This window comes from Achromobacter sp. Root565 (assembly GCF_001427425.1).
Taxonomy (GTDB): Bacteria; Pseudomonadota; Gammaproteobacteria; order Burkholderiales; family Burkholderiaceae_B; genus Achromobacter; species Achromobacter spanius_D.
The window spans coordinates 1,090,206-1,318,047 of record NZ_LMGO01000001.1; the positions used below are offsets into that span (position 1 = coordinate 1,090,206).

Sequence of the window (227,842 nt, forward strand, 5' to 3'; positions counted from 1 at the left end):
TCGCTGCCATTGGCCAGCGCAAGCCAAAAGGGGCTTTCGTCGACGGGCAAATTGATTAGGTGGTTCAGTACCTGTATTCCATCTTTGGAGTGCACCAGTCCGCCAATGCACTGAAGTACAGCTTCCTCATAGTCGTGTGCGTTGTGGATCACGCTGCGGTCAAAGMACCGTAGTGCCTTGCCCAAGAGTTGCGATAAGTCGATCAGGCGGACCCACGCCAGGGAATCCTGTACCGCTTTGGCAATTGTGTTTTCGAACGCTTCTATTTCTTTGGCATAAATGCGGGGAAACGAAAKCGCGCCTGCGTAGTTCACCAGGTTTTGCTGCCTTACGAGCGTCTTGSCCAGGTTTKGATTAGTCGCAGCCTGTTTCTTCATCCCCTCGAAATAATTGCTGATGAACGTTCCACTCTGCAGTTTGTGTGCGTTCCGTCCGGCGTATTCCGTCTTGAGCTTTACGGAATAAGTAATCAGGTAATGAAGCTCGCTGGCGATCCCGATCGGATCCTGCAATGCAACCACCAGGGGCGTGAAGTCCTTGCGCGGCAACAACGCGATATACATGTTGCCCAATACGTTGTGGTGGTTTGGCGCTTCTTCTGGGAACTGGATCTCGCTCCATGCGAARGGCTTGGGCGCGCCGTGTCCGGATGGCGAGACGAGTTCRGGCGCCGCCTGTCCCAGCAGCGTCGCGTCGAAGATGTGTTCCTGATAGGCATTGCCGGCAGGTCTGCATTGCGTGCTCAACGCATCTCGAAGSCCTCCATCGTTGGTCTCGATAGCCCAKAGGRTGCGGTGGGASAGCAGCGTGTCGCTCACCAGAATGTGGACGGTTTCGGCCGYCTCTGTGTCAGGAGCGAAAAGATATGTCGTGGCGCCCACGGTATTGGGCGGGCTTAGCCTGCCCGGCGTTGCGTCTTGTTCGTCGGCCTCACTCCACCAGATGCGAGCGAACTTGACGTCTTCAGTAACTTGGTAGTGTTGCGTCCACATACGCCCATTCTCGAAGTAGCAGAGATAGACGTAGGTGCCCGGGCGCAACGTGCGCAAACCGTACGCTTTGCCCGCGGTGAGSGTGGGGTAGCCCGCCGTGTTCAGACGGGGAAACACTTCCGCATCCCACACATAATCGGCAATGCCATAGCGCAGCGGATATAGAGGCACACCGCGTTCACAGGGCGGTGGGGAGATGGCTTTGCCGAGGCGTTTCTCGTTCGGGCGAATAGAGCCTAGTGCCTTTTTGAAGTTCACGGGATGGGTTTCCTTTACCGCGTCGCGAGCGCCGAGAGTCGTGCTTCGGCGTCCACCAAGCGCTGCTTTCCCGGAATGTGCCGTTCGATCAGAATTTTGCGAAGCACGCCATCCTTCGCGAAAAAATCTTGCGGGTACCGAAACCGCAGATCGACGTAATGCCGAACGTCGCGTTCCAAGGTGAGCGCAAGCTGATCCGCGGCCTCGCGAACGAACAGGTCGGTGCGCCGCCACAAGGCCTTTTCATTCTTGGGGTCGTCGTACGCCGGCGTTTGTSGGCGAATACTGCGCACGCAGTSGCGCACGAACCACGCGAGGCTGGCCTGATCGAGTGAAATCTCGTCGGCTTTCGTCAGGGCGATGGGCTCGTCCAGCGCAGGCGCGGCTTGTCCCTGTACGGAAGAGCCGGCACCCAACCACTCGCCCTGACGCTCGTCGCCCGCATACCAGATGAAGCGTTGGATGGGGCCGAACAGCCTGGACAGGGACTGCGCCGTCAAGCCTTCGCAGAACTCTTCGAGCGCCCGCGCGCCATTAAGGCTGAACCTGAGCGGAAATCCGTCTGTACCCGTCAATTGGTGCAACTGTTGGAGGTGGGCGACGAGGAGGTSGATATCGTCGGGAGCCACCAAGATGATTCCTGCTTGCTGGCGGAGCCAATGTTYGACGGCGTGGGTGAATAATGCCTCGTCGAGCGGAACTAGCAGGGGGCCATGGCGATAGCCTGGATTTCGATATTCCCGAGGCGTATCGCGCCAGACCCAGYGATACTCGAATCCACGCCTGATTTGCAGAAGGTCGTTCTCGAGCGTGTCGCTGTGCGCGCCGTCCAGAAGAATCCAGGGGCGGGTTTCCTGTTCAAGCGTCGCCCAGTCGGGGCATGGCAACGCTTTTACTACGCGACGTGAGCGTGTCGCTGTGCGCGCCGTCCAGAAGAATCCAGGGGCGGGTTTCCTGTTCAAGCGTCGCCCAGTCGGGGCATGGCAACGCTTTTACTACGCGACGCGTCCATCGGGACGCGTCGGCCATCAAATCAGTCGGTGCACTCGCCATGTCCGTGTCACTCGTCAATAGAACGAAAAGCCGTTCAATCTAAGGCGGGACCGTCCCCCTGGATATATGAATAGTTCGAAAGCTCAGAGGAGCTCGTCTGATTTGTCAGGAAGTTGGATCAGGAGCCCTTACTCCACACGCGCCCCGGAAGCCGCCACCACCTTCCCGGCCGCTTCATAGTCCGCCTTCAGCAGCTCCTGAAATTGCGCCGCCGACTTCGCTTCGGCTTCGACGCCCAGCGAAGCCAAACGCGACTGCACCTTGGGATCGGCCAGCACCTTATTGACCGCCGCGTTGATCTGGTCACGGTCCGCAGCGGAGATGCCGGCCGGAGCCAGCAGGCCTAGCCAGGAATCGAAGGCGTAGCCGGGCAGGCCGCTTTCGGCGACGGTGGGCAGGTCGGGGGCGAAGCGTGAACGCGCCTTGCCGGTGTAGGCAAGGAACGTGACGCGGGGATCGTTGCGGTACGCGGTCACCCCGATGGTGGCAGCCGTGACGGCCTGGACGCGGCCGGCCAGCAGTTCGGTCACGGCGTCGCCGGTGGACTTCATGGGGATGTGCTGCATCTGCGCGCCGGCGGCGGTCAAGAACGATGCCATGCCCAGGTGCGAGGCACTGCCGTTGCCGGCGGACGCGTAGTCGTAGGCGCCGGGCTTGGCCTTGACGGCCTGGATGAATTCGGCCGTGTTCTTGGCGTTCAGCGAGGCCGACGCGAGGATGATGTAGCCGGTGTTGCCAATGTAGGCGACGCCCGTGAAGTCCTTGTAGGGGTCGTAGCTGAGCGTCTTATAGAGATACCCGGCGATGTTGTGGCTGGCGGCGGCCAGCACCAGGGTGTTGCCGTCGGGCTTGGCGCGGGCGACCTGGGCGGTGCCCACGGTGCCGCCGGCGCCGGCGCGGTTTTCGATCACGATGGAGGCGTCCAGGGCCTTGCCCAGTTCGTCGCCGATCGCGCGCGCGATGGTGTCCTGGACCGCGCCGGTGCCGTAGGGCACGACGATGCGGATGACGCGTTGGTCGGCCTGCGCGGCGCCCATGCCGGCGACGGCCAGAGCAAGGGCGAGCAGGGTGGTGCGGCGTGCAGCTTGGAATCGGGTGGTCATGAAGCGGACTCGTGGTTGGGCGCGCGCCTGTCGGAATGCGGCGCGGGCATGGCGGCGTTGGACTCTAATCACTTAAGCGGTCGGGACCAACGAATTAATCGCCGCTTGTTTATTGCTTCCAGCGATAAGGCCCGGCCGCCGCTAAAGGGGACAGACCATGGGCTTTATCATGTGGCCATCGCCCAAGCCGCGCCCCCAAGTTGCCGGCTCCTTTTTTTATCCGGCGTCCCTGCCCTGATCGCACAGGAGATTTATTAGTGGTTCGATCCGCAACGACAGCATCCCGATCCCTTCCATCCCGCCACCATGCCGCCGTTTCCTGGCGGCGCAGACGGGAAAGGCCCTGGCTGGCGGCCTGGCTGCTGGCGGCGATGCTGAGTTGTTTATCGTTCCTGTGGCATGCACCGGCCATGGCGGCGTTTCCGCTCTTGACCCCGGCGGCGGCGGCCGAACCTGCCGCCGCACCGTCGGCGCTGACGCCCGCCGCGCTGGCCGATTTGCTGGACAATCCCCAAGCACGCCAAGCCCTGATCGATCAGCTTCGTGCGCAGGCGGCAGGAGACAAACCGGCCGCCGCAGGCGCCCCGCCATCCAAAACCACAGCGGCGAAGCCGACGCCCGCCACGCCGGCCGAGCCGACGTTGCAGGAGCGCATGGCCAACGGCGTTCAGCGGTTCCTGACCGGGGTTGCGGCCGATATGGGGCAGGGCGTTGACGACATGCGCGCGCTGGCCTCGGGCCAGAACCTGCGCATGGACAGCGGCGAGGCGCGCAGCGCGCTGCTGCCACTGGCCCTGGCCGCCGCAGCGACCATCATCGCTTTCATCCTGCTTCGCATGATCGCCATGCGCATCTACACGCGGATCGACCATTGGGTGGCCGAGCACGGTTGCGAAACCGGCACGGCGCCCGTGCGTGACAAGCCGGCGTCCATGAAGGTGCTGACTCGCCGCGCGGGCGCCATCGTGGGTGCGCTGGCGATCGACGTTGCCGTCGTATTGCTGGCCGCCATGGCGGGCGGCGCGGCGGCGTTGTGGAGCACGCCGGGGCGCGGCACCCTGGACGGACTGGCCTCGCTGTTCCTGCAGGCCTTCGTGGCGGTGGAGATCGTGAAGGTGCTGATCCGCACGGTGTTCGCCGTGCGCCATCCGCATCTGCGCCTGTTGCCGATGTCGGACGAGCTGGCCAAATACTGGAACGCGTGGCTGGTGCGCATCGTGGCGGCGGCGGGGTACGGCACGCTGGTGGTCGGTCCCGTGATGGCGGCGGCGTTGTCGCCCGCATTGGGCCGGTTGACCACGATGCTCATCATGCTCGCGGTGTACGTCTACGCCGTGCGCGTCATCTGGCATAACCGGCAGGCCGTGCGCGAACGCCTGGACCGCCGGGCCGCGGGCGCGGCCACGTTCATGGGATCGCGGCTGCGGCTGCTGTCGCGCATCTGGCACGTGCTGGGCATCGTCTACTTCACGATCCTGCTGGTGGTCAGCCAGGTCGACCCGACCGATGCGTTGCCGTTCATGGCCCGCGCCACGGCGCAGACGCTGCTGGTCATCGGCGTGGGCAGCCTGCTGATCCTGTTGCTGAACGCGGTGCTGGCCAAGCCGATCCGCCTGTCGGACGACCTGCGGCGGCGCCTGCCGCTGCTGGAGGCGCGCGTCAACGCCTACGTGCCGGCCGCGCTGAAGGTGGTGGGCTGGATCATCCGCATCGTCATCGTGCTGCTGATCCTGGACGCGTGGCGGGCGTTTGACCTGTCGCGCTGGCTAGCGTCGGACGCCGGCGCGGCCGCGATCAAGGTGGTGCTGAATATCGTCATCGTGCTGATGATCGCGATGCTGGCCTGGACCGTGATCGCCAGCATCATCGAACACCGGCTGAGCCAGAGCGAAGAACGGGGCATGCCCAGCGCGCGCGAGCGCACGTTGCTGGCGCTGTTCCGCAACGCCGCGCTGATCGTCATCGTGACCATGACGCTGATGGTGCTGCTGTCGCAGATTGGCATCGACGTCGGTCCGCTGATCGCGGGCGCCGGCGTCGTGGGTCTGGCCATCGGCTTTGGCGCGCAGAAGCTGGTGCAGGACATCATCACGGGCGTCTTCATCCAGCTTGAGAACGGGATGAACGAAAACGATGTGGTGCAGGTGGCGGGCGTTTTCGGGACGGTCGAGAAGATGACCATCCGCTCGGTCGGCATCCGCACGCTGGACGGCGGCTACCATCTGGTGCCGTTCTCGTCGGTGGACGTGGTGGCCAACCACATGCGTGACTTTTCGTATCACCTGGGCGAGTACACGATCGCGCATCGCGAAAGCGTGGACGATGCCATCGAGCATCTGCGTGCGGCGTTTGCCGAGCTGATGACCGATTCGGTGCTCGGACCGGAGATCCTGGAAGACATGACGGTGGCGGGTGTCACGGCGGTCAACGACAAGGGCGTGACCATCCGCATCCTCATCAAGACCACGCCGGGCATGCAGTGGGCGGTGCAGCGCGGCTACAACCGCCTGCTCAAAAAGCACTTCGACGCCGCGGGCATCGAGCTGCCGTACCCGCACACGGTGGTCTACTTCGGGCAGGACAAGCGCGGCTTTGCGCCGCCGGCCAACGTGCACGTGCAGGCCGAGCGTGTGGACGAGGGCGACAGCGCGCGCGCCGCGGGCCATACGCGCCGCCGCCTGAAGCCGGAAGCCAGCAACGAGGATTCGGCCGAGGTGCTGGGCAATGAGCTGGAGGCACGGGCCGAGGCGGAAGCGGAGGCCGAAGCAGGGGCCGACGCAGCGGCCGAAGCCAACCCGGCGCGTACGGAACCCCGCCGCACCTAGGCTAATCAGAATAAAAATATTTGCATGGGCAGTGATACCTTTTTCTTTCTCGGCTGGCATGGGAAATAGAACCCACCAGATCGAGGTCGCTGCACCATGCAAATTCCCGCTTTTCCCAAACGTCCCAGTCACGGATTGACGCTGGGCGCCGCCTGCGTGGCGGCCGCGCTTGCGTCCGGCATGCCCATGCTGGCCGTGGCCCAGCCGGCGCCCGCGCCGCAGCAACAGCTTGATGCCCGCCACACGTTCGACATTCCCGCGGGGCCATTGGGCAGCAGCCTGGCCCGGTTTGCGATGCAGGCGGATATTGCGCTGGCGTTCGAGCCGGCGCTGACCGATGGGCGTAGCAGCGCCGGTTTGTCGGGTGCGTATACGGCTGCCGAGGGCGCGCGCCGGCTGTTGGCTGGCAGTGGCCTGGAAATGGCCGCGCGTGCTGACGGTTCGTACACCTTGCGCCGGCGACCCGTGGGCGACGAAGCCGCGATGCTGCCCACCGTTACGGTGACCGGCAAGGGTGCCTACGACGGCGCCAACCCCTATTTGGTAAGCAGCGCATCAACGGCCACGAAGACCGACACGCCGCTGATGGAGACGCCGCAGTCGATCTCGGTGGTGACGCGCGAGCGCATGGTGATTCAGGGCGCGCAGACCGTCAGCGACGGCTTGAGCTACACCGCCGGCGTGCACAGCAATGTTTCGGGCGACAACCCGACCGACAACACGTTGATGGTGCGCGGCTTCCAGCAGATCAATTCCAATGCCTACACGGACGGCTTGCGCAACAACCAGACCGGGTATTTCTCGCCGGAGCCATTTGGCATGGACCGTATCGAGGTGTTGAAGGGGCCGTCGTCGGTCCTGTATGGCCAGGGTTCGCCGGGCGGCACGATCAACTTCGTGTCCAAGCGCCCGCTGTTCGAATCGCACCGCGAGGTCACGGCGTCGGTAGGCAACCACGACCTGGTGCAGGGCGCGATGGATATCGGCGATGTCCTGGATGCCGATGGCACGCTGGCCTATCGGCTGGTTGCGCTGGGCCGCGACGCCGACAGCGCCATCGACGGCATTCCCGATGACCGCATCTACGTCGCCCCGAGCCTGACGTGGGCGCCGTCGGCGCGCACTTCGTTCACGCTGTTGACGTCGTATCAGCGCAACCGCAACCTTTTCACCAGCAACCTGCCGTATTCGGTGCTGGATGGCTCCAATCCCAATGGACGCGTGCCGCGCCACCGCTCGCTCAATGAGCCGGGGTTTGACCGCGAGCAAAGCGAGCAGACCAGCATCGGCTACGAGTTCAGCCACGCGTTTTCGGATGCCTGGACGTTTCAGCAGAATGCCCGCTATACGCACTTCACGGGCTACGTAGACCAGCTCTTTCGCAATAGCGGCGTCATCGATGGCACCACAATCGCGCGCTATTATCAGCTGCGCGACCAAGATAGCGACAGCTACGCCATCGACAACCGGCTGGTCGGAAAATTCTCGACGGGGCCGCTGGATCACACGGTGCTTTTCGGCGTGGACTACCAGTACAGCGACCGCAGCGCCGACTCGCAGACGGGCAACGCGCCATCGATCAACATCTTTCGTCCGGACCGCAGCGTGCGCATCGACACGTCGCGCTACACGTCGCGGCTGAGCACGGCCGACACGACGCGTCAGATCGGCGCCTACGTGCAGGACCAGATCAAGCTGGACAATTGGGTGGCCACGCTGGGCGGGCGCTACGACTGGGCCAACCAGCGCGCGCGCAATCGCCTGCTCGATACGCGCACCGACACGTCGGCGCAGGACTTCTCGGGCCGTGTGGCCTTGGGCTACACGTTCGGCAGCGGCTTTTTCCCGTACGCCAGCTATGCGGAGTCGTTCACGCCGCTGACGGGCAGCGACATCAACGGCGCGCAATTCAAGCCCGAATCGGCGCGCCAATATGAAGTGGGCGTGAAGTATCAGGCGCCGGGCTCGGACAGCTATGTGACCCTGGCCGCGTTTGATCTGCGCCGGCAGAACGTGCTGACGCCCAATCCGCAGAACACGTCGTTCAACGTCCAGGAAGGCGAGGTGACCTCGCGCGGCATCGAGCTTGAGGGCGTGCTGCGTCCCATCGAGGGGCTGAACGTCATCACCTCGTACACCTTCAACGCCGTCGAGGTGACCAAGGACAACCCCAACTTTGCCGGTCTCAGCAACCAGGGCAAGGTGCCGGTGCGCGTGCCGCGTCACCTGGCATCGCTGTGGACGGACTACACGCTGCAGTCGGGCGCCCTGCGCGGTCTGACGATGGGAGCGGGGGTGCGCTATACGGGCACGACGTTTGGCGATGCGCAGAACACCTTCAAGGTGCCTGCCTACACCTTGGTCGATGCGATGGTCGGTTACGACTTCGGACGCGCCAACTCGTCGTTGCGCGGCCTGAGCGCCGCGATCAACGTGCGCAACCTGACCGACAAATACTACGTGGCGGGCTGCTTCCTGAACACGGCATGCCTTTTGGGTGCCGGCCGCAGCGTGATGGCGAACGTGTCGTACAAGTGGTGACGGCCGCGACTAGCCGCGCGCCTCAGTGGGGCCGCGGCAGCACCGTCGTCCAGTATCCCCCGAAGCGCGAGGCGATCTGCACTGGATAGGTCGCCTCCAGCATGGCGAGCGCCTGCTGGGGGTTGCCGACGGGGAAGGTGCCCGACACGCGCAATCCGGCGATCTCGGAGGAACAGCGCAAGATGCCGCTGCGGTAGCGCGCCAGTTCGTCGATGACGTCGGCGAGGCGCATGTCGTCCGCCAGCAGCATGCCGTGCGTCCAGGCCGTGATGGCGGGGTCCAGCGCGCGGGCCGGCTCTACGACGCCGGCCTGCAACACGGTCTGCTCGCCGGCCTGGATGACGCGCGCATCGGCCCCGTCCCGGCGCGGCGTGGCGCGCACGGCGCCTTCCAGCACGGCGAGCTGTGTCTCGCCCGATTGTTGGCGGACGTTGAAGCGGGTGCCCAAGGCCTCGAAGATGCCCTCTGCCGTCTGCACGCGGAACGGCCGGCGTGCGCCCGCGGGGTCGGCTGCGGTCTCGATGAAGATCTCGCCGCTGCGCAAGACGACCAGGCGCTGGCTGGCGTCGAAGCGCAGGTCGATGGCGCTGTGCGTGTTCAGCCGGACTCGGCTGCCGTCGGCCAGCGTGATCTGCCGAAGTTCGCCCGCGGCGCTGCGGTAGTCGGCGGTCCAACCTTCGGACTGGGCCAGCCGCCAAGCCGCCAAGCCGCCGGGAGCGGCAATGCACAACGCCGCCAGCTTGGCGAGCGCGGCGCGGCGGGATTTCGTCGGTCGGTCAAGCGCGGGCATGGCCAGCGCCGCAGGCGCTTCGCCCAGCTGCGCCAGCAGTCGCTCTGCGCGCTGCCACGCGCCTTCATGCTCGGGGCTACGGGCGCGCCATGCCAGCCAGGCGCGGCGGTCATTGTCGGATACCGGCTCGTCGTTCATCACGACGAGCCACTGCGCGGCCTCGTCGAGGATATCGCCGCTGATGACGGCCACCGGATGCCTGGCGTTCATTCCATGCACGCCAGGCATTGCCGAAAGGCGCGCGCCATGTAGCGTTTGACGGTGATGAGTGAGACGTCCAGCCGAACGGCGATGTCTTCGTATTTCATGCCTTCCACCTGCGACAGCAGGAACGCGCGCCGCACCGGGGCGGGCAGCGCGGACAGCATCGCATCGATTTCCAGCAGGGTCTGCAGGATGATGAGCTGGTGTTCGGGGGAGGGCGCCAGATCCTCGGGCAATGCTGCCAGCGCTTCCTGGTAGGCGCGTTCAAGATCGCGGCGCTGGTACCAGTTGACCAGGATGCCGTGCGCCACGGTTGTCACGTAGGCGCGCGGCTCGTTCAGCAGCGCGGGCAGGCGCGAGGCGAGGATGCGGGTGAACGTGTCGTGCGCCAGATCGGCGGCGTCGCTGCCGTTGCCAAGCCGGCGCCGCAGCCACTGCTGCAGCCAGCCATGATGATCGCGATACAGCGCGTGGACTTGTTGTTGGTGTTCTGAGGTGTTCGCCGTCATGGCCCGAATCGCGCTCATGCGGGACATGATCGCACAAATGCAAATAAGAGTATTTCGCATTGTATTGGGGCGCACGAGGCGGCGCAAGAATGGCGCGTGGTGTAGGCCGGGCCGGTTGCGCGTTCGATGGGGCGCGGATCACACCGGCCTGGCCGAAGGCTTACCGCTCCGTCTGCACGCCCGCCGCGTTCAGGCGTTCCGTTACGGCCGCGTAGCCGGCGCGCGTCATGTTGGTCTTGCGGATCGCCTGGTCGCAGGCCTTGCGGTCGTCGGGGCAGCCGGCCTTGGCGGGCATGTCGTTCGCCACAACGAAGTAGTCGATCACGAACTTGGCCACATACTTCTTCGCGGGCTTACCTTGCAGGAATGCGGCGATGTCGGCGCGAAAGTCCGCAACGGTCTTCTCGGCGACGGGCGTCCAGTTCTGACACTGCGAGAACGTGGCGACGCCATCTGCGAAGGCCAGCTTGGCGCAGGTCAGCATCAGATCATCGGCGGGCTTGGCGCCTGCGGGCAGCGTGGCGCGGACCGTGGCCCCGCGCGTGCCCGCGAACGTGACCGCGCCCGCCTTCACCGCCGCCGCGTCGATCGTTGCCTTGAACACGAAGGGCTCTTCGACCACGGCCGGCAGCTTGTCCGTCGGACCCTTGGCGTACATATCCGAGACGTCCGCGGGGTCCACACGCGATATGTCCATCATCCGGCCCAGCAGGCGCCAATCGGCCGCGAGCAGCGCGTCATGCTCTTCGCGTATGCCGTATTCGAGCACGGCCCGCTCGATCTCGGTGGGCGTGTACGCGGCGTGGGCCAGCGTGGGCAGCAGCGCGGTGGCAAAGGCAGCAAATGCGACGGGAAGCGACTTCATGAAGACTCGGTAGAAAGAAAAGGTCCGCAAGGGTAACCGAGATACGCGACATGGGATCGGGTGAATAAGCGGCTTGCGGTATAAACGAGCACCATCATTTCTGAGCAAGGGAGTCTCGTGTCCAGCAAACCCGGAGCAGGTCGTTTCATTGCCGCGACCGTCGGCGCGATCAGGCAGCACGGCCGCGCCATGCTGGCCGCCGCGCCCTGGTCGTTGGCGGTGTTCACGCTGACGTTGCCATTCGCGTTGACGACGTCCCGGCTGTACGGGTTTCTGGATTGGCTGATCCTCGCGTTGGCGCTTGTCTGCCTGATCGCTTTCGCGCGCACCACATACGCCTGGCATCGGGTCATTCTGCTTGGCCCGACCGCGCATGCGGCCACGGCACGCGGCGGCAACTCGGAAGCCCGGCATTTGGTGTTGCTGGGCGGGCTGACCATTGCAGTCATGGCCCTTGCCCGCGCCACCGGCGATCTGCCTTATGTGCTGTACATGCTGATGGGCGGCGCCAACGAACCGCTGTTCTACGGCGTGCTGATTGCGTTATTGACGGTGGTGTGGGTGCCGGTGTTGTACGGATTGGCTGTTTACGGACTCTGCCTGCCTCGCGCCGTGGTCAAGGGCGCGTACGGCTTTGGCCTGGTGCGCGCCGCGACGTGTTATCCGCGCTGGCCGTTGATGTTGGGGTTTGTTGTGTTGCTGATCCTGGCCGCGCATGCCGCCAATGATCTGCTTCCGTTGATGTATGACTACGTGGGCGTGCAGGCGCTGCAGGGCGTGCTGGGCGCCCTGGCGTGCGTTGCCATGACGTTCCTGCTGACGGCGATGATTGCCGTGGCGTATCGGGATTCTGGGCTCGCTTCCGAGTTGACCTGATAGCGTTTCTATTGGCCGGTGTCAGACACCCCGGGGGCGGCAGCCACATCATGGCGGCTGGCTCGTAGGGGTGTCTGACACCTAGGGCAGGGCCGCATGTGCAATGCAGCGGCCGCATTGGTGCGCATCGCACAACATCGTGCTTCCCGCGCCGTGTCTACCGCGCTCGCGGGCGCAGTCCTACGATGCCCTCACTGTCTCTACCGACCTTGAGGATCCCCATGAACGACTCGTACAACGCCGCCCGGCGCACGCTGCTTGCCGGCAGCGCGCTTCTGGCGAGCAGCGCCTTTGCCATCGGCGCGCAGGCAGCCCCGCAGCGCAATTCCCAACCCCAACGGAGCACTTCCATGGACAGCAACACCTTCGTCACCAAAGACGGCACGACGCTGTACTACAAGGACTGGGGCGCCGGCCCGGTCGTCACGTTCTCGCATGGCTGGCCGCTCAATGCCGATGCGTGGGATGGACAACTGCACTTCCTGGCGCGCAACGGCTTTCGCGTGATTGCGCATGACCGGCGCGGTCATGGGCGTTCGTCGCAGCCGTCGGGCGGCAACGACATGGACACCTACGCCGACGATCTGGCGCAGTTGATCGAGGCGCTGGACGTGAAGAACATCGCGATGGTGGGCCACTCCACCGGCGGCGGCGAAGTGGCGCGTTACATCGGCCGCCATGGAACGAAGCGCGTGTCGCGCGCCGTGCTGATCGGGGCGGTGCCGCCGGTGATGCTGAAGTCGGCCGCCAATCCCGAAGGCCTGCCGATGTCGGTGTTCGACGGCATCCGTGACGGCGTGGCGGGCGATCGCTCGCAGTTCTACAAGGATCTGGCCGTGCCGTTCTACGGCGCCAATCGCCCGGGTTCGAAGGTGTCGCAGGGCCAACTGGACCAATTCTGGCTGTGGAGCATGCAGAGCGGCCAGAAGAACGCCTACGAGTGCGTCAAGGCGTTCTCGGAAACCGACTTCACCGAAGACCTGAAGAAGATCGACGTGCCCACGCTGTTCATGCATGGCGAAGACGACCAGATCGTGCCGATCCATGACTCGGCCAAGAAGGCGGTGCGCCTGGTGAAAAACGCGCAGGCGATCTACTACCCGGGCGCGCCGCACGGCCTGACGGCCACCCTGCAGGACCGCATCAACGCCGATCTGCTGGCTTTTCTGCGCGGCTGACGCGCGCGCCGCCACGCATCTACCCGGCGCGAGGGCGCCGGTTTCCGGCCGGCCGAACCGGCCGCCTTCAAGGAGATCCCGTCATGTTTACCGCAGACACTTTGGACCCCATTACACACCAGGCCATCGATCTGGTCCCGTCCCGCTACGCCGTGCAGGTGGGCGATATCGATGCGCTGGTTGTCAGCGACGGCGTGCTGCCGCTGCCCACCTCGACGATGGCCACCAACGCCGATCCGGCAGATCTGGCCAACTGGCTCGACCACATGTTCATGCCGCCGGACGCCTTCGACTGGCCGCTGAACGTGATGGTCGCGCGCAGCGGCGACCAGACCATCCTCATCGACGCGGGGCTGGGCGGCCAGTTCTCGGGCTTTCCGCGGGCAGGCCAGTTTCCGCAACGGCTGCAATCGGCGGGCATCCCGCTGGAGGCCGTGACCGACGTCATCATCACGCACATGCACATGGACCACGTAGGCGGCCTGCTGGTCCCCGGCGTGAAGGAGCGCCTGCGCAAGGATGTGCGCATCCACGTCAATGCGACCGAAGTCGCGTTCTGGACCTCGCCGGACTTTTCGCAGACGGTCATGCCCAAGCCGGTACCCGCCGTGCTGCGCTCGACCGCGACGAGCTTCTACGAAACGTACCGCGACCAGATCCAGGTCTTCGAGGATCGCAAGGAAGTGGCGCCCGGCGTGATCGTGCGCCTGACGGGCGGGCACACGCCAGGCCACTGTGTCGTGGACCTGATCTCCGGCGGCGAGCGCCTGATGTTCGCGGGCGATGCCATCTTCCCCGTGGGCTTTGACCACCCGGAATGGCACAACGGCTTCGAGCACGACCCCGAGGAGTCGGCCCGGGTGCGCGTCGGACTGTTCCGCGAGCTGGCGGAAAACAAGGGCCTGCTCGTGGCGGCGCACCTGCCGTTCCCGTCGGTGGGCCGGGTGGCGGTTGACGGCGACGCGTTCCGCTGGGTGCCGGTCATCTGGGACTTCTGATCTCCGGCGTGCCCCCTGCGCCCAAATCCCAATACAGCCCGGTCATCAACCCGAGCGCCTGCCGCAGCAGTGCCGGCGGCAGGTGCTCGTTGGGCGCGTGCTGCGAGCAGCCGGGGTACGAGTGCGGCACCCAGATCGTGCGCAGGCCCAGCACGTCGGTGAAGATGTCGTTGGGCAGCGAGCCGCCCAGGTTGGGCAGCAGGGCGGTCTTTTCGCCGGAGGTGCGTTCCAGCGAGTCCACGGCCCAGCGCACCCAGGCGTCGTCGGGGTCGATGCGGGTCGCGCGGAACATGGATTCGCGGGTGAGCGAGATCTGCACCATCGGAAAACCGTGGCTGTCCAGATGGCGGCGCAGGGCCGGAATCAGGTCGTCCGGGTCCACGCCCACCACGAAGCGCAACTGGCAGCGCGCCCACGCGCGCGGCGGGATGGCGTTGACGGGCGTGTCGGGGTTGCCGGTCTTGTAGGCCAGCACCTCGAACGAACACCAGCCGAACACGCGTTCGGCGGGCGACAGGCCGGGCTCGCCCCAATCGGGTTCGATCTCGGGGCCGTCCGTGCCGCCGTCCACCTGGCAGTCGGCCAGCGCGCGCCGCACGGCCGGGGGCAGTTCCTTTGGCACCCATTCCGGGATGCGGATCTGGCCAACGGGTGAGGCGATGCTGGCAATCGCGTGGGCCAGCTGCAGCCCCGGGTTGGAGATCAATCCGCCCCAGTTGCCGGAATGATGGCCGCCGGCGCGTGCCTCGATCGTGAGGTCGAAGTTCAGGCTGCCGCGCGCGCCCAGGAAGATGGTGGGACGGTTGGCGCTCAGGCGCGGGCCGTCCGAGGCGATCAGCAGGTCGGCGGCCAGCAGGTCGCGATGTTCGGTGCACAGTTCGCGCAGGCCCATCGAACCGGTTTCCTCGCCCATCTCGATCAGATACTTGGCGTTGAAGCCCAGCTTGCCGCGCGTCTCCAGCACCAGCCGCAGCGCCTCCATGTTGATGGTGTGCTGGCCCTTGTTGTCGGCGATGCCGCGGCCGTACCAGCGGCCCTCGGCCTCGGTCAGCGCCCACGGCGACAGGCCTTCCTTCCATTCCCGTTCCAGGCCCCGGATGACGTCGCCGTGGCCGTAGCCCAGCACCGTGGGCAGGGCCGGATCCTCGATCCGCTCGGCGTACAGAAACGGCGCCAGCGCTTTCGGATGCGTGAGTGTGCGGCAGGTGAAGCCCAGCGCCTCGAACGCCGGGCGGATCTCGGCCTCAAGGTAATCCGCCAGCACGGCGGCGCGTTCGGGGTTCTGGCTCTCGGTGGGCAGCGCCAGGCGGCGCGCCAACAGTGCGCGGAAGGCGCCGGAATCAAAGCAGTGTTCCGCCTGGGCGATGGCTTGTGCGCGGGTCATGGCTGGGTGGCTCCGAGGGGAAGGGGGGACGTGGTCGGGTAGAGGTGGCAGGCGACGATGGCCTGTTCGCGCAGGGCTAGCGCGGGCCGTTCGGTCTTGCATTGCGCCATCGCGTGCTGGCAGCGCGGATGGAACGGGCAGCCGGACGGCGGATGCAGCGGGTCGGGAAACGACAGCCCCAGCCCCATGTCTGGGATGCCCAACCCGGGTTCCGGGGTCAGCACCGACGCCAGCAGTGCCTGCGTGTAGGGATGGCGCGGGTCGTGAAAGAGCCGGGCGGTGGGCGCGGATTCCACCACGCGGCCCAGGTACATCACGGCCACGTGCGTGGCGATGTGCTCGACCACCGCCAGGTTGTGGCTGATGAACACATACGTCAGATTGAAATCGCGCCGCAGGTCCATCAGCAGGTTCATGATCTGCGCCTGCACCGACACGTCCAGCGCGGAGGTGGGTTCGTCGCAGATGACGATCTCGGGCTGCATCACCAGCGCGCGGGCAATGGCGACGCGCTGGCGCTGGCCGCCGGACAGCTGGCCGGGCGTGTTGTGGGCCAGCCGCGGCGGCAGGCCCACGCGTTCCAGCATGTCGATGGCCTTGTGCATCTTGGGGTTGGGAATGCCGTGCACCTCCAGCGGCAGCGACACGATCGAGGCAATGGAGCGGCGCGGATTCAGCGATGAGTACGGGTCCTGGAAGATGGGCTGCACGCGCCGGGCGAGGGCGCGCCGATCCATCTGCCGGATGTCCTGGCCATCGAGGCGGATGGCGCCTTCGGTCGGCGGCGTCAGCCCCAGCAGCATGCGCGCCAGCGTGGACTTGCCGCAGCCGGACTCGCCCACGATACCCAGCACCGCGCCCCGGTCAACCGCCAGGTCCACGCCATTGACCGCGTGCAACGTGGAACGCGGGCGGAACATCCCGGCGCGCACCGTGAATTGGCGGCTGACGCCATCGGCTTGCAGCAGCGCGCTCATGCCGGCACTCCTTCGGCGCTGAGGATGCAGCGCCATTGCTGGCCATCGGCCTGGCCGTGGATGGGAACGGCCTGCCGGCATTGCGCCTGTGCGTAGCGGCAGCGGTCGGCGAAGGCGCAGCCGCGCAAGTCGCCGACCAGCGACGGCACGACACCGGGTATGGTGCCCAGCGCCTCGCCTGGCGCCGTGCGGCCGGGCACGGGGATACAGCCCAGCAGCCCTTGCGTATACGGGTGATGCGGCGTCGCAAAAATGTCGGCGACGGGGCCTTCCTCGACGATCTGTCCCGCATACATCACCGCCACCTGCCGCGCGATGCGCGCAACCACGCCCAGATCGTGCGTGATCAACACCATCGCGATGCCCAGTTCGGCCTGCAAGTCGGCCAGCAGCCGCAGGATCTGCGCCTGGATCGTGACGTCCAGCGCGGTGCTGGGCTCGTCGGCGATCAGCAGTTCGGGGCCGCACATGAGCGCCATCGCGATCATCACGCGCTGGCGCAGTCCGCCGGACAACTGATGCGGATACTGCCCCAGCCGCTGGCCGGCCGAGGCGATGCCGACCTTTTCCAGCAGCTCCACCGCCCGGTCCCGCGCTTGCTGGCTGCTCGCCTTGCAGTGGTGGATGTAGTGTTCGGTGAGCTGTTCGCCGATGGCGTAGGCGGGGTTGAGCGCCGTCATGGGCTCTTGAAAGATCATCGCCATCTTGCTGCCGCGCAGCGCATTGACGCGCCGCCCGCGCGCCTTGGACAGGTCTTCGCCCAACACCGCCAGCCGGCGCGTGCTGCGCCGGGCGGCCTTGGGCAAGAGGCCCATGATGGCAAGCGAGGTCATGGACTTGCCGCAGCCCGATTCCCCCACGAGGCACAGCGTTTCGCCGCGCTTGACCTGGAAGGACACGTCGCGCACCGCGTGCAGCGGTCCGCGTGGCGTGGCGATGTCGACGGTCAGGCCCTGGACGTCCAGGACGATATCGGTGCCGTTCATGCTCAGGCCCTCTCTTCAGGCGTCAGGAGTTGATGCAGTCCGTCGCCGGCCAGGTTGATCGCGAAGATCAGCAGCGCCAGCGCCGACCCGGGTATGGCGATCAGCCAGAACGAGAAGAACATGTAGGCCTTGGCCTCGGAGATCATCAATCCCCACGACGGCAGCGGCGGCTGCACGCCCAGGCCCAGGAAGGACAGCGAGGCTTCCAGCAGGATCGCGCTGGCGGCTTCCAGTGTGGCAATCACGATGAGTTGCGGCACGACGTTGGGCAGGACCTCGCCCCAGACGATGCGCCACGTGCTGGCGCCGGCGGCCTGCGCGGCGGCCACGTACTCCAGCGACCGCACCTGCTGGGTGGCGCTGCGCATCACGACGGCGTAGCGGTCCCACTTGAGCAGGCCCAGCACCAGAATCACCACCCACAGCGAGCCGCCGACGATGGCCACGGTGGCCAGCGCCACCAGGATCACGGGCATGGACAGCCGCGTGGTGATGAGGAACGACACGGCCATGTCGACCTTGCCGCCGAAGTAGCCGGCCGCCATGCCCATCGCCGTGCCGATGAGGCCCGAGATGAGCGCAACGCTGATGCCGATCAGCAGCGAGATGCGCGCCCCGTAGAACAGACGGGACAGGTAGTCGCGTCCCAGCTGGTCGGTGCCCAGCGGATGCAGCCAGGTGCCTTTCTCGTACCAGACAGGCGGGACGGTGCGGTTGGCAAGGTCCTGGAAATAGGGATCGTGCGGCGAGATCCACGGCGCCAGCAGCGCGATCAGCACGATGATGAAGAGGATGCCGCCGCCGGCCAGCAGCGCTTTGTTGCGCCGCAGGCGGCGCCAGCGCAGCGTGGACGCGGACAGTTCCAGGGGACCCGCGGCGGGGGTGGCGGGCGTGAGCGTAGGCGTGTTCATGTCAGGACACCCGGATGCGCGGATCGAGCCACGCGTTGGCCACGTCGGCGGCAAGCGTCAGCAGCACATACAGCACCGACAGCAGCAGCACGATCAGCTGCATGACCGGATAGTCCTTGTATGTGATGCTCTGATAAGCCAGGTACCCAAGGCCGTCGAGCGCGAAGATGGTCTCGATGACCACCGAGCCGCCCAGCAGGTAGCCCAGCTGCACGGCGGCCAGCGCCACCACCGGCACGATGGCGTTGCGCAAGGCGTGCTTGAAGATGACCTTGCGCGCCGGCAGGCCCTTGGCCCGCGCGGTGCGGATGTAGTCGGCGCCCAGCACCTCGATCATGCCGGCGCGGATCAGGCGCATGAATGCCGGCGCGACGTAGTAGCCCAGCGCGATGGCGGGCATGACGAAGTGCTGCCACGTGCCGCTGCCCGACACCGGCAGGATGCGCAGCGAAATCGAGAACAGCATGATCAGGATCAGCGCGAAAAAGAAGTTCGGCAGCGCCTGGCCCAGCACGGCGATTGCCAGACAGACGCGGTCGATCAGGCTGCCCTTGTACAGCGCGGCCAGCACGCCCAGCGGGATCGAGATGAAGAGCGCAAAGGCGAGTGCCGCCATGCCCAGCTTCAACGTGGTCGCCAGCTTGGACAGGATCAGTGGCCCGGCCTCGGTCTTGAAGTACACCGACGTGCCGAAGTCGCCCTGCAGGATATGCCAGAGCCAGTCGGCGTACTGGACGATGATCGGGCGGTCCAGCCCGTAGGTCTTGCGGATCATGTCGATGTCGGCCTGCCGCGCGCCTTCGCCGGCCAGCGCCAGCGCCGGGTCGCCCGACAGGTGCAGCAGCAGGAACGCCAGGATCGACACGGTCAGCGCCACCAGCGCCGCCAGGCCCAGGCGCCTCAGCGTGAAATAAAGCATAGGACTTCCTCTCTGTTCAGCAGCGCCGGGCGTTTGCTAAGCCCGCCCGGCGCGGACCGCGCCTTACTTCCAGCTCATGTCCCAGAAGCGCACCAGCTCGTCCGAGTAGGGCTTGAAGTTCACGTCCTTGGTGGCGACGTAGTAGGCGGGCAGCGTCCACAGGGGAACGGCGTAGGCCTTTTCCGCGATGATGTCCAGCGCCTCTTTGTAGGCCGCGTTGCGCGGCCCGCTTTCGATGGTGTTGTCGCCCTTTTTCAAGAGGTCGCGCACCTTCGGGTCGCGGGTGATGTCGTCGCTGCCGAATGCGAAGTACACCGGCGTGGACGCCGACACGTCATTCACCAGGTTCGAGCCCCACGTCTGGTGCGTCAGCGACGCCTTGTTCGCGCGGATCATGTCGCGCATCGCGGCGTACTGCAGGAAGTTCAGCTTGGCGCGGATGCCAACCGCCTGCAGGTAGTTGATGATGGCTTCGGTCTGGTTGCGTTCGCGGTACGCGACGATGTCGATGTCAAAGCCGTTGGGATAGCCCGCTTCGGCCAGCAGCTTCTTGGCCTGCGCGGGATCGTACTTGTAAGTGGGCGCGCCTTCCTGCGTGCAGCCCACCTGCGACGGCGTGCAAATGGTGTTGATGAGCCCGCCGCCTTCGCCCACGATGTTCTTGAGCATCGCGTTGCGGTCGATGGCGTGAATGATCGCGCGGCGTACGCGCTCGTCCTTCAGTTGCGGCGCGGGCGTGCCTTCCAGGATGTTCATCTGCATGAACACGATGCGCATGGTGTTGCCGGTGACCATCTGCAGGTTCGGCATGCCGCCGAGCTGTTCGGCCTGGTCCTTGGGCACGCTCATGATCAGGTCTTCGCCGCCCGAGATGACCTCGGCCATCTGGGTCTGGCGGTCGGGGATGAAGCGGATGACGACCTTGCCGATCTTGGGCTGCGCCTTGGGCGAGTCCTTGAAGTAGTCGGCGTTGCGTTCCAGCGTGATGGACTTGCCCGGCTGGTAATCGACGACCTTGTACGGGCCCGAGCCCACGGGCTTGGCGTTCATGCCCTTGGGGCCGACTTCCTGGTAATACTTCGCCGGGTGGATGGCGACGGTGGTGGAGAGGTATTCCTTGGCGCTGGGGAAGGGCTCCTTGGTCGTCAGGCGCACCTTGTACTTGTCGATCTTTTCGACCTTGTCGATCCACGACACGTTCTGCTGCGTGACCGCCTTGTTCTTCGGATCGGCCACGAAGTTCAGCGTGTAGACGACCGAGTCGGCGTCGAACTCCTCGCCGTTGTGGAATTTGACGCCTTCGCGCAGCTCGAATTCCATGGTCTTGTCGTCGACCTGTTTCCAGCTCTTGGCGAGCTGGCCCTTGTACTCGTTGGTGACGGGGTCGCGGTACAGCAAGGTGTCCCACACGTTGGCGGCAATGATGACGCCGATGCGGACGTTGTTGAAGTACGGGTCGACGCTTTCCGGCGCCTGGTCGTAGGCCATGCGCAGGGTGTCGTCTTTCTTGCCGGCAAGCGCCGGCTGGGTGGCCAGCGCGGCGCAGGCAAGCAGCGTGGCAGCCAGCGCCTTGAGCGGCGTGGAACGGCGGGAGGACTGCGCGGGTGCAGCGCGGGTGAAGCAGCAAGGGGTGAAGCGACAAGGTGTGAAGCGACTTTCAGCCATGGTGAAGGCTCCTCTTGATGACACTACATGTGTTGCGTATCTATCGTCTCGCTCCGGCTCTTGAGCGCCGCATCGCATTTGCGCTGCAGGTGCTGCCGCATGATGGCTGCCAGCCGGTCCGCGTCGCGCGCGGCAAGGGCCTCCGCCATTTCTATGTGTTCGCGCATCGCCAGATCCCATTTCTGGCGATTCTCGTTCGAGACGAAGCGCAGATTCTGGATCCGCGCGTTCTGCGCGTCGTAAAGCTGTTTGAGCAAACTGTTGTGCGCCGCCAGGCTGATGCGTTCGTGGATCTCGCGGTTGACGCGGAAGTACGTCGGCAGATCGTGGCGCGCATGGCTGGCCATCATTTCGTAGGTCAGCGCGCGGATCTCGGCAATCTCGACATCCGTCGCGCGCTCACACGCAAAGCGGCACGACATGGCCTCCAGGCCGCCGATCACTTCGAAGGCCTCGCGGATGTTGGCTTCCGACAGCGCGACCACCTGCGCGCCGCGGTTGGGTTCGATCTGCACCAGGCCTTCGGCGGCCAGCACGCGGAACGCCTCGCGCAGCGGGGTGCGCGACACGCCAAGCAGGTCGCACAGCGCGCGTTCGTTCAGCCGGGTGCCGGGCGGGAACTCGCCCTGGATGATGCGTTCGCGTAGCGATCCGGCCGCCGATCCCGCCAGCGTGCGTCCGTCGCCGGCGGCGCGGACGGCCGGCGGAGCGGAGTCGGTGGCGAGATCGGACGAGGCAACAGCCTCGGCGTGATCCGGCGAGAAGCTAGGATCGCTGCGCATTGGTATACAAAAATTCCCCTTGTTTTCGCAGACTATAAACCTGTCTTCCCTGCGGTTTTGATGGGTGTATACCCTAGGTTATCGACGTAAAAACAATGAGATAGAGTGACGCATGCCGCAAGTCCGCCAGGCCGCCGAGCGCTGCCTGACCGCCGCGCAAAGTGCCTTGGTATACAAACCGTCCACATTGGGGCCACGCATGCTCTCGCTGAACACCCACCCGTCCGGCCGGCATTTCCTGCAGATTCCCGGACCCACCAACGTGCCCGACCGGGTCCTGCGCGCCATCGACCTGCCTACCATCGACCACCGCGGACCCGAGTTCGGTGAGCTCGGCAAGGCGGTGCTGTCCGGTCTTAAACATGTTTTCCAGACCGAGTCGCCCGTTGTGATCTTCCCGGCGTCGGGCACTGGCGCGTGGGAGGCGGCGCTGGTCAATACGCTGTCGCCGGGCGACCGCGTGCTGATGGTCGAAACCGGCCACTTCGCCAGCCTGTGGCGCAAGCTGGCCGGGCGGCTGGGGCTCGAAGTGGACTACATCGAAGGCGACTGGCGTCATCCGGTCGACGCCGGCGTGATTGGCGAGCGGCTTTCGGAAGATGCGCAGCACCGCATCAAGGCGGTGTGCGTGGTGCACAACGAGACCTCCACCGGCGTCACCAGCGACGTCGCCGCGGTGCGCGCCGCGATCGACCAGGCCGGTCATCCGGCGCTGCTGATGGTCGACACGATTTCTTCGCTGGGCTCCATCGACTACCGCCACGACGAATGGGGCGTGGACGTGACGGTGGCGGGTTCGCAGAAAGGGCTGATGCTGCCGCCGGGCCTGTCGTTCAACGCGGTGGGGCCGCGCGCGCTGGCGGCGGCCGAGACCGCGCGCCTGCCGCGGTCGTACTGGGATTGGCGCGAGATGCTCGGGCCCAATGCGAAGGGCTATTTTCCGTACACGCCGTCGACCAATCTGCTGTACGGCCTGCATGAAGCGCTGGCCATGCTGGCGGCCGAAGGCCTGCCGCAGGTGTTCGCGCGGCATGAGCGCCATGCCCGTGCCACGCGGCTGGCGGTGGCGGGCTGGGGGCTGGAACTGCTGAGCGCGGATCCGGCCGCGCATAGTCCGGCCTTAACCGCCGTGCTGATGCCCGAGGGCCACAGCGCCGACGCGCTGCGCAAGGTCATCCTGGACCGCTTCGATATGTCGCTGGGGCAGGGGCTGGGCAAGCTGTCCGACCGCATCTTCCGCATTGGCCATCTGGGCCACTTCAACGATCTGACGCTATGCGGCACGCTGGCGGGCGTGGAGATGGGGCTGGCCGCGGCCGGCGTCCCGCACCGCCCGGGCGGGCTGCAGGCGGCCATGGAATACCTGACCCGCGCGCCGGAACGTGCGGGGCAATGAACACACAACAACGAGGGAACCGATGAATACGCTCATGCAGCAGGCGATCCAGTTCGCCAACGACCACGAATCGACCTGGGACCGCAGCGTCAAAGGCAATTTCGGCGTGCACCTGAACGATCCGCCGCCCTGGAACCGCCTGCTCGGCCCCATCCATGACCGCGGGCCGGTGTCCGGCGTGGTGGTGGTCGACGGAAAGACCGTGGCCGAGTGGGGAGAGCCGGACCGCGCCGACCTGACTTTCAGTGTCGCCAAGCTGTATCTGGCCATCCTGGCCGGCGTGGCGCATGACCGCGGCTTGCTGCCGGATGTGGACGAGCCCGTCGGCAAGCGCGTGCCGGGCATCGGCTTTGACGAAGGCCGCAACGCGTCCATCACGTGGCGCCATCTTCTGCAGCAGACCAGCGACTGGGAAGGCGAGCGCTTCGGCGTGTCGGACCAGGCGGACCGCTACCGCGCCGTCACCTTCGGCGTGCCGCCGGACGGCAAGAAGGGCGATGCGCGCCCGTTGCAGGAACCCGGGACCTATTGGGAATACAACGACGTCCGCATCAATCAGCTGTCGTACGCGCTGCTCCATCTGTTCCGCAAACCGCTGCCGGAGGTGTTCCGCGAGGCCGTCACGCGGCCTATTGGATGCAGCGAAGACTGGCAATGGGTCGGCTACGACAACGCCTGGGTCGAGATCGACGGCCAACGCATGCCGTCGGTGCCAGGCGGCTCGCACTGGGGCGGCGGCATGTCCATCAGCGCCAAGGATCAGGCGCTGATTGGGCAGATGCTGCTGAACGACGGTCAGGCCAATGGTCAGCAGATTCTGTCGCGCGAATGGCTGCAGGCCATGCGCACGCCCTGCGACATCGCGCCGTACTACGGATACCTGATCTGGCTGAATCACGAGGGCAAGGTGTTTCCCAGCGTGCCTTCGTCCAGCTTCTTCGGGGTTGGCGCGGGCAGCTCGTTCACGTGGGTGGAACCCGAACGCAAGATGGTCGTGATCGTGCGCTGGCTGAATTCGGCCCATGCGGATGCGCTGTTCGGGAAGATCCTGGCGGCGGTGGATGCGGGTGTCTGACACCAGCGTTACGAGGCCGGTGTCTGACACCTCTGCTGCAGGTGTCTGACACCCTTACGCGTTGACCGTCAAGGTGGGACGGCGCTGCTCGGGTGTCTGACACCGACATCAACACCCGCTGCAGGTGTCTGACACCCTTACGCGTTGACCGTCAAGGTGGGACGGCGCTGCTTGGGTGTCTGACACCGACATCAACACCCGGGTTTTGCGGCATGTCAGGTTTTTTCGGGCAAGATGTGGCGTTCGCGTTCGGCCGCGCAGTGCCGCGCGGCCACGCCTCACACCCTTATCCGATCAAGGAACCACGCCATGAATTACCGCCGACTGGGAACCAGCAATCTCCGGGTCTCGCCGCTTTGCCTGGGCACCATGATGTTCGGGGAGCAGACGCCCGACGACGAGGCCGCGCGCATTGTCGCATCGGCGCGTGATCATGGCTTGAATTTCATCGACACCGCCGACGTCTACAACGAAGGCCGGTCGGAAGAGGTCGTGGGCAAGCTGCTCAAAGGCCAACGCCACGACTGGGTGCTGGCCAGCAAGATCGGCAATCCCGTCGGCAAGGGACCGAACCTGGCGCACTACTCGCGCCAGTGGCTGACCCGCGGCGTGGAGCAGAGCCTGTCGCGCATGGGCACGGATTTCATGGACATCCTGTACCTGCACCGCGACTACCACGAAGAAAACCTGGAAGAAGCGCTGTGGGCGCTGGGCGACTTGATCCGCGCGGGCAAGCTGCGCAGCTTCGGGCTGTCGAACTTCCGCGGCTGGCGGATCGCCGAAGTGATGCGCCTGTGCGAAAAGCTGGGTGTGCCACAGCCGGTGGTGTGCCAGCCGTACTACAACATGCTGAACCGCGGGCCGGAAGTCGAGATCCTGCCGGCGTGCAAGCATTACGGGCTGGGCGTGGTGCCGTATAGCCCGATCGCGCGTGGCGTGCTGACGGGCAAGTACCTGCCGGGCCAAGCGCCCGCGGCGGATACGCGCGCCGGACGCGGCGACCGCCGCATCCTGGCCACGGAATTCCGCGAGGAATCGCTGCAGATCGCGCAGAAGCTGGTGCAGCACAGCGCCGCGCGCGGCGTGCTGCCGGGCCACTTCGCCACCGCCTGGGTGCTGGCCAATCCGGTCATCACCGCCGTCATCGCCGGCCCGCGCACGCTGGCGCAGATGGACGACTACTACGCGGCGCTGGACGTGACGATCACGCCCGAGGACGAATCCGTGGTGAACGAGTGGGTGACCCCGGGCCACGCATCGGCCCATGGCTACAACGATCCGAGCTATCCGTTTTACGGGCGCCCGGTGACGGCGGCATAAATAGGCGCGGGGCCACGCCCCGCGTCACTTGCACAACCGCAGGCTAGGCCGAGATGCCATGCAGCATCATCTGTTCGGCCACCTGCGCGATGCCCATGCGCGCAATCCGGCCGCGCCGCTCGGCATCCACCATGCTGGTGATGATCCCGATCAAGAGTTCGCTGAGCGCGGCGGCGGTCATGTCCACGCGGAATGCGCCCTCGCGCTGACCGCGTAGAAAGAACGCATCCAAGGTTTCCTGATAGCCGGACCAGCTGTTCATGATGTCCGGCTCCAGCTCGGTGTCGGGCTTCCAGTTGTAGATCAGGAACGCCGTCAATTCCTTGTGCGCCAGGTGCTGTTCGATCAGGCTGCGCAGCGCCGTGCGGGGCGGGGCGGTTTCCAGGTGCGAGTCCGCCAGCGCCTGCTTCATGACCTGCGCGCAATGCGTCATCAGGCGCAGCACCAGTTGATCCCGCGTCTTGCAGAACCGGTACAAGGTCGCCTTGCTGACGCCAACGGCCTTGGCCAGCTCCTGCAGGGTCGCCCGCGGCTGATCCACCATCGCCAGCGCCAGCGCGACGAGCAGCCGTTCGTGGCCGGTCTCTTCAGACATTGCCTCCTCCCCATTTGTGGTTATCCCTGGGCCGGTATTGGATCATGGGCGATTCACTTTGTACAAACTTCCGCGGATTTATCAAGTAAAGACTTGTTAGCCGTCAAATTTAAGCCTAAAAGCAGCAAATGAATCAATATTGATTCAAATCGTTCTTTCAGGTAGCATCAGCGTCTCTTTGAATTCAGAACGCGCAGCGCGGGGGTGGTAAATGATGGTGAACAAAGCATGGCGGCTGCCCCTGGCGGTGTTGACGACCGCAATCCTCCTGGCCGGTTGCGGCGGGTCCGATAGTGGCGAACCGCAGGCTGCGGAACCGCGTCCGGTGCAGGCGCTTGCCGTGCAGCCGCAGCGCTACACGTTGACGAGCGAACTGCCCGGCCGGGTTGAGCCCATGCGCGTGGCCGAGGTCCGGGCCCGCGTGGCCGGCATCGTGCTGAGCCGGGACTTCGTCGAAGGCGCCGACGTCAAGGCAGGCGATGTGCTGTTCCGCATTGATCCGGCGCCGTTCAAGGCGGCCTTGTCGCGTGCGCAGGGCGAGCTGGCCAAGGCGCAGGCCGCCGTGTCCGACGCGCAGGCCGTGGTCAAGCGCTATACGCCCCTGGTCAAGATCGAAGCCGTCAGCCAGCAGGACTTCGACACGGCCAACACCACACTCAAGAGCGCGTTGGCCGCGCGCCGTTCGGCGCAGGCCGACGTCGAGACCGCTCAGCTCAACCTGGACTACGCCACCGTCAAGGCGCCCATCTCGGGCCGCATCGGACGCGCGCAGGTGACCGAAGGCGCGCTGGTGGGCCAGAACGAAGCCACGCCGATGGCGACGATCCAGCAACTGGACCCGGTGTACGTGGACTTCAACCAGCCCGTCGGCGACATGCTGCGCATGCGCGCCGCCATGCAGGACGGCAGCCTGGGCGAAGGCGAGGGCGCCCGCATCGCCATCACGATCGACGGCACCGATCAGCAGCGCGAAGGGCGCCTGCTGTTCTCGGACATTGCCGTGGATCGCAGCACCGGCCAGGTGGCCCTGCGCGGCGAGTTCGCCAACCCCGACGTGCTGCTGCTGCCCGGCATGTATGTCCGGGTGCGCACGCATCAGGGCGTGGATCCGGAAGCGATCCTGGTCCCGCAGCGTGCGGTCACGCGCAGCACCGATGGCAAGCCGCAGGTGATGGTGGTCGGGGCGGATGACGTCGTGGAATCCCGCGCGGTGCAGACCGGCACGATGCGTGGCGGCGATTGGCACATCACCGAGGGCTTGGCCGCCGGCGACCGGGTGATCGTGGGCGGCGTCAGCGCCGCGGTGCCCGGCCAGAAAGTCAGCGTGACGCCCGTGAACGAGTCCAAGGTGGCCGCCGCCGGCGATGCCGCCGCGTCCGCCAAGCCATAAGCGGCCCTCATGAATCGCGCGCAAATCCGAGGTTAGACCATGTCCAAGTTTTTCATTGGCCGCCCCAATTTCGCCTGGGTGGTGGCCATCTTCATCTCGCTGGCGGGGCTGCTGGCGATTCCGTCGCTGCCCGTGTCGCAGTTCCCGGTGGTCGCGCCGCCGCAGGTGACGATTGCCGCCACCTATCCCGGCGCCTCCGCGACGGTGCTCGTCGATTCGGTGACCAGCGTCATCGAGGAAGAGCTGAACGGCGCCAAGAACATGCTGTACTACGAGTCGTCCAGCAGCTCAAGCGGCAGCGCCGAAATCACCGTCACGTTCCAACCCGGCACGGACCCGGACCTGGCGCAGGTGGACGTGCAGAACCGCATCAAGAAGGCCGAGGCGCGCCTGCCCACGGCCGTGACGCAGCAAGGTCTGCAGGTTGAGCAGGCCAGCTCGAACTTCCTGATGATCTACGCCCTGACCTACAAGGGCGAGGACGCGCACAAGGACGTGGTCGGGCTGTCCGACTACGCCGCGCGCCACATCAACAACGAGATCCGCCGCGTGAACGGCGTGGGCAAAGTGCAGTTCTTCGGCGCCGAAGCCGCCATGCGCGCGTGGATCGACCCGCAGAAGCTGCTGGGCCTGGGCTTGTCGGTGGCCGATGTCAACGCGGCCATCGCCGCGCAGAACGTGCAGGTGCCGGCCGGCAGCTTCGGCAGCCGTCCCGGCGCGCCGGAGCAGGAGCTGACCGCGACGCTGGCCGTGAAGGGCACGCTGGACAATCCCGAGGAATTCGGGCGCATCGTCCTGCGCGCCAACCCGGACGGCTCGTCCGTGCGCCTGGCCGACGTGGCGCGTCTGGAAGTGGGACGCCAGAGCTATGACTTCGAAACGCGCCTGAACGGCAAGAAGTCGGTGGGTGCAGCGGTGCAGCTTGCGCCGGGCGCCAACGCCATCGACACCGTCAAGGCCGTGAACGCGCGCCTGGAAGAATTGTCGGCCTCGTTCCCCGAAGACGTTGAATATTCGGTGCCGTTCGACACGTCCAAGTTCGTCAGCGTGGCCATCACCAAGGTGGTGCACACGCTGCTGGAAGCGATGGTGCTGGTCTTCCTGGTGATGTTCCTGTTCTTGCAGAACTTCCGCTACACGCTGATCCCGACCATCGTGGTGCCGGTGTGTCTGCTGGGCACCTTCGCGGTGATGTCCGTGCTGGGCTTCTCGGTCAACATGATGACGATGTTCGGCATGGTGCTGGCCATCGGGATTCTGGTGGACGACGCCATCGTCGTGGTCGAGAACGTGGAACGCATCATGGCCGAGGAAGGTCTGTCGCCGCGCGAGGCCACGGTCAAGGCCATGGAGCAGGTGTCCGGCGCCATTGTCGGCATCACGCTGGTGCTGTCGGCCGTGTTCCTGCCGCTGGCCTTCATGAGCGGCTCGGTCGGCGTGATCTACCAGCAGTTTTCGCTGTCGCTGGCGGTGTCGATCCTGTTCTCGGGGTTCCTGGCCCTGACGTTCACGCCGGCGCTGTGCGCCACGTTTCTCAAGCCCATTCCGAAGGGCCATCACGACGAAAAGAAGGGCTTCTTCGGCTGGTTCAACCGCGTCTTCAACCGCCTGACGGGCCGCTTCGAGGCGCTGAACACGCGCCTGGTGCGCCGCACGGGCCGCTACATGGTCATCTACGCGGCCATCGTCGCCGTGCTGGCCGTGCTGTACGTGCGCGTGCCCGAATCCTTCGTTCCGCCGGAAGACCAGGGCTACGTCATCGTCGACGTGCAATTGCCGCCGGGGGCGACGCACATGCGCACCGACAAGGTGGTGGCCGACGTCGAACAGCACCTGCTGTCGCTGGACGCCATGGGCGATGCCTTCACCGTCATGGGCTTCAGCTTTTCGGGCACCGGCCAGAACGCGGGCATCGCGTTCCCCACGCTCAAGGACTGGTCCGAGCGCGGCAGGGGCCAATCGGCCACCGACGTGGCCGACAGCGTGAACGCGAAATTTGCGGTGATCGACGACGGCGCGGTGATGGCCGTCAACCCGCCGCCCATCGAAGGGCTGGGCAACTCGGGCGGCTTCGCGCTGCGGCTGCAGGACCGCGGCGGCCTGGGCCGCGCGGCGTTGACCGACGCGCGAAACCAGCTGCTGGCGCAGGCCAACAGTTCGCCCGTTATCGCCTACGCCATGATGGAAGGCCTGGCCGACGCGCCGCAGTTGCGCCTGGACATCGACCGCGAGAAGGCCGAGGCGCTGGGCGTGGGCTTTGACGTCATCAGCACGGCGATCTCGGCGGCCTACGGCTCGGCCACGGTCAATGACTTTGCCAACGCGGGACGCCTGCAACGTGTGGTGGTGCAGGCCGACGTGCGCGACCGCATGACGCCGGAAAGCATCCTGCAATTGAACGTGCCGAACAAGACGGGCGGCATGGTTCCGCTTAGCGCGTTCGTCAAGACGGACTGGGAGAACGGCCCCGTGCAGATCTCCCGCTACAACGGCTATCCGGCCTTCAAGATCGCCGGCGACGCGATGCCCGGCAGCAGCACCGGCCAGGCGATGGCCGAGATCGAGCGCATCGTGGCGGGTCTGCCGGATGGCATCGGCTACGAGTGGACGGGCTTGTCGTACCAGGAGAAGTTCGCCGGCTCGCAGGCGCCCATGCTGTTCGCGCTGGCCTTTCTGGTGGTCTTCCTGCTGATGGTCGCGCTGTATGAAAGCTGGTCGATTCCGGCGTCCGTCATGCTGATCGTGCCGATCGGCGCGCTGGGTTCGGTGCTGGCGGTGACGGTGCTGGGCATGCCGAACGACGTGTACTTCAAGGTGGGGCTCATCACCATCATCGGCTTGGCGGCCAAGAACGCCATCCTGATCGTGGAATTTGCCAAGAGCCTGCGCGAGCAAGGGCATTCCCTGGCAGACGCCGCCATCCAGGCCGCCAAGCTGCGCTTCCGTCCCATCGTCATGACGTCGCTGGCGTTCATCCTGGGGGTGGTGCCGCTGGCGCTGGCCACCGGCGCGGGCGCGGCCAGCCAGCGCGCGCTGGGCGTGGGTGTGATCGGCGGCATGCTGACCGCCACGCTGCTGGGCGTGATCTTCGTCCCCATCTTCTTCGTGTGGGTGCTGTCGCTGGTGCAACGCAAGCGGGGCAAGGCCTCGCCCACGGCGACGCCCACCCCCGACGCCACGCCGCGCACGGCGCAGGAGTAATTCATGTTGCAGACCTTCTTTCCCTTGCGGATGTCCGCGCTGCTGCTGACCGCGGCGCTCGCAGGCTGCTCGCTGGCGCCGGTCTATGAACGGCCGGCGTCCCCGGTGGGCGATCACTGGAGCCTGGCGTCAACTGGCCCCGGCGAATCCGCCGCGGCGACGCTGGACTGGCAGTCCTTCGTCACCGACGACGCCTTGCGCAAGCTGGTGGAACTGGCGCTGGCCAACAACCGCGACCTGCGCCAGTCGCTGCTCAACATCGAGGCGGCCCGGGCGCAATACCAGATCACGCGCGCGGACCGGCTGCCCGGCATCAAAGCGCAGGGCACGGGCACGCGCCAACGTGTTCCCGGCGACCTGAACGCCACCGGCGAGTCGGCGGTGCAAAGCAGCTACCAGGCTGGCCTGGGCCTCACGGCATTTGAACTGGACCTGTTCGGGCGCGTGCGCAGCCTGTCGGACGCCGCCCTGCAGGAATACCTGTCGACCGAGGCCACGGCGCGCAGCGCGCAGATCAGCCTGGTGGCCGAGGTGATCCAGGCCTATGTGGCCCGCGACAGCGCGCAGCGCCGCCTGGATGTCACCCGCCAGACGCTGGCCAGCCGCGAGTCGTCGCTGGCGCTGATCGTCAAGCGCCGCCAGGCGGGCACGGCCACGGCGCTGGACTATCAGGAAGCCCTGGGCCTGACCGAACAGTCGCGCGCGGAAATGGAACGCATGGACCGCGAAGTCCGCCAGGCCGGCAATGCGCTCGGCCTGCTGGTGGGGATCAGCGACCTGTCGCCGTACCTGCCGGTGCGCACGGCCGATGCCCCGATGCTGGTGCAGGAGATCGCGGCGGGCGCGCCGTCGGCGCTGTTGGAAAACCGGCCCGACATCCTGGCCGCCGAGCATCAGTTGCAGGCGCGCAATGCCAGCATCGGCGCGGCGCGGGCGGCGTTCTTTCCCAGCATTTCGCTGACCGGGCTGTTCGGCAGTTCCAGCGCGGACCTGTCGGGCCTGTTCGAATCCGGCCAGCGGGCCTGGTCGTTCACGCCGCAGATCACGCTGCCGATTTTTTCCGGCGGACGCAATGTGGCCAATCTGGACCTGGCCAGCGTGCGCAAGGACATCGCCGTGGCGCAGTATGAAAGAACCATCCAGACGGCGTTTCGCGAGGTGTCCGACGCGCTGGTGGCCACCGAGACGCTGCGCCGCGAAGAAGCGTCGCGCCTCGCGCTGGCGCAGTCCAGCCAGATCGCCATGCAGTTGTCCGAGGCGCGCTATCGCGGCGGGGTCGACAGCCACCTGCGCTATCTGGACGCGCAGCGCAGCGCCTACACGGACCAGATCACCTACATCGACGTCAGCGCGCAGCGCCAGGCGGCGCTGGCGACCCTGTTCAAGGCGCTGGGGGGTGGCTGGCCGGCCCTGCAGCCGCCGCAGGCGGCGCTGGACTGAGCGGGGCGGGCAGCGCGGGTCTGTTGCACGCTGAACCGTCCCGCGGCCCGCCGTCCGCCTACGCCTTGCGCAGCCCGGCCCGCTGCATGGACGGCTGGCCCGCGCCGTCCAGCTCCACCGGCTGCTTGCCGCGCCCGATCAGCCAGGCGCAGAACGCCGACACCACGCCCGCGAACAGCACGTACAGGCAGATCAGCCATGGCTGCCCGCCGCCGGTCTTGAGGAGAGCCGTCGCGATGATGGGTGTGATGCCCGACGCGAAGATTCCCGAGAACTGGTAGACAAAAGAAATGCCGGTGTAGCGGACCTTGGCGTCGAAGAGCTCGCAGAACAGCGCGGCCTCCGGTCCGTAGATGGCGGCATACAGGATCCCGAACGGAATGATGATGGCCAGCCAGATCAGCATCACATTGCCGCCGCTGTTGATCATCATCCAGAAGCCGGGGAAGGACGCGGCGGCGGTGATGAGCGATCCCCAGAAGTACACGCGCGTGCGGCCGATGCGGTCGGACAAGCGGCCGAAGAACGGGATGAAAAAGCACATCACCAGCGCCGCCGCCATCACCCCGATCAGCGCCTCGGTCCGCGTAATCTTCACCGACTGCGTCAGGAACGAGATCGAGAACACGCCAAAGACGTTGAAGAACACGCCGTCGATATAGCGCGCGCCCATGCCCTTGACGACGTTGCCGGGATAGCGCCGCATCATGTCCATGAACGGGATGCGGCTTTCGGCGTTCTGCGCCTTGACCGCCGTGAACTCCGGCGTTTCCTTGATGTTGAGCCGGATGTACATGCCCACGGCCACCATGGCTGCGGACGCCAGGAAGGCGACGCGCCATCCCCACGCCATGAATTGCTCGTCGGTCAGCAGGACGGACAGCAGCGCGACCGTGCCGGAGGCCAGGCACAGCCCGATCGCCAGTCCGATCTGCGGCAGCGACGCATAAAAGCCTTTTTTCTCCGGCGGCGCGTACTCATAGGCCATGAGCACCGCGCCGCCCCATTCGCCGCCCAGCCCGATTCCCTGAAACACGCGCAGCAGAAGCAGCAGGATCGGCGCCCAGATGCCGATCATCTCGTACGTGGGCACCAGACCGATCAGGAAGGTGGCGATGCCCATGATCATCAGCGTCATCACCAGCATGCTCTTTCTGCCGATGCGGTCGCCGAAGTGGCCGAAGATCAGCCCGCCCAGCGGCCGCGTGACGAAGCCGACGGCGAAGGTCGTGTACGCCAGCATGGTCGAGACCAGCGGGTCGCCGGTCGGAAAGTACAGCTTGTTGAATACGATGCCGGCGACGACGCCATACAGGAAAAAGTCGTACCACTCGATGGTGGCGCCGATCAGCGAGGCGGTGACGACTTTGCGCACCGCCGCTTCGTTTTGCTTGGCCATGTCCAGTCTCCTTTGGTGGGTCGGCCAGGCAATCTGCGCTGCCGCGGCCGGGTCTGTCTGCGATATGGATTTCCTAACCGGGGTCCGTCATTTCCATCCGGGCGGGCGTGCGCACCGTCTGCGTGCGCGCCTGCCGCACGTCTTGCAGCATGAAATCCGCCGCGCGCTCGGCCAGCATCACGACCGGCGCGTTGGTGTTGCCCGAGACCAGCGTGGGCATGATCGAGCAATCCACCACGCGCAGCGCCGACACGCCGTGCACGCGCAGGCGTTCGTCGACCACGGCCAGCGGATCGCTGCGCGGCCCCATCTTCGCGGTGCCTGACGGATGGAAGATGGTCGCGCCATATTCGCGGCAGAAGTGCAGGATCTCGTCGTCCGTTTGCACGTCCGCGCCGGGGCGGAATTCCCGTTTCATCAGGCCGGCCAGCGGCTCGGTCGCGGCGACCTGGCGCGCATACCGGACGGCGGCGACCGCCATGCGGCGGTCCAGGTCCGTCGACAGGTAGTTAGGCAGCATGGACGGCGCGTCGAACGGGTCCGTGCTGCGCAGGCGCACCCGGCCGCGCGAGGTCGGCCGCAACTGGCACACCGAATACGTGCAACCCGAAAACGGATGCACCGTGCCGCCCGCCATGTCGGCCGACAGGGTCGCGAAATGGAACTGGGTGTCGGGCGTGCGGCTGGCCGGATCCACGCGGCAGAACAGGCCGCCCTGATTGATGCCCACGGCCAGCGGACCGCTGCGCAACAGCAGCCATTGCAGTCCCATGCGCAACCGGCCGGTCAGGCTGCGCAATTGGTCGTTGGTGGTGATGGGCCGGGTGGTCTCGTAGATCAGGCGGACCTGCAGATGGTCCTGCAGGTTTTCGCCCACGCCCGGCAGGTCGCGCACGACGCCGATGCCGAACTCGCGCAGCACGCTGGCCGGGCCGACGCCGGATAGCTGAAGCAGTTGCGGCGATTGCAGGGCGCCCGCGCACAGCACGACTTCGCGCCGGGCGCGCAGTGTGCGGACCTGGCCGCCTTGCCGGTAGCGCACGCCGCAGGCGCGGCTGCCTTCGAACAGCACGGCCATCGCGTGCGCGTCGGTCTCGATGCGCAGGTTGGGGCGGTCCTGCGCGGGGCGCAGGTAGGCCACGGCGGTGGAGCAGCGGCGGCCATTGCGCGTGGTGAGCTGGTAATAGCCCACCCCCTCCTGGTCGCCGCTATTGAAGTCGCGCACGTGCGGCACGCCCAGCTTGCCTGCGGCTGCGATCAGCGCTTCCACCAGCGGGTGCGGCGTTTTGATCGATGTGGCGTTCAGCGGACCCTGCGTGCCGCGGGTGGGGCCGGGGCCCAGATCGTTGTTTTCCAGCTTGCGGAACCAGGGCAGGCAGTCGTCCCAACTCCAGCCCGTGTTGCCGGCAGCGGCCCAGGCGTCGTAGTCCTGGCGCTGCCCGCGGATGTAGATGAGGCCGTTGATGGCGCTGGAACCGCCCAGCGTGCGGCCGCGCGGCCAGTAGATGCGCCGGTCCAGCATGTTGGGATCCGGATCGGTGTAGAAGCCCCAGTTCACCACCTTGTGAAACATCGTCTTGCCGTAGCCGATGGGGATGTGGATCCAGGGATAGGTGTCTTTCGGTCCGGCCTCCAGCAGGCACACCGTGTGCGCGCCGTCCGCACTCAACCGGTTCGCCATCACGCATCCGGCCGAGCCGGCGCCCACCACGATGTAATCGACGGTATCGGACATATCCGCGCGGTCTCCCTTATATTGTTCGGCAGGTCCGACCGGCTCGCGCTCCGCAATGCGGACCAGGCCGGCATCTGAGGCGATTCTAGGAAGCGCGCGCACAGAACAAAGCACAACACGCGCTGGGGCAGACAAATGGAACAGAACATGCAGCTTCGGTTTCAAAATCGCAGTGCAGCATCGGAACCGGCGGCCGACGGCCGGTCCGATGACCCGGGCGCGCAGCAGGAGGCCGCCCGTTCGCTGCGGGCGTTGCTGGTGCTGGATCACCTGGCCCGGGCACAGCATCCGCCTACGCTGGCGCAGCTTGCGCAGCGGCTCGACATGCCCAAGACCACGCTGATGCGCCTGCTGGCGGCCATGCAGCGCGCGGGCTTTGTTGCCGCCACACCCACTGAAAACGGTTTCGTGCCGGGTCCGCAGGCCACATCACTGGCGCTGGCCACGCTGCGCGCCAGCGCCTTTACCCGGGCGTGCCGCGCGGTGCTGACCAAGCTGGTCGGCACCCTGGGCGAAACGTGCAACCTGACCGCGCCCGACGGCGACCAGGTCGTCTACATGGAGCGCGTCGAGACGTCCGAGCCCCTGCGCCTGTTCTTTGCCGTGGGCAGCCACGTGCCGATGCACTGCACGGCCAGCGGCAAGCTGTTTCTGGCCTCGATGAATCGCCTGGAGCGCACCCGCGTGCTGGCGCGCCTGCCGCTTACGCGCAATACGCCGCGCACGCTGACCGACCCGGCCAAGCTGGAAGCCGAACTGGAGCGGCTGGCCGTGCGCGGCATCGGCATCGATAACGAGGAGTTCGTGCGCGGCATGAGCGCGGTGGCGGTGCCGGTGCGCGATGGCGAGGACCGCGTGGTGGCGGCGGTGGCCTGCCACGCGCCGACTGCGCGAGTGATGCTGGACGATCTGCTGCGCGCGGTGCCGGTGTTGCAAGGCGCGGCGCAATCGCTGCACGACGTGCTGGCGGCGCACCGGCCGGGCGGTTAGGAAGGGTGCGGGGCGCTCAATGGCTCATGCGGCCGCCGCTTACCATCCAGCGCGTGCCATACCGGTCGACCAGCGCGCCGTAGGCTTCTGCCCAGAACGTCTTTTTCAGCGGCATCGTGACGCTGCCGCCCTCGGCTAGGTGGTCGAATACGCGGTGCGCGTCCGAGACGGTGGGATACACGAGCGCCAGCGCCACGCCCCGATTGCCCGGGTAGGGGTGGCCGGCGGTGGCGTCGCTGCCCAGCAGGGTCTGTTCGTCCAGCGTCAGGCGGGCGTACATGATGCGCCCGGCGTCCTCGTCCGATAGCGCCGGCATGGCGGCATCGGGCGGCGCATCGGCGTAGCGGATCAGCGCATCCAGGCGGCCGCCCAGCACGCGTTCGTAGAAGCGCATGGCCTCGGCGCAATTGCCGTCAAAACTGAGATACGCGGATAACTGGGGCATTATGGCTCCGTGCGAGGTGGGGGGCGGCGGGTCCGCATGGCCAAGGCGGGCGGCGCGAGCCTATGATGGGAGTCTGATCCGTTAACGGCCGGGAGACAATCAATGCAACTAGGAAGCTGCCACTGCGGACAGATCGCCTATGAAGTCGATGGCGATGTGTCCCAGGTGCTGGAATGCAATTGCTCGCACTGCAGCCGAAAGGGCTACCTGCTGTGGTTCGTGCCGCGCGCGGCCTTGCGCATCACGTCGTCCACCCAGGCCATGTCCACGTACACCTTCAACAAGCACGTGATTTCGCACCATTTCTGTGCCAACTGCGGCTGTGCGCCATTTGGCTTTGGCGTGGGTGCCGAAGGCAAGGAGACCGCGGCCGTCAACGTGCGCTGCTTGCAAGACGTGGACCTGACCTCGCTGACCCGCATTCCGTACGACGGCCGCAACACCTGACCGGTCGGCTGCGGTCCATGATAGGTCAAAGCGGGTCCGCCGCGGCGCCGCGGGGCCGTAACGCGTTTATTCACAATGGAGAGGGACAATGAGCACGGTAAGGCTGCTGAGCGATGACGAGATCCGCAGAAATCCCGAGGCATGGGCGGTGTTCGAGGACATCCGCGCCACGCGCAAATCGGACTTCGTGAACAATTTCTGGCGGGCGCTGGCCAACGATCCGCCGCGGATGCGCAGCGTCTGGGAGCAGCTCAAGACAGTGATGATGGCCGAGGGCGAGCTGTCGCCGCTGGTGCGCGAAATGATCTACATCGCCGTGTCCACCGCCAATGGCTGCGCGTATTGCGTCCATTCCCATACGGCCTCGGCCCGGGCCAAGGGCATGACCGATGGCCAACACGCCGAACTGCTCGCGGTGATGGCGATGGCGTCGCAGACCAACGCGCTGGCGACGGCGCTGCAGGTGCCGGTGGACGATGCCTTCCACGTGAAATGACCAGGAGGCGGCCATGTCGCTGATTCCCTTGTTTCCGCTTTCCAACGCGCTGTTTCCCGCGGGCGTGGTGCATTTGCGCATCTTCGAGGTCCGCTACCTGGACATGATCCGCCGCAGCATCGCCGACGATACGGAGTTCGGCATCGTGGGCCTCCTGGCCGGCGGCGAGGTCCGCTCGCCCGAAGGCGTCGAGACGCTGTCACCCGTGGGCACCATGGCGCGGGTCGAATCCTGGGAGGCGCCCATGCCGGCCTTGCTGGAAATCCGGTGTCGGGGAACCTCGCGCTTTCGGCTGCGGTCCAGCGAGGTGGCAAAATACGGCCTTTGGATGGGCGAGGCCGAGCCCATCCCCGACGACCCGCCCACGCCCGTGCCGGCGGCCATGCAAGCCAGCGCCGATGCGCTGGGCCGGCTGGTGGCGCAGTGGCAGCAGGACGGCGTGCCCGCCGAAAGAATGCCGCTGGCCCCGCCGTTCCGCCTGGACGATTGCGGCTGGGTGGCAAACCGCTGGTGCGAACTGCTACCGCTGCCCCCGGACGACAAGGCAACGCTGCTGGGCCTGACGGACCCCGCGGCGCGCCTGGGGGCAATCCAGGACGTGCTGCGCGGACAGGGGCTGGCGTAGGGCGCGGCCCGACTTTATTTGGACACCATGGAAATCAGAGTAGACGAAGGCCTGCGTGCCTATATAGACCCGCTGACCGAGGACGAACACGCCGCGCTGGAGCGCAGCCTGCTGGCCGAAGGCTGCCGCGACGCCCTCGTGCTGTGGGGCGACCTGCTGGTCGACGGCCACAACCGCTACGCGCTTTGCCGCAAGCACAACATCCCGTTCCAGACCATCCAGAACCCGCACTTCAAGTCTATTGAGGACGTGCATCTGTGGATGATCGAAAACCACCTGGGCCGTCGCAGCGTGTCGGACTTCCAGCGGGGCGTACTGGCGCTGCGCAAGAAGGAAATCCTGCTCGCGCGCACCGGTCCGGAAGAGGGCGCGGCCGCGGGTGACGGGGCGTCAGAAGGACCGCCGCCCGACGGCTCGGCCGCCGATGACTCGCCGCCCTGGGACGAGGACGCGCCCGGGGCCAGCGCCGCGCCGATGCGCGGCCATGCCAATCCGGACTGGAAACCGGCTGTCCCCAGCCGACAGGCGCTAGCGCGCGCCGCCCGCATCAGCAGCAATACGCTCGGGCAGATCGAAAAGATCCAGAAGTCCGCGGCGCCGGAATTGGTGCGCGCGGTGAAGGAAGGCGCCATCTCCATCAACGCCGCGGCGGCCGTGGCGTCGCTGCCGGCCGAACGGCAGGCCGCCGCCGTCGCCGGCGGGCGCAAGGAACTGCAGCAGGCCGCCCGCGAAGTCCGGCAGGCCAAGGCGCCGCCGCCGCGCGAGGCGCCGCCGGAAGAACCCATTGAAGACATCGCGGACATGCCTGCTGAGATCGCGCGGCTGCGCCAATTGCTGGCCAAGCTGACCGATGAGCGCGATCAGCTCAAGAAGAAGGTCATGCACCTGACGGTCGCGCTGTCCGAAGCGCGCGGTGCGTCGGGCGGGGATGATTGACGCGCGATGCAGGAATAAGGGATAACCCTTAAACCGCATAATCCACGAAAAAAATTCGTGGATCGATGGGAATTTATATCGTTTTGAGGAAAGGCTTGCGCGGCTTTGTAATGCAGGTTCGCTTCAACGCTTCCTGCATTCACACCTGACTTTCCTTATGAATCCCATCGGTTATCGCATTCTTTCCCGGCCCGCGCCGGCCGTCGCCGCTGACGTGCTGGCCGGTTTCGCCAGCATCGGCTCGGCCCAGATCAGCGACTGCATGAATCGCCTGTACGGCGTGTCGGGCCTGCGTCCGCTGCATAACGGCGCGCGCCGCACGGTAGGCGTGGCGCTCACCGTCAAGACACGTCCGGGCGACAACCTGATGATCCACAAGGCGATTTCGCTGGGCGGATCGGGTGACGTGATCGTTGTGGACGGCTCGGGCGACACCAGCAACGCGCTGGTGGGCGAACTGATGATGATGGACGCGCAGTCGCGCGGCATCGAAGGCTTCGTGATCGATGGCGCGGTGCGCGATGCGGACGTGTTCGCCCAGGGCGAATTCGGCTGCTTTGCCCGCGACGTGTCGCACAAGGGTCCCTACAAGGACGGCCCGGGCGAGATCAACGTGCCCGTGTCGGTCGGCGGCCAGGTGGTCAACCCCGGTGACGTGGTCGTGGGCGATGCCGACGGCGTGGTGGTGATTCCCGCCGAACACGCCAGCGCCGTGCTGGCATTGGCCCTGAAGAAAGAAGCCGACGAAGCCGTGGCGAAAGAAAAGCTGCGCGCCGGGACGTACACCAAGCCATGGCTGGAAAAGACGCTGGCGGAAAAGACGGGGGCGGCCAAATGAGCATCGTTGCCGACCGCATCAAGCGCATCAAGCTGTCGCCCAGCGTCGCCGCGCGCGCCATCATTGCCGAACTGCGCGAGCAGGGCCGCCGCATCATCGACCTGACGATTGGCGAACCGGATTTCTCGACGCCCGAACACATCCGCCAGGCCGCCACTGCCGCCATGAACCGCGGCGAAACCAAATACCCGCCGGCGCAGGGCACGGTTGCCCTGCGCAAGGCCGCAGCCGCCCATCTGCTGGAAGCGACCGGCGTGGAATACCCGGCGTCTCGCGTCATCGTCAGCACCGGCGCCAAGCAGGTGATCTTCAACGGCCTGGCCGCGACGCTGAACGATGGCGACGAAGTGCTGATTCCCGCGCCGTTCTGGGTGTCGTATCCGGACATGGTCCTGGTCAACGGCGGCGTGCCGGTGGCCGTGGAAACGTCGCCCGCCACCGATTACAAGGTGACGCCCGACGCCCTGGAACGCGCCATCACGCCGCGCACCAAGTGGCTGATGATGAATGCCCCCAGCAACCCGACGGGATCGGTCTACACCGCCGACGAACTGCGCGGCCTGACCGAGGTCCTTGCGCGTCATCCGCACGTCTGGCTGATGACCGACGACATCTACGCGCGCCTGAACTTCACCGGCGAGCCGACGGTGCATCCGCTGCAAGTGGCGCCGGAACTGGCCGCGCGCACGCTGGTTGTCAATGGCGTGTCCAAGGCCTATGCCATGACGGGCTGGCGTATCGGTTACGGCGCCGGTCCCGACGAACTGATCAAGGCGATGGCGATCCTGCAGTCGCAAAGCACGTCGGGCGCCTCGTCGGTCAGCCAGGCGGCCGCGCTGGAAGCCCTGACGGGGCCGCAGGACTGCGTTGTTGAATTCGCCAAGGTGTTCCGCGAACGCCGCGACCTGGCGATCGCTGAATTGTCCGGCGCGCCGGGCCTGGACATCGTCGTGCCGCAGGGCGCGTTCTATGTCTTTCCGGATTGCTCGGGCCTCTTGGGCAAGAAGACGCCGGCCGGCGACGTGATCGCCAGCGACACGGACCTCACGCATTACCTGCTGCGCGAAGCCGGCGTGGCGGTCATCGACGGCCATGCCTACGGCGCGCCCGGCACCTTCCGGTTGTCGTTTGCGGCATCGCTGGACGACATCCGGCAGGGATGCGCCGCCATCCGCGAGGCCTGCGCCAAGCTGGCCTGACGGCCACGCTTTCGCACCGATACGGCGTCATCGCCAGTCTGTACACCTAACAACCATTCAAGGGGAATGAACCATGAAGCGTCACACTCTCTTCGCCGCCTGCCTGGGCCTGGCTTCGCTGGCCGCGGGCGGACTTGCCCACGCCGACCAGCTTGACGACATCAAGGCGCGCGGCGAGCTGGTTTGCGGCACGCTGGGCACGTCGCAGCCGTTCAGCTTTCAGGACGGCGCGACGCGCCAACTGGTGGGCTATGACGTGGACGTGTGCAAGCTCGTCGCCGACAAGCTGGGCGTCAAGGTCAACTACAAGCTGCTGTCGGTGGCGGCGCGCGTACCGGAACTGAACGAAGGGCGCGTGGACATTCTGGCGGCCAACCTGGGCTATTCGCCCGACCGCGCGCAGCAGATTTCCTTCAGCCACGCCTATTACGTCAGCCCGCAAAAGCTGATGGTGCGCAAGGATTCTGGCCTGGACTCGATCGAAGCCCTGAACGGCCGCCGCATTGGCGCCACCAAGGGTTCCAGCTCCGAGCGCGAGATCAAGCGCATCCTCGACAAGTCGCAGGTCATCGGCTATGGCGACAGCTCGGCCACGTACCTCGCGCTGCAGCAGAAGAAGGTGGACGCGCAGTTCGCCTCCGAGCTGGTGCTGGCGCGCCTGGTGCTGCAAAGCCCGCCCACCGCGCCGGTCAGCGTCATTGCCAAGGCGGTGTTTGATGAGCCGTGGGGCCTGGGCGTGCGCAAGTCCGAGCCGCGTTTCCTGGAAACGGTGAACCAGGCGCTGGACGAGGCCGAAACCTCGGGCGCGGCGGCCAAACTGTTCGATAAGTGGTTTGGCCCCGACACCCCCTACAAGCTGGAGCGCGGCTTCAAGATCGGCCCGATCGCCGGCTAAGGGGTCGACCCGAGCGCTGCCGTTCGCCAGTTCCCATCACGGCTTCCCGCGTCTTGCAAGGCGATGCGCGGGAAGCCGTGATGCTTGGCGTTGCGCGCCCGAACGCAGGAGATTGACAGGTTTATGAGCTTTCTAGACGCTTCCCAATACCAACTGCTGCTCAGCGGCATGGCGGTCACCGTGCAATTGTTCCTGGTTGCATGGGTCATGGCGTTTTCCATCGCGGTGACGCTGGTGGTGGTGCGCGCCACCAATCTGGCGCCGTGCCGCTGGCTGGTCGACGCCTATGTGGAATATCACCGCAACGTGCCGCTGCTGGTGCAGGTGCTGTTCTGGTACTTCGGCATGCCCGAGCTGCTGCCCGAAGGATTCCGGATGTGGCTGTACGCGCACAACGCCGAAATGTCGCTGGCCGCGATCGCGCTGGCGCTGGGGTCGGCTGCCTACATTGCCGAAGACATCCGCAGCGGTCTGCGCGCCATTCCCGGCACCCAGTTCGAGGCCGCCCGCGCGCTGGGCGCCAGCTATCTGCAATGCATGCGCTTCGTGATCGTGCCGCAGGCGCTGCGCATTTCCATTCCGCCGCTGGTCGGCCGCGCGCTGCTGCTCTTCAAGAACACCAGCGTGGCCATGGCGATCGGCGTGATGGAGCTGACCTACCAGGCGCGGGAAATCGAAAACGAGACCTACCGCACCTTCGCCACCTTCGGCGCGGCGACGATCATGTACCTGCTGGGATCGTTCCTGATCATGGCGCTCGGATCGCGCATCTACGCCCGTTATCGTCTGAACCGCGGAGGCCATGGTGCTTGATCTCCTGATGCAATACTGGCCCACGCTGCTCGTGGGCCAATACCCCAACGGCCCGCTGGGCGGACTGGCGCTGACGCTGATCCTGGCCGCGCTGGGTCTGGCGATGTCCCTGCCGCTGGCGCTCCTGATCGCGCTGGCCCGGGTAAGCCCCTACGGATGGCTGCGCACGGCCAGCAAGGTGCTGGTCAATGTGGTGCGCGGCATGCCGCTGCTGATGCTGATCTTCTGGGCCTACTTCGTGGTGCCCAAGATCACGGGCCAGGTGGTCAGCGGCTTCTGGACGCTGATCTTTGCCCTGGTTGTCTATGAAAGCGCCTACCTGTCCGAGGTGATCCGTTCCGGCATCGAGGCGGTGCCGCGCGGCCAGATCGAAGCCTCGCGCTCGCTGGGCGTGGGCTACTGGACGACGATGCGCAAGGTGGTGCTGCCGCAAGCGCTGTTCAACGTGCTGCCCAGCATGACCAGCCAGTTCGTGTCCACCGTCAAGGAAACCTCGCTGGGCTACGTCATCAGCGTCAACGAACTGACTTTCGCCGCCAACCAGGTCAACAACCTGGTGCTGACCCAGCCGCTGCAGGTGTTCGGCATTCTGGCCATCATCTACTTCATCGTGTGCTTCAGTCTGAGCCGCGGTTTGAGCTGGCTGGACCTGCGTATCCGCCGCACGCGGGCAATGGCTTAAAGGAACAAAACATGATCAATCTCGAGAAAGTGAACAAGTGGTACGGCGAGCATCATGTGCTCAAGGACGTGGACCTGTCGGTCGCGCGCGGCGAGGTGCTGGTGGTGTGCGGACCATCGGGGTCCGGCAAGTCCACGATGATCCGCACGATCAACCGGCTGGAACCCATCGAAAAGGGCCGCATCCTGATCGATGGCGCGGATATCTACGGCAAGGGCGCCAACCTGAACGCGCTGCGCCAGAAGATCGGCTTCGTGTTCCAGCAGTTCAACCTGTTCCCGCACATGAGCGTGCTGGAAAACGTGATCTTCGCGCCCGTGAGCATCCGCAAGCAGCCGCGCAAGGAAGCCGTTGAGCTGGCGCGCAGCCTGCTCGATCGCGTGGGGCTGGCGCACAAGATCGACGCCTATCCGGGATCGCTGTCCGGCGGGCAGCAGCAGCGCGTGGCGATCGCGCGCGCGTTGGCCCTGCAGCCGCCGGTCATGCTGTTCGACGAGCCGACCAGCGCACTCGATCCGGAAATGGTGGGCGAGGTGCTTCAGGTGATGAAGGGCCTGGCCAAGGACGGCATGACGATGGTGTGCGTGACGCACGAAATGGGCTTTGCGCGAGACGTGTGCGATCGCGTGGTGTTCATGGATGCGGGCGAAATCCTGGAAATGGATACGCCCGAGCGCTTCTTCAGCGCCCCGGCGCATCCGCGCGCCCAGCGCTTCTTGGCGGACATCCTGCATCCGCGGGGTTGATCCGGGCCGATCGGCCGCGGTGGTAATGTTGGGGGTTTCATGCGCTTTTCTTCGACCGCGGCGATGTACACCCTCAAGCAACTGGAGGCCTTCTACTGGAGTTCCGAACTGGGCAGCTTCAGCGCGTCGTCGCGCAAGCTGCACACCACCCAATCGGCCGTGGCCAAACGGGTGGGGGAACTCGAGGCCTTTGCCGGCGCGCCCCTGTTCGAGCGGCGCGCCAAGAAACTCCTGATGACCCCGCAGGGCCGCAAGCTGTTCGAACTAGCTAGCCAGATGCTGGAGCTGAACAGCCGGATCGTCCAGAACATGGCCGATCCGGCCAGCTTCGAAGGCGTGGTGCGCCTGGGCGTGACCGAACTGGTTGGCATGACCTGGCTGGCGGGGCTGATCAACCAGATCAGCCAGCGCTACCCGCGTGTGCAACTGATGCCCGAGATCGATGGCGGCATCACCCTTTACGAGCGGCTGGAGCAGGACGAACTGGATCTGGCGATCATGCCCGGCCCGTTCTGGGGTTACCAGTACGATTGCACGCACCTGGGCGCGGTCACTAATGTCTGGATGGCCAGTCCGGCGCTGGGCATCGATGTGGCCGCCGCGCTGACGCCGCAGGATCTGGCGCCCTATCCGGTGATTTCCCAGCCCACCAACTCGGCGCTATCGCATCTGTATGACGCGTGGTTCGCGGAGCAGGGAATGCCGGTCAAGCGGGTGTTGACGTGCAACAGCCTGGGCATGATGGCCCAGCTGACCATGCTGGGATTGGGCATCAGCTATCTGCCGGGCGCGTATTTCGCGCCGCTGGTGGCGCGCGGGGCGTTGTGCCAGCTGAATGTGCAGCCGGACCTGCCGATGATCAATTACTACGCGGTGCACAAGAAGAACATCGTCAATCCGGTGGTGTCCCGGGTGATCGACATTGCGCGCGAGGAATGCGCGTTCGAGGTGGCCGGTGCCTTCCTGCCCCATGTGCCGCCGGCAGCGCGGCCCATCGAGGCAGAAGGCGATGGGCCGGATCGGGACCCGGCCGAGGGGCAGATTTAACCGCAGCGGATCGCCGTCATCACATCCTTGTCGTCGACGATGAGGTTCAGGCGGGTGTTGTTGTATTCCATGGTGACAAGCTGGCCCGGGCGCAGCATGCGCGCAGTGGCGCTGCCGCTGCGCGTGCGCAGGTCTTCCATGAGGGAGGGCGTGGCTTTCTGGCCGATCTGCGATTGCAGGGCGCCAGCGTCGCAGCTCTTGCCGGTGCTGCTGCCCGGAATGGCCGAAGACGAACCGTAGGAAGCGCCGGCGCCGGTGCTCGATGAAGAGGACGCGCTCGAAGCGCTGGAAGCCGTCGCGCTGGACGTGCGCGAACCACCGGTATTGGCGCACGCAGCCAGGCTGGCAACCAGCAGGAAGGGGATCAGCTTGCGGATCATGTAGGACTCCTTACAACGAGCGGACAAAAAGCCATGATAGACCAGCGGCGAGGCGCTGTGCTCAAGGCGCGGCGGGCATGTGCAACCGGGCAACAGCGGCAGACGGCTGGCCGCGCATCAGGTCGCATCAGGTGTCTGACACCCGTATGGACGGTCTTCAGGCTTGAAGGGTGTTTCAAGGGTGTCAGACACCTTCAAGTTGCACCTGTGCTTCTTGGCCAGGTGTCTGACACCCGTATGGATGGTCTTCAGGYTTGAAGGGTGTTTCAAGGGTGTCAGACACCTTCAAGTTGCAYCTGTGCTTCTTGGCCAGGTGTCTGACACCCGTATGGATGGTCTTCAGGTATGAAGGGTGTTTCAAGGGTGTCAGACACCTTCGAATTGCACCTGTACTTTTTGGCCAGGTGTCTGACACCCGTATGGATGGTCTTAGGCTTGAAGGGTGTTTCAAGGGTGTCAGACACCTTCAAGTTGCAGTTGTGCTTCTTGGCCAGGTGTCTGACACCCGGGCTTGAAGGGTGTTTCGAGGGTGTCAGACACCTTCAAGTTGCACCCGCATCTTCAATGGAAGTCGCGGCTCTGCGACGACAGCCCGCCCAGCAGGTCGGACATGTCGACCAGCCTTTGCGCGATCAGGTGGCGCACGCCGTCCACGCTTTGCCAAGACCCGAATACTCCCAGCAGGGTGGCGCCCAGGAGTTCGCGGCGCTGGCGTTCGATCAGGTCGGGCCGGACCACCACGTTGACCGGGCCGGTCTCGTCTTCGAGGGTCACGAAGATGACGCCCTTGGAGGTCTGGGGGCGCTGGCGCACGGTGACGATGCCGCAGGCGCGCGCGATGCGCTTGTTGGGATAGCCGTTCAGCACCGAGGCGGGCTGGAAGTTGCGTGCGGCCAGTTGGGGGCGCAGCAGCGACACGGGATGGCTGTGGAGGGTCAGGCCGACGCTGCGGTAGTCGGCGGCCACGGTCTGGCTTTCGGAGGGGGCGGACAGTTGCGGGGCCTGGGCGTCCACGATTTCGGCGTCCCACAGCAGGTCGCGGCTTTGCACGCTGGCCGCGGCCTCCCAGCTGGCCTGGCGCCGATGGCCAGCCAGCGTGCGCAATGCATCGCCCGCGGCCAGCGCGTTCAGGTCGTGGCGGTTCAGGCCAGCGCGGCGGGCGAGGTCGGCGGTGTTGGCAAAGGGCGCGTCGGCCCGGGCGGCCTCGATGCGGCGGGCGGTGTCCTCGCGCATGCCCTGCAGCAGGCTGAGTCCCAGCCGCACGGCGGGGCGGGGCGTAACGTCCGGCGTACCGACGTCCGGCGTACCGACGCCCGGCGTATCGACGCCCGGAGCGTGTTCATGCGCGCGCCGCCGGGCGCCGGGATGGCCGTCGGGCAGCGTTTCCAGCACGGAATCCCAGCCGCTCACCGTCACGTCGGCGGGCAGCACGCAGACGCCGTGACGGCGCGCGTCCTGCACCAGTTGCGCGGGCGCGTAGAACCCCATGGGCTGGGAATTGAGCAGGGCGGCCAGAAAGGCTTCCGGTTCGTGGCGCTTGAGCCAGGAACTGGCATACGCCAGCAGGGCGAAGCTGGCGGCATGGCTTTCCGGAAAGCCGTACTCGCCAAACCCTTCCACCTGACGGAACAGGGCTTCGGCAAAATCCAGCGTGTAACCGTGCGCCAGCAGCCCGCCCACCAGCTTGACGCGGAACTTGTCCACGCCACCCTTGCGCCGCCAAGCCGCCATCGACCGGCGCAACTGGTCTGCCTCGCCCGGCGAGAAACCGGCGGCCACGACGGCGATCTGCATGACCTGTTCCTGGAAGATGGGCACGCCCATGGTGCGGCTGAGCACGCCGCGCACTTTTTCGCTGGGGTAGGTTTCGTCTTCCTTGCCCTGGCGCCGCCGCAGGTAGGGGTGGACCATGCCGCCCTGGATCGGTCCCGGGCGCACGATCGCCACCTGCACCACCAGGTCGTAGTATTCGCGTGGCCTCAGGCGCGGCAGCATCGTCATCTGGGCGCGCGATTCGATCTGGAAGACGCCGATGGTGTCGGCGTCGCAGATCATGTCGTAGGTCGGGGTGTCGCCTTCCGGGATGTCCTGCAGGGCCAGCGGCTGGCCGCGGCGCTGGCTGGCCAGTTCGAGCGTGCGGCGCAGGGCCGACAGCATGCCCAGCGCCAGGACGTCGACCTTCAGCAGCTTCAGCGCGTCCAGGTCGTCCTTGTCCCATTGCACGACGCTGCGGTCTTCCATGGCGGCGTTCTCGATGGGCACCAGGCGCGAGAGCTTGCCGCGTGAAATCACGAAGCCGCCCGGATGCTGCGACAGATGGCGCGGAAAGCCCATCATGGTCTGCGCCAGCGACGCCCACTGGCGCGCCACCTGGGATTCCGGGTCCAGGCCGCAGGCGCCCAGCGTGCGCAGCATTTCCTTCTTGCCGTCCCACCATTGGTGCGCGCGGGCCACGGCGTCGATGACGCCCGGGTCCACGCCCAGCGCGCGCCCCGTGTCGCGCAGCACGCTGCGCGGTCGGTACGAGATGACCACTGCGGTCAGGGCGGCGCGGTCACGGCCGTATTTGCCGTAGATGTACTGGATGACTTCTTCGCGGCGTTGGTGTTCGAAGTCGACGTCGATGTCGGGCGGTTCGTTGCGTTCCTTGCTGATGAAACGTTCGAACAGGTTGTTGCCGCGCTGCGGGTCCACCGCGGTGATGCCCAGGCAATAGCACACGGCGGAGTTGGCGGCCGAGCCCCGGCCCTGGCACAGGATGCCGGCGTTGCGGGCGAACTGCACGATGTCGTAGACGGTCAGGAAGTAGGCCTCGTAGTTGAGGTCCGCGATGAGCTCCAGTTCCTTGTCGATCTGCGCCGTGACGCTGTCGGGCACACCCTGGGGAAAGCGCCGGGCGGCCCCGGCCAGTGCTTCCTGGCGCAGGTAGCTGGCCGGCGTGTGGCCGGGCGGCACGATCTCGTCGGGGTATTCGTAATGCAGCTCGTCCAGCGAAAACGTGCAGCGGCGCGCAACCGCCAGGGTCTGCGCCAGCGCGTCGGGCGGATACAGGCTGGCCAGCCGCATGCGGCTGCGCAGGTGTTGTTCGGCATTGCCCGAGAGTTCGTAGCCGCATTGCGACACCTGCTGGCGGGTGCGGATGCCGGTCAGTGTGTCGTGCAGCGGCTTGCGCGAGCGGACATGCATCTGCACCTGGCCGACCGCCACGATCGGCAGTTGCGAGGCCTGGGCCGCGTGCTCGACGGCGGCGCGGTGCAGGTCGTCGCGCGACTGATGCAGCAGATTCAGCCCCACCCACGCGCGGCCCGGAAAGACGCGCGCCAGCCAGCGGGCCTGGTCGGCCATGCGGTCGGCGTCGGTGCCGTAGGCGGGCGTCAGGATGGCCAGGCATTCCGGCAGACTGCGCAGATGCGCGTGGCCGGCTGGCGGATCGGCAAGGTCTTGCGGGGAAAGGCGGTACTCGCCCTTGGGCGCCCGGGTGCGGCCCAGCGTGATGAATTCCGACAGGTTGCCGTAGCCTTCGCGGGTCTGTGCCAGCAGGGTCAGGCCGAGCGGTGCGGCGTCGGGCGCGGCGCGCAGCTGGAACGTGGCGCCGACGATGAACGGCAGCTTGAGGGTTTTGGCTTCGGTGTGGGCCCGCACCACGCCCGCCAGTGAGCACTCGTCGGTCAGGGCCAGCGCGGCGTAGCCGAGCTCGGCCGCCCGCGCGGCCAGTTCCTCGGGGTGCGAGGCGCCTTGCAGGAAAGAAAAATTGGACTGGCATTGCAGCTCGGCATAGCCGGGCAACTGGGCCAGGACCTCAGCGGGGTCCAGCGGATCGGGGGCGTCGTCGTCCATGCGCATGTCAGGCGTACAGTCCGTGCAGGAACCAGCGCGCGTCCTCGGCGTCGCGCTCGCGGTAAATCCAGTAGCGCGCGCCCGCCGCGTCTTCGGCGACGAAGTAATCGCGCACGGTCAGGGCGGGGTCCCACCAGCCGCTTTCGATGCGTTCCGGGCCGCGCATCAGCCGCAGCGCCTGGCCGGCGTAGTGGGGGCGATGGCCCGACAGCTTGAGGGGCTGCGGGGTTTCCAGCAGCCAGAACGGGCGGTCGAGCAGCGGCGGAAGAGGGACGGGGCGTTCGGGCGCGGCAAGCGCGTCGCCCCAAGCGTTGGCGGCTTCGGGGCGGTGGTCGGCGGTGGGCTGGGCATGGCGCACCCGGTCGCGGCCCAGCCGCGCCACCAGCAGGTCCAGGAGCCGCGCGTGGTCGGCGGCGGTGCCGCCCGGCTCGGGGAACAGCGTGGTGCTGGCGGCGGGCTGCTCGACGGTGTCGGGCGCGTGCAGCGTCACGGCGATGACGGGGGCTTCCAGCGTGAAGTGGTTGAGCTTTTCGCGCAGCAGATGCAGCAGCTGGGGCGCCTGCCAGATGGGCTGGGCCAGGGCCACTTCAAGTTCGGTGGGCGGGCGGGCGTGGCGGCCGCGTTCGTGGTCCATGCTGAGCACCACGCGCCGCACGGCCAGTTGGCGGGCGGTCAGCCAGCCGCCCAGCTGCTCGGCCAGCCGGCCCGCCACGGCCAGCACGGCGCTGGTGTTCTCCATGTAGTCCATGAGCTCGATCCGCCGCGAAAACTGGTTGGGCGGTTCGAGCCAGCGGTAGAGTTCGGGTACCTGGCCGTAAGCGGCGTCCAGCGCCTGCAGCAGATCGGGCGCGCTGCGCCGCTGCAGGCCCGCGCGGGGCAGGGCGCGCAGGTGCGCCAGCGTGTGGCAACCGATGTCGTCCAGCCAGTTGCGGCGGTCTTGCGCCTGGGGCAGCAGCGACAGCGGCAGGGCATCGAGCCGCCGCGCCAGGGTGGACAGCTTCAGTGTGCGGCGGGGAACGCGCCGGCCGGCGCGCCGCGCTAGCAGCCAAGCGCCCTTGGCCGTGGGCGCCATGCCCAGCGACACCCGCAGATCCAGCGCGCGCAGCGTGGCGGCGACCCGTCGGCTCAGCGCCCGCGGCCCCCGAAAGAACATCAGGCTGGCGCCCACGTTCAGCAGCACGGTGTCGCCGTCGGCCAGGGCGATTTCGGGGGTGTACTGCAAGAGGGCCAGCGCCGCGCCGTGCAGGGCGTCGGCCTCGGCCAGCGCATTGCGGGGCAGCAGTTCCACGCCAGGGGCGATGGCCACCGCGCCCGCGCGGCGCATGCCGGGCGTCACGCCGGCCTGGCGGGCGGCGGGCGTCAGGGCGGCGACCCGTTCCTGATCCAGAACGGCGAACGCCTCCTGTTCATGCGGCCAGTGCGGGCGTAGGGCGTCCAGCGGCAGGCAGCGCAGGTAGGCGGCGATCCAGAGGCGCATGGCGGGGAGAAGAGGGAGTAAGCGCGCCGGGCTCCAGGCCCACGTAGAGTGGGGTGTCGCAGACAGGCCCCCGGCGCTTCAGGATGTGGACGGACAGGCCGCCGGGCGCGGGCGCCAGCGCCAGCCGCAAGGCGGCGGGCGTGGCGGTCTGCGCGGCGCGGGACGGTCGCACGGCGATGAACAGCAGGTCGCTGGCCTGGGCGGCCAGGTGCAGGCGGCGCAGGGATTCGGGGCGCACGTGGGGCAGCCAGCAGATCAGCGCGCCGCAACTGGCGTTTTTCAGGATCTGTTCGCTGGCCCACAGCGCATCGACCGGTTTTTCGGGCGCCACCCAGAGCAGTTGCCGGGGATCCAGCCGCCAGCTCATCCAGCTGGCGATGTGCGGCACGTGCGGCGGCTGCACCAGGGCAATGGGACGCCGCGTTTCCAATTGGGCCAGCGCCGGACGCAGCAGGCGGATTTCTCCGATGCCGGGATGGGGGGTGAGCAGTTCGACGAGCGATCCGAGCGGCCAGCCGTTATCCGGCAGTTCGGCCGACAGCGCCGCGTGCCCGGTTGGCAGGGTGCGTGCGGCGCCTTTGGCCAACTGCGTGGCGCGCCACAACGCGGGATGGATATGTTCGGGGGGCTGCATGGCAAAGCGCCTGGTGCTCAATACCTGTATGAATATACAGTATTGTACCGGGCTTTGCGCCGGCCGGACGTATCGAAAAGTGCCCCGAAAAGTGCCCCGAAAAGTGCTAGAACCGCATGTCCTGGTACTTCACCCAGCGCGAGCCGCGCAGCAGCCGGTGGCCGATCCACAGTCCCAGGAACAGCGGAATGGCCAGGTACGTCGACACCACGCCGATCCAGTCGATGCGTTCTTCCAGGAACGCCTGATAGTTCTGTCCCAGCGTGACCACCAGACACAGCACGAAGGCCAGCAGCGGCCCGAACGGAAAAAGTCCCGCCTTGTACGGCAGGTTGGCGGTGTCGTAACCGTGCTTCACGTAGCCCTGACGGAAGCGGTAATGGCTGACCGCGATGCTCAGCCACACGATGAATTCCGTCATCCCCGCGAAATTGAGCAGCCAGATGTAGACGGCCTTCGGGCTGTACACCACGCTGAACAGGCACAGACACGCCAGCAGCGTCGTGGCCAGCAGCGCATACAGCGGCACGCCGCGCGGGGTGAGCCGCTTGAAGAGCGCGGGCGCCTGGCCCTCGGCCGCCATGTTGAACAGCATCCGCGTCGCCGCATACATGCCCGAATTGCCGGCCGACAGCACCGAGGTCAGGATCACCGCGTTCATCACCGTGGCCGCCGACAGCAGGCCCGCGTGCTCGAACACCAGCGTGAAGGGGCTGACCGCGATGTCCTCGACCTCGTTGCGCAGCAGTTGCGGATCGGTGTAGGGCACCAGCAGGCCGATGATCAGGATGGCCAGCACATAGAACAGCAGGATGCGCCAGAACACGCTGTTGATTGCGCGCGGCACGTTGCGCAGGGGGTTTTCGGATTCGCCGGCCGCCACGCCCACCAGTTCGGTGCCCTGAAAGGAATAGGCCACCACCATCGCCACGCCCACCCACGTCGCCGCGTTGCCGACGAAGGGCGCGTCGCCCACCTTCCAGTTGTCCATGCCCACCGGCCCGCCGCCGTGGATGATGCCGGCCAGCATCGCCACGCCCACCACGATGAAGCACAGCACCGCCACCACCTTGATGATGGCGAACCAGTATTCCGCCTCGCCGAAGCTGCGTGCCGAGAAGGCGTTCAGCCCAAAGGTCAGCGCCAGGAAGGCCACGCTCCATATCCATCCTGGGGTGTCCGGCAGCCAGTACGCCATGACGAGCTGCGCCGCCACCACGTCCACCGCCACCACTGTGGCCCAGCTCACCCAGAAATTCCAGCCCAGCGCAAAGCCGAAGCCCGGATCGACGTAGCGCGACGCATAAGTGCAGAACGACCCGGACACCGGCATGAACGTGGCAAGCTCGCCCAGGCTGGTCATGATGAAGTACACCATCAGGCCGATCACCAGATAGACCATCAGCGCGCCGCCCGGACCCGCTTGCGCGATGGCCGCGCCGGAAGCGACGAACAGGCCGGTGCCGATGGCCCCGCCCAGCGCTATCATCGTGAGGTGGCGCGCCTTGAGCACGCGGTGCAGCTGATTGTTGTCGGCAGTATTGCTGGCAGGCGCGGCGGCGCCCGAGTCGATGTTCGGTGTGTGCATTACGAAGGTGTAGGGTGGCCCGCGTCATCGGTACGATGCCGGGCGCGGCGCATTTTACAATGCGGCAATCGGGGCGCAGTCCCACCGTCTCAGGCCAGCACGGAGCAGTTTCATGGCGTCTTCCAGTTCTATCGAATTTCTTCCCGATCCGGGCGTCGACGTGCGCCAGCTCTTCATCCTGCTGCACGGCGTGGGCGGGTCGCCCGCCAGCCTGGAGCCCCTGGCCCAGGCGGTGCGCGCGGCCTTTCCGACCGCGGCCGTGCTGATCCCCGAAGGTTTCGAGGCCTTTGACGGCGGCGGCGCGGGCCGGCAGTGGTTCTCCGTGCGCGGCGTCACCGAAGACAACCGCGCCGAGCGCGTGGCCCAGGCCATGCCGCAGTTGGAAACCTACGTGCGCGAAGCCCAGGCGCGCTTCGGCCTGCTGCAGTCCGACACCGCGGTGGCCGGCTTTTCGCAGGGCGCCATCATGGCGCTGGAGCTGGTGCAGGCGCACGACGGCATGGCCGGCCGCGTCATCGCGTTCTCGGGCCGCTACGCGCAACTGCCCAAGAACGCCCCGCTATACACCACGATTCATCTGCTGCACGGCGCCGACGACGCGGTCATGAGCGTTTCGCAGGCGCAGGCGGCGCAGGCCCGCCTGGCCGAACTGCACGGCGACTCCACCATCGACATCGCCACCCACGTGGGCCACGAACTGCATCCCGCCCTGATCCAGCGAGCCATCGTCCGCCTGCAGACCTGCGTGCCGCTGCGCAGCTGGGAGGCCGCGCTGGGCCTGAACCAGACGCCGCCGGACGGCACGACGGTGCATTGATGGGAGGTTTGCCCCAACGCGCGGCCGACGCCGTCGGCGGCGCGCAAAGCATTTTCCGCGTGCTGCGCATTCTTAAATACGTCGGGGCGGCGCCGGCGCGCGGCGTGGGCCTGACCGACGTCGTGCGCGATGTGGGCCTGACGCCGCCCACCGCGCACCGCATGCTGTCGGCCTTGCTGCAGGAAGGCTTTCTGTCGCTCAATCCCCGGCTCAAGACCTACAGCCTTGGCCGCGAATCCTACATCCTGGGGCTGGCGGCCGAGAGCCGGCACGGCATCAAGGCCATCGCCGAATCCGCCGTGCTCCGGCTTGCGCAATCCACGGGCGACACCAGCTTCCTGTCCGTGCGCTCGGGACACGAAGCGGTCTGCGTGGACCGCAAGACCGGCGACTTTCCCATCAAGATCCTGACGCTGGAAGTCGGCCACCGCCGCCCGCTGGGCGTGGGGGCGGGCAGCCTGGCGTTGCTGGCGTTCCTGCCCAACGACGATATCGATCGTGTGCTGGCGCGCTATGACGCCAGCGCGGCGCCCGATCTGCCGTCCACCGACATGCTGCGCGAGGACATCGCCGCCGCGCGCAAGAATGGCTATGCGCTCAACCCGGGCCGCATCATTCCCGACATGCTGGGCGTGGGCGTGCCGGTGTTCGACCGCGAACAGCACGTGGTGGCGGCGTTGAGCGTGGCGGCGATTCGCTCACGTCTTTCCGGCGCGCGCCTGACCGATGTGGTGGCCGCATTGCAGCGTGCGGCCTCGGAATTGTCGGCGGACCTGGCGCCGCGCGTCTGACCGCCGCGCGGCGGGCGCAAGGCCGAGCGCGTCAGCGCCCCGCGCAGGCCTTGCCGCCATCCACCGGCAGGCAGACGCCGGTGATGTACTTGGCCTCGTCGCTCGCCAGAAACAGCGCGGCATGGGCAACATCCCACGCATCCCCCATCCGCCCCATCGGGCTGGCGCCATTGCGCCGCCGCCGCATCTCCTCGACGTCGTCGAATTGCCCCGCGATCTGCTTGTAGATCAACGGGGTGTCGATGACGCCGGGCAGGACGGCGTTCACGCGGATGTTGTCCGGCGCGTAGCGCACCGCCAGCGACCGCGTCAGATGGTTCAATCCCGCCTTGGCCGCGTAGTACGAGGTGTACGGATACGAATTGACCTGGATCGAGGCCAGCGACGAAATGTTGACGATGCTGCCCGAGCCCTGCGCCAGCATGGCGGGCAGCACATGCTTGCAGGTCAGGAACACGCCCGTCAGGTTGGTGTCCAGCACGCGATGCCAGCTTTCCTCGCTGGCCTCGATGGGATCGCCCATTTCGGTGATGCCCACGTTGTTGTGCAGCACGTCGATGCGCCCGGCGGCCGCCAGCACGGCGGCAACCGCGGCCTGGATCTGCGCGGAGTCCGTCACGTCGGCGGTCAACGCCTGGCAACGGCCGCCTTCGGCCTCGATGAGGGCGCACGTCTCGCGCGCGGCCTCGGACCTGACGTCCACCGCGAAGACCCGCGCGCCTTCACGCGCATACAGCGCCGCCGCGGCCTTGCCGTTGCCCCAGCCCGGGCCGGACGACCCCGCGCCAAACACCAGCGCCACCTTGTCTTTCAGCCGCTCGCCCATGTCATTCCGCCGAGATGTGGGCGAAGTCGGCCACCTTCTTCCACTTGGTCACGTCGTCCTGGATCATCGCGGCAAAGGCCTCGGGCTTGTCGGCGACAACATACGCGCCAACACCGGCGTACTTGGCCTGCACGTCCTTGTCCGCCAGCGCCTTGCGCGACGCGTCGTTGAGCTTGGCCAGCACGTCCTTGGGCAGGCCGGCAGGCGCCAGCAGCCCGTTCCACATTTCCGCGTCATAGTCGGGCAAACCCACTTCCGCGAAGGTGGGTACGTCGGGCAATTGCGGCAGGCGCGACTTGGCGGCCACCACGATCGGGCGCAGGCTGCCCGACTGGATGTGCGCCATCGACGACGCGGCCGTATCCCACAGGATGGGCACCTGACCGGCGATCACGTCGTTCAGCGCGGGACCGGTGCCACGGTAAGGCACGTGCATCATGTCCAGGCCGGACAGCGACTTGTAGTACTCCATCGCCATGTGCGTGGCGCCGCCGTTGCCGGACGACGCGTAGGAATACTTGCCCGGCGCGCCCTTGATCAAGGCGGTGAACGACGCATAGTCCTTGGCGGGAAAGTTCTTGTTCACCACAATCACGCCCGGCACCCGGATGATCTGCGTGACCGGCGTGAAGTCTTTTACCGCGTCGTAGGGCAGGTTCTTGTACACGGCGGGATTGGTGCCGTTGGTGCTGGACGTGCCCAGCAGAAGCGTATAACCGTCCGGCGCAGCCGAGGCCACGGCGCGGCTACCCACGGTGCCACCCGCGCCGCCCCGGTTTTCCACCACGACGGGCTGGCCGATCTGCTTGGCCAGCGCCTCGGCAAAGATGCGGCCGACCACGTCGGACGTGCCGCCGGGCGGGAAGGGCACGATCAGGCGGATGGGGCGGTCGGGGTAGGTGGCCTGCGCCGCGGCGGCGCCCGCCAGCGACAGCGTTGCAGCGGCGGCCGCCAGCTTGATCCAGGTTCTGCGCTTCATGATGGGTTGTCTCCTTGCTTGATTTTGTTGTGTGTCGAACCAGGCGTTGCGCGCCACCGTCAGGCGATGCGGTCGCCCGGCTTGATCTTGGCCGCCCGGCTGTCCACGCCCGGCAACATGTGCGCGGGGTCGCGCGTGACCACCACGTCCAGGATGGTGGGGCGGTCCTTGCAGGCATACGCCTCTGCCAGCGCGGCCGGCAGCTCCGCGGGGTCCTCGACGCGGATGCCGTTGCAGCCCAGCGCGCGCGCCACGTTGGCGTAGTTGGTGTCGACCAGATCCGAAGACTGGTAGCTGCCCGGGCCGTACATCAGGTGCTGCAGCGCCTTGATATAACCCGACGCCGCGTTGTTGACCACGACCAGCGTGAAGGCCAGCTTCATGCGCACCGCGGTCTCCAGTTCGCCGAGCGACATGTTGCAGCCGCCGTCGCCGGTCAGGCTGACCACCTGGCGTCCGGGGGCCGCCGCGGCCGCCCCGATTGCGCCGGGGATGCCGTAGCCAATGGAAGCAAAGCCCCGGTCCGGCACGAAGCCGCGGCCCGCGCGCTTGGTGTCGAACAGCAGTCCGCCCCAGTGCGCCGCGAAGCCGCCGTCGGCAACCAGGATGCCGTCTTCCGGCAGCGAGGCATTGATCTCTTGCATCAGCCGCGCCATGCCCACGGGCCGGTCGGCCGACGTCAGCTTGGCGTTCACCGATTCGCGCCAGGTGTGCATGGCCTGGCCGACCTCGTCCACGTAGCGTTGGCGGGCGTGCTCGCCGTGGGCGGCCAGGCGCGTGTCCAGGTCTTCCAGCGTGGCGCGCACATCGCCCCACAGCCGCAGGGCGGGCGTGGTGGTGCGGTCGAATTCCTCGGCCACGATGTCCAGATGGATGATCGGCGCGCCCGCGGCCAGCAGGTCGTAGCGGCGCGTCGCCACCTCGCCCAGCTTGCAGCCGACGACGAACAGGCAGTCCGACTTGGCGATCAGGTCGTTGGCAATGCGGCTGTAGCGGCCGAACAGCCCCGCGTTCAGCGGATCGTTGCAGGCGATCGCGCCCTTGCCGCTCATGGTGTGGGCGACGGGGATGCCGAACTTGCGCGCGAAGGCCTGGACGGTCTCGGCGGCATCGCTGATGTGCACGCCGCCGCCGCACAGCATCAGCGGGCGGGCGGCGCCGGCCAGCATGCTGGCGGCTTGCGCCAAGTCCTCGGCCGAGGGCCGGCAGCGCAGCGCGGGCGAGCGCCGGTAGTTGGGGCTGGAATAAAACTCATCGGCGTCAAAGACATGGACCGCGTGCGCGATGTCTTCGGGCACGTCCAGCACCACGGGGCCGGGACGTCCGCTGGTCGCCACGGCGAAGGCGCGCCGCACCAGCTCGGGAATGCGCTCGACCATCTCCACGCGCAGCACGTCTTTCACGACCGGACGCAGCACTTCCAGCTGCCGGGCTTCCTGCGTCATGTTCTTCCACGAGTGCATCCGGTGCGAGTCGCCGACCAGCGCCACCAGCGCCGTGCCGGCGTTGTAGGCTTCGGCCAGGCCGGTCACCAGATTGGTCGCGCCCGGACCCAGCGTCGCGTCGCACACGCCGGGACGGCCGCTGACCTTGGTGTAGGCGTCGGCGGCGAACACTGCGCAGCGCTCGTCGTTGATCAGGTTGTGATTCAGCTTCAGGCGGCGCGCCGCGTCATAGAACGGCAGCAGCTGAAAGCCGCCCATGCCGAACATCAGGCCGACGTCGTGCGCCGCGAACATGCGGGCGATGGCCTCGCCGCCGGTGATTTCCAGTTTCTCGGACATGCGGGTGATGCTCCTAGTAGGTGTCGCGCCCGCTCAGCAGGGCGTCGATAAAGGTTTTGAGCGGTGCGCCGACGCGGCAGCCCAGGTCTCGGGCGCGGGCGTTTGCAGAGGAAATGGTTCCTTCCTCGTAGCAGGAACGGGCGTTGCCGATGCGGGCGGTGTGCGCGGACACGGTCAAGGCGGCAATGCCGCGTTGGTCAAGCAAAGGCAGGCGGCCGATCCCGGCGCTGTCCTTGCCAATGCCCGCATCGTTGAAGGTGACCAGGCGCGGCGACGCCTGGACGCCGTCCGATTGCAGGCCGGCCAGCCGTTCGCCGTGCGAGGCCGTGATGGCGATCAGGCCGTCGTCACGCGAATCGACCAGCGAGACGGAGTCGGCGCCGACGACCAGCGGGGCGCCGTCCGGACCTGTCTTGAATACAGTGCGGGATTCCTTGACGTCGGCGAGCGGACGGGCGCTCTGCGACGCGCGCGCCAGCCGCGAGGCGGCCTCGGAGACGGGCATGCCCGGTTTGCCGCCCAGGTCTTGCGCCAGCGCGTTCACAAAGCTGATGACGCCGTTCCGGGCCATGTCCGCGCCGTCGCCGATGCGGCAGCTTTGATAACTTGCGGTGGCGGCGGGCACGCCCCAACGTTGCAGATCGTCCAGGCCCGCAATGCCGGCTTGCATCCAGCCAACGCCGGCGTCGTTCAGGACGACCGCCAGCACGCCGCCGCGCGCCGCGCAGTAGGCGGCATAGCTGCCGCCATGAGACCCGGCGATCACGACGCGTCCAGCATCTTGCGGCGTGAGCTTGGTGATGCTGTCGAGCACGCGCGCATCCCGGGCGCTTGCTGGTTGTTCCATATTATGAATTGTCCCCATCCTAGAGCGTCGCGGCCGGTGTGCCCGGAACGGCGTCTTCGAATCGTCTGATGTAGTTATTGGCTTGGGACGATTCTAGGAGCGCGGGTTTGGGAAGAGCAATGTCATCCCCATAATATGGAAATCAATTTTTGCGGGCTACTTCTCCCAGCCGCCGCCGAGCGCCAGGAACAACGCGATCTGGTCGCTGCTCAAATCCGCCTGCGATGCGGCCAGCGCGCTTTCATTGCTGGCCAGCGTGCGCTCGGCGTCCAGCACGGTCAGGTAGTCCGTCTTGCCGTACTGGAACAGGCGGCGCGCTTGCGAGGCCGCTTCCGCGCTTTGGTCGCGGGCCGCGCGCAGGGCGGTATCTCGGTCCAGTTGGCGGGCGTAGACGACCAGCGCGCTTTCGGTTTCGCGCAAGGCGTTCAGCACGGCCGCGTCGAAACGGGCGGCGGCAGCTTTGGTGGTGGCTTCGGCTTCGGCGATGCGGGCCTGCGCGGCGCCCGTGTTGGGAACCGTCCACGAGATCAGCGGGCCCACGCTCCAGCTGAAGGTGCCGCGGTCGCCGAACATGGCGGCCGGGCCGCCGGATGCGGCGGACAGGCCCAGCGTGATCTTCGGGTAGAGGTCGGCCGTGGCCACGCCGATGCGGGCGGTGGAGGCGGCCAGCGTCCGTTCGGCCTGGCGGATGTCGGGACGGCGGCGCAGCAATTCCGCGCCGTCCCCGACCGGGATCGTTTCGGTCAGCTTGGGCGCGGCGGCGCATTGCAGCAGGGCGGGCGGGATCTCGCCAGGCGTCTGGCCGGTCAACGCAGCCAGGCGGTAAAGCGCGGTGCGCTGCTGCGCCTGGAACGGCGGCAGGTTGGCCTGCAATTGTTCGAGCTGGCTGCGCGCCCGCGTGACGTCCAGCGCGGTGCCGCGGCCGGCGCGCTGCAGCCGGCTGACGGCGTCGACCGATTCCTTCTGCACCTGCACGGAATGCTGCGCCGAGGCAAGCTGCATGCCTGCCGCGCACATGTTGGCGTAGGCGCGCGCCGTCTCGGCCGCGACGGTGACGCGGGTGGCGTCGTACGCGGCCTGCGCGGCCTGCGCGTCATCGGTGGAGGCTTCCACGGCGCGGCGGATCTGGCCGAAGAGGTCCAGCTGATACGACACGCTGGCGCCGGTGGAATACGACCATCGGTTCGGCGGATCGATGCCGGGCTGAAGTTCCTGCAAGCCGGAAACGTGGCCGAACGTGGGCGAGGCATTGACGCCGATCGTGGGCTGCTGCTGGGCTTTCGTTTCCTGTACGGCAGCCTGGGCGCGTTCGAGATTGGCGCTGGCCACGCGCAGGTCGGTGTTCGCGGCCAGGGCCTTTTCCACCAGGCCGTCCAGCACCGGGTCGTTGTACAGGCGCCACCAGTGGCCGGGGACTGCCTCTTGCCGGTACACGCCGGCCTGCGCCTCCACAAAGGAGGATTGCGCGCTCGGCCGCTGGGAGACGGCCTCCGGCGGCACCTGGTAGTCGGGGCCGACGGCGGCGCATCCGGCCAGCGCGAGGGCCAGCGTCAGCGGGAGGAGGAGTCTGGTGTTCATGGCAGGTACGGCTTGGCGTCGATAAACGTTTGAGGATTTCCGCAAAAGTGGGTCGGTGCGCGCTGGCGTCAGGAAGAGTGGGGCGCGGCGGCTGCGGCTTGCGCGGGGCGGTCGTCCACCGAGACGGTGGCGGTCTGGCCGGCGACCAGGCGCACGCCTTCGGGCACCTCGTCGATCTTCACGCGCACCGGAATGCGCTGCGCCAGGCGGACCCAGTTGAAGGTCGGGTTCACGTTGGGAAGCAGATTGGCGCCAGTGCTGCGGTCGCGGTCCGCGATGCCCAGGGCAATGCTTTCGACGTGGCCGCGGATGTGGCGCGGTTCGCCCATCAGCGTCACGGTGACGGGGTCGCCTTCGTGGATGCCGGGCAGCTTGGTTTCCTCGAAGTAGCCTTCGACGTAGAACGAACCGGCATCCACCAGCGCCATCACGCCGTGGCCGGCGGTGGCGTAGGAGCCCGCGCGCAGATCCAGGTTGGTGATGCGGCCATCGCTGGCGGCCACGACGCGGCTGCGTTCCAGATTCAGGCGGGCGGTGTTCAGTTGCACCTGCGCCTGCGCAAGCGCGGCTTCGGTCTGCTGCACCTTGGTCTGGCTCTGTTCCACGGCTTCGGCCGCGACAAGCTGACCCAGCGAGCGGTTGCGCTTGGCATCGCGCAGCGCTTGGTCGTGCGCCACCTGCTGCGAACGGACCGAGGCCTGGGCCTGGTCGTACGCCAGCTGGAAGCGGGCGCGGTCGATCTCGAACAAGAGGTCGCCGGCCTTCACGTCCTGGTTGTCGTGCACGGGCACGCTGGTCACCAGGCCAGAGACGTCGGGCGCCACCTGCACGACATAGGCCTTGACGCGGCCATCGCGCGTCCAGGGTTCGACTTCATAGTGATCCCAAAGCTGCCAGCCGGCGTAAGCGGCGGCGGCGACGACGACGGCCGTCACTGCGAACTTGCCGATAGCAGCAGGGCGAAGGGCATTGGGGAGTTTCATACCTATCTCTGAAGAAAATGCGGGGAAATGAGGGAGACGCCGTACAGCAGCACCACGAAGAGCGCCAAATCAAAAAGCGCGGGGTGCCACACCAGGCGATACAGCCCGGCGCGTGCCAGCACGCGGCGCACGCCCCAGGCCACGGCCAGGGTGACGACGCCCAGCACGAGCAGCCAGGGGAAATAAATGCCGTAGAGATTGAATTCGCCAATCATGATGCTTGGCCCTCCAGGGTCGGATGGGCGGGTTGATAGTCGGGCGCGTCGGGAAAGAAGGCGCGGCGGATGCCGACCAGCGCCACCACGGCGCGGTCGCGCGCATGGGGGCCTTGCGGGGTGGCGGCAACACTGCACAGTGCGCGGTCGATCTGCGCCAGGAATTCCGGCGTCTTGTCCTGCACGCGGCCCGACGAACGGATCTTGAAGAACTGCGCCAGGCTGTTCAGCACCGGCTGGATCGTGGGTTCCGCCATTGGCAGATGGCGGCGCGCCCGCTGCAGCTCGGTGATGTCGCGGCCTACGCGCAGGTCCTTCAGCGCGTCGGCGGCCACCAGATCGTCGGGCCGCTTGGCCAGCGCCAGTCGCGGCTGCAACAGGCCGATGCGGTCCAGCATGCGGGCCGTATACGTGTGGCGCGAGGGCGCGCGCGGCGAACTGGCCAGCGTCGCCAGTTCTTTCCAGTTGGCGGCCTGGATGCGGCGTGCGCTCCAGTCGACACTGACGGTGCGGAAAATGGCCGCAATGATCGCGGCCGTGGCCACGCCCATGCACTGCGCGACCTGCGTGTCGATGAACGACACGACGTCGGCGGTGTTGGTGTCCTGCAGCGCCATGGTGCCCAGGAACCCGAACAGCATCGCCATGGCCTTGCCGGTGCTGGCCGGGCGGGCGATGAACACGCCCAGCACGAAGGCGGTCGGCAGCATGGACAGCGCCAGCATCTCGAACGAATGAATGGCCGGCATGATGCCCAGCAGATACAGCGCCGACAGCGGGATGGAATACACCGTGTAGGTCAGGAACTGCATGATGCCGGGCACGGGATTGTCCTGCGAGGCGAAAAAGCAGCTGAAGATCGCGGCCATCAGCGCGGCGGTGGCGCCGTTGCTCCAGGCCGTGCCGATCCAGAAGGCGCAGCACACCGAAATGGCCAGGCCCGCGGCCAGCGCCGACAGCAGCGCCATGCCGTGGTCGCGGTGCAGCGCGGAGTTCGGATCGCGGGTCGTGCGCGGGGCGCGCACCGGCGCGCCCTGCAGCCCGGCGCGGATGTCGCGGCGCAGCGCCAGGCATTCGTCATAGGTGTCGATCAGTTCGCGCAGACGCGCCATCAGGCTGGCCAGCAGCGCGTCGCGCCAGGTGGAACGGCTGTCGATGCCGGGTGTCAGCCGCGTCACGGCGGCGCGCAACTGCACGGCGGTCTCGTGCGAGGCCTGCGGGCCGGCGTTGATCCATTCCGAGATATCGGAGAGCAGCGACTGCACGGGTTCGGGCAGCGTCTGGCCGTTGGCCTGCAAGGCGCGCATGCGGTCTTCGACGGCGGACACGGCCGGCGTCAGCGCCGCGATCTGGTCCTGCATGGCGCGCACGGCGCCCGCGGTCCAGCGCAGGTTGCTGGTGTCGAAAGGAACGTGGGTGGACAAGAGGCGCAGTTGCGTGATGTCGTTGGCCAGTTCGCGGCGGTCCTTGTCGCGCTGTTCGGCGGCCTTGCCGCTGAGCGTGTCGTGCATCCAGTTGCGCGCATCGCGCACGGCCTTGTCCAGTTGCAGCGTCAACGCGGGCGCCAGGCCGCGCGGCAGCACGATGCTGTGGATCAGCGTGGCGCACACGATGCCCAGGCTGATTTCCTCGACGCGGGCCAGTGCCGTGTCGAACACGAGCGAAGGGTCGGTGACGCTGGGAAAGCCGATCATCGCCGCGGTGTAGCCGGCCAGCATGAACAGATAGGACCGCGGCGTGCGGTCCAGCACCGACATGTACAGGCAGGCGCCCACCCACAGCACCATCGCGCCGGTCATGACGACGGGCGAGTTCGACAGCCGCGGCACCATGTACACGGTGGCCGCCGACCCGAAGAAGGTGCCGACCAGGCGGTACAGCGCCTTGGAACGCACGGCGCCGGACCACGGCTGCGCCACGACGTAAGCGGTGGTCATGGCCCAGAACGGACGCGGCAAACCAATGCTGTAAGCCAGGTAGAGCGCCATGATGGCGCTCAGGTAGCTCTTGAGCGAGAAGACGGTTTCGCGGACGTTGGGCAGCTTCATGGCCGCGCGTCCTCTTGCGCGCCAGCGCCGCTGCGGCCCAGCGACACCTTCAGGGCGTCGAAGACGCGCAGGCAGGCTTGCAGATCGGATTCGCTGACGTCGTGAAAGATGCGGCGGCGCAGTTCAACCAGCACATCTTCGACCTGCGCGCGCAGCGCGTGGCCGGCGTCGGTCAGGTGCAGGGTGCGTGCGCGGCGATCGTGGGGGTCTTCGCGCCGTTCCATCAGGCCGGCGGCCACCAGTTGATCCAGCACGCGCACAAGCGAGGGGCCTTCGACGCCCAAAGCTTCGGCCAGCGCGCCTTGGCGAACCCCGTCGCCAAGACGGCCGGCCAGAATGACGGGCCACGCAGTCGCTTGAGAAAGGCCATAGTCGGCAAGCGCTTTATCGGCAGCGCCGCGGTAGGCGCGCGACAGCACCATCAGGTTGGCGGTGGTGGCCATGAGCTGGGAGTCGGAAGGAGTAAGCATGAATTCGATTGTATCCTATCTATTAGCTTACTAATAATTGAAAATGGCGACTATCCCGATAGATTTTTCCAATTGGGGAAATAGCAGGGCGGTTTTCCATGGGTGGAAAACAGGGCCGAAGACGGGAATGCGACTGCCCGTGTGAGCCGATTCGGGTGTCAGACACCCATGCAATGCCAGCCGATGCCGGCGTCAAACACTCAGGTCGAGGTGTCTGACACCCTGGCGGCACCGGTTCGATGGGAAGACGTTCTCAACGGGTGTCAGACACCGGGCAAACAACCCGCAATCGGGTGTCCGACGCCCACCGCCCGGCCGGGATCAGCCGTTGCAGTCGGCCCAGCAGTTCGGCGTTTCATACAGACGCACGCGCGTCAGTCGCAGTTCCGCGCCGTAATGGCCGTGGTATTGCGGCGCCAGCGTTTCGAAGACGATGGTCGCCAGGTTTTCCGCGGTAGGAATCCGGTCAAGCACGACCGTCTTGTGCCCGGGCAGGGTGTCCAGAAAGCCGCGCACGGCGTCGTCGCCTTCGTAGACCAGGAACGCATGGTCCCAGACGTCCACGATGTGCGTCTTGGCGATGTGCTTGATCTCGGAGAAGTCCATCACCATGCCGTTGTCGGACTCGCCGGGCGCCTGCACGATGTCACCCGTCAGGGTGATTTCCAGCACGTAGCGGTGGCCGTGCAGATTGCGGCACTGGCTGCGGTGATCGGGGATGCGGTGGCCGGCGTCGAACTCGAGCCTGCGGGTCACGGAAATCATCGCGTGCTCCGCAAGGCGTGGGGGTAAATCATGGAATGCCTATGTATTTGTGGGTTTGCAGGCTGAGCCGCCATTGCGGATGCTGCATGCAGTATTGGACGGCCTGCTCGGTGTTGGCCGCGCGCGCCGGTCCGTCCATGGGTTGCAGGAAGAAGTGTTCGAAATCCAGATGCGCGAAGGCGTCGGGCAGGGCGTTGAGCTGCGGGTAGACCAGCTTGAGCTCATTGCCGCGTTCGATCACGACCGGAGCTGTGCCCTTGGGGCTGACGCAGATCCAGTCGATGCCGGCAGGCGGCTTGATCGTGCCGTTGGTTTCGATGGCGACGGTAAAGCCGCGGGCGTGGATTGCGTCGAGCAGCGGCGCGTCCAGTTGCAGCAGCGGCTCGCCACCCGTGAAGACCACGTAGCGGTTGCCGGCGTCGGGGCCCCAGGCCGCGGCAATGGCATCGGCCAGCCGTTCGGCCGAGGCGAACTTGCCGCCGCCGTCTCCGTCGGTGCCGATGAAATCGGTGTCGCAGAAGGTGCAGGCGGCGCTGGCACGGTCGCTTTCGCGGCCGGTCCAGAGATTACAGCCCGAAAACCGGCAGAATACCGCCGCGCGGCCTGCGTGGGCGCCTTCGCCTTGCAGGGTCTTGAAGATTTCTTTGGCGGAGTAAGTCATAGGAGATGCGGGCGGTAGGGCGCCACGGAATTCGAGCAAAAGCGCACTATTTTACTTGGCGCGGCCAATATCCGCCGAAAGACCCTGCAAGACGTGGCCCGCCCCTGTAGACTTCCCGCCTATGTTTCACGTCCAAGACTCGCTTTTCATTGACGAGCGCGACCTGACCTTCACCATGATCCGTGCGCAGGGCGCCGGCGGGCAGAACGTCAACAAGGTGTCCAGCGCCGTCCACCTGCGCTTCGATGTGCGCGCTTCCCGCCTGCCGCCCGAGGTGCAGGATGCGTTGTGCGCCATCAGCGACCATCGCATCTCGAAAGAGGGCGTGATCGTCATCAAGTCGCAGTCCTTCCGCAGCCAGGAAAAGAACCGCGCCGAGGCCATCGAGCGCCTGGTGGGCATGGTGCGGTCGGCCATCCAGGTCGACAAGCCCCGCCGCGCCACCAAGCCGACGCGCTCGTCGCAACGCCGCCGCGTGCAGCGCAAGGTGCTGCACGGCGAGGTCAAGCGGCTGCGCGGCCGGGTGCAGGGCGACTAGGGCGCACCATGGCCGACGCGCGCCGCCGCTATCTGGTCACGCTGGCCTGCGTGTTCGCCGTCATCTGGGTGGCGCTGGCCATCAGTCCGCACGACCGCTCCGCCTGGGCGCTGGAAAACGCGCTGGTGCTGGGCCTGGGCGCCGTGCTGTTTGCGACGCGGCGCGCGTTCGTGTTTTCGCGCGTGTCGTACACGCTGATCTTTCTGTTCCTGTGCCTGCACACGGTGGGCGCGCACTATACGTATTCGCTCGTGCCGTACGACGACTGGTGGCGCGCGTTGACCGGCCGCAGCTTGAACAGCCTGCTGGGTTGGGAACGCAACAATTTCGACCGCGTCGTGCACTTTTCGTACGGGTTGCTGCTGGCTTATCCGATCCGCGAGATCTTCCTGCGCGTGGCCGAGGTGCGCGGCTTCTGGGCGTACTTCCTGCCGATGGACGTGACGCTGTCGACGTCGGCGCTCTACGAACTGATCGAGTGGGGCGCCGCGGAGTTCTTTGGCGGCGACCTGGGCGCGGCCTACCTGGGCACGCAAGGCGATATCTGGGATGCGCAGAAGGACATGGCGCTGGCGGCGCTGGGCGCGGTGATCGCCATGGCCATCACCGCACTGGTCAACTGGAAGGCGCAGCGCGACCTTGCCCGCGACTGGGCCGACAGCCTCAAGCCGGAGCGCCAGCGGCCGGCGGACCGCCAGACCGGAGCCGAAAATCCTTGATGGCAGCAGGGGCATGACGATATATCGGATAAATCCGATATATGATTCGGTAAATTGCGATATACCAATATGACCGCAACTTCCTCACCTTCCGACCAGAACGCCGCGCAACCCGCGATCGACGCCGACGCCATCCTCAAGGCGCTGGCCAATCCGGTTCGCCGCGACATCCTGGCCTGGCTGAAGACGCCGCATGCGTATTTCGAGGAGCGCCCGGGCCACACCTTCGAACACGGGGTGTGCGCGGGCCACATCGATGATCGCTGCGGTCTGTCCCAGTCGACGGTGTCGTCGCATCTGGCCGTGCTGCAGCGCGCCGGCCTGATCTCGGCCACCAAGGTGGGGCAGTGGGTTTTTTTTCGTCGCAATGAACCCGTGATTGCCGCGTTTCTGCGGCAGTTGAATCTGGATATGTAGCCCGTCTGCCATACCCGCAAGCGCCCCATTGCCGGGACGAAAGGATTTTGCATGAACCCCCTGTTTGAACCGCTGAAAGTCGGCGACCTGACCCTGCGCAACCGTGTCGTGATGGCGCCGCTGACGCGTCAACGCGCCAGCGCCGGCCGCGTGCCGAACGATCTGATGGTCGAGTACTACACCCAGCGCTCGGGCGCCGGCCTGATCCTGACGGAAGCCACGTCGGTCACGCCGCAGGGCGTGGGCTACGCCGACACGCCGGGGCTGTGGTCGCCGGAACAGGTCAAGGGGTGGCGCAAGGTGGTCGATGCCGTGCACGGCAAGGGCAGCCTGATCGTCGCGCAGCTCTGGCACGTGGGCCGCATTTCCGACCCGATGTTCCTGGACGGCGAACTGCCGGTCGCGCCTAGCGCCATCGCTGCCAAGGGCCACGTCAGCCACGTGCGCCCCAAGCGCGAATACGTGACGCCGCGCGCGCTGGAGACCGCCGAGATCCCCGGCGTGGTCGAGGCCTATCGCCACGGCGCGAAGCTGGCGATGGAAGCCGGTTTTGATGGTGTGGAGGTGCATGCCGCCAACGGCTATCTGCTGGATCAGTTCCTGCAGGACAGCACCAACCACCGCACGGATCAGTACGGCGGTTCCATCGAAAACCGCGCGCGCCTGCTGCTGGAAGTGGTCGACGCCTGCGTGGCGGTGTGGGGCGCGGGCCGCGTCGGCGTGCATCTGTCGCCGCGCGCCGATGCTCACGATATGGGCGATTCGGATCTGCCGGGCCTGTTCGGCTACGTGGCGCGTGAACTGGGCAAGCGTGGCATCGCGTTCATTTGCGCCCGCGAGCACGAAGCGCCGGACAGCCTGGCGCCGATGATCAAGGCCGAGTTCGGCGGCGTATTTATCGCCAACGAAGGCTACACGCGCGACACCGCCGAAGCCGCCATCGCTGCCGGCAAGGCCGACGCCGTCGCGTTTGGCGTGCCGTACATCGCCACGCCCGATCTGGCCGAGCGACTGGAACGCAAGGCCCCGCTGAATACGCCGAACCCGGCTACCTTCTACGCCTCGGGTCCGGAAGGGTATACGGACTATCCGGCGCTGGCGGCCTGAACCGCCGGCCGTTCATAGCGCGGCGCGCATTGGATACGTGAACAATCCGAAGTGCGCCGCGTTCAGGCCCAGATGCGCCAGCACGGCGGCGCCCAAGCCGCCGTAATGGTAGGCGGCGCCATACGCCGCGCCTGCCAGCCCGGCCAACAGCATCCATTGCCAACCGCCCGCGTAATGGGCCAGTCCGAACAGCACGGCCGCCACGGCCACCGCCGCCCACGCGCCCCATGCGCGACGGCGCCACCAGTGCGCCAGCTGCTGCTGCACATATCCGCGGAACAGCGCCTCTTCCGCCAGCGTCACCAGCAAGGCATTGTTGATTAGCCAGATCCAGCCTGACGCCGGCCATTTCGGCGCCCACGCCACCACGCCCAGCGCCAGCGCCAGTCCCAGGCAGGCCGCCACCGCGGCGGCGCATGCGAGGATCGCCGCCTGCACGGTCAGGCGCGTGTGGGCCGCGGCCATGGGCGGCGCCAGCACCAGCACCACCCAGAACCCCACGAGCGGTTTGTCCAGGTTCAGGTACATGCCGAAAGGGATCGCGTCCGGACTGAGCGGCGCGGGATCGATCGCGCGCAGGTTGTGAAAGCCGGGCAGCAGATGTGCAAAGAGCAGCACGGCCACGATCACGAAGAGCCCATGCCCGGCCACGCGCGCGGCCGACCTTGCGTGGGAGCGCACCAGCGCCGCGGCAACCAGCAGCAGCGCGGGCCATGTGAGCGCAACGAGATCGGCCGTCCCGTCGGCTAAAGCCCAGGTCCATGCCACCGCCAGCGGGACAAGCGCCCAACGGTGTGTGCAGGGCGGCCAGAGCAGGGCGGCGGCCAGGAACAGGGCAAACCAGGGCATGACGTGCGGCATGGGCGGGCGGGAAGCAATTGCAAAGGGCCGAGTGTAAGCGCGGCCTTCGCCAACCGCGGGGCTTACGCCGCCGGCGTGTTCGATGCTGCCTGCGCCACCCTTGATACCCGAGCCACCGTCGGCGGCTTTGCCTTGCCCGGCTTTTCAGGCGACCATGCGGCAGCGGCGGCACACGCCCCGCGCATCCGGCGGCCCCTACGCCGCCAGCAATGGAGTCAGGAATGAAGACAATCGCGTGGTTGATGTTGGCGGCGGCGCTGCTGCCGTTCGTGTCCACGATCATCGCCAAGGCCGGCGGCAAGAAATTCGACAACAACGATCCGCGGGCCTGGCTGGCGCGGCAGGAGGGTTGGCGCGCGCGCGCCAACGCCGCGCAGGTCAACACGTTCGAAGCGTTGCCGTTCTTTTATGCCGCCGTGTTGTTCGCGCTATACAACCAGGCGTCTCCCGCGCACGTCGCCACGCTGATGGCGTGCTGGCTGGGCACGCGGCTGGGCTATCTGGCGATGTACCTGGCGAACTGGGGCGCGCTGCGCTCGCTGGTCTGGACCGCGGGCGTGGGCTTTGTCATAGCGATTCTGTTTGCGGGCGTCTGACGCGACCAGCGCCGTTGAACAGGATCTGGGCCGCGGCCTTACCAGCCGCGCCCCAACGCCATCACTTCCATTCGAACATCGCGCGCGCGGTGCCCGAGCCTTGCACAGTGACCTCGCGCTCCTGCGCCTTGCCATCGAATGTGGCCGAGATCCGGTAGTTGCCCGCCGGCAGCTTCACCAGCATGTAAGGGCCCTGCGCGGTCGTCTGAAGCACAGCCTTGCCCTGCGCATCCCGGATCGCGACGGTCACGTCGGCCACGTAATCGGCCTTGCCGCCGCGTTGCGCGGCAAAGGTCAACGCCAGCGGATAGCTGCTGGATGCGGCCTTCATGGCTTCGGATTCGTCGATGCCGATGCCGCCGCTGACGTATTCGACCGAGCCCTGGTGCTGCACGGGCGGCATGGCCGCCTGGGCGGTGGACAGGACACCGGCTAGCGCAATGCTGCCCAGGGCCATGGCGGCGGCCATCGTGCAGCGTTCAAAACGTTTGTTCATGGAGTTCTCCTGCAGAAAAACCGGCGCGGCAGCGCGTTGCGGCTGCCCACGCCAGTAGCTTGCAACCATTCGACGTGACCGCGCAAGGCGAGTTCGCGTCCGTCCGCCTCGGAAATCAACCGTTTGTATCAGGCGCCCCGCGTCACGCGCCGCTGCCGGCCGCATGCCAGGAAAACGTCAGTTGGCTGACGCCGCTGACCGAGCCGTCCGGGGCGAACCGCCGTTCCTCCAGTGCACCCGTGCCGTTGCCGTGCAGCGCCATGACGCTGGAGCTGCGCGTGCCATAGTCGGGGCTGACGATGAACGGGCTGCTCAACAGGCGTTCGCGCGCCAAAGGCAGGCCGGTGGCCGGCAGATCGGCTTCGTCCGCCGGGCTGCGGTCGCCAAGCGCCGTGAACAGCGCGGGCAGGTCGGGCTGCGGCTGGTGGTGCAGCACGGCTGAGAACGCAGCCTTGGTGCGCGCCAGCTTGGGCCACGGCGTGTCCAGCAGGTGATTGGACAGGGCGTAGACGCCGGGTGCCAGCGCGCGGGGTCCGCCGTTGCGGTTGCTCAAGTACCAGGCTTGCCGCGCGTCGCCCACGATCAGGTTGAAGCCGTTGTACGCCTGGTCCATGGCGTGCACGGTCTCAAGGTAGGCCTGCGGCGTCATGGCGCCGCGCAGAAAGTCCTCGACCAGCGCGCCGCGCGACGGGGCGTTGTCCAGGTGCCGGCCGGGCTCGCGGAAATTGGTGACCAGCGCATAGCGACCCTGCGCAGTCGCGCCCATCCAGGTGCCGCCCGCCTGGCCATCGCGCCCGGCATAGATGGCCGGCGCGTCGGGCCATCGCGCCGCGGGGAGGGTGGGGCGCGCGTGGAATTCGTCGCGGTTCGCGGCGATCAGCACAGGGATGCCGGGCAGCGTGTGCAGGGCCAGGACGGCAAGACACATGATTCAGACCTGATGAAGGGTGGATGGGGCGGCAGGCCTGCCGGGCGCCGCGGTGAAGTCGGGACCGGCCAGCGTGACGCGCAAGGCTTCGATCTGCGCGGCCACGTCCCGCAGCACGGGTGACGGCGCCACGACGGCATCGGGGGGGACCGGCAGGCCTTGTTCGACGGCCGCGGCAATGCTGTCCAGGGTGGCGGCCAACTGAGCGACCTGAGCGGCGGCCGGCGCATCCTGACCGGCGGGCAGCGACCAGGCCGTGTCCGAGATGGCATTGGCCACGCGTTCCAGGGCCACTTCCACCGGCCACCAGGCTAGCGCGCGGCGGCTGACCAGGCGGGGTTCGGACAGACCGCGCTGCAGGGCGATGCGCAGGTCCGACAGGCGCGCGTAGGCGCGGGCGCGGAGATCGTGCCGGCTGCCGGGATCGGTCTGAAAGACGGTGTTCAGGTAGGCCGCCAGCGTGGACGTGGCAGCGGACACGGCATGGTCCAGGTTGCTGCGTTCGATGCGGATCCACGGCAGGTAGCCCACCAGCAGCACGATGGCCGCCGCGACGCCCACGTCGACCAGCCGCGCCAGCGCAATGGCCCAGCTTCCCGGTTGCAGCGCCCCGATCAGCAGCATGAGGATGGGCACCAGAATCGCCGAGAACAGCCCGTAGTTGCGCCGTATCGACCACGGCAGCAGCGCGGCCAGCGCGGCAACGGTGAGCAGGCTGGCCAAGCCGCCGCGATCCAGCGCAAGCACGGTGGCGCTGATCGCCACGCCGACCGCGCTGCCCGCGCAGCTTTGCAGCGCGCGCGCGAACACCGAGCCGAAGTTGGGCTTGAACACCACTACGACGATCAGCGGCACCCAATAGGACCGCGGCAGCGCGGCCGCCAGGGCGACGGCCTCGGCGGCGACGAGGCACAGACCCAGCCGGACCAGGTAGCGCAGGGTCGTCGGCCCGGGCCGGTAAGTGCGGATCAGCACGCGCCACGGCGTGCGCGCCGGTGCGGGCTGCAGGTCGGCAAAGGCGTCGGCCTCGATGGCCCCAGTGGCCTGGTTGGTCTGATTGGCGCGGGCGCCGTGCAGCAGCGGCTGCACCTGCTCCAGTGCCTCGGCCAGCTGCGGCATGCCCGCGCGGTGCAGCGCGGCGATGTCGTCGCGCGCGTCCGGCTGGGCATCGTTCTCGACCCGGTCGGCCAGGTGATTCATGACGCGGGCACATTCGTCCGGCAACACGCGGCCGGCGCGCGCCAGCGCCAGCGCGGCGTTGGTGAGCGGAGTGCACGCCTGCAATTGCGCAGCCAGCCGCGCCAGCCGGGGCGACGGGCCCGCCGATCGGCCTCGCGCGGCCAGGACGGTGTCGTAGGCCGTCGCCATGGCGGCTTCCATGTCGCGGCGCGCCGCCATCACCCGAGACGTGCCGATGGCCGCGAACATGGCGGCCAGCTTGCGGTAGGCCTGCGCCACGGCGGCCCGCTCCGGCGCGATGGGATTGACGACCCAGCCGGACAGCGTAAGCGCCAGCCCGAACAGCCCGCCCACGCCCACCAGCACCGGCGGCAGCCAGGGCGGCAGCGTGGGCGTCAAGCTGGACCCGACGATGACATACGTGGCAAATTGCAGCGTGGCGACGGCGGCGATGTTGTTGAAGGTGCCGATCAGGCTGGCCGCCAGCACCAGCAGCGTCATTGCCGCGGAGGTCCACAGGCCGTGGCCCGACATCAGATTGCCCAGCAGATAGCCGAACGCGCCGCCAAACACCGTGGAACCGATGGATAGCGCGCGGTTGCGGTAGGGGCCCCCGTTGTCGCCCGTGATGGCGGGCAGCGCGCCCAGCGCCACCAGCGCGGCCGCGGCGCCTTGGTCCAGCGCCATGCCCACCGCGGACGGCAGGCCGATGGCCAGGGCGGCCCGCAGCATCACCCAGGGGTTTACCGGGGACGGTTCCATGTGCGCCAGGCTCATCAGCCAGCGCATGTTGGAGGCGCGCGCGCCGTGGCTCGTCAATGGGCGGGGCAAGGTGGCCTCATGGGCGGCGCGGGTCAGGCCTTGATCAGCGGCGCCTCTTCGGGCGCGGCCAGGCGGAAGTAGTCGTCGGTGTTCAACAGGATGGACGCGTCCAGGCGTCCGGCATTGAACACGATTTCGTCATGGCGCTCGCGCAGGCTGGGATCCACCAGCAGCGCGAGGTCGGGATTGAAGCTGAAGGGCGGAATGGCGCCGATCTCGCAGCCCGTGAGCTCGCGCGCCAGGTCCTGCGATGCCAGCGAAGCCTTCTTGCCGCCCGCCGCGCGCGCGATGGCGTCCAGGTCGGCCTGTTTGTCCGCCGGAAAGACGGCAAGCACGTTCTTGCGCTGGTTGGACGAAATCTTCACGCGGCAGACCAGCGCCTTGGCGCCCTGGCTGACCTCGGTGCCGCGGATGGCGGCCACTTCGACGGACTTGCCGGCGGCAGCGTGTTCGAGCAGGCGGTAGCGCGCCTGATGCTGGATGAGCAGGGCTTGCAGGCGTTCAAAGACTTCCATGGGACAAAGGGGGCAGTGGCGGGCCGGGAGTCGGCCTTGTACGCGGAATCATACGCCCGCGGCGCGTCAGATTTCCCCGGTGAACGCGTAGCCCCAGCCCCAGACGGTGCGGATGGGCAATTCCACGTCCACGTCCTGCGCCTTGCGTCGCAGGCGGCTGACGACGACGTCCGTGCGGCGCACGGATTCGCGGCCCGAGTGCGGGTCGATACCCGGCGGATCGCCGCGCGGCATGCGCTTGTCCGGCGCGCCGGTCAGCTTGAGCAGGAACTCGCGCTCGGCCTGGGTCAGCGCCAATCGCGTGCCCTGGGGGCTGACCAGTGTCCAGGCGGCATCCAGGAATTGCCACTTGCCGGTCGGTTCGGCGGGCGCCACGGGCGGCGGCGCGGTCCGCGCATCGGCCTCCGCCGCGCGGCGGCTGGCGGTGGTGGGGACGCGGCGCACCAGCGCCTGCAGGGCTGCGGCGATTTCGCCAGTGACGACTTCGGGAGAAAAACAGGCGTCGGCGCCGCAGTGCAGGCCGAGAATGCGGTTCTCAGGGGTATCGAAGGCGGAAATGGCAACGATGCCGGCGGTGGTGTCCATGGCGCGCAGACCTGCGACGGCCATGCAGAGATCGGTAAATTCGGCTTGCATCACGAGCAGCGGGGTGCGGCGGGCTTGAAACAGGCGGAACAGTCCGTTGGAGTCTTCGCAAGGGCGCGGCGAGAACCCCATTTCGGCCAGTTCGTCGCTACGGCGCACGCGCTGGCCAGCGTCGGGAGCGAAGACGATCAGGTCTAATAGGTCATTCATGAATCGTTGTAAACATCATGCAGCTTGAGCTCTTGCATGATGAACGGACACAACGGTTTCCCAAGCCGCGCACAACGACACTTTCCTACCCGAATTCTCGGCCATGGACCCGCAGAGTGCCTTTTGCGGGCTTACGGAGCGGCGGGAGCCGCCTCGTTCCACCAGCCGCCGCCCAACGCTTGTAACAGCGCGGCGGTGTCGGTGTAGCGCGCGGCGTCCGCCTCGATGCGCGAAATCCTTGTCTGCAACACCTGCCGCTGGCTGTCCAGGAGGCTCAGGTGACTGATGCCGCCGGCCTGGTAGCGGCCCGCCGCGATGCGGCCGGCCTCGTCCGCGCGGCGCCACGCGTCGTCGTAAGCAGCAAAGGCCTCGCCGTCCGTCTGCAGCGCGCGCAACGCATCGGCCACCTGGCGAAAGCCATCAAGCACCGTCTGGCGGAATGAAGCGGCGGCGGCGTCATACGCGGCCTCGGCGGACCGCTTGCGCGCCCGCAGCTCGCCACCATGAAAAAGGGGCTGGACCAGCCCGAGTCCCAGGTTCCACACGTTGACGCCATCGGACAGCTCGTTCACGCCCGTGCGCTGCGAACCGAAACTCGCGGTCAGCGTGAATTGCGGATACAGGTTGGCCGTTGCCACGCCCACGTCGGCCGACGCCTTGTGCCACAGGGCTTCGGCCGCCAGGATGTCGGGCCGCTGGCGCGTCAGCGCCGAGGGCACGCCGGTGGGAACGTCGGGCGGCAGTGTCAGGTCTGCCAGACGCAGCGGCGGCGATTGCAGGGCGGCGGGCAGCACGCCCAGGTAGGTGGCAAGCTGATGGGTCACCTGCGCAAGCTGGTATTCCAGCGGCGGCACGGTGGCGCGGGTCTGCGCGACCAGCAGCTCCTGGTTGCGCAGGTCGGCCAGGGCAATGCCGCCTGCATCCAGGCGCTTGCGCATGATGTCCTGCTGGCTGACCTGCGCCGCCAACAGGTCGCGCGTGGCGGCCAGCCGCTCGGCCAGATCCGCCTGCCGGATGGCGGCAGTAACGACATTGGCCGCCAGCGACATGCGTGCCGCCTGCAGCTCGTGCGCCTGGTAATCCATTTGCGCGGCCAGGCTTTCCAGCGCGCGGCGGTTGGCGCCGAACACGTCCAGCGTGTAAGACACGTCGATCGAGGCGTTGTAGAGCGTGAAGGGCGGGGGCGGCTCGGCCACCGGCACGCCATAGGCGGCGGGATCGACCTTTTTGCGGGCCGCCGACAGATTGGCGTCCACGGCGGGCAGCATGCGGCCGCCGGTGTCAGCGGCCAGGTCTTCCTGCGCCTGGCGCAAGCGGGCGCGCGCTTCCTCCAGCGTGGGGCTGGCGTCCAGCGCCTGCCGCACCATGCGGTCCAACTCGTCCGACCGGAACAATTGCCACCACTGCGCGGGAATGTCGGCGCCCGCTTGCAGCCGCTGCTGGCCCGCGGACAGCGCATCCTGCCCGTTTGCCGTGTAGGCAGCCACGTCTGGCGCGGCGGGCGTATCGAAGTCGGGGCCCACCGCGCAGGCCGACAGCAGCGCGCACAGCGCCATCGAGGCCAGGGGGCGGGAAGCGGGCATGAGGATGGGGCGGGACATGGGCTTCAATCCAGGGTGCGGCGGTAGAACTTCACGGCGGCAGTCATGACGATGACGGTGAACAGCATCAGGGGCCAGATGTTGGGCCACAGGTCCCACCAGCCGTTGCCCTTGAGCAGGATGCCGCGGATCAGCCGGTTGAAATACGTCAGCGGCAGCAGGTTGCCCAGGTGCTGCGCCCACATCGGCATGCCCTGGAACGGAAACATGAAGCCGGACAGCAGCATGTTCGGCAGGAAATAGAACATGGTCAGCTGCATGGCCTGAAGCTGGTTCTGCGCCAGCGACGACAGCGTGATGCCGACGGTGAGATTCGCGGCGACGAACAGCAGCGCGGCCAGGTAGACGGACAGCAGGCTGCCCATGATGGGCACGTGGAAGACGAAATGCGCCGCCGCGAGAATGATGCTGGCCTGGATCAACCCGATGGCGATGTAGGGCACGATCTTGCCGGTCATCACTTCGATCGGCCGCACCGGCATCGCCAGCAGGTTTTCCATGGTGCCGCGTTCGCGCTCGCGGGTCATCGCCAGCCCGGTCATCATCACCAGCGTCATTGTCAGGATCACGCCCATCAGCCCCGGCACCGTGTTGTATTGCGAGATCTGCTCTTCGTTGTAGAGCTGGTGGATGCGCACGTCGAAAGGTGGTTGGCCGCCCGCCAGACTGGTAAGCGGTCCGGTCAAATCCTTTTGCGCGACGGCTTGCGTAAGCTGCGTGGCTGCGCCCAGCGCCATGCCCGTCGCCATGGGATCGGTGGCGTCGGCCTCGATCAGCAGCGCCGGGCGCTCGCCGCGCAGCAGGCTGCGGGTGAAATCGGGTGGAATGGTCACGACGAACAGCACGCGGCCCTGCGCCAGCGCGGCGCGGCCGGCTTCTTCGGTGTCCAGCTCCTCGACGATGTGAAAGTAGTCCGACGAGCGCATCGCCGCGATGAAGCTGCGCGTGAACGGGCTATGGTCCGCCGCGATGATGGCGGTGGGCATCTGGCGCGGATCGGTATTGATGGCATAGCCGAAAAGCGCGAGCTGCATGATCGGCAGGCCCACGATCATGCCGAAGGTGATGCGGTCGCGGCGCAGCTGCAGGAACTCCTTGAGCACCATGCTCCACCAGCGCGACCACGAAAAGCCGTTCGGGCGCGCGGTCATGGCTTGCTCGCGAAGTTGTCGGTGGACTGGTTCATCAGGTAGATGAAGACGTCCTCCAGGCTGGTGTCGATGCGTTCCAGGCGCAGGTCTTGGCCCGCCACGGCCGCGCGCAGCGTGCGTTCCAGCGTGGCCGCATCCCGGCCGCTGACGTGCAGCGCGGACCCGAACGCGACCGTCTGGTCGACTCCGGGCGCGCTGCGCAACTGCTGGCCCAGCGGCACCAGGTTGACGCCGTGGATCGCCCAGGTGGTCAGCCGCTGCTCGGCGATGACCTCGTCGGCGGTGCCTTGCGTCAGCAGCTTGCCGTACGAGATGTACGCCAGCTTGTGGCAGCGTTCGGCTTCGTCCATGTAATGCGTGCTGACCAGCACGGATATGCCGCGCGCCGCCAGTTCATGCAGTTGCTCCCAGAAGTCGCGCCGCGCCGTCGGGTCCACGCCGGCCGTGGGCTCGTCCAGCAGCAGCAGCCGTGGCTGGTGCAGCAGGCAGGCGGCCAGCGCCAGGCGCTGCTTCCATCCGCCGGACAAGGATCCCGTCAGTTGCCCGGCGCGCGTTTGCAGCCCGAGGTCCTGCAGGGCCCGGTCCACGGCTTCCTTGCGCTGGGGCATGCCGTACATGCGGGCGACGAAATCCAGATTCTCGCGGATGGTCAGGTCTTCCCAGTACGAGAACTTCTGCGTCATGTAGCCGACGTTGCGCTTGATCTCGGCGCTGTCGCGCAGGATGTCGTAGCCCAGGCAGGTGCCGCTGCCGGAATCCGGCGTGAGCAGGCCGCACATGAGGCGGATGCAGGTCGTCTTGCCGCTGCCATTGGGCCCCAGGAAGCCGAAGATCTCGCCTTCGCGGACCTGTAGCGACACGTCGTTCACAACGTGCTTGTTGCCGAAGTGCTTGTTCAGGCCGTGCACGTCGATGACGTTGCCGCCGGCGCCGGGCGCGTTCATGGTAGGGTCGCCTCCACCGGCTGTCCCGGATGCAGCCGCGCCGCCGCGTCGGGGGCGGGTCGCGCTTCCACCATGTAGACCAGCTTGCTGCGGCTTTCGCGGCTGTAGATAACGGGCGGCGTGTACTCGGCCTGGTCCGATACGTAATCGATGTGCACGGGTATCGGATCGCCGCAGCCGTCGCAGCGCAGCGTGGCTTGCTGGCCGATCTTCAGCGACCCGACCACCGTCTCCGGCACGAAGAACCGCACCTTGATGTTGCCGGGCGGCAGCAGGCTCACGACCGGACTGCCGGCCGGCACCCATTCGCCCACCCGGTACATGGTGTCGAAGATCCGCCCGGCGGCTGGCGAGGCCAGCCGTTTCTGGTTCAGCGTCCATTCGGCCTGCGCCAGCGCGGCGTCGGCGGCCTCCACTTGTGACGCCTGCGCGCGCCGGGCTTCGTCGCGGCCGGGCAGCCGGTTCACCTCGACCTGGGCCTGCAGTTCGCGCACGCGCGCCGCGTCCGACTGCGCCTGTTCGCGGCTGTCGTCCAGTTGCGAGCGTGCGATGCCGCCGATGCGGAACTGGGCATTGTCGCGGGCCAGCTGCGCGGCGGACCGGCGGCTGGCGGCCTGCGCCTGCGCCAGTTGCGCCAGGCTGACATCGACCTCCGGCGCCCGCTTGCCGGTGGCAATGTCCTCCAGTTGCGCGCGGGCCGCGGCCACCTCCGCCAGCGCCTGATCGCGTGCCGCGGCCTCGCGCGTGGCGTCCAGCGCGTACAGCGGCTGGTTGGCGTCGACCTGCTGGCCGCGCCGCACCGCAAGCGTGTCCAGGCGGCCCGGTTCGGACGAGGCGACATACACGTAATTGCCCTCGACATAGCCCTGGTAGAACGGCTGGTCGTTGTTGCCGCAGGCGAACAGCGGCAGCAAGGCGAGGGGGGCGGACAGGAGGCGTAAGGTGCGCATGGTCAGCGTCCTGGAGTCGGGGCAGAGGGGGAGGAGGGCGGAGAGGGCTGTGTGAACAGGCCGCCGGTCAGCATGGCAATGGCGTGGGCGGCGATCGCCTCGTTGCCGATGGACTGCGCCACCGGGTCGTCCTGCCAGATGCGGCGCCACAGGTTGGACGTGGCGAGCGGCAGCAGCGTCAGGCCGAGGATGGACAGAAATACCAGGCGCGGTTCGACACCCGGCGTGATGGCGCCCCGGCGCTGGCATTCGGCGATCAGACCGGCAAATGCGTGCAGCCGGTCCGACGGCAGATGGCGCAGCACGCGATCGCGCAACTGGCCGCCTTCATTGACGACTTCGTGCATCCACAGCGACGGCAGCCAGGGCTTTTCCGTGGCGCTTTGGACCACGCGGCCGACCACTTCGGTGATGAAACCGCGGGCCGCGGCAGCCGGGTCGGGCAGGGTGCCGGGCCCGTTGGCAGGGGCACCATCGATGACGGCACCACCGCCTTCCAGCGGCACGGGCGCCCAGACAAAGCCGATGACCGGCACGATCCGTTCCAGCACCACCGCGTCGATCAACTGATCCCGGCTTTTGAAGTAGTAGTGCAGCATCGCGGGCGTCACGCCCGCGCGCTGCGCAATGTTGGCAATGGTGGTCGCGGCGACGCCCTGGGCGGCGAACAGTTGCGTGGCCAGATCAAGCAAATTGGCGCGGGCGGTGGCGTTGTCCGGACGCGGCGGGCGGCCGGGGCGTCGGGCGGGAGGGTGAGCGGCGGCAGACATGCGGCAGATTCTAATTAAAGACTTAATTAATTAAAAGAGGGTTCGATCAACAGGGTTACGGCCCGGCCTCGCAGCCGTCGATGGTGTAATGGGCCGGTTCCCCACCCTGCCGCCCGGGGGTAGTCCGCGAGGCCCGGCCGGCGTTACGAAGGAGACCGAACCTCATGCCGCAATCCGCATCAACCAACCGCCGCATTGTGCTGGCGGCCCGCCCGCACGGCGAGCCCACCGACGCCGACTTCCGCCTGGAAACCGGCGACATTCCCCAACCCGGGCAGGGCGAGGTGCTGCTGCGCACCGTATACCTGTCGCTCGACCCCTACATGCGCGGCCGCATGAGCGACGCGCCGTCCTATGCCGACCCCGTGCAGATCGGCGAGCCGATGGTGGGCGGCACGGTGACGCGCGTCCATGCCTCCAACAATCCGCAATTCCAGGTGGGCGAGTGGGTGCTGGCGCAGACCGGCTGGCAGGATTTCGCGGTGTCCGACGGCGCCGGCCTGCTGCGCCTGGGCGCCAAGCCCGAAAACCCGTCCTGGTCGCTGGGCGTGCTGGGCATGCCAGGCTTTACCGGCTACATGGGGCTCCTGGACATCGGCCAGCCCAAGGCCGGCGAAACGGTCGTCGTCGCGGCGGCCAGCGGCGCGGTCGGCGCCGTGGTCGGCCAGATCGCCAAGATCCATGGCTGCAGGGTCGTCGGCATTGCGGGCGGGCCGGACAAATGCCGCTACGTGGTCGAGGAACTGGGCTTTGACGAATGCGTGGACCACCGTCAGCCGGATCTGCCCACGCGTCTGGCGAACGCGGTGCCGCAAGGCATCGACGTGTACTTCGAAAACGTGGGCGGCGCCGTCTTCGATGCCGTGCTGCCCCTGCTGAATGCGCGCGCGCGCATCCCGGTGTGCGGGCTGATCTCGGCCTACAACGCCACCAGCCAGGCCGAGGGCCCGGACCGCCTGGGGCTGCTGATGCGCACCATCCTGACGAAACGACTGCGGATGCAGGGCTTCATCATCTTCAACGAATACGCGCATCGCTACGGCGAATTCCGTGAGGCCATGCAGGACCTCATCAAGCAAGGACGCATCAAATACCGTGAAGATGTGGTTGACGGCCTGGAGAACGCCCCGCGCGGGCTGATCGGGCTGCTCAAGGGCGAAAATGCCGGCAAACGCATTGTGCGTGTCGGCCCTGATGAATGGAGCGCTACATGAACATCCTGATCGTGCTGACTTCCCACGACACGCTGGGCAATACGGGCCGCAAGACGGGTTTCTGGCTGGAAGAGTTTGCGGCGCCGTACTACGCGTTCCTGGACGCGGGCGCCAAGGTCACGCTGGCTTCGCCGCTGGGCGGCCAGCCGCCGCTGGATCCCAAGAGCGACGATCCGGACGCGCAGACCGACGACACCCGCCGCTTCCAGAAGGACAGCGAGGCGCAGCGCGTGCTGGCATCGACGCGCCGGTTGGCCGAGGTGCAGGCGTCGGATTTCGACGCGGTTTTCTACCCGGGCGGCCATGGCCCGCTTTGGGACCTGGCCGAAGACGCCAGATCGGTGGCGCTGATCGAGACCATGCTGGCCGCGGGCAAGCCGGTGTCGGCCGTGTGCCATGCGCCCGGCGTGCTGCGCCACGCCAAAACGGCGGACGGCAAGCCGCTGGTGCAGGGCAGGCAGGTCACCGGCTTTTCCAATGCGGAAGAAGCCGCCGTGCAACTGACCGATGTGGTGCCGTTCCTGGTCGAGGACGAGCTGAAAAAACTGGGCGGCCTGTACAGCAGCGGCCCGGACTGGCAGTCGCACGTGGTCAGCGATGGCCTGCTCATCACGGGCCAGAATCCCGGCTCGTCGGTGGGCGTGGCCAAGGCGCTTCTGGAACGCCTGAAAGCCTGATCGCCGTCACGGCAACATGGCGGAAAAGCGTGGCCCGGCCGCGCGCCCAGCGTGCGGCGGCCGGAGATCGTTGCGGATTGTGTCAGAATCCCGGCTTTCCGATATGCGCGTGCCGCGATGCCGTTGCGGCGCGCAGATTTTCCAATGCCCCCCGACGTACCCGAAATTCCCGCAGGATCCTACGAAGCGGCGCTGTTTGCCGCGATACAGGCGCGTGACCCGGCCACTGGCCGGCATTGCAATAGAGTGGCTGCGCTAAGCGTGGCGCTGGCCCGGGCGTGCGCACTGCCCGAGCACGAGGTGGATGTCATTACCGTCGCCGCGCGGCTTCACGACGTGGGCAAGATCGGCACGCCCGATCGCGTGCTGCACAGCCCGCACCGGCTGGTATGGGAAGACTGGGAAATCATGAAGGCGCACGCCGCCGCAGGCGCCGCCCTCATCATGCAGACCGCGATGCCCCAGCGCGAGACCATTGCGCTGGCGGTGCGGCACCATCACGAGCATTTCGACGGCTCCGGTTATCCGGACGGCCTTGCCGGCCACGTCATCGCGCTGCACGCGCGGATCATCTCGGTGGCCGATTCCTACGATGCGCTGGGCGATGCGCGGCCCTACCATCCGGCGCGCTCGCACACGCAGATCATGGACATCCTGCACCAGGAGGCGGGATCGAAGTTCGATCCCGACCTGCTGCGCGTGTTCGAATCGTTGATCCGGGAAAGCCGCCTGCGCGTGCCGTAGCGGATTACTTCAGACGGTAGGTGGCCGCGACGGTGGCCAGGTCCTGCAGCGTGCGCTGCTGCCAGGCCGCGTCGTGGCCCAGTTCCTCGGCCAGGATGCGCGCGACTTCCGGGGCGGCCAGCATCGCCGCCTCGGCATCCAGGAACAGCGCGCGGTTGCGGCGCGCCAGCACGTCCTCGGCGCTGCGCGCCAGTTCAAAGCGCGCCGCGAAACGCACATGCGCTTCGGACAGGCCGCTGGCCTTGACCAGCATGCGCTGCGCGCCGGGCAAAGCCTGCAACGTCGGCAGATCGCTGCCGTAATAGCTGTCCGGCGTGCCTGCGTGTTCCTGCGACGGCGCAAGACCATTGGCGCCGTGCAGCGGCAGCGATTCGGTGCGGCACGAGGCCTGGGTCAGCAACTGATGCTGGATGGCGGTGTCGACCACGTCCTGCGCCATGCGGCGGTACGTCGTCCACTTGCCGCCAGTGACCGTCACGAGGCCGGCCTTGGACACCAGAATCGTGTGCTCGCGCGACAGCTTCTTGGTGGAGGCTTCGCCGGTCGCCTTGACCAGCGGACGCAGGCCGGCCCAGACGCTGGTCACGTCGTCGCGCGTCGGCTTGCGGCTGAGATAGCGCGCGGCGGTGCTCAGGATGAAATCCACGTCCTGCGCGCCCGCGTCGGGGTCCAGCGGCAGATCCTGGCGCGGCGTGTCGGTGGTGCCGACGATGGTGTGGCCGTTCCACGGCACCACGAACAGCACGCGGCCGTCGTCGGTCTTCGGAATCAGCACGGCGCGCTTGCCCGGCAGGAAATCCTGCGGCAGCGTCAGGTGCACGCCCTGGCTGGGCGCGACCATCGTCTGCGCGTTCTTGTCTTCCATGCGGCGCACGGCGTCTACCCACACGCCGGTGGCGTTGACCACGCAGCGCGCCCGCAGCGTGAACGTTGCGCCGCCGATCACATCCTGCACGGTCACGCCGTCGACCTTGCCATGGGTGGTGGTCAGGCCCGTGGCGCGCACGTAGTTGACCGCCGTGCCGCCCAGGTCAAACAGCGTGCGCATCAGGCTCATGGCCAGGCGCGCGTCGTCGAACTGGCCGTCGTAGTACAGCACGCCGCCCTTCAGGTTGCGCCCGCTCACGTTTTCGGCAAGGGTGGGGGCGTTGGCCAGCGTTTCGCGGCGCGACAGCCACCGGCTGGGCGCCAGGTTCAGCTTGCCGGCCAGCATGTCGTACATCTTCAGGCCGATGCCGTAGAACGGCTGGTCCAGCATGGTGTAGGCCGGCACCACAAAGCCCAGCGGCCACACCAGATGCGGGGCGTTGCGGTTGAGCAGGCCGCGTTCGTGCAGGGCCTCGCGCACCAGACTGACATTGCCTTGCGCCAGGTAGCGCACGCCGCCGTGCACCAGCTTGGTGGCCTTGCTGGACGTGCCCTTGGCGAAGTCGGCGCCTTCGATCAGCAGGGTCCGATAGCCGCGCGCGGCGGCATCGACCGCCGTGCCCAGGCCGGTTGCGCCGCCGCCGATGACGATGACGTCCCAGGAATGCGTGTTGTCCAGCGTGTTCAGAAGACGGCTGCGGTCGGGCGGGGTGACGGAGGCGAGGGGTTGGTTCATGTTCTTTGGGGGCGGCGGGGCCGCGAGGTAAATGCGTCGAGATGCTTGCCGGCAGGGCTGGGCGGACGATGCGGCCGCAGCGGGGCGCGGGTCGGGGTCAGGGTGTGGGTTTGGGGGGGTGCGGCGCGGCGGCGACATCGCAACGCACGCCGGAATCCAGCAACACTTGGGCCAGCGGCTCCTGCGGATGCGCATCGGTAAAGAAGCGGTCGATCTGCGAGATATGCGCCAGTTCCACCATGGCCTGGCGCTTGAACTTGCTGCTGTCGGCGGCCAGCCAGACCTCGCGCGATTGCTCGATGATCGTGCGCGCTACGCGCACTTCGCGGAAGTCGTAATCGCGCAGGGTGCCGTCGGCCTCGATGCCCGAAATGCCGATCAGGCCGATGTCGACCTTGAACTGGCGGATGAAATCCATCGTGGCTTCGCCGACGATGCCGCGATCGCGCGAGCGCACCACGCCGCCCGCGACGATGACTTCGCAATCCGGGTTGTCGGACAGGATGTCGGCCACGTGCAGGTTGTTGGTGATGACGCGCAGCCCGCGATGGCGCAGCAGCGCGCGCGCGATGGCCTCGGTGGTGGTGCCGATGTTCAGGATCAGCGAACAGCCGTCCGGCACGGCGCGCGCCACCGCTTCGGCAATACGTTGCTTGCCCGCGGCGTGCAGGCCCTGGCGCTTGCGGTACGCAATGTTCTCGATGGTGGACGCCTCGATGCGCACCCCGCCATGAAAGCGCGACAGCAGGCCGGCTTCGGAAAGGATGTTGACGTCCCGCCGCACGGTCTGCAGCGTGACGTCGAAGCGTTTGGCGAGCTCTTCGATAGAGGCCGAGCCCTGGGCCCGCACCATTTCGATCAGCGCGCTCTGTCGTGGATTCAGTGTCATGAGCGAATGATAAAACAACAAAAGCGAAAAATAATGACGCACCGCAAGATTGTTTTTTGTTCGCTTCTTCGGTAAAACGCACAAAAAACGAAAGCCATCTGAAAGAGTATGCTCATCATGTTGCGTCCGCGCGGGAATGCGGGGGGCGTGCAAGCTGGGACGCTGTGCCGAATACCGAAGTCCGTAAAACAGGGACGTATAAGTAGGTTGAGGAGACTAGATGCAGCTGACCTTGGACGGGATAGCTTTGCGGGCCGGCTCGCAGATGCACCTGTATCCCATGAGCCTGGCCCCGGTTCCGGGCGCCATGACCGTCCTGCTGGGGGCCACCCTGGCCGGCAAGACCTCATTGATGCGCATCATGGCCGGGCTGGACCGGCCCTCCGAAGGCCGCGTGCTGGCCGATGGCGCCGACGTCACCGGCGTGCCGGTCCGCCAGCGCAACGTGGCGATGGTCTACCAGCAGTTCATCAACTATCCGTCCATGTCGGTCTACGACAACATCGCCTCGCCGCTCAAGCTGCGCGGCGAGCGCGACACGCGTGAAAAGGTCCACGCCATGGCGGCGCGGCTGCACATCGACCATCTGCTGGAGCGCTATCCGTCCGAGCTGTCGGGCGGGCAGCAGCAGCGGGTGGCGCTGGCGCGGGCGCTGGTCAAGGATGCCCCCCTGATCCTCCTGGACGAGCCGCTGGTCAATCTGGACTACAAGCTGCGCGAGGAGTTGCGCGACGAACTGTCGGAATTGTTCGCGCTGGGGCGCTCGACCGTGGTCTACGCCACCACCGAACCGGGCGAGGCGCTGTTGTTGGGCGGCCACACCGCCGTGCTCGACGCAGGCGAACTGCTGCAATACGGTCCCACGGCCGAGGTCTTTCACCGCCCCAATTCGATCCGCGTGGCGCGCGCCTTCAGCGACCCGCCCATGAACCTGTTCGCCGCCCGGCGTCACAACGGCGGTTTTGTGCTGCAAGGCGATGTGGCGGTGGATCGCGCGCTGCCGGCGGGCGGGGATGCCGAGATCACGGCCGGCCTGCGCGCCGGCGCGCTGGATGTGGAATCGCGGCCCGGCCATGTCGAGCTGCCCGGCCGGGTCAAGCTGGCCGAGATCTCCGGATCCGACACCTTCGTGCACGCCGAGACGGCCGCAGGCGACGTGGTCGCCCAATTGCCCGGCGTGCACCGCTACACGCTGGACGAGCACGTGCGGCTGTATTTCGACCCCGCGCAGACCTACGCCTTTGGCCCGGACGGCGCGCTGCTCGCGGCGCCCCGGCAGCCGGCGGGGGCGGGGGAGGTGGCCTGATGGCGCAGATCGAGCTGGACCTGTCCCATTCGTACGTCGCCCACCCCAAGTCCGACGACGACTACGCGCTTTTGCCGTTGCAGTTCACCTTCCGCGACGGCGGGGCCTATGCCCTGCTCGGGCCTTCGGGCTGCGGCAAGACCACGCTGCTCAATTGTGTGTCGGGCCTCTTGCGGCCGTCGCATGGACGCATCCTGTTCGACGGGCAGGACGTCACCGACAAGACCCCGCAGGCGCGCAACATCGCCCAGGTGTTCCAGTTTCCGGTGGTGTACGACACCATGACGGTCGCCGAGAATCTGGCGTTTCCGCTGCGCAACCGGGGCGTGCCGCCCGAGCGCATCCGCGAGCGCGTGGGCCGCATCGCCGAAATGCTGGAGATGTCCGGTGTACTCGATCGCCGGGCCAGCGGGCTGACGGCCGATGCCAAGCAGAAGATCTCGCTGGGCCGCGGCCTGGTGCGCAGCGACGTGTCCGCGATTCTCTTTGACGAGCCGCTTACCGTGATCGACCCGCAGCTCAAGTGGGAGCTGCGCCGCAAGCTCAAGGAAATCCATCACGAGTTCAAGCTCACGCTGATCTACGTAACCCATGACCAGACCGAGGCGCTGACCTTTGCCGACCAGGTCATGGTCATGGCGCGCGGCCGTGCCGTGCAGGTGGGCAGCGCCGACGACCTGTTCGAGCGGCCCGCGCATACCTTCGTGGGCCATTTCATCGGGTCGCCGGGCATGAACTTTCTGCCGGCCCAATGGCGCGATGGCGCGCTGAGGGTGGGCCAGCACCGGCTGGACGGCGTACCGGTCGAGCTGGCCGCCAAGCTGGAAGGCGCCGGTCCCGTCAAAGTGGGCGTGCGTCCCGAATACCTGCGGGTTGCCGATGCCGGCGCAGCCGGCGCCGTGCCCATGCGCGTGGAACGCGTGCAGGATGTGGGCACCTACACGCTGCTGGTGGCTGATTTTGAAGGCACGCCGGTGCGCGCCCGCCTGGGCAGCAACGTCGTGGCCGGGGGCAAGGACGCCACGGTGTGGCTGACCGTGCTCAATCCCCACACCTGCTTCTACCGCGACGAGGAGCTGATCCGATGAAACCCACCGATCACCGGGCCTGGTTCCTGGTCATGCCTGTCGTGCTGTGCGTGGCGTTCTCGGCCATCCTGCCGCTGATGACCATCGTCAATTATTCGGTGCAGGACATCATCTCGCCCGAGCGCCGCGTCTTTGTCGGCACGGAGTGGTTTGCCGCCGCGCTGCAGGACGATGAGCTGCACGGCGCGCTGTTCCGGCAGATCGGGTTTTCGTTTGCGGTGCTGCTTATCCAGATCCCGCTGGGCATCCTGCTCGCGCTGTCGATGCCGGCCAGCGGCTGGCGCGCGTCGGCCGTGCTGGTCATCATCGCGCTGTCGCTGCTGATTCCGTGGAACGTCGTGGGCACCATCTGGCAGGTGTTCGGCCGCACCGACATCGGCCTGCTCGGCGCCACGCTGTCCTGGCTGGGCGTGGACTACAACTACACGGGCAACGACTTCGATGCCTGGGTCACCGTACTGGTCATGGACGTGTGGCATTGGACGCCGCTGGTCGCGCTGCTTTGCTACGCGGGGCTGCGCGCCATCCCGGATGCGTACTACCAGGCCGCGCGGATCGACGGCGCTTCGCGCTTTGCCGTGTTCCGGTACATCCAGCTGCCCAAGATGCGCGGCGTGCTGATGATCGCGGTGCTGCTGCGGTTCATGGACAGCTTCATGATCTACACCGAGCCGTTCGTGCTGACTGGCGGCGGCCCCGGCAACGCCACCACCTTCCTGTCGCAGTACCTGACGCAGAAGGCGGTCGGGCAGTTCGACCTGGGGCCGGCCGCGGCGTTTTCGATCATCTACTTCCTGATCATCCTGCTCTTGTGCTTCATTCTCTACAACTGGATGCTGCGCGCGGGCACCACGGGCGGTTTCGACGAGGAGCGGGGCAATGCGTGAGAAAACCACCTGGTGGCGCGCCGCCTTCCTGACGTTGTACCTGGTGTTCGCCATCCTGCCGCTGTACTGGATGCTGAACATGTCATTCAAGTCGAACACCGAGATCGTCAGCACGCTGACGCTCTGGCCGCGCGACTTCACGTTCGAGCACTACCGCACCATCTTCACCGATCCGGCCTGGTATTCCGGCTACATCAATTCGCTGATCTACGTCGTCATCAACACGGTCGTGTCGCTGGCCGTGGCGCTGCCCGCCGCCTACGCGTTCTCGCGCTACCGCTTCATCGGCGACAAGCACGTGTTCTTCTGGCTGCTCACCAACCGCATGACGCCACCCGCCGTGTTCCTGCTGCCGTTCTTCCAGCTCTACAGCTCGTTCGGCCTGATGGACACGCACCTGGCGGTGGCGCTGGCCCACCTGGTGTTCAACGTGCCGCTGGCGGTGTGGATCCTGGAAGGCTTCATGTCCGGCGTGCCGCGCGAGATCGACGAGACCGCCTATGTGGATGGTTACTCGTTCCCGCGCTTCTTCCTGACGATCTTCCTGCCGCTCATCAAGTCGGGCGTGGGCGTGGCGGCGTTCTTCTGCTTCATGTTCAGCTGGGTCGAGCTGCTGCTGGCGCGCACGCTGACGTCGGTGAACGCCAAGCCCATCGTCGCGACCATGACGCGGACGGTGTCGGCCTCGGGCATGGATTGGGGCGTGCTGGCGGCCGCGGGTGTGCTGACCATCGTGCCGGGCGGCATCGTCATCTGGTTCGTGCGGCACTACATCGCGAAGGGCTTCGCGATGGGCCGCGTGTAGGGATCGGGATAAGGGAGGGCGTGCCCATGTTCAGCTGGATGGTGTGGACCACTCCGGTCGCCGTGTTCTTCAGCTGCATCGTGCTGATGCTGGCGGGCATGACGATCTGGGAACTGAAGTCGCCCACGCAGGAGCGCAAGGGGTTTCTGCCCCTGCGCACCACGCGCGGCGACCGGCTGTTCATCGGTCTCATGGCCGCGGCGTGGCTCAACCTGGCGTTTCTGGGGTTTGGCCAGAAGGCGGTCGAGTGGTTTTCGCTGGATCAGCCGCCATCGGTTTGGATCAGCTTCGTGCTGTCCATGCTGCTGCTGGCGTTCATCATGAAAAAAGGGTGAGAGAAGGGCGCCAGACCCTTCGTTGGTTTCGGGCAGTCAGGAAAAGGACTATCGGCCAGCGTCTTCCCCGGCCAGCGGTCCGCAGCACGATAGGGGAAGACTTATCGAGGAGACAGGTCATGAAATTGCGCATGCACGCCATGGCGGCCGCTATCGCCCTGATCGGAACGTCAGGGGCTTGGGCCGGCGAGCCGGAGGCAAAGAAGTGGGTCGATTCGGAGTTCCAGCCTTCGTCGCTGTCCAAGGAACAGCAGATGGCCGAAATGAAATGGTTCATCGACGCCGCGGCCAAGCTCAAGGCCAAGGGCGTCAATGAAGTCAGCGTAGTGTCCGAGACCATCACCACGCACGAGTACGAGTCCAAGGTGCTGGCCAAGGCCTTTGCCGAAATCACCGGCATCAAGGTCAATCACGACCTCATCCAGGAAGGCGACGTCGTCGAGAAGCTGCAGACGTCCATGCAGTCCGGCAAGTCCATCTACGACGGCTGGATCTCCGATTCCGACCTGATCGGCACCCACTACCGTTACGGCGCCATCCTGCCGTTGTCCGACTACATGGCAGGCGCCGGCAAGGATTGGACCAATCCCAACCTGGATCTGAAGGACTTCATCGGCACCAAGTTCACCACGGCGCCCGACGGCAAGCTCTATCAGCTGCCTGACCAGCAGTTCGCCAACGTGTACTGGTTCCGCGCAGACTGGTTTGCGCGGCCGGACCTGAAGGAAAAATTCAAGGCCAAGTACGGCTATGACCTGGGCGTGCCCACCAACTGGTCGGCGTACGAAGACATCGCCACGTTCTTCTCGAACGACGTCAAGGAGATCGATGGCAAGCGCGTCTACGGCCACATGGACTACGGCAAGAAGGACCCGTCGCTCGGCTGGCGTTTCACCGATGCGTGGCTGTCGATGGCGGGCGCGGCCGACAAGGGACTGCCCAACGGCATGCCGGTCGACGAATGGGGGATCCGCGTGGCCGACGACAAGTGCACGCCGGTCGGCGCGTCGGTGTCGCGTGGCGGCGCCACGAACAGCCCGGCCGCCGTGTACGCGCTGACCAAGTACATCGACTGGATGAAGAAGTTTGCGCCGCAGCAGGCCATGGGCATGACCTTCTCGGAAGCGGGACCCGTGCCCGCGCAGGGCCAGATCGCCCAGCAGATCTTCTGGTACACGGCCTTCACCGCCGACATGACCAAGAAGGGGCTGCCGGTCGTGAACGACGACGGCACGCCGAAGTGGCGCATGGCGCCGTCGCCTTACGGCCCGTACTGGAAGGACGGCATGCAGAACGGCTACCAGGACGTAGGCTCGTGGACCTTCTTCAAGTCCACCAACCCCGACAAGATGGCGGCGGCTTGGCTGTATGCGCAGTTCGTCACGTCCAAGTCGGTGTCGCTCAAGAAATCCATCACCGGCCTGACCTTCATCCGGGACAGCGACATCAACAGTGAGTTCTTCACCAAGAACGCGGCCAACTACGGCGGTCTGATCGAGTTCTACCGCAGTCCGGCACGCGTCGCGTGGACGCCCACCGGCACCAACGTGCCGGACTATCCGAAGCTGGCGCAATTGTGGTGGAAGAACGTCGCCACTGCCGTCACCGGCGAAAAGACCCCGCAGGCGGCCATGGACAACCTGGCCAACGAAATGGATCAGGTGATGGCGCGGCTTGAACGGGCGGGCATGGCGCAGTGCGCGCCCAAGCTCAACCCCAAGAGCGATCCGAGCAAGTGGCTGTCGGACCAGCACGCGCCGTGGAAGAAGCTGGCCAATGAAAAGCCCAAGGGAGAGACGATTCCCTATGATCAGCTGCTGTCGGCGTGGAAGGCGGGGAAGGTGCGGTAAGCGCTTTCCGTCCGGTCCGTGCATGAACGCCACAGGCTGCCTGTGGCGTTCTTTTTTGGCTTGCGTGCCCAGGCAAACCGGATGGCCGGGCGTGTCACAATCTCGCCAGCCGCGCGGCGCGCGCCCTTGAATCTTCCGCATTCCGTCCTGCATGCCCCTTGCCAAGCTTGTCCCATCCCTGGTGTGCGCCGTGCTGGCGCTCTCCGCCGGTGCGGCGCACGCCGCCGGCTTCCAGCGCCTGAACCTGCCCATGGACCAGAACGGCCCCGGCCTGCAAGGCGCGGTCTGGACGCCGTGCGCCGAGCCCGCGGGCGAGATCAAGGTGGGCCGCATCGCCATTCAAGGGGTGCAGGGCTGCAAGTTGCCGGACGGGCGCTACCCGCTCATCGTCATGTCGCATGGCTCGGCGGGCTCGTATCTCAGCCACCACGACACCGCCGCCGCGCTGGCCGACGCAGGCTTCGTGGTTGCCGCGATCAACCACGTGGGCGACAACGCGCAGGACAAATCGCGGCAGGGCTATCTGTCGATTTTTTCGACCCGGCCCCGCGAAATGCGCCGGCTGATCGACTACATGACGGGCGTGTGGCCGAACAAGGCCAGCCTTGATGCCGAAAAGATCGGCTTCTTCGGTTTTTCGCGCGGGGGGTATACGGGCCTGGTGCTGGCTGGCGCGGCACCGGATCTGGCTGCGGGGCTGGCGATCTGTGCCGACCAGCCGTCGCTGCCGATGTGCCGCGACATCGCAGCCGGGAAGGTGCCGCAGCAACCATATCCGGCGGACGCGCGCATCAAGGCGGCGGTCATTGCCGATCCGCTCAATGTCTTTTCGGGAGACGCGCTCAAGCGCGTCACGCTGCCCATTCAGCTGTGGGCGTCGGAGCGGGGCGGTGAGGGCGTCAGCCCGGCCAGCGTCGAGGCGGTGCGCCAAGGGTTGGGCGCCGCGCCGGATTACCAGATGGCCGCTGGCGCTGGCCATTACGTGTTTCTGGCGCCGTGCTCGGCCGAGCAGGCCGAGGCGCTACCCGGCATCTGCCGCGACGAGGCGGGCGTTGACCGCAGCGCACTCCATCAAGCGTTGAACGCTCGCGTGACGGCGTTCTTCAAGGCGCGGCTGCAATAGCCGCGCGCCCGATCAGTGAATGACGCGTGCAGCCCGGCGCGCATGCTTGATTTCATACATGCGCGCATCGGCCAGCCGCACGGCGGCCTCCGCGTCCAGGCCGGCGGGATCCAGCGCCACCACGCCCGTGCTGGCCCCTTCATAGGCAATGGTGGTGTCGCCCAGCTTGTATCGCCCCATCGTGGCGGCCAGGATGCGCGCTTCCATCGCGCGCGCGGCTTCTTCGGCCTCGGCCTGCGGCGTCACGCCGCCCCCGTCCGACCGCTTGCGGGTCAGCTCGGGGCCGGGCCCGATCAGGACAAATTCGTCGCCGCCCACGCGTCCCACCATGTCCGACCCCCGCAGCGCTGCCGCGATGCGCCGCGACGTTTCCTGCAGGAAGGTGTCGCCCGCCTGGTGGCCGTACGTGTCGTTGATGCTCTTGAATCCATCCAGGTCGATGACACCGACCAGCACGGTGGCCTGTTCGCGCACGGCCCGCGCCAGCAGACGGTCCAGCGCCTCGAAAAGCGCGCGGCGGTTGGGCAGGCCCGTCAGCATGTCGGTCAGCGCATAGGACATCAGTCTGACGTTGGCGGCGTGCAGCTCTTCGACCAGCATTTCGCGCTCGATGAAGCTGGCGATCACGCTGGAAAACAGTTTCAGCACGGCTTCGGCCTGCGGGTTGATCTCGTGGCGCCGGGCGCTGGCCGCGCACAGGGTGCCGTACAGGGCGCCGTCATCGGCGCGGACGGGCGCACTGACGTAGGTCTGTATGCCAAGCTGCCGGGCCGCGTCCGAGTCGGGCCAGCACTGCGAGACGTCGCTGGTGCACATGCGGCCTTCGTCCAGTGCGCGCTTGCACAGCGTGTCATCCCAGGGCACGGACAGGCCTTCCGGAATCTGCAGTTGCCCCACGTTGCGCGCGTAGCGCACGTGCTGCAGATCGGCCTTCAGGTCGATCGAGGTCAGGTAAGTGGATTCAAGTCCGGTGACGGCGCCCAGCATGTCCAGCAGCGGGCGGGTCAGTTGCTCGACCGACTTGGCGGCGGGCAGGGTCGTCGAAAGTTCGGCGAGGATGGGATCCAGCACGGCTGCTCCTGGATGCATGGTCGGATGAACTTGCGGCCCGTGCTCCATGCCGGAGACCGGGCCGCCAATCTCGCCATTATGCACGGCCTTGGGTCCAGGCTGAAGACCGCTTATGCCATCACCAGCGACCGGTGCGCACACACGCCCGCCATGACGCCCGATGCGCTGGCAAGCGTGGCGTTGGACATCGGCGTGGACGCGTCTCCCGCCGCGAACACGCCGGGCACCGTGGTCTGCTTGATTTCGTCCACCCGGATGACGGGGCCCAGCGGCCCTTCGTCGAACGCGCACCCCAGCTGTTCGGCAAGCGGACTGGCCATGTGCGCCCGGCTGGCGACGAACAGTGCACGCAGCGGCAGCTCGCGGCCATCGGCCAGCACCACGCCGTCTAGCGCAGGCGCTTCGCCCAGCAGCGCGACCACGGGCGTGCGCTCCACGTGGACACCGCGCGCGGCAAGATGCCGGGCTTCGTCGGGCGTCGGTTCGAACTGCCCCTGCGTGAAATACGTGGTCGGGCCCCAGTCGGGCAGCATCATGGCCTGATGGGCCGACATCGGATGCGCGGCCAGCACGCCCAGCGGATTGCCAGCCACTTCATAGCCATGGCAATACGGGCAGTGCAGCACGGTCTGGCCCCACCGTGCCTCGAGGCCGGGCAGCGGCGGCAATTCGTCGCGCATGCCGGTGGCCAGGATCAGGCGCGCGCCGCGCACCTGCTGGCCGCTGGTCATCACGACGTCGAATCCGCCGTCCTGCGGCAGGGCCTGAATGGCTTCGCCGTCCAGAAACGCAACGGTCGGATAGCGGGCAAGTTGCGCACGCGCGGCGGCCACGATCTCGTGCGGCGGCACGCCGTCCTGGCCTAGGAACCCGTGCGCGTGGGCCGCATAGCGGTTGCGGGGCCGCGCCGCATCCACCAGCAAAACCTGCCGGCGGGCGCGCGCCAGTTGCATTGCGGCGGAAAGGCCGGCAAAGCTGCCGCCGATGATGATGACGTCGTAGTGCATGGGAACGATCCTCTCGCAGGGTTTCGATACTTGATAAGTTGCATGATAGGGGTGCAAGCGTTCTTATGCAACTTATGTTGTTGCGGTCTTCGCGATTGCGACGGGGAATGCCGCTTGCTGGAACATGCCCCGCCGGGAGCCGGGTTGCGCCGGTCCCCCGGGCGGGACTACCCTGAATTCCTCTACACCGGCAGCCGTCCACACGCGCCGGCCGCCAAGGAGACTGGCATGCAGCACACGACTGACCTGAACGGCCGCGTGGCCGTGGTGACTGGCGCGTCTTCAGGCATCGGACGCGCCACCGCGATCGGCCTGGCCGATGCGGGGGCGCGGGTGGTGGTGAACCACCGGGCGGGCGGGGACTCGCAGGCCCGGGGCGCGGCGGTGGTCGAAACGATCCAGCGCAGCGGCGGCACGGCGGTCGCAGCCGCCGCTGACATCAGCCGGGAAGCCGACGTCGACCATCTGTTCGAGCAGGCCGTGCAGCACTTCGGCCGGGTGGACATCCTGGTCAACAACGCGGGCGTCGAGCACCCGTCGCCCATCGCCGACATGACCCTTGCCGATTGGCAGCGGGTCATCGACGTGAACCTGACCGGCCATTTCCTGTGCGCGCGGGCGGCCGCCCGGGCTTTCAAGTCGCAACTCCCGGGCCCGGACCGCCAGAACCGTTCCGTGGGCAACATCCTCTTCATCAGCTCGGTGCACGAAGTCATCCCGTGGGCGTTCCAGGTGAACTACGCGGCGTCCAAGGGCGGAATTTCGCTGCTGATGAAATCGCTGGCGCAGGAGCTGGCGCCCGACCGCATCCGCGTCAACTCCATCGCGCCCGGCGCCATCCGCACCGCGATCAACCAGCCGGCGTGGGACACGCCGCAGGCGCTGGCCAAGCTGCTGGAACTCATCCCGTACGGCCGGATCGGCGAGCCCGAGGACATCGCCCAGGCGGCCGTGTGGCTGGCAAGCGATGCATCCGACTACGTCACCGGCACCACGCTCTTCGTGGACGGCGGCATGACGCTTTACCCCGAATTCCGCGGCGCGGGCTGAGGCCGGCATGTCCAAACCCCTGGAAGACTACGGACTCATCGGCAACATGCTGTCCGCCGCGCTGGTGGCGCGCGACGGCTCGATCGACTGGCTGTGCCTGCCGCATTTCGATTCGCCCGCATGCTTTGCCGCCTTGCTGGGCGACCAGCGTCACGGGCGCTGGCTGATCGCGCCGCACGGCAAGATCAAGGCTACGTCGCGCCGCTACGTGCCCGATACGGCGGTGCTGGAGACCCGCTTCGAGACCCGCACGGGGTCGGTGCTGGTGTACGACTTCATGCCGCTCAGTGATGACGACGAGCGCGTGGACGTGGTGCGCATCGTGCGCGGCGAGTCCGGCCACGTGCAGATGGACATGGAGCTCATCCTGCGCTTCAACTACGGCCAGAGCGTGCCGTGGGTGCGCCGGCGCGATTACGGACTGAACGCCATTGCGGGCCCGGACGCGGTCGAGCTGCATACGCCCATCGAGCTCGAAGGTCACGACATGAAGACCACGGCGCGGTTTTCGCTGCATCCGGGCCGCGTCGTGCCGTTCACGCTGTCCTATCACCGCTCGCACCGCACGCCCCGGTTCGTGCCGGACCGCGTCGAAAGCATGGACCGCACCGTCTCGTGGTGGCAGGAATGGGCCAAGCGCTGCCATTGGGATGGGCCGGGCGACGGCCGCCGCGATGCGGTGGTGCGCTCGCTGATCACGCTGAAACTGCTGACCTTCCAGCCCACCGGCGGGATCATTGCCGCGCCGACAACATCGCTGCCCGAAGCGCTGGGCGGCAGCCGCAATTGGGACTACCGCCATTGCTGGCTGCGCGACTCGGCGCTGACGCTGTACGCCTTGCTCAACGCCGGCTATCGCGAAGAGGCCGAGGCGTGGCGCCAATGGCTGCTGCGCGCGGTGGCCGGTCACCCCGATCAGTTGCAGATCATGTATGGCATTGCCGGCGATCGCTGGCTGCCCGAGCTGGAGATTCCCTGGCTGCCCGGCTACGAGGACAGCCAGCCGGTGCGCCGGGGCAATGGCGCGGCGGGACAAAGCCAGCTCGACATCTACGGCGAACTCATCGATACGCTCTACGCCGCGCGCGTCGCGGACCTGGCGCCGCTGGCCGAAGCCTGGCGCTTGCAGAACGTGCTGCTCAAGCCGCTGGAGCAGCGCTGGCGTGAACTGGACCACGGCATCTGGGAGGTCCGGGGCGAACGGCGCGCCTTCACGCATTCGCGGGTGATGTGCTGGGTGGCGTTCGACCGGGCGGTCAAGGCGTGCGAACGCTGGGGCTTGAAGGGTCCGGTGGATGCCTGGCGCCGGCTGCGCGAACGCATCCATAAGGACATCTGCGAGCACGGCTACGACCGCACCCGCGGCTGCTTCGTGCAGAGTTACGGATCGACGGCGCTGGACGCGAGCCTGCTGCTGATTCCGCAGGTGGGCTTTCTGCCGGCAAGCGACCCCCGCGTGGCGGGCACCGTGCACGCGATCGAACGCGAACTCATGCACGGCGGCCTGCTGCGCCGCTATTCGGTCGAGGACACCGACGACGGCCTTGAGGGCGAGGAGGGCGTCTTCCTGGCCTGCAGTTTCTGGCTGGCGGACGCCTACGTGATGCAGGGCCGGCTGGGCGATGCGGAGCGGCTTTTCGACCGCCTGCTGTCCCTGCGCAATGACCTGGGGCTGCTGGCGGAAGAGTACGACGTTGTGCGGCGCCGGCTGGTCGGCAACTTCCCGCAGGGATTCTCGCATATCGGCCTGGTCAACACGGCCTATAACCTGAGCCGCGCCATGGGGCCGGCGCAGCAGCGCGCCGAGCAGGACGCGCCACGGGCGTAGCGGGACGCGCCCCGGCCGGGGGGCGCGGGTGTATTCTCGCAATCACACGGCGCCGCCCGCCCGGCGCCGGTCATGCACATCACATAAAACGCGCGCCGCGGCTCGCCCGCCGGTGCGCCGCACCAGGAGAGACAACCATGCTTTTGACCGACGAACAGCAAAGCGTCCAGGAGATGGCGCGCCGGTTTGCGCAGGAGCGCCTGGCGCCCAACGCCGAACGCTGGGATCGCGAACACCACTATCCCGCCGACGCCATCGCCGAGATGGCGCAGCTCGGCTTCTTCGGCATGCTGGTGCCGGAGGCCTGGGACGGCAACGACAGCGGCTATATCTCGTACGCGGTGGCGCTGGAAGAAATCGCCGCGGGCAGCGGCGCCTGCTCCACCATCATGAGCGTGCACAACTCGGTGGGCTGCATGCCCATCCTGAAGTTCGGCAACGACGACCAGAAGGCGCAGTTCCTGCGTCCGCTGGCGCGCGGCGAGCATATCGGCGCATTCGCGCTGACCGAACCGCAGGCCGGCTCCGACGCCAGCAGCCTGCACACGCGCGCGCGGCGCGACGGCGACGACTACATCCTCAATGGCGCCAAGCAGTTCATCACGTCCGGCCGTAACGGACAGACGGTCATCGTGTTCGCGGTCACCGACCCCGACGCAGGCAAGCGCGGCATCTCGGCGTTCATCGTCCCCACCGACACGCCGGGGTACAAGGTGCTGCGCGTGGAAGACAAGCTCGGCCAGCACGCGTCCGACACCTGCCAGATTGCGTTCGAGGACATGCGCATTCCGGCCGCCTGGCGGCTGGGCGAAGAGGGCGAGGGCTACAAGATCGCCTTGTCCAATCTGGAAGGCGGGCGCATCGGCATCGCGTCGCAGTCGGTGGGCATGGCGCGGGCGGCCTTCGAATGCGCGCGGGACTACGCCCGCGACCGCCAAGCCTTCGGCAAAGCGATCATCGAACACCAGGCCGTGTCGTTCCGGCTGGCGGACATGGCGACGCAGATCCACGCCGCCCGCCAGATGGTGCTGCACGCCGCAGCCTTGCGCGAAGCCGGCCGGCCCGCGCTGACCGAGGCGTCCATGGCCAAGCTGTTTGCGTCCGAGATGGCCGAAAAGGTCTGTTCGGCGGCGATCCAGACGCTGGGCGGCTACGGCTACCTGAAGGACTTTCCGGTCGAGCGCATCTACCGGGACGTGCGCGTCTGCCAGATCTACGAAGGCACCAGCGACATCCAGCGCCTGGTGATCGCCCGCAATCTGTAGCCGGGTCGCGCAGCGGCTCGCTATTTGCGGGCCGCTGCGGCCGCGCGGCGCACGCCGGCCCGGCGGCGTGCCCACACGGTGTAGACGACGAGGTTCCCCACGATCAGCAACGCCGCCAGCAGCATCTGCGTGGTCCGGGTGATGCCCTCGGGATAGATGATGCCCAGCACGTAGTGCTCGATGAAGCCGCCCGCGTAGCCTTCTTGCCCCGCGCGTTCGCGCAATGACACTTCAAGCGGCGTCAGCGGACAGATCCAGCCCATGCCGATCACCATCGCCCCCCACGCCAACGCCGGCAGATGCCAGAACGCCATGCGCGGTTTCCACAGCGTCAGCAGGCCGCCAAACACCACGAACGCGACAAACAGGCCATGTACGACCAGCACGAGGTCGGCAAGGATGCGATAGGTCATCTTTGAAATTCGTCAATAGCAGGGTCGCCGCAAATCGGCGGGAGGTGCATTAAAGCGCATGCGTGCATGCGGCGTGCGTGGCATTGGCAACAAGGCAAGACGCCTGATGACCGAATAGAATGCGGGCGTGTTCAATCCAAGATACTTCCGGAACCCACGCCATGCACGCTTCGATCATCGCCGCCATCCAGGACGCAGAGGAACGGCTGCGCCAGGCCATGCTGTCCTCGGACATCGCCGCGCTGGAAGCGCTGCTGGATCCGGACCTGCTGTTCGTCAATCACATGGGCTGGACGGTCACGCGGGAGGATGACCTGGATGCGCACCGCGGCGGGCTGCTGAAAATCCACGCGCTGGACCTGTCCGATCAGTGCATCCTGCCGCGCGCCGATTGCGCGGTAGTGTCGGTGCTGGCCCGCATCGCGGGCAGCTACAACGGCGTGCCGGCCAACGGCACGTTCCGCTTCATGCGAACCTGGACGCCCGATGCGGCGTCGGGTTCCGCGTCCGGCGCGTGGCGCGTCATCGCGGCCAGTTCGGTGATGGTGGTCTGAAACGGCCCGGCGGGCTTCAGACTTTCAGGTCGCGCAGCAGCTTGGTCAGTTCCGGGGCGGTCATCAGGGAGACGCCCTGCGCCTTGGCATATTGCAAGGCGTTGTCGGACACGTCGCCCAGCGCGATATAGATGGCTTCTCGGGCGCCGCGCTTCTCGCGCACGGTCTGCAGTTCGCGCAACGGTTCCACGCCGTGTCTTGCCGCCTTCCAGCGCTTGGCGCTGACGATAGCCACGTGGCCGTCCTTGCTTAGCGCGAAATCGGCGCCGGGCGTCTGCAGGCGCTCGACCTCACAGCCATCGCGCCGGAAACCGGCTTCGACGGTCTTTGAGAAGTCCGCCCACGACATGGCGGCAACGGTTTCGGCCACCGCCTGCACACGGGCGCCGGACGGGGCGCGCAACTGCTTGTAGGCCGCCATGATGGAAATCACGGCGAATGGCACCGCGGCAAAGACACCCATTGCGGCATACTCCAGCGGCAGCGCGGCAAAGCCGCCGGCGCTGAGCAGCACGGCCACGCCGGCGCTCATCCACCAGGGCGAGCGCAGCAGCACGGCGAAGATGGAGTTCTGGGACATCTTGAATTTCATGGCAGCTCGCGGCGTGGGGGGATCAACAGGAAATCAGGCGCTCTCGCCGTCGTCGTCGGGGGCGCCGGCAAAGGCGCGAACCACGATGCGCACGCCGCCGCAGGTCACGATCTGGCCATCGCGGATCTTGGCCGTCTTGCGCGTTTCCACCACGCCGCCGACGCGGACCTGACCGTCGGCCACCAGCATCTTGCCGGCGCCGCCGCTGTCCACGACGCCGGTCGCTTTCAGCAGCTGGTTGATTTCAATGTAGGGGCTGCCTTCGGCAAGCGTGAATTCGATGATGGACATGAGGCGTGGGTCAGGGATTCGGGGTCAGGCGGGGCCGTTGCCGGGGGTGCGCGGAGGGACCGGATTAGCCGGGTTGCCGGCAGCGGCGGGCTGGTCTGCGGACGGGGCGGCGGACTGGGCCGCGGGTTGGGCGACGGGCTGGGTCACCGGCTGGGCCACGGGCGTATCCGCGGACGCGTCGGGGCTGGCGGCGGGCATGGGGCGGATGCCGCCGGTTTCAGCCCGCGCCATCCAGGCGATCAGCGACGAGCGCATGGCTTCCTCGACCGACATCTGGATGGGCTGCACCCATTCCTGCGGCACAAATACCGTATAGCCGCCAATCATGTAGCCCATCGGCAGGTAGACCGCGACGCGATCGCCCTGCGTAAACCCTTCGGGCAGGCCATCGGTGCCGCGGCGCGTCACCAGGCCCACCAGCTCCAGTTGCTGGCCGGGGATGCGCAGAACAACGACCTGCTGCGCCGTGTTCTTCGAACTGGGCGAAAAGTAATCCGCAAAGCTCTTGAGCGACGAATAGATGCTCTTGACCACCGGCAGGTTGGTGAAGGGCATCTCGACCAGCGTCAGAAAACGCTGCACGCGCTGCTTGGACACGAGGTAGCCGATGGCCAGAATGCCCAGGATGCCCAGCGCCAGACCCATGCCCGGCACGTAAAAGCCACCGATGAAGGGGCGCAGGAAAGTGAGCGCCACGCCCTCCGTCCAGGCCAGAAAGAGGTACAGCAGGTAGATCGTCAGCGCCAGCGGCAGGACGGTGATCAGGCCGCGGAAGAAGTATTTATAGAGACGGGTCATAGGCAAACGCAAAAATTAGGGTCGGACGAGCACATCGGCTCGCCGGGGAGGGCCGCAGCATAGCAGCCGTCGACGGGTTTTCCGGTAACAAGGCGGGCGCCGGCCAGGGGCCGGGCTGGGCGCATCCCTTCTTTTAGTGTGAACAGGCGCTAGCGGTCCACCGGCAGAAAGAGCGTCTCCTTGATCTCCTCCATCACGATATAGCTGTGAGATTCGGCGGACGCGGGCAGCCGCTTGAGGATCTCGCCCAGAAGACGGCGGTATTCATTCATTTCGGTCAGGCGTGCCTTGACCAGATAGTCGAATTCGCCCGACACCAGGTGGCATTCCATGACCTCGGGCACGTACAGCAGTTCCTGCTTGACCTTGTCGAAGACGTCGCCCGACTTGGCCGATAGCTTGATCTCCAGAAAGACCAGCAGATTCTTGCCGAGCGCCGCCGGGTTGACGCGCGCATGGTAACCCGTGATGACGCCCTCGCGCTCCATGCGCTTGATGCGGTCGGAGCAGGGGGTGGCCGACAGGCTCACGCGCTCGGCCAGTTCCGTGACCGAAATCCGGCCTTCGCGCTGCAAGATATCGAGGATTTTGAGGTCAATTCGGTCAAGGTCGCGCATTTCACTTTCGCCGGTCGAAAAACAAGGGTGGTCCGAGAAAAACCACTGCCGAAGCAAAATCTTCAGTGCTTTTCACTGCCAGAGGGGTCATAGACTACCGAAATTCCTAGTCAAAACCAAATACCGGAAAGAATCATGCATGTGATCGTCCTTGGCAGCGGCGTCATCGGCACCACTACCGCCTATTACCTGGCCCGGCAGGGCGCCAAAGTGACCGTGCTGGACCGCCAGCCCGCCGCGGCGCAGGAGACCAGCTACGCCAATGCCGGGCAGGTGTCGCCGGGCTATTCCACGCCCTGGGCCGCGCCCGGCATTCCGCTCAAGGCGATCAAATGGCTGTTCCAAAAGCATGCGCCCCTGGCAATCCGCCTGGACGGCAGCCTGTTCCAGCTCAAATGGATGGCCGCCATGCTGGCCAACTGTTCGGCCGACCGCTACGCCGTCAACAAGGAACGCATGCTCCGCCTGTCCGAGTACAGCCGTGACTGCCTGCGTGAACTGCGCGCCTCCACGGGCATTCACTACGAAGAACGCACCCGCGGCACGCTGCAGTTGTTCCGCACGGAAGCCCAGATGGAAGCCGCGCGCCGCGACATCGCCGTGCTCGAAGAGGTGGGCGTTCCCTACGAACTTCTCGATCGCCACCGCCTTGTGACGGCCGAGCCCGCGCTGGCCAATTCGGCGCACAAACTCGCCGGCGGCCTGCGCCTGCCCAACGATGAAACCGGCGACTGCCAGCTATTCACCCGCCGGCTGGCCGACATGGCGGCCGAGCTGGGCGTTGAATTCCGCTTCGGAGAAAGCGTCACGGGTCTGAACACCGCCGGCGGCCAGATCACGGGCGTGCGCGTCGGTAACGAAGTCCTCACGGCCGACCGCTATGTGGCCGCCTTCGGCAGCTACACCCGCGCTTTCCTCGAACCGCTTGGACTGGACCTGCCGGTGTACCCGGTCAAGGGCTATTCCCTGACCATCCCCATGAAGGACGAGGCCGCCGCGCCGGTGTCGACGGTGCTGGACGAAACCTACAAGGTCGCCGTCACGCGCTTTGACCAGCGGATCCGCGTGGGCGGCATGGCCGAACTCTCCGGCTTCGACCTGCGCCTGAAGGACGCGCGCCGCAAGACGCTGGAACTGGTGGTCAACGATCTGTTCCCCGGCAGCGGTCACGTGGCCCAGGCCGAGTTCTGGACGGGCCTGCGTCCCATGACCCCGGATAGCACGCCGGTCGTCGGCGCCACGCGCTACAACAACCTCTACCTGAACACCGGCCACGGCACGCTGGGCTGGACCATGGCTTGCGGGTCCGGCAAGCTGGTCGCGGATCTCGTCATGGGTCAGCGCCCCGCCATCAGCACCGACGGGCTCGGACTCTCGCGCTACGACCGCAGCGCCGCGTCCCGCCAGCGACTCGTGCTGGATGGCAAGGGCGCCTGAGTTGATCATGAACTGCGCCTGATCCCGCGTACGCGCCGCCAGCGGCGCACCCTCGACGGGCCGCCTCGATGCGGCCCGTGTCTTTTTTTGCGTGCGCTGAATTGAGCACGGTGCCGGCAAAACGGCACGTTGCTTTATGCCAAAATCGCCGCATGACCCATTTCCTGCACACTGCCGACTGGCAGATCGGCCGACAGTACGGCCAGTTTGAAACCGACGATGCCGCCATGCTGGCCGAGGCCCGTTTCGAGGTCGTCGCCCGCATTGCCACCCTGGCCGCAGAACGGCGCGTGGACGCCGTGCTGGTCGCCGGAGACGTCTTCGACACGCAGGCCGTATCGGATCGCAGTATCCGCCGCCTCTTCGCCGCCATGGCCGGCTACACCGGTCCCTGGGTAATGATCGCGGGCAATCACGACGCGGCGCTTGCCGACAGCGTCTGGAGCCGCGCCATGCAGTTGGGCTGCATTCCGGCCAATGTGCGCGTGCCGCTCACCACGGGCGTGGTGGACCTGCCGGATGCCAACCTCGCCGTGCTCGCCGCGCCGCTCACGCAGCGCCATACCTACGACGACGTCACCCAGGCTTTCGACACGCTGGAGTCGCCAGCCGGGCGCATTCGCGTGGGCCTCGCCCACGGCAGCGTTGCCGGCCGCCTGCCCGACACAATCGACGCCACCAATCCCATCGCGCCCGACCGCGCCGACCGTGCCAGCCTGGATTATCTGGCGCTGGGCGATTGGCACGGCTGCCTGTCCATCGACGCGCGCACCTGGTATGCCGGCACGCCGGAGCAGGACCGCTTTCGCGGCAACGAACCCGGCTTCGTGCTCGACGTTCGCATCGATGCCCCGGGCGCCGCACCCGCGGTCGAACGCATTGCCACCGGCAAGTACCGCTGGTCCGCCTGGACCGAAACGCTAAGCCTGCCCACCGATGCCCAGGCGCTGGGCGAACGCATGGCGGCGTTGCGGGCCGACGACGTCCTGCGCCTGGACGTGCAGGGCCACGTCAACCTCGAAACCTGGGATGCGCTGCAAAAGGCGGTGGCCGAGGCCGCTGCGCAGGTGCGCGCCTTGCTGCCCGACTTGTCCGGCGTGCGCCTGGAACCCGACGAAGCCGACTTGGCCGAACTGCGGGCCAGCGGCTACGTGGGCGAGGTCGCCGCGCAATTGCAGGCGCTGCAGGCGGACGAAGACCAGTCCGCCGTGGCCAGCGAGGCCCTACGCCTGCTGCTGCGGTTCCAGCGCGAAACCGCCACGCCGGGAGCCGCCAAATGAAGATCTCCCGCATTGCCCTCGAAGAATTCCGCAAGTTCCGCCAGCCGCTGTCGCTGGACGGGCTGCAAGACGGCCTGAACCTCTTTGTCGGCCCCAACGAGGCCGGCAAGAGCACGGTCGCGGCCGCCATCCGGGCCGCCTTCCTTGAACGCTACAGCACCAGCAAGGTCGCCGATCTGGCGCCGCGCGGCGAATCGGGCGCGCGGCCCACCGTTGAAGTGGCGTTCACGCACGCCGATCACGCCTACGTGCTGAAAAAGCAGTTCCTGTCCAAAGCCCGCTGCGAACTCGTGGTGGATGACGGCGCGCAGCGGCTGGACGGCGAAGAAGCCGAAAATGCGCTAGCCGTCTTGCTGGGCTTCGAGCTTCCCGGGCGCGGCCAGAGCAAACCTGACCTGGCCGGTGTGCCGGGCCTGCTATGGATCCGCCAGGGCGACGGCCAGAACCTGCACGAAGCCGCCAGCTATGCCGGCTCGCATCTGCGCGATGCGCTGACGCAGCTCTCCGGCGAGCTGGCGTCCGGAGACGGCGACCGTCTGTTTGACCGCGTATCGGCCGAGCGTGCCGCGCTGCTGGACGCCCGCAACGGCCGCCCCAAGGGCAGCTACAAGGACGCCGAGGACGCGCTCGCGCGCGCCATCACCGAGCGCGACGACTGCGGGCAGGCCATGGCGCAACTCAACGCCGACGTCGACCGCCTGGCCGAATTGCGGCGCGATCACGAACGCGCGCAGGCCGCGCAGCCCTGGAAAGATTTCGAGGCCAAGGCCGTCCAGGCCCGCGCGCGCCTTGCCGCCCTGGCCAAGGAACGTGAAGCCTTCGACGGACTGCAACGCGAGCAGGCGCAGGCCGCGCAAACCCTCGCACTGCTGCAGGACCAGGTCCGGCGCGATCAACAAGACGAAGCCGATTACCAATCGCTGCTGCGCGATGCGCGCGCGGCGCACGCCCACGTGCAGGCCATGCAGGAACCGCTGGCGCGCGCGCTGCAGCAGCGGCAATCGCATGCCGCCGCGGTCGAGGCCGCGCGCCGGCGCGTGGCACGCCTTCAAGTGCTGGCCGACCGGCGCGACCTGGACCGGCAATTGGCCCAGCTCACGCCCGAAATCGAACGCCTGGACGGCGCCCTGGTCGCGGCCACCCACCTGATCCAGCAAGGATCGGCGTTGCGGACCGAGGCCGTCCAACTCGAGATCTCCGATGCCGAGATCGAAGCACTGCGCAAGGCCGGCCGCGAACTCGGGAACCTGCAGTTGCAGCAACAGGCGGTCGCCACGCGCTTGCGCTATCGGCTTGATGCCGGCGCGCAGGCGCTGCTGGACGGCAAGGCCGTCAGCGGCGCGGGCGAAGTCCTGCTGACGGCTGCCGCCGACCTTGATCTGCCCGGTGTGGGCCGCCTGCAGATCGAGCCGGGCGGCCAAGACCTGCCGGCCCTGCAGCGCGAACTGGCGCGCGCGGCGTCTGCGAGCGCCGCGTTGCTTAAGCGAGCGGGCGTCGACACGCTGGCCGACGCGGAGCAGCGTCACGCGCGCTACACCGCGTTGCAGCGCGAACTCGAGGGCATGCGCAAGACGCTTACCATTCACGCGCCTCGCGGCGTGGATGCGCTGCGCACCCAGCGCGACGAGGCGCTGGCGCGGCTGGCGCAGTTGCAGGAACGGCTTGCCAACCTGCCGCATGCGCACGCAGCCGAAGACGGCCTCCAGGTTGCTGACGCCAACGCCGACGGTGGCTCCGGCATCGACGTCGACGTCGACACAAACGACGACGGCCTGCCCGACGCCATCCAGGCGCTGCGCGAGGCCGAAGCCGTCGCGGCGCAGGCGGAAAAGGCCGTTGCCGACGCGCAGCGCGCGCTGGATGCAGACACGGCGCGTGCCCAGTTGCTGGAAGGGCAGGCGGCCGCCCGGGGCGCCGAGTTGCAATCCGACGAACGCACGGCTCAACGCCACGCCCGCGCCGGCCGCCTTGCCGAAGTGCGCAGCGCCCACGACCAACTCGAACTGCGCGTGCGCGAGGCGCGCGCCTCGCTGGCCGAACACCGGCCCGAACTCGCCGAACAGGACGTGCAGCGGTTTGAAAAATCCGCCGCCATCGAACGCGACGCCCAACACAAGCGGCACGGCGACATCCTGCAATTGCAGGGCAAGCTGGACCAGGCCGGTGCGCAAGGCCTGGGCGAACGCCTGTCGGAAGCGCAGGCAGCCTGCGAGCGCCTTGAACGGCGCCGCGACGAATTCGCGCGGCGCGCCGCCGCACTGGACCTCCTGCAAAAGCTGCTGGCCGACAAACGCGCCGCCGCCACGCAACGCCTGCAAGCGCCGCTCGCCCGCCGGCTCAACCACTATCTGGCGCTGCTCTTTCCCGACGCCGCGCTGCGCCTGGACGATGCGCTGCTGCCCACGGCGCTGCGGCGGGGCGACGGCGAAGACGCGCTGGACGCCCTCAGCTTCGGCACGCGCGAGCAGTTGGGCATCCTGGCGCGCTTTGCTTACGCCGATCTGCTGCGCGAGGCCGGCCGGCCCACCTTGCTGCTGTTGGACGATGCGCTCGTCCACACCGACGACGCTCGGCGCGACTTCATGAAGCGTGCACTGTTCGACGCCGCGACACGGCATCAGATCCTGATGTTCACGTGCCACGGCGAGGCATGGCGCGACATGGGGGTGGAACAGCGCAGGATTGGTTAACTGCCGGGCTTCACTGGCGCGATTGCTCGTCACATGCAGCCTGACTGCCCGCATGCGGTAGCAGGCCGCCCTCAGCCGCGCTGGCCGTCAGCGCGACCGTCGCGGTCGGCCGCGCCAATATCCATCCACCCGCTCCACGGCTGGCCCGAAACCCCATCGTCGGCGCCCGCTGCACCCTCCGACCCCGCCCAATACCCGCTTACCAGTTGCGCGGGCCGCGTCTGAGCGATCACCCGCGCGCACAGATCCCACGCGTCCAGGCGCACGCTCAGTCCGGCGTAGACGCCGTGTCCCGCGCCCGCCTCGATGACGCCGGCCGCCTGCGCGCCTTCGCCCGCCCGGATCGCGCCCTCGGCGCGAATGTCCTCACCGGCAATCAAGCCCCACCCGCAGGCGAGATGCTCGCCCGACTGAATGGACCCGCCCGCCTGGATGCCGCAGCCGGCATTGATTTCCTGGTCCGCGCGCACGCCGCCGCCTGCCTTGATGCCTTGCCCGCATTTGATGGCGCCCTGCGTGCTGATGTCCTGGCCGGCATGCAGGTGGCCCGTCACGGCCAGGTCCTGTCCGGCGCAGATGTCCCACCTGGCGCGCACATTGCCGGCGCAATCCAGGCGCGTCGCAATCTCGATGCCCCAGTCGGCCGCGACGTCGCCGCCGGCGCGCAGGTTGCCGCCGCTGGCGATGTTGCCGCCGGCGGTGATGTTTTCACCCGCCACGATCGACTCGCCGGCGCGGATGCCGCCGCCCGTAATGAGGCTGCGGCCCGCGCGCACCACCGTGTCCACGTTGATGCCCATGCGGACTTCCAACGTTCCGGCAAACACGATGGCAGTGGCATCCAGCGTATCCAACCGCAGCACCGCGTCGGTCGGGCCGAACTGATCCAGCAGCCAGCAGGCGTCGCCGACGCGGCCGTCGGCGACCAGGGCATCGAGCACGGCCTGGTAGTCCCCCTGTCCGTTGTGATCGCGGAGGAACCATTTGTAGCCGCCCGCGCAGGGGTTCTTGGCTTTGACGAATTTCTTGGTGAGTTGCATGGCGCTGAATCGAAAGTGCGGTGCGTGGCCGCCGCGCAAGCCGGAAATGGCGTGCGAGCGGCGAAATGGAGACGAGCGCCCGCCACGCGGCAGTGCGCCCGCCGACCGGTTTCAGGCTGCGGGACGCGCGGATGTGCGCAGGCAGCCGGCAACGGGCCGGAGCAAAAAATCAGAAAGGGGAAGGGCGGGCGATTAGCCGGGCTTGGACCGCGCGTAAGCGGAACGCGCGGCGACCTCCTGCGAACTCAACAGCGTTGAGCGCAGGGCGCAGAGAGCGCAGGTGACGCAGGGAAGGGAGGATATGTCGGATTGCACGGGCCAGATGCTACCACCCGGACAATTGCCGTCAAGCGGGGACGGATGCAACCAAGGACGCCAACCGCCGGCTGGCGTCCTTGAGGCAAGCTGCGGTCAGTTCGTCAGAACGATGTTGCGGTCCTTGGCGATGCGCTGGCGCAGTTCAAGTTCGCGCTTGATCTGCGCGGCGTACTCGGCCGGCGTGTTGCCGTCCACGATCGATCCGCCGTCGGCCAGGCGCTGGGCGATCTTCGGATCCTTCAAAGCCTTGACCGCGGCGGCGTGCACGCGGTCAACGACGGCTTGCGGCGTGCCGGCCGGCGCCACCAGGCCGTACCACGCCATGTTGTCCATGTCGGGCAGACCACCCTCGGCGAACGTCGGCACGTCCGGCAGGGCGGGCAGGCGCTTGGGCGCCGCCACGGCCAGGGCGCGCAGCTTGCCGGCCTGGATGTGCGGCATGGACGAGGGCAGGTTGTCGAACTGCACGTTCACCTGGCCCGCGATCACGTCGTTCAGTGCCGGACCCGATCCGCGGTAGGGCACGTGAACCATGTCGGTCTTGGTCAGCGACTTGAAGAGCTCACCGTCCAGATGGCTGATACCGCCCGCGCCCGACGACGCATAGCTGTACTTGCCGGGGTTGTTCTTCAGCAGGGTAATGAACTCGGCCAGCGTCTTGGCGGGCACGCTGGGGTTGACCGTCATGACATTGGGCACGTTCACCATGTTGGTGATGGGCGTAAAGTCCTTGAGCGGGTTGTACGGGTTCTTGGGATTCGTGGCCGGATTGGTGGCCATGGTGCTGACCGTGGCCACGCCCAGCGTGTAACCGTCGTTGGCAGAGCGCACCAGGGCATCGGCGCCGATCGAGCCGCCGCCGCCGGCGCGGTTTTCCACGACCACAGGCTGGCCGAGTTCACGGCCCAGGCCCTCGGCCACGACGCGCGCAACGATATCGGTGGTGCCGCCGGCCGCAAACGGGACGATCAGGCGGATGGGTTTATTGGGGTAGGGGTCTGCGGCCTGGGCAGCGGAGGTCAGGCAGGCGCCGGCGATGGCGGCGGCCAGGACGGCCTTGGCATGTGACAACACGTTCAAGAGTCTTCTCCATATTGTTGTTCCGAGCTGGCCATCTTGCCGGGCCAGCTTCGGTGAGGCGCGCATTGCCGGGGTGTCGCAAGCCAACGCCTCGTGGCCGCATTCCACACAGGTATGTCCCCATGGTCAACTCGGGATTGTCCCTGCCATGAGAAATCGCAAAATTTCTAGTGCGCCCAAGAAAAGCCCGAAGATGACAGAAGTTACAGGAAAAAATCAGTCTGACAGGCAGTTGAACACAAATTGAGAAGCTTTCGGTGCGCAATCGCTGCGCAGTCATCTTGCTGTCATTAGCTGGGTACGTACATAAATTCCTGCATAACTTACAAGAATCTGATATTTTTCGGATGAGATTCTTGCCCGGTCTTGCAAGAAAGCTATTGCGTTTGTTTCTGTCTGCGCCGTTCAATTGGCGTTGGTTGATGTCCCCACGGGGCAACGTGTAGTGCAGCGACGCACCGGGCCAAGGGTTCCGTCCGTTTTTCAATCCCCGGTCTGTTTCGTCTCTCGCTGCATCGCGCTGGCGGGAGGGGGCCCGGACATTTTCGGAACGCCATGTCGCTGATCCTGATCCTCGCTCTGCCGTTCGCCGGCAGCCTGTGCGCCGCGCTGCTGCCTTCCAACGCCCGCAACGCCGAGGCGTGGTTGGCTGGCCTCATCGCCCTCGCGTGCGTGGTTCTGATCGCGACGCTGTATCCGGACGTCGCCAACGGCGGCGTCATACGGGCCGACATGCCTTGGGCGCCTGCCCTGGGTCTGCAATTCACCCTGCGCATGGACGGGTATGCGTGGCTCTTTGCGCTGATCGTCTCCGGCATGGGCGCGCTGGTGGTGCTGTACGCGCGCTATTACATGTCTCCGGAAGATCCGGTCCCGCGCTTCTTTTCCTTTTTCCAGGCCTTCATGGGCGCCATGCTTGGCGTGGTGCTTTCGGGCAACCTGATCCAGCTCGTGCTGTTCTGGGAAATGACCAGCCTGGCGTCGTTCATGCTGATCGCCTACTGGCACCACCGCCTGGACGCCCGCCGGGGCGCGCGCATGGCGCTGACGGTTACCGGGGCGGGCGGTCTCTGTCTGTTGGCCGGGGTGCTGATCCTGGGTCATATTGTCGGCAGCTACGACATGGACCGCGTCCTGGCGTCTGGCGACCTGGTCCGCGCCGACCCCTGGTATCCGGCCGTGCTAGTGCTGGTGGCGCTGGGCGCGCTGACCAAGAGCGCACAATTCCCGTTCCATTTCTGGCTGCCCAACGCCATGGCCGCGCCCACGCCGGTCTCCGCCTATCTGCACTCGGCCACGATGGTCAAGGCGGGCGTCTTCCTGCTGGCGCGCTTCTGGCCCGTGCTGTCGGGCACCGACGAGTGGTTCTGGATCATCGGCGGGCTGGGCCTCATCACCCTGGTGCTGGGCGCCTACGCGGCGATCTTCCAGCAGGACATGAAGGGCGTGCTGGCGTATTCAACAATTAGCCATCTGGGTCTCATCACGCTGCTGCTGGGATTGAACAGCACGTTGGCCCTGGTGGCCGCCATCTTCCACATGATCAACCACGCCACGTTCAAGGCGTCGCTCTTCATGGCCGCAGGGGTGGTCGATCACGAAACAGGCACGCGCGATCTGGGCCGGCTGTCGGGTCTGTACAAGGCGATGCCCATCACGGCAACGCTGGCGATGGTGGCTGCCGCCTCCATGGCGGGCGTGCCGCTCCTGAACGGCTTCCTGTCCAAGGAAATGTTCTTCGCCGAAACCACCTTCGTCAGTGCCGACCGCTACGTCCAGATCGGCCTGCCGCTGCTCGCCACCATAGCCGGCGCGTTCAGTGTCGCGTATTCGCTGCGCTTCATTCTGCAGGTGTTCTTTGGCCCGCCGGCCACCGACCTGCCGCGCGAACCCCACGAGCCGCCGCGCTGGATGCTGCTGCCCAGCGCGCTGCTGGTCCTGATGTGCCTCCTGGTGGGCATCGTCCCCGGCCTGACCGTGGGCCCGTTCCTGGCTACGGCTGCGCAAAGCATCCTGGGCGAAAACATGCCCGACTACAGCCTGGCCGTCTGGCATGGCTTCAACCTGCCGCTGGCCATGAGTCTCGTGGCCACGACTGCGGGCGTCCTGCTGTACCTGGCGCTGCGCGCCCATCAGCGCGCCAATCCGGGCCGGGTGCCGTTCATTTACCGCCTTGACGGCCGCCGCACCTTCGAGGCGCTCCTGGATGGCTCCAGCGTCGCCGCCGCCTGGTTGCTGCGCTGGGTCTCGTCCACGCGCCTGCAGGTGCAGATGGTGCTGATCCTGGTCGGCACGCTGTTCGTCGCGTGGCTGCCGCTGCGCGCGGGCGGCTGGCTGGACGGCGCGGTGCGCCTGACGCCGGTCGATCCCGTCTTCGCCTTGCTGTGGATCGTGGGCGGCACCTGCGCGCTGGGCGCCGCGTTCCAGGCCAAGTACCACCGCCTGGCCTCGCTGGCGCTGGCGGGCGGGGCAGGGCTGATCACCTGCCTGACGTTCGTCTGGTTCTCCGCGCCTGATCTGGCCCTGACGCAACTGTCCGTAGAGGTCGTGACGCTGGTGCTGCTGCTGCTGGGCCTGCGCTGGCTGCCGCGCCGCATCGTGCGGGACGACGAGGAAAGCCTGAAGGCCACGCTGCAGGCGCGGGGCCGCCGCCTGCGCGATCTGCTGCTGGCCGTTGCCGCCGGCACGGGCATGTCGGCGCTGGCCTATTCGGTGCTGGCGCGGCCGCAAACCAATCCCATTTCGTCCTATTTCGTGGATCGCGCGCTGCCCGACGGCGGCGGCACCAACGTCGTCAACGTGATCCTCGTGGACTTCCGCGGCTTCGATACGTTCGGCGAAATCACCGTGCTGGGCATCGTGGCGCTGACCGTCTACGCGCTGCTGCGCCGCTTCCGTCCGGCCGCCGAGAGCGCGGACATTCCGCGCCAGCAGATGGATCAGGACGGCGGCATCCCGGACGCGCCCGACATCAAGTCTGTGGTGCCCGGAGGCTCGATGATGGTGCCCGCGGTGCTGGTTCGCCTGCTGCTGCCGATCGCCGCGCTGATCTCCGTCTACTTCCTCTTGCGCGGTCATAACCAGCCGGGTGGCGGTTTTGTGGGCGGCCTCATCTTCGCCACGTCCGTCATCCTGCAATACATGGTCGGCGGGGTGTACTGGGTCGAGTCCCGCAGCCGGCTGAATCCGCAGAACTGGATCGGCATCGGGCTGCTGTGCGCCGGCATCGCCGCCGTGAGCGCATGGCTGGCGTACAAGCCGTTCCTGGCCGCGCTGGCGTGGGATGTCGCGCTGCCGCTGATCGGCCATGTCCACGTGTCCAGCGTGCTGCTCTTTGACCTGGGCGTCTACATGCTGGTCGTGGGATCCACCGTGCTGGTGCTGGTGGCGCTTGCCCACCAATCGCTGCGCGCGCAACGCAAGGCCGCCGCCGAGCTCCAGGCGGCCGCCGTTCAAACAGGAGAAGCCTGATGGAATTGATATACGCTGCCGCGATTGGCGTGCTGGCGGGCTCGGGCGTGTGGCTGCTGCTGCGGCCCCGGACGTTCCAGTTCATCATGGGCCTGTCGCTGGTCTCCTATGCGGTGAACCTCTTCATCTTCGGCATGGGCCGGCTCACGTCCGGCAAGCCGCCGGTGGTGGATCCGGCCATGGCGCATGATCCTTCCTGGTATGCGGATCCGCTGCCGCAGGCGCTGGTGCTGACCGCCATCGTCATCGGCTTTGCCACCACCGCGCTGTTCCTGGTTGTGCTGCTCGCCTCGCGGGGCCTCACGGGTACCGACCACGTTGATGGACGGGAGTCCCAATCTTGAGTTTCTGGCTTCAACATCTTCCTGTCCTGCCCATCATCATTCCGCTGGTCGCGGGCGCGGCGATGCTGCTGCTCGCCGATACCAGCCGCTATGCGCGTGGGGGGATCGCACTTGTATCGACGCTTGCGCAGCTTGCGGCCGCGATTGCCCTGCTGGTCGTGGCCGGCGGGGGCGTGCCCGGCGTCTGGGAAAACGGGGTAGGGGCCTACCTGGTTGGCGACTGGCCGGCGCCGTTCGGCATCGTGCTGGTGGTCGACCGCCTGGCCGCCGTCATGCTGACGCTGACGGCGGTACTGGGGCTGGCTACGCTGGTTTACGCGCTGGCCCGGTGGGACCGCGCCGGCGTGCATTTCCATACGCTGTTCCAGTTCCTGCTGATGGGCCTGAACGGCGCCTTCCTGACTGGCGACCTGTTCAACCTGTTCGTGTTCTTCGAAGTGCTGCTGGCGGCGTCCTACGGCCTGCTGCTGCACGGCTCTGGCGTGGCGCGCGTCAGCGCGGGCCTGCAGTACATCGCCGTGAACCTGGTGGCTTCGTTCCTGTTGCTGATCAGCATCGCGCTGATCTACGGCGTGACGGGCACGCTCAACATGGCGGACCTGGCCCTGCGCGCAGGCAATCTGGCGGGCGCCGAGCGCATGCTGTTCGAGGCCGGCGCCGCCATCCTGGGCGTGGCCTTCCTGGTCAAGGCAGGCGCCTGGCCGCTCAACTTCTGGCTGGTCAAGGGATATGGTTCGGCCGGCGCGCCGGTCGCGGCCATGTTCTCCATCATGACCAAGGTCGGCATCTACGCGCTGCTTCGAATCGGTTCGCTGCTGCTGCCCACCGGCGCACCCGCCGCCTTCAGCCTGGACTGGATGTTTGCCGCCGGGCTGGCCACGCTGCTGTTCGGCGCGCTGGGCCTCTTGGCCACCCAGCAGCTGGAAAAAATGGTCGGCTACTGCGTCATCGTGTCCGCCGGCACGCTGCTGACCGCGCTGGGCATGCCGGGCGTCACGCTCACGGGTCCCGCGCTCTTCTACCTGATCAGCTCCGTGCTGACCACGGGCGCGTTCTTCCTGCTGGCCGAGCTCATCGAAAGGACGCGCAGCTTCGGCGCGAACGTGCTGGCCGTTACGCTCGACGCCTTTGACCTGGATGATCCGACTTCGGTCAACCGCTCCGACGACGTGGTCGGCGTGGCGATTCCCGCGGCGATGGCGTTCCTGGGCCTGGCGTTCATTTCCTGCGCCTTGCTGGTGACCGGCTTGCCGCCGCTGTCCGGCTTTGTCGCCAAGTTCTCGCTGTTGTCGGCGGCGGTATCGGCCGCCACCGAATCGGCCCCGCCGATGGACGCCTGGCTGCTTGTGGCCGCCGTGCTGGTGTCGGGCCTGGCCGGCCTGATCGGCCTGGGCCGCACCGGCATCCGTATTTTCTGGGCCAGCGACGACCGCAGCACGCCGCGCTTGCGCGTGATCGAGGCAGGCCCGGTTGCCGTGCTGGTGCTGCTGTGCGTGTGCCTGGCCGCTGGCGCGGGTCCCGTGTCGGCCTACCTGGACGACGCCGCCCGCTCGCTCGACCAGCCCGCGTCCTACATCGACGCCGTCATGTCCGCGCAGACCGTGCGCGGCGTCAAGGGAGGAAGCTGATGCGCCGCCTTTACTTCCTGATTCTGCCCACGCTGCTGTTTGCACTGTGGCTGCTGCTCAATGAAAGCGTGTCGCCCGGGCAGATCGCCCTGGGCATCGCGCTGGCGCTGTGGTTCACATGGGCCGCCTCGCGCCTGCGACCGCTGCATGCGCGGCCGCGCCACCTGTGGAAGGTGATCCCGCTTTTCCTGCACGTGACGTGGGACATCATCAAGTCCAACATCGCGGTGGCGCGGCTGATCCTCAATCCGCGCCGCAATGAATTTGCGCCGGGATTCATCCTGATCCCGCTCACCATGCGCGACCCGCATGGCCTGGCGATGCTGGCCTGCATCGTCACCTATACGCCCGGCACGGTCTGGGTGGACCTGACCGAAGACCACGCACTGAAGCTGCACGTGCTTGATCTGCAAAACGAAGACGAGTGGATCGAACTGGTGCAGCAGCGCTACGAGCGCCCGTTGATGGAGATGTTCGAATGAATTCCGTACTGTATTGGGCGGCGTCCTTTGCCTTGCTCTGCTTTGCGCTGGGCATGGTGTTCGCCACCATCCGCCTCGTGCGCGGCCCTACCGCCCAGGACCGCGTCCTGGCCCTGGACACGCTGTACATCAACGGCATGCTGACGATGCTGGTGTTCGGCATCCGGTCCGGCACGTCGGTGTACTTCGACATTGCGTTGCTGATCGCGCTGTTCGGATTCGTGGGCTCCACCGCGATGGCGCGCTTCCTGTTGCGCGGCGAGGTCATCGAGCCATGATGGACGTCGATATCCCGCTCTGGGCCGGCATTCCCGCCACCATCCTGCTGGTGCTGGGCGGACTGCTGGCCGTGACCGGCTCCGCCGGCCTGCTGCGTTTCCGCACCTTCCAGTCGCGCATTCACGCGCCGACGCTGGGCAACACGATGGGCTGCGCTTGCGTGCTGGCGTCTTCCATCCTGGTGTTCTCGGCGCTGTCCGCACGTCCGGTGTTTCACGAAGTCATCATCACGCTGCTGCTGATTGTGTCGTCGCCCGTCACGGCCATGCTGCTGATGCGCGCGGCGACGTACCGAAACCGGCTTACCAAGGCTGAAGCGGACAGGGACGCGCGTTGATTTCAAACGGTCCCTGTTTTTTCGGCGTTGAAACGTAACCTTACGAATTCACGTCGCTGGTTATGTCCCCCATCGCGTCGGCGTGGGATAGTGAGGTCAGTGGACGGCGCGGTGGATACCGCGCCGTCCGGGTTCAATCTCTTCAAAAGGAGCTGACCATGAATACTGTTCCCATGCCTTCGAAGCGCCTCGCGGCCATTCTGTGCACCGCCGGCCTGATGCTTGCCGCCGGGGTGGCGCAAGCGCAATCGGCCGGCACCTCGGCGCAGTCCAGCTATCAGCAGGACGTCGCCGCCTGCAAAAGCGGCACGACCGGGCAGCCGCTAGAGACCTGCCTGCGTGAAGCCGGCGCGGCGCGCCAGGAGCGCAGCCGCCAGAATCTGCGAGAAGACAGCCCTGAACAACTGCAGCAGAACACGGTGGCGCGTTGCAACCGCCTGCCGGAAACCCAGCGTCAGAATTGCATCACGCAGATGACCGCGCCCGGCAACGTGCGCGGCAGTGTGCAGGGCGGCGGCGTGCTGCGCGAAACCGTGATTCAGGTGCCCGCCGGCACCGCGCCGGGAATGGCTCCCGCCCCGGGCATGGCCCCCGCTCCGGGAATGGCCCCCGCGCCAGGCATGGCTCCTGCCCCGGGCACCGGAACGATGTCCGCGCCGATCCGCCAGTAATCCGCGGCGTGAAGCAGGGCGCTTGAAGCCTGGCGCTCGATGCCGGGCGCGCGCAGTCGAGCCCATGAAGCAGGTGTTGAAGCAGCTCGCGGCCTGACGCGCCGCGCTGCTTCCGAGGCGCAGCCGCTGCCGCATTCAGGCAAAATGGCGGCTGTCGCCTTTTCTCACGCATATTCATGTCCGACGTCATCGCCCTGATTTTCGATTTCGACGACACGCTGGCCTCGGACAGCACGTCCGGTTTCCTGGACAGCATCGGCGTGGACACGGCCGCCTTCTGGAAAGAAGAGGTCGACCCCCTGCTGTTCCAGCAGGACTGGGATCCCGTCCCCGCCTACCTCTACAAGATGATCGAACTGTCCCGGCAGGGACGGCACGGGCTCATTACGCAGCAGCGCCTGAAAGACTGGGGCGCGCGCCTTGACCTGCACGACGGCGTTTCCACGCTGTTCCAGCGTCTGCGCGCCGCGGTGCGGGCCGAGCACCCGCAAGTGCAGCTCGAGTTCTATCTCATCTCCAGCGGCATTGGCGACGTGGTGCGCTCGACGCCCATCGCGCATGAGTTCACCGAAATCTGGGCATCTGAATTCGTCTATGGCGACGATGGCGGCATCGCATTCCCGCGACGCGTCGTCAGCTTTACCGACAAGACCCGCTATCTGTTCCACATCCAGAAGGGCATCATCGGCCGCGAATTCCGCAACAAGCCGTTCGAGGTCAACCGTAAGGTTCCCGAAGACCGGTTGCGCATCCCGTTCGATCAGATGGTCTTCGTGGGCGACGGCTACACCGACATTCCGTGCTTTTCGCTGATCCGCCGCGCCGGGGGCTTTGCCTTCGGGGTCTGGGATCCCAAGCACCGCGACAAGCGCAGCCGCGCCTGGGGCTTCATCGAGGAAGGGCGCGTGTCCAACCTTAATCAGGCCCGCTATGACGAAGAGGCCGAGCTGTATCAATGGCTCGAAGAAGCCGTCACCAGCCTGGCCGGCCGCATCGCGCTGAAATCGCGGGTGTACCGTGGCTGAATTGGCCCCGCTGGCGGCGGTCCCGCCCTGGACCGAGCAGGACGCGCGTTTCATGACCCTGGCCCTGGAACAGGCCCAGTTCGCCTACGACATCGGCGAGGTGCCGGTGGGCGCGCTGGTCGTATCCGCCCAGGGCGACATCCTGGGGCGAGGCTACAACCGCACCATCATCGACCACGATCCCACGGCGCACGCCGAGATCGTCGCCTTGCGCGGCGCCGCGCGCCAGCTTGAAAACTACCGGCTGCCCGGCATCACCGTCTACGTTACGCTGGAACCCTGCGTCATGTGCATCGGCGCCATGCTGCACGCGCGCCTTGCCCGTGTCGTGTTCGGCGCCTATGACCCCAAGACCGGGGCCTGCGGCAGTGTGCTGGACGTCGGGTCGGTGCCCAAGCTCAATCATCACACTTCAGTCACCGGCGGCGTGATGGCGGAACCCTGCGGCAATCTGCTGCGCCGGTTCTTCCGCGAACGCCGCGCCAAGGAAACCATCGCATGAGTACCCCCAAAGCCGCCAAGCCTGCCGCCAAGGCGCGCCGCGCCAAGGCCGACGCCATCCCGGCGCACGATCATCCGCACGATCACGGCCCGGACTGCGGCGACGCATGCGGCCACGACCATGCCCACGATCACGATCACGCGCATCATCACGGTCCCCAGCCGGACGCTCGCGGCATCTACCTGATTTCCCCGTCGTCCGCCGTGCGCGACCCCGCCACCGTGACGCTGGCGCGCGAACGGCTGGAGCAGCAGGGGTTCAAGACCGCGCTGGACCGCACGGCGCTGGCTGAACATCAACGGTTTGCCGGCACGGACGCGCAACGTCTGGCCAGCCTGACGCGCGCCACGAAGCAGAAGCTGCCGATCGTCATGGTGACGCGCGGCGGCTACGGACTGGGCCGGTTGCTGCATGCCATCGACTGGAAGGCCATGGCCGACAGCGGCAAGCGGTTTGTCGGCATGAGCGATTTCACGGCGTTCAATCTGGGCCTGCTGGCGCAGACCGGCGCGGTCAGCTACACCGGCGCCACGGCGGTCCAGGATTTCGGCGGCAAGAAGGTCGATGACTTGACCGACGCGCTGTTCGGCGAAGTGATGCGCGGCGAACTGGAGATTCTCAGCTTTGAAACGCAGGACGCCGACCCGGTCGACGCGCGCGGCATCCTGTGGGGCGGCAACCTTGCGATGCTGACCTCGCTGCTGGGCACGCCGTACATGCCGAAGATCCGCGGCGGCATCCTGTTCCTGGAAGACGTGGCCGAGCATCCGTACCGCGTCGAGCGCATGCTGATCCAGCTCTGGCAGGCCGGCATCCTGGCGCGCCAGAAGGCCATCGTGCTGGGCCGTTTCACCGACTACAAGCTGGCGCCGCACGACAAGGGCTACGATCTGCACGAAGTCGTGGCCTGGCTGCGCAAGACGGTCAAGGTGCCGGTCATCACCGGCCTGCCGTACGGCCATGTCGCCACCAAAGCCACCTTGCCGATCGGTCAGAAGGTCGGCATCGCCACCGAAAAGGGCCTCGCGCACCTGGTGCTGGACGAGCATCACCACTGAGGCGGGGCGGGCGGTCCGGCGCTCCCGCAGCCCGTTTGCTACACTAGCAGGTTTTCCCGCATGCGCTTTCGGGCGCCTTCAAACGTACATACACCGTGATATCCACCGCCAATCTCACCATCCAGTTCGGTCCCAAGCCCCTTTTCGAGAACGTCAGCGTCAAGTTCGGGGAAGGCAACCGGTACGGGCTGATCGGGGCCAATGGGTCCGGCAAGTCTACGTTCATGAAGATCATCGGCGGCGACCTGGAACCCTCCGGCGGCAACGTCGCGCTCGAACCCGGCGTGCGCCTGGGCAAGCTGCGCCAGGACCAGTTTGCATTTGAAGACGTGCGCGTACTGGACGTCGTGATGATGGGCCACACCGAAATGTGGGGCGCCATGTCCGAACGCGACGCGATCTACGCGAACCCGGAGGCGACCGAAGACGACTACATGCGCGCGGCCGATCTGGAAGCCAAGTTCGCGGAATACGACGGCTATACCGCCGAAGCCCGCGCGGGCGAGCTGCTGCTGGGCCTGGAAATCGCGGTGGACCAGCACAACCTGCCCATGCGTGAAGTCGCGCCGGGCTGGAAGCTGCGCGTGCTGCTGGCCCAGGCCCTGTTCTCGAACCCCGACGTGCTGCTGCTCGACGAACCCACCAACAACCTGGATATCAATACGATCCGTTGGCTGGAAAACGTGCTCAACGGCTACCAGAGCACGATGATCATCATCAGCCACGATCGTCACTTCCTGAACCAGGTGTGCACGCACATGGCCGACGTTGACTACGGTGAAATCCGCGTCTACGCCGGCAATTACGACGACTACATGCTGGCTTCCACGCAGGCCCGCGAGCGCCTGGTGGCCAACAACGCCAAGGCCAAGGAACGCGTCGCCGAACTGCAGGACTTCGTGCGCCGCTTCGCGGCCAACAAGTCCAAGTCGCGCCAGGCCACCTCGCGCCTGAAGCAGATCGACCGCATCAAGGCCGACCAGGTCGTGGTCAAGCCCTCGTCGCGCCAGAACCCGTACATCCGGTTCGAGCAGAACAAGGTCATGCATCGCCTGGCCGTCACCGTCGAAAACCTGACCAAGGCCTACGACGCGCCCGTCATCACCAAGTTCTCGGCCATGGTCGACGCCGGCGAAAAGATCGCCATCATCGGCGCCAACGGGGTGGGTAAGACCACGCTGCTGCGCCTCTTGGCCCAGGACCTGCAACCGGATTCGGGCACGGTGAAGTGGTCGGACAATGCCGACCTCGGCTACATGGCGCAGGATGTGTCCGACCAGTTTCAGCAAACCGACATCAACCTGCTGGACTGGATGGGCGACCACCGCCAGCCGGGCGACGACGACCAGTCGATCCGTTCGGTGCTGGGCCGCCTGCTGTTCTCGGCCGATGATCTGCCCAAGGCCCCGAAGGTGCTGTCCGGCGGCGAAAAGAACCGCATGACGTTCGGCCGCCTGATGCTGGGCCGGCACAACGTGATGCTGCTCGACGAGCCGACCAACCACTTGGATATGGAATCGATCGAATCGCTGCAGTTCGCGCTGGAAAAGTACGAAGGCACGCTCGTGTTCGTGTCGCATGACCGCGAATTCGTGTCCGGTCTGGCCACGCGCGTGATCGAAATCCTGCCCTCGGGCGAGATCGTCGACTACCGCGGCGGTTACGAAGACTACCTGTCCTCGCGCGGCATCGAGGCCTGATCCCGCACGGCGGGTCATGAAGCGGCGCACGGGTTCGTGCGCCGCTTTCTCATCTGCGCCACGGCCGCGCTCCATGCCGTTCGCCTGGCCGCCATGGACAAGCATTCAGCCGGACGCAATCTGCGCTGCGCTATCATCGGGCCCGACCCTGGCGGCTGTCCGGCCAGGCTTCTTTTTGTCCCCACATGTCCCCCTCCAAGCATGACGCGCCCGATGGCGCGCAGATCGGCACGTTTACCCTGACGGCCCGCATCGTAGCCATCGCCTTCTTCACCTTCATCTGCTACCTGGCGATCGGCCTGCCGCTGGCCGTGCTGCCGGGTTACGTGCACAACAACCTGGGTTACGGATCCGTGCTGGCGGGCCTGGCGATCAGCGTGCAGTACGTGGCGACCTTGCTCAGCCGCTCGCACGCCGGGCGCATGGCCGATACGGTCGGCCCGAAGCAGACCGTCGTCATCGGTATGGCGGCTTGCGCGATCAGCGGCATCTTCCTGCTGCTTGCCTATGCCTTTGAACGCACCGCTTGGCTCAGCCTGGCGGCAATCATTCTCAGCCGCCTGGCGTTGGGATTCGGCGAGAGCTGGGTCGGCACCGGCTCGGCCACCTGGGCCATCGCGCGGGTAGGGCCGCTGCACACGGCTCGCGTCATTTCGTGGAACGGCATCGCCACCTATGGCGCGCTGGCGTTGGGCGCGCCGCTGGGCGTGCAGCTCGAAAAACACTGGAGCATGGGCGCGCTGGGCGGCGCGGTGCTGCTGTTGGGGTTGGGCGGATTGGGCCTGGCCATGATCCGTCCGGCCGTCGCCATCGTGGGCGGGCACCGGATGGCCTTCAAGAGTGTGGTGCTGCGCGTGTTTCCGCACGGGGTGGCGCTGGGTCTGGGTTCGGTGGGCTTCGGCACGTTGGCCGCCTTTGTCGCGCTGTATTACGCCAGCGTCTCATGGGACGGCGCGGCAAGCGCGCTCAGCGCTTTCGGCGGCGCCTTCATCGGCGTTCGCCTGCTGTTCGCCGGCACCATCACCCGGTTTGGCGGATTCCGGGTCGCGCAGGTGTCGTTCGTGGTCGAGGCGGCCGGCCTGTTGCTGTTGTGGCTGGCGCCCAACCCTGGCATGGCGCTGCTGGGCGCCGCGCTTACCGGCTGCGGCTTCGCGCTGGTGTTTCCGGCCATCGGCGTCGAAGCCGTCGCGCGCGTGCCGGCCGGCAGCCGCGGCGCCGCGCTGGGCGCCTATTCGGCCTTTCTGGACCTGGCGCTAGGCGTGACCGGTCCGATCGCGGGCTACATATCCAGCGGCTTCGGCTACCCCGCGATCTTCCTGGCGGCGTCGCTGTCCGTCACGCTGGGCTTCGTCATTGCCTTTGGATTGCAGCGGGCGGCCAGTCGGCAGCCGACGGCGGTCTGAGCTTTATTACGAAAAGAAGTAAAGACATTCAATATTGATTGTTTGGATTCATATAACGAATTGTTAGATTTGAGGCTCGTTTTCACGCGCGCTGACGATTCGTTCCATGAACCTGACTTTCGACCACGTCCACAAGCACTTTGGCGACCTGCCCGTCGTCGATGGCTTCACCAGTGAATTCAAGACCGGCGAGCTGGTCGCGCTGGTCGGCCCCTCCGGCTGCGGCAAGTCGACCTTGCTGCATCTGGCAGCAGGGCTCGAAATGCCCACGCAGGGCAATGTGCTTGCCGACGGCAACAAGGTCACGGGCCCCCATCCCAGCCGCACGCTGGTGTTCCAGGAACACGCCCTGTACCCCTGGCTGACGCTGGAAGACAACGTGGCGCTCGCCCTGGAATTCCAGAACACGCCCAAGAAGCCCGCCCGCGAAGCCGCACGCGGCTGGCTGGCGCGCGTCAGCCTGGAAGGCTTCGAACACTACTATCCCCATCAGGTCTCCGGCGGCATGCGCCAGCGCGCCGCGCTGGCCCGCGCATTCATTGCGCAGCCCCAGACCATGCTGATGGACGAACCCTTCGGCGCACTGGACGCACTGACCCGGCTCAGCCTGCAGGACGTGCTGCGCCAGCTCATCGCGCAAGAAAAGCCCACCGTGCTGCTGGTGACCCACGACGTCGACGAGGCGCTGTTCCTGGCCGATCGCATCGTCGTGTTCAGCCCGCGTCCGGCGCGGGTGCTGCGCGAATTCAACCTGGCCCACCGCACCAAGACGCACGACCTGTCCGACCTGGCCACCGAGAAGCGCGAAATCCTGCGTCTCCTGGGCATTGGTGTCGGCGGTTCGGACGCGCACGCGGACATCGCGCTGGCTGCCTGACCTTCTTTCCCAATACCCCACGGCCGCGCTCGGGCGCGGCCGCTTATCGAATTTCCTGGAGCTCCTCTGATGAAACTGAAGCAATGGTTGTCCCTGCCGCTGGCCGCGGCGCTGCTGGCGGCTGCCCCCGCGATGGCTGCCGAGAAGTTCCGCGTAGGCTATCTGCGCGTGATGGACGACGCGCAGGCAATCGTCGCGCAAGAGGGCGGGTACTACAAGAAGGCCGGCCTGGATTCCGAACTGATCGAATTCAAGTCGGGCACCGACCTCATCAAGGCAATCGTCGGCGGCCAGCTCGACATCGGCGTGCTCGGTTTCACCAACGCGGTCGCCTGGGCCTCCAAGGGCGCGGACCTGAAGGTGGTGGGCGGCGCGCAGCAGGGCTATCACTCGCTGATCGTGCGTGACGATTCCGGCATCAAGGACATCGCCGGTCTGAAGGGCAAGACGCTGGCCTCGCAAGCTGAAGGCAGCACCGCCGACGTGGTCCTGAAGGGCGTCGTGCTCAAGCAGGGCAATCTTTCCGCCGACGACGTCAACGTCATGGGCGTGAGCCCGGCCGTGGCCGTGCAGTCGCTGGTGGGCAAGCGCGTGGACGCGGCCTTCCTGTTCGAACCCTACGACCGCATCGCGCAACTGGTCGCGCCGGTCAAGCAGATCTACGAAGTGGGCCAGGCCTGGCCGTTCCCGTGCATGGTCGTCATCACCTCGGGCGAAACGCTGGCCAAGCGCAAGGACGATGTCTGGAAGGCGCTGGACGCGCAAAACCAGGCCATCACGCTGCTGCAGAAGGAACCTGAACAGGCCTCCAAGCTGATCGCGTCCTACTTCATCGCCGAACCGACGCTCAAGACGCTGGCCCGTGGCGAACTGCCCCGCGAAACCGTCATCACCGAGGCCATCAGCACGCAGGTGTTCACGCCCAAGCTGACGGAAAAGGACACGGCCCGCATGCAGGAAATCGCTGACATCCTGCAAGCCCAGGGTTCGCTCAAGACGCGCGACGGCAAACCGTACGACGTCTCCAGCATCGTCGACCTGTCCTGGCAAGAGGCTCGCAAGCTTTGAGCGCATCTACCCGAGTGACCGGCGCCCGCAAGCACCTTGCGGGCGTTTTGGGCGTCCTGTTCATCCTGGCGCTGTGGCAAACGGCGGCGTTCGCGCTGCCCGACTTCCTGATGCCGGGCGTGCCTGCCGTCGTCGAGCGGCTGTTCGAAGACCTGGGCAAGCAATCGTTCCACCAGAGCCTCATGGGCACGCTGGGACGGCTGGGCGCGGGGTATGGGCTGGCGCTGGCCGCCGGCGTGGGCTTCGGCCTCGTGGCCGCCGTGCTGTTCTTCTTTCGCGAAGTCCTGCGCAGCGCCATCGTCATCCTGCAGTCGATTCCGTCCATCGCGTGGGTACCGCTGTTTCTCATCGTGATGGGCTTTGGCAACACGCCCATCATCGTGGTCGTGGCGCTGTCGGCGTTCTTTCCGGCCGCGCTCAGCGTGATGAACGCCACCGAATCCGTGCAACGCGTCCACGTGTCGGCGGCGCGCGTCATGGGTGCGACGCGCTGGGGGCTGATCAAGCGGGTGTACCTGCCGGCGGTGATGCCCGAGCTCATCACCGGCGCGCAGTTGGCGTTCGGCAACGCCTGGCGGGCGCTGATCTCGGCCGAAATGCTGATCGGCTTCGGCAAGGGTCTGGGCCGGTCGCTGGCATATTCGGGCGAAATCGCGGATATGACCGGGGTCATGACCAACATCCTCGTGATTGCCGTGCTGGCCGCGCTGATCGACCAGTTCGTGCTTGAAAACCTCAAGCATCGCTTGCTGCGCTACCAATACGTCTGACCTCCTCATCATGATGTCCCGCATGCGTCCATTCGTCCTTGCCGCGGGCCTGCTGCTCGCGGGCTTTGCGCTGGCGCAGCCGGAGACCTTTTCGGCCGCGCGGGCGCGCGGTGAACTTGTCGTGGGCGTGCCGTATCTGGCGCCGCCGCCGGTCGCCGGCGCCAAGATCCGGACGCCCGAAGGCCTGGATGCCGCCATCACGGAAAAGCTGGGCGCCAGCCTGAAGCTGCCCGTGCGGCTGGTTCAGTTGCCAGCCGCTGACGCCGCTCGAGCGCTCAAGTCGGGCGAGGTGGATCTGGTGCTTGCGGACCGCGCCGACGGACAGCCGCACACCGTTGCAGTGCAAGCCACTGGCTACGCCGCACGGCCCAAGGCCGTGATCCGCACCGACACGCGGATGCGCAAACCCGCCGACGTGCAGGGCCGCAGCGTGTGCATGGCCGAGGCGGCCACGCAGGCGCAAGCCCTGGCGCAAAGTTGGGGCGCTGCCGTCAAGACCTACCGCGTACCGTCGGATGCGCTGGTTGCCGTGCGCGAAGGGGAGTGCGACATCGGTCTGGTCGACGACGCCGTCTGGGAGCCGCTGATGCGCTTTCCGGAATGGAAGAAGTTTTCGTCGACGCTGACCGCCGATGGCGCTCGCCAGGAACGGGTATGGCTGCTGCCCGCGCAGGACGATGCCTCGCGCGCCTGGCTCGGCCAGGAAATGCGCGCCTGGGACCGCGCCGGCGCCTGGAAGGCCATGACCACGAAATGGGCACGCGACGTTGCCTTCGACGTCTATCTGGATCAGGAAGTCCCTGACTGCCACGGCTAGCGCGGCAACGGCGTCTGCCGATCCGCGCACTTACAATGCCGGGCATGACGCACACGCTGACCGCTCCCTGCACCTTCCAGGAAGACATCAAGAAAAGCCGCTTCGCCGCGTATGCCGCGCCGGTCGCCACGATCGACGACGCCATGCGCTTCTTTGCCGAGCACAGCGATCCCGAAGCCACGCACAACTGCTGGGCCTACCGCATCGGACAGGAATACCGATTCAATGACGATGGCGAGCCCGGCGGCACCGCGGGCCGGCCAATCCTGCAGGCCATCGAAGGCCAGGACATGGATCGCGTGGCGGTGCTGGTGGTGCGCTGGTACGGCGGGATCAAGCTCGGTGCGGGCGGACTGGTGCGGGCCTACGGCGGCTGCGCGGCCAACTGCCTGCGGTTGGGAGACCGCACGGAAATCGTCGACCTGGCGACGGTGCGCTGCGCCTGCGGCTTCGGCGAGATGGCGCTGCTGAAATCACGGCTGGCGCAGGCAGGCGCCGCCATTCAGCAGGAAGACTACAACGCGGACGGCGTCACGCTAACGTTCACGGTGCCGCGCGCGGGCCTGCCTGAATTGGAAGTCACCGCGGCTAACATCACGCGCGGCCGATCCGCATGGGAAGTCGTTTCGTAGCCGGACCGCGCCCTCGCCGACAGACATGACCCGCTGCGGCGGGAAGCCGTTGTCCCGGTGCAAAAGGAAGGGGCCCGATCCGGGCCCCTTGCTGTTTACGCGTCCTGGCTGTCTTGCGCCGCGGCGATTTCCTGGTGGACCTTTTCCATGTCCACTTCCTTGATCTTGGCGAGCAGTTCATTGAGCTGACCGCCGGACAAGGCGCCCGGTTGCGAGAACAGCAGGACCTTTTCGCGGAAGACCATCAGCGTCGGAATCGAGCGGATGCCCAGCGCGCCAGCCAGTTCCTGCTCAACGTCGGTATTTACCTTGGCGAACGTGACGTCAGGATGCTCGGTGGCGGCCTGTTCGAATACGGGCGCGAACCCGCGGCAAGGGCCGCACCACGGCGCCCAGAAGTCGACGATGAGGGTGCCGTCCGGCGTGATGGCTTCCTGGAAGCTGTCTTTGGTGAGTTCAACAATACTCATGAGAAATCCTTGCCGCGTGGGCGGCGAAAAGCGGTGGCGGAGACGCCGGGGGCCTGCCCCGGTGCTGATTCGGCGACGCGTAGTGCCAAGCCCTGAAAGCCAATAGTAGAGCCGGTCCAGGCCGCGTCGCAATGGTTGGCGCCGTCAACGGCGCAGATTGCGGCTCTCAGGCCGCCGATTTCGTGGAGACGCCAGACCCGTTTTTCAGCGAAGCGACGATCTCGAACGAGCGCAGGCGGTCTGCGATGTCATAGAAGTCAGACACGATCATGACCTCGTCGGCTTGCGTTTCCGCGACCAGGGCCTCGAGCTCGCGTTTGACGGTGTCCGGGCCGCCCACGATCGACGCGCCCAATCGTTGATTGACCGCCTCGCGCTCCCATTCGTTCCACACGCCGTCCATGCTGTCGACCGGCGGCTGCAATTGCAGGCGATGGCCACGCACGAGCGAGAGGAACTTCAGTTGCTGCGTGGTCGACAAAAAGCGCGCGGCCTCGTCGGTTTCCGCGGCAATGACCGGCACGCCGATCATCGAGTAGGGGCGGTCCAGCGTCTTGGACGGTTTGAACAAGTGACGGTACAGGCGCATCGCGGCCATGCCTTCCGGCGAGAAGTGCCCGGCAAACGAGAAGGGCAGGCCAAGTTCAGCCGCCATGCGCGCGCTGAAGTCGCTGGAACCCAGCAGCCAGATCGGCACATCCAGCCCTTCGCCGGGGATGGCGCGCACGGGCTGGCCGGGGCGCGAGGGCGCAAGAAAGGCGCGCAGTTCCTCGACCAGGGCCGGAAACTCAAGACCGCTGCGCGGATTGCGGCGCAGCGCCTGTTGCGTGGCGCCGTCGCTGCCGGGCGCGCGGCCCAGGCCCAGGTCGATGCGGCCGGGGTACAGGGTTTCGAGCGTCCCGAACTGTTCAGCGATGATCAGCGGCGCGTGGTTGGGCAGCATGACGCCGCCTGAGCCGACGCGCAGCGTGCGGGTGTGGCCGGCCACGTGGCCAATCAGCACGGCCGTGGCGCTGCTGGCGATGCCATTGATGTTGTGGTGCTCGGCCAGCCAGAAGCGGTTGTAGCCAAGCTGCTCCACGTGCTGCGCCAGTGCGACCGTATTGCGGAACGCGTCCGCGGCATCGCGCCCCTGCACAATCGGGGCCAGGTCCAGCACGGAAAAGGGGATGTTCGCCAGGACGCTCATGCGTGCGCCTCCGCTGCGAAGGGACAGGCCGGCAGCGCGGAAATGAAAGGGGAAGGGCGCAAAATGTACTCCATATGCTGATCTACATGGGGAGTGTATCGGCGAATTCAACCGAGCCCGCCAGCAACCATGCCCTCGGCCGGGTTGATTGATTTTTCCGATCCCTACAATAGCGGCAGGACGCGCGGCATCGCATCGCCGCGCTTTTGCCATCCGCCACACAGGAGACGCGCATGGGCGCCAGCGGCAACAACAACCGCATCGACAACATCGAATTCAACGTCGCGGACATCGCGCGCAGCAAGCGCTTCTACGGCGAGGTCTTCGGGTGGACGTTCACGGATTACGGGCCTACCTACACCGAATTCACCGACGGCCGCCTGAAGGGCGGCTTCACGGCGGGGGAAGCCGTGCGTCCGGGCGGCCCCCTGGTGATCCTGTACGGCGACGACCTGGCCGCCACCCAGCAACGCATCACGGCCGCGGGAGGTCGCATCAGCCGCGACACGTTCACCTTTCCCGGCGGCAGCCGCTTCCATTTCACGGACCCGGACGACTACGAACTGGCGGTGTGGACGGCGGGTTGAGGTGTCAGACATCCGGACTTCAAGGTGTCTGACACCTTGCCAACCAACCCCGCTTATTCCGGAAAGAACGCGTAGCGGATCACGAACAGCACGGCCACGAGCCACGTTGCCGGGTGCACGTCCCGCATCTTGCCCGTGGCGGTCTTGAGCACCACATAGCTGATGAAGCCGAACGCAATGCCGTTGGCGATCGAGTACGTGAACGGCATGACCAGCGCGGTCAGCGCGGCCGGCGTGGCTTCGCAGACGTCATTCCAGTCGATGTCGATGAGCTCGCGCATCATCAGTCCGGCGACGTAGAGCAGGGCGGGTGCGGTGGCGTAGGCCGGCACGGCGCCCGCCAGCGGCGAGATGAACAGTGCGGCCAGGAACAGCAGGCCCACGATCAGCGCCGTCATGCCGGTGCGCCCGCCGGCCTGCACGCCGGATGCGCTCTCGACGTAGGCGGTGGTGCTGCTGGTGCCCAGCATCGAGCCGGCCACGATGGCGGTGCTGTCCGCAAAGAGCGCGCGGCCCAGGCGATTGGGGCGGTCTTCGGGCACCAGGCCGGCGCGCTTGGCCACGCCCACCAGCGTGCCGGTGGCATCGAACACCTCGACCAGCACGAACACCAGAATCACGTGCACAAAGCCGGAATGCAGCGCGCCCATGATGTCCAGCTTGAAGAGCGTGGGCGACAGGCTGGGCGGCGCCGAAAAGATGCCCTTGAACTCGTTGTAGCCCATCACCATCGACAGCACCGTGACGACGATAATGCCGATCAGGATGGCACCGCGCACGCGCAGCGCATCCAGCGACGCGATCACGAAAAAGCCCAGGATGGCAAAGAGCGGACCGTGGGTGGTGAGATTGCCCAGCGTGACCTTGGTGGCCGGATGGGCGACCACGATGCCGGCGCTGGATAGCGCGATAATGGCCAGAAACAGCCCGATGCCGGCCGCAATGGCGCTGCGCAGCGAATGCGGGATGCCCTTGACCAGCCAGACCCGGATGCCGGATATCGTCAGGAACAGAAAGATGATGCCCGAGATGAACACCGCGCCCAGCGCCTGCTCCCAGGTGTAGCCCATGGTCTTGACCACGGTGAAGGCAAAGAAGGCGTTCAGGCCCATGCCGGGCGCCATGCCGATCGGCCAGTTGGCGATAAACGCCATTACCAGCGAGCCCAGCGCGGCGGCCAGGCAGGTCGCAACGAAGACCGCGTCTCGGTCCATGCCCGTCGAGGACAGGATGTCAGGATTGACGAAGATGATGTACGACATCGTCAGGAATGTCGTCAGGCCGGCCACGACTTCCGTTCTTGCGGTCGTGCCGTGCTCACGCAGCTTGAATAGCTTCTCCAGCATTCGAGTCCCCAGGGTTTTTGCAGGATTTTCAGGTTGTGGCGGGCAGGGCGGAAAGCCCCGTCCCATTCAAGAACCTGCGTATTTTCGCATCAGTTGTAAACTCTGCCGCCATGATCATTCTCGGCTTTGAAAGCTCCTGCGACGAAACCGGCGTCGCAGCCGTCTGTACGGAACGCGGCCTGCTCGCGCACGCGCTGCACACCCAGATCGCCATGCACCAGGAATATGGGGGCGTGGTGCCGGAACTTGCCTCGCGCGACCACATCCGCCGCGTGGTGCCGCTGACCCGCCAGGTGCTGCAAGATGCGGGCCTGCAGATGTCCGACATCGGCGCCGTCGCCTATACGGCGGGGCCGGGTCTCGCTGGCGCCTTGCTGGTCGGCGCCAGTGTTGCGCAGTCGTTCGCCTGGTCGCGCGGCTTGCCGGCCATCGGCATTCATCACCTCGAAGGCCATCTGCTGTCGCCGATGCTGGCCGATCCCCGGCCCGAGTTTCCCTTCATTGCCTTGCTGGTGTCCGGCGGACACACGCAACTCATGCGCGTGGACGGCGTAGGTCGCTACGAGCTGCTGGGTGAAACGCTGGATGACGCCGCGGGCGAGGCCTTCGACAAGTCCGCCAAGCTCATGGGGCTGGGTTATCCGGGCGGACCCGCGCTGTCCCGCCTGGCCGGCAGCGGTGACGCCTCGCGCTTCGACCTGCCGCGCCCCATGCTGCACAGCGGCGACCTGGACTTCAGTTTCAGTGGCCTGAAAACGGCCGTGCTGACCCGCGTCAAGGCGGCCGAGCAGAATGGCGCCCTGGACGAACAGACCCGCGCAGACCTGGCCGCAGCCACGCAGGCGGCCATTGTCGAGGTGCTTGCGGCCAAGTCGATCCGCGCCTTGAAGCAGACCGGGCTGCGCCGGCTGGTCGTCGCAGGCGGGGTGGGGGCCAACCAGCTCCTGCGCGCCAAGCTCGAAGCCGCGCTCAAGCCGCTCAAGGCGCGCGCGTACTTCCCGCCGCTGGAGCTGTGTACCGACAACGGCGCCATGATCGCGTTCGCGGCGGCCGAGCGGGTGAAGGCCGGGTTGGCAACGCTGGACGCCAGCGCCCACAGCTTCACGGTCAAGCCGCGCTGGGATCTGGCCGATATCGCCTGAAATGAAAACGGGCGGCCAGGCCGCCCGTTCAATCCCCCATCGCGTGGGGATTACTTCTTCTTGCTGCCGATACGGCTTTCGGTGCCCTGGATCAACCGGGCGATGTTGGCGCGGTGGCGGTAGAAAAGCAGGATGCCGATGATCGCCAGCGCCACGCCCAGGGCCGGCTGCGCCTGCCACGCCAGCCCTGATCCGAACACGTAGTACACCGGGGCGAAGAACGCGGCCACCAGCGACGCCAGCGACGAATAGCGGAAGAAAATGGCGATGATCAGCCAGGTTGCCGCGGTGGCGACGGCCAGCCAGGGCTGGATGGCCACCAGCACGCCCAGCGCGGTCGCCACGCCCTTGCCGCCCTTGAATCCCAGAAACACGGGGTACAGGTGGCCGATGAAGGCGGCCAGCGCCACGCAGGCCAGGGCGACGGGGCCAATGCCGGGCGCCAGCGTCTCGGCCAGCCAGATCGCGAACCATCCTTTGGCGGCGTCCCCCAAAAGCGTCAGCGCGGCGGCGGTCTTGTTGCCGGTGCGCAGCACATTGGTGGCGCCCGGGTTCTTGGAACCGTAGCTGCGGGGGTCCTGCAGACCCATCAGCTTGCTGACCACCACGGCGAACGGCACGGAGCCGATCAGGTAGGCCAGCACGACAAGCGCGACGGAAAACGCCAGGGAGGGTTCGGTTATCGCCATGGGAAGGGAATCCGTTGTTGTAGTAATGGCTGCGGATTCTACCCCGGGTACAATCCGCAACGTCACCCGCGTTTTATTTTCTTTCGGATGCACAATGCGAATTCTGGTTTCGAACGATGATGGCTACTCGGCCCCTGGCCTTGAAGCGCTGGTAGCGGCGCTGGAGGGGCTGGGCGATTTGACCGTCGTTGCGCCCGAGACCAACCATAGCGGCGCCTCCAACTCGCTCACGCTGAACCGGCCGCTGTCGGTGCGCACCGCCTCCAACGGCTTCATCGCCGTCAACGGCACGCCGTCCGATTGCGTGCACGTCGCGCTGACCGGCCTCATGGATACGCGACCCGACCTGGTCGTGTCCGGCATCAACAACGGCGCCAACATGGGCGACGACACCCTCTATTCGGGCACCGTCGCGGCCGCCAGCGAAGGGTATCTGTTCGGCATCCCCGCCATTGCGTTCTCGCTGGCGGAAAAGGGCTGGGAGCACATCGACTCGGCCGCGCGCGCCGCCCGCCAGGTGGTCGAGCGCCATCTGGCCCAGCCGCTCGCGGCGCCGGTGCTGCTCAACGTCAACATCCCGAGCCGCCGTTTCGAAGACATGCACGGATTTGCGGTCACGCGGCTGGGCAAGCGGCATCCGTCGCAACCCGTCGTGCGCACCACCACGCCCTATGGCGACACGGTCTACTGGATCGGACCGGTCGGCCTGGCCGCCGACGCCACGCCCGGCACGGACTTCCACGCCGTCGAGCAGGGCATCGTGTCCGTCACGCCGTTGCGCCTGGACCTGACCCAGCACAGCCAGCTTGACGAGATCCGCACCTGGGCAGAGCCGCTATGCGCAAACGGATAAGCCAGCCGGACATCACACCCGGCGCCGGCCGCAGCAGCCCGGCCCGCCACGACGCCGGCCGCCTGAGCCCAGGCTATACACCGGCCAACAGCAACACGCGCATCTCGGCCGCCACGTTGCAGCGGCAGGCGCAGGCGCCGGTGCCGCAAGCGGGCAGCAACCTTGGCCTGAACTCCGAACGGCTGCGCCAGGCCATGGTCCAGCGCCTGCGCACGCAAGGCATCACCGACGAACGCGTGCTGAATGCCATGGCCGCCGTGCCGCGCCACCTGTTCGTGGACGAGGCCCTTGCCAGCCGCGCGTATGAAGACGCCGCGTTGCCCATCGGCCATTCGCAAACCATTTCCCAGCCATGGGTTGTCGCGCGTATGATCGCGGCTGCTTGCGAAGACCGCGCACCCACCCGTGTGCTCGAGGTCGGCGCCGGTTGCGGTTACCAGGCCGCGGTGCTCGCGCAGTTCGTGCGCGACGTCCACACCATCGAACGCATACGCGGGCTGTATGAGCTGGCGCGCGAGCATTTACGCGCCTTGCGGCTCACCACAAGGATCCGGCTCATCTATGGAGACGGCACCTTGGGGCTGCCCGGCGTGGCGCCGTTCGATGCTATCGTTGTGGCTGCCGCAGGTCTGGCCATCCCGCAAGCGCTGCTGACGCAGCTTGCTCCGGGAGGCCGTCTCATCGCTCCCGAAGGGGGCTCGAACCAGCGCCTGGTTCTGATCGAACGCACGGGCGCGGCAAGCTGGAAAAGAACCGAACTAGAGGCCGTGCGCTTTGTGCCGCTACGGTCCGGAATACAATCTTGAGCGACAGGAGAAACGTATGCTCAACGGGCAGTTGCAACTGACCGATATGAATTTGGGCGCGTCCATGACGCGCCTTCGCCGCCCGCTCTTCGCAGTGGGGGTTCTCAGCCTCGCCATCCTGGCCGGCTGCGCATCCAAAGGTACTCGTGCCCCGGTGGTCGACATGACCGGCGGGCAACCCGCGCCGACGGCCACGTCCGGCAGCTATGTGGTCAAGCCGGGCGACACGCTCTACAAGATCGCGCGCGCCAACAACGTCGACATCGAAAACATCAAGCGCTGGAACAACATCAGCGACCCCAACCAGATCTCGGTGGGGCAGGTGCTGCGCATGTCCGGCAGCGCCACCGGCGGCGGCGCACAGACCGCGCCGATTGCCAGCAACCGGCCGCAGCCGCGGCCCCTCGACCAGCCCGAAACCCCCGCGGCCACCACGCCCGCACCTGATGCCACGCCCACGCCGCCTCCGGCGCCGGTCGACACGAAGCCGGCCACGCGTGCGGCCGACGCCGGTGTCATCAACTGGGCCTGGCCGGCCAACGGCCAGATCGTGCAGGCCTTCAATGCCAGCAGCAAGGGCATCGACATCGCCGGCGCGCTGGGCGACCCGATCACCGCCGCGGCGGATGGCCTGGTCAAGTACAGCGGCAATGGCGTGCGCGGCCTGGGCAACCTCATCATCGTCGAGCACCAGAACGGCTTCATCACGGCCTACGCGCACAACCGTGCGCTGCTCGTGAAGACCGGCCAGACGGTCAAGCGCGGCGCCAAGATCGCCGAACTCGGCCAGAGCGACACCACGTCGCCCCGCCTGCACTTTGAGATCCGCCGCCAGGGCACGCCGGTGGACCCGATGCAATACCTGCCGCCCAAATGACGCCCACCCTGGTATTCGACCTCGAGACCATCCCCGATGCCGACGGGCTGCGCAAGCTCAACGGCTGGGGCGCCGACGTGCCTGACCACGAAGTGGTCGAGCGCGCGCTGACCGCGCGGCGCGAGGCCGTGGGCCACGACTTCCTGCCGCTGCATCTGCACAAGGTGGCGGTGGTGGGCTGCGTGTTCCGCGACGACCAGGGCTTTCGCGTCAAGACGCTGGGCCAGCCAGACGATCCCGAAGCGGCCTTGCTCGCGGGCTTCTTCAAGACCATCGAGCGCTACACGCCCAAGCTCGTCAGCTGGAACGGCTCGGGCTTTGACCTGCCCGTGCTGCATTACCGCAGCCTGATCCAGGGCGTGCCGGCGCCGCGCTATTGGGACATGGGCGAAGAAGACCGTGACTTCAAGTTCAACAACTACATTTCGCGCTATCACACGCGTCACGTCGATCTGATGGACGTGCTGGCCAAGTACAACGGCCGCGCCAACGCGCCGCTCGACGAACTGGCCAAGCTTTGCGGCTTTCCCGGCAAGCTCGGGATGGACGGCAGCAAGGTCTGGGAGGCCTGGAGCACCGGCCGCGCCGACGAGGTGCGGGCGTACTGCGAAACCGACGTTGTCAATACGTGGCTGGTGTATTGCCGCTTCCGCTTCCTGCGTGGTGAACTCGACCGCACCGCCTACGAGGCCGAAATCGCGCTGGTGCGCGACACGCTCTCGGCCAGCGATGCGCTGCACTGGAAGGAATACATGGCGGCCTGGGACGCGGGCTGATCCGCGCGGGCAACCAGCCTGAACCCTTGCCCTTGCGCGGGGGCAGGGCACACCGACGGGGCCTCCATGGCCCCGTTCTCGCGTTTGCAGGGCAAGCAATCGACTGAAACAAGACGGCCGTAAACGAAACCTGGATGAAACCAGCCAGATCGCACAATGGCCTCGCTTTCTTCACTTTCAGGAGACCTTCATGTCCCGATTCGCTATCCGCTCCAATTTGGCCGTCCTTGCTATCGTCGCCGCGTCGAGCGGTTTCGCGGCTGGCTCCGCAATGGCTGCGCCTCCTCCTCCCGCCGAGGGCGGTCCGGCCGCCATGCACGAAGGCCATCGCGGCGGTGGTTTCCACAAGGGCATGCGTGACGGCCTGCTCATCCCCGGTCTGGGCCCCGTGTCCAAGGCCCAGGTTGCCGAGCTGAAACTCGACGCCAAGCAGGAAGCCCTGTTCAAGACCGCCCAGGAAGGGCAGCGCAGCCTGCACGAAGCGATGCGTGCCGACGGCGGCAAGCGCCATGACCTGCTCAAGTCGCAACTCGACAGCGGCAAGCTCGATCCCCGCGCGCTCGTCGAGCAGTCCGAAAAGCGCCGCGACGCGTTCGGCCCGCAGGCCAAGCAGGTGCGTGACCAATGGCTGGCCGTCTGGGATAGCCTGAACGACACGCAGCGCGGTCAGGTCACCAAGATCGTCAAGGAGCGCGAAGCCCGCATGGCCGAGCGCCACGCCAAGATGGAAGGCCGCCATGGCGACAAGGGCCGTCCCGGCAAGCCGGCTGCCCCCGCCGCTGGCGACGTCCCGCCGCCCGCACCGCCCAAGGCCAACTAAGGCTAGCCAGGGCCAACCAAGGCCAGCGACAGCCAACTCCGACCCCGGCACGCCGCGCGCGTGCCGGGGTTTTTTGTCGTGCCGCCATCCTCAATGGGTTTGCGGCTCCCGATTCCCCGTTTTGACGCATCCGCCCGGGCTGCGCCCCATAACAGGGCACCAGCGTGGTGCATCAACGGGCGCAACCGTGCGCGGCTCGGGCGCTGTCATCGCGCTGTCATCGCGCCGAAACCTGGCATGGACATTGCTTGAGGGAAGGTGAGCCGGCAGTACCCCTGCAGCAAGGCCGGCCAGCCGGATGCGCCATGCGCCGTCCGCTTTTTCGACAATCCGATCAGGACTCTCGCACCATGAAGAAGACGTTGCTAGCCTTGCCTTTTGCGCTTGCTGCTTGTTTTGCAGGGGTGGCGCAAGCCGAACCCACCGATCTGGGGGGCGGCTTCTCGCTCAGCGGTAATGCCACCATCGTCAGCGACTACCGGTTCCGGGGCTATTCCCAGACCGACTTCCGTCCTGCCGTCCAATTGGGGTTCGACCTGAACCACAGCTCGGGCTTCTACCTGGGTAACTGGAACTCCAATGTCTCCAGCTTCGTTTTCACCGACGGCAACCTGGAAATGGACTTCTATGGCGGCTGGAAGGGTGACGTGGGCGGCGGCTTCACGCTGGATGCAGGCGTGCTGCATTACTACTATCCCGGCTCCAGTTCCCCCAAGGGCGGCAACTACAACAACACGGACATTTATCTGGGCGCGTCCTACGGCAACTACAGCCTCAAATATTCGTACACGCCCAGCGACTTTTTCAGCACGCCGGACAGCAAGGGCACCTGGTATCTGGACGGAACGGCCACGTTCGACCTGGGCGACGGCTGGGGACTGCTGGGCCATCTGGGCTACCAGAAACTCAAGAACCAGACCAACATGGACGGCGACTCGATCGGGCACTACGTCGACTACAAGGTGGGCGTGACCAAGGACCTGAAAGGCTGGATCCTCGGCCTGGCGGCCGTCGGCGCCACCAAGGACAACTGGCTGCCCACCAAGTACGGCCACCCGTCGGGCCGCATCGGCGCCGTCTTCTCGGTGGCGCGCTCGTTCTGACGGCGGTAGCGGCGCCCTGAACGGCGCCGCTCCGGCCCCATCAAGGCCGATTTCCGGGATTGCACGAAGTCCTTCTACAATCATGGGTTGCGTGCAATTCTGGACTGCGTGAGATGTCTGACGTTTTGAGTATCGAATCCCTGGACCTGGAAGCCAGGGGGATCGCCCGTCGCGACGGGAAGGTCATTTTCGTGGAAGGCGCCTTGCCGGGCGAACGGGTCACCGCGGTCACGTTGCGCCGCAAGCCTTCCTATGAAACCGCCCGTGTCGACGAGGTGCTGCGCCCCTCATCGCAACGCGTGGAGCCCCGCTGCCCGCATTTTGGCGTCTGTGGCGGCTGTGCAATGCAGCACCTGGAACCCACCACGCAGGTGGCGATCAAGCAGCGCGCGCTCGAAGACACGTTCTGGCATGTCGGTAAGCTGCGCCCGGCGCTGATCCTGCCGCCGCTGCAGGGTCCGACCTGGGGCTACCGTTACCGCGCGCGCCTGTCGGTGCGCGTGGTGCCCAAGAAGGGCGGGGTGCTCGTGGGCTTTCACGAGCGCAAGAGCAGCTTCGTGGCCGACATGCGCGAATGCCATGTGTTGCCGCGCCACGTCAGCAATCTGCTGATCCCGTTGCGCGAAATGATCGCCTCCATGTCCGCGCCCGACCGCATGCCCCAGATCGAGGTGGCGCTTGGCGAAGGCGTGACGGCGCTGGTGCTGCGCCATCTGCTGCCGCTGACCGACGAGGACATTGCCATCCTGCGCGCCTTCGCGGCCAAGCACGACGTGCAATGGTGGCTGCAGTCCAAGGGTCCGGAGACGGTGCACGCGCTGGAGCCCGAGCACAACGACGCGCTTTCCTACACCATGCCGGAATTCGGCCTGCGCATGCCGTACCGGCCCACCGATTTCACGCAGGTCAACCACGCCATCAACCGCGCGATGGTGTCGCGCGCGCTCAAACTCCTGGACGTGCAGCCCACCGACCGCGTGGCCGATCTGTTCTGTGGCCTGGGCAACTTCACGCTGCCGCTCGCCACGCAAGGCCGAGAAGCCGTGGGCGTGGAAGGCAGCAAGGCCCTGACCGACCGCGCCTTCGATGCGGCATCGCGTCACGGCCTGGGCGATCGCACCAGCTTTGCCACGCTGAACCTCTTTGAAGTCGACGCCACCTGGCTGCGCAGCCTGGGCTACTTCGATCGCATGCTGATCGATCCGCCGCGCGAAGGCGCCCACGCGGTGTCGCAAGCGTTGTCCGACCTCACGTACGAAGAGCGTCCGCGCCGCATCGTCTACGTGTCCTGTAATCCCGGCACCTTGGCGCGAGACGCATCCATTCTCGTCCATGAAGGCGGCTACGTGCTCAAGAGCGCGGGCGTGATCAACATGTTCCCGCACACGGGCCATGTCGAATCCATCGCAGTGTTTGAAACGCTGGACGCCGAGGGCGTGCTGGAAGCGAAGGAACGCGCTCGTCAGCGCGCGATCCAGGCAGCGGCCGATGCGGCTGCCGCCGAGGAAGCCAAGCTTGCCGCAGCGGCTGAAAAGGCGGCGGCCAAGCAGGCTGCCACCGAGGCCTACGAGGCCCGCGTCGCCGCCGAGGCGCAGGCAGAACAGTAAACGGCAGCGGCGGGAAAACTCCCGCCGCGTGGCTGTATTGCGAACATTTAGTGCGAGCAGCCCAGGTTCTCAAGAATGGGGCAGTCGGGCCGCTCGTCGCCATGGCAATGCTGCGCCAGATGCTTGAGGGTGGCGGCCATTTCGCGCAGCGCCTCGGCCTTGCGCTCGAGTTCTTCAATGTGTTCCAGCGCAATGCGCTTCACGTCCGCGCTGGCGCGGCTGCGGTCCTGCCAAAGGGCCAGCAGCTCGTTCATCTGCTCCACGGAAAAACCCAGATCGCGCGCGCGGCGCACGAAGCGCAGCGTGTGCACGTCATGCTCGCTGTAGACCCGGTAGCCGGAATCCGTGCGCACGGCCGGGCCGATCAGGCCGATGCTCTCGTAATAGCGGATCATCTTGGCCGAGATGCCGGATTCCTTGGCGGCTTGTCCGATGTTCATGCTTGCCTCCCGCGGGGACGGAATGCCTTCAGGCGCAGCGCATTGCCCAGCACGAAGACGCTGGACAGCGCCATGGCCCCGGCTGCAAAGATCGGCGACAGCGACAGGCCGAAGGCCGGATACAGCGCGCCCGCGGCCAGCGGAATCAGCGCCGCGTTGTAGGCGAACGCCCAGAACAGGTTTTGCCGGATGTTGGCCAGCGTGGCGCGGCTGAGCGCGATGGCGTTGGGCACCCCGTGCAGGTCGTCGGCCATCAGCACGACGGACGCCGCCTCGATCGCGACGTCCGTGCCGGTGCCGATGGCGATGCCGGTGTCTGCCGCAGCCAGCGCGGGCGCATCGTTGATGCCGTCGCCCACGAACGCCACCTTGCGGCCGCCTTCGCGCAGCGTGGCGATCGCCTGAACCTTGCCGTCCGGCAGCACCTCGGCGCGCACTTCGTCAATGCCCAACTGGCGCGCGACCGCCTGGGCGGTGTGGCGGTTGTCGCCCGTGATCATCGCGGTCTTCAGGCCTTGCGCGTGCAGTGCGGCAATGGCGGATACGGCCGAGGGTTTGACCGGGTCCGTCACGGCCATCATGGCGGCCGCCTGGCCGTCGATGGCGACGTAGATCGGCGTCTTGCCTTCGTTGCCCCAGTCGGCGGCACGCGCGCCGAATGCGCTGACGTCGACGCCGCGCTCGGCCATCAGGCGCGCCGCGCCCGCCAGCACCGTGCGGCCCGCCACCGTGGCTTCGACGCCCGCGCCGGTGATCGCGGCAAAGCCTTCGGCCGCCAGCAGTTCGATCTTGCGTTCCGCGGCCGCGGCCACGATGGCCAGCGCGATCGGATGCTCGGAGCGCGCCTGCACCGAGGCCACCCACTGCAACACCTGTTGCGCATCCTGGCCCGGCGACGGCGCCAGTTCGGTCAGCGTGGGCTTGCCCAACGTCAGCGTGCCTGTCTTGTCGAAGGCCACCACATTGACGTCGCGCAGCGTCTGCAACGCATCGCCCTGACGGAACAGCACGCCCATCTCGGCGGCGCGCCCCGTGCCCACCATGATCGACGTGGGCGTGGCCAGCCCCATGGCGCACGGGCAGGCAATGATCAGCACGGCCACCGCGTTGACCAGCGCATGCGAGAGCGCCGGTTCGGGGCCCAGGAAGAACCACGTCAGGAAGGTGAGCAGGGCGGCCGCCATGACCGCCGGAACGAACCAGGCGGTCACCTGGTCCACCATCGCCTGGATCGGCAGCCGCGCACCCTGGGCCGCTTCGACCATGCGGATGATCCGGGCCAGCATGGTGTCCGCGCCGGTGTGCGTGACGCGCAACGTAAAGCTGCCCGATGTATTCAGCGTCCCGCCGGTGGCCTGCATGCCCGGCTGCTTTTCCACCGGCACCGGCTCGCCCGTCAACATGGATTCGTCGACATACGAGCTGCCTTCGATGATGTCGCCGTCCAGCGGAATCTTCTCGCCTGGCCGCACCATCACGATGTCGCCGGTGCGCACGCGTTCGATCTCGATGTCCTGCGCCTGGCCGTCCCGCAGCACGCGCGCCGTGCGCGGCTGCAGCCCGATCAGCCGCTTGATGGCCGCGCCGGTCTTGCCCTTGGCGCGCGCTTCCAGCATGCGACCCAGCAGGATCAGCGTGACAATGACCGCGGCAGCTTCGAAGTAGACGTTGCGCGCCGCATCCGGCAGCAAGCCCGGCGCAAAGGTGGCGACGACCGAATAGCCCCAGGCCGCGCCCGCGCCCAACGCCACCAGCGAATTCATTTCGGGCGCGCGGCGCCACAACGCCACAAGGCCCTTGGTGAAGAACTGCCGTCCCGGCCACACCAGCACGGCGGTAGTCAGCACGAACTGCAGCAGCCAACTGTTTTGCCGCCCGATCGTGTCCAACACCCAGTGGTGCATGGCGGGAATCAGGTGCGATCCCATTTCCAGCGCAAACACCGGCAACGTCAGGACCAACGCGGCGATGAATGCGCCTTGCAGGCGATGCGCCTCGGCGTCGCGCGCTTGCGACTGCCGTTCGGCATGGTCGTCCTGGGCGGCGATCGGACGCGCCTCGTAGCCCATCTTGCCGACGGCGGCGACCAATGCCTGCGGCTCGGCGGCAGCCGGATCGAACGAGACCAGGGCGCGCTCAGTCGCAAGGTTGACTTGCGCTTGCGCAACGCCGGGAACATTCGTCAGGGCTTTTTCCACGCGCTTGACGCATGATGCGCAGGTCATGCCTTCGATGGCGAGTTCCAATTCGGAAAATGAGGACGAGCGTGCTGCGTGCATGACTATCTCGGTCTGGATGGGAACGCCCAGTTTCATCCTTCCCATTATGGGAAGGTCAAGCGCCATTCTACGCTTGACCTTGACATGATGGGAACGTTTAACCTGCCCGACATGGTGGCACAAGCGCCGCCCGTCAACCTTCTGGAGAAAACCATGAGCTTCGCTTTCCAAGTGCCCGACATGACCTGCGGCCATTGCGTCAAGACGATTACCGGCGCCGTCAATCAAGCCGTCCCCAGTGCCGTCGTCGCCGTGGATCTTCCCGCGCATCTCGTCACCGTCACGGGCACCGACCAGGCCGAAAAGGTCGAAGCCGCCATCCGTGAGGCGGGGTACGAGCCGGCTCGCGTTTGAAGACACGCACCCTGTAGTGTGATAGCTTCAATCTTTCGATATTAATTGAGTTATCGGCGTAAACTATCAATCAATTAAATTAATTAAATTGGATTGTTTGATAGATGAGATTTATGATTCTTTTCATGGCGGGCCAGAAACCCGCCACTTAAGTTAGCAAACCAAGGAGAGAATCGAATGCTGCAAAACCGCGAAGGCCAACGTGTTCCGAATGTGACGTTCCCCGTTCGTGAGGACAACACGTGGAAGAAGGTCACGACCGACGATCTGTTCAAGAACAAGACGGTCGTGGTCTTCTCGCTTCCCGGCGCTTTCACGCCGACCTGCTCGTCCACCCACCTGCCGCGCTACAACGAACTGGCTCCCGCGTTCTTCGCCGCCGGCGTCGATAGCGTCGTCTGCGTGTCGGTCAACGACACCTTCGTCATGAACGAATGGGCCAAGGACCAGGAATCGGCCAACATCACGCTGCTGCCCGACGGCAACGGCGCCTTCACCGAAGGCATGGGCATGCTCGTCGACAAGAGCGACCTTGGCTTCGGCAAGCGTAGCTGGCGCTATTCCATGCTGGTCAAGGACGGTGTCGTCGAAAAGATGTTCATCGAGCCGGAAAAGGAAGGTGATCCGTTTGAAGTGTCGGACGCCGACACCATGCTGGCCCACTTCGCGCCGTCGGCCAAGAAGCCGGACCAGGTGGTCGTGTTCTCCAAGCCGGGTTGCCCGTTCTGCGTCGAAGCCAAGGCGCTGCTGGACAGCAAGGGCTACGCCCCGATCGAGATCCCGCTGGAAAACAAGGTCCGCGGCCGCGTGATCGGCGCAGTGTCCGGCAAGGGCACCGCTCCGCAGGTGTTCATCAACGGCGCCCTGATCGGTGGCCTGGAAGACCTGAAGGCGCACTTCGCCTGATACACCGGCGAGACGGCCGGGCAGGGGGCATGGCCTCCGCCCGGTCACCCGCACGCGCGGCGGTTGATTCCGCACTGCCCGTCGCGCTTCCCGGCGCATGGGCCGGCAGCGTCGCTGCCGCGCCATTCCCGCAAGTTTCCCTTCTTTTGCGCCCTTGTGCGGGCGCCGTGCGTCCGCAATCAGGACGCGGGACGGCGTTCGCCCCGAGGGCACGCAACAAGGCGGAATTTGCCTTCACATTCTGATCATTACGCGACAACGGGGGACTCCCAATCATGAAGACGCTGCATACCGACATTGCTGTCATCGGCGCCGGCACCGCAGGCCTGGCCGCTTATCGCGCCGCGAAGGCCGCGGGCAAGCGCGCGCTGCTTATCGAAGGCGGCCCTTATGGCACGACCTGCGCCCGGGTTGGCTGCATGCCGTCCAAGCTGTTGATCGCGGCGGCCGAGGCGGCCCACGCGGCGGCGCATACCGATGCGTTCGGCGTGCACGTCGGCGGAGAGATCACCGTCGACGGCGCCGAGGTCATGGACCGGGTCAAGCGCGAGCGCGACCGTTTCGTGGGCTTCGTGGTCGAGGGCGTGGAGAACATTCCTGCCGAAGACAAGGTGCGCGGCTATGCGAAATTCGTGTCCGACACCGTGCTGCGCGTGGACGACCACACCGAAATCCAGGCGTCGCGAGTCGTGATCGCCACCGGCTCGCGCCCGTCCGTGCCGCCGCCTTTGCGCGCGCTGGGCGATCGCCTCGTCGTGAACGATGACGTGTTCGCGTGGGACGACCTGCCGAACCGTGTCGCGGTCTTTGGTCCGGGCGTGATCGGGCTGGAACTGGGCCAGGCGCTCGCCCGCCTGGGCGTGGAAGTGCGCGTGTTCGGCATGAGCGGCAGCCTGGGCGGGATCAGCGATCCGCAGGTGCGGCAGACGGCCCGCAAGATCTTCCAGCGCGAGTTCTACTTGGACACGGACGCCCGCGTCCTGGAGACGAGCCGCGTCGGCGACGAGGTGGAGGTGCGTTACGTGGCGCTGGACAACAGCGAGCGCACCGAGCGCTTCGACTATGCGCTGGTCGCCACGGGCCGCCGCGCCAACGTCGATGGCCTGGGGCTGGAAAACACGTCGCTGGCGCTGAACGCGCAAGGCGTGCCGCAATTTGACCGGCTGACGATGCAGGCGGGCAACTCGCCCATCTTCATCGCTGGCGACGCCAACGCTGACGCGCCGCTCTTGCACGAGGCCGCCGACGAAGGCCGCATTGCCGGCGAAAACGCGGCGCGCTTTCCCGAGGTGCGCCAGGGCCTGCGGCGTGCGCCGCTGGGCGTGGTGTTTTCGGATCCGCAGATCGCGCTGGTCGGCGCCGGCCACGCGAAGCTGGTGCCCGGCACGTTCGTCACCGGTGCGGTCGATTTCAGCGACCAGGGCCGTTCGCGCGTCATGCTCAAGAACCGCGGCATGCTGCACGTGTACGCCGACATCGAATCGGGCCGCTTTGTGGGCGCCGAGATGATCGGTCCCAGCGCCGAGCACATCGGTCACCTGCTGGCCTGGGCCGTGCAGCAGGAACTCACGGTGGCGCGCATGCTGGAAATGCCGTTCTACCACCCCGTGATCGAAGAAGGTCTGCGCACCGCGCTGCGTGACGCCGCCTCGAAGCTGGCGCTGGCGCAAGAAGCCCTGCGCCAGGCCGACGTCGAAACGGTCTGAGCGCCGCAAACGTAGACGGGGCCGCGAACGCAAAAAAGGGCCGCGCCATGAAGGCGCGGCCCTTTGTCGTCTGCGCGGCGGCATTGCCCCGTTGCAGCGTGCCGCTTCAGTCGTCCGACTGTTTCTTCGGAACCGGGAACGGATTCTCGCGATACTGCAGTGTGAAGCCGGCCCGCTCGTCCTGCCCCAATTCGCGGGCCAGATACGGCATGGCCTGTTTCAGCGCGTCGTGCAGCGTCCAGGGCGGATTGATGAGGAACATGCCGCTGCCGTGCAGGCCATAACCGTCGATGGTCGCCTTTTTGACCGTCAGGGTGGCATGCAGCCAGCTCTTGACCTTCAGGTTCTCGAAATGGCGCGCCATCTCGCTGGCCTCGCGCCGTTGCACCAGCGGATACCAGATGGCATAGGTGCCGGTGGCAAAGCGCTTGATGCACTCCTTCACCGTGAGGAGCGTGCGGCGGTAGTCGTGCTTGTCTTCATACGACGGGTCGATCAGCACCATGCCGCGCCGCGTGGGCGGCGGCAGCAGCGCCTTGACGCCCTCGAAGCCGTCGTCGCCGTAGATCGTGGTCTGGCGCTGCGCGGCGCGGCCCTGGTGTTCCAGGTTGCCCACCAGCGTGTCGATTTCGGTGGGGTGCATCTCGAACAGGCGCAGGCGGTCGGACGGGCGCAACGCGTCCAGTGTCAGCCAGGGCGAGCCGGGATAGCGGCGCAGCCGGCCGTTGGTGTTGTAGTCGCGGATGCGCGCGACGTAATCGGCCAGCAGCGGCGGCAAGTCCTTCGCTTCCCACAGACGGCCGATGCCGTCCGCGAACTCGGACGTCTTGGCTGCCCAATCGCTGTCCAGGCTGTACAGGCCGGCGCCCGCGTGGGTGTCGATGACCCAGTACGGGGCGTCTTTCTTGTTGAAGTAGTCCAGGGTATGGACCAGGATGGCGTGCTTGAGCACGTCGGCATGGTTGCCGGCGTGAAAGGCGTGGCGGTAGCTGAACACGGGGCTTTCTGCCTCAGGCGGCGGGCCGGATGGCGGCCAGCTCGTCAGTGAAAATGCCGTCGATGCCCCAGTCGAGCAGCAGGCGCGCGCGCTCGGGGTCATTGACGGTCCAGGCCGCGATCCGGTAGCCGGCGGCGTGCACGGCGTCGATCAGTTCGCGGGTGGCGTCCTTCTGGTTGATGTTGAGCGCCACGCACTCGTATTTGGCAAGGCGATCGCGCCAGTCGGCGGGCACCTTTTCCACCAGCAGCGCGCGCGGCAGTTCGGGCGCGGCCTGGCGGGCGGCCTCCAGGGCTTCCTCGGCAAACGAGGACAGCAGCGGCGCCGTGCCGGCGCCTTGCCACAGTTCGCGGGCCGCCAGGGCGACGGCGCGGCCGGTTTCGGCTTCGCGGCCGGGGCAGGGCTTGATCTCGACGTTGCTGGCGATGCCGTTGGCCACCGTATAGCGCGCGACGGCGGCAAAGGTGGGGAGCGGTTCGCCGGCGTAGGCCGCCGAATGCCAGCTTCCAAAATCAAGCTGGGCCAGCTCGGCGTAGGTTTTGGCGGCTGCGGGGCCTTTGCCGTTGGAGGTGCGGTCGACGTCGTCGTCGTGCATCAGCACCAGCACGTTGTCGCTGCTGAGCTTCACGTCGTATTCGAACATGGTGAAGCCGTGTTCGGCGCCGACGCGCATGGCGGCCAGCGTGTTCTCCGGGGCCAGACGGCCGCCGCCGCGGTGCGCGATGGTGCGGGAGTACGGCCAGGAGGGAAGGTTTGCGGTCATTTGGTGCTGCTTTGGGGTTCTTTTGAGACAGGTTGCAAGGATACCTTGTTCTGCGAGACGTCCATGATCATGCGCGTGGCCAGATACAGGCGCGGCACGATGCTGTTGACCAGGATGTATTCGGCATCATTCGAATGCGCGCCGAATCCGCTCAAGCCCATGCCCTCGATGACGGGGCCGCGGGCCTTGAGCGCCGCGAAGGCGGCATCCGTGCCGCCGCCGCTGGCCCGGTCCACCACCTTCAGCGGCAGGTCGAGCTCCTGGTAGATCTTCACGCCGTGCTGGGCGAGGGCGCGCGACGCCGCGGTCGCTTCCAGCGGCGGGCGGCGGACCTCGAATTTCACGCTGACCTTGGATTCGGGCAGCAGCTTCTTCTGGACGCGTTCCTCCAGGGTGCGCGACAGGGCGTCGAAGTCGGACACGCGCAGGGCGCGGGCGTCGCCCTGGGCTGTGGCCAGTCCCGGGATGACGTTGCGGTTGGTGCCTGCCTGGGCGACGGTCCAGTTCAGCTTCAGCCCCTCGTCGGGCTTGGAGAGATCGTCAAGCTGCAAGAGCTGGTGCGACAGCTCGTAGAGCGCGTTGACGCCACCCTCTGGCCGGGCGCCCGCGTGCGAGGTCTTGCCTTGCACGGTCAGGTACGCCGCGCCGATGCCGCTGGTGGCCAGCGTCAGGCGCGGTTCCATGCCGCCGCCCTCGAACGAAAAGACTGCATCCTGGTCGGCGCCCAGGCGGGTGATCGTGCTGCGAGCTCCCGGCGAGCTGATCTCTTCGTCCCCGTTGATCAGCACGGTCAGCGTGCCGTAGTCGGAAAACTTCAGTGTTTTCAGAAGCGCGATGGTGTGCAGGATGGCCGCCACGCCGTGCTTGTCGTCCGCGATTCCAAGGCCGTAAGCCTTGTCGCCATCGATCCGGAACGGCTGGTCCTTCAGCATGCCGTTGCGGTACACGGTGTCCATGTGGGCGATCAGCATGATCTTCTTGGTGCCGCCGCCCTTGAATTGCGCATGGACCATCGGCCCGACCTTCTCGGGGGTGTCGTCAAGCCGGAAGACGTCGGCCGGCGCAATGATCTCGACGGTGCCGCCTAGTTCCTTGAGCCGGTCGCGGATCAGTTCGGCGATGCGTTCGACGCCCTCGACGTCCTTGCTGCCCGATTCGATGTTCACCAGATCGCGCATCGTATCGAGCATTGCCTGCTGCTGGCCCTTGGCCGCGTCCAGCACGTTGGTCACGGGCGCGGCCGGCGCGGCGTGGGCGAAGCCCAGAATCGCCAGGGCGGCGCAGGATTTCAGAAGAGGCAGGCGGTAAGGCATGAACGGCATCGTGGGGGACCTTTTTTGCGCGCGGGAAGGGGGATCCGGCCTGGCGCCGGCCGGGGCGGGGCGGGCTCCGTCGTGCGGGCTAACCCCAGGCCACGATACGAGGGCGGCGCAGGGGCGGTAATGGGAGTTTCCCGGGTTGACGGCGCGGGCCGTCCGTGGGGACGGATGGTCCGCCAGACGCTGCATTGCCCGGTGATTGGCGCCATGGCCGCGCGATGAATGAGAAATGGTAAAATCCGCCCGCTGAACCCGGTTTCAACCGGTATGGGAATAGAGGCGAATCGATTTCGCCTTTTTTTATGCGTTTTCGTGCGGCCCCGGGCGTCTACCCCCGGAGCGCGGCAACAGGGATTCCATGTTCGAATTTATTCGCAGCCATCGGCGCTGGATGCAGTTCATCCTGCTGATCTTGATCGTGCCTTCCTTCTTTCTGGTCGGGATTCAAGGCTATGACAGCTTCATGAGCCGGGAGCCCGAGCTGGCGACGGTGGCTGGCCAGCCGATTTCCCGCGCCGAGTTTGACCAGGCGCACCGTAACCAGCTAGACCAGTTCCGCCAGCGCCTGGGCGCCCAGTTCGATCCGGCTGTGATCGATACGCCCGCGCTGCGTGAAGGCCTGCTGAACCAGCTCATCAACCAGCGCCTGCTTGCCAATGTGGCCGCCGACAACCGTTTCTCGGTGTCCGACGAGACGCTGCGCAACACGATCGCCGCCATCCCTGAAGTCCAGGACAACGGCCGCTTCTCGCCCGAGCGCTATCGCCAAGTGCTGGCCGCGCAGGGCATGTCGCCGACGTCGTTCGAAGCCGGCCTGCGCCGTGACCTCGCCATCGCCCGCGTCCTCGAGCCCGTCGGCCAGTCGGCCCGCGCGCCCGCCGAAGTCGTGGCTGCCGTCGATTCGGCGCTGACGCAGGCCCGCACGGTTCAACTGCGCAACTTCTCCGCAGCCGACTTCCGTTCGCAGGTCACCGTCACGCCGGCCGACATCCAGGCCTGGTACGACGCCAACAAGCAGCAACTGCAGGTGCCGGAACAGGTCCAGGTCCAATACCTGGTGCTTGACGAAGCCGCCGCGACGCAAGGCGTGCAGGTCAAGGACGAAGACCTGGCTGCGTATTACGAACAGAACAAGAACCGCTTCGGCCAGCCCGAGCGCCGCCGTGCCAGCCACATCTTCTTCGAGCTGCCGTCGGGCGCGGAAGATGCTCGCAAGGCCGCGCGCGCCAAGGCGGAAGACGTCGCCAAGCAGGCCGCAGCCGATCCTGCCAAGTTCGCGGAACTGGCCGCCCAGAATTCGCAGGACTCGGGGTCGGCCGCCAAGGGCGGCGACCTGGGCTGGATTGCCCCGGGCGCCCAGGCGGGCCCGCTGGACAAGGCCATCTTCGGCCTCGCCCAGAATCAGGTGTCCGGCGTGGTCGAAAGCCCGTTCGGCCTGCATATCCTGAAGGTCACTGAAATCAGCCCGGCCGCCATCAAGCCGCTGGCTGAGGTCAAGGACCAGATCACCGCCGAAGTCCGCAAGCAGATCGCCGCGCAACGCTTCTCTGAAATGGCCAGCCAACTGAACAAGCAGGTCTACGACCAGCGCGACAGCCTGCAACCGGCCGCCGACGCCGTCGGCCTGAAGCTGCGCACCGCCTCCGGCGTGACCCGCGAGGGCCTGCTGCCTGCCGACAAGGCCGGCCCGGGTTCCGCCGCCGACAGCCCGGACGCCGCGCTGCTCGACAACCCGCGTGTGCGCCAAGTGCTGTTCTCGCCCGACGTGCTGCGCGAAAAGCAGAACTCCGGTGTGATCGAACTGTCGCCCGACACGATGGTGGCCGTTCGCGTGGCCGCCGTCGAGCCGGCGCATGTGCCGCCGCTGGACAAGGTCAGCGAAGTCATCCGCGGCAAGCTGCTCGACGAGCGCTCGGCCGAAGCCGCCAAGAAGGCCGGTGAGGCGGCGCTGGCTGCCAACAAGGCCAATCCCGCCGCCACTGAAGGCTTCGGACCCGCCATCACCGTGACGCGCCAGAATCCGCAAGACCTGTCGCGCCAGGTGCTGGACGCCGTGATGCGCCTGCCCTCGGCCGCGCTGCCCGCGTTCACGGGTGTGCAATCCGGCGTGGACTACACGCTGGTGCGTCTGGAAAAGGTGGAAGCCGGCAAGGCGGAAGCCGCCGACAAGGAGCGCCTGGCGCAGCAACTGGCGGGCGCCTGGGGCCAAGCCGAAAACGAGGCCTTGATCCGCATGCTGCGCGAGCAGTACGAGGTGAATGTCACGCCTGCCGCCGCCGATGTCATCCGCGGCGACCAGGCCCAGGCCGCGGGCTGATCGCCTTAGGAACCCCTCAGTTCAACATGGGCCGCAGCGCCGGCCACACGTTGTCCAGCAATTGAGGCTGGGCATCCTCGTTAGGGTGGATGCCGTCAGCCTGAAACATCGCCCGGTTCGTTGCGATACCTTCCATCAGGAAGGGCACGAGCCGGGCGTTTTCGTTTTTGGCGACATTGGAAAACACCGCGGCAAAGCGTTGGGCGTAGTCCCGGCCGTAGTTGGGCGGAATCTGCATCCCGACGATCAGCACGTCGGCATCGGCCTTGCGCGCCGCCTGGGTCATGGTCCGCAGGTTCTGTTCGGTCATGTTCAGGGGCAGGCCGCGCAGGGCGTCATTGGCGCCCAGTTCCAGCACCACGACGGCCGGCGCGTGCTGGCGCAGCAGAGCGGGCAGGCGGGCAACACCGCCGCTGGTCGTATCGCCGCTGATGCTCGCATTGACGACCTGGAACTTCGGGTATTGTTCGGAGATCCTCGCGGACAGCAGGGGCACCCAGCCCGTGCCGCGCTTGATGCCGTATTCGGCGGACAGGCTGTCGCCCACCACCAATACGGTGCGCGGCGAGGAACCCTGGGCCGCCGCGACGGTCTGAGCGTGGGCGGGCGCGGCCACGGCGGTCGCGAAGGCAGTCACAAGAAGCAGACGGGAAAATAGGCGCATGGATAGCAATAACTCAATCGTGGTGAAAGGGCTGGGCAAGCGGGTGGCCGATGCCGGCGGGTCGCTTTCTATCCTGGAAGGAATTGATTTTACGGTCGCGGCGGGTAGCGCCGTCGCCATCACGGGCAGCTCAGGCTCGGGCAAGTCCACTTTGCTGGGACTGCTGGCCGGTCTGGATGTTCCCAGCGTGGGCAGCGTACACCTTGCGGGCCAGGACTTGTTCGCGCTGGACGAAGACGGCCGCGCGCGCCTGCGGGCCAATCATGTCGGCTTCGTGTTCCAGTCATTCCAGCTGTTGCCAAACCTGACCGCGCTGGAAAACGTGATGCTGCCGCTGGAACTGGCCGGACAGTCCGCGCGCGAGGCCGCGCAGGCCATGCTGGAGCGGGTCGGGCTGGGCGCGCGACTGCACCATTATCCGCGCACGTTGTCGGGCGGCGAACAGCAGCGCGTGTCGCTGGCCCGGGCGTTTGTGGTGCAGCCGGACCTGCTGTTTGCCGATGAACCCACCGGCAGCCTCGACGCCGCAACCGGCGTGACGGTCATCGATCTGATGTTCGACCTGCACCGCGAACACGGTACGACGCTGGTGCTGGTCACGCACGATCCGCAACTGGCGGCGCGTTGCGGGCGGCAACTGGTGTTGGCGGCCGGCCGGATGGTGCCGGACGCCTGAAGCCAATTGCAATTCGCAAATTGCAATTGGCGATTTCGATAGAAAACACCGTTTGTGTCTGCGCAGCGTCACTCGGAAAAAATGCCTGAATTCCGATTGCTGCCGCAAATGCTCGAGAGTAGGCTGATTTGCAAGTCAGTCGGCAGGAACGCCAACGCACACGCCGCGGCTCACGCCTTGCAGTTGGTCGGATGGTGAACTTGGCTCGGCCTTAGCTTTTACGCAGAAGTGCCGCTAATGGAATGAAGAATGCCGTGTCGTTCTATTTCTTCCCAAGCCAAGGAGTTGCCATGTCTGTTCGTGCATCTATCCATGCGTCCTTGTTTGTTGCGTTGCTGGCGCCTGCGGTTGCCAGTGCCAGCGGTGGCATCATCCGCTTTGTCGGGGCCATTGTGGAACCGGCGCTCTGCATGCCGCGCGTGACGCCGGCAAGCGCGGCTGCGCTTCCCCGAGTGGCCTGCGCGCCGGAATTCCGGACGCACGCAGTCGATCCGGCGCTGCGGGTCAAGACCTCGGTGCGGGAAGTGCCTGCGCAAAATACCGAAGAGCCGGCTTCGGGCAAGCGCTATCTGGTGACGCTGGAATACCTGTAGGACTGGCGCTGTCCCAGCGTGCCGGCACAGCATGAACCAGGTAACGCGCGGACGGCCCGGCCGCCGCGCGGTCAGCCCAGGTTGCGGATTTCCACCACGGGATCAACGTCCGCTGCATAATCCACGCCGTCGATTTCAAAGCCGAACAGCCGCAGGAAATCGCGCTTGTAGCCCGCAAAATCCGTCAGCGCATAGAGGCTGCTGGTGTCGACCTGATTCCACAGCGCTTGCACGCGCGCCTGCACCTTCGGATCCAGTTCCTTGTAGTCGGCGCGCAGCCGGCCTTCGTCGTCCAGGATCGGCGTCGGGCCGCACAGGCTGTCGCGATAAAGCCCATATACCTGTTCGATGCAGCCTTCGTGCGTGCCGTCTTCCTTCATGACCTTGAAGAGCAGCGACAGGTACAGCGGCATCATCGGAATGGCCGAGCTGGCCTGCGTCACCACGGCCTTCAGCACCGATACCCGCGCGTCGCCGCCGCGTGCGGCCAGCTTGGCGCGGATGTCCAGTACGCGCTGGTCCAGGTCTTTCTTGGCCGCGCCGATGGAACCGTTCCAGTAGACGTCGTGCGTGATCTTTTCGCCCAGATAGGTGAAGGCGGTGGTGGTGGCGCCGTCGGCCAGCACGCCGGCCTCCAGCAGCGCGTCGATCCACATCTGCCAGTCTTCGCCACCCATCACGGCGACGGTGGCGTCGATCTCGTCCTGCGAGGCGGGCTCAAGCACGCCGTCCTTGATGAGTTCCTTGTCGGTATCCAGGCCACGCAAGGTCACGGACTTGCCGATAGGCTTGAGCGTGGAGGTATAGACCTGGCCTGTCTTCGGGTGCGTGCGGCGCGGGGCGGCGAGGCTGTAGATGACCTGGTCGACCTGGCCCAAATCCGCCTTGATGGCGGCGATGGTCTTTTGCTTGATTTCGTCGGAGAAGGCGTCCCCGTTGATGCTTCTGGCGTACAGCCCTTCGGCTTCGGCGAACTTGTGGAACGCGGCGCTGTTGTACCAGCCCGGCGTGCCCGCCTTGCCGGCGTCGCCCGGCCGTTCGAAGAAGACGCCCAGCGTCTGCGCGCCACAGGCAAAGGCCGCGCTGATTCGCGCGGCCAGTCCATATCCCGTGGACGCGCCCAGGATCAGCACACGCTTGGGGCCCCCGGACACCGGTCCTTGCGCCTTCACGTAGTCGATCTGTTGCTTCACGTTGGCTTCGCAGCCGGCAGGATGGGTGGTGACGCAGATGAAACCGCGCACGCGGGGCTTGATGATCATGGGAGCCTCTTGTTGGGAATACGCCAGGGGCCGATGCCGGAATGGGCATCAGGCGAAGCGCATTGTACGGGAGGCGGCCGGCCCGCAATCGCGGGGCTGCCGCCGTTCAGCGCCGGGCCTACGTGCCGCGGGCAGTCCGCGCCGCAGCGGCGCTTTGCGCGCGGCCGCGCCGCCATTCGATCATGCCGATTCCCACGCCGCTGGCGCAGATGATGGCGATGCCCAGCCAGGTGAGCGGGTCGGGAAAATGGCCCCACACCAGCCAGCCCACCGACGTGGCGCTGATGATCTGCAGGTAGATGAACGGCGCCAGCGTGGATGCCGGCGCGCGGCGGTAGGCGGCGATCTGGAACAGGTGTCCCACGCAGCCCGTGATGCCGGTCGAGATCAGCACGGCCCAGTCGAACGCCGACAAGGCCTGCAGGAAGGGCAGGGCGGGCGGCAGGATGAAGGGCAGGGCAAGGGTCAGGCAGATCGTGCCCACCGCGCCGCTCCAGATCAGCGAGGTGAACGGATCGTCGCCGGCGACGCGGCGCGTGGCGATGAACTGGGCCGTGAAGCAACAGGCCGTCAGCAGGCCGAAGATCGTGCCGACCGGATGCAGGCCGCCGCCGGGGCGGATGACGATCAGCACGCCAACGAAAGCGATGCCGGCCGCGACGAAGCGCGACATGCGCGCGGGTTCCTTCAGGATCCACGGCGCCAGCGACAGCACAAGCAACGGCGCCAGGAAATTGATGGACGTGGCCTCGGCCTGGGGGATGTAGCTCAGTGTCGTGAAGAACATGAGCGTGGCCAGGAACATCGAGCCGCCGCGAATAAGCTGCTCACGCGGCTTGGTGCTGCGCAACACGCGCATGCCGCGCGCGGGCAGCACGAGCGCCAGCACCAGGACCAGGTGGATGGCATAGCGGAACCATGACAGCACCAGCATGGGCACGCCCGCGTCCATGACCCATTTGCCGCTCGCGTCCAGGCACGAGAGGGTCCACATCGACAGCACCAGCAGCAGTACACCGATCATCGGGCCGCGTGCGGCGGACGCGCCGGGGCGCGGGCGACCGTTATCGGCCGGGGACATGGACGGTACTCCTTTCAGCGTGCACGGGGCATGGCGCCTTTGGGGCGATGGGCGGCTGACATGATACGCTCATCGCGCCGGGGGAAAAGGCCAATGATAGAACTACGCAACGTCGAAACATTTTTCTGGGTCGCCACGCTGGGCAGCTTCCGCGCCGCGTCCGACAAACTCAACACCACGCAGCCTGCCGTCTCGCAGCGCATCGCTTCGCTGGAGGCCGACCTGGGGGTCAAGCTGTTCGAGCGTGATGCGCGTGGCGTCAAGCTGACCGCCAAGGGCCACGAACTGCTGTCGCACGCGGAGCGCATGCTGCAGGTGCGGCGCGACATGTTCGAAGCCGCGCGCGAGCAGAACGTCATGTCAGGCACCGTGCGCATCGGCGTGGCCGAGACCATCGTGCAGACCTGGCTGCCCGCGCTCATCGAACTGATCCACGCGACGTATCCCGCGCTGGTGCTGGAAATCGAAGTGGACACGACGCACGTGCTGCGCTCGCATTTGATGTCGCGCCAGATCGATCTGGCCTTCCTGATGGGCCCGGTGCTGGAGGCGCGGGTCGAGAACCTGCCGCTGTGCACCTATCCGCTCGCGTGGGTCGCCAGTCCGCTGCTGGATCTGGGGCCTGAACCCCTGACGCTTGCGACGATCGGCAAGCTGCCGATCATCACATATCCGTCCAACAGTTCGCCTTACCGCATCGTGCGCGACATGTTGACCCGAGCGGGCGTGGCGTCGCCGCGCATGTATGGCAGCGCCTCGATGTCGATGGTGGTGCGCATGACGCAGGACGCCATCGGCACCAGCGTCATCGCGCCCGTGTTTTTGGGCAAGGAGCTGGCGCGGGGCGAGTTGCGCATTCTGCAGGTGCAGGCCGACCCGCTGCCCGAACTGAGCTTTACCGCAACCTGGGTGCAGGGCCCCGACAGTCATGCCGTGCGCGTCATTGCGCAGCTGGCGCAAAAGGTCGCCGCACAGACCTGAACGGCAAAAACTCCCGTAGGTGTTTTCCCGACTCGGTGGCGCCGCCGGGGGCCTTTCAACGTGCCCGAGACGCCAGCCTTCGCGCGTGACAGCTGGCCGCAAAGCCGCGCCGATGCGTCGTTTGCGCGAAATTGCGCTGCAGCGGCCCGCGAGACCCAAAAAATATTTATACCCCCACATCGGAACATACGATTGGACGGTCGCCGCCCCTGACGATGCAATGGCGCTCATAACGGAGTAGCGGCTGGATACACATCCGTGACCACCGATTCCTACAGGCGCGCGACCAGGACAACGGGATCCCGCGCGCGACACACGATCCCGCAGCCAGGAGTTTTTCCATGAAGAAGTCCCTTGCTTTCGCCGCCATCGCCGCCAGCCTTCTGGCCGGCGTCGTCCACGCCCAGGACCTGCCCAAGACCCACTTGAAGATCGTGGGCGGCCTGTCGAACCTGACCGCCTATAACGACTACGAAAAGCCGTTCTGGACCAAGACCATACCCGAGCAGTCCAAGGGGCAGGTCACGGCGGAGATCAAGGGCTTCAATGAAATGGGCTTGAAGGGGCCCGAGCTCCTGCGCCTGATGTCGCAGGGCGTGATCGAATTCGGCACCGCCACGCTGTCCTACTTTGCCAGCGACAATCCGATCAACGAGGCCATCGACCTGGCCGGCCTCGCGCCCGACGTCAAGACCGCGCGCGCCGTGACCGAAGCCTTCGAACCCGTCTACGCCAAGCTCTACGGCGAAGGCAACAACGTCAAGCTGCTGGGCATTTCCACCTATCCGGCGCAAGTGCTGTTCTGCAATGCCGAGATCAAGGGCCTGGCCGACATCAAGGGCAAGAAGGTCCGCACCAGCAGCCGCACTACGGCCGAGTTCGTCGAGGCGCTGGGCGGTTCGAGCGTGACGATGGCCTTTGGCGAAGTCGTTCCCGCGCTGCAAAACAAGGTCGTCGATTGCGCCATCACGGGCTCGCTGTCGGGCTATTCCGCCAAGTGGTACGAGGTGTCCACGCACCTGGTCGCGCTGCCGATCAACTGGAATCAGCAGATCCATGCCGTCAACCAGAAGGCCTGGGACAAGCTGGATCCGAAGGTGCGCACGTTCCTGCAAGCCCAGATCACGACGCTGGTCGACAACATCTGGGATGCCGCCGCCCGCCAGACGCAGGAAGGCTATGACTGCAACACCGGCGCGGCCGCATGCCCCTTCCCGGTCAAGGGCAAGATGGTCCTGGTGCAGCCGTCCGAGGCCGATCAGGCGCTCCTCAAGAAGGTGGCGCAAGAGGCCGTCCTGCCCAAGTGGGCCGCCCGCTGCTCGGCGCAGTGCGTGAAGGACTGGAACGCAACCGTCGGCAAGACGCTGAACCTGACCGCAAGCAAGTAAGTGCCAGGATGCGCCGGCCTGCGGGCCGGTGCAGATTACGGCCGGTGATGGCGCGCGGTAGCCCGTGACCTTTGCATGAGGTCCGCGGCGCCCGCACGCGATGGCAGGCCGTGCCACCCGAGGTTCCATCCATGACTCAAACCGAACACTTCCGTCTGCTCGGCGGCCTTTTGCGGCGCGCGGAGAGCTTTTCCCGCGCGGCTGTGTGGGCCGGCGGCGCCCTGACCGTGGCCAGCGTGCTGCTCATCTCCTTCGACGTGCTGGCCCGCAAGTTCCTGGGCTTCACGACCGGGGGCGCGGATGAACTGTCCAGCTACGCGTTTGCCATCAGCACTTCCTGGGCGCTGGCGTTCGCCACGCTGCAGCGCGCCAACGTGCGCGTCGATGTGCTCTACCAATATTTGCCAGTGCGCCTGTCGGCCGTGCTGGATTGGATTTCCATGGTGGCGATGGCCGTCTTCATGGTGTTCCTGACGTATTACGCCTACGACGTGGTGGTGACGTCCTGGACGCAGAAGTCGGCGGCCAACACGCCGCTCGCCACGCCGCTGTGGATCCCGCAGGGCCTGTGGGTGCTGGGTCTGGCGTGGATGTGCATCACGGTCGCGCTGATGCTGGCGCGGGCGTCCGCCGCGCTGGTCACGGGCGACATTGAACTGGTCAAGCAGATCTGCGGCGTGCGTTCGGCGCAGGAAGAAGCTGACGAGGAAGCCGCCGCCGGCGAGCGCATGGTGAAGGGAGAAGCCGCATGATTGCCACCGCTTTGACACTGCTGCTGGTCCTGATCGGCCTTTCCATCCCCGTGGGCGCCGCGCTCGGCGTGCTGGGCCTGATCCTGGACCCGATGTTCTCGATGCTGCCGCTGACGCGGGCCATCGGCGAGATCTCCTGGAGTTCGAACAACGAGTTCCTGCTGGTCGCGATTCCGCTGTTCATCATGCTGGGCGAGGTTCTGCTGCGCGCCGGCTTTGCCGAGCGCATGTACAGCGCGATGAGCCTGTGGCTGTCGTGGCTGCCGGGCGGATTGATGCACGCGAACATCGGCGCCTCGACGCTGTTCTCGGCGACCTCGGGCTCCAGCGTGGCAACCGCCGCCACTGTGGGCACCGTCGCCATTCCGCAGATCCGCAAGTATGGCTACAACGAGCCCCTGTTCCTCGGCAGTCTCGCCGCGGGCGGCACGCTGGGCATCCTGATCCCGCCGTCGATCAACCTCGTCATCTATGGCGTGCTGACGAACTCGTCGGTACCCAAGCTGTACCTGGCCGGCATCATCCCCGGTTTTGCGATGGCAGCGCTGTTCATGCTGACGGTCGTGATCGCCTGCGTGGCCAAGCCGTCGTGGGGCGGCAAGAAGATCCACGCGACGTGGGGCGAACGCATCGCCAGCCTCGTGCATCTGGCGCCGCCGCTCGGCATCTTCTTCCTGGTGGTCGGTTCGATCTACGCGGGCCTGGCGACGCCGACCGAGGCCGCTGCGCTGGGCGTGCTGGGCGCGTTCATCCTGGCCGCGTGGTTCCGCCGCCTGACGTGGTCGATGCTGCGCGAGGTGCTGGAAGGCACGATGCGGTCCACGGCCATGATCATGCTGATCGTCATCGCCGCCAGCTTCCTGAACTTCGTCATGTCCGCGACGGGCTTGACCGATGCGCTGACCAAGTCCATCACCGGCCTGGGCCTGTCGCCGGGCTGGATGCTGCTGATCGTGGTGATCTTTTACCTGGTGCTGGGCTGCTTCATGGAGACGCTGTCGATGATGATCACGACGATCCCCATCGTGGCGCCCATCATGATCGGCCTGGGCTACGACCCGATCTGGCTGGGCATTGTCATCATCGTGCTGGTCGAGGCCGCCCTCATCACGCCGCCCGTGGGCCTGAACCTGTTCGTCGTGCAAAGCCTGCGCAAGAGCGGCTCGATGAGCGCCGTAATTGTCGGCAGCCTGCCGTTCGTGGCGGCCATGTTCGTGATGCTGGCGCTGCTGGCGTTCTGGCCCGACATCGCGCTGTGGTTGCCGCGCGTCTTCGGTTGATAGCTCTTTGATTCCGGCGCGGCCCGTCGGTCGCGCCGCTTTCCACTCTTCTTCGCAGGACTGATATGAAAGCCGTATTCAAAATCGACGACGCCAATCCCCGCCAGGTGGAAGTGGCCTTCAACAAAGTGATCGTGGCGGGCTGGGCCGGCCGCGACATGGCCGCCATCGAACACCATATCGAGGAACTGGCCGCAATCGGCGTGCCGCGTCCGAGCAGCGTGCCGCTGTACTACCGCATCGCCGAGAACCAGCTTACCCAGTCGGCCGACGTGCAGGCGCTGGGCGAGGAATCGTCGGGCGAGGTCGAGACGTTTGTTTTTGCGGTCGATGGCGAGATGTACGTCAGCATCGCGTCCGACCACACCGACCGCAAGCTGGAGACAGTGAGCGTGGCGATGTCCAAGCAGGTCTGCGTGAAACCCGTGGGCACCGAGGCCTGGCGGCTTGCGGACGTGGCGGGGCACTGGGACGAGCTGATCATCCGCGCCTACATCGTCGAGAACGGCGAGAAGGTGCTGTACCAGGAAGGCCCGCTCTCCACGTTGCGCACGCCGCAGGACCTGATTGCGGGCTATACGGGCGGCGGCGCGATCCTGCCGGAAGGCGCGGGCATGACCTGCGGCACGGTGGCCGCCATCGGCGGCATCCGCCCGGCGGCGGATTTCACGATGGAACTGCACGATCCGCGCCTGAACCGCACGCTGCGCCACCGCTATCATGTCGAGTCGCTGCCCGTGGTCGCCTGAAGGCCGCCACGCTCGGCGCTGAATCCGGGCGCGTTCCTTGCGAAGGCGTCCGTCCGAACACTTACGCCGCCAGGCGGCATTAGGACAATGATGGTTTCGACCTTGAATGATCTGACCTCGGCCCTGCGTGAGGGCCGCAGCACCTCCGTTGCGCTGACCGAAGCCGCGCTGGCGCGGGCCCAGGATCCGGCGGGCGAGGGCGCTCGCGCCTTCACCAAGCTCTATGCCGATTCGGCGCTGGCGCAGGCGCGCGCGTCGGACACGCTGCGCGCGGCCGGCATCGTCCGGTCGGCGATCGAAGGGCTGCCCATCAGCATCAAGGACCTGTTCGACATCAAGGGCGAGACCACGATGGGCGGCTCGGTTGCGCGCGAAGGCGAGCCTGCCGCCGAGGAAAGCGCCGAGGTCGTGCAGCGCCTGATCGCCGCGGGCGCCGTCATCATCGGCCGGACCAACATGACGGAGTTCGCCTATTCGGGGCTGGGCATCAATCCGCATTACGGCACGCCGCTCAATCCGTACGACCGCGCCACCGGCCGCATTCCCGGCGGCTCGTCGTCCGGCGCGGCGGTGTCGGTTGCGGACGGCATGGCAGTTGCGGGCATCGGGTCGGATACGGGCGGCTCCGTACGAATTCCTGCCGCGCTGTGCGGCCTGACCGGGTTCAAACCCAGCGCCTGGCGCGTGTCCATGCAGGGCGTGCTGCCCTTGTCGGCGAATCTGGATTCCATCGGCCCCATCGCCGCCAGCGTGCGCTGCTGCGCCGAACTCGACGCCATCCTGTCGGGCGACGCGGGACCTTTGCCGCAGGCGCTGCCGGTGCGTGGCCTGCGCCTGGCCATTCCGACGACGCTGGCGCTGGACGCCATGGACAAGCATGTCTCCGACACCTTTGCGGCGGCGGTGCAGCGGCTGGAAGCAGCCGGCGCACTGATCGACCGGATCGAAATTCCGGAATTCGCCGAACTGGCCGCCATCAACAGCAAGGGCGGCTTCACTGCCGCCGAGGCCTGGGCCTGGCACCGCGACCTGATCGCACGCGCGGGCAAGCGCTACGATCCGCGCGTGGTGTCGCGCATCATGCGCGGACAGGACATGACGGCGGCCGATTACATCGAACTGCTCGACGCGCGCGAGGCGTGGGTCGCAGCCGTGGACCACCGCATTGCCGGTTACGACGCGCTGATCATGCCCACGACGCCCATCGTGGCGCCGCCTGTCGCGGACCTGCAGGGATCCGACGAGGCCTATTACGCTGCCAACGGGCTCATCCTGCGCAATCCCACCCTCATCAACTTCCTGGACGGCTGCGCGCTGTCCTTGCCCTGCCACGCGGCGGGCACGGCGCCCGTGGGCTTGATGATCGCGGCCAGCAATGGCGCGGACCGCCGCGTCCTCGGCATCGGCCTGTCGGTCGAAGACCTGTTCGCCGCCCGCTGAGCGGCGTTTTCCCGCAACGAGAGATCCCATGCCAGACGCCGAAAACGTTAGAACCAGCCTCGCGCTTGCCCGCCAGGCGCGGCTGGATGCCCGCAGCGGCCGCCTGACCGGTCCCACGGCGAATCTGGCGCCTGGGCACGTTCAGGCCAACCTGGCGATTCTGCCGCGCACGCTGGCGGCGGATTTCCTGCATTTCTGCCAGCGCAATCCCAAACCGTGCCCCTTGCTGGCGATGTCCGAGCCGGGCGACCCGGCGTTGCCCGAGCTCGGCGCGGATATCGACATCCGCACCGACATTCCGCGATACCGCGTCTGGAAGGACGGCGAACTCGTGGCCGAGCCGACGGATGTGCGCGACCTCTGGCGCGACGATCTCGTGTCGTTCCTGATCGGCTGCTCGTTCTCGTTCGAGGAGGCGATGCTGGACAACGGGCTGCCCGTGCGCCACATCGAGCAGGGCAGCAACGTGCCCATGTACCGCACCAGCATCGCGACACAGCCGGCCGGCGTGTTCGGCGGTCCGCTGGTGGTGTCGATGCGGCCCCTGAAGGCGGCGGACGCGATCCGGGCGATCCAGGTGACGTCGCGCTTCCCGTCGGTGCACGGCGCGCCCGTTCACATTGGCGATCCGTCGCTTATCGGCATCGCGGATATCGGCCGCCCCGATTATGGGGATCCGGTGGAGATCCGCCCCGGCGAAATGCCAGTGTTCTGGGCCTGCGGCGTCACGCCGCAGTCGGTGGTGGCTGCGGTGCGGCCGGAATTCTGCATCACGCATGCGCCGGGCCATATGCTGGTCACCGACCTCATCAACAGCCGCATGGCGGTGTTCTGACCCGGACGGGCCCGTGGACGGCCCGTCGGCGGGCCGTCAGCGCAATTGCATCAGCGCCTTTACGCGCTGGTCGTAATCGGGCGGGAAGGTCCAGAAGCGCATGCCTTGCTGCGTAAAGCCTTCCTGCAGGCCGCGTTCGGCCGGCGCCTTGTGCCATAGGAACTGCATCAGCACGTCGCTGCTGACCCACGCGTTGCCGAACCAGAAGCTGTGGGCGCGGCGATTCATATCGGGAATGGCGCGCGGATCGACCCAGATCATGTCGAAGTTCAGCCGCTGCGACGCGGCGTTGATGAACGCCACCTGCTCCTCGGTCAGGTCGTCCGCATTGGGACGGCCGGCGCGGGACGCCCGCTGGTGGCGTGCCGCGAAGCGCAAGGCGCGATCATCAAGATTGGCGCCCAGGCTCACGCGTTCGGTCAGGTCGATGTACTGGCGCAGGTCCGTCACGAAACGGTAGGTGTCTTCGTCGGGCGCCGCGAAATAGATCTGGCCCAGGCGCAGCCGTGCGCGCAGCGCCTCGCGGCTTTCGCCGTCGCGGGGTTGTGCCAGCGTGGCGAGTCCTTCACTGGCGATCCGCGCGCCCGCGCTGAACGCCAGCACGTTGATGTGCTCGGCATTCGTGTTGCGCGCGAGCAATTCCAGGAGGCGTGCGAAGGCGGGCACCGAGGCCCGCGCGGTTCGGACATCCGTGGCATAGGACAGCAGGCTGCCGGCCGACGGCCAGAGAAAGGCCAGGACGACCGCCTGGCGGCCCGTGAAGTGATGAAACTGCGCGGCCTGCGCGGTGCCACGCCACACCGCGTTGTTAAAGCCGTGCACGTAGACGATCAGGTCCCGGTGACGGCTGACCGCCAGGGCGTCGTTGATGAGCGCAAAGTAAGCCTGTGCCTCGGGCGAGGTTTCCGCATCGCTTTGCGGGGTGAGGGCAACGAGTTCCTCCATGCGCTCCAGGCTGAGCACCGGCCGGCCGCGCTGACTGCCCGAGGTGGAAAGCTGGCGCAACTGATCCCAGTCCAGCGTGCCGTCGCCAATCTGCACCTTGGCCACACCCATGCGCAGTGTGTCGCTCGGAAAGATCGAATAGAAGGGTTGGCGCGATTCCAGGAAGACGGCGCGGTTGGTGGCGTAGAGCAGCGGAATCGAGGTGATGTCGGCCGTGTCCTTGTGCGCGAAGGGGTCGACCTGGCCCGTCGTGAACTTGACCGGCGTGGGCATCAACTGCACCGGGGAGGAGCAGGCTGTCAGCAGCGTCATGAGCAGCGCGGCCAGCACGGCGCGGGCGGTTCGCAATTGGCGGACCGGCGGCGCAAGCGAGCGGGCATCGAGGAAACGCATGCGGTGGGCCCGGATCAGGTGGGAGGATTGGCGCGGCGCGGGCGCCAACGGCGACGCGCGCTGCACCCCCGTCATTCCATTGAAATCGGCAAAGGCACGCGAGGATTGTCGCCGTGGTGGAGGCGGGGGGCAAGGGGGAGGGAGGGGCGGTGCGGGGCGCCGCTCCGGTGGGGGACGGCTGTGGGTGTCTGACACCCTTTGTACGTCGGCCAAGGTGTGGGACGGGTGTCGGACACTCGGGGCGATCGGAGGATTCGGCCGGTGTCAGACACCCGGGGATTGCGGCATTCGGAGGGATCGGCTTCGGTGGCCGATTTCTTGGGTGCGCCGGGTGTCAGACACGCGGGGGTTAGAAGATGTGCCTGAAGCCCACCGCGGCGCCGACCTGGTTGCTCTTGCCCGCGATTTCGCCGCTGGCGGCGTCGCTGACCTTGTTCCAGTCGACGGTGCCGTACAGTTGCGAGCGCTTGGACAGCGAGTATTCGGCCACGGCGACCAGCGCGTAGCGCTTGCCCTTGTCGCCTTCGACGACCACGTTCTCGCTGCGGTCGTAGTAGGCGGCGCCCGTGATGGCCCAGCGCGGGGTAGCCTGCCAGGTCACGCCGGCGAAGTAGCCGTTGTCCTTGCGGTCCAGGCTGGCGGTGGTGGTGCCGCCCATGACGCCGTTGACCCAGCCCGTTTCGTCGCGGCCGTTGAAGTAGCCCGCAAAGACCTTGGCCGACTCGAACTGGTAGGACGCGTTCAGGTTCCAGGCGCGCTGGCGTTCATCGGAATCGGTGGCGGCGTAGGTCTGCTGCCAGGCGGCGCCCAGGCCAAGCTGGCCGATCGTGTAGCGCAGGCTGGCGCCATATTGCTGGCCGGCCTTGCGGTCGTCCCAGTCTTCGCCGTTTGCCCACGACGCCACGACGGCCAGATTGCCGAACGTATTGGCGTACTTGGTCATGTTGTTGGTGCGCACGCGCGACATGGCGGCGGGCAGCCAGGCGTTCTGCTCGTAGTTGCCGACGGTCAGCGGGTCGAAGTAGTCGGCCAGCAGGTCGAACATGGGCGTGTTCTGCAGACCCAGGGTCAGCGTACCGATGCTGCCGCCGTCCAAACCGACGTAAGCGAGGCGGCTGAACGCCTTGGACGTGTCCGATCCCCGGCCGTTCTGCAGATTGATGCCGTTTTCCAGGCGGAAGAAGGCGCGGTTGCCGTTGCCCAGGTCTTCGGAGCCGCGCAGGCCCCAGCGGCTATTGGAGATGGCGCCGTTTTCCATGGAGATGCGGCTGCCGTCTTCGCCCACGGCGCCCGAGCTGGTGCTGAGGTAGCGGATGCTGACGTCGGCGATGCCGTACAGGGTGACGCTGGTTTCGGCGCTTGCTGCGCCGGCGGCCAGGCCAAGGCCGGCCGCAGCCAGCGATAGGGTGATGCGTTTCATGTTGGACTCCTCCAGGTGTAGCTGATTTGTGATTGCGCCACGCTGGTAGCGTGGCTTGCGGCGTCCGGCGGTTTGCCGGGCGCTTGGCCGCTGCACCGACGCCATGGTTGGGCGCGGGTCCGGAGCAGAGGTCAGCGTGCAAGATGCGCCATGCCGGTGCAGCACACGGGCGCCTGGGGATTCTAAGTAAGTTGGCGGATGGGGAATATCGAAAATATTCGGCGTTTTCCCGGGTTTACACGCCGATAAACCCGCGCCGCGCCGATAGCGGACGAACAAAAAAGAAAAACCCCGTTCGTTGGAACGGGGTTCGTGTGGCGCAGACGCGACGTTACAGCGTCATGTGCAGCGGCAGCCAGGTGGCGATGCCGGGCACCACATAGAGCAGCAGCACGGCGGCGATCATCAGGAAGAACATCGGCAGCGACGCGCGCGCGATGTAGGGCAGCTCCCGACCGCTCATGCCGGACAGCACGAACAGGTTGAACCCCACCGGCGGCGTGATCTGTGCCATTTCCACCACGAACACGATGAAAATGCCGAACCAGATCAGGTCGATGCCGGCGGCCTGCACCGTCGGCAGCAGCACGCCCATGGTCAGCACCACGATCGAGATGCCGTCCAGGAAGCAGCCCAGGATGATGAAGAACACCATCAGCGCCATGATCAGGCCGAACTGCGACAGGCCCAGTCCGCCGATCCATTCCGCCAGCGCTCGCGGCAGGCCGATATAGCCCATCGCCAGCGTGAGGAACTGCGCGCCCGCCAGAATCAGCGCGATCATGCAGTACAGCCGCGTGGCGCCCAGCAGGGACTGCATGAAGGTGGAGCCGTTCAACGAGCCCTGCAGCGCCGACAGGATCAGGGCGCCCACCACGCCGACCGCCGCCGCTTCCGTGGCGGTGGCGATGCCGGTGTAGATGGAGCCCAGCACCGCGCCGATCAGGAGGAGCACCGGGATCAGGTGGCGCGAACGCGACAGCTTCTGCATGAAGCTCAGGCCGGGATCCGCCGCCGGCACTTCGCCGGGATTGCGGATGGCCCACCAGGCGATGTAGCCGCTGAACATCAGCGCCAACACGATCCCCGGAATGATGCCGGCGATGAACAGCTTCGCAATCGACACATCCGCCGCTACCCCGTACACGATCATGATGATCGAGGGTGGGATGAGCAGGCCCAGCGTGCCCGCGCCAGACAGCGTGCCGAGGATCTTTTCCTCGGGATAGCCGCGGCGCGTCAGTTCGGGAATGGTCATCTTGCCGACCGTGGCGCACGTGGCCGCGGATGAGCCCGACACGGCGGCGAAGATCGCGCAGCCGATCACGTTCGTGTGCAAGAGGCGGCCCGGCAGCCGGTTCAGCCAGGGCGCCAGCCCCTTGAACAGGTCTTCGGACAGCCGCGTGCGGAACAGGATCTCGCCCATCCACAGAAAGAGCGGCAGGGCGGTCAGCGTCCAACTGGACGAGGCGCCCCAGATCGTGACGGCCATGGCGTCGCCGGCCGGACGGCTGGAGAAGATCTCCATGCCGATCCAGGCGGTGCCCGCCAGCGTCAGGCCGACCCAGACCCCGCAGCCGAGCAGGACAAAGATCGAAACGACCAATAAGGTAATGACGAGAAGTTCATTCATGGGTTTGCTGCGAAGTGGCGGCGGCGATGCCGCGCGAACGGCGGACCAGTTCATCGACGAGGGCGACGAAGAACAGGATCGTGCCAGCGGCCATGGTCGTCTGCGGAATCCAGAGCGGCGTGGCATCGTTCGACGTTGAAACGTCGTTGAACAGCCAGGAGTCGTAGGTCAGTTTGATGCTGAAGAAGGCGAAGGCGGCGGCCAGCAGGGAACCGACGGCCAGGGCAAAGATGTCCAGCCGGCGGCTGCCGGCTGGATTCAGCGAATTCAGCAGCAGCGTGACGCGGATGTGCTCGCCGTGCTTGAACGTGCTGGCCAGGGCCAGGAAGCCGGCGGCGGCCATGAAATATCCGGCGTAGGCATCGGTGCCGGGGATGTGCAGGTCGAGCTGGCGGCCGAGGATGGCCGCCAGCACCGAGACCAGAACGCCTATCGTGCACAAGCCGGCCAGAAGGCCGGCTGCGCCGTAAAGACCATCAAGAAAACGGCGCATGGCGATATCACTGCTTCTTGTAGGCGTCGATCATGGCCTGGCCATCAGCACCAGACTTCTTGAGCCAGTCTTCCAGCATGCGCTTGCCGATCACGCTCAGGCCTTCCTTGAGTTCGACCGTGGGCTGGATGGTTTCCATGCCGTTCTTGGCGAGCTCGGCCTGATACCACTTGTTCTTTTCCTGCGACAGCTTCCAGCCGCGTTCCTCGGCCTGCGCGCCGGCCTTCTTCAGGGCTTCCTGCGTGGCCGGATCCAGCGCGTCGAACGCCTTCTTGTTCACGATGATGGCGTTCTTGGGCAGCCAGGCCTGCGTGTCGTAGAACTTCTTGATGTACTCGTACGTCTTGGTGTCGTAGCCGGTGGAAGCCGACGACATGTACGAGTCGATCACGCCGGTGGCGAGCGCCTGGGCCAGTTCGGCCTGCTGCACGGTCACGGGCTGCGCGCCGACCAGTTCGGCGATCTTGGCCGTGACGGGGCTGTAAGCACGCCACTTCAGGCCCTTCATGTCGTTGATCTGCTTGATGTCCTTGTTGGCGAAGATGCCCTGGGGCGGCCATGCCACCGCGTACAGCAGCGTCATGCCTTGCGAGGCCAGCTTCTTTTCCAGGAACGGCTTCTGAGCCTGGTACAGCTTGAACGACGCGTCGTAGCCAGTGGCCAGGAAGGGCAGGCCGTCCAGTTCGTAAATCGGGTCTTCGTTGGCGAAATTGGTCAGCAGGATCTCACCGATCTGGGCCTGATTGCCTTGCACCGCGCGCTTGATTTCGGGCGCCTTGTACAGCGAGGCATTGTTGTGCAGCGTGATCTTGAGCTTGCCTTGCGACAGCGAATCGACGTCCTTGATGAAGGTCGTCAGGTTCTCGACGTGGAAGTTGCTGGCCGGGTAGGCGCTGGGCAGATCCCACTTGGTCTGGGCCTGTGCGCCCGCGCTGAATGCCAGGACGATGCTGCCGGTCAACAGCGAGATTTTCTTGTACATGGTGGTCCTTCTTTGCGAATGGTGAAGACGGGTCTGGCCCGATAGGCATTGCGAAAAAAAGAAAGCGCGGCGCGGCGTCGCGCCGCCTGAGCGCCGTGCCATTCTATGTTGCTGTGCGGTAACAAAGCGCGGGAAATCGCTGTTTTACGGGTAATTCCTAGGGGGGCGCTGTTGTTCATTGGTTGAAGGTTCAATGAAGCCGCGAAGTTTGCGTCGCGCGCTGACGGCAAGCCGGCCGGCGCGCGTTTTTTCTTCTAAGATTGCGCAATCGAAGATGCTGTGAAGAGGGCCGCGTGAATTTCGTTTTTCGCCGTGATGAGTTGCTGGTCGAAGCATCGTCCAGCGTGTTGCCGGATACGGCGTTGTGCGAACGGATTGGTCTTGCCGCCGCGGCCCTGCAGCCGGTCTGGATGGAGACAGGTTCGCCTTATCGCACGGTATGTGTCGATCCCGGCCTCGAAGCGCCAGAAGGCTACGCATTCAAGAAGCTGCGTTCGCTCTTCGGCGTGTTCGACGATGAATCGATGGCGCTGGCCGGCCGCGCCTATCAGATCGCCGAATGGGCGCGCACCCACCGGTTTTGCGGCGCCTGCGGCACGCCAGCCGAGCGCGTGACGCACGAGTTCTGCCTGCGGTGCCCGGCCTGCGGCCTTTCCGCCTATCCCCGCATCTCGCCGGCCATGATGGTGCTGATCCGCAAGGGCGACAGCATCCTGCTGGCGCGCCATGCCAACGGACCCGCCGCGCGCTACACGGCGCTGGCCGGGTTTGTGGAGCCGGGCGAAAGCATCGAGCAGACGGTCCACCGCGAGGTCTACGAGGAAGTCGGCCTCAAGGTCGGCAACTTGCAGTACTTCGGCAGCCAGCCGTGGCCGTTCCCGCATTCGCTGATGGTCGCGTTTACCGCCGACTACGTCTCGGGCGACATCCGCATCCAGGAAGACGAAATCGCCGACGCCCGCTGGTTCGGCCCGGGTGACGAGATGCCCGACATCGCAGCCCGCATCTCGATCGCCGGCTGGATGATCCGGGCCAATCTGCCCGTGGGGTGGACCGCGCCGTAAGGACGATGCGGCGTCCGCCGCGGTAGGGGTATTCCCTCGAAACGAGGGATTTTTTGCGGCTTCCGAGTATTTTTTATTGATGAAATATATATAAATTATTAGTATTTCGTTCAGTTAACACTCGGCTTTCGCCTCTATGACCCCCACTTTGATTGCATCGTCGGCGCATCTTGCCGGCGGCAGCGCGCCCGATCTCTCCGAGGTGGAGTTCGGTCTCATGATCGCCAGCCATGCGTTCGATCGCTGGACGGTGCGGTGCATGGCGGCCGCGGGCCTGCCGGATCTGACGCCCACCGACGTGATGGTGTTTCACCACGTCTACCACCGCGAGCGGCCCAAGAAGCTGGCCGATATCTGCTTCACGCTCAACGTCGAAGACACCCACATCGTCAGCTATGCGCTCAAGAAATTGGACCGGCTGGGCGTGGTGCGCGGCGAGCGCAGCAGCAAGGAAGTGTTCTACAGCGTCACGCCCGAAGGCGCGGCGATCCTCAAGCGCTACGGCGAAATCCGCGAGCAATGCCTGACCGCCGGCCTGGATGGCCCGGGCGGGGGCGGGCTGGAATTCAGCCGCCAACTGGCGCACATGCTGCGCGCGCTATCCGGCCTGTACGACCAGGCGGCCCGCGCCGCCACGTCGCTCTGAACCCAACATGCGGGGCAAGGCCCCGATCTGTCAGCAACCCGACCGTGGCCGAACGCGCTCCGGCGATCTCTTGTTTTCAAGGACACCTATGAAGTGGCAATTCTGGATTGACCGTGGGGGCACCTTCACCGACATCGTGGCGCGCCGTCCCGATGGCACGACCACCACCGCAAAGATGCTGTCGGAAAACCCCGAGCAATACCGCGACGCCGCCGTGGCCGGCATTCGCAAGCTGCTGGGCATCGCGCCCGGCCAGCCCGTGCCCGCCGATCAGGTCGAGTGCGTGAAGATGGGCACCACGGTGGCCACTAACGCGCTGCTGGAGCGCAAGGGCGAACGTACCTTGCTGGTCACGACGCGCGGTTTCCGCGATGCGCTGCGCATTGCCTACCAGAACCGTCCGCGGCTCTTCGACCGCAACGTGCTGCTGCCGGAGATGCTGTACGAATCCGTCATCGAGGCCGACGAGCGCGTCGCCGCGGACGGCGAGGTGATCCGTCCGCTGGACGAAGCTGCGCTGCGCCGCGATATGCAGGCGGCGTACGACAGCGGCATCCGCGCGGTCGCCATCGTCTTCATGCACGCGTGGCACGCCACCGGCCATGAAGCGCAGGCCGCACGCATCGCCAACGACATCGGTTTCACGCAGGTGTCCGTGTCGCACGAGGTCAGCCCGCTGATCAAGTTCGTCTCGCGCGGCGATACGACCGTGGTGGACGCCTACCTGTCGCCCATCCTGAAGCGCTACGTCGATCAGGTGGCTGGCGAATTGCCGGGAATCCGGCTCATGTTCATGCAGTCCAGCGGCGGTCTGACCGACGCGCACCGCTTCCGCGGCAAGGACGCGATTCTCTCGGGCCCGGCCGGCGGCATCGTCGGCATGGTGCGCACCAGCGAGATCGCCGGTTTCCCGAAGGTGATCGGCTTTGACATGGGCGGCACGTCCACGGACGTGTCGCACTACGCGGGCGAGTTCGAACGCGAATTTGAAACCCAGGTGGCCGGCGTGCGCATGCGTGCGCCGATGATGAGCATCCATACGGTTGCGGCCGGCGGCGGCTCGATCCTGCATTTCGATGGCGCGCGCCTGCGCGTCGGCCCCGATTCCGCAGGCGCCAATCCGGGACCGGCGTGCTATCGCCGCGGCGGTCCGCTGGCGGTGACGGACTGCAACGTCCTTCTGGGAAAGATCCAGCCCGATTTCTTCCCCAAGGTGTTCGGACCCGAGGCCAACGAGCCCCTGGACCGCGATGCCGTGGTCGAACGCTTTTCCGCCATGTCCGACGAAGTGCGCGCCGCCACGGGCCGCGAGATGTCACCCGAGCAGCTTGCCGAAGGCTTTCTCGAGATCGCCGTGGGCAACATGGCCGAAGCCATCAAGCGCATCTCGGTGCAGCGCGGCCATGACGTAACCGAATACGCGCTGACCGTGTTCGGCGGCGCGGGCGGGCAGCACGCCTGCCTGGTGGCCGACGCGCTTGGCATGACGACGGTCTTCGCGCATCCGCTGGGTGGTGTGCTGTCGGCCTATGGCATGGGCCTGGCGGACCAGACCGACATGCGCCAGAAGACGGTCGAGAAGGTGCTGGACGCGAGCCTGATGGGCGAGTTGAAGGACGAACTGGACGTTCTGGCGGGCCAGGCGGTCGGCGAACTGCGCCGCCAGCACGTCGCCGAGGCCGACATCACGGTGCAGCGTCGCCTGCATCTGAAATACCGCGGCACCGACACCGCGCTGGAAGTGGCGTTCTCGGACCTGGACCAGGCGCGCCGCGACTTCGAGGCCGCCTACCGCCAACGCTATTCGTTCCTGATGCCCAACCGCGAACTCGTGGTCGAGACCATCTCGGTCGAGGCGACCGGCGGCGGCGAGCGAGTCGGCGAAGCGTCGACGTCGCGCACCCGCGAGGGCGCGTTGACGGCCCGCCGCGTGGTCAGCATGTACAGCGCGGGCGCCTGGCGCGACACCCCGCTGTACGTGCGTGAAGACATGGCCGGCGGCGACGTGGTATCGGGCCCGGCCATCATTTCCGAGCCCAACCAGACCACGGTCGTCGAGCCCGGCTGGCAGGCCGAGCTGACGGGGCAGGACCACTTCGTGATCCGCCGTGTGGAAGCGCGCCGCGAACAGCGCAAGATCGGCACCCAGGCCGACCCCGTCATGCTCGAGGTGTTCAACAACCTCTTCATGTCGATCGCCGAGCAGATGGGTTACCGCCTGCAGAACACGGCGTACTCGGTCAACATCAAGGAACGCCTGGACTTCTCCTGCGCCATCTTCGACGCGCAGGCGCGCCTGATCGCCAACGCGCCGCACATGCCGGTGCACCTGGGGTCCATGGGCGAGTCCGTGCGCACGGTCATGAACGCCAACGCTGGCCAGATGATGCCCGGCGACGCGTATGTCGTGAACGATCCGTACCACGGCGGCACGCACCTGCCCGACGTCACGATCATCACACCGGTGTTCGACAAGGCCGGGCGCGAGATCCTGTTCTACGTGGGATCGCGCGGCCACCACGCCGATATCGGCGGGACCACGCCCGGCTCGATGCCGCCGGATTCCAAGACGGTCGAAGACGAAGGTGTGCTGTTCACGAACTTCCAGCTCGTCAAGAACGGCGAGTTCCGCGAAGCGGCGGCGCGCGGGATTCTGGGATCGGGCCGGTGGCCGGCGCGCAACCCGGATCAGAACATCGCCGACATGCACGCGCAGATCGCCGCCAATGAAAAGGGCGTGCAGGAACTCTTGCGCATGTGCGATCACTTCGGTCTGGACGTCGTGCGCGCCTACATGGGCCACGTGCAGGACAACGCCGAAGAGGCGGTGCGCCGCGTGATCTCGGTGCTGAAGGACGGCAGCTACGAGTACCCGCTGGACAACGGCGCGGTCATTCGCGTGGCCGTGCGCGTGGATACCGAGGCGCGCAGCGCCGTGGTCGACTTCACGGGCACCTCGGCGCAGCTGGACAACAACTTCAACGCGCCGGGTGCGATCGCCGTGGCCGCCGTGCTGTACGTGTTCCGCACGATGGTCAACGACGACATCCCGCTGAACGACGGTTGCCTGGTGCCGCTGTCCATCATCGTGCCGGAAGGCTCGATGCTGCGCCCGAACCCGCCCGCCTCGGTGGTCGCGGGCAACGTGGAAACGTCCATGTGCATCGTCAACGCGCTGTACGGCGCGCTGGGCGTGCTGGCCGCCAGCCAGGGCACCATGAACAACTTCACGTTCGGCAACGCGCGCCATCAGTACTACGAGACCATCTCCGGCGGCACCGGCGCCGGTCCCGTGCGCATCGACGCGGCCGGTCCGCATGACGAGGGCTTTGCGGGCACGTCGGTCGTGCAGGCGCACATGACCAATTCGCGCCTGACCGATCCGGAAGTGCTGGAGTTCCGTTTCCCGGTCCGTCTCGAGTCCTACGAGATCCGCAAGGGTTCGGGCGGCAAGGGCCGGTATGCCGGCGGCGACGGCGGCGTGCGCCGCGTTCGCTTTCTGGAAGACATGACCGCGGCCATCCTGTCCAACAACCGGCGGTTTGCTCCCTTCGGCCTAGCTGGCGGCGAGCCGGGTGCGATGGGCCGGAACACCGTTGAACGCGTGGACGGCACTATCGAGGAACTGGGTCCGCAGGACAGCGCGCAACTGCGCCCAGGTGATGTGTTCGTCGTGGAAACGCCGGGAGGCGGCGGCTTCGGCGCGCAGTGATGCACGCCCCGATGTCCGGTCCCGATCACTCGGGGTCGGACATCACGTCCAGCGCGATATCGGGGCGCGCCTTGCGGTCGTAGACGCGCAGGGCGACCGCGTCATCGGTGATCTCGAACATTGCCGTCGCCAGGGTGTTCTCGTCGTCGGGATCGTCCTTGGCGGTGCGCAGGATCGGCAGCTTTCCCTCGGTATCGAGCAGGGCTGCCAGCATGTCGGCGCTGCCGGATTCCGGCAGCCACGCATCCACCAGGCCTTCGATCCGGTTCTGCCGCGCCCGCGACGAATCGGTGATGATCTGCGCCTGGCCCCGGGTGGCGGCGTGCACCATGTGGTTGGCGTGCCCGTAGCGCCGGCCGATGTCCAGCACGGACACCGAACCCGGCGTGACCTCGGCGCTGAGCAGGCGCGCGTCTGACGCCGCGCCCAGCGTGTGATGAAAGCCGCCGGCATGGGGCAGGTCGCGCAGCAGCGCCACCGCCTCGTCCAGCGTGGCGCAATCCAGGACCGCACGCGCCACGAACATGCGCGGCACACCCGCATGCCGCTGCTTGTTGCGCAGGTTGTTGATCGTCTGGACCAGGCCCGCGCGATTGGCGGCGAAGGTGTGGCCGGGCAGGGAGCCCGGGTAGTAGAAGCTGAGGTAACCCGGCGCATCGTCCAGCGCGACGTCCACCAGATGGCAGCGGCCATACAGATACGGATCGCCGTCCTCGTTGTGGCCGATCCAGCGCGTGCCGTCGGCGGTGCGCAGGGCGGCCGACGTGCAGCCATCCGTGCTGCTGTGCAGCAGATCGCCGCGGCAATGCCATAGCAGCACATCCTTGATCGGCATGCGCAGACCTTCGGCCAGGCCGTCGAGTTCTTCCCAGATCTGCGGCAAGGCGGCCTCTGCCTGCTGCGCAAGCTCATCCACAAAAGGATGGCCCCGCCACGGCCGCAGCGCTTCCCAGGTGCCGCTCTGTTTCAGATACGACCCCATGACGGGGCGGGCCAGCTTGCCCAGCGCCAGGCCGACCTGGCGGCGGTTTCCAGCGATGCGTACGTATTTGCAGGCCATCGAAAACCTCCGGATGTCTCGCGGATTGTAAGGGGTCCGTCCTTCCGCCGGGCTCCACCTGATGCGTTAAGATCGTCGATAAGTTGCACCGGCGAACCCGGCGCAGCCCAGGAATCATGCCCTTACAACAAGCCCGGGGTGCCTGGCGCTCCCCAAGAGGAGAGTTTCATGATCAAACGTAAAGTCGCCGCCGCAATGGTGGGCCTGTCCCTGACCCTGTTCGGCGCCGCTTCGGCCGCTCAGGCCCAGGGCAGGGAATTGGTGGTGGCCACCGATACCGCTTTCGTGCCGTTCGAATTCAAGCAGGGCAACACCTATGTCGGCTTCGACGTCGATCTGTGGGCGGCCATCGCGAAGGAACTCAACCTCAAGTACAAGCTGCAGCCGATGGACTTCGCCGGCATCATTCCCGGCCTGCAGACCAAGAACATCGACGCCGCGCTGGCGGGCATCACCATCCGCGACGACCGCAAGAAGGTCATCGACTTCTCGGATCCCTATTACGAAAGCGGCCTGGCCATCCTGGTGGGCGAAAAGAACACCGACATCAAGGACGCCAAGTCACTCTCCGGCAAGACCGTCGCCGTCAAGACGGGCACCGCGACCGTGGACTTCCTGAAGGCTCAGGTGCCCGACGCCAAGCTCAAGCTGTTCCCCAACATCGACAACGCGTACCTCGAACTGGCGACCGGCCGGGTCGACGCCGCCGTGCACGATACGCCCAACGTTCAGTATTACGCCAATACGGCCGGCAAGGGCCGCGTGAAGGTGGTCGGCTCGGTCAAGAGCGGCGACTTCTACGGCATCGCCTTCCCCAAGGGCAGCGAACTGGTCCCCGAGGTCAACAAGGCGCTCGCCAACCTGAAGGCCAGCGGCGAGTACGACGCGATCTACACCAAGTGGTTCGGCAAGAAGCCCTGACCGGCTCGCCAAGCGGTACTTTTCACGGACGCGCCACCGCTCCAGGCCGCGAGGCGCGTCCGCCATGATGCGGGCGCGCCGCTGCGCGCCATAGGGGGAAGATCGTGGAGTTTGACTGGGCTGTCATCGAGGACGCGTTACCCAATCTGCTGACGGGTACGCTTATGACCATCAAGATCACGTTCTGGGGCCTGGTGGGCGGCTTCCTGCTCGGCGCGCTCTCGGGCGTGACGCGAGCCTACGGGAACGCGATCGTGTCGGGCATTGCGCAAGTGTATGTCGCGGTCATCCGCGGCACGCCGATCGTGGTGCAGGTCATGTTCATCTACTTTGCATTGCCGCTGCTGGCAGACATCCGGGTCGACGCCGAATTCGCGGCGATCGCCACGCTCATCATCAATTCGGGGGCGTACATCTCGGAAATCGTGCGGGGCGCGCTGCTGTCGGTCCACAAGGGCCTGAAGGAAGCAGGGCAGGCCATGGGCCTGCCTTTTCATAAGATCCTGCTGCACATCATCGGTCCGGTTGCGTTCCGGCGGATGATTCCGCCGCTGGGCAACCAGTGCATCATCAGTCTGAAGGATTCGTCGCTGTTCATCGTGATCGGCGTGGCGGAACTGACCCGTCAAGGGCAGGAAATCATGGCCAGCAATTTCCGGGCGGTCGAAATCTGGTCCGCCGTGGCGATCATCTATCTGATCCTCACGGGCCTGATGGCGTTGACCCTGCATCTGGTCGAAAAGAGGATGCGCATCATATGAGCATGGTTGAATTTCATAACGTCACCAAACGCTTTGGCGACTCGACGGTGCTCAACGGCATCTCGCTCAATATCGACGCCGGTGAAGTCGTGGTGGTGGTCGGGCCGTCGGGCTCCGGCAAGTCCACCTTCCTGCGCTGCATCAACGTGCTGGAAACGATCAACGACGGCGATCTGCTGGTCGATGGCCTCAGCGTGAAGGGCGACGCGGCGACGATACGCGAGATCCGGCGCGAGGCCGGCATGGTGTTCCAGCAGTTCAATCTGTTCCCGCAGATGACGGCGCTGGAGAACGTCATGTTCGGCCCCGTCCACACGCGGGGCCAGGGCCGCGCCGAGGCGCGCCAGCTTGCCGAAAGCCTGCTGGCCAAGGTGGGCCTTGCCGAACGCATGAACCACTATCCTTCGGAGCTTTCCGGGGGCCAGCAGCAGCGCGTTGCGATTGCCCGTGCGCTGGCGATCATGCCCAAGCTGATGCTGTTCGACGAGCCCACCTCCGCGCTGGATCCCGAACTGCGCCACGAGGTGCTGAAGGTCATGCGCGACCTGGCCGAGGAGGGAATGACGATGGTGGTCGTCACGCACGAAATGGAATTCGCGCGCAAGGTTGGCAGCCGTCTGATCTTCATCGATGCCGGCAAGATTGCTCACGACGGGCCGCCCGAAGAGCTGCTGAGCAATCCGCCCAGCCAGCGCCTGAAGGACTTTCTGCAGCACGTGACCTGACGTGAAAAAGGCGTCCGGCTTGTGGCCGGACGCCTTTTCTGTGTGCGCGGAAGGAGGCCCTCAGCCCTTCACGCGGACGATCTTCTGCACCTGCGGCACATGCCGGATGGCGCGGATGACCTGGGCCAGATGCTTGCGGCTGTCGACCTGAATGGTCAGGTGCAGCGACACGGTGGACACGGCGTCGTCGTGCATCGTGACGTGCACGATGTTCGCGTCGGCGGCCGTGACTTCCGCCGCCAACCGCCCCAGCACACCGCGCTCGTTGCGCGTGACGATGTCCAGGCGCGTCGCCAGGTGTTTGGCTGTCTGCGCGTCCCAACCCACGTTGATCCAGCGCTCCGGCTCGCGCAGGCGCTGGCGCAACGCGACGGGGCAATCCGCCGTGTGCACCACCAGTCCATGGCCCATGCGCATTCCGGCCACGATGGGATCGCCGGGCAGCGGACCGCAGCAGGGCGCAAGTTGCACCGCCTGGCCTTCGTTGCCCTGGATCAGGATGGGCGCGCTGCGCGCAGAGGTCAGTTCGTCCACCGCGGCGGCCGTGGTGGCGACAAGCTGGTGTTCCGGTGCGAAGCGGCGGGCCACCACCGCGGCAAGCCGCTTGCCCAGCCCGATGTCGGCCAGGATTTCCTCGCGCGAACTGGCGCCGGTACTGCGCGCCAGCTTCTGCCAGCCCGGGTCGTCGGTGGCGGGCAGGGGCATATGCAGCTCCTGCATTGCCTGGGCCAGCAACCGTTCGCCGAAAGCCACCGACTCTTCGTACTTGACGGTGCGCAGGTAGTGGCGGATTTCAGAACGCGCCCGGCCGGTGCGCACGTAATTCAGCCATTGCGCATTGGGGCGCGAGGCCGGCGACGTGACGATTTCCACGGTGTCGCCGCTGCTCAGTTCGGTGCGCAGCGGCACGAACTCGCCATTGACCTTGGCCGCGACGGCCTGGTTGCCGATGTCGGTGTGGATCGCGTAGGCAAAGTCGACCGGCGTGGCGCCGCGGGGCAGCGAAATGATCTTGCCGCGCGGCGTGAACACGTAGACGGCGTCCGGGAACAGGTCGACCTTGACGTGCTCGAGGAATTCGCCGGAATCGCCGGTCTGGCTCTGGATGTCCAGCAGCGATTGCAGCCACTGGTGCGTGCGTTTTTGCAGATCATTGAGCGTCAGGTCCGCACCCTTGTACAGCCAGTGCGAGGCAACGCCTTCCTCGGCGACGTGGTGCATGTCGCGCGTGCGGAACTGGAACTCCACCGGCGTGCCGTACGGGCCAACCAGCGTCGTGTGCAGGGACTGATAGCCGTTCACCTTCGGGATGGCGATGTAGTCCTTGAACTTGCCGGGCACCGGACGGAAGAGCTGATGCAGCGTGCCCAGCGCCAGATAGCACTCGGGCAGCGTGTGGACCACGACGCGAAAGCCGTAGATGTCCAGCACGTCCGAGAAGGACTTTTTCTGGTCGACCATCTTGTGATAGATGCCGAACAGGGTCTTTTCGCGGCCGCTGACTTCGGCCTCGATGCCAGCGGCGGGGAGGGCGGCCCGCACGGAGTCGGCGATCTTGGTGATGACTTCGCGGCGGTTGCCGCGCGCGGCCAGGACGGCCTTGTACAGGACCTGGTACCGGTTCGGGTGCATCGCGGCAAAGCACAGGTCCTGCAGCTCGCGGAACAGCAGGTTCAGGCCGAGCCGATGCGCGATCGGCGCATAGATGTCCAGCGTTTCGCGGGCGATGCGGCGGCGCTTTTCGGGATTGACCGCGTCCAGCGTGCGCATGTTGTGCAGGCGGTCGGCCAGCTTGATGAGGATGACGCGCACGTCGCGCGCCATCGCCAGCAGCATCTTGCGGAAGCTCTCGGCCTGTTGCTCGGCCTTGGTGGCGAAGTCCAGGCGGTCCAGTTTGGACAGGCCATCGACCAGCTCGGCGACTTCAGGTCCGAATTTCTCGGCCAGCTCGTGCTTGGCGATGCCCTGATCTTCCATCACGTCGTGCAGCAGGGCGGCAGACAGCGCGTTGACGTCGAGCTTCCAGCCCGCGCAGATTTCGGTGACGGCGATGGGATGAGAGATGTAGGGCGAGCCGCTGGCGCGGAACTGGCCCAAGTGCGCCTGGTCCGCAAAGCGATAGGCTTCGCGCACGCGCTCTACATCGTTCTTGTCGAGATAGCTGCCGATGATTTCGGTCAGCGGCGCCAGCGAGGCGACCGGGGATCCGGTCGCGTCCGCCGCTTCTTGCGCGGCGACGGACGGTGGCGTGGGGGAATTCTTGTCTTTCTTGCCCGTGCGGCGCCCGAGACGGGAGCCGGCACGCAGGGCGGCAAGCAGACCAGATGAAGCGTACTTCAGCCCGGGAAAAGCCATGCTTGCAGCCCCCCGGCGCGTATCAGGTGGGAACTTTACGCAGCATTTCCACGCCGGTGAGTCCGCCAGCGATTTCGCGCAGTGCCGTGACCGTGGGCTTGTCTTTGCTGTCCAGGCGCGGGGCGTGGCCTTGCGCCAATTCACGGGCGCGATACGTCGCGGCCAGCGTGAGCTTGAAACGGTTGGGGATTTGATTCAGACAGTCTTCGACAGTGATGCGAGCCATTAGGACACCTGGTGCTGATGGATGATGGGGAGAATGCGTTCGGCTCAGTGTTCGGCCGGGATGCCCAGTTGCGCAAACAACTCGGCGTGACGGGCGGCCTGAGACGAAAAACGCAGCCGAGCAGCGCTGACGATTTGGGTCAGCTCCGACAGGGCTACGCTAAATTCTTGATTAATAATAACATATTCGCATTCAGGCGCGTGGGCGATTTCGCCGCCCGCGGCCATCAGGCGGCGGGCGATGACTTGCGGCGCATCCTGTCCGCGCGCCTTGAGCCGGCTTTCGAGTTCGTCGATGGACGGCGGCAGCACGAAAATGCCGATCGCGCGCGGAAAACGCTGCTTCACCTGGCGCGCGCCTTGCCAGTCGATTTCCAGTAGCACGTCACGTCCCTGGCTGGTGGCTTCGTCGATGCGGTCGCGCGGCGTGCCATAGAAATTGCCGTGGACCTCGGCCCATTCCAGCAGGTTCTGCGCTTCGCGCATCTGCTTGAAATCGTCGATCGACACAAACCGGTATTCGCGGCCGTCTTCTTCGCCGGGGCGGGGTGCGCGGGTGGTGCAGGAAATGGAAAGCAGGATGGAGGAGTCCTGGGCAAGCAGGGCCTTTACAAGGCTGGACTTGCCGGCGCCGCTAGGCGCGACGACCATGAAGACGTTTCCGGGAGTGGCGTGCATGAATGAATGTGACCGGCGTGTGATGCTGAGACTCGAAGAATAGCAAATCGCGCGGTTGGCCGCGCGCGCCGCGGGCCGGTGAATCTGCGCTGGCGCAACGGGGCATTGGGTGCGAAACGGCGCGAGGGTCATCCCTTTGGCGGGAATGTTGAAAGTGTGTCGGGCTTGGAACCTTCGCTTGCAGCATCCGTAAGACGATTCGGGTAGGATTTCGCGCATTCATAAGACGGAGAATCCGATGAACACGAACGAGATCGATCCGCCCCGCGTCGCCCTGGTCACGGGCGCCGGCACCGGCATAGGCCGCGCAGTCGCGCTGGAGCTCCTGGCGCAGGGCTACCGCGTCGTGCTGGCGGGCCGCCGGCGAGAGCCGCTGGAAGCCACCCGGACGGCGGCGGGCGAAGATGGCCTGCGGGCGCTCGTCGTGCCCACGGACGTCTCGGACGAGCAGGCAGTCCGGGATCTCTTCGATACCGCCCAGCGCGAATACGGACGCCTGGACGTGCTGTTCAACAATGCCGGCCGGGGCGCGCCGGCCGTGCCGATCGAGGAATTGCCGGTTGCCGTGTGGCGTGAAGTGGTCGACACCAACCTGACGGGCATGTTCCTGTGCGCGCAGGCCGCGATCCGCATCATGAAGGCGCAGAACCCGAGAGGCGGCCGCATCATCAACAACGGTTCGATTTCCTCGCACGCGCCGCGGCCGTTTTCCATTGCCTACACCGCGACCAAGCACGCGGTGACCGGGCTGACCAAGTCGATCTCCCTGGATTGCCGGGCGTACAACATTGCGTGCGGCCAGATCGACATCGGCAACGCCGCCACGGATATGACCGAGCGCATGGCAGCCGGCATCCTGCAGGCCGACGGCAGCACCAAGGTCGAGCCGCGCATGGACGTCGCGCACGTGGCGCAGGCCGTGGCTGCCATGTCCCGTCTGCCGCTGGACGCCAACGTGCAGTTCATGACGATCATGGCGACCAACATGCCGTTCGTTGGCCGAGGCTGAGCACTTCTTTCAGGAACGAAACCGCCGGCACCCGCGTGCCGGCGTTTTTACGTTTATCCCCTGGCGCCCGCTTGGCGCCGTCCGCCAGCCTTGCGCTTAGCGCGAAGCCTGCGCCAGCAGCTGCTTGGGCGGGGTATCCAGGTACGCGCGAGCGCCCAGGTAGCGCTTGGACCAGTAGGCGGTCTTCATGTCGTCGACGCGCACCTTGGTGCCGCGGCGCGGGGCATGGACAAACTTGTTCTGGCCGATATAGATGCCGACGTGCGAGGTGACGCCGCGTCCGCGCGTGGCGAAGAACACCAGATCGCCGGGGCGCAGTTCCTTCTTGGCGGACACGGTCTTGCCTTCGCTGCGCTGGGCGCGCGCAGTGCGCGGCAGCTCCAGGCCGGCGATTTCCCGGAAGACATACAGAACGAGGCCGCTGCAATCGAAGCCCTCGGCGTCATCGCCGCCCCAGCTATAGGGCGTGCCGATAGCCTCCAGGCCGGCCTGCACGACGCGCTCGCGCAGCGTCAGGACGGTGGGCTCTTGCGCGAGGCGTAAGCCGCTGAGGGTGGGGCGGGCTTGGTCGGAGGCCAGCGATGCTTGAGCGGCGCCGGGAATCCAGGAGAGCGTCAGGGCCAGCAGGGGCGCTGACAGAAATGCGGGGGTGCGGAATTGGGCAAAGCGAAACTTTCGCGTGGGCGGCGTCATTACGTCACTTCAGAAATCGGAGTGGGCGGCATGGCTTTGCCTGGGAGGCAAGCCGGCGGAAAGGGGAGCGGTTTACAGGCGGAAAGCAAGAAACGCCTCAAGATTATAGTGTAATAATGTTTCATTACATTTGTAGTGCAATGCAGCATTATCGCGGGCGTGCTGTTACGGCCCGCCCACCGCGTCACGTAACCGCGGAGCCGCGCATCGCGTCCCTGCGACGCAACCAGCGCGATACCCACACTGGTGTGCCGGATGACATTTCATTGCCCAACGCCTCGGGCATAATCGACCGCATCGGCCCCCGGTGTTGCCGCCGCGCGCGGTCGATGCAGCCAAGACAGATAAGAAGGCGGAGTAGAGCTCAATGATGAACGCAGTACACCCTTTGTCGTCCATGAATCGGCCTGAGGCCCTGCCGTTTGAACCCTTCCAGGACGCGCTGTCCGCCGTTGACCGGCTGGCGGAAATCTATGCGCGCAATACGGCTTTCCTGCGTACCGCATTCCGCGAGGTCCTGAAGGGCTCGGGCAATGGCAGCGCGCGATTCCGCGCCTACTACCCGGCCATCCGCATCGTCGTGGAAACCTACGATCCCATCGACACCCGGCTTTCCTATGGCCACGTGGCCGAACCGGGTTACTACCAGACCACCATCACGCAGCCGGCGTTGTTTCGCGACTACCTGATCGAGCAGATCGGCCAGTTGTTGCAGAACCATCGGGTGGCGGTCGAAGTGGGCGAGTCCGATTCGCCGATACCGCTGCATTTCGCCTTTCCCGAGGGCGCCTACGTGGAAGGCGAACACCTGGAGGCCCTCAAGCGGCCGCTGCGCGACCTGTTCGACGTGCCGGACCTGGCGGTCACCGACGACGCCATCGTCAACGGATCGTGGCGCGGCAAGGACGGCGAACCCAAGCCGTTGGCACCCTTTACCGCGCAGCGCGTGGATTATTCGTTGCACCGGCTGCAGCATTACACCTCGACCGCGCCCACGCATTTCCAGAATTTTGTGCTGTTCACCAACTACCAGTTCTACGTGGATGAGTTCTGCGCCCGGGCCCGCGCCCTGATGGTCAGCGGCAACGAAGACTACGAAATGCTGGTCGAGCCCGGCAACCGCATCACGCGCCGCGGCGAGAGCGGTCCCGGCGACGAGGCCCAGGCGGTGCGCCTGCCGCAGATGCCGGCGTACCACCTGGTGCGCGGTGATCATTCGGGCATCACGTTGGTCAACATCGGTGTCGGGCCGTCGAATGCCAAGACGATCACCGACCACATCGCCGTGCTGCGGCCGCACGCCTGGCTGATGCTGGGCCATTGCGCGGGCCTGCGCGACTCCCAGCGGCTGGGCGATTATGTGTTGGCGCATGGCTACGTCCGAGAGGACCACGTGCTGGACGACGATCTGCCCACCTGGGTGCCCGTGCCGGCGCTGGCGGAGGTGCAGGTGGCGCTGGAGCAGGCGGTCGAAGAGGTGGCCGGGCTGTCCGGCTGGGACCTGAAGCGCATCATGCGCACGGGCACCGTGGCGACGATCGACAATCGCAACTGGGAATTGCGCGACCACGTCGATCTGGTGGAGCGATTTGCGCAGTCTCGCGCGATTGCGCTCGACATGGAGTCGGCCACGATCGCGGCCAACGGCTTTCGCTTCCGGGTGCCTTATGGGACCTTGCTGTGCGTGTCCGACAAGCCGCTGCATGGCGAGCTGAAACTGCCAGGCATGGCTAGCGCCTTCTACCGGCGCCAGGTCAACCAGCATCTGGAAATCGGCATCCGGGCGCTGGAACGGCTGCGCGACATGCCGCCCGAGCGGCTGCATTCGCGCAAGCTGCGCACGTTTATGGAAACGGCGTTTCAATAAAACGGCCGCCACCGGGAGGCCTCGGGGGCGGATCCGTCCCCGGCGCCCGGCCATTTTTCATGTCGGGGCCGATTGCGCTATTCTCGCGCGTTGCTCGGTAATCCCAGGGCGTTTGCGGACCGTTGCGCAAGCGCCATCCAGACGTGAAGGAACGCATTTTGGCACCATCGGAACACGATGATCGTCGCTCAGGCGGCACGCGCAACGCGCAGGCGGACAGGCCGTCCGAATTGCGGCGCACGCTGTCGGCGCGCCACCTGACCATGATCGCGGTGGGCGGGTCGATCGGCACCGGGCTATTCGTGGCGTCGGGCGCGACCATCGCCAAGGCGGGCCCCGGCGGCGCGCTGCTGGGCTACGTGCTGATCGGCATCATGGTCTATTTCCTGATGACCAGCCTGGGCGAGCTCGCGGCTGCCATGCCCGTGTCCGGCTCGTTCTCGACCTATGGCGCGCGGTATGTCGAGGACGGTTTCGGCTTCGCACTGGGGTGGAACTATTGGTACAACTGGGCGGTTACGGTGGCCGTCGACCTGGTCGCGGCGCAGCTCGTCATGGCGTACTGGTTCCCCGACGTACCCGGCTTTTATTGGAGTGCGCTGTTCCTGGCCATCACTTTCGGACTGAACGCCATGTCCGCCCGCGGCTTCGGCGAGGCAGAGTTCTGGTTTGCGTTGATCAAGGTGATCGCCGTGCTGGCCTTCGTCGCCATGGGCGTGATGATGCTGCTAGGCATCATCCGGGGCGGCGAGACGGGCGGCCTGGCCAACTGGACCGTGGGCGACGCGCCGTTTGCGGGCGGCTTTGCCGCGCTGATCGGCGTCGCCATGGTGGTGGGCTTTTCGTTCCAGGGCACAGAACTGATCGGCATCGCAGCGGGGGAATCCAAGGATCCGGCACGCAATCTGCCGCGCGCCGTGCGTCAGGTGTTCTGGCGCATCCTGCTGTTCTACGTGGCCGCCATCCTGGTCATCGGCCTTTTGATTCCCTATACCGACCCGCACCTGCTGCGCAACGATGTCGAGGACATCAGCGTCAGCCCGTTCGCGCTGATCTTCGAACGCGCGGGGCTGCTGGGCGCCGCCTCGGTGATGAACGCAGTGGTGCTGACCTCGGTGCTGTCGGCCGGTAATTCGGGCATGTACGCGGCCACGCGCATGCTCTACAGCCTGGCGCGTGAAGGCAAGGCGCCGCGGATCTTCGGTCGTATCTCGCGCAGCGGTGTTCCCCTGTGGGCGCTGCTGGCCACCACCGTTGTCGCGGCGCTGTGCTTCTTCACCTTCATCTTCAGCCCCAACGACGTGTATATCTGGCTGCTCAATACGTCGGGGATGACCGGGTTCATTGCGTGGCTGGGCATCGCCATCAGCCATTACCGCTTTCGCCGCGGGTATGTGAAGCAGGGCAACAGCCTGGCGGATCTGCCGTACGTGTCCCCGTTCTTTCCCTTTGGTCCGATCTTTGCGTTCGTGCTGTGCCTGATCATCACGCTGGGCCAGAACTACCAGGCGTTCCTGGAGGACAAGATCCAGTGGGGCGGCGTGGTCGCCACCTACATCGGCATTCCGCTCTTTTTGCTGATCTGGGCCGGTTACCGCCTGACGCGCGGTTCGCGCTTTGTCAGCTACCGCGACATGCGCTTTCCGGACGCTCGCGCCCGCAGCGAATATCTGGATTCGGCGCTGCGGGGCGAGCCGGCGGCGGGCGAGGTCCGGTAACGGCGGGCATCAAGCGGGGGTAGCAACCCCCGTGCCCCTTATTCGATGTTCTGCGCCTGCTCGCGCATCTGCTCGATCAGCAGCTTCAGGTCCATGGCGGCGCGGGTGACTTCCATGCTGCCCGCCTTGGAGCCCAGCGTGTTGGCTTCGCGGTTCATTTCCTGGAACAGGAAGTCCAGCCGCTTGCCCGCGCTGCCGGCATTCTTCTTGCCTGCTGCGGGCTTGCCGCCGCCGTCGGACAGCAGGTGACGCAGTTCTTCCAGGTGCGAGCGCAGGCGCGACAGTTCCTCGGCTACGTCGATGCGCAGCGCAAAGAGGTTGGCTTCCTGCGACAGGCGTTCGGACAGTTCCGCGCCGGAAATGTGGGTGAATCCGCCGGGGAAGGCGGACTCGACGCTTTCGCGCAGCTTGGCGGCCTGGCGCTCGCGGTGGTCGGCCAGCAACTGCGGCAGATGCGCCTGCACGATATCCACGACGCGCGCGACGCCATCGGCGCATTCGCGCATCATGCCGGCGAGGCGTTCGCCTTCGCGCTCGCGGCCTTCCTGAAGCTGGGTCAGGGCCTGCTGGGCAGCCTGCAGGCACGCGGCGCCCCAGATCTGCGGATCCAGCGCATCATTGCCGCGCTGGCCGGGCCAATTGAACAATTCCGCCAGACGCGGGGACGCGATGTCCGGGATGATGCGGCGCGCGGCCTGGAGCTGTTCGGCCAGGCTGTCGAGCCAGGCGGGATCCAGCTTGGACAGATCGGCATTGGCCGCACGGGTGAAGGACACGCGGATTTCGACCTTGCCGCGGGCCAGATTCGCGGTCAGCAGTTCGCGCAGGGGCGTTTCCACGTGGCGCAGTTCATCGGGAAGGCGGAAATACAGGTCGAGAAAACGGCTGTTGACGCTGCGCAGTTCTATGGCGAGAGTGCCTTGTTCTAAGTCTGCTCGGGCGTTGCCGAAGGCGGTCATGCTGCGGATCATGGTGTGCGTGTCCTGGTGATTCTTGGAATGGAAGCCGGTTGCGCCGGGGCCCGCGGCGCCCAGGTCCTGGGCAGCGGGTCTGTGTTTTCAACCGGATACATCGCGGCAGGATACTCCAAGCGTGATTTTCCGGTGGCGCCTGCCCGTACAATGCCGCGAATCTAAGCCAAGTCTGGAGCCTGTTGTGACCACCATCCCCACCCAAGCCCGGCCGTCGGGCCGCGCCGCCGACCAACTGCGACCGTTCAGCCTGGAGCGCGGCTTTACGCGTTACGCCGAAGGCTCCGTGCTGGTGAAGGCAGGCGACACCCATGTGCTTTGCACGGCAAGCGTCCTGGACAAGGTACCGCCTTTTCTCAAGGGCAAGGGCGAAGGCTGGGTAACGGCTGAATACGGCATGTTGCCGCGGGCCACGCACACGCGCGGCGATCGCGAGGCTGCGCGCGGCAAGCAGAGCGGCCGCACGCAGGAGATCCAGCGCCTGATCGGCCGCAGCCTGCGCGCCGTGTTCGACATGAAGGCACTGGGCGAACGCACCCTGCACCTGGACTGCGACGTGCTGCAGGCCGACGGCGGCACGCGTTGCGCCAGCATCACCGGTGCCTGGGTGGCGGCGGCCGATGCGGTCGGGCTGCTGATGAAGCGCGGCGACCTGGCGGTCAGTCCGATTCGCGACGCCGTGGCTGCCGTGTCGGTAGGCCTGGTCAACGGCCAGGTGGTGCTGGACCTGGACTACCTGGAAGATTCGGCGTGCGATGCCGACGTGAACGTCATCATGACGGGCAGCGGCGCCTTCGTGGAAGTGCAGGGCACCGGTGAAGGCGCAACGTTCACGCGGGCTGAGCTGGACAGGATGCTGGTGCTCGCCGAAGGCGGTATTGCCAATCTGGTGAAGGCGCAGCGCGCCGCGCTGGCTTGATCTGCCGGGCGGCTGGCGTGGCATTGAACACGGTGTCTGACACCCTTGTGAGATAGCGGGCAATTGACGGGCGTGCCTGCGGGTGTCAGACACCTGCAGCGTGANTGGCATTGAACACGGTGTCTGACACCCTTGTGAGATAGCGGGCAATTGACGGGCGTGCCTGCGGGTGTCAGACACCTGCAGCGTGATCTGGGGGGCGGGTGGCGTGGCATTGAACACGGTGTCTGACACCCTTGTGAGATAACCGGCAGCTGACGGATGTGCCCGCAGGGTGTCAGACACCTGCAGCGTGATCTGGGGGGCGGCTGGCGTGGCATTGAACACGGCGTCTGACACCCTTGTGAGATAACCGGCAACTGACGGATGTTCCCGCAGGGTGTCAGACACCTGCAGCGTGATCTGGGGGGCGGCTGGCGTGGCATTGAACACGGTGTCTGACACCCTTGTGAGATAGCGGGCAATTGACGGGCGTGCCTGCGGGTGTCAGACACCTGCAGCGTGANGGGCAATTGACGGGCGTGCCTGCGGGTGTCAGACCCCTGCAGCGTGATCTGGGGGGCGGCTGGCGTGGCATTGAACACGGTGTCTGACACCCTTGTGAGATAGCGGGCAATTGACGGGCGTGCCTGCGGGTGTCAGACACCTGCAGCGTGATCTGGGGGGCGGCTGGCGTGGCATTGAACACGGTGTCTGACACCCTTGTGAGATAGCGGGCAGTTGACGGGCGTGCCTGCGGGTGTCAGACACCTGCAGCGTGATCTGGGGGGCGGCTGGCGCGGCATTGAACACGGTGTCTGACACCCTTGTGAGATAGCCGGCAACTGACGGATGTGCCCGCAGGGTGTCAGACACCTGCCGCGTGATCTGGGGGCGGCTGGCGCGGCATTGAACCCGGTGTCTGACACCCTTGTGAGATAACCGGCAGCTGACGGATGTGCCCGCAGGGTGTCAGACACCTGCAGCGTGATCTGGGGGCGGCTGGCGSGGCATTGAACCCGGTGTCTGACACCCTTGTGAGATAACCGGCAGCTGACAGATGTGCCCGCAGGGTGTCAGACACCTGCAGCGTGATCTGGGGGCGGCTGGCGTGGCATTGAACACGGTGTCTGACACCCTTGTGAGATAACCGGCAGCTGACGGATGTGCACGCAGGGTGTCAGACACCTGCAGCGTAGCCACAACGCAAAAAAAGCCGCAGATGCGGCTTTTTTAGTGCGTAAGTCGCAGGCAATCGCGAGTTACTTCGGCAACAGCGCCTCCACCTTGCCCACTTTTTCCAGCCCCCAGATCGTGGAAATCAATTCGCGCAGTTCTTTTTCCGTTGCCGCGTCCGCGTAGCGGCCCAAGCTGAGCGTCTTGTCTTCGATCTCAGGGCGGCTGAGCGTGTTGCCCGGGTCGCCCTTGGGTTCGTCGACGCGGCCATGCAGCACGCGGCCGTCGCGGGTGTAAACCGTGACCTTGCCGATCCAGCGTTGCGGATAAGCGCCGTCGACTTCCGCGTCGAGCGCCATTTCCACCTTGCCGCGGAAGGCGGCGACGCCGGGGTCGTCCAGGCCCGCGTCGAATTCAGCCAGGCCCGCGCGGCCCTGGCGTGCGATCAATGCCAGCACCGTGCCCATCGAGAATTTGGACTGGTGCACCGTCTGCGGATTGACGACCGGCCCGAGGACGTCGATGGCGCCCTGATGGACATGCGCCACGACGCGTTCGACGTCGTCCTCGGTGAGGTGGTTGTCGCGCAACGCCTGCTGCAGCGCGTCGGCGGCCGGATGGGTGTGACGGCACGAGGCATGGAACTTGAACGAGGTTTCGGCCAGCGCCCAGCGCTGCCCCAGGCGGTCGCACAGGCGGCTGGGATCGGCGTCTGTGGACATGCCGGCCGCCATGCCCTGCGGGCCTTCCAGGATGTGGCGCGCACCCGTGAAACCTTCGCGCGCGAGGTACGCGGCGGTGATGCCGTCCGCAGCCGCTTTGGCCGTGTGCAACTGCTTGGAATCGGCGGCGTCGCGCAGGAATTCCCACAGGCCCGCAGCTTGCGTGCCGGCCGAACCCAGCGCGTGCAGCATCTGTTCCGGGGACAGGCCGAGCAGCCGGCCGGTGGTGACCGCAGCGGCCAGCGTCCCCGCCGTGCCGGTCGTGTGGAAGATCTTGTAGTGCGAGCGGCCCAGGAACTCACCGACCCGAATGCCGACCTCGTAGCCGGCCACGGCGGCGGTGAGCAGATCGCGGCCCGAAGCGCCCAGCGCCTGTGCCACTGCAAGGGCAGGGGGGAACACGACGGCGGCGGGATGGAAGACCGAGCCGTTGTGCACGTCGTCCTGTTCCACCACGTGCGCGGCGGCCGCATTGACCATCGCGGCAAAGAGCGGCGTGGTGCGGCGGCGGGTAATCAGGACTTCGCTGGGGCCGTCCGCCGGACCCATCGCGGCGGCATAGCGGTCGATCGCCTGGACTGCGCGGGCCGACGCGCCAGCCAGGATGGAGGCCAGGCAGTCGAGCAGCAGGTCTTCCGCGCGGCGCAGCACCGGGGCCGGGATGTCTTCGTAGCGCAGGTTGGCGGCAAAGGCCGCAAGTTCGGCGCTCAGGTGCGGGGTGTCTTTGTCTGCGGTCATGTCGGAAGGTGGCGTGTCAGAAGGAGCGGGGCAGGCCCAGGATGTGTTCGGCGACGTACGACAGGATCAGGTTGGTCGAAATGGGCGCCACCTGATAGAGGCGCGTTTCACGGAACTTGCGCTCGACGTCGTATTCGGTGGCGAAGCCGAAACCGCCATGAAACTGCAGGCAGGCGTTGGCGGCTTCCCAGGACGCATCGGCGGCCAGCAGCTTGGCCATATTGGCCTGCGCGCCGCAGGGCTCGTGGGCGTCGAACAGCCGGCAAGCCTCGTAGCGCATCAGGCTGGCCGCTTCGACGTTGATGTGCGCGCGCGCGATGGGGAACTGCACGCCCTGGTTCTGGCCGATGGGGCGGCCGAACACCATGCGTTCCTTGGCGTACGCGGTGACCTTGTCGACGAACCAGTAGCCGTCGCCGATGCACTCGGCGGCGATCAGCGTGCGCTCGGCGTTCAGGCCGTCCAGGATGTACTTGAAACCCTTACCCTCTTCGCCGATCAGGTTTTCTTCGGGGATTTCCAGGTTGTCGAAGAAGAGCTCGTTGGTCTCGTGGTTGACCATGTTGGGGATCGGGCGGATCGACATGCCATGCTTGACCGCGTGGTGCAGGTCAACCAGGAAGATCGACATGCCCTCGGACTTGCGCGTGACCTGGTCGAGCGGCGTGGTGCGCGCCAGGAGGATCATCAGGTCCGAGTGCTGCACGCGCGAAATCCAGACCTTCTGCCCATTGATGACATAGCGGTCGCCGCGCTTGACGGCGGTGGTCTTGATCTTGGTGGTGTCGGTGCCGGTGGTGGGTTCGGTGACGCCCATCGACTGCAGGCGCAGCTCGCCGGCGGCGATGCGGGGCAGGTATTCGCGCTTCTGGGCTTCGGAGCCGTGGCGCAGCAGCGTGCCCATGTTGTACATCTGGCCGTGGCAGGCGCCGGAGTTGCCGCCGCTGCGGTTGATTTCTTCCATGATGACCGAGGCTTCGGTCAGGCCCAGGCCCGAGCCGCCATATTCCTGCGGGATCAGCGCTGCCAGCCAGCCGGCTTCGGTAAGGGCGCGGACGAAGTCCTCGGGGTAGCCGCGTTCTTCGTCGACCTTGCGGAAATATTCGGAGGGAAACTGCGCGCAGAGGTCGCGCACGGCTTCGCGGATGTCCTGGTAGGCGTGGGAGGCTTGGTGCATTTGGCTGACTGTTCTGTTTGAAGGATTGGATCGGTACAGGGTCGAATGTGCCGCAAGGGCGAGCACGTGCCAATTCACAAATCATTAATACGGGGTTCCTGAACGCAAAAGCGCACCTTCATGACGGCCGTGCGTCATGTCCTCGCCGAGTTGTGTCAAGAAATTGCCAAACTGCATCTCCATAATCCGTGTCACTGCCGCGAAGGCGGCCAAGGCTATACATGGATGGATATGCGGAAAAATCTGAGGGTCACGACGGCGCTGTCGGCCATTCTTGCGGTGTTCGTCGTGCTGTTCGCCGTCGCGGCGGCGGCGGGCATCACGGTCTTGCGTGACAACCGCGCGGATATCGAGGCCCTGGGCCGGGGAAGCATCGAAAGGGCGAGCGATCTTGCCGACATGACCAGCCGGCTGTTCCAGGCGCGTGCGGCGCTGACGGACGCCAAGACGGCGATGGAAGGCGGGCTGGAGGAAGCGCGCAATACCTCGCTGGCGCAGGCCGATGCGCTGCTCAAGCAGGCGGCCACGAGCCTTGCGCGTCTGCGCGCCAACCCTGACGACAGTGCGCAGGGCGCGCCGCTGTTCGCGCAGGTGTTGACCGCCTATGCCGCCTTCGCGGACCAGACGCTGGCGCCGATGAGCAAGGCGATCCAGGGCTGGAACGGCATCGAGGTCAACCGGCTGACGGATAAGGCGCTGCCCGCCAGCGGCGCGGGCTATGTCAAGCAGGTGGAGGCCTACCAGGCTTACGCCCGCGAACACGGGCAGCAAGCGGTGGCCAGCGCAAGCCGTACCCTGGAACGCGTGATCGTGGTGGCGGCGGCCATGCTGGGTTTCGTCCTGGTGGCGGCCATCCTGATCCGGCTGGGGTTCCGCCGCAGCATCGTGCGGCCGCTGAACGAGGCGGGGGCGCACTTCGACCGTATCGCGGACGGCGATCTGACGCGCGTGATCACGCAGCGTGGCGACAACGAGATCGGCGTGCTGTATTCGGCCATGCGCCGCATGCAGACGGGACTGTCGGCCGCGGTGGCGTCGGTGCGGCTGGGCGTGGAGGAAATCCATACCGGGTCGGGCGAAATCGCCGCTGGCGGCGCGGACATGTCGGACCGCGCGGCCCGGCAGGCAGGCTCGCTGCAGGAAGCGGCGGCCAACATGACGCAGTTGGCGCACACCGTCCAGATGACCGCCGGCAATGCGGACCTGGCCAGCCGTCAGGCGGTCAGCGCCACGCAATTGGCGCAGCGCGGCGGCCAGGCCGTCGATGAAGTCGTGCACAGCATGCAGGGCATCGCCGACAGCGCGCGGCGCATTGGCGAGATCGTTGGCGTGGTGGACAGCATCGCGTTCCAGACGAACATCCTCGCGCTCAATGCCGCCGTGGAAGCGGCCCGTGCGGGCGAGCAGGGCAAGGGCTTTGCCGTGGTGGCGGGCGAAGTGCGGTCGCTCGCGCAGCGCAGTGCCCAGGCGGCGCGCGAGATCAAGGGGCTGATCGAAGACTCGGCCGCGCGCGTGGATGCCGGCGTGCGTCACGTGAATCTGGCGGGCGACACCATGCGCGACATGGTGGCTTCCGTGGACCGCGTGACACAGATCGTGGCCGAGATTTCCAGCGCCGCCGCCGAACAGGCGGCCGGCATTGCGTCGGTGAACGACGCGGTGGCCGATATCGAGCGATCCACGCAGGAAACGGCCGCCATGGTCGAAGAGACGGCGGCTGCCGCGGCGGCGCTGGAAGCTCAGGCGCAAGGACTGCGCCGGGCCGTGGCCAAATTCCAGATTGCGCAGGGCGCGCAGGCAGCGGCGCGCGAGGCCTCAGCCGGCGAGCTCCGGCAGGACGGCCCCTGTGTAGCGCTCGGCCACGAGCGACAGGTTCCCGTGCTTGACCTTGTGCTTGACATGGGCGGCCGCCGAGGCGATGTCCTCAGGGCGGATGCGCTCGCATAGCGAGGGCGTGACGGTCAGGGCGCCCACGCCCAGCGTCACGAACGGAAAGAAGCGCGGCACGCCGTAACGGTCCTCGGCCTCGATGCCACCGTTGCGGCGGCCCTGCTCGTCGTACAGGGACATGGCGCCCTCGTTGAACTCGGCAATGATGCGCTCGATGCGCGCCATCCAGTCCGGGCTGCGCAGCAGCACCACGAAGTCGTCGCCGCCCACATGCCCGACGAAATCGCGCTGCGGATCGCAGTGACGCTTGATGACGTCGGCGGTCAGCATGATCATGTCGTCGCCGCGCCAGTAGCCGTAGACGTCGTTGAAGGGCTTGAAATTGTTCAGGTCGCCATAGCAGATCGTGAAGTCCGCGGCGTCTTCCAGCAGTGTGGCGATGTGCCGGCTGATGGGGATGTTGCCGGGCAGGGACGTCAACGGATTGGCGTAGCGCGCCGCCTCGATGCGCATCTCGGTCACCGAGCGCACCAGGGTTTCGCCCGTGGCCAGGCCGTCGTAGCGGCCGTCGCGCGTGATGATGAGCCCGTCCATCAGGTAGCGCTGGTCTTCGGAAATCAGCACGTGGCTCAACTGGTCGATGGACACATTTACGTCCACCAGCACCGGTTCGGCGTTCATGAAGGTCGAGCAGGCGTCGCGGCCGAAGAGCTCGCGCGTGTAGCGCTGGGCGTAGTGTTCGGAAAAGTCCCGCCGGTTGATGATGCCGACCGGCCGGTTGTCGGCGTCGACGACCGCCACGGCGTGCAGGTTCTTGTGCTCGATGAAGAGACGATGCACGTCATCGTTGGTGTGCTTGGTCAAGAGGGCGGCCGGCGCCTCGACCCGCAGGCTGACGGCGGTGCCGCCGGCGGCGCGCTGCGATACCGGGGCCGACGTGCGCGAGCGCAGTGAATCGCGCAGCGGCGGCGTCAGCTCGGTCAGCAGCGTTTCGTCGGGCATGCCCAGGAACCACCCCTGCGCGTAGCGGATATCCAGCTCGCGCACGACGGCCAGATCCTCGGCGGTTTCGATGCCTTCGGCGATGATCGACGTGCCCAGGTGTTGCGCCACCTTCAGGATGGCGCGCACCATGTTCTGCTTGCGCTCGTCGTGGCCGATGCCGTCAAAGAAATACCGGTCGATCTTGACCAGCTCGGGCTGGGTTTCGGCCCAGAGCTGCAGGTTGGAATTGCCGACACCGTAATCGTCGAGCGCGATGCGCATGCCGGCCTCGCGCAGACAGGCAAAGGCGTTGTGCAGTTCGGCCATGCGGTCCGACAGCGGATCCTGTTCGGTCAGTTCCACGACGATGCTGGCGGGCTCCAGCGCGCAGTCCTTGAGCAGCCGGCTGGGCATGTCGTGGCCCCAGAGCGTCCAGTAATGGAGCAGGGCAGAGCCAGACAGGTTCAGGAACAGCTTGCCGCAGGCGTCGTTCTGTTCGAACCCGCGCGCGCCCGCGCGGAAGCTGGCCAGTTCAAGCTGCGGGTGCAGCCCCTGCCGGCGCGCTTCGGCGAACAAGGCGTCGGGAAAGTGCAAGGGGGTGTCGGCGGGGCCACGGATCAGGCTTTCGTGGCCGTAGATGCGGCTGTGCGAGAGGTCGACCACCGGTTGAAAGCGCGGCCGCAACAATCTTTCGCGCAGGATGCCAGCCAGACTGGCGTGGGCGGACACTCCGTCAGGGGAATTGCGGGGAGCACGGGCCGCAGCCGGCCGTGGCAAAGCGTGAATGGAGTTCATCGCCGGGGCATTGAGATACGATCAGTGACAAGATAGGTCATATTGACAACAAAATATGTCTGCGTTGTTGCGACAAATCGTGTCGTGCAATCTTCAGTCGCTGTTACAAAAGTGTCAACAACGAATTCACACGTTGGTGGTACCCGCGCCAAAATTGTGGGAAGCCGGCCTGCGGCCGGCCCGGCCCTATACAATCCGCTCTATGACTTCCCCCAAGATTCCCGACTCCCTGCGCCGCGTTGTCCTGGCCTCCAACAATGCCGGCAAGCTGCGCGAGTTCTCCGCCTTGTTCGCGCCGCTGGGCATCGAGCTGGTGCCGCAGGGCGACCTCGGCGTGCCGGAAGCGGAAGAGCCGCACGTCACCTTCGTCGAAAACGCGTTGGCCAAGGCGCGCCATGCCAGCCGCCTGACCGGGTTGCCCGCCCTGGCGGACGACTCCGGCCTGTGCGTGGCCTCGCTGGACGGCGCGCCCGGCGTATATTCGGCGCGCTATGCCAAGATGCACGGCGGCGAAAAGTCCGATGCGGCCAACAACGCGTTGCTGGTGCGCAACCTGGCGTCCGTCGCCGACCGCAGCGCCTGGTATGTCGCTGTGCTGGCGTTGGTGCGTTCCGAGAACGACCCGCGTCCGCTTATCGGCGAAGGCCTGTGGCACGGCGAGATCATCGACGTAGCTGAAGGCGCCAACGGCTTTGGCTACGATCCGCACTTCTACCTGCCCGACATGGCGCTGACCGCCGCGTCGCTGGATCCCGACGAAAAGAACCGGGTCAGCCATCGCGCCCGCGCGCTGCGCGAGCTGCTCAGCAAGCTGAGCCACGCTTGACCACGGCGCCGCCGAGGCGCCAGGAATTTTTTGCATGTCCATCACCATTCCCATCCGCAACGACATGGGCGCGACCAAGTCGCGCCTCGTTGTTCCCGCCGGCGCCACGCTGACCAGCCTGCCACCGCTGTCGGTCTACGTCCACGTGCCGTGGTGCGTGCGCAAGTGCCCGTATTGCGACTTCAACTCGCATGCGGCGCCTGGCGAGATTCCCGAACGCGCCTATCTGGATGCGCTGCGCAGCGATCTGGAACAGTCATTGCCGTCCATCTGGGGCCGTCAGGTGATTTCCGTCTTCATCGGCGGCGGCACGCCCAGCCTGCTGTCGGCCGCTGGCCTGGACGAGCTGCTGGCGATGCTGCGGGCTTATCTGAATTTGTGGCCGGACGCCGAGATCACGATGGAGGCCAATCCCGGCACGGCCGAGGCGGGCCGTTTCCGCGACTACGCGGCCAGCGGCGTGACGCGGTTTTCGCTGGGCATCCAGAGCTTTGACGATGCGCAGTTGAAGAAGCTGGGCCGCATCCACGATGCCGCGCAGGCGCGCGCGGCCATCGACATGGCGCAACAGGCGGCGGCCCGGGTCAACCTGGACATGATGTTCGCCTTGCCCGGGCAGACGCTGGAAGCCTGTACGGCCGATCTGCGTCAGGCGATTTCGTTCGGCACCGAGCACCTGTCGCTGTATCACCTGACGATGGAACCGAACACGGTCTTCGCGAAGTTTCCACCCGAAGACCTGCCTGACGACGACACCAGCGCCGCCATGCAGGACGCGGTGGAAGCCGAGCTGGCCGCGGCGGGTCTGGCGCGCTACGAGGTGTCGGCGTACGCCAAGCCGGGCGCCCGCAGCCGCCACAACATGAATTACTGGGAATTCGGCGACTACCTGGGCATTGGCCCCGGCGCGCACGGCAAGCTGTCGTTTCACGACCGCATCGTGCGCGAGGCGCGTCTTCGTGGTCCGGATTCCTGGATGCAGGCCGCCATGGCGCGCGACGGGAGCCATCTGGCCGAGAGCCGCCAGGTCGGTCCGGACGAGCTGCCGTTCGAGTTCATGCTCAACGCCTTGCGCCTGAAAGACGGCGTGGCTGCCACGGCGTTCAACGAACGCACCGGTTTGTCGCTTGCCGTCATTGCGCACCAATTGGAGGCAGCCTCGAAACGGGGCCTGCTCGACGCCGACCCCACGCGCCTGCGCGCGACGTCTCTGGGCTGGCGCTTCCTCAATGACCTTCAGGAAATGTTCCTGTAAGGTGCACGCACCAAGGTGGGGCGGTCATGCCCCACCTTTTGCACCACGATGGTGCTACATTCCCTCAAGCCTGACATGCCTCCCCCGGGAATACCGGGGCTAAACCTGGCACGCTTATTGCTTCCCTCTTTTATGCCAGTCGACGGGCAAAGCCCTCGACCCTTTTATCTAATGGAGATGACATGGCAAGCCCGAAAGACGTCCTGAAACAGATCGCCGATAACGAAGTGAAATTCGTGGATTTCCGCTTTACCGATACGGTTGGCCGTGAGCACCACGTTTCCGTGCCCACCACTGCGATCGATGAAGACAAGCTGGAAAGCGGGCAGGCTTTCGACGGTTCGTCGATCCCGGGCTGGAAGGGCATCGAAGCCTCTGACATGCTCCTCATCCCTGACTGCGCCACCGCCAACCTGGATCCGTTCCGCGAAGAGCCGACGCTGATCCTGTCGTGCGACGTGGTCGAACCGTCGGACCTGAAGGGCTATGACCGCGACCCGCGTTCGCTGGCCAAGCGCGCCGAAGCCTACCTGAAGTCCTCCGGCCTGGGCGACACCGCCTACTTCGGTCCGGAACCCGAATTCTTCGTGTTCGACGGTGTGACCTGGAACACCGACATGTCGGGCACGTTCGTCAAGATCAAGTCCGAAGAAGCGCCGTGGTCCACCGGCCTGGAATTCGAAGGCGGCAACACCGGCCACCGTCCGGGCGTGAAGGGCGGCTACTTCCCCGTTCCGCCGGTCGACTCGTTCCAGGACATGCGTTCCGAAATGTGCCTGCTGATGGAACAGATGGGCGTGCCGGTTGAAGTGCACCACCACGAAGTGGCTGCCCCCGGCCAGCTCGAAATCGGCACCAAGTTCAGCACCCTGGTGCAGCGCGCCGACTGGACCCAGATCGTCAAGTACGTCGTGCACAACGTGGCCCATGCCTACGGCAAGACCGCCACGTTCATGCCTAAGCCCATCGTTGGCGACAACGGTTCCGGCATGCACGTCCACCAGTCCATCTGGAAGGACGGCCAGAACCTGTTCGCGGGCAACGGCTACGCCGGTCTGTCCGAGTTCGCCCTGTACTACATCGGCGGCATCATCAAGCACGCGAAGGCCCTGAACGCCATCACCAACCCGGGCACGAACTCGTACAAGCGTCTGGTCCCGCACTTCGAAGCGCCCGTGAAGCTGGCCTACTCGGCCCGCAACCGTTCGGCTTCGATCCGCATTCCGTACGTCGGCAACCCGAAGGGCCGCCGCGTCGAAGCGCGCTTCCCGGACCCCCTGGCCAACCCGTACCTGGCCTTCTCGGCCCTGATGATGGCCGGCCTGGACGGCGTCCAGAACAAGATCCACCCGGGCGATCCGGCCGACAAGAACCTGTACGACCTGCCGCCGGAAGAAGACGCGAAGATCCCGACCGTCTGCGCCTCGCTGGAAGAAGCGCTGGAGTCCCTGGACAAGGATCGCGAGTTCCTGACCCGTGGCGGCGTGTTCAGCAACGACATGCTCAACGCCTACATCGACCTGAAGATGGCCGATGTGACGCGTCTGCGCATGACGACGCACCCGGTCGAATTCGACATGTACTACAGCCTCTGATGGTGTGAGGCCGTGGCTGGGGGGCGCGCGATGAGGTAGGCAGAAACTTTGCCCACACCACGCGCACCACCAGGTAGCCCCCCGACGAATTGCCCGCCCGGCCCCGCGCCGGCGGGCAGGGCGCCGGGCAGGCGCGCCCGTCGCGGACGCGTTCCGCTTTCCCCTGTCCATTCGGGTACGTTGAAAATGAATGTTGAAGCTCTCGATCTGCTAGCCACGTCAGTTTTCCTGGTCAACGAGCGCGGCCACATCGAATACGCCAACGCAGCCGCCGAGGACCTGTTCGGCCGATCGCGCAAGCAACTGGGCGGGCATTCCGCCGCCACTCTGTTCGACAACCCTGAAAATATCCAGTCATCCATCGACCGCGCCGCGGGCGGCAGGTACGCCGACGTGAGGCAACTGGCCTCGTTGCGCCGCGCCGCCGAATCCGTGGAAGTTGCGGTGACCACCGTGGGACTGACCGGCCAGCGTTGGCCGGTGCTGATCGAGACCCGCGAAATCGAGCAACGCGTGCTGGCCGACCGCAACCACCGGCTGGTGGACGAGATCGAAGCCCACCGCGAATTGCTGCGCAACCTCGCGCATGAAGTCAAGAATCCCCTGGGCGGACTGCGCGGCGCCGCGCAACTGCTGGAAGCCGAGCTGCCCAGCGCAGCCCTGGCCGAATACACCCAGGTCATCATTTCCGAAGCCGACCGCCTGCAGGCCCTGGTGGACCGCCTGAGCGGCCCGCAACGTGTGCCGCTCAATGCGCGGCCGGTGAACATCCATGAAATCTGCGAGCGCGTCTGCGCGCTGATCCAGGCCGAGTTCCGCAACGACGTCACGATTCAGCGCGACTACGACGCTTCGGTGCCGGACCTGAAGGGCGACGCCGCCCGCCTGATGCAGGCCGTGCTCAACGTGGCGCGCAATGCCGCGCAGGAACTGGTGGCGCGCCCGCAAGGCCCGCAGACCGAACCCGGCGTGGTGACGCTGCGCACCCGCGTTGCGCGGCAGGTCATGCTGGCGCATCGGCAGCACCGCCTGGCGCTCGTGCTGTCCATCATCGACAACGGTCCGGGCGTGCCGGACCACATCCGTGACCGCATCTTCCACCCGCTGGTCACAGCCAGGGCTGGCGGCACCGGCCTGGGCTTGAGCCTGGCGCAGGACTTCGTGCAACAGCACGGCGGCATCATCGAATTTGAATCCCGACCGGGGCGCACCGAGTTTCGCCTGGTCCTCCCGATGGAGCCCGCAAACTGATGAAACCCGTATGGATCGTCGACGACGACCAGGCCATCCGCTGGGTCCTCGAAAAGGCCCTGGCCCGCGCTGGCGTCACCACCCGCAGTTTTTCCCAATCGGCCGACGTGCTCGAGGCGCTTTCGCGTGAGACGCCCGTGGCGCTGGTGTCCGATATCCGCATGCCCGGCGGCAACGGCCTCGAGCTGTTGCGCCAGCTGAAGGAGCGGCATCCTGGCCTGCCGGTCATCGTGATGACCGCGTTTGCCGACCTGGACAGCACGGTCTCCGCCTTCCAGGGCGGCGCGTTCGATTACCTGGCCAAGCCGTTCGACGTGAACGAGGCCGTCGCGCTGATCCAGCGTGCCATGCAGGAATCGACCCAGCCGGAAAGCCCGGACGGGCAGGGGGAAGCCGCACAGAACAACGAGCGCTGGATGATGACGCAATCGTCGTCCACCGCCATGCAGGAAGTCTTTCGCGCGATCGGCCGGCTGGCGCAGTCCAAGGTCACCGTCCTGATCACCGGCGAATCCGGCACGGGCAAGGAACTGGTGGCCCGCGCGCTGCACGGCCACGGCGTGCGCGCCAGCGGACCGTTTGTGGCGCTGAACGCGGCGGCCATCCCGCGCGACCTGCTGGAGGCTGAACTGTTTGGCCACGAGCGCGGCGCGTTCACCGGCGCCAATAATCTGCGCCGCGGCCGCTTTGAAGAGGCGCACGGCGGCACGCTGTTCCTGGACGAAATCGGCGACATGCCGATCGAGCTGCAGACGCGTCTGTTGCGGGTGCTGGCCGAGGGCAGCTTTTACCGTGTCGGCGGCGCCCAGCCCGTACGCGTGGACGTGCGCATCGTGGCCGCCACGCACCAGCCGCTGGAGCAGCGGGTCGAGCAGGGCCTGTTTCGCGAAGACCTGTTTCACCGCCTGAACGTGATCCGGCTGCGGCTGCCGCCGCTGCGCGAGCGGGTCGAGGACATTCCCGCGCTGGCGCAGCATTTCCTGACCGCCAGCGCGCGCACGCTGGGTGTGCCCGTCAAGCGGTTGACGCCCGAGGCACTGGCCGTGCTGACCAAGTTCGACTTCCCCGGCAACGTGCGCCAGCTTGAGAACTTCTGCCATTGGCTGACAGTGATGGCGCCCGGCCAGACGGTCGACCGCGCCGACCTGCCGCCCGAGATCCGGGCCATGGAGCACCAGCCGCAGGCAGGCCTCGCGCCATCGCGGCCTCCCGTGACGGTGGCGGGCGTGGGCACGGTCGTGCAGGCCAGCGCTTATTCGTCCGAACCGGCAGAGGACGGCGCGCCGCGCAACTGGCAGGATTCGCTGCTGCGCGATGCGCAGTACCGGCTGGAGCGCGGTGAGCCGGCGGTCATGGCGACGCTGACGCGCCAGTTCGAGAAGATCCTGCTGCAAAGCGCGCTGGATGCCAGCCGCGGCCGCCGCGTCGAAGCCGCATCGCGGTTGGGAATCGGGCGCAACACCATCACGCGCAAGCTGCGCGAGCTGGGTATCGAAGACGAATAGTCCCCCGGGGCGGGCCTACATCCCGAGCAGGCTCTCGCACAGGCGCGGCGACTTCAGTTTCTGCAGCCACCACTTCATGGCTTCGCCCGGCGGCTCTGCCCGCCAGGCGTACGCCACGTGTTCCGTCAGGGACATGCCTTCATCCGTTTCGCACACCACCAGCAATCCCTGCGCCAGGTAAGGCGCGGCCAGCGTCAGCGGCAGATAACCGCAGCCTAGGCCGCGCACCTGCGCGTCGATCTTGGCCTGCATCGACGGCATCACCAGCGTCGGCTGCTCTGACAGAATGCCGCGCGACTGCACGGGCAGGTTGCGCGAGGTATCGGCAATCACCACAGCACAGTAGCGCGTGATGTCCGCGCGGCTGAGCGGTTGGGGAAGCGAGGCCAGTGGGTGGTTCGCCGCCACGCAGAACCCGAACTGCATCACGCCGATCGCCTGCGAGCGGTAAGGGCCCGTGGGTTCGCCCGCCGCGCCCGCGCCGATCACCAGGTCGGCGCGGCCGGACGTCAAGGCATCCCAATTGCCGCTCAGGACCTCGGTGGAAAAGCGCAGCGTGGTGGCGCTGCCCACCGCATGGAATTCGTCGATCAGGTCGTAGATGGGGCGCCACGGAATCACGGCGCTGACGGCGATGCGCAGCTGCACTTCCCAGCCCGTGGCGATGCGCTTGACCCGGCTGGCCAGCTCGTCCAGCGACTGCAACAGATGCCGCCCGTCCTTGAGCAGCGCCTCGCCCGCGGGGGTCAGCAGTGCGCGATGTCCGGAGCGGTCGAACAGCAGCACGTCCAGCCCGTCTTCGAGCTTGCGGATGGAATAGGTGACGGCGGAGGGCACCTTGCCCAGTTCGCGCGCCGCCTTGGCAAAGCTGCCGTGGCGCGCGATCGCGTCGACCAGGACAAGGAGTTCAGGGGTGATGGGCTGCATGGAATGGCGGCAAGTGAAGGTATTCAAATAATTTGAACGAAGTCATCAAAATATAGCGCCAAAACCAAGCGGCAGGGCGCGCAGAATACCACTCATGCCGGGGATGCAGACAAACGGCAAGGCAGAAAGCCAAGCCGGGATGCACCCCCTAATCATTCATATTATTGAAACAGGAGTTCAAGATGCTTACGATTCGCCGCGCTGCTGAACGGGGTCACGCCAACCATGGATGGCTCGATTCGTTCCATACCTTCTCCTTTGCCAACTACTACGACCCGGCTCACATGGGCTTCGGCGCGCTGCGTGTCATCAATGACGACCGCATCGCCGCCGGCCGCGGCTTCGGCACGCACGGGCACCGGGACATGGAGATCATCACCTACGTGCTGAACGGCGCGATCGCCCACAAGGACAGCATGGGCAGCGGCTCGGAAATCCAGCCGGGCAACGTCCAGCGCATGAGCGCCGGCCGCGGCGTGATGCACTCCGAGTTCAACCCCCGGCCGGACGCCGAAACGCACATGCTGCAGATCTGGATCGAGCCGAACGTGACCGGCATCGCGCCGGAATACGAAGAGCGCGCCTTCAGCGATGAGCAAAAGCGCGGCCGTCTGCAAGCCCTGGTGACGGGTGACGGCGCTGACGGGTCGATGAAGATCCATCAGGACGCCCGGCTGTACGCCGGTCTGTTCGACGGCGACGAGTCGGCTTCGCTGCCGCTGGCTGCCGGCCGCCGCGCCTGGGTCCACGTGGCCCGCGGCAGTGTGACGGTCAACGGCGCCGCGCTGAACGCCGGTGACGCCGTGGCGATCACCGACGCCGGCAGCGTCGACGTGTCGGGCGGCAAGGACGCCGAAGTGCTGGTGTTCGACCTGGCCTGACGCCAACGGCCGGGCGGATTCTGGAATCCGCCCGGTTTCACACATTACCGGCCGCGAGGCCATTAAGATGGCCCCAGGCCTATCCATGCGGAGCATTGCACCATGTCGACCCTGTCCCAAGCCGGCGAAAGCCAGATCGAAACCGTAGTGGTGCCGCGCACCAGCGACCTGGGCGGATTTTCCGTCCGCCGCGCCATTCCCTCCATGCAGCGCCGCAGCGTTGGTCCGTTCGTCTTCCTGGACCAGATGGGACCGGCGGACTTCGACGTCGGCGCCGGCATCGACGTGCGGCCGCACCCGCATATCGGTCTGTCCACCGTGACCTACCTGTACGAAGGCTCCATGGTCCACCGCGACGGCGCGGGCAACACGCAGACCATTCTGCCGGGCGAAGTGAACTGGATGACCGCCGGCCGCGGCATCGTCCATTCCGAACGCTCGTCGCCAGAAAGCCGGCTGGCGCCGCAACGCCTCTGTGGACTGCAGATCTGGGTCGGGCTGCCCAAGGCGCACGAAGAAACCGATCCGGGCTTCACGCACTACGGGCTGGATGCGCAGCCGGTGATCGAAGGCGAGGGCGTGCGCGCCCAGGTTGTGGCCGGTTCGCTGTTCGGCAAGACGTCGTCGGTCAAGACGCTGTCGCCGCTGTTCTATGGCGACCTGCAACTGCAGGCCGGCGCGACCACGGTGTTGCCAGCGGAGCATGAAGAACGCGCCGCCTACCTGGCGCAAGGCGAGGTGGAAATCGACGGCCAGACCTACGAGAGCGGGCGCCTGGTTGTCTTCGCCCCGGGCAAGCCGGTGCAGATCCGCGCCAGGACGGCCGCACGTTTCGCGGTGCTGGGCGGCGAGCCGCTCGACGGTCCGCGCTTCGTGTGGTGGAACTTTGTGTCCAGCAGCAAGGACCGCATCGAGCAGGCCAAGCAGGATTGGCAGCGCACGCGCTTCGATCAGATCGTGCCCGGCGACGAAACCGAGTTCATCCCGCTGCCCGAAGCCCGCGCCTGAGCGGGGTGGGATGACAATGCGTGATGGGGGATGTCATGCCGCCCCATGATCGTGTAACTTTTATTGTTTATTTTTGAGGGTTACACTGTCGCCGGAGATCACCATGAACACCAGCCACGCACCCGAATTCCGACAGCTGGGCGATCACGTCGCCCTGGACATGATCAACACCGTCGAGCAGAGCAGCGCCGGCCCGGTCGACCGATGGCAGTCGGATGCGGACGTGGCGGGCTGGCTGTCGCTTGCGGGCGTTGCCGCCGCGCAGGGCGCCGCGCCTTCCGGTCTGCTGGAAAGCGCGCGCGGACTGCGCGAAACCGTCCGAGCGTTGGTGGCCCAGCGCAAGGCGCACGCGCCGCTGGCGTTATCGGCGCTGAATCGCGCGCTGGCGGCGGGCGGCAGTCACCTCGAGCTTGCGCCGGTGGATGACGGCAGCCTGGTGATGTCGCGCCGGTACCCATCGCAAACGGCGGCGCAATGGTTGCTTCCGGTGGCAGAGGCGGCGGCCGATCTGCTTGCGCATGGCGATTTTCGGCTGGTGCGTAAATGCGAAAGCGATACCTGCTCGTTGTGGTTTTACGACCGGACGCGGTCGCACAAGCGTCGCTGGTGCAGCATGGCGCTGTGCGGCAACCGGCACAAGGTGGCGGCGTTCCGGCAGCGCGAGGCAGCCGACGCCAGCGCCAAGGCGAAATGACAACACGCGACGACTCCCAGCCCGGCTCATGCCGGGCTTTTTCATGGCTGGCTGCCGGGAAGGCTGGGGTTGGCAATTCGGAAAACCGTTCGTAACTTGTAAAACGGTTGTTGACAGGTTACGAGAAATGCGTAGACTGTGCCGTGAAACATCCAACCCGTCGCAGGATGCCGGTGTCTGACACCCTGGGGAGATGATCTCCAGCCTGCCGTAACGCCTCAACGGGTGTCAGACACCTACATTGCGACAGCGCAACAACGGCAGACACCCGCTTCTTTTCGAATTCCGAATCCCTCCCGGAGACCATCATGAACGCCCAGTCCGACAACATCGTCCATTACCGCCACGCGCAAGCCGACGGCCTGCGGTTTTTCTATCGCGAAGCCGGCGATCCGCAAGCGCCCGTGCTTCTGCTGCTACATGGCTTTCCCACGTCGTCGCATCAGTTCCGCACCGTCATCCCGCAGCTGGCCAAGCACTTTCGCGTCATCGCGCCCGATCTGCCCGGGTTCGGTTTTACCGAAGTCCCGGCCGAGCGCGGCTATCGCTACACCTTCGACAACCTGGCCAAATCGCTGGAAGCGTTTGTCGACGAACTGGGGCTGACCCGCTACGCGATGTATTTCTTTGACTACGGCGCGCCGACCGGATTGCGGCTGGCGGTGGCGCACCCCGAGCGCGTGACCGGTCTGGTTTCGCAGAACGGCAACGCCTACCTCGACGGCCTGGGCGATGCCTGGGCGCCCATCCGCGCCTACTGGAACGATCCGACCCCCGCAAACCGCCAGACCATTCACGACGCCATCCTGAACTTCGAAGGCACGAAGTGGCAGTACGTGCATGGCGTGGGCGATCCGGACGGCGTCGCGCCCGAAGGCTATACGCTGGACGCGGCCCTGCTTGAACGGCCGGGCAACAAGGACATCCAGCTAGATCTGTTTCTGGACTATGCGAACAACCTGACGCAGTACCCGGCATTCCAGGCGTTCTTCCGCCAGGCCCAGGTGCCCACATTGGCGATCTGGGGCCGCAACGATCCGTTCTTCATACCGCCCGGTGCAGAGGCCTATCGCCGTGACAACCCGGATGCCGTGGTCGAACTGCTGGACACCGGCCACTTCGCGCTGGAAACTCACGGCCATTACATCGCCCAGCGCATCGTCGATGTGTTGGGACGCTGACCGGCGAGGGCGGCCCGATGGTCCCACCGCCCGGTCTTCACGGCAGGAGCCCGCATGACGCGCCACTTTGACGACCTTCAGCTGGGCAGCATCGAGATGTTCTGCCTGGCGGCGGAACTCACCAGTTTCACCGCCGCCGCCAACGCCGCGGGCGTTACGCCGGCGGCCGTCAGCCGCAGCGTCTCGCGGTTGGAAGCGCGGCTGGGCATCCGGCTGTTCGTGCGCAGCACGCGGCACATCCGGCTTAGCGACGAGGGCCGCGCCTACTTCGAGCAGGTGCGCCCGGCCATTGCTCAACTGGTCGACGCCGAACGTCAGGTGGGCGGGCAGGGCGCGGCGGGGCGGCTGCGCATCAGCCTGCCCACGCCCTATGCGCATTACCGCGTCCTGCCGCTGCTGCCCGCGTTTCGCGAGCAATATCCCAACGTGGACGTGCACGTCCACATCAGCAACCGCAATGTCGATTTTGCCGACGACGGCTATGACCTGTCGGTGCGCGGGCGCGCGCCCGACGACTCGGCGCTGATCGCGCGCAAGCTGGAGGACGCGGAGCTGGTGGTGGTCGGCGCGCCCGGGTACCTGCGCAGGCGCGGCACGCCGCAATCGCTGGAAGATCTGGCCGCGCACGATTGCATCCAGTTCGACCGGCCCAGCAGCGGGCGCCGCATTCCGTGGACGTTTCAGGTGGAGGGCGAAGCGGTCGACATCGTGACCGACGGCGCCTATGGCACGGGCGAGGACGTGCTGGGCGGCGTCACGCTGGCCCGGGCGGGCGCGGGCCTGTTCCAGACCTATCGCTTTGTGGTCGAAGACGACCTGCGCGAGGGCAGGCTGGCCGAGGTGTTGCCCCAGCATGGCGGCAGCACCCGGCCGTTCGTGTTGCTGTACCCGCATGCCCGGCACGTATCGCGCCGGGTTCGGGCGTTTGTCGATTTTCTGGTCGACAAGCTGGCGGACTGAGCGGGGTCAGGCGCCTTTCAGCTGGGCAATGACCACCAGCATCACCGCCGCGTTGCCCGGCTGCTGCGCGACCGAATTGGCGGTGCGCGCGTGGCCGGCCTTCTCGCCGAGCACCCGCGCAAACAGGCCGGATGCGCCATCCAGCACGGCGGGCTGATCCAGAAAGCCCGGCGCGCTGGCGACATAGCCTTCGACGCGGACAAGGTGGTCCAGGCGGTCGAAGCTGCCGGTGTGCTGGCGGATCTGCGCCAGCACGTTCAGCGCGGCCAGTTCGGCGGCCTGCCGGCCCTGGTCGACGGTAAGCTCCGTCCCGACTCGGCCCTGCCACGCCACGTGCCCATCGCGCAGCGGCAATTGGCCCGAGATAAAGAGCAGGTCGCCCGCCTGGCTGACGGCGGTGTATTGGCCCAGCGGCTGGGGCGCGGGTGGAAGAATCAGGCCGAGTTCGGCCAATCTGGCGTCAATGGACATGGTGGATCTCTCGGTGATGCGACGCCCGCCGCGCGGCGGGCGTCCGCTTGGGTTGCTACCAGTGGCCGGCGGCGGCGCCGCCATCGACCGGAAGGATCGCGCCGGTGGTGTAGGCCGAGTCCGTCAGATAGGTGACCGCCCCGACGATGTCTTCCACCTTGCCCATGCGGCCGGCCGGCTGCAACGAATTCAGGAAGCCGAATGTGGCGGGGTCGTGCATGGGCGTCTCGATGATGCCGGGCGCCACCGCATTGACGCGGATGTTCCGGTCCGACAGTTCGATCGCCAGGGCCCGCGTGGCGTGGTTCAGGCCGCCCTTGATCAGCACCGGCAGCAGCGCCGGGACGCGGCTGCTGGGCTGCATGGCGATGCTGGCCGTGATGTTGACGATGTGGCCGTCGCGGTATTCCGACATGTGCGCCGCCGCCTGCTGGGTGATGTGAAAGAAGCCCTTCAGGTTGGTGTCGATGATGCGATCCAGGTCTTCGTCGGTGTATTCGCCCAGGGGCTTGGGAATGAAGATCCCGGCGTTGTTGACCAGCACGTCGATGCGGCCGAACCTCTCGGTGGCCTGGTGCACGATGTCGCGGGCGGTGCTGGCCAGGGCGATGTCGCCGGCCACGGCCAGGAAGCGGTCGGGCAGGCCCAGGCCTTCCTGCGCCAGGCGTTCGGCGGCCGCATCCAATCCCTGCTGGCTGCGGGCGTTGCCCACCACGTTGTCGCCGCGGCGCAGGTATTCCTGCGCCAGGGCAAATCCGATTCCGCTGGACGCGCCCGTGATCACTACAGTCTTGTTCGACATTTCAATACTCCGGTTTGGCATTTGAGGGTGCCTGCGCGCTCAGACAGTGAAACGAACTATAGGAGCGGGCGGGCCGGCGATAAATGCCCGCGGCGGAACATGAATTGATACCTGGCGGAACAAGCCGGAGCGATCGCGCTGTGCGCCCGCGCTGTCCGGCGATAAGATGCGCTACCCGTGCATAACGACAAACGGGAGGGAGACATCATGCATCGCTACACCCACAATGCGCTGCGCGGCCTGGCCGCGCTGGCGCTGATCCAGTGCGCCGTGCCCGCGCACGCCGCGGGCTATCCGGCCAAGCCCATCACCTTCATCGTGCCGTACACGGCTGGCGGCACGACCGATCTGGTCGCGCGCACGGCGGGTCAGAAAGTGGCAGAGAAACTCGGGCAGCCGGTCATCGTCGAGAACCGTCCCGGCGCGGGCGGCAACATCGGCATGGACGCGGTCGCCAAGGCCGCGCCGGACGGCTATGTCATCGGCTTTGGCGCAGTATCCACGAACGCGCTCAATCCGTTCGTGTACCCGAAAATGCCGTTCGACCCGACCAAGGATTTCACGGGGATCAGCATGTTGGGGGCGTCCTCCGTGGTGCTGGAGGTGGGCCCGTCGGTCAAGGTGGACAGCGTCAAGGACCTGGTCGCCTACGCCAAGGCGAATCCCAATACGTCGTACGGCACGCCCGGCACGGGCACGTCCATGCACCTTGCGGGGGTGATGTTCGACCAGTTGACCGGCGCCGGCATGCAACACGTGCCCTACAAGGGCAGCGCCCAGGCGCTGAACGATCTGCTGGGCGGCCACCTGCCGGTGATGTTCGACAACCTGCCCGCGTCGCTGCCGCACATCAATGCGGGCAAGGTCCGCGCGCTGGCTGTTACCGGCAGCAAGCGCGCGCCGGCGTTGCCGGACGTGCCGACGCTGGCCGAACTGGGGTATTCGGGCGCGGTGGTGGATCCGTGGTTCGCGGTCTATGGCCCAGCCGGCATGTCGCCTGACGTGACGCGCGTGCTGAGCGACGCCTTCCAGGCGGCGCTTGCGATGCCGGACGTCAAGGACAAGCTGGAGAAGGCCGGCTTCATGCCCTATGGCTCGACGCCGCAGGAAGTCGAGCGGCTGACCCAAAGCCAGCACGAGGCCTTCAAGGCCTTGTCGCAGGAGGTGAAGCTGTCGACGGATTGATCCGCCGGGCGGCGCCCGCGCGTTCCGCTACCGGCCGCGCGCCAGCGCCTGTTCGCGCTGTTCTTCAAGCGCCTCGCGGCGGATGAAGTCGCGTACGAAGGTGTCGGCCGGGTTGTGGTGCAAGTTGTAGGGCGTGTCCCATTGCGCGATGCGGCCCTTGGCCATCACCCCGATGCGGTCGGCAATGGCGAACGCTTCGGCCTGGTTGTGCGTGACCAGGATCGCTGTGTGTCCCGTGGTCTTCAGGATCTCGCGCACCTCGAAGGCAAGCCGCTCGCGGGTGTCCACGTCCAGGTTCGAAAACGGTTCGTCCAGCAGCAGCAGGTCGGGCGAGGGCGCTAGCGCACGGGCCAGGGCCACGCGTTGCTGCTGGCCGCCGGAGATCTCGTGCGGATAGCTGTTGGCGGCGTGCGCCAAACCGACGAGTTCCAGCATTTCTTCGACGCGGCGCGCACGGTCTGGACGGGGCAGCTTGCGCAGGCCGAACGCCACGTTCAGCGCCACGGTTAGGTGAGGAAACAGCGCGTAGTCCTGGAACATCATGCCCACGCGGCGCAGCTCGGGCGCGACCTGTTCGGTGGGCGACGAGATGACCGAGCCATCCAGCAGGATGCGGCCGGCGCGCACCGGCTCGAAGCCGGCAATGGCACGCAGCACGGTGGTCTTGCCGCAACCGGACTCGCCCAGCAGGCAGCCGATATGACCGGCGGGCAGTCCCAGCGACAAGTCCTGCACGATGGGCTTCAAGCCAGCGGGCGTGTCGTAGGCGAGGGAAATGTGGTCGATTTCAAGCAGATCGGGCACGGTGATCAATGTCCCATTTTCAGATTGGTGCGCGCCAGCAGGATGACCGGCAGCAGGCCGGCCAGCACGATGGCCAGCGCGGCCACGGCGCCTTCTTCATATGTGCCGCGCGCGGCTTCCGCGTAGAGCCACGTGGCCAGGGTGTCGAAATTCATGGGGCGCAACAGCAGGGTGGCGGGCAGTTCCTTCATGGCGTCCACGAACACCAGCAGCGCGCTCGCGGCCAGCGCGGGGCGCAGCAAGGGCAGGTGGACGCGGCGCAACGTGCCGCCCGACGTCTCGCCCAGCAGGCGCGATGCCTGTTCCAGCGATGGCGGGATGCGCGCCAGGCCGGCTTCCAGCGCCCCGGTCGAAATCGCCAGGAAGCGGATCGCATAGGCGCACACCAGCGCGCCCATTGAACCCATCATGAACAAGCCCGTGCCGCCGAACACGCGTGCGACTGCGGTGTCGATCCACACGAACGGCGTCAGCAGGCCGATGGCCAGCACCGTGCCGGGCACCGCGTAGCCCAGGCTGGCGATGCGCGCGCAGGCGCGGCCCGGGTTGAAGCCGGCGCTTTCACGCAGGGTGCGGCCCGCCCACGCAACGATCAGCCCGCACAGCAAAGTGACCACCGTGGCGCTGGACGCGACGATCAGGGTGTTGCTCAGGCCGCCAATCAACTGGTCGGACACGCCGCCCACCAGGTGAAGCCGCTTGTAGGTTTCAACGACGAGATACAACGCCGGCGCGACGAATCCGATCAGGACGGGAATCCAGCCCAGTATGGCGGCCACGGCGGCCGCCGCGCCATGCAGCCGGCGCGGCTGCATCGGGCGCATGCGCTGCGTGTTGGCGTAGCGCTGCCGCTTGCGGCCATGGCGTTCAAGCAGGATCAGACCAATGACGATCGCCAGCATCGTCAGCGCGATCTGCGCTGCGCCGGCCAGGTCAGAACGGGTTACCCATGTGGTGTAGACAGAGACGGTCAGCGTCTGCACGCCGAGGAACTCGGAGGCCCCGATGTCGTTCAGGGTCTCCAGCAGCGCCAGGCTGACGCCCACCACGATCGCCGGACGGGCGAGGGGCAGCGCGACGCGGCAGAACACCGCCACGCGGCCCGCGCCCAGCGTGCGGGCGGCTTCAAGCAGGCTGGCGGCCTGCGTCATGAACATGACGCGGGTGCTGAGGTAGACATAGGGATACAGCACGAAACCCAGCACGAAGATCGCGCCATAAATGGAGCGCAGGTCGGGCAGGCGGAATTGGCGCGGGCTGTCGAAACCCAGCATGGCGCGGATCGCCGTCTGGATGGGCCCGATGGGATGCAGCAAGTCCAGGTAGGCGAAGGCGATGATGTAGGTGGGCACCGCCAGCGGCAGCAGCAGCGCCCAGGTCAGCATTCGGCGGGTGGGAAACTCGTACGCGGTCACCAGCCATGCGGCGCCCGTGCCAAGCAAGGTCACGACGATGCCCACACCGGCCAGCAGCATGACGGTATTGGCGAAGGCTTGCGGCAACACATAGCTGGCCAGGTGGTGCCAATGTTCCAGGCTGCCGCCCAACGCCCACCAGCCCAGCGTCAAGACCGGCGCAAGCACCGCCAGCGCGATCAGGGCCGCGCCAACGAGCCAGCCGGTTCCGCGTTCAGACCAGCGTAGCCGCAGCGGCCTGGGCAAGGATTCTGTATGCATGCTTCAAAGTCGGTTGCATCAATGGCAAGGCCTGCTCCCCCAAAAAAGCGGGAACAGGCCCTACGCTTTGCGCCCAATCAGGCGCGCGCGTGTCACTACAGCAGGGTCACGCCATGCCCGGGGGCAGGCGGTCCGGCAGCTTATCAGTTGTCGAAGCCGACCTTGTCGACGAGTTCGCTGGCTTGCTTGCGATGCTTGGCGATCTCGGTCAAGGGCAGGGGATCGACCTTCAGTTCGCCGAAGCTGGCAATCACCGGGTCCAGCTTCACGCCCTTGCGGACGGGGTACTCGTAATTGGCCTGCGCGTACAGGGCTTGGGCCGGTTCCGAAACCAGGAAGTCCAGCAGCTTGACCGCGTTGGCCTTGTTGGGGGCGTGCGCCGCGACGGCTGCGCCGCTGACGTTCACGTGCGTGCCGCCGCTCTTGGCATTGGCGAAGGTCGGGCGGATGACCTTGATGGCATCGCCCCACTTGCGCGCGTCGGTGCCGGGTTCGGCGTTCTTCATGTGGCCGACATAGTAGGCGTTGGCCAGACCGATGTCGCAGATGCCGCCCAGAATGTCGCGCGCCACGTCGCGGTCGCCGCCGGCCGCCTTGCGGGCCAGGTTGGCCTTCACGCCGCGCAGCCATTTTTCGGTGGCTTCGGCGCCGTCATGCGCGATCATGGAGGCGACCAGCGCGGTGTTGTAGGGGTGCTGGCCAGAGCGGATGCAGACCTTGCCCTTCCACTTGGGATCGGCCAGATCTTCGTAGCGGAAGGATTCGAGCTTCAGGTCCTTTTCCACGTACAGCACGCGGTCGCGCAGCGACAGGGCGTACCATTTGCCATCGGCGCCGCGCAGGTTGTCCGGAATGACCGAATTGAGCGTGTCGGACTTGATGGACTGCGTCACGCCGCCGTCCACCAGATCCAGCAGGTTGCCGATGTCCACCGTCATCAGCACGTCGGCGGGCGACTTGGCGCCTTCGGCCTTGACGCGTTCCAGCAGGCCGTCCTTGACGAAGACGGTATTGACCTTGATGCCGCTTTCCTTCGTGAAGGCATCCAGCAGCGGCTGGATCAGCTTGGGTTCCCGGGTGGTGTACAGGCTGACTTCCTCGGCGGCGTTGGCCGACACGGTGAAGGCAGCAGCGCCGGCGAGCGCCAGCGCGCGCAGCAGCGAATTCAATTGGGGACGCTTGATCATGAAGGAACTCCAGCTAGGGCCGAAACGAAGGTTGCCGCGGGGCGCCGCCATTTACAGCGACGCGCCGCTGCGAAAAGCGGTCTGCTAACGAAAATGATTATCAAGTGAGAACGCGACGATAACAGGAAGCATTGAGCCGTTCAACTATCAGTAAGCATAGGGTTCAAGACGTTGATCCCCGTCAAGTTGGAATAAGGGTATTACGGAATAATGAGAGCAGTTATCATCAAGTCCCTGTAGAATAGGGACAACCCTAATGCCGACCGCGGCCTTTTTTTGCGGCTCGGAATGACCTCGCGGCATAGCCGGGCTTCGCCCGGCCACCGCCCGCCCTTACTGAATACGACATGGCTGCTTTCAACACTGAGCGCGTACTTAGCGTGCACCACTGGAACGACACCCTGTTTTCCTTCACCACGACGCGTGATTCGGCCTTGCGGTTCCACAACGGCCACTTCGTGATGATCGGCCTCGAAGTTGAAGGCAAGCCGCTGCTGCGGGCCTACAGCATCGCCAGCGCCAACTACGAAGAAAACCTCGAATTCCTCAGCATTAAGGTGCAGAACGGCCCGCTCACGTCGCGCCTGCAGCACCTGAAAGAGGGTGACACCATCCTCGTCAGCCGCAAGCCCGTCGGCACCCTGGTCGTGGACGACCTCAAGCCCGGCAAGCACCTGTTCCTGTTCGGCACCGGCACCGGTCTCGCGCCCTTCATGAGCATCATCAAAGACCCGGACATCTACGAACGCTTCGACAAGGTCATCCTGGTGCACGGCGTGCGGTGGGTCAGCGAGCTGGCCTACGCCAACTACATCGAAAACGAGCTGCCGAACAACGAATTCTTCGGCGATATCGTGCGCGACAAGCTGGTCTATTACCCCACCGTGACGCGCGAGCCTTTCCGCAATCAAGGCCGCATCACCGAGCTGCTCGAAAACGGCAAGCTGTGCGCCGACATCGGCATTCCGCAAATCAATCCCGAAACCGATCGCGCCATGATCTGCGGCAGCCCGCATATGCTGGCTGACATCAGCGCCATGCTCGACAGCCGCGGCTTCGCCGTGTCGCCGGGCGTGGGCCAGCCGGGTGACTACGTCGTCGAACGCGCCTTCGTGGACAAATAAGCCAAGCAGTTTCGGTTTCGTGGTTTCAACAAAAAACCCATCGCATTCGCGATGGGTTTTTTGCTTTGGTGTTTTTACCGCTGCAACGAGCCAGCGGTGTCTGACACCCGGTGGAGAGCTGCCGCAAGCCTGCTAAGGCGACTCATGGGTGTCAGACACCTGGATGCAGCGCCGGCAACTCAACCTGCGTAAATCATTCGGGCTGAATGCCGGCCTTCTTGATGATGTCGCCCCACTTCTTGGATTCCGCCTGCTGGAACTTGGTCAGCTCGTCGGGCGTGGAGGAGGCGGCGTCGGTGCCGGTCTGCGCGTAGAACTGTTGGGCCGGCTTGGCCTTGGTGGCGTTGACCAGCAATTCGTTCAGGCGCTTGACCACGTCGGGCGGCGTGCCGGCCGGGGCGTAGGCCGCGAACCAATAGCCCATCTCGTAGCCGGGCACGCCGGCCTCCGAAATGGTCGGCACGTCGGGCGCCAGCGGCGAGCGCGCCTGGCCCGTGACGCCCAGCGCGCGCAGCTTGCCGGATTTGACCTGCGGCAGGCCCGTCGCGGTGTCGGTGATCATCATGTCAATCTGGCCGCCCAGCAGGTCGGTGACGGCGAGCGGGTTGCTCTTGTAGGGCACGTGCAGCAGTTGCACGTTGGCCATCTGCTGCAGCAATTCACCGGCGATGCGGCTGCTGGAGCTGCCGCTGCCAAAGCTCAGCTTGCCCGGCGACTGCTTGGCCTGGGCCAGGAAGTCGCCCACCGTCTTGGCGGACGAACTGGGATTGACGACCATGATCTGCCCACCCTTGCCCAGCAGCGTGAGCGGCGCGAAATCCTTGACGGGATCGTAGGTCAGCGACTTGTACAGGTGCTCGTTGGCCGCATGTGTGGTGTTGGTGGTGATCAGGACCGTGTAGCCATCGGGCGCTGCGCGCGCGCCGGCTGCCGCGCCGATCATCGCGCTGGCGCCGGGCTTGTTCTCGATGACGACGGCCTGGCCCGTCTGTTCGGTGACGCCCTGGCCGATGGCACGGCCGATCTGGTCGGTGGCGCTGCCTGCGGCGAACGGCACGATGAAGGTGATGGGCTTGGCCGGAAATTGCGCCATGGCCGATAGGGGCAGGGCGGCGGCCAATAGCAGGGCCAGCCGGCCCTTGGTCGTGATGCGCATGTGTGTCTCCTGTGGTGTTTTTTTATCGGAACTGAAATCAGGCGGCCGCTGGGCGGTCGCCGGGTATGTCTGGCAGACGGCTCGCCAGCTCGGGGCTGACCTCCACCGTCATGTCCAGCAATCTGAAAGACAGGCTCTTGCCGTGCGTGTCGAGGTTCAGCGCGTCGTTGACGCCGCCGTCCAGTACACCTTCCAGCACGAAGTTCATGGCGTTGAGCATCGGCAGCGAAAACCGCGTCACGCGCTTGGGATGGCGGTAGGCGAACCACTGTGCGACGCGCGCTTCGGTCACTTGCGCGGCCATCACGTCATAGCATTCGGGGTCCCAGGCGATGAGGCTCAGGTTCGAGATGTCTCCCTTGTCCCCGGAGCGGCTGTGGGCAAGCCGGTACAACGGCACGGCGAGCAGGGTGTGGTTCATGGCGCGATCTCCTCCAGGAAGTTCCAGCCGCTCTTTACGGCTTCGCGGGGAATGGTGCAGGACATCATGTTCAGGCGCGGGCGCAGGGCGGTGCGAACGCCGCCACCGCCGGCCGGGCCGCAGGTGTATAGCGCGGTCACTTCGCGCAGCACGCGTTCGGCCTGCGCGCGATCGGCGTTTTCCGTGGCCAGCCGCAGCCGCACGTCGCGGGCGCGGCTGTCGGGCAGCGCGCGGCGCATTTCGCCCGCGTCGTCGCCCAGGATGCTGATCGCGCCGATCAGGTCGGCGCGCAGCTTGTAATCGGCGCCCAGACGCTTTTGCACGATATCGGCGGCGAGGCGTGCTCGTGCTTCGGCCTGCACGCCAGCGTAGGAAATCTCCGCTTCCGCCAGCCAGCCGCCGCGATAGCAGACGTTGACCTTGAGCTCGGCGGGCCGGGCATGGCCCGTGATGCCATGGACGGCAACCCGGTTGCCGCCCAACTCGACGACGCGCGCCTGGCTCAGGTCCGCAACCACGTCCGGGGTCAGGTAGCGGGCCGGATCATGGACTTCATACAGCAATTGTTCCTTCACGGTGCGCGCATCGACCGCACCGCCCGTGCCGTCGGCCTTGCCGATCACGAATTCGCCGTCGGCCTGGATCTCGGCGATGGGAAAGCCGGCCGTATGCACGTCCGGGACTTCCTTCAGCCCCGGCACGCAGAAATAGCCGCCGGTCACCTGCAGCCCGCACTCGAGCATGTGGCCTGCCATGGTGGCGCGTCCCAGACGCGGCCAGTCGGCGGGATCCCAGCCGAAATGCGCCAGCGCCGGACCCAGCGTCAGCGAGGGGTCGGCCACGCGGCCGGCAACCACGATCTGCGCGCCGGCGGCCAGAGCCTGGGCGATTTCTGAGGCGCCCAGATAGGCGGTGGCGCTCACGATGTCCAGGCCGTCCAGCGCGGCGCCCAGACGCTGCGCCAGCAGGTCGCGATGCTCGGCGCCGTTCAGCGCGTCGCCATGCACAACGGCGATGCGTGGGGCAGGCAGGCCCTGTTCACGCGCCAGTTCTGCGATGCGACGCGCGGCAGCGGGCGGGTTGGCCGCGCCGAAATTGCTGACGATGTTGATGCCGTGGCGCAGGCAATCCGCCAGGATCGGACCCACCAGTTCGTCCAGCAACGGTTCATAGCCGCGGCGGGGGTCGTCATTGCGCGCAAGCTGCGCCAACGCCAGCGTCCGTTCCGCCAGCGTCTCGAAGATCAGCGTGCCGCCGCCTTGGGCGGCCAGGGTGCGGACCACGGCCGCGGCGCCATCGCTGCGGTCGCCGGAAAATCCGGAGGCGCAGCCGATGAGCAAGGGAGATTGAGACATGAGCAGTCCAGGCGCGTTCAAGGGGTTGGAACGACTATAGGCAAGGCGCGATCATCCGTAAAATAGAAAAATCGGATTGATTAATACAAGAAAGCCATGAATCTATCGTCCCGCCAATTGCGTGCCTTTGTCGCGCTTGCCGACGAAAGGCACTTCACGCGCGCCGCCCAGCGCTGCCATTTGACGCAGCCGGCGTTCAGCGCCCTGATCCGTTCGCTTGAAGACAGCGCCGGCGTGCGGCTCTTTGACCGCAGCACGCGGCATGTCGAGCTGACTGCCGAAGGCCGCGTGCTGGATGCCACGGCGCGGCGGCTGTTGGCGGATATGGACCTTGCGATGGGCGATCTGCGGGATCTGGCGGAACGGCGCCGGGGCAGGGTAACGCTGGCCGCGCTGCCGTCCCTTGCGGCGGGATGGCTGCCGAATCTGCTGGCCCGCTTCCGGCATGATCATCCGGGCATCGCGCTTGACCTGCGGGATGCCTTGCTCGATCCCTGCCTGGACATGGTGCAAAGCGGCGTGGCCGATTTTGCCGTGGCGTCCCGGCGGCCCGACATGACCGATCTGGATAGCGAATTCCTGCACGCGGATCGCTACTTTCTGGTGTGCCGCGTGGACCATCCGTTGGCGGACCAACCGCGTGTGCGGCTGCGCGACGTGTTGCGGCACCCGATCATCCAGCTTGCACGCGGCAGCAGTGTGCGCAAACATCTGGATGAAGCGCTGGGCGCGGAGGCGCCGTTGCCCGTTTTCGAGGTCGAGCACCTGGCGACCGTCACGGGTCTGGTGCGGGCCGGTCTTGGCGTGTCGGTCGTGCCCGCGATGACGCTGTTCCATTTCCGCAGCGACGACCTGCGCGTTGTGCCGCTGGCGGGCCGCGCTTTGACGCGGCCGCTGTATCTGGTCCGCCGCAAGGGCCGCAGTCTGTCGGTGGCTGCGCAGGCACTGGCCGAATTGCTGATTGCGCATCGGGGCGATATCGGCGGCGCCGGGCATCCGCCGGGTGCGCAAGATCAGTCCTAAACCCGCTTACGGCGAACCGCTACTTTCGCAAAAGTCTATTGCTGGATAAACTCCGATAGTTGTAGCTTCTATCCGTCACTAGAAGGATTCCGCCCATGAGCAAGCAAATCATTCATACCGACACCGCGCCCGCCGCCGTCGGCCCTTACTCGCAAGCGGTTGCCGTCAGCGGCACCAAGACTGTCTATCTCTCGGGCCAGATCGGCCTGGAGCCCGGCACCGGCGACCTGGTATCTGAAAACTTCGACGCGCAGGTGCGTCAGGCGTTTGCCAACATGCAGGAAGTCATCAAGGCTGCGGGCGGCACGCTGGAAAACGTGGTCAAGCTCACGCTTTTCCTGACCGACCTGGGTAAGTTCACGGCGGCCAACGCCATCATGGCCGAGATCATTCCCCAGCCGTTCCCGGCGCGCTCCACGATCGGTGTGGCCAGCTTGCCGAAGGGCGCGCAGTTCGAAGTCGAAGCCATCATGGTCCTGTAAGGCGCGCCCGGACGTTTCATTCCAGGGGTTCGTTCCTACATGACGGCCGCAGCCGTGGCCTCCAAGCGTACCGGCGCCGACAAAAACGGCGCCGGCAAGATGACGGATACGGAGCGCAAGCTTCGTAACCTGGGTTTGGTGCTGCCCGAGGACTTCGTGCTGCACCTGCCGCTGCGCTACGAAGACGAAACGCGCGTCATTCCGATCAGCGCCTTGCGTCCGGGCTTTGCCGGCCAGGTCGAAGGCGAGATCACCAAATCCGAGGTCCTCTACCGGCCCCGGCGCCAGCTCACCGCCACATTGGCGGACGAGAGCGGCGAACTCCAATTGCGCTGGCTGAACTTCTACCCCAGCCAGCAAAAGCAAGTGACCGTGGGCAAGCGCCTGCGCGCCCGCGGCGAAGTGCGCGGCGGGCTGTTCGGCCGCGAGATGGTGCATCCGCGGCTGACCAACGCGGATTCGCCGCTGCCCACCGCGCTCACGCCCGTCTATCCCACCACCGAAGGGCTGCCGCAACCGGCGTTGCGGCGGGCCATTGCGCAGGCGCTGAACACCGCCAACCTGTCGGACACGCTGCCCGATGCGGCGCGCGCCCGCTACGACCTGCCGCCGTTCGAACCCGCGATCCGCGCGCTGCACACGCCCGCCCAGGGTGAATCCGAACAGGCCCTGCTGGACCGCGTGCACCCGGCCTGGCGGCGCATCAAGTTCGACGAGTTGCTGGCGCAGCAGCTCTCGCTCGCCGCCGCTCGCGCGGCGCGCCGCATCAAGGAAGCCGAATCGCTGCCCGTGCAGAACGGGGCAGGCGGGCTGGTGGCACGCTTGTACGACACGCTGCCCTTCAAGCTGACTGGCGCGCAGCAGCGCGTCGTGCAGGAAATTTCGGCGGATCTTGCCAAGCCTTATCCCATGCACCGCCTGTTGCAGGGCGACGTAGGTAGCGGCAAGACCGTCGTGGCGGCCCTGGCGGCGGCGCAGGCCATCGCGGGCGGGGCGCAGGTTGCGCTGATGGCGCCCACCGAAATCCTGGCCGAGCAGCACTTTCGCAAGCTGTTGTCCTGGCTGCAGCCGCTGGGCGTGAACGTCACGTGGTTGAGCGGCAGCCTGACCGCGAAGGCCCGGCGCGAAGCCGTGGCCGCCGCCGCCGATGGCAGCGTGCAGCTTGTCGTCGGCACGCAGGCGCTGATCCAGGACCATGTTGAATTCCACCGGCTGGGCCTGTCCATCGTCGACGAACAGCATCGCTTCGGTGTCGGCCAGCGCCTTGCGCTGACGCGCAAGGGCGAAACCGTGCGCGGCCGCATCGTGCCGCACCAGCTCAACATGAGCGCCACGCCCATCCCGCGCACGCTCGCCATGACCTTCTTCGCGGACCTGGACGTGTCCGTGATCGACGAGCTGCCGCCCGGCCGCAGCCCCGTGGTGACCAAGCTGGTTTCGGACGCGCGGCGCGAAGAGGTCATCGCCCATATCGCGCAGGCCGCGCGCGGCGGCCAGCAGGCGTATTGGGTCTGTCCGCTGGTCGAGGAAAGCGAAGCCCTCGAACTGCAAACCGCCGTCGACACCTACGAAGGCATGCGGACCGATCTGCCGGACCTGCGGATCGGCCTGGTGCATGGCCGCCTGCCGCAGGCCGAGAAGGCCGCCGTGATGCAGGCTTTCCGCGACGGCGAGATCGATCTGCTCGTCGCCACGACCGTCATCGAAGTCGGGGTAGACGTACCAAATGCTTCGCTGATGGTGATTGAACACGCCGAGCGCTTCGGCCTTGCGCAGCTGCACCAGTTGCGCGGGCGCGTGGGGCGGGGCACGGCCGAGTCCGTGTGCGTGCTGCTCTATCAGACGCCGCTGTCGCAGGTCGCGCGCGAACGCCTGCGCGCCATGTTTGAAACGTCCGACGGTTTCGAGATCGCCCGGCGCGATCTGGAACAGCGCGGCCCCGGCGAATTCCTGGGCACGCGCCAGTCGGGCATGGCGCTCTTGCGGTTTGCCGACCTGGAAACCGATGCCGCGATCGCCGAAGACGCGCGCGACGCTGCCGCGTGGCTGCGCACCGAACATCCCGCCGCCGTCGAGGCGCATCTGGCGCGCTGGATGCGCGGCCGCGAAGACTTCCTGCGGACCTGACATGCGGCCCGTCAACCCTCTTGAATCCTCAAGCGCCGGCCACGGGGCCGGCGCCATAACCCCGGGGGCGTAGTCCACCATGACTCTCACCGAACTCAAGTACATCGTCGCCGTCGCCCGCGAGCGGCACTTTGGCCGCGCGGCCGAGGCCTGTTTCGTCAGCCAGCCGACGCTGTCCGTGGCCATCCGCAAGCTGGAGGACGAGCTGGGCGTGACCCTGTTCGAACGCGGCGGCTCGGAAGTCGGCGTGACGCCCATCGGCCAGCGCATCGTCGCGCAGGCGCAGAAGGTGCTCGAGGAAAGCGCCAGCATCAAGGAGATCGCCAGGCAGGGCCACGATCCGCTGGCCGGCCCGCTGCGCGTCGGCGTCATTCACACCATCGGGCCGTACCTGCTGCCCAAGCTGGTGCCCGTGCAGATCGGCCGCACGCCGCAGATGCCGCTGCTGCTCCAGGAAAACTTCACCGTCCGTCTCGTGGAGTTGCTGCGCCAGGGCGAAATCGATTGCGCCATCATGGCCTTGCCGTTGCCCGAAGCCGGCCTGGTCATGCAGCCGCTCTATGACGAACCCTTCGTGGTGGCCGTGCCAAACGACCATGAACTCGCGCAGCGCAAGTCCATCGACGCCCAGGACCTGAAACAGCAGACCATGCTGCTGCTGGGCAGCGGCCATTGCTTCCGCGATCAGGTCCTTGAAGTCTGTCCCGAACTGTCCCGCTTCTCGGCGGCCAGCGATGGCATCCAGCGCACGTTCGAAGGCTCGTCGCTCGAGACCATCCGCCACATGGTCGCGGCCGGCATCGGCGTCACGGTGCTTCCGATCACTGCCGTGCCCGAAAATCCGCCCGCCAACAGCCTGTTGCGCTACGTGCCGTTCGAAGGCCACGTGCCCGAGCGCCGCGTGGTGCTCGCATGGCGGCGCAGCTTTCCCCGCCTGGCCGCCATCGAGGCGCTGGCGCAGGCCGTCTATGAATGCGAACTGCCCGGGGTGAAGATGCTGGCGGGCGAAGCAGCGGCCGTGCAGGATTGACGCGGCGGCCGTAGCCGGCCAATGGCGCCTTTGCGCGGGGCGTCCTCACGCGGGGCGTCCTCACGCGAGGCGTCCGCACGCCGCGTCAATCGGTCGCAGCCCATTGTGAGAACGGCTTCGCCACAACGGCCGTTCTGTCGTGTTTGCAGTGGTATTCTTATTTCCGCCTTTTTCCATAGGAGCTAGCAATGGCCAAGTCCACCAAGAAGACCTCGAGCGTTCCGCGCATCAACATCGGTATTTCGGACAAGGACCGCGCCGCGGTTGCCGGCGAACTGTCCAAGTTGCTGGCCGATTCGTACACGCTGTACCTGATGACGCACAACTTCCACTGGAACGTCACGGGGCCCATGTTCAACACGCTGCATCAGATGTTCATGACGCAGTACACCGAAGAATGGAACGCGCTGGACAGCATCGCCGAGCGCATTCGTGCGCTGGGCCACTACGCGCCGGGCACGTATCGCGAATACGCCAAGCTGTCGTCGATCGCCGAACCGGAATCGGTGCCGGACGCGCTGGAAATGGTGCGCCTCTTGGTCGACGGCAACGAGTCGGTCGCCAAGACCGCGCGCGCTGCCTTCGAAAAGGCCGACGCCGCCAACGACCAGCCCACGGCCGACCTGCTGACGCAGCGCCTGGACGTGCATGAAAAGAACGCCTGGATGCTGCGCAGCCTGCTGCAGTGATCGGGACGGCCGGCTTTTCTCGAGGAAAGCGGCCGGTTCTTTAGGCTTGAGCTAAATGGCCGCCCAGAGGGGCGGCCATTTTTTTGCCTTGCGTGCGTGCCCTACAGGTCGTAAACCGGAATGGGCGGAATACGTTTGGCCGGCGGCGGAATGCGCCACGACGCTCTGCGGCGCAGCGCGCCCAGCAGTTTCAGCCCCTGCGGCCAGTCGGCCAGGCCGCTGTCCGCATTGATATGGCCGGCGCCGGGCAGGACCACGACGCGGCTGCCCCAGTCCGCCGCGAAGACGCGCGCGCGTTCCAGCGCGCAATAGGGATCATTGTCGCTGGCGACCACCACGCTCTGGAAAGGCAGCGGCTGGCGCGGGATGGGCGCGAAGCCGCGCAGGCAATCGGGCGTATCGGCGCGTTCGACGTCGGCGGGCGCGACCAGCAGCGCGCCGGCGACCTTGGCGCGCAAGGGGACCGGGAGGGCGGCGCTGATCAGGCAGCCGAGGCTGTGCGCCACAAGCAGGACCGGGCTGCGGGCGTCGTCGACCTCGGCCGTCAGGCGGGATATCCAATCGGCCGCGCTGGGGTTTTCCCAGTCGTGCTGCTCGATGCGCCGAGCGTTGGGCAACAGGGCCTGCCACCGGGACTGCCAGTGGTCGGGGCCGGAGTTTTTCCAGCCCGGGACGATTATCGGTTGGAGTCTCATGCGGCACATGATGCCGCCGCCGTTTAGTAACTCAAACGAATTAATGGTCTTTTGCATATACGGCGTTCGGAATAAGGCGGGGCGCCCCAAACGATGCCGCAGTGCATCACAAAACCCCGGAAAACCCTGCGCCAACCCACCCAAAAGCCGAGATATTTCAGTGTATGCTTGCCGTGCAAATGCACCGCCAACGGGCATGACATCTACGTTTCCGGCCGTCAGCCCGTTGATGGATCAACGATTAAAAGTCATTCGAGGAGTCCACTCATGAAGCCAGTTTTCCGTCTGACCCCGGTCATCGCAGCACTGGGCGTCGCCGCTGGTTTGACGTTTGGCGCGGCCGCGCACGCGCAGACGATCAAGATCGGCGTTGTCGGCCCCACCACCGGCGCGGTCACGCAGTATGGCGATATGGTCCGTGAAGGGGTCGATACCGCGGTCGAGCGCATCAACGCCGCTGGCGGCATCAATGGCAAAAAGCTGGAAACCGTGGTCATCGACGACGGCTGCGAACCCAAGCAGGGTCCCAACGCCGCCAACCGTGTCGTCAACAGCAAGATCGGTTTCGTCGTGGGCCACGTGTGCTCGGGCGCCACCATCGCCGCCGCCGACATCTACAACAACGAAGGCGTGGTCATGGTCACCCCGTCGGCCACGTCGCCGGCCCTGACCGACGGCAAGAACTACGAGTTCATCTTCCGCACCATCGGCCGTGACGACCAGCAAGGTCCCGCCGCCGCCAAGTTCATCCTCGACAAGATCAAGCCCAAGAAGGTCGCCGTGCTGCACGACAAGCAGTCGTACGGCCAGGGCATCGCCACCGCGGTCAAGAACGACCTGGAAAAGGGCGGCGTGGCCGTCGCCGTGTTCGAAGGCATCAACGCCGGCGACAGCGACTACTCGGCGGTCATCACCAAGCTCAAGAGCCAGGGCGTGGACTTCGTCTACTACGGCGGCTACCACCCCGAAATGGGCCTGCTGCTGCGCCAGGCGGCCGAGCAGGGCGTGAAGGCCAAGTGGATGGGTCCGGAAGGCACGGGCAACCCGGACATCAACGCCATCGCGGGCGACGCCGTCGAAGGCATGCTGCTGACGCTGCCGGCCGACTTCACGCAGAACGCCGCCAACGCCGACATCGTCAAGGCGTTCGAAGCCAAGAAGCGCAACGCCAGCGGCGCGTTCCAGATGACCGCCTACGCGGCCACGCAGGTCATCGCGGACGGCATCAAGGGCGCTGGCTCGGACGATCCCACCAAGGTCGCCAAGTACCTGCACGCCAATTCCTTCGACACGCCGATTGGCAAGGTGTCGTGGAACAAGCAGGGTGACCTGACGAACTTCCAGTTCGACGTGTTCACCTGGCACAAGGACGGCTCCAAGACCGTCTACAAGTAAATCGCAGGACGGCGGGCCGCCGCAGGCTCGCCGCACGCGAAAGGCGCTTGTCCTGCGCCACAAAAAACCGGGCCGCAAGCTGATCGCTTGCGGCCCGGTTTGTCATTGCGGGGGCTGGGGCAGGGGGCTGACGCCCCGTCGCTTACAGGCCCTGAACGCGGCGGCCCGTGTCGGCCTCGAACCAGTGCAGGGGATGGCGGCCGTCCGGGCCCACATTGACCTGCATGCCAACCTTGGCCGACGACTCGGAAAGCTGGCGCGTCGTGCAGCGCACGACCAGCGTGCTCTTGCCGCAGCGGCAGTGCACGAGCTGTTCCGAGCCCAGGGTTTCAACCATTTCGACTTCGGCGGGAATGCCCTGGGTGTTCAGCAGCATGTGCTCGGGGCGCATGCCCATGATGATCTTGCGGCCGCGGACCTGCGACGGCACCTGCAGCGGCGAGATCTCGAGCTGGTTGCCGTCGGCGGTCTGCACCGTGCCATCGCCAGCCACCTGCACTTCCATCAGGTTCATCGGGGGCGAGCCGATGAAGCCGGCGACGAACGTCGAGGCGGGTTTTTCAAACACTTCCATCGGGGTGCCGATCTGCTCGGGAACGCCTTGGTACATGACGATCATGCGGTGCGCGAGCGTCATGGCCTCGACCTGGTCGTGCGTCACGTACAGGCTGGTCGTGCCAAGGCGGCGATGCAGCTTCATGATTTCCAGGCGCATCGCCACGCGCAGCTTGGCGTCCAGGTTGGACAGCGGCTCGTCGAACAAAAATACCTTGGGTTCGCGAACGATGGCGCGGCCCATCGCGACGCGCTGCCGCTGGCCGCCCGAAAGCGCGCGCGGTCGGCGGTCGAGCAGGTGGCCCAGTTCCAGGATCTGCGCGGCAATGTCGACGCGCTTCTTGATCTCGTCCTTGGAGAACTTGCGGATCTTCAAGCCATAGGCCATGTTTTCGAACACGGTCATGTGCGGGTAGAGCGCATAGTTCTGGAACACCATCGCGATATCGCGCTCGGCGGGTTCCAGCGTGTTGACGACCTTGTCGTCAATGACGATTTCGCCGCTGGTCACGGTTTCCAGGCCGGCGACCATGCGCATCAGCGTGGACTTGCCGCAGCCCGAGGGGCCGACGATGACGATGAATTCACCGTCCTTGACGTCCATGTCGATGCCATGGATGACCGGCACGTTGCCGGCATAGGTTTTCTTGACGTTACGGAAGCTGAGAGTAGCCATGAGTTATTCGTGTTCGGAGTCGTGTTCGGGTGGGCGCGCGGGGGGTGCGATCATTTTTCAGTGTCGACCAGACCCTTGACGAACCATTTCTGCATCAGGATGACGACCAGCGCCGGCGGGATCATCGCGAGCATGGCGGTGGCCATGGTGATGTTCCATTCGGTCACGCTGTCGCCGCCGCTGATCATCCGCTTGATGCCGATGACGACGGGGTACATGTCTTCCTGCGTGGTGACGAGCAGCGGCCACAGGTATTGGTTCCAGCCGTAGATGAACTGGATCACGAACAGCGCGGCGATGCTGGTCTTGGACAGGGGCAGCAGCACGTCGCGAAAGAAGCGCACGGGGCCCGCGCCGTCGATGCGCGCAGCCTCGATCAGCTCGTCCGGCACCGTCAGGAAGAACTGGCGGAACAGGAACGTGGCCGTGGCGGACGCGATCAGCGGCAGGGTCAGGCCCGCATAGCTGTTGAGCAGGCCCAGATCGGCCACGACCTTGTAGGTGGGCGCGATGCGGACTTCGACCGGCAGCATGAGCGTGACGAAGATCATCCAGAAAAAGAACATGCGGCCCGGAAAGCGGAAGTACACGACCGCGAAAGCCGACAGCAGCGAGATCGCGATCTTTCCGATCGAGATCGCCAGTGCCATGATCAGGCTCACGTACATCATGCGGCCGACGGGCGCGCCCGACGAACCGCCCGACGATCCGCCGAAAAGCGCCTGCATGTAGTTGTCCACGAAATGCGGACCGGGAATCAGCGACATCGGCGCCTGAGCGACTTCCTGCGCGGTCTGGGTGGACGCGACGAAAGTGACGTAGAGCGGAAATGCCACCATCGCCACGCCGCAGAGCAGAATGACGTGGGCCAGAATATCCAGCCAGGGACGGCGTTCAACCATTGTTATCAGCCTCGGACAAAATCAATACTGCACTTTGCGGTCGACGTACCGGAACTGTACGACCGTCAAGGCAACCACAATGAACATCAGGACGACGGACTGGGCGGCGGACGAACCGAGATCCAGGCCGCGGAAGCCGTCGCTATACACCTTGTAGACCAGGATCGAGGTCGACGTGCCCGGGCCGCCTTGCGTCGTCGTGTCGATCACGGCAAACGTGTCAAAGAAGGCGTAGATGATGTTGACCACCAGCAGGAAGAACGTGGTGGGCGACAGCAGCGGGAAGACGATGGTCCAGAAGCGGCGCGCGGGGCTGGCGCCATCGATCGCGGCGGCTTCGATGAGCGAACGCGGGATCGATTGCAGGCCGGCCAGGAAGAACAGGAAGTTGTACGACACCTGCTTCCAGACGGCCGCGATGATCACCAGGGTCATCGCCTGATTGCCGTCCAGGCGGGGATTCCAGTCCACGCCCGACTTGCGCAAGGCCACGGCCAGGATGCCGACCGAAGGCGAAAACAGGAATAGCCACAGCACGCCGACGACGGCGGGCGCCACGGCATACGGCCAGATGAGCAGGGTCTTGTAGAGCCCGGCGCCGCGGATCACGCGGTCGGCCATTACGGCGAGCACCAGCGACACGCCAAGGCCAACACCGGCCACCAGCACCGAAAACACGGCGGTGACGCGGAAGGAGTCCAGGTAGCTCTGTTGCGAGAACAGTTCCATGAAGTTGTCCAGGCCGACGAACTGCGAGGACAGACCGAAGGGATCTTCAAGGCGCATGGACTGCCA

The 227,842-nt window shown here is 66.3% G+C and carries 208 protein-coding genes and 1 pseudogene (1 of these 209 running past the window's edge); 115 read left to right on the forward strand and 94 right to left on the reverse strand.

Features of this window, described 5'->3' with window-relative positions:
• The 3 genes from ASD71_RS04890 to ASD71_RS04905 all read right to left on the reverse strand — a co-directional run.
• The coding region (locus ASD71_RS04890) for a toxin VasX (RefSeq protein WP_162253549.1) at positions 1–1,250 on the reverse strand (1,250 nt) is incomplete at its 3' end.
• 14 nt (positions 1,251–1,264) lie between these two features.
• Complete coding sequence (locus ASD71_RS04895; protein WP_082578800.1) at positions 1,265–2,212, reverse strand: DUF4123 domain-containing protein; 948 nt, start codon at positions 2,210–2,212, stop codon at positions 1,265–1,267.
• Positions 2,213–2,431: 219 nt separating this feature from the next.
• Positions 2,432–3,406: a tripartite tricarboxylate transporter substrate binding protein gene (locus ASD71_RS04905; RefSeq protein ID WP_056560488.1), complete on the reverse strand. Its 975-nt coding sequence runs from the start codon at positions 3,404–3,406 to the stop codon at positions 2,432–2,434.
• A 371-nt stretch (positions 3,407–3,777) separates the two neighbouring features.
• On the opposite strand from ASD71_RS04905, the gene ASD71_RS04910 reads away from it, so the two are divergent.
• Positions 3,778–6,231 carry a mechanosensitive ion channel domain-containing protein gene (locus ASD71_RS04910; RefSeq protein WP_235512022.1) on the forward strand — a complete coding sequence of 818 codons (2,454 nt, stop codon included), beginning with the start codon at positions 3,778–3,780 and terminating at the stop codon, positions 6,229–6,231.
• A gap of 96 nt (positions 6,232–6,327) precedes the next feature.
• On the forward strand, positions 6,328–8,772 hold the full coding sequence (locus ASD71_RS04915) for a TonB-dependent siderophore receptor (RefSeq protein ID WP_056560493.1): 2,445 nt from the start codon (positions 6,328–6,330) through the stop codon (positions 8,770–8,772).
• A gap of 22 nt (positions 8,773–8,794) precedes the next feature.
• Here the strand turns inward: ASD71_RS04915 and ASD71_RS04920 are convergent, their stop codons facing one another.
• The 3 genes from ASD71_RS04920 to ASD71_RS04930 form a co-directional block, all read right to left on the reverse strand.
• Positions 8,795–9,772 carry a FecR domain-containing protein gene (locus tag ASD71_RS04920; RefSeq protein WP_156395082.1) on the reverse strand — a complete coding sequence of 326 codons (978 nt, stop codon included), beginning with the start codon at positions 9,770–9,772 and terminating at the stop codon, positions 8,795–8,797.
• Positions 9,769–10,275: a sigma-70 family RNA polymerase sigma factor gene (locus ASD71_RS04925; protein WP_056560499.1), complete on the reverse strand. Its 507-nt coding sequence runs from the start codon at positions 10,273–10,275 to the stop codon at positions 9,769–9,771. The genes ASD71_RS04920 and ASD71_RS04925 overlap by 4 nt, the downstream gene beginning before the upstream one ends.
• Positions 10,276–10,435: 160 nt before the next feature.
• On the reverse strand, positions 10,436–11,140 hold the full coding sequence (locus tag ASD71_RS04930; protein ID WP_056560502.1) for a hypothetical protein: 705 nt from the start codon (positions 11,138–11,140) through the stop codon (positions 10,436–10,438).
• A 117-nt stretch (positions 11,141–11,257) separates the two neighbouring features.
• On the opposite strand from ASD71_RS04930, the gene ASD71_RS04935 reads away from it, so the two are divergent.
• From ASD71_RS04935 to ASD71_RS04945, 3 genes are all read left to right on the forward strand, one after another.
• Positions 11,258–12,016, forward strand: a complete 759-nt coding sequence (locus tag ASD71_RS04935) for a hypothetical protein (RefSeq protein WP_235512023.1) — start codon at positions 11,258–11,260, stop codon at positions 12,014–12,016.
• A 221-nt stretch (positions 12,017–12,237) separates the two neighbouring features.
• Complete coding sequence (locus ASD71_RS04940; protein WP_056560509.1) at positions 12,238–13,194, forward strand: alpha/beta fold hydrolase; 957 nt, start codon at positions 12,238–12,240, stop codon at positions 13,192–13,194.
• An 83-nt stretch (positions 13,195–13,277) separates the two neighbouring features.
• On the forward strand, positions 13,278–14,192 hold the full coding sequence (locus ASD71_RS04945; protein ID WP_056560512.1) for an MBL fold metallo-hydrolase: 915 nt from the start codon (positions 13,278–13,280) through the stop codon (positions 14,190–14,192).
• Here ASD71_RS04945 and ASD71_RS04950 read toward each other — a convergent pair.
• The 7 genes from ASD71_RS04950 to ASD71_RS04980 form a co-directional block, all read right to left on the reverse strand.
• Positions 14,176–15,576, reverse strand: coding sequence for a M20 family metallopeptidase (locus ASD71_RS04950; RefSeq protein WP_056560515.1), 1,401 nt, complete (start codon positions 15,574–15,576; stop codon positions 14,176–14,178). The genes ASD71_RS04945 and ASD71_RS04950 overlap by 17 nt on opposite strands.
• Positions 15,573–16,553: an ABC transporter ATP-binding protein gene (locus ASD71_RS04955; RefSeq protein ID WP_056560518.1), complete on the reverse strand. Its 981-nt coding sequence runs from the start codon at positions 16,551–16,553 to the stop codon at positions 15,573–15,575. The genes ASD71_RS04950 and ASD71_RS04955 overlap by 4 nt, the downstream gene beginning before the upstream one ends.
• Complete coding sequence (locus ASD71_RS04960; RefSeq protein ID WP_056560521.1) at positions 16,550–17,539, reverse strand: ABC transporter ATP-binding protein; 990 nt, start codon at positions 17,537–17,539, stop codon at positions 16,550–16,552. The genes ASD71_RS04955 and ASD71_RS04960 overlap by 4 nt, the downstream gene beginning before the upstream one ends.
• 2 nt (positions 17,540–17,541) lie before the next feature.
• Entirely contained in the window at positions 17,542–18,450 is a 909-nt protein-coding gene (locus ASD71_RS04965; RefSeq protein WP_056560524.1) for an ABC transporter permease, read from the reverse strand.
• Position 18,451: 1 nt separating this feature from the next.
• Complete coding sequence (locus ASD71_RS04970) at positions 18,452–19,369, reverse strand: ABC transporter permease (RefSeq protein WP_056560526.1); 918 nt, start codon at positions 19,367–19,369, stop codon at positions 18,452–18,454.
• Between the two features lie 63 nt (positions 19,370–19,432).
• On the reverse strand, positions 19,433–21,034 hold the full coding sequence (locus ASD71_RS04975; RefSeq protein ID WP_082578801.1) for an ABC transporter substrate-binding protein: 1,602 nt from the start codon (positions 21,032–21,034) through the stop codon (positions 19,433–19,435).
• Positions 21,035–21,057: 23 nt separating this feature from the next.
• A complete protein-coding gene (locus ASD71_RS04980; RefSeq protein ID WP_056560529.1) occupies positions 21,058–21,816 on the reverse strand; it encodes a GntR family transcriptional regulator in 759 nt (252 codons plus the stop codon).
• A gap of 199 nt (positions 21,817–22,015) precedes the next feature.
• Between ASD71_RS04980 and ASD71_RS04985 the strand changes: the two genes are divergently transcribed.
• The 3 genes from ASD71_RS04985 to ASD71_RS04995 all read left to right on the forward strand — a co-directional run bounded on the left by ASD71_RS04985 (position 22,016) and on the right by ASD71_RS04995 (position 25,607).
• The gene (locus tag ASD71_RS04985) at positions 22,016–23,212 is read left to right on the forward strand and encodes an alanine--glyoxylate aminotransferase family protein (protein WP_056566425.1); all 1,197 of its coding nucleotides are present in this window, start codon (positions 22,016–22,018) and stop codon (positions 23,210–23,212) included.
• Positions 23,213–23,234: 22 nt separating this feature from the next.
• Positions 23,235–24,287, forward strand: coding sequence for a serine hydrolase (locus tag ASD71_RS04990; protein WP_056560533.1), 1,053 nt, complete (start codon positions 23,235–23,237; stop codon positions 24,285–24,287).
• Positions 24,288–24,596: 309 nt separating this feature from the next.
• Positions 24,597–25,607 carry an aldo/keto reductase gene (locus ASD71_RS04995; protein WP_056560536.1) on the forward strand — a complete coding sequence of 337 codons (1,011 nt, stop codon included), beginning with the start codon at positions 24,597–24,599 and terminating at the stop codon, positions 25,605–25,607.
• 43 nt (positions 25,608–25,650) lie between these two features.
• Here the strand turns inward: ASD71_RS04995 and ASD71_RS05000 are convergent, their stop codons facing one another.
• Complete coding sequence (locus tag ASD71_RS05000) at positions 25,651–26,202, reverse strand: TetR/AcrR family transcriptional regulator (RefSeq protein WP_056560540.1); 552 nt, start codon at positions 26,200–26,202, stop codon at positions 25,651–25,653.
• A 214-nt stretch (positions 26,203–26,416) separates the two neighbouring features.
• Here ASD71_RS05000 and ASD71_RS05005 point away from each other — a divergent pair, with 214 nt between their 5' ends.
• From ASD71_RS05005 to ASD71_RS05015, 3 genes are read left to right on the forward strand one after another with little or no spacing between them, the layout of a single operon-like run.
• Entirely contained in the window at positions 26,417–27,592 is a 1,176-nt protein-coding gene (locus tag ASD71_RS05005) for an efflux RND transporter periplasmic adaptor subunit (RefSeq protein ID WP_056566428.1), read from the forward strand.
• A 39-nt stretch (positions 27,593–27,631) separates the two neighbouring features.
• The gene (locus ASD71_RS05010; protein WP_056560543.1) at positions 27,632–30,793 is read left to right on the forward strand and encodes an efflux RND transporter permease subunit; all 3,162 of its coding nucleotides are present in this window, start codon (positions 27,632–27,634) and stop codon (positions 30,791–30,793) included.
• Positions 30,794–30,796: 3 nt separating this feature from the next.
• Entirely contained in the window at positions 30,797–32,233 is a 1,437-nt protein-coding gene (locus ASD71_RS05015; protein ID WP_056560546.1) for an efflux transporter outer membrane subunit, read from the forward strand.
• Between the two features lie 58 nt (positions 32,234–32,291).
• Here ASD71_RS05015 and ASD71_RS05020 read toward each other — a convergent pair whose 3' ends face one another.
• Both ASD71_RS05020 and ASD71_RS05025 read right to left on the reverse strand, forming a co-directional pair.
• On the reverse strand, positions 32,292–33,632 hold the full coding sequence (locus ASD71_RS05020) for an MFS transporter (protein WP_056560549.1): 1,341 nt from the start codon (positions 33,630–33,632) through the stop codon (positions 32,292–32,294).
• Between the two features lie 73 nt (positions 33,633–33,705).
• Positions 33,706–35,367 carry a GMC family oxidoreductase gene (locus ASD71_RS05025; protein WP_056560553.1) on the reverse strand — a complete coding sequence of 554 codons (1,662 nt, stop codon included), beginning with the start codon at positions 35,365–35,367 and terminating at the stop codon, positions 33,706–33,708.
• Between the two features lie 135 nt (positions 35,368–35,502).
• Here ASD71_RS05025 and ASD71_RS05030 point away from each other — a divergent pair, with 135 nt between their 5' ends.
• On the forward strand, positions 35,503–36,357 hold the full coding sequence (locus tag ASD71_RS05030) for an IclR family transcriptional regulator (protein WP_056560557.1): 855 nt from the start codon (positions 35,503–35,505) through the stop codon (positions 36,355–36,357).
• Between the two features lie 16 nt (positions 36,358–36,373).
• On the opposite strand, the gene ASD71_RS05035 is transcribed toward ASD71_RS05030, so the two are convergent.
• Positions 36,374–36,802 (reverse strand): VOC family protein, encoded by a 429-nt coding sequence (locus ASD71_RS05035; protein WP_056560560.1) that lies wholly within the window; start codon positions 36,800–36,802, stop codon positions 36,374–36,376.
• 102 nt (positions 36,803–36,904) lie between these two features.
• On the opposite strand from ASD71_RS05035, the gene ASD71_RS05040 reads away from it, so the two are divergent.
• From ASD71_RS05040 to ASD71_RS05090, 11 genes are all read left to right on the forward strand, one after another.
• Positions 36,905–37,249, forward strand: coding sequence for a GFA family protein (locus tag ASD71_RS05040; RefSeq protein WP_056560564.1), 345 nt, complete (start codon positions 36,905–36,907; stop codon positions 37,247–37,249).
• An 88-nt stretch (positions 37,250–37,337) separates the two neighbouring features.
• Positions 37,338–37,745: a carboxymuconolactone decarboxylase family protein gene (locus ASD71_RS05045; RefSeq protein WP_056560567.1), complete on the forward strand. Its 408-nt coding sequence runs from the start codon at positions 37,338–37,340 to the stop codon at positions 37,743–37,745.
• Positions 37,746–37,758: 13 nt separating this feature from the next.
• Positions 37,759–38,370: an LON peptidase substrate-binding domain-containing protein gene (locus tag ASD71_RS05050; protein ID WP_056560570.1), complete on the forward strand. Its 612-nt coding sequence runs from the start codon at positions 37,759–37,761 to the stop codon at positions 38,368–38,370.
• Between the two features lie 27 nt (positions 38,371–38,397).
• Positions 38,398–39,306, forward strand: a complete 909-nt coding sequence (locus ASD71_RS05055; RefSeq protein ID WP_056560574.1) for a hypothetical protein — start codon at positions 38,398–38,400, stop codon at positions 39,304–39,306.
• Positions 39,307–39,463: 157 nt separating this feature from the next.
• The gene (locus ASD71_RS05060) at positions 39,464–40,144 is read left to right on the forward strand and encodes an RraA family protein (RefSeq protein WP_056560576.1); all 681 of its coding nucleotides are present in this window, start codon (positions 39,464–39,466) and stop codon (positions 40,142–40,144) included.
• Entirely contained in the window at positions 40,141–41,343 is a 1,203-nt protein-coding gene (locus ASD71_RS05065; protein WP_056560579.1) for an aminotransferase class I/II-fold pyridoxal phosphate-dependent enzyme, read from the forward strand. The genes ASD71_RS05060 and ASD71_RS05065 overlap by 4 nt, the downstream gene beginning before the upstream one ends.
• A 73-nt stretch (positions 41,344–41,416) precedes the next feature.
• Entirely contained in the window at positions 41,417–42,238 is an 822-nt protein-coding gene (locus ASD71_RS05070; RefSeq protein WP_056560583.1) for an ABC transporter substrate-binding protein, read from the forward strand.
• A 123-nt stretch (positions 42,239–42,361) separates the two neighbouring features.
• On the forward strand, positions 42,362–43,051 hold the full coding sequence (locus ASD71_RS05075; protein WP_056560585.1) for an amino acid ABC transporter permease: 690 nt from the start codon (positions 42,362–42,364) through the stop codon (positions 43,049–43,051).
• Positions 43,044–43,733: an amino acid ABC transporter permease gene (locus ASD71_RS05080; protein WP_056566430.1), complete on the forward strand. Its 690-nt coding sequence runs from the start codon at positions 43,044–43,046 to the stop codon at positions 43,731–43,733. The genes ASD71_RS05075 and ASD71_RS05080 overlap by 8 nt, the downstream gene beginning before the upstream one ends.
• 11 nt (positions 43,734–43,744) lie before the next feature.
• Complete coding sequence (locus ASD71_RS05085; RefSeq protein WP_056560588.1) at positions 43,745–44,479, forward strand: amino acid ABC transporter ATP-binding protein; 735 nt, start codon at positions 43,745–43,747, stop codon at positions 44,477–44,479.
• A 39-nt stretch (positions 44,480–44,518) separates the two neighbouring features.
• On the forward strand, positions 44,519–45,526 hold the full coding sequence (locus tag ASD71_RS05090) for a LysR family transcriptional regulator (RefSeq protein ID WP_156395083.1): 1,008 nt from the start codon (positions 44,519–44,521) through the stop codon (positions 45,524–45,526).
• Here ASD71_RS05090 and ASD71_RS05095 read toward each other — a convergent pair.
• The 5 genes from ASD71_RS05095 to ASD71_RS05115 form a co-directional block, all read right to left on the reverse strand.
• Complete coding sequence (locus ASD71_RS05095) at positions 45,523–45,906, reverse strand: I78 family peptidase inhibitor (protein WP_056560594.1); 384 nt, start codon at positions 45,904–45,906, stop codon at positions 45,523–45,525. The genes ASD71_RS05090 and ASD71_RS05095 overlap by 4 nt on opposite strands.
• 561 nt (positions 45,907–46,467) lie before the next feature.
• Positions 46,468–49,749 (reverse strand): error-prone DNA polymerase, encoded by a 3,282-nt coding sequence (locus ASD71_RS05100; protein ID WP_056560597.1) that lies wholly within the window; start codon positions 49,747–49,749, stop codon positions 46,468–46,470.
• 1 nt (position 49,750) lies between these two features.
• The gene (locus ASD71_RS05105) at positions 49,751–51,220 is read right to left on the reverse strand and encodes a DNA polymerase Y family protein (protein ID WP_056560600.1); all 1,470 of its coding nucleotides are present in this window, start codon (positions 51,218–51,220) and stop codon (positions 49,751–49,753) included.
• A complete protein-coding gene (gene imuA, locus ASD71_RS05110; RefSeq protein ID WP_056560604.1) occupies positions 51,150–51,854 on the reverse strand; it encodes a translesion DNA synthesis-associated protein ImuA in 705 nt (234 codons plus the stop codon). Before imuA ends, ASD71_RS05105 begins: the two co-directional genes overlap by 71 nt.
• 106 nt (positions 51,855–51,960) lie before the next feature.
• Positions 51,961–53,442 carry an amino acid permease gene (locus ASD71_RS05115; protein ID WP_056560607.1) on the reverse strand — a complete coding sequence of 494 codons (1,482 nt, stop codon included), beginning with the start codon at positions 53,440–53,442 and terminating at the stop codon, positions 51,961–51,963.
• Between the two features lie 112 nt (positions 53,443–53,554).
• On the opposite strand from ASD71_RS05115, the gene ypfH reads away from it, so the two are divergent.
• Positions 53,555–54,259 carry an esterase gene (gene ypfH / locus ASD71_RS05120; RefSeq protein ID WP_056560610.1) on the forward strand — a complete coding sequence of 235 codons (705 nt, stop codon included), beginning with the start codon at positions 53,555–53,557 and terminating at the stop codon, positions 54,257–54,259.
• On the forward strand, positions 54,259–55,050 hold the full coding sequence (locus ASD71_RS05125) for an IclR family transcriptional regulator (RefSeq protein WP_056560612.1): 792 nt from the start codon (positions 54,259–54,261) through the stop codon (positions 55,048–55,050). The genes ypfH and ASD71_RS05125 overlap by 1 nt, the downstream gene beginning before the upstream one ends.
• Positions 55,051–55,081: 31 nt before the next feature.
• On the opposite strand, the gene ASD71_RS05130 is transcribed toward ASD71_RS05125, so the two are convergent.
• From ASD71_RS05130 to queE, 11 genes are all read right to left on the reverse strand, one after another.
• On the reverse strand, positions 55,082–55,876 hold the full coding sequence (locus tag ASD71_RS05130) for an SDR family NAD(P)-dependent oxidoreductase (RefSeq protein ID WP_056560615.1): 795 nt from the start codon (positions 55,874–55,876) through the stop codon (positions 55,082–55,084).
• Position 55,877: 1 nt separating this feature from the next.
• Positions 55,878–56,855, reverse strand: coding sequence for a tripartite tricarboxylate transporter substrate binding protein (locus ASD71_RS05135; RefSeq protein ID WP_056560617.1), 978 nt, complete (start codon positions 56,853–56,855; stop codon positions 55,878–55,880).
• A gap of 59 nt (positions 56,856–56,914) precedes the next feature.
• Entirely contained in the window at positions 56,915–58,639 is a 1,725-nt protein-coding gene (locus ASD71_RS05140; RefSeq protein WP_056560621.1) for a thiamine pyrophosphate-binding protein, read from the reverse strand.
• A 13-nt stretch (positions 58,640–58,652) separates the two neighbouring features.
• Positions 58,653–59,486 (reverse strand): hypothetical protein, encoded by an 834-nt coding sequence (locus ASD71_RS05145; RefSeq protein WP_056560624.1) that lies wholly within the window; start codon positions 59,484–59,486, stop codon positions 58,653–58,655.
• A gap of 156 nt (positions 59,487–59,642) precedes the next feature.
• Positions 59,643–61,064: an efflux transporter outer membrane subunit gene (locus tag ASD71_RS05150; protein WP_056560626.1), complete on the reverse strand. Its 1,422-nt coding sequence runs from the start codon at positions 61,062–61,064 to the stop codon at positions 59,643–59,645.
• Between the two features lie 68 nt (positions 61,065–61,132).
• The gene (locus ASD71_RS05155; protein ID WP_056560629.1) at positions 61,133–62,047 is read right to left on the reverse strand and encodes an HlyD family secretion protein; all 915 of its coding nucleotides are present in this window, start codon (positions 62,045–62,047) and stop codon (positions 61,133–61,135) included.
• Between the two features lie 2 nt (positions 62,048–62,049).
• Complete coding sequence (locus ASD71_RS05160) at positions 62,050–62,262, reverse strand: DUF1656 domain-containing protein (RefSeq protein ID WP_056560632.1); 213 nt, start codon at positions 62,260–62,262, stop codon at positions 62,050–62,052.
• Positions 62,259–64,310: an FUSC family protein gene (locus ASD71_RS05165; RefSeq protein ID WP_056560635.1), complete on the reverse strand. Its 2,052-nt coding sequence runs from the start codon at positions 64,308–64,310 to the stop codon at positions 62,259–62,261. Before ASD71_RS05165 ends, ASD71_RS05160 begins: the two co-directional genes overlap by 4 nt.
• Positions 64,307–64,780: a MarR family winged helix-turn-helix transcriptional regulator gene (locus ASD71_RS05170; protein WP_056560638.1), complete on the reverse strand. Its 474-nt coding sequence runs from the start codon at positions 64,778–64,780 to the stop codon at positions 64,307–64,309. The genes ASD71_RS05165 and ASD71_RS05170 overlap by 4 nt, the downstream gene beginning before the upstream one ends.
• A 321-nt stretch (positions 64,781–65,101) precedes the next feature.
• Entirely contained in the window at positions 65,102–65,545 is a 444-nt protein-coding gene (gene queD, locus ASD71_RS05175) for a 6-carboxytetrahydropterin synthase QueD (protein ID WP_056560642.1), read from the reverse strand.
• Between the two features lie 28 nt (positions 65,546–65,573).
• Positions 65,574–66,206 (reverse strand): 7-carboxy-7-deazaguanine synthase, encoded by a 633-nt coding sequence (gene queE, locus ASD71_RS05180; protein ID WP_056560645.1) that lies wholly within the window; start codon positions 66,204–66,206, stop codon positions 65,574–65,576.
• Between the two features lie 121 nt (positions 66,207–66,327).
• Here queE and arfB point away from each other — a divergent pair, with 121 nt between their 5' ends.
• From arfB to ASD71_RS05200, 4 genes are all read left to right on the forward strand, one after another.
• Complete coding sequence (gene arfB, locus ASD71_RS05185; protein ID WP_056560649.1) at positions 66,328–66,744, forward strand: alternative ribosome rescue aminoacyl-tRNA hydrolase ArfB; 417 nt, start codon at positions 66,328–66,330, stop codon at positions 66,742–66,744.
• Between the two features lie 8 nt (positions 66,745–66,752).
• A complete protein-coding gene (locus ASD71_RS05190) occupies positions 66,753–67,463 on the forward strand; it encodes a DUF2238 domain-containing protein (protein ID WP_056560653.1) in 711 nt (236 codons plus the stop codon).
• A gap of 69 nt (positions 67,464–67,532) precedes the next feature.
• A complete protein-coding gene (locus ASD71_RS05195; RefSeq protein WP_056560656.1) occupies positions 67,533–67,880 on the forward strand; it encodes a helix-turn-helix transcriptional regulator in 348 nt (115 codons plus the stop codon).
• Between the two features lie 51 nt (positions 67,881–67,931).
• On the forward strand, positions 67,932–68,987 hold the full coding sequence (locus tag ASD71_RS05200; protein WP_056560659.1) for an alkene reductase: 1,056 nt from the start codon (positions 67,932–67,934) through the stop codon (positions 68,985–68,987).
• 12 nt (positions 68,988–68,999) lie between these two features.
• Here the strand turns inward: ASD71_RS05200 and ASD71_RS05205 are convergent, their stop codons facing one another.
• Positions 69,000–69,836: a type II CAAX prenyl endopeptidase Rce1 family protein gene (locus ASD71_RS05205; RefSeq protein WP_235512024.1), complete on the reverse strand. Its 837-nt coding sequence runs from the start codon at positions 69,834–69,836 to the stop codon at positions 69,000–69,002.
• 233 nt (positions 69,837–70,069) lie between these two features.
• Between ASD71_RS05205 and ASD71_RS05210 the strand changes: the two genes are divergently transcribed.
• Positions 70,070–70,444, forward strand: coding sequence for an MAPEG family protein (locus ASD71_RS05210; RefSeq protein WP_056560668.1), 375 nt, complete (start codon positions 70,070–70,072; stop codon positions 70,442–70,444).
• 61 nt (positions 70,445–70,505) lie between these two features.
• Here ASD71_RS05210 and ASD71_RS05215 read toward each other — a convergent pair whose 3' ends face one another.
• The 10 genes from ASD71_RS05215 to ASD71_RS05260 all read right to left on the reverse strand — a co-directional run bounded on the left by ASD71_RS05215 (position 70,506) and on the right by ASD71_RS05260 (position 80,595).
• Positions 70,506–70,940, reverse strand: coding sequence for a carboxypeptidase-like regulatory domain-containing protein (locus tag ASD71_RS05215; protein WP_056560671.1), 435 nt, complete (start codon positions 70,938–70,940; stop codon positions 70,506–70,508).
• A gap of 142 nt (positions 70,941–71,082) precedes the next feature.
• Positions 71,083–71,868 carry an NRDE family protein gene (locus ASD71_RS05220; RefSeq protein ID WP_056560674.1) on the reverse strand — a complete coding sequence of 262 codons (786 nt, stop codon included), beginning with the start codon at positions 71,866–71,868 and terminating at the stop codon, positions 71,083–71,085.
• A gap of 3 nt (positions 71,869–71,871) precedes the next feature.
• On the reverse strand, positions 71,872–73,878 hold the full coding sequence (locus tag ASD71_RS05225; protein ID WP_235512025.1) for an FUSC family protein: 2,007 nt from the start codon (positions 73,876–73,878) through the stop codon (positions 71,872–71,874).
• Between the two features lie 23 nt (positions 73,879–73,901).
• The gene (locus ASD71_RS05230; protein ID WP_056560677.1) at positions 73,902–74,384 is read right to left on the reverse strand and encodes a YbaK/prolyl-tRNA synthetase associated domain-containing protein; all 483 of its coding nucleotides are present in this window, start codon (positions 74,382–74,384) and stop codon (positions 73,902–73,904) included.
• Positions 74,385–74,450: 66 nt separating this feature from the next.
• Positions 74,451–75,179, reverse strand: a complete 729-nt coding sequence (locus tag ASD71_RS05235; protein WP_056560680.1) for a response regulator transcription factor — start codon at positions 75,177–75,179, stop codon at positions 74,451–74,453.
• A gap of 131 nt (positions 75,180–75,310) precedes the next feature.
• Positions 75,311–76,780, reverse strand: coding sequence for an efflux transporter outer membrane subunit (locus ASD71_RS05240; RefSeq protein ID WP_156395085.1), 1,470 nt, complete (start codon positions 76,778–76,780; stop codon positions 75,311–75,313).
• Positions 76,781–76,785: 5 nt separating this feature from the next.
• Positions 76,786–77,931, reverse strand: a complete 1,146-nt coding sequence (locus ASD71_RS05245) for an ABC transporter permease (RefSeq protein ID WP_056560683.1) — start codon at positions 77,929–77,931, stop codon at positions 76,786–76,788.
• Positions 77,928–78,875: an ABC transporter ATP-binding protein gene (locus ASD71_RS05250; RefSeq protein ID WP_056560686.1), complete on the reverse strand. Its 948-nt coding sequence runs from the start codon at positions 78,873–78,875 to the stop codon at positions 77,928–77,930. Before ASD71_RS05250 ends, ASD71_RS05245 begins: the two co-directional genes overlap by 4 nt.
• Positions 78,872–79,825 (reverse strand): HlyD family secretion protein, encoded by a 954-nt coding sequence (locus ASD71_RS05255; protein ID WP_056560689.1) that lies wholly within the window; start codon positions 79,823–79,825, stop codon positions 78,872–78,874. Before ASD71_RS05255 ends, ASD71_RS05250 begins: the two co-directional genes overlap by 4 nt.
• Positions 79,826–79,827: 2 nt before the next feature.
• Positions 79,828–80,595, reverse strand: a complete 768-nt coding sequence (locus tag ASD71_RS05260; protein ID WP_056560692.1) for a TetR/AcrR family transcriptional regulator — start codon at positions 80,593–80,595, stop codon at positions 79,828–79,830.
• A 164-nt stretch (positions 80,596–80,759) separates the two neighbouring features.
• On the opposite strand from ASD71_RS05260, the gene ASD71_RS05265 reads away from it, so the two are divergent.
• The 3 genes from ASD71_RS05265 to ASD71_RS05275 all read left to right on the forward strand — a co-directional run bounded on the left by ASD71_RS05265 (position 80,760) and on the right by ASD71_RS05275 (position 83,230).
• Complete coding sequence (locus ASD71_RS05265; protein WP_056560695.1) at positions 80,760–81,809, forward strand: NADP-dependent oxidoreductase; 1,050 nt, start codon at positions 80,760–80,762, stop codon at positions 81,807–81,809.
• Positions 81,806–82,486, forward strand: coding sequence for a type 1 glutamine amidotransferase domain-containing protein (locus ASD71_RS05270; protein ID WP_056560697.1), 681 nt, complete (start codon positions 81,806–81,808; stop codon positions 82,484–82,486). Before ASD71_RS05265 ends, ASD71_RS05270 begins: the two co-directional genes overlap by 4 nt.
• A 144-nt stretch (positions 82,487–82,630) precedes the next feature.
• Positions 82,631–83,230 (forward strand): HD-GYP domain-containing protein, encoded by a 600-nt coding sequence (locus ASD71_RS05275; RefSeq protein ID WP_056560700.1) that lies wholly within the window; start codon positions 82,631–82,633, stop codon positions 83,228–83,230.
• Between the two features lie 4 nt (positions 83,231–83,234).
• On the opposite strand, the gene ASD71_RS05280 is transcribed toward ASD71_RS05275, so the two are convergent.
• Together ASD71_RS05280 and ASD71_RS05285 are read right to left on the reverse strand one after the other, a co-directional pair.
• Complete coding sequence (locus tag ASD71_RS05280) at positions 83,235–84,833, reverse strand: glycerol-3-phosphate dehydrogenase/oxidase (RefSeq protein ID WP_056560705.1); 1,599 nt, start codon at positions 84,831–84,833, stop codon at positions 83,235–83,237.
• 97 nt (positions 84,834–84,930) lie between these two features.
• Positions 84,931–85,722 (reverse strand): DeoR/GlpR family DNA-binding transcription regulator, encoded by a 792-nt coding sequence (locus tag ASD71_RS05285; protein ID WP_200949357.1) that lies wholly within the window; start codon positions 85,720–85,722, stop codon positions 84,931–84,933.
• A 220-nt stretch (positions 85,723–85,942) separates the two neighbouring features.
• Here ASD71_RS05285 and ASD71_RS05290 point away from each other — a divergent pair, with 220 nt between their 5' ends.
• The 7 genes from ASD71_RS05290 to ASD71_RS05320 all read left to right on the forward strand — a co-directional run bounded on the left by ASD71_RS05290 (position 85,943) and on the right by ASD71_RS05320 (position 93,116).
• Positions 85,943–87,028 carry an ABC transporter ATP-binding protein gene (locus ASD71_RS05290; RefSeq protein WP_056560708.1) on the forward strand — a complete coding sequence of 362 codons (1,086 nt, stop codon included), beginning with the start codon at positions 85,943–85,945 and terminating at the stop codon, positions 87,026–87,028.
• Positions 87,028–88,116 carry an ABC transporter ATP-binding protein gene (locus ASD71_RS05295; RefSeq protein WP_056560711.1) on the forward strand — a complete coding sequence of 363 codons (1,089 nt, stop codon included), beginning with the start codon at positions 87,028–87,030 and terminating at the stop codon, positions 88,114–88,116. The genes ASD71_RS05290 and ASD71_RS05295 overlap by 1 nt, the downstream gene beginning before the upstream one ends.
• Positions 88,113–89,003: a carbohydrate ABC transporter permease gene (locus tag ASD71_RS05300; RefSeq protein WP_056560714.1), complete on the forward strand. Its 891-nt coding sequence runs from the start codon at positions 88,113–88,115 to the stop codon at positions 89,001–89,003. Before ASD71_RS05295 ends, ASD71_RS05300 begins: the two co-directional genes overlap by 4 nt.
• Positions 88,996–89,808, forward strand: a complete 813-nt coding sequence (locus tag ASD71_RS05305; RefSeq protein WP_056560717.1) for a carbohydrate ABC transporter permease — start codon at positions 88,996–88,998, stop codon at positions 89,806–89,808. The genes ASD71_RS05300 and ASD71_RS05305 overlap by 8 nt, the downstream gene beginning before the upstream one ends.
• 26 nt (positions 89,809–89,834) lie before the next feature.
• Entirely contained in the window at positions 89,835–90,143 is a 309-nt protein-coding gene (locus ASD71_RS05310) for a DUF2160 domain-containing protein (protein ID WP_056560720.1), read from the forward strand.
• 119 nt (positions 90,144–90,262) lie between these two features.
• The gene (locus tag ASD71_RS05315) at positions 90,263–91,993 is read left to right on the forward strand and encodes an ABC transporter substrate-binding protein (RefSeq protein WP_056560723.1); all 1,731 of its coding nucleotides are present in this window, start codon (positions 90,263–90,265) and stop codon (positions 91,991–91,993) included.
• A gap of 151 nt (positions 91,994–92,144) precedes the next feature.
• The gene (locus ASD71_RS05320) at positions 92,145–93,116 is read left to right on the forward strand and encodes an alpha/beta fold hydrolase (protein ID WP_056560726.1); all 972 of its coding nucleotides are present in this window, start codon (positions 92,145–92,147) and stop codon (positions 93,114–93,116) included.
• A 12-nt stretch (positions 93,117–93,128) separates the two neighbouring features.
• Here the strand turns inward: ASD71_RS05320 and ASD71_RS05325 are convergent, their stop codons facing one another.
• Both ASD71_RS05325 and ASD71_RS05330 read right to left on the reverse strand, forming a co-directional pair.
• Positions 93,129–94,184 (reverse strand): sensor domain-containing diguanylate cyclase, encoded by a 1,056-nt coding sequence (locus ASD71_RS05325; RefSeq protein WP_235512170.1) that lies wholly within the window; start codon positions 94,182–94,184, stop codon positions 93,129–93,131.
• 113 nt (positions 94,185–94,297) lie between these two features.
• Complete coding sequence (locus tag ASD71_RS05330) at positions 94,298–95,194, reverse strand: NAD(P)/FAD-dependent oxidoreductase (protein ID WP_056560732.1); 897 nt, start codon at positions 95,192–95,194, stop codon at positions 94,298–94,300.
• 228 nt (positions 95,195–95,422) lie between these two features.
• Here ASD71_RS05330 and ASD71_RS05335 point away from each other — a divergent pair, with 228 nt between their 5' ends.
• The 3 genes from ASD71_RS05335 (at position 95,423) to ASD71_RS05345 (ending at position 99,337) form a co-directional block, all read left to right on the forward strand.
• Entirely contained in the window at positions 95,423–96,244 is an 822-nt protein-coding gene (locus tag ASD71_RS05335; RefSeq protein ID WP_056560736.1) for a glucose 1-dehydrogenase, read from the forward strand.
• Between the two features lie 7 nt (positions 96,245–96,251).
• A complete protein-coding gene (locus ASD71_RS05340) occupies positions 96,252–98,072 on the forward strand; it encodes a glycoside hydrolase family 15 protein (protein ID WP_056560739.1) in 1,821 nt (606 codons plus the stop codon).
• A 137-nt stretch (positions 98,073–98,209) separates the two neighbouring features.
• A complete protein-coding gene (locus ASD71_RS05345) occupies positions 98,210–99,337 on the forward strand; it encodes an acyl-CoA dehydrogenase family protein (protein WP_056560742.1) in 1,128 nt (375 codons plus the stop codon).
• A gap of 20 nt (positions 99,338–99,357) precedes the next feature.
• Here the strand turns inward: ASD71_RS05345 and ASD71_RS05350 are convergent, their stop codons facing one another.
• Positions 99,358–99,750, reverse strand: coding sequence for a DUF2784 domain-containing protein (locus ASD71_RS05350; protein WP_056560746.1), 393 nt, complete (start codon positions 99,748–99,750; stop codon positions 99,358–99,360).
• Between the two features lie 161 nt (positions 99,751–99,911).
• On the opposite strand from ASD71_RS05350, the gene ASD71_RS05355 reads away from it, so the two are divergent.
• Positions 99,912–100,304: a nuclear transport factor 2 family protein gene (locus tag ASD71_RS05355; protein WP_056560749.1), complete on the forward strand. Its 393-nt coding sequence runs from the start codon at positions 99,912–99,914 to the stop codon at positions 100,302–100,304.
• A 16-nt stretch (positions 100,305–100,320) separates the two neighbouring features.
• Here ASD71_RS05355 and ASD71_RS05360 read toward each other — a convergent pair whose 3' ends face one another.
• From ASD71_RS05360 to ASD71_RS05375, 4 genes are all read right to left on the reverse strand, one after another.
• Complete coding sequence (locus ASD71_RS05360; RefSeq protein WP_056560752.1) at positions 100,321–100,896, reverse strand: restriction endonuclease; 576 nt, start codon at positions 100,894–100,896, stop codon at positions 100,321–100,323.
• Between the two features lie 33 nt (positions 100,897–100,929).
• Positions 100,930–101,187, reverse strand: a complete 258-nt coding sequence (locus tag ASD71_RS05365) for an RNA-binding S4 domain-containing protein (RefSeq protein WP_056560755.1) — start codon at positions 101,185–101,187, stop codon at positions 100,930–100,932.
• 24 nt (positions 101,188–101,211) lie between these two features.
• Positions 101,212–101,985: a DUF502 domain-containing protein gene (locus ASD71_RS05370; RefSeq protein ID WP_056560757.1), complete on the reverse strand. Its 774-nt coding sequence runs from the start codon at positions 101,983–101,985 to the stop codon at positions 101,212–101,214.
• 149 nt (positions 101,986–102,134) lie between these two features.
• Positions 102,135–102,602 (reverse strand): winged helix-turn-helix transcriptional regulator, encoded by a 468-nt coding sequence (locus tag ASD71_RS05375; protein ID WP_056560760.1) that lies wholly within the window; start codon positions 102,600–102,602, stop codon positions 102,135–102,137.
• A gap of 135 nt (positions 102,603–102,737) precedes the next feature.
• Here ASD71_RS05375 and ASD71_RS05380 point away from each other — a divergent pair, with 135 nt between their 5' ends.
• The 3 genes from ASD71_RS05380 (at position 102,738) to ASD71_RS05390 (ending at position 108,009) form a co-directional block, all read left to right on the forward strand.
• Entirely contained in the window at positions 102,738–104,039 is a 1,302-nt protein-coding gene (locus ASD71_RS05380) for a D-amino acid dehydrogenase (RefSeq protein ID WP_056560762.1), read from the forward strand.
• Between the two features lie 152 nt (positions 104,040–104,191).
• Entirely contained in the window at positions 104,192–105,319 is a 1,128-nt protein-coding gene (locus tag ASD71_RS05385) for a DNA repair exonuclease (RefSeq protein WP_056560764.1), read from the forward strand.
• Entirely contained in the window at positions 105,316–108,009 is a 2,694-nt protein-coding gene (locus ASD71_RS05390) for an AAA family ATPase (RefSeq protein ID WP_056560766.1), read from the forward strand. The genes ASD71_RS05385 and ASD71_RS05390 overlap by 4 nt, the downstream gene beginning before the upstream one ends.
• Before the next feature lie 71 nt (positions 108,010–108,080).
• Here the strand turns inward: ASD71_RS05390 and ASD71_RS05395 are convergent, their stop codons facing one another.
• The gene (locus ASD71_RS05395) at positions 108,081–109,049 is read right to left on the reverse strand and encodes a FapA family protein (RefSeq protein WP_235512026.1); all 969 of its coding nucleotides are present in this window, start codon (positions 109,047–109,049) and stop codon (positions 108,081–108,083) included.
• Between the two features lie 411 nt (positions 109,050–109,460).
• A complete protein-coding gene (locus ASD71_RS05400) occupies positions 109,461–110,447 on the reverse strand; it encodes a tripartite tricarboxylate transporter substrate binding protein (RefSeq protein ID WP_056560769.1) in 987 nt (328 codons plus the stop codon).
• Positions 110,448–111,002: 555 nt separating this feature from the next.
• On the opposite strand from ASD71_RS05400, the gene ASD71_RS05405 reads away from it, so the two are divergent.
• The 17 genes from ASD71_RS05405 (at position 111,003) to ASD71_RS05485 (ending at position 127,511) form a co-directional block, all read left to right on the forward strand.
• Positions 111,003–113,918 carry a monovalent cation/H+ antiporter subunit A gene (locus tag ASD71_RS05405; protein ID WP_056560771.1) on the forward strand — a complete coding sequence of 972 codons (2,916 nt, stop codon included), beginning with the start codon at positions 111,003–111,005 and terminating at the stop codon, positions 113,916–113,918.
• Positions 113,918–114,262: a Na+/H+ antiporter subunit C gene (locus ASD71_RS05410; protein ID WP_056317316.1), complete on the forward strand. Its 345-nt coding sequence runs from the start codon at positions 113,918–113,920 to the stop codon at positions 114,260–114,262. The genes ASD71_RS05405 and ASD71_RS05410 overlap by 1 nt, the downstream gene beginning before the upstream one ends.
• Complete coding sequence (locus ASD71_RS05415; protein ID WP_056560774.1) at positions 114,259–115,890, forward strand: monovalent cation/H+ antiporter subunit D; 1,632 nt, start codon at positions 114,259–114,261, stop codon at positions 115,888–115,890. The genes ASD71_RS05410 and ASD71_RS05415 overlap by 4 nt, the downstream gene beginning before the upstream one ends.
• The gene (locus ASD71_RS05420; RefSeq protein ID WP_056560777.1) at positions 115,890–116,372 is read left to right on the forward strand and encodes a Na+/H+ antiporter subunit E; all 483 of its coding nucleotides are present in this window, start codon (positions 115,890–115,892) and stop codon (positions 116,370–116,372) included. Before ASD71_RS05415 ends, ASD71_RS05420 begins: the two co-directional genes overlap by 1 nt.
• Complete coding sequence (locus ASD71_RS05425) at positions 116,369–116,650, forward strand: K+/H+ antiporter subunit F (RefSeq protein WP_056560780.1); 282 nt, start codon at positions 116,369–116,371, stop codon at positions 116,648–116,650. The genes ASD71_RS05420 and ASD71_RS05425 overlap by 4 nt, the downstream gene beginning before the upstream one ends.
• Complete coding sequence (gene mnhG / locus ASD71_RS05430; RefSeq protein ID WP_056560783.1) at positions 116,647–116,988, forward strand: monovalent cation/H(+) antiporter subunit G; 342 nt, start codon at positions 116,647–116,649, stop codon at positions 116,986–116,988. The genes ASD71_RS05425 and mnhG overlap by 4 nt, the downstream gene beginning before the upstream one ends.
• 158 nt (positions 116,989–117,146) lie before the next feature.
• Positions 117,147–117,659 (forward strand): hypothetical protein, encoded by a 513-nt coding sequence (locus ASD71_RS05435; RefSeq protein WP_235512027.1) that lies wholly within the window; start codon positions 117,147–117,149, stop codon positions 117,657–117,659.
• A 176-nt stretch (positions 117,660–117,835) separates the two neighbouring features.
• A complete protein-coding gene (locus tag ASD71_RS05440) occupies positions 117,836–118,684 on the forward strand; it encodes an HAD family hydrolase (protein WP_056560789.1) in 849 nt (282 codons plus the stop codon).
• Positions 118,685–118,694: 10 nt separating this feature from the next.
• Positions 118,695–119,186, forward strand: coding sequence for a tRNA adenosine(34) deaminase TadA (gene tadA, locus ASD71_RS05445; protein ID WP_082578943.1), 492 nt, complete (start codon positions 118,695–118,697; stop codon positions 119,184–119,186).
• Positions 119,183–120,244 carry an LD-carboxypeptidase gene (locus ASD71_RS05450; RefSeq protein ID WP_056560792.1) on the forward strand — a complete coding sequence of 354 codons (1,062 nt, stop codon included), beginning with the start codon at positions 119,183–119,185 and terminating at the stop codon, positions 120,242–120,244. Before tadA ends, ASD71_RS05450 begins: the two co-directional genes overlap by 4 nt.
• Positions 120,245–120,339: 95 nt before the next feature.
• A complete protein-coding gene (locus ASD71_RS05455) occupies positions 120,340–121,944 on the forward strand; it encodes an ABC-F family ATPase (RefSeq protein ID WP_056560795.1) in 1,605 nt (534 codons plus the stop codon).
• 185 nt (positions 121,945–122,129) lie between these two features.
• On the forward strand, positions 122,130–123,347 hold the full coding sequence (locus ASD71_RS05460; RefSeq protein ID WP_056560798.1) for an MFS transporter: 1,218 nt from the start codon (positions 122,130–122,132) through the stop codon (positions 123,345–123,347).
• 106 nt (positions 123,348–123,453) lie between these two features.
• Entirely contained in the window at positions 123,454–124,224 is a 771-nt protein-coding gene (locus ASD71_RS05465; protein WP_056560801.1) for an ABC transporter ATP-binding protein, read from the forward strand.
• Between the two features lie 69 nt (positions 124,225–124,293).
• Positions 124,294–125,292, forward strand: a complete 999-nt coding sequence (locus ASD71_RS05470; protein WP_056560804.1) for an ABC transporter substrate-binding protein — start codon at positions 124,294–124,296, stop codon at positions 125,290–125,292.
• A complete protein-coding gene (locus tag ASD71_RS05475) occupies positions 125,289–126,062 on the forward strand; it encodes an ABC transporter permease (RefSeq protein WP_056560807.1) in 774 nt (257 codons plus the stop codon). Before ASD71_RS05470 ends, ASD71_RS05475 begins: the two co-directional genes overlap by 4 nt.
• Before the next feature lie 10 nt (positions 126,063–126,072).
• A complete protein-coding gene (locus tag ASD71_RS05480) occupies positions 126,073–126,879 on the forward strand; it encodes an ABC transporter substrate-binding protein (RefSeq protein WP_056560810.1) in 807 nt (268 codons plus the stop codon).
• A 44-nt stretch (positions 126,880–126,923) separates the two neighbouring features.
• Positions 126,924–127,511 carry a YigZ family protein gene (locus tag ASD71_RS05485; RefSeq protein WP_056566444.1) on the forward strand — a complete coding sequence of 196 codons (588 nt, stop codon included), beginning with the start codon at positions 126,924–126,926 and terminating at the stop codon, positions 127,509–127,511.
• A gap of 95 nt (positions 127,512–127,606) precedes the next feature.
• Here ASD71_RS05485 and ASD71_RS05490 read toward each other — a convergent pair whose 3' ends face one another.
• The gene (locus ASD71_RS05490; RefSeq protein WP_006388150.1) at positions 127,607–127,981 is read right to left on the reverse strand and encodes a co-chaperone YbbN; all 375 of its coding nucleotides are present in this window, start codon (positions 127,979–127,981) and stop codon (positions 127,607–127,609) included.
• 166 nt (positions 127,982–128,147) lie between these two features.
• Complete coding sequence (locus tag ASD71_RS05495; protein WP_056560813.1) at positions 128,148–129,170, reverse strand: LLM class flavin-dependent oxidoreductase; 1,023 nt, start codon at positions 129,168–129,170, stop codon at positions 128,148–128,150.
• Positions 129,171–129,403: 233 nt separating this feature from the next.
• Between ASD71_RS05495 and ASD71_RS05500 the strand changes: the two genes are divergently transcribed.
• On the forward strand, positions 129,404–129,757 hold the full coding sequence (locus ASD71_RS05500) for a VOC family protein (RefSeq protein ID WP_056560816.1): 354 nt from the start codon (positions 129,404–129,406) through the stop codon (positions 129,755–129,757).
• 53 nt (positions 129,758–129,810) lie between these two features.
• On the opposite strand, the gene ASD71_RS05505 is transcribed toward ASD71_RS05500, so the two are convergent.
• Positions 129,811–131,103, reverse strand: a complete 1,293-nt coding sequence (locus ASD71_RS05505) for an NCS2 family permease (protein ID WP_056560820.1) — start codon at positions 131,101–131,103, stop codon at positions 129,811–129,813.
• Positions 131,104–131,213: 110 nt separating this feature from the next.
• Between ASD71_RS05505 and tsaD the strand changes: the two genes are divergently transcribed.
• Positions 131,214–132,245: a tRNA (adenosine(37)-N6)-threonylcarbamoyltransferase complex transferase subunit TsaD gene (gene tsaD, locus ASD71_RS05510; RefSeq protein WP_056560823.1), complete on the forward strand. Its 1,032-nt coding sequence runs from the start codon at positions 131,214–131,216 to the stop codon at positions 132,243–132,245.
• A 50-nt stretch (positions 132,246–132,295) separates the two neighbouring features.
• Here the strand turns inward: tsaD and plsY are convergent, their stop codons facing one another.
• Positions 132,296–132,934: a glycerol-3-phosphate 1-O-acyltransferase PlsY gene (plsY, locus tag ASD71_RS05515; RefSeq protein WP_056560826.1), complete on the reverse strand. Its 639-nt coding sequence runs from the start codon at positions 132,932–132,934 to the stop codon at positions 132,296–132,298.
• 94 nt (positions 132,935–133,028) lie between these two features.
• On the opposite strand from plsY, the gene surE reads away from it, so the two are divergent.
• From surE to rlmD, 7 genes are all read left to right on the forward strand, one after another.
• Entirely contained in the window at positions 133,029–133,787 is a 759-nt protein-coding gene (gene surE, locus ASD71_RS05520) for a 5'/3'-nucleotidase SurE (protein ID WP_056560829.1), read from the forward strand.
• Complete coding sequence (locus ASD71_RS05525) at positions 133,772–134,593, forward strand: protein-L-isoaspartate(D-aspartate) O-methyltransferase (protein ID WP_056560832.1); 822 nt, start codon at positions 133,772–133,774, stop codon at positions 134,591–134,593. Before surE ends, ASD71_RS05525 begins: the two co-directional genes overlap by 16 nt.
• 16 nt (positions 134,594–134,609) lie before the next feature.
• Complete coding sequence (locus tag ASD71_RS05530) at positions 134,610–135,470, forward strand: peptidoglycan DD-metalloendopeptidase family protein (protein WP_056560836.1); 861 nt, start codon at positions 134,610–134,612, stop codon at positions 135,468–135,470.
• Positions 135,467–136,246, forward strand: coding sequence for a 3'-5' exonuclease (locus tag ASD71_RS05535; protein ID WP_056560839.1), 780 nt, complete (start codon positions 135,467–135,469; stop codon positions 136,244–136,246). Before ASD71_RS05530 ends, ASD71_RS05535 begins: the two co-directional genes overlap by 4 nt.
• 190 nt (positions 136,247–136,436) lie before the next feature.
• Complete coding sequence (locus tag ASD71_RS05540) at positions 136,437–137,066, forward strand: hypothetical protein (protein WP_056560842.1); 630 nt, start codon at positions 136,437–136,439, stop codon at positions 137,064–137,066.
• Between the two features lie 350 nt (positions 137,067–137,416).
• Complete coding sequence (locus tag ASD71_RS05545) at positions 137,417–138,169, forward strand: TorF family putative porin (protein WP_056560845.1); 753 nt, start codon at positions 137,417–137,419, stop codon at positions 138,167–138,169.
• Positions 138,170–138,282: 113 nt separating this feature from the next.
• Entirely contained in the window at positions 138,283–139,776 is a 1,494-nt protein-coding gene (rlmD, locus tag ASD71_RS05550) for a 23S rRNA (uracil(1939)-C(5))-methyltransferase RlmD (RefSeq protein ID WP_056560848.1), read from the forward strand.
• A 47-nt stretch (positions 139,777–139,823) separates the two neighbouring features.
• Here rlmD and cueR read toward each other — a convergent pair whose 3' ends face one another.
• Together cueR and ASD71_RS05560 are read right to left on the reverse strand one after the other, a co-directional pair.
• Positions 139,824–140,216, reverse strand: a complete 393-nt coding sequence (gene cueR / locus ASD71_RS05555) for a Cu(I)-responsive transcriptional regulator (protein WP_056560851.1) — start codon at positions 140,214–140,216, stop codon at positions 139,824–139,826.
• Positions 140,213–142,495 (reverse strand): heavy metal translocating P-type ATPase, encoded by a 2,283-nt coding sequence (locus ASD71_RS05560; protein ID WP_056560854.1) that lies wholly within the window; start codon positions 142,493–142,495, stop codon positions 140,213–140,215. Before ASD71_RS05560 ends, cueR begins: the two co-directional genes overlap by 4 nt.
• A 153-nt stretch (positions 142,496–142,648) precedes the next feature.
• On the opposite strand from ASD71_RS05560, the gene ASD71_RS05565 reads away from it, so the two are divergent.
• The 3 genes from ASD71_RS05565 (at position 142,649) to ASD71_RS05575 (ending at position 145,461) form a co-directional block, all read left to right on the forward strand.
• Positions 142,649–142,849, forward strand: coding sequence for a heavy-metal-associated domain-containing protein (locus tag ASD71_RS05565; protein WP_056566446.1), 201 nt, complete (start codon positions 142,649–142,651; stop codon positions 142,847–142,849).
• Between the two features lie 177 nt (positions 142,850–143,026).
• Positions 143,027–143,755 carry a glutathione peroxidase gene (locus ASD71_RS05570; RefSeq protein ID WP_056560857.1) on the forward strand — a complete coding sequence of 243 codons (729 nt, stop codon included), beginning with the start codon at positions 143,027–143,029 and terminating at the stop codon, positions 143,753–143,755.
• Positions 143,756–144,030: 275 nt separating this feature from the next.
• Positions 144,031–145,461 carry a dihydrolipoyl dehydrogenase gene (locus tag ASD71_RS05575; protein WP_056560860.1) on the forward strand — a complete coding sequence of 477 codons (1,431 nt, stop codon included), beginning with the start codon at positions 144,031–144,033 and terminating at the stop codon, positions 145,459–145,461.
• Positions 145,462–145,567: 106 nt separating this feature from the next.
• Here the strand turns inward: ASD71_RS05575 and ASD71_RS05580 are convergent, their stop codons facing one another.
• Genes ASD71_RS05580 through ASD71_RS05590 form a run of 3 tightly spaced genes read right to left on the reverse strand, consistent with a single transcriptional unit; the run spans position 145,568 to position 148,543 of the window.
• Positions 145,568–146,458 (reverse strand): 23S rRNA (adenine(2030)-N(6))-methyltransferase RlmJ, encoded by an 891-nt coding sequence (locus ASD71_RS05580; protein ID WP_056560863.1) that lies wholly within the window; start codon positions 146,456–146,458, stop codon positions 145,568–145,570.
• 13 nt (positions 146,459–146,471) lie between these two features.
• Positions 146,472–147,221: a glycerophosphodiester phosphodiesterase gene (gene ugpQ / locus ASD71_RS05585; protein ID WP_056560866.1), complete on the reverse strand. Its 750-nt coding sequence runs from the start codon at positions 147,219–147,221 to the stop codon at positions 146,472–146,474.
• Positions 147,218–148,543, reverse strand: a complete 1,326-nt coding sequence (locus tag ASD71_RS05590; RefSeq protein WP_056560869.1) for a M20/M25/M40 family metallo-hydrolase — start codon at positions 148,541–148,543, stop codon at positions 147,218–147,220. The genes ugpQ and ASD71_RS05590 overlap by 4 nt, the downstream gene beginning before the upstream one ends.
• A 355-nt stretch (positions 148,544–148,898) precedes the next feature.
• On the opposite strand from ASD71_RS05590, the gene ASD71_RS05595 reads away from it, so the two are divergent.
• Positions 148,899–150,857, forward strand: a complete 1,959-nt coding sequence (locus ASD71_RS05595) for a SurA N-terminal domain-containing protein (protein ID WP_056560872.1) — start codon at positions 148,899–148,901, stop codon at positions 150,855–150,857.
• A 16-nt stretch (positions 150,858–150,873) separates the two neighbouring features.
• On the opposite strand, the gene ASD71_RS05600 is transcribed toward ASD71_RS05595, so the two are convergent.
• Positions 150,874–151,521: an arylesterase gene (locus ASD71_RS05600; RefSeq protein ID WP_056560875.1), complete on the reverse strand. Its 648-nt coding sequence runs from the start codon at positions 151,519–151,521 to the stop codon at positions 150,874–150,876.
• On the opposite strand from ASD71_RS05600, the gene ASD71_RS05605 reads away from it, so the two are divergent.
• Positions 151,520–152,197, forward strand: a complete 678-nt coding sequence (locus tag ASD71_RS05605; RefSeq protein ID WP_056560880.1) for an ABC transporter ATP-binding protein — start codon at positions 151,520–151,522, stop codon at positions 152,195–152,197. The genes ASD71_RS05600 and ASD71_RS05605 overlap by 2 nt on opposite strands.
• Positions 152,198–152,439: 242 nt before the next feature.
• Positions 152,440–152,790: a hypothetical protein gene (locus ASD71_RS05610; protein WP_156395086.1), complete on the forward strand. Its 351-nt coding sequence runs from the start codon at positions 152,440–152,442 to the stop codon at positions 152,788–152,790.
• Between the two features lie 71 nt (positions 152,791–152,861).
• Here the strand turns inward: ASD71_RS05610 and fabV are convergent, their stop codons facing one another.
• Positions 152,862–154,052 (reverse strand): enoyl-ACP reductase FabV, encoded by a 1,191-nt coding sequence (gene fabV, locus ASD71_RS05615; protein WP_056560885.1) that lies wholly within the window; start codon positions 154,050–154,052, stop codon positions 152,862–152,864.
• A 118-nt stretch (positions 154,053–154,170) separates the two neighbouring features.
• Positions 154,171–155,133 (reverse strand): DMT family transporter, encoded by a 963-nt coding sequence (locus ASD71_RS05620; protein WP_056560888.1) that lies wholly within the window; start codon positions 155,131–155,133, stop codon positions 154,171–154,173.
• A 93-nt stretch (positions 155,134–155,226) separates the two neighbouring features.
• Here ASD71_RS05620 and ASD71_RS05625 point away from each other — a divergent pair, with 93 nt between their 5' ends.
• The 7 genes from ASD71_RS05625 to ASD71_RS05655 all read left to right on the forward strand — a co-directional run bounded on the left by ASD71_RS05625 (position 155,227) and on the right by ASD71_RS05655 (position 162,558).
• Entirely contained in the window at positions 155,227–156,114 is an 888-nt protein-coding gene (locus ASD71_RS05625; RefSeq protein ID WP_056560891.1) for a LysR family transcriptional regulator, read from the forward strand.
• A gap of 341 nt (positions 156,115–156,455) precedes the next feature.
• A complete protein-coding gene (locus ASD71_RS05630) occupies positions 156,456–157,502 on the forward strand; it encodes a TRAP transporter substrate-binding protein (protein WP_056560894.1) in 1,047 nt (348 codons plus the stop codon).
• Positions 157,503–157,633: 131 nt separating this feature from the next.
• The gene (locus tag ASD71_RS05635) at positions 157,634–158,254 is read left to right on the forward strand and encodes a TRAP transporter small permease subunit (protein WP_056560897.1); all 621 of its coding nucleotides are present in this window, start codon (positions 157,634–157,636) and stop codon (positions 158,252–158,254) included.
• The gene (locus ASD71_RS05640) at positions 158,251–159,534 is read left to right on the forward strand and encodes a TRAP transporter large permease (protein WP_056560900.1); all 1,284 of its coding nucleotides are present in this window, start codon (positions 158,251–158,253) and stop codon (positions 159,532–159,534) included. Before ASD71_RS05635 ends, ASD71_RS05640 begins: the two co-directional genes overlap by 4 nt.
• Positions 159,535–159,599: 65 nt before the next feature.
• Positions 159,600–160,283, forward strand: a complete 684-nt coding sequence (locus ASD71_RS05645) for a DUF2848 domain-containing protein (RefSeq protein ID WP_056560903.1) — start codon at positions 159,600–159,602, stop codon at positions 160,281–160,283.
• A 90-nt stretch (positions 160,284–160,373) separates the two neighbouring features.
• The gene (locus ASD71_RS05650; RefSeq protein WP_056566450.1) at positions 160,374–161,723 is read left to right on the forward strand and encodes an amidase; all 1,350 of its coding nucleotides are present in this window, start codon (positions 160,374–160,376) and stop codon (positions 161,721–161,723) included.
• A 28-nt stretch (positions 161,724–161,751) separates the two neighbouring features.
• Complete coding sequence (locus ASD71_RS05655; protein WP_056560905.1) at positions 161,752–162,558, forward strand: putative hydro-lyase; 807 nt, start codon at positions 161,752–161,754, stop codon at positions 162,556–162,558.
• 36 nt (positions 162,559–162,594) lie between these two features.
• Here ASD71_RS05655 and ASD71_RS05660 read toward each other — a convergent pair whose 3' ends face one another.
• The 5 genes from ASD71_RS05660 to ASD71_RS05680 all read right to left on the reverse strand — a co-directional run bounded on the left by ASD71_RS05660 (position 162,595) and on the right by ASD71_RS05680 (position 168,424).
• Complete coding sequence (locus ASD71_RS05660) at positions 162,595–163,896, reverse strand: alpha/beta hydrolase (protein ID WP_162253550.1); 1,302 nt, start codon at positions 163,894–163,896, stop codon at positions 162,595–162,597.
• A gap of 349 nt (positions 163,897–164,245) precedes the next feature.
• The gene (locus ASD71_RS05665) at positions 164,246–165,316 is read right to left on the reverse strand and encodes a porin (protein WP_056560911.1); all 1,071 of its coding nucleotides are present in this window, start codon (positions 165,314–165,316) and stop codon (positions 164,246–164,248) included.
• 331 nt (positions 165,317–165,647) lie between these two features.
• The gene (locus ASD71_RS05670; protein ID WP_056560914.1) at positions 165,648–166,949 is read right to left on the reverse strand and encodes a TRAP transporter large permease; all 1,302 of its coding nucleotides are present in this window, start codon (positions 166,947–166,949) and stop codon (positions 165,648–165,650) included.
• Positions 166,942–167,442: a TRAP transporter small permease gene (locus ASD71_RS05675; RefSeq protein ID WP_056560917.1), complete on the reverse strand. Its 501-nt coding sequence runs from the start codon at positions 167,440–167,442 to the stop codon at positions 166,942–166,944. The genes ASD71_RS05670 and ASD71_RS05675 overlap by 8 nt, the downstream gene beginning before the upstream one ends.
• 7 nt (positions 167,443–167,449) lie before the next feature.
• Positions 167,450–168,424 carry a TRAP transporter substrate-binding protein gene (locus tag ASD71_RS05680; RefSeq protein ID WP_056560919.1) on the reverse strand — a complete coding sequence of 325 codons (975 nt, stop codon included), beginning with the start codon at positions 168,422–168,424 and terminating at the stop codon, positions 167,450–167,452.
• A 293-nt stretch (positions 168,425–168,717) separates the two neighbouring features.
• Between ASD71_RS05680 and nudC the strand changes: the two genes are divergently transcribed.
• From nudC to ASD71_RS05695, 3 genes are all read left to right on the forward strand, one after another.
• On the forward strand, positions 168,718–169,488 hold the full coding sequence (nudC, locus tag ASD71_RS05685) for an NAD(+) diphosphatase (protein WP_056560922.1): 771 nt from the start codon (positions 168,718–168,720) through the stop codon (positions 169,486–169,488).
• Between the two features lie 136 nt (positions 169,489–169,624).
• Entirely contained in the window at positions 169,625–170,134 is a 510-nt protein-coding gene (locus tag ASD71_RS05690; RefSeq protein ID WP_056560924.1) for a winged helix DNA-binding protein, read from the forward strand.
• An 88-nt stretch (positions 170,135–170,222) separates the two neighbouring features.
• On the forward strand, positions 170,223–173,846 hold the full coding sequence (locus ASD71_RS05695; RefSeq protein ID WP_056560926.1) for a hydantoinase B/oxoprolinase family protein: 3,624 nt from the start codon (positions 170,223–170,225) through the stop codon (positions 173,844–173,846).
• A 25-nt stretch (positions 173,847–173,871) separates the two neighbouring features.
• Here the strand turns inward: ASD71_RS05695 and ASD71_RS05700 are convergent, their stop codons facing one another.
• Positions 173,872–174,906 carry a C45 family peptidase gene (locus ASD71_RS05700; protein ID WP_056560929.1) on the reverse strand — a complete coding sequence of 345 codons (1,035 nt, stop codon included), beginning with the start codon at positions 174,904–174,906 and terminating at the stop codon, positions 173,872–173,874.
• A 168-nt stretch (positions 174,907–175,074) separates the two neighbouring features.
• On the opposite strand from ASD71_RS05700, the gene glnH reads away from it, so the two are divergent.
• The 3 genes from glnH (at position 175,075) to glnQ (ending at position 177,313) form a co-directional block, all read left to right on the forward strand.
• The gene (gene glnH / locus ASD71_RS05705; protein ID WP_056560932.1) at positions 175,075–175,827 is read left to right on the forward strand and encodes a glutamine ABC transporter substrate-binding protein GlnH; all 753 of its coding nucleotides are present in this window, start codon (positions 175,075–175,077) and stop codon (positions 175,825–175,827) included.
• Positions 175,828–175,931: 104 nt separating this feature from the next.
• Positions 175,932–176,588 carry a glutamine ABC transporter permease GlnP gene (glnP, locus tag ASD71_RS05710; protein ID WP_056560935.1) on the forward strand — a complete coding sequence of 219 codons (657 nt, stop codon included), beginning with the start codon at positions 175,932–175,934 and terminating at the stop codon, positions 176,586–176,588.
• Positions 176,585–177,313: a glutamine ABC transporter ATP-binding protein GlnQ gene (gene glnQ, locus ASD71_RS05715; protein ID WP_056560938.1), complete on the forward strand. Its 729-nt coding sequence runs from the start codon at positions 176,585–176,587 to the stop codon at positions 177,311–177,313. Before glnP ends, glnQ begins: the two co-directional genes overlap by 4 nt.
• 60 nt (positions 177,314–177,373) lie before the next feature.
• Here glnQ and ASD71_RS05720 read toward each other — a convergent pair whose 3' ends face one another.
• The 3 genes from ASD71_RS05720 to gmk are packed head-to-tail and all read right to left on the reverse strand — an operon-like array spanning position 177,374 to position 180,571.
• A complete protein-coding gene (locus tag ASD71_RS05720) occupies positions 177,374–179,668 on the reverse strand; it encodes a bifunctional (p)ppGpp synthetase/guanosine-3',5'-bis(diphosphate) 3'-pyrophosphohydrolase (protein WP_056560941.1) in 2,295 nt (764 codons plus the stop codon).
• Positions 179,669–179,690: 22 nt separating this feature from the next.
• A complete protein-coding gene (gene rpoZ, locus ASD71_RS05725) occupies positions 179,691–179,894 on the reverse strand; it encodes a DNA-directed RNA polymerase subunit omega (protein ID WP_006219679.1) in 204 nt (67 codons plus the stop codon).
• 44 nt (positions 179,895–179,938) lie between these two features.
• Complete coding sequence (gmk, locus tag ASD71_RS05730; protein ID WP_082578802.1) at positions 179,939–180,571, reverse strand: guanylate kinase; 633 nt, start codon at positions 180,569–180,571, stop codon at positions 179,939–179,941.
• A 238-nt stretch (positions 180,572–180,809) separates the two neighbouring features.
• Here gmk and ASD71_RS05735 point away from each other — a divergent pair, with 238 nt between their 5' ends.
• Positions 180,810–181,580, forward strand: a complete 771-nt coding sequence (locus ASD71_RS05735) for an SDR family oxidoreductase (protein ID WP_056560947.1) — start codon at positions 180,810–180,812, stop codon at positions 181,578–181,580.
• 96 nt (positions 181,581–181,676) lie between these two features.
• On the opposite strand, the gene ASD71_RS05740 is transcribed toward ASD71_RS05735, so the two are convergent.
• A complete protein-coding gene (locus tag ASD71_RS05740; protein WP_056560950.1) occupies positions 181,677–182,273 on the reverse strand; it encodes a C40 family peptidase in 597 nt (198 codons plus the stop codon).
• A gap of 367 nt (positions 182,274–182,640) precedes the next feature.
• Here ASD71_RS05740 and ASD71_RS05745 point away from each other — a divergent pair, with 367 nt between their 5' ends.
• Entirely contained in the window at positions 182,641–184,140 is a 1,500-nt protein-coding gene (locus tag ASD71_RS05745; protein WP_369818934.1) for an AMP nucleosidase, read from the forward strand.
• Between the two features lie 158 nt (positions 184,141–184,298).
• Complete coding sequence (locus tag ASD71_RS05750; protein ID WP_082578944.1) at positions 184,299–185,858, forward strand: amino acid permease; 1,560 nt, start codon at positions 184,299–184,301, stop codon at positions 185,856–185,858.
• Positions 185,859–185,896: 38 nt separating this feature from the next.
• Here the strand turns inward: ASD71_RS05750 and ASD71_RS05755 are convergent, their stop codons facing one another.
• Positions 185,897–186,829 carry a YicC/YloC family endoribonuclease gene (locus ASD71_RS05755; RefSeq protein ID WP_056560953.1) on the reverse strand — a complete coding sequence of 311 codons (933 nt, stop codon included), beginning with the start codon at positions 186,827–186,829 and terminating at the stop codon, positions 185,897–185,899.
• 184 nt (positions 186,830–187,013) lie between these two features.
• On the opposite strand from ASD71_RS05755, the gene rph reads away from it, so the two are divergent.
• Entirely contained in the window at positions 187,014–187,748 is a 735-nt protein-coding gene (gene rph / locus ASD71_RS05760; protein ID WP_056560956.1) for a ribonuclease PH, read from the forward strand.
• 1,241 nt (positions 187,749–188,989) lie between these two features.
• Here rph and ASD71_RS05765 read toward each other — a convergent pair.
• Together ASD71_RS05765 and ASD71_RS05770 are read right to left on the reverse strand one after the other, a co-directional pair.
• Positions 188,990–190,363: an MmgE/PrpD family protein gene (locus tag ASD71_RS05765; RefSeq protein ID WP_056560959.1), complete on the reverse strand. Its 1,374-nt coding sequence runs from the start codon at positions 190,361–190,363 to the stop codon at positions 188,990–188,992.
• 16 nt (positions 190,364–190,379) lie between these two features.
• Entirely contained in the window at positions 190,380–191,540 is a 1,161-nt protein-coding gene (locus ASD71_RS05770) for an acyl-CoA dehydrogenase family protein (RefSeq protein ID WP_056560962.1), read from the reverse strand.
• A 231-nt stretch (positions 191,541–191,771) separates the two neighbouring features.
• Between ASD71_RS05770 and ASD71_RS27470 the strand changes: the two are divergent.
• Positions 191,772–193,205 (forward strand): annotated as a pseudogene (locus tag ASD71_RS27470) (methyl-accepting chemotaxis protein); the annotation flags it as partial.
• A 150-nt stretch (positions 193,206–193,355) separates the two neighbouring features.
• Here ASD71_RS27470 and ASD71_RS05775 read toward each other — a convergent pair.
• Complete coding sequence (locus tag ASD71_RS05775) at positions 193,356–195,209, reverse strand: EAL domain-containing protein (RefSeq protein ID WP_369818936.1); 1,854 nt, start codon at positions 195,207–195,209, stop codon at positions 193,356–193,358.
• Positions 195,210–195,411: 202 nt separating this feature from the next.
• Here ASD71_RS05775 and rdgB point away from each other — a divergent pair, with 202 nt between their 5' ends.
• From rdgB to ntrC, 5 genes are all read left to right on the forward strand, one after another.
• Positions 195,412–196,035, forward strand: coding sequence for an RdgB/HAM1 family non-canonical purine NTP pyrophosphatase (gene rdgB, locus ASD71_RS05780; protein ID WP_056560968.1), 624 nt, complete (start codon positions 195,412–195,414; stop codon positions 196,033–196,035).
• A gap of 34 nt (positions 196,036–196,069) precedes the next feature.
• Positions 196,070–197,290 (forward strand): radical SAM family heme chaperone HemW, encoded by a 1,221-nt coding sequence (gene hemW, locus ASD71_RS05785; RefSeq protein WP_056560971.1) that lies wholly within the window; start codon positions 196,070–196,072, stop codon positions 197,288–197,290.
• Positions 197,291–197,472: 182 nt separating this feature from the next.
• Positions 197,473–198,885, forward strand: coding sequence for a type I glutamate--ammonia ligase (gene glnA / locus ASD71_RS05790; RefSeq protein ID WP_056560974.1), 1,413 nt, complete (start codon positions 197,473–197,475; stop codon positions 198,883–198,885).
• Positions 198,886–199,071: 186 nt separating this feature from the next.
• Positions 199,072–200,136: a nitrogen regulation protein NR(II) gene (glnL, locus tag ASD71_RS05795; RefSeq protein WP_056560977.1), complete on the forward strand. Its 1,065-nt coding sequence runs from the start codon at positions 199,072–199,074 to the stop codon at positions 200,134–200,136.
• Positions 200,136–201,641: a nitrogen regulation protein NR(I) gene (gene ntrC / locus ASD71_RS05800; protein ID WP_056560980.1), complete on the forward strand. Its 1,506-nt coding sequence runs from the start codon at positions 200,136–200,138 to the stop codon at positions 201,639–201,641. The genes glnL and ntrC overlap by 1 nt, the downstream gene beginning before the upstream one ends.
• Before the next feature lie 15 nt (positions 201,642–201,656).
• Here the strand turns inward: ntrC and ASD71_RS05805 are convergent, their stop codons facing one another.
• A complete protein-coding gene (locus ASD71_RS05805; protein WP_056560983.1) occupies positions 201,657–202,568 on the reverse strand; it encodes a LysR family transcriptional regulator in 912 nt (303 codons plus the stop codon).
• A 182-nt stretch (positions 202,569–202,750) separates the two neighbouring features.
• Between ASD71_RS05805 and ASD71_RS05810 the strand changes: the two genes are divergently transcribed.
• From ASD71_RS05810 to ASD71_RS05830, 5 genes are all read left to right on the forward strand, one after another.
• On the forward strand, positions 202,751–203,449 hold the full coding sequence (locus ASD71_RS05810) for a pirin family protein (protein WP_056560985.1): 699 nt from the start codon (positions 202,751–202,753) through the stop codon (positions 203,447–203,449).
• A gap of 102 nt (positions 203,450–203,551) precedes the next feature.
• Positions 203,552–204,457 (forward strand): pirin family protein, encoded by a 906-nt coding sequence (locus ASD71_RS05815; protein WP_056560988.1) that lies wholly within the window; start codon positions 203,552–203,554, stop codon positions 204,455–204,457.
• A 103-nt stretch (positions 204,458–204,560) separates the two neighbouring features.
• Entirely contained in the window at positions 204,561–205,151 is a 591-nt protein-coding gene (locus ASD71_RS05820; protein WP_056560991.1) for an ABATE domain-containing protein, read from the forward strand.
• Positions 205,152–205,459: 308 nt separating this feature from the next.
• On the forward strand, positions 205,460–206,332 hold the full coding sequence (locus tag ASD71_RS05825; RefSeq protein ID WP_056560994.1) for an alpha/beta fold hydrolase: 873 nt from the start codon (positions 205,460–205,462) through the stop codon (positions 206,330–206,332).
• Positions 206,333–206,386: 54 nt separating this feature from the next.
• The gene (locus ASD71_RS05830) at positions 206,387–207,292 is read left to right on the forward strand and encodes a LysR family transcriptional regulator (protein ID WP_056560997.1); all 906 of its coding nucleotides are present in this window, start codon (positions 206,387–206,389) and stop codon (positions 207,290–207,292) included.
• A 6-nt stretch (positions 207,293–207,298) separates the two neighbouring features.
• Here ASD71_RS05830 and ASD71_RS05835 read toward each other — a convergent pair whose 3' ends face one another.
• A complete protein-coding gene (locus ASD71_RS05835; protein ID WP_056561000.1) occupies positions 207,299–207,763 on the reverse strand; it encodes a RidA family protein in 465 nt (154 codons plus the stop codon).
• Positions 207,764–207,818: 55 nt separating this feature from the next.
• Positions 207,819–208,565 (reverse strand): SDR family NAD(P)-dependent oxidoreductase, encoded by a 747-nt coding sequence (locus ASD71_RS05840; protein ID WP_056561002.1) that lies wholly within the window; start codon positions 208,563–208,565, stop codon positions 207,819–207,821.
• Positions 208,566–208,772: 207 nt separating this feature from the next.
• Here ASD71_RS05840 and ASD71_RS05845 point away from each other — a divergent pair, with 207 nt between their 5' ends.
• Positions 208,773–209,750, forward strand: coding sequence for a tripartite tricarboxylate transporter substrate binding protein (locus ASD71_RS05845; RefSeq protein ID WP_056561004.1), 978 nt, complete (start codon positions 208,773–208,775; stop codon positions 209,748–209,750).
• A gap of 27 nt (positions 209,751–209,777) precedes the next feature.
• Here the strand turns inward: ASD71_RS05845 and ASD71_RS05850 are convergent, their stop codons facing one another.
• The 3 genes from ASD71_RS05850 to ASD71_RS05860 form a co-directional block, all read right to left on the reverse strand.
• Complete coding sequence (locus ASD71_RS05850) at positions 209,778–210,554, reverse strand: ABC transporter ATP-binding protein (RefSeq protein ID WP_056566461.1); 777 nt, start codon at positions 210,552–210,554, stop codon at positions 209,778–209,780.
• Between the two features lie 5 nt (positions 210,555–210,559).
• Positions 210,560–212,230, reverse strand: coding sequence for an iron ABC transporter permease (locus tag ASD71_RS05855; RefSeq protein WP_056561007.1), 1,671 nt, complete (start codon positions 212,228–212,230; stop codon positions 210,560–210,562).
• Positions 212,231–212,373: 143 nt separating this feature from the next.
• Positions 212,374–213,417, reverse strand: a complete 1,044-nt coding sequence (locus ASD71_RS05860) for a Fe(3+) ABC transporter substrate-binding protein (RefSeq protein ID WP_056561010.1) — start codon at positions 213,415–213,417, stop codon at positions 212,374–212,376.
• Between the two features lie 347 nt (positions 213,418–213,764).
• Here ASD71_RS05860 and ASD71_RS05865 point away from each other — a divergent pair, with 347 nt between their 5' ends.
• Positions 213,765–214,541 carry a ferredoxin--NADP reductase gene (locus ASD71_RS05865; protein ID WP_056561013.1) on the forward strand — a complete coding sequence of 259 codons (777 nt, stop codon included), beginning with the start codon at positions 213,765–213,767 and terminating at the stop codon, positions 214,539–214,541.
• A gap of 193 nt (positions 214,542–214,734) precedes the next feature.
• On the opposite strand, the gene ASD71_RS05870 is transcribed toward ASD71_RS05865, so the two are convergent.
• Genes ASD71_RS05870 through ASD71_RS05880 form a run of 3 tightly spaced genes read right to left on the reverse strand, consistent with a single transcriptional unit; the run spans position 214,735 to position 217,473 of the window.
• Complete coding sequence (locus ASD71_RS05870) at positions 214,735–215,697, reverse strand: tripartite tricarboxylate transporter substrate binding protein (protein WP_056561016.1); 963 nt, start codon at positions 215,695–215,697, stop codon at positions 214,735–214,737.
• 37 nt (positions 215,698–215,734) lie between these two features.
• On the reverse strand, positions 215,735–216,118 hold the full coding sequence (locus ASD71_RS05875) for a hypothetical protein (protein ID WP_056561019.1): 384 nt from the start codon (positions 216,116–216,118) through the stop codon (positions 215,735–215,737).
• Entirely contained in the window at positions 216,115–217,473 is a 1,359-nt protein-coding gene (locus ASD71_RS05880) for an acyclic terpene utilization AtuA family protein (protein WP_056561021.1), read from the reverse strand. Before ASD71_RS05880 ends, ASD71_RS05875 begins: the two co-directional genes overlap by 4 nt.
• 96 nt (positions 217,474–217,569) lie before the next feature.
• On the opposite strand from ASD71_RS05880, the gene ASD71_RS05885 reads away from it, so the two are divergent.
• The 5 genes from ASD71_RS05885 (at position 217,570) to ASD71_RS05905 (ending at position 222,824) form a co-directional block, all read left to right on the forward strand.
• Entirely contained in the window at positions 217,570–218,496 is a 927-nt protein-coding gene (locus ASD71_RS05885; protein ID WP_056561024.1) for a LysR family transcriptional regulator, read from the forward strand.
• A 95-nt stretch (positions 218,497–218,591) separates the two neighbouring features.
• Positions 218,592–218,978: a Rid family detoxifying hydrolase gene (locus ASD71_RS05890; protein ID WP_056561027.1), complete on the forward strand. Its 387-nt coding sequence runs from the start codon at positions 218,592–218,594 to the stop codon at positions 218,976–218,978.
• 39 nt (positions 218,979–219,017) lie between these two features.
• Entirely contained in the window at positions 219,018–221,105 is a 2,088-nt protein-coding gene (gene recG / locus ASD71_RS05895; protein ID WP_056561030.1) for an ATP-dependent DNA helicase RecG, read from the forward strand.
• Between the two features lie 79 nt (positions 221,106–221,184).
• Positions 221,185–222,135 (forward strand): LysR substrate-binding domain-containing protein, encoded by a 951-nt coding sequence (locus ASD71_RS05900; protein ID WP_056561033.1) that lies wholly within the window; start codon positions 221,185–221,187, stop codon positions 222,133–222,135.
• Between the two features lie 188 nt (positions 222,136–222,323).
• Positions 222,324–222,824, forward strand: a complete 501-nt coding sequence (locus ASD71_RS05905; protein ID WP_056561036.1) for a Dps family protein — start codon at positions 222,324–222,326, stop codon at positions 222,822–222,824.
• 101 nt (positions 222,825–222,925) lie between these two features.
• Here the strand turns inward: ASD71_RS05905 and ASD71_RS05910 are convergent, their stop codons facing one another.
• On the reverse strand, positions 222,926–223,519 hold the full coding sequence (locus tag ASD71_RS05910; protein ID WP_056561039.1) for an alpha/beta hydrolase: 594 nt from the start codon (positions 223,517–223,519) through the stop codon (positions 222,926–222,928).
• A 267-nt stretch (positions 223,520–223,786) separates the two neighbouring features.
• Here ASD71_RS05910 and ASD71_RS05915 point away from each other — a divergent pair, with 267 nt between their 5' ends.
• Positions 223,787–224,914, forward strand: a complete 1,128-nt coding sequence (locus ASD71_RS05915; RefSeq protein ID WP_056561042.1) for a branched-chain amino acid ABC transporter substrate-binding protein — start codon at positions 223,787–223,789, stop codon at positions 224,912–224,914.
• Between the two features lie 142 nt (positions 224,915–225,056).
• Here ASD71_RS05915 and ASD71_RS05920 read toward each other — a convergent pair whose 3' ends face one another.
• The 3 genes in view from ASD71_RS05920 to ugpA are tightly spaced (at most 50 nt apart) and all read right to left on the reverse strand, a layout consistent with a single transcriptional unit that may run on beyond the window.
• Positions 225,057–226,145: a sn-glycerol-3-phosphate import ATP-binding protein UgpC gene (locus ASD71_RS05920; protein ID WP_056561045.1), complete on the reverse strand. Its 1,089-nt coding sequence runs from the start codon at positions 226,143–226,145 to the stop codon at positions 225,057–225,059.
• A 50-nt stretch (positions 226,146–226,195) separates the two neighbouring features.
• Complete coding sequence (ugpE, locus tag ASD71_RS05925) at positions 226,196–227,047, reverse strand: sn-glycerol-3-phosphate ABC transporter permease UgpE (RefSeq protein ID WP_056561049.1); 852 nt, start codon at positions 227,045–227,047, stop codon at positions 226,196–226,198.
• A 21-nt stretch (positions 227,048–227,068) separates the two neighbouring features.
• On the reverse strand, positions 227,069–227,842 hold the 3' portion of the coding sequence (ugpA, locus tag ASD71_RS05930) for a sn-glycerol-3-phosphate ABC transporter permease UgpA (RefSeq protein ID WP_056561051.1). Its footprint extends 108 nt past the window's final position; the window shows 774 of its 882 coding nt (coding positions 109–882); its start codon lies off the right edge, out of view; its stop codon occupies positions 227,069–227,071.

Coding starts and splice junctions, on each gene's coding strand:
- ASD71_RS04990 (WP_056560533.1), top strand. CDS start 23,235: ATGAATACGCTCATGCAGCAGGCGATCCAGTTCGCCAACGACCACGAA.
- plsY (WP_056560826.1), bottom strand. CDS start 132,934: ATGGCGATAACCGAACCCTCCCTGGCGTTTTCCGTCGCGCTTGTCGTG.
- ASD71_RS05920 (WP_056561045.1), bottom strand. CDS start 226,145: ATGGCTACTCTCAGCTTCCGTAACGTCAAGAAAACCTATGCCGGCAAC.
- ASD71_RS04965 (WP_056560524.1), bottom strand. CDS start 18,450: ATGAACACGCCTACGCTCACGCCCGCCACCCCCGCCGCGGGTCCCCTG.
- ASD71_RS05595 (WP_056560872.1), top strand. CDS start 148,899: ATGTTCGAATTTATTCGCAGCCATCGGCGCTGGATGCAGTTCATCCTG.
- recG (WP_056561030.1), top strand. CDS start 219,018: ATGACGGCCGCAGCCGTGGCCTCCAAGCGTACCGGCGCCGACAAAAAC.
- ASD71_RS05045 (WP_056560567.1), top strand. CDS start 37,338: ATGAGCACGGTAAGGCTGCTGAGCGATGACGAGATCCGCAGAAATCCC.
- ASD71_RS05235 (WP_056560680.1), bottom strand. CDS start 75,179: ATGAATGACCTATTAGACCTGATCGTCTTCGCTCCCGACGCTGGCCAG.
- glnQ (WP_056560938.1), top strand. CDS start 176,585: ATGAGCATGGTTGAATTTCATAACGTCACCAAACGCTTTGGCGACTCG.
- ASD71_RS05640 (WP_056560900.1), top strand. CDS start 158,251: ATGATTGCCACCGCTTTGACACTGCTGCTGGTCCTGATCGGCCTTTCC.
- ASD71_RS05570 (WP_056560857.1), top strand. CDS start 143,027: ATGCTGCAAAACCGCGAAGGCCAACGTGTTCCGAATGTGACGTTCCCC.
- ASD71_RS05355 (WP_056560749.1), top strand. CDS start 99,912: ATGCACGCTTCGATCATCGCCGCCATCCAGGACGCAGAGGAACGGCTG.
- ASD71_RS05665 (WP_056560911.1), bottom strand. CDS start 165,316: ATGAAACGCATCACCCTATCGCTGGCTGCGGCCGGCCTTGGCCTGGCC.
- ASD71_RS05195 (WP_056560656.1), top strand. CDS start 67,533: ATGACCGCAACTTCCTCACCTTCCGACCAGAACGCCGCGCAACCCGCG.
- ASD71_RS05300 (WP_056560714.1), top strand. CDS start 88,113: ATGAAACCCACCGATCACCGGGCCTGGTTCCTGGTCATGCCTGTCGTG.
- ASD71_RS05605 (WP_056560880.1), top strand. CDS start 151,520: ATGGATAGCAATAACTCAATCGTGGTGAAAGGGCTGGGCAAGCGGGTG.
- ASD71_RS05155 (WP_056560629.1), bottom strand. CDS start 62,047: ATGAAACTCCCCAATGCCCTTCGCCCTGCTGCTATCGGCAAGTTCGCA.
- ASD71_RS05560 (WP_056560854.1), bottom strand. CDS start 142,495: ATGCACGCAGCACGCTCGTCCTCATTTTCCGAATTGGAACTCGCCATC.
- ASD71_RS05275 (WP_056560700.1), top strand. CDS start 82,631: ATGCCCCCCGACGTACCCGAAATTCCCGCAGGATCCTACGAAGCGGCG.
- glnL (WP_056560977.1), top strand. CDS start 199,072: ATGAATGTTGAAGCTCTCGATCTGCTAGCCACGTCAGTTTTCCTGGTC.
- ASD71_RS05805 (WP_056560983.1), bottom strand. CDS start 202,568: ATGCAGCCCATCACCCCTGAACTCCTTGTCCTGGTCGACGCGATCGCG.
- ASD71_RS05140 (WP_056560621.1), bottom strand. CDS start 58,639: ATGTCCGAGAAACTGGAAATCACCGGCGGCGAGGCCATCGCCCGCATG.
- ASD71_RS05165 (WP_056560635.1), bottom strand. CDS start 64,310: ATGAAGCTGCCCAACGTCCGCGAAACCGTCTTCTCGCTCAAGAGCTAC.
- ASD71_RS05070 (WP_056560583.1), top strand. CDS start 41,417: ATGAAGCGTCACACTCTCTTCGCCGCCTGCCTGGGCCTGGCTTCGCTG.
- ASD71_RS05215 (WP_056560671.1), bottom strand. CDS start 70,940: ATGAACAAACGTTTTGAACGCTGCACGATGGCCGCCGCCATGGCCCTG.
- ASD71_RS05060 (WP_056560576.1), top strand. CDS start 39,464: ATGAATCCCATCGGTTATCGCATTCTTTCCCGGCCCGCGCCGGCCGTC.
- ASD71_RS05280 (WP_056560705.1), bottom strand. CDS start 84,833: ATGAACCAACCCCTCGCCTCCGTCACCCCGCCCGACCGCAGCCGTCTT.
- ASD71_RS05015 (WP_056560546.1), top strand. CDS start 30,797: ATGTTGCAGACCTTCTTTCCCTTGCGGATGTCCGCGCTGCTGCTGACC.
- ntrC (WP_056560980.1), top strand. CDS start 200,136: ATGAAACCCGTATGGATCGTCGACGACGACCAGGCCATCCGCTGGGTC.
- ASD71_RS05290 (WP_056560708.1), top strand. CDS start 85,943: ATGCAGCTGACCTTGGACGGGATAGCTTTGCGGGCCGGCTCGCAGATG.
- ASD71_RS05425 (WP_056560780.1), top strand. CDS start 116,369: ATGAATTCCGTACTGTATTGGGCGGCGTCCTTTGCCTTGCTCTGCTTT.
- ASD71_RS05820 (WP_056560991.1), top strand. CDS start 204,561: ATGAACACCAGCCACGCACCCGAATTCCGACAGCTGGGCGATCACGTC.
- ASD71_RS05005 (WP_056566428.1), top strand. CDS start 26,417: ATGGTGAACAAAGCATGGCGGCTGCCCCTGGCGGTGTTGACGACCGCA.
- ASD71_RS05530 (WP_056560836.1), top strand. CDS start 134,610: ATGCTCAACGGGCAGTTGCAACTGACCGATATGAATTTGGGCGCGTCC.
- ASD71_RS05265 (WP_056560695.1), top strand. CDS start 80,760: ATGCCGCAATCCGCATCAACCAACCGCCGCATTGTGCTGGCGGCCCGC.
- ASD71_RS05205 (WP_235512024.1), bottom strand. CDS start 69,836: ATGCCCTGGTTTGCCCTGTTCCTGGCCGCCGCCCTGCTCTGGCCGCCC.
- tsaD (WP_056560823.1), top strand. CDS start 131,214: ATGATCATTCTCGGCTTTGAAAGCTCCTGCGACGAAACCGGCGTCGCA.
- ASD71_RS05260 (WP_056560692.1), bottom strand. CDS start 80,595: ATGTCTGCCGCCGCTCACCCTCCCGCCCGACGCCCCGGCCGCCCGCCG.
- ASD71_RS05865 (WP_056561013.1), top strand. CDS start 213,765: ATGGCTGCTTTCAACACTGAGCGCGTACTTAGCGTGCACCACTGGAAC.
- ASD71_RS05385 (WP_056560764.1), top strand. CDS start 104,192: ATGACCCATTTCCTGCACACTGCCGACTGGCAGATCGGCCGACAGTAC.
- ASD71_RS05020 (WP_056560549.1), bottom strand. CDS start 33,632: ATGGCCAAGCAAAACGAAGCGGCGGTGCGCAAAGTCGTCACCGCCTCG.
- ASD71_RS05125 (WP_056560612.1), top strand. CDS start 54,259: ATGGGAGGTTTGCCCCAACGCGCGGCCGACGCCGTCGGCGGCGCGCAA.
- ASD71_RS05315 (WP_056560723.1), top strand. CDS start 90,263: ATGAAATTGCGCATGCACGCCATGGCGGCCGCTATCGCCCTGATCGGA.
- ASD71_RS05200 (WP_056560659.1), top strand. CDS start 67,932: ATGAACCCCCTGTTTGAACCGCTGAAAGTCGGCGACCTGACCCTGCGC.
- ASD71_RS05105 (WP_056560600.1), bottom strand. CDS start 51,220: ATGCGCCTCTGGATCGCCGCCTACCTGCGCTGCCTGCCGCTGGACGCC.
- ASD71_RS05695 (WP_056560926.1), top strand. CDS start 170,223: ATGAAGTGGCAATTCTGGATTGACCGTGGGGGCACCTTCACCGACATC.
- arfB (WP_056560649.1), top strand. CDS start 66,328: ATGTTTCACGTCCAAGACTCGCTTTTCATTGACGAGCGCGACCTGACC.
- rpoZ (WP_006219679.1), bottom strand. CDS start 179,894: ATGGCTCGCATCACTGTCGAAGACTGTCTGAATCAAATCCCCAACCGT.
- mnhG (WP_056560783.1), top strand. CDS start 116,647: ATGATGGACGTCGATATCCCGCTCTGGGCCGGCATTCCCGCCACCATC.
- ASD71_RS05880 (WP_056561021.1), bottom strand. CDS start 217,473: ATGTCTCAATCTCCCTTGCTCATCGGCTGCGCCTCCGGATTTTCCGGC.
- ASD71_RS05655 (WP_056560905.1), top strand. CDS start 161,752: ATGCCAGACGCCGAAAACGTTAGAACCAGCCTCGCGCTTGCCCGCCAG.
- ASD71_RS05295 (WP_056560711.1), top strand. CDS start 87,028: ATGGCGCAGATCGAGCTGGACCTGTCCCATTCGTACGTCGCCCACCCC.
- ASD71_RS05545 (WP_056560845.1), top strand. CDS start 137,417: ATGAAGAAGACGTTGCTAGCCTTGCCTTTTGCGCTTGCTGCTTGTTTT.
- ASD71_RS05365 (WP_056560755.1), bottom strand. CDS start 101,187: ATGTCCATCATCGAATTCACGCTTGCCGAAGGCAGCCCCTACATTGAA.
- ASD71_RS05755 (WP_056560953.1), bottom strand. CDS start 186,829: ATGATCCGCAGCATGACCGCCTTCGGCAACGCCCGAGCAGACTTAGAA.
- ASD71_RS04945 (WP_056560512.1), top strand. CDS start 13,278: ATGTTTACCGCAGACACTTTGGACCCCATTACACACCAGGCCATCGAT.
- ASD71_RS05720 (WP_056560941.1), bottom strand. CDS start 179,668: ATGGCTTTTCCCGGGCTGAAGTACGCTTCATCTGGTCTGCTTGCCGCC.
- ASD71_RS04950 (WP_056560515.1), bottom strand. CDS start 15,576: ATGACCCGCGCACAAGCCATCGCCCAGGCGGAACACTGCTTTGATTCC.
- ASD71_RS05740 (WP_056560950.1), bottom strand. CDS start 182,273: ATGACGCCGCCCACGCGAAAGTTTCGCTTTGCCCAATTCCGCACCCCC.
- ASD71_RS05075 (WP_056560585.1), top strand. CDS start 42,362: ATGAGCTTTCTAGACGCTTCCCAATACCAACTGCTGCTCAGCGGCATG.
- ASD71_RS05815 (WP_056560988.1), top strand. CDS start 203,552: ATGTCGACCCTGTCCCAAGCCGGCGAAAGCCAGATCGAAACCGTAGTG.
- ASD71_RS05375 (WP_056560760.1), bottom strand. CDS start 102,602: ATGCGCGACCTTGACCGAATTGACCTCAAAATCCTCGATATCTTGCAG.
- ASD71_RS05810 (WP_056560985.1), top strand. CDS start 202,751: ATGCTTACGATTCGCCGCGCTGCTGAACGGGGTCACGCCAACCATGGA.
- ASD71_RS05660 (WP_162253550.1), bottom strand. CDS start 163,896: ATGCGTTTCCTCGATGCCCGCTCGCTTGCGCCGCCGGTCCGCCAATTG.
- ASD71_RS05495 (WP_056560813.1), bottom strand. CDS start 129,170: ATGAGCGTCCTGGCGAACATCCCCTTTTCCGTGCTGGACCTGGCCCCG.
- ASD71_RS05245 (WP_056560683.1), bottom strand. CDS start 77,931: ATGACCGCGCGCCCGAACGGCTTTTCGTGGTCGCGCTGGTGGAGCATG.
- ASD71_RS05410 (WP_056317316.1), top strand. CDS start 113,918: ATGGAATTGATATACGCTGCCGCGATTGGCGTGCTGGCGGGCTCGGGC.
- ASD71_RS05035 (WP_056560560.1), bottom strand. CDS start 36,802: ATGCCCCAGTTATCCGCGTATCTCAGTTTTGACGGCAATTGCGCCGAG.
- ASD71_RS05535 (WP_056560839.1), top strand. CDS start 135,467: ATGACGCCCACCCTGGTATTCGACCTCGAGACCATCCCCGATGCCGAC.
- ASD71_RS05745 (WP_369818934.1), top strand. CDS start 182,641: ATGATGAACGCAGTACACCCTTTGTCGTCCATGAATCGGCCTGAGGCC.
- ASD71_RS05135 (WP_056560617.1), bottom strand. CDS start 56,855: ATGAAGCGCAGAACCTGGATCAAGCTGGCGGCCGCCGCTGCAACGCTG.
- ASD71_RS05565 (WP_056566446.1), top strand. CDS start 142,649: ATGAGCTTCGCTTTCCAAGTGCCCGACATGACCTGCGGCCATTGCGTC.
- ASD71_RS05150 (WP_056560626.1), bottom strand. CDS start 61,064: ATGAACACCAGACTCCTCCTCCCGCTGACGCTGGCCCTCGCGCTGGCC.
- ASD71_RS05845 (WP_056561004.1), top strand. CDS start 208,773: ATGCATCGCTACACCCACAATGCGCTGCGCGGCCTGGCCGCGCTGGCG.
- ASD71_RS05890 (WP_056561027.1), top strand. CDS start 218,592: ATGAGCAAGCAAATCATTCATACCGACACCGCGCCCGCCGCCGTCGGC.
- ASD71_RS04925 (WP_056560499.1), bottom strand. CDS start 10,275: ATGACGGCGAACACCTCAGAACACCAACAACAAGTCCACGCGCTGTAT.
- ASD71_RS05230 (WP_056560677.1), bottom strand. CDS start 74,384: ATGGAAGTCTTTGAACGCCTGCAAGCCCTGCTCATCCAGCATCAGGCG.
- ASD71_RS04985 (WP_056566425.1), top strand. CDS start 22,016: ATGCTCTCGCTGAACACCCACCCGTCCGGCCGGCATTTCCTGCAGATT.
- ASD71_RS05885 (WP_056561024.1), top strand. CDS start 217,570: ATGAATCTATCGTCCCGCCAATTGCGTGCCTTTGTCGCGCTTGCCGAC.
- ASD71_RS05645 (WP_056560903.1), top strand. CDS start 159,600: ATGAAAGCCGTATTCAAAATCGACGACGCCAATCCCCGCCAGGTGGAA.
- ASD71_RS05000 (WP_056560540.1), bottom strand. CDS start 26,202: ATGTCTGAAGAGACCGGCCACGAACGGCTGCTCGTCGCGCTGGCGCTG.
- ASD71_RS05735 (WP_056560947.1), top strand. CDS start 180,810: ATGAACACGAACGAGATCGATCCGCCCCGCGTCGCCCTGGTCACGGGC.
- ASD71_RS05090 (WP_156395083.1), top strand. CDS start 44,519: ATGCGCTTTTCTTCGACCGCGGCGATGTACACCCTCAAGCAACTGGAG.
- ASD71_RS05620 (WP_056560888.1), bottom strand. CDS start 155,133: ATGTCCCCGGCCGATAACGGTCGCCCGCGCCCCGGCGCGTCCGCCGCA.
- ASD71_RS05830 (WP_056560997.1), top strand. CDS start 206,387: ATGACGCGCCACTTTGACGACCTTCAGCTGGGCAGCATCGAGATGTTC.
- ASD71_RS05420 (WP_056560777.1), top strand. CDS start 115,890: ATGCGCCGCCTTTACTTCCTGATTCTGCCCACGCTGCTGTTTGCACTG.
- ASD71_RS05590 (WP_056560869.1), bottom strand. CDS start 148,543: ATGCCGTTCATGCCTTACCGCCTGCCTCTTCTGAAATCCTGCGCCGCC.
- ASD71_RS05130 (WP_056560615.1), bottom strand. CDS start 55,876: ATGGGCGAGCGGCTGAAAGACAAGGTGGCGCTGGTGTTTGGCGCGGGG.
- ASD71_RS05505 (WP_056560820.1), bottom strand. CDS start 131,103: ATGCTGGAGAAGCTATTCAAGCTGCGTGAGCACGGCACGACCGCAAGA.
- ASD71_RS05490 (WP_006388150.1), bottom strand. CDS start 127,981: ATGAGTATTGTTGAACTCACCAAAGACAGCTTCCAGGAAGCCATCACG.
- ASD71_RS05100 (WP_056560597.1), bottom strand. CDS start 49,749: ATGCGCATGGACGACGACGCCCCCGATCCGCTGGACCCCGCTGAGGTC.
- ASD71_RS05335 (WP_056560736.1), top strand. CDS start 95,423: ATGCAGCACACGACTGACCTGAACGGCCGCGTGGCCGTGGTGACTGGC.
- surE (WP_056560829.1), top strand. CDS start 133,029: ATGCGAATTCTGGTTTCGAACGATGATGGCTACTCGGCCCCTGGCCTT.
- ASD71_RS05210 (WP_056560668.1), top strand. CDS start 70,070: ATGAAGACAATCGCGTGGTTGATGTTGGCGGCGGCGCTGCTGCCGTTC.
- ASD71_RS04915 (WP_056560493.1), top strand. CDS start 6,328: ATGCAAATTCCCGCTTTTCCCAAACGTCCCAGTCACGGATTGACGCTG.
- imuA (WP_056560604.1), bottom strand. CDS start 51,854: ATGCAGCCCCCCGAACATATCCATCCCGCGTTGTGGCGCGCCACGCAG.
- ASD71_RS05220 (WP_056560674.1), bottom strand. CDS start 71,868: ATGTGTCTTGCCGTCCTGGCCCTGCACACGCTGCCCGGCATCCCTGTG.
- ASD71_RS05610 (WP_156395086.1), top strand. CDS start 152,440: ATGAAGAATGCCGTGTCGTTCTATTTCTTCCCAAGCCAAGGAGTTGCC.
- ASD71_RS05775 (WP_369818936.1), bottom strand. CDS start 195,209: ATGAACTCCATTCACGCTTTGCCACGGCCGGCTGCGGCCCGTGCTCCC.
- ASD71_RS05910 (WP_056561039.1), bottom strand. CDS start 223,519: ATGAGACTCCAACCGATAATCGTCCCGGGCTGGAAAAACTCCGGCCCC.
- ASD71_RS05320 (WP_056560726.1), top strand. CDS start 92,145: ATGCCCCTTGCCAAGCTTGTCCCATCCCTGGTGTGCGCCGTGCTGGCG.
- ASD71_RS05395 (WP_235512026.1), bottom strand. CDS start 109,049: ATGCAACTCACCAAGAAATTCGTCAAAGCCAAGAACCCCTGCGCGGGC.
- ASD71_RS04940 (WP_056560509.1), top strand. CDS start 12,238: ATGAACGACTCGTACAACGCCGCCCGGCGCACGCTGCTTGCCGGCAGC.
- ASD71_RS04995 (WP_056560536.1), top strand. CDS start 24,597: ATGAATTACCGCCGACTGGGAACCAGCAATCTCCGGGTCTCGCCGCTT.
- ASD71_RS05370 (WP_056560757.1), bottom strand. CDS start 101,985: ATGACCCGTCTCTATAAATACTTCTTCCGCGGCCTGATCACCGTCCTG.
- ASD71_RS05465 (WP_056560801.1), top strand. CDS start 123,454: ATGAACCTGACTTTCGACCACGTCCACAAGCACTTTGGCGACCTGCCC.
- ASD71_RS05500 (WP_056560816.1), top strand. CDS start 129,404: ATGGGCGCCAGCGGCAACAACAACCGCATCGACAACATCGAATTCAAC.
- ASD71_RS05480 (WP_056560810.1), top strand. CDS start 126,073: ATGATGTCCCGCATGCGTCCATTCGTCCTTGCCGCGGGCCTGCTGCTC.
- ASD71_RS05700 (WP_056560929.1), bottom strand. CDS start 174,906: ATGGCCTGCAAATACGTACGCATCGCTGGAAACCGCCGCCAGGTCGGC.
- ASD71_RS05350 (WP_056560746.1), bottom strand. CDS start 99,750: ATGACCTATCGCATCCTTGCCGACCTCGTGCTGGTCGTACATGGCCTG.
- ASD71_RS05190 (WP_056560653.1), top strand. CDS start 66,753: ATGGCCGACGCGCGCCGCCGCTATCTGGTCACGCTGGCCTGCGTGTTC.
- ASD71_RS04930 (WP_056560502.1), bottom strand. CDS start 11,140: ATGAAGTCGCTTCCCGTCGCATTTGCTGCCTTTGCCACCGCGCTGCTG.
- ASD71_RS05630 (WP_056560894.1), top strand. CDS start 156,456: ATGAAGAAGTCCCTTGCTTTCGCCGCCATCGCCGCCAGCCTTCTGGCC.
- ASD71_RS05440 (WP_056560789.1), top strand. CDS start 117,836: ATGTCCGACGTCATCGCCCTGATTTTCGATTTCGACGACACGCTGGCC.
- rdgB (WP_056560968.1), top strand. CDS start 195,412: ATGACTTCCCCCAAGATTCCCGACTCCCTGCGCCGCGTTGTCCTGGCC.
- ASD71_RS05390 (WP_056560766.1), top strand. CDS start 105,316: ATGAAGATCTCCCGCATTGCCCTCGAAGAATTCCGCAAGTTCCGCCAG.
- ASD71_RS05285 (WP_200949357.1), bottom strand. CDS start 85,722: ATGACACTGAATCCACGACAGAGCGCGCTGATCGAAATGGTGCGGGCC.
- ASD71_RS05380 (WP_056560762.1), top strand. CDS start 102,738: ATGCATGTGATCGTCCTTGGCAGCGGCGTCATCGGCACCACTACCGCC.
- ASD71_RS04905 (WP_056560488.1), bottom strand. CDS start 3,406: ATGACCACCCGATTCCAAGCTGCACGCCGCACCACCCTGCTCGCCCTT.
- ASD71_RS05770 (WP_056560962.1), bottom strand. CDS start 191,540: ATGCACCAAGCCTCCCACGCCTACCAGGACATCCGCGAAGCCGTGCGC.
- ASD71_RS05170 (WP_056560638.1), bottom strand. CDS start 64,780: ATGCTTACTCCTTCCGACTCCCAGCTCATGGCCACCACCGCCAACCTG.
- ASD71_RS05145 (WP_056560624.1), bottom strand. CDS start 59,486: ATGGAACAACCAGCAAGCGCCCGGGATGCGCGCGTGCTCGACAGCATC.
- ASD71_RS04910 (WP_235512022.1), top strand. CDS start 3,778: ATGCTGAGTTGTTTATCGTTCCTGTGGCATGCACCGGCCATGGCGGCG.
- ASD71_RS05360 (WP_056560752.1), bottom strand. CDS start 100,896: ATGAAATTCAAGATGTCCCAGAACTCCATCTTCGCCGTGCTGCTGCGC.
- ASD71_RS04960 (WP_056560521.1), bottom strand. CDS start 17,539: ATGAACGGCACCGATATCGTCCTGGACGTCCAGGGCCTGACCGTCGAC.
- ASD71_RS05690 (WP_056560924.1), top strand. CDS start 169,625: ATGACCCCCACTTTGATTGCATCGTCGGCGCATCTTGCCGGCGGCAGC.
- ASD71_RS05575 (WP_056560860.1), top strand. CDS start 144,031: ATGAAGACGCTGCATACCGACATTGCTGTCATCGGCGCCGGCACCGCA.
- ASD71_RS05310 (WP_056560720.1), top strand. CDS start 89,835: ATGTTCAGCTGGATGGTGTGGACCACTCCGGTCGCCGTGTTCTTCAGC.
- ASD71_RS04970 (WP_056560526.1), bottom strand. CDS start 19,369: ATGCTTTATTTCACGCTGAGGCGCCTGGGCCTGGCGGCGCTGGTGGCG.
- ASD71_RS05095 (WP_056560594.1), bottom strand. CDS start 45,906: ATGATCCGCAAGCTGATCCCCTTCCTGCTGGTTGCCAGCCTGGCTGCG.
- ASD71_RS05405 (WP_056560771.1), top strand. CDS start 111,003: ATGTCGCTGATCCTGATCCTCGCTCTGCCGTTCGCCGGCAGCCTGTGC.
- hemW (WP_056560971.1), top strand. CDS start 196,070: ATGTCCATCACCATTCCCATCCGCAACGACATGGGCGCGACCAAGTCG.
- ASD71_RS05900 (WP_056561033.1), top strand. CDS start 221,185: ATGACTCTCACCGAACTCAAGTACATCGTCGCCGTCGCCCGCGAGCGG.
- ASD71_RS05485 (WP_056566444.1), top strand. CDS start 126,924: ATGACGCACACGCTGACCGCTCCCTGCACCTTCCAGGAAGACATCAAG.
- ASD71_RS05050 (WP_056560570.1), top strand. CDS start 37,759: ATGTCGCTGATTCCCTTGTTTCCGCTTTCCAACGCGCTGTTTCCCGCG.
- ASD71_RS05255 (WP_056560689.1), bottom strand. CDS start 79,825: ATGCGCACCTTACGCCTCCTGTCCGCCCCCCTCGCCTTGCTGCCGCTG.
- ASD71_RS04975 (WP_082578801.1), bottom strand. CDS start 21,034: ATGGCTGAAAGTCGCTTCACACCTTGTCGCTTCACCCCTTGCTGCTTC.
- ASD71_RS05905 (WP_056561036.1), top strand. CDS start 222,324: ATGGCCAAGTCCACCAAGAAGACCTCGAGCGTTCCGCGCATCAACATC.
- glnH (WP_056560932.1), top strand. CDS start 175,075: ATGATCAAACGTAAAGTCGCCGCCGCAATGGTGGGCCTGTCCCTGACC.
- ASD71_RS04980 (WP_056560529.1), bottom strand. CDS start 21,816: ATGCGCAGCGATCCTAGCTTCTCGCCGGATCACGCCGAGGCTGTTGCC.
- ASD71_RS05875 (WP_056561019.1), bottom strand. CDS start 216,118: ATGAACCACACCCTGCTCGCCGTGCCGTTGTACCGGCTTGCCCACAGC.
- ASD71_RS05525 (WP_056560832.1), top strand. CDS start 133,772: ATGCGCAAACGGATAAGCCAGCCGGACATCACACCCGGCGCCGGCCGC.
- ASD71_RS05670 (WP_056560914.1), bottom strand. CDS start 166,949: ATGAATGAACTTCTCGTCATTACCTTATTGGTCGTTTCGATCTTTGTC.
- ASD71_RS05870 (WP_056561016.1), bottom strand. CDS start 215,697: ATGCGCATCACGACCAAGGGCCGGCTGGCCCTGCTATTGGCCGCCGCC.
- ASD71_RS05840 (WP_056561002.1), bottom strand. CDS start 208,565: ATGTCGAACAAGACTGTAGTGATCACGGGCGCGTCCAGCGGAATCGGA.
- ASD71_RS05340 (WP_056560739.1), top strand. CDS start 96,252: ATGTCCAAACCCCTGGAAGACTACGGACTCATCGGCAACATGCTGTCC.
- ASD71_RS05055 (WP_056560574.1), top strand. CDS start 38,398: ATGGAAATCAGAGTAGACGAAGGCCTGCGTGCCTATATAGACCCGCTG.
- glnA (WP_056560974.1), top strand. CDS start 197,473: ATGGCAAGCCCGAAAGACGTCCTGAAACAGATCGCCGATAACGAAGTG.
- ASD71_RS05635 (WP_056560897.1), top strand. CDS start 157,634: ATGACTCAAACCGAACACTTCCGTCTGCTCGGCGGCCTTTTGCGGCGC.
- ASD71_RS05065 (WP_056560579.1), top strand. CDS start 40,141: ATGAGCATCGTTGCCGACCGCATCAAGCGCATCAAGCTGTCGCCCAGC.
- ASD71_RS04955 (WP_056560518.1), bottom strand. CDS start 16,553: ATGAGCGCGCTGCTGCAAGCCGATGGCGTCAGCCGCCAATTCACGGTG.
- ASD71_RS05345 (WP_056560742.1), top strand. CDS start 98,210: ATGCTTTTGACCGACGAACAGCAAAGCGTCCAGGAGATGGCGCGCCGG.
- ASD71_RS05470 (WP_056560804.1), top strand. CDS start 124,294: ATGAAACTGAAGCAATGGTTGTCCCTGCCGCTGGCCGCGGCGCTGCTG.
- ASD71_RS05160 (WP_056560632.1), bottom strand. CDS start 62,262: ATGATTGGCGAATTCAATCTCTACGGCATTTATTTCCCCTGGCTGCTC.
- ASD71_RS05460 (WP_056560798.1), top strand. CDS start 122,130: ATGTCCCCCTCCAAGCATGACGCGCCCGATGGCGCGCAGATCGGCACG.
- ASD71_RS05270 (WP_056560697.1), top strand. CDS start 81,806: ATGAACATCCTGATCGTGCTGACTTCCCACGACACGCTGGGCAATACG.
- ASD71_RS05675 (WP_056560917.1), bottom strand. CDS start 167,442: ATGCGCCGTTTTCTTGATGGTCTTTACGGCGCAGCCGGCCTTCTGGCC.
- ASD71_RS05435 (WP_235512027.1), top strand. CDS start 117,147: ATGAATACTGTTCCCATGCCTTCGAAGCGCCTCGCGGCCATTCTGTGC.
- ASD71_RS05825 (WP_056560994.1), top strand. CDS start 205,460: ATGAACGCCCAGTCCGACAACATCGTCCATTACCGCCACGCGCAAGCC.
- ASD71_RS05040 (WP_056560564.1), top strand. CDS start 36,905: ATGCAACTAGGAAGCTGCCACTGCGGACAGATCGCCTATGAAGTCGAT.
- fabV (WP_056560885.1), bottom strand. CDS start 154,052: ATGATCATCAAGCCCCGCGTGCGCGGTTTCATCTGCGTCACCACCCAT.
- ASD71_RS05305 (WP_056560717.1), top strand. CDS start 88,996: ATGCGTGAGAAAACCACCTGGTGGCGCGCCGCCTTCCTGACGTTGTAC.
- ASD71_RS05915 (WP_056561042.1), top strand. CDS start 223,787: ATGAAGCCAGTTTTCCGTCTGACCCCGGTCATCGCAGCACTGGGCGTC.
- ASD71_RS05540 (WP_056560842.1), top strand. CDS start 136,437: ATGTCCCGATTCGCTATCCGCTCCAATTTGGCCGTCCTTGCTATCGTC.
- gmk (WP_082578802.1), bottom strand. CDS start 180,571: ATGCACGCCACTCCCGGAAACGTCTTCATGGTCGTCGCGCCTAGCGGC.
- ASD71_RS05240 (WP_156395085.1), bottom strand. CDS start 76,780: ATGTCCCGCCCCATCCTCATGCCCGCTTCCCGCCCCCTGGCCTCGATG.
- ASD71_RS05085 (WP_056560588.1), top strand. CDS start 43,745: ATGATCAATCTCGAGAAAGTGAACAAGTGGTACGGCGAGCATCATGTG.
- ASD71_RS05250 (WP_056560686.1), bottom strand. CDS start 78,875: ATGAACGCGCCCGGCGCCGGCGGCAACGTCATCGACGTGCACGGCCTG.
- ASD71_RS05860 (WP_056561010.1), bottom strand. CDS start 213,417: ATGATCAAGCGTCCCCAATTGAATTCGCTGCTGCGCGCGCTGGCGCTC.
- ASD71_RS05765 (WP_056560959.1), bottom strand. CDS start 190,363: ATGACCGCAGACAAAGACACCCCGCACCTGAGCGCCGAACTTGCGGCC.
- ASD71_RS05010 (WP_056560543.1), top strand. CDS start 27,632: ATGTCCAAGTTTTTCATTGGCCGCCCCAATTTCGCCTGGGTGGTGGCC.
- ASD71_RS05650 (WP_056566450.1), top strand. CDS start 160,374: ATGGTTTCGACCTTGAATGATCTGACCTCGGCCCTGCGTGAGGGCCGC.
- ASD71_RS05115 (WP_056560607.1), bottom strand. CDS start 53,442: ATGCACACACCGAACATCGACTCGGGCGCCGCCGCGCCTGCCAGCAAT.
- queD (WP_056560642.1), bottom strand. CDS start 65,545: ATGATTTCCGTGACCCGCAGGCTCGAGTTCGACGCCGGCCACCGCATC.
- rlmD (WP_056560848.1), top strand. CDS start 138,283: ATGTCTGACGTTTTGAGTATCGAATCCCTGGACCTGGAAGCCAGGGGG.
- ASD71_RS05855 (WP_056561007.1), bottom strand. CDS start 212,230: ATGCATACAGAATCCTTGCCCAGGCCGCTGCGGCTACGCTGGTCTGAA.
- ASD71_RS05025 (WP_056560553.1), bottom strand. CDS start 35,367: ATGTCCGATACCGTCGATTACATCGTGGTGGGCGCCGGCTCGGCCGGA.
- ASD71_RS05625 (WP_056560891.1), top strand. CDS start 155,227: ATGATAGAACTACGCAACGTCGAAACATTTTTCTGGGTCGCCACGCTG.
- ASD71_RS05600 (WP_056560875.1), bottom strand. CDS start 151,521: ATGCGCCTATTTTCCCGTCTGCTTCTTGTGACTGCCTTCGCGACCGCC.
- ASD71_RS05330 (WP_056560732.1), bottom strand. CDS start 95,194: ATGCACTACGACGTCATCATCATCGGCGGCAGCTTTGCCGGCCTTTCC.
- cueR (WP_056560851.1), bottom strand. CDS start 140,216: ATGAACATCGGACAAGCCGCCAAGGAATCCGGCATCTCGGCCAAGATG.
- queE (WP_056560645.1), bottom strand. CDS start 66,206: ATGACTTACTCCGCCAAAGAAATCTTCAAGACCCTGCAAGGCGAAGGC.
- ASD71_RS05030 (WP_056560557.1), top strand. CDS start 35,503: ATGGAACAGAACATGCAGCTTCGGTTTCAAAATCGCAGTGCAGCATCG.
- ASD71_RS05680 (WP_056560919.1), bottom strand. CDS start 168,424: ATGTACAAGAAAATCTCGCTGTTGACCGGCAGCATCGTCCTGGCATTC.
- ugpQ (WP_056560866.1), bottom strand. CDS start 147,221: ATGACCGCAAACCTTCCCTCCTGGCCGTACTCCCGCACCATCGCGCAC.
- ypfH (WP_056560610.1), top strand. CDS start 53,555: ATGGCGTCTTCCAGTTCTATCGAATTTCTTCCCGATCCGGGCGTCGAC.
- ASD71_RS05835 (WP_056561000.1), bottom strand. CDS start 207,763: ATGTCCATTGACGCCAGATTGGCCGAACTCGGCCTGATTCTTCCACCC.
- ugpE (WP_056561049.1), bottom strand. CDS start 227,047: ATGGTTGAACGCCGTCCCTGGCTGGATATTCTGGCCCACGTCATTCTG.
- ASD71_RS04920 (WP_156395082.1), bottom strand. CDS start 9,772: ATGAACGCCAGGCATCCGGTGGCCGTCATCAGCGGCGATATCCTCGAC.
- ASD71_RS05450 (WP_056560792.1), top strand. CDS start 119,183: ATGAGTACCCCCAAAGCCGCCAAGCCTGCCGCCAAGGCGCGCCGCGCC.